This window comes from Azospirillum melinis (assembly GCF_013340935.1).
In the GTDB taxonomy this organism is placed as follows: Bacteria; Pseudomonadota; Alphaproteobacteria; order Azospirillales; family Azospirillaceae; genus Azospirillum; species Azospirillum melinis.
On the sequence record NZ_WHOS01000011.1, the window covers coordinates 1 to 171,252 of the forward strand.

Annotated in this window: 163 protein-coding genes, 1 tRNA gene, 1 other RNA gene and 1 pseudogene; 85 read left to right on the forward strand and 81 right to left on the reverse strand. The window is 66.6% G+C overall.

The genetic code is table 11. From position 1 onward, the window contains the following. Window positions 1–528 precede the first annotated feature (528 nt). Window positions 529–1,674 carry a hypothetical protein gene (locus GBZ48_RS10410; RefSeq protein WP_174470988.1) on the reverse strand — a complete coding sequence of 382 codons (1,146 nt, stop codon included), beginning with the start codon at window positions 1,672–1,674 and terminating at the stop codon, window positions 529–531. Window positions 1,675–2,590: 916 nt separating this feature from the next. Here GBZ48_RS10410 and GBZ48_RS36905 point away from each other — a divergent pair. Beyond that, window positions 2,591–2,896, forward strand: coding sequence for a helix-turn-helix domain-containing protein (locus tag GBZ48_RS36905; protein WP_174470989.1), 306 nt, complete (start codon window positions 2,591–2,593; stop codon window positions 2,894–2,896). Window positions 2,897–3,063: 167 nt separating this feature from the next. On the opposite strand, the gene GBZ48_RS10420 is transcribed toward GBZ48_RS36905, so the two are convergent. Beyond that, complete coding sequence (locus GBZ48_RS10420; protein WP_174470990.1) at window positions 3,064–3,984, reverse strand: nucleotidyl transferase AbiEii/AbiGii toxin family protein; 921 nt, start codon at window positions 3,982–3,984, stop codon at window positions 3,064–3,066. After that, window positions 3,971–4,867 carry a type IV toxin-antitoxin system AbiEi family antitoxin domain-containing protein gene (locus GBZ48_RS10425; RefSeq protein WP_174470991.1) on the reverse strand — a complete coding sequence of 299 codons (897 nt, stop codon included), beginning with the start codon at window positions 4,865–4,867 and terminating at the stop codon, window positions 3,971–3,973. The genes GBZ48_RS10420 and GBZ48_RS10425 overlap by 14 nt, the downstream gene beginning before the upstream one ends. Window positions 4,868–5,540: 673 nt before the next feature. On the opposite strand from GBZ48_RS10425, the gene GBZ48_RS10430 reads away from it, so the two are divergent. Next, complete coding sequence (locus GBZ48_RS10430; RefSeq protein WP_174470992.1) at window positions 5,541–5,714, forward strand: antitoxin Xre/MbcA/ParS toxin-binding domain-containing protein; 174 nt, start codon at window positions 5,541–5,543, stop codon at window positions 5,712–5,714. Further along, window positions 5,711–6,655 (forward strand): tyrosine-type recombinase/integrase, encoded by a 945-nt coding sequence (locus tag GBZ48_RS36910; RefSeq protein WP_174470993.1) that lies wholly within the window; start codon window positions 5,711–5,713, stop codon window positions 6,653–6,655. The genes GBZ48_RS10430 and GBZ48_RS36910 overlap by 4 nt, the downstream gene beginning before the upstream one ends. A 149-nt stretch (window positions 6,656–6,804) precedes the next feature. On the opposite strand, the gene GBZ48_RS10440 is transcribed toward GBZ48_RS36910, so the two are convergent. The 3 genes and pseudogenes from GBZ48_RS10440 to GBZ48_RS10450 all read right to left on the reverse strand — a co-directional run. Further along, the gene (locus GBZ48_RS10440) at window positions 6,805–7,521 is read right to left on the reverse strand and encodes an HNH endonuclease (RefSeq protein ID WP_174470994.1); all 717 of its coding nucleotides are present in this window, start codon (window positions 7,519–7,521) and stop codon (window positions 6,805–6,807) included. Then, window positions 7,518–8,759 carry an AAA family ATPase gene (locus GBZ48_RS10445; protein WP_174470995.1) on the reverse strand — a complete coding sequence of 414 codons (1,242 nt, stop codon included), beginning with the start codon at window positions 8,757–8,759 and terminating at the stop codon, window positions 7,518–7,520. Before GBZ48_RS10445 ends, GBZ48_RS10440 begins: the two co-directional genes overlap by 4 nt. Window positions 8,760–9,146: 387 nt before the next feature. Continuing rightward, a pseudogene (locus GBZ48_RS10450) lies at window positions 9,147–9,386 on the reverse strand (DUF4158 domain-containing protein); the annotation flags it as partial. A gap of 521 nt (window positions 9,387–9,907) precedes the next feature. Here GBZ48_RS10450 and GBZ48_RS10455 point away from each other — a divergent pair. Next, window positions 9,908–10,174: a hypothetical protein gene (locus GBZ48_RS10455; protein ID WP_174470996.1), complete on the forward strand. Its 267-nt coding sequence runs from the start codon at window positions 9,908–9,910 to the stop codon at window positions 10,172–10,174. A 386-nt stretch (window positions 10,175–10,560) separates the two neighbouring features. Here the strand turns inward: GBZ48_RS10455 and GBZ48_RS10460 are convergent, their stop codons facing one another. Next, the gene (locus tag GBZ48_RS10460; RefSeq protein WP_174470997.1) at window positions 10,561–11,292 is read right to left on the reverse strand and encodes a hypothetical protein; all 732 of its coding nucleotides are present in this window, start codon (window positions 11,290–11,292) and stop codon (window positions 10,561–10,563) included. A gap of 25 nt (window positions 11,293–11,317) precedes the next feature. Beyond that, entirely contained in the window at window positions 11,318–11,566 is a 249-nt protein-coding gene (locus GBZ48_RS10465) for a hypothetical protein (protein ID WP_174470998.1), read from the reverse strand. A 230-nt stretch (window positions 11,567–11,796) separates the two neighbouring features. Between GBZ48_RS10465 and GBZ48_RS10470 the strand changes: the two genes are divergently transcribed. Next, entirely contained in the window at window positions 11,797–12,477 is a 681-nt protein-coding gene (locus GBZ48_RS10470; protein ID WP_174470999.1) for a ParA family protein, read from the forward strand. Further along, window positions 12,474–12,794 (forward strand): hypothetical protein, encoded by a 321-nt coding sequence (locus GBZ48_RS10475; RefSeq protein WP_174471000.1) that lies wholly within the window; start codon window positions 12,474–12,476, stop codon window positions 12,792–12,794. The genes GBZ48_RS10470 and GBZ48_RS10475 overlap by 4 nt, the downstream gene beginning before the upstream one ends. A gap of 195 nt (window positions 12,795–12,989) precedes the next feature. On the opposite strand, the gene GBZ48_RS10480 is transcribed toward GBZ48_RS10475, so the two are convergent. The 3 genes from GBZ48_RS10480 to GBZ48_RS10490 all read right to left on the reverse strand — a co-directional run bounded on the left by GBZ48_RS10480 (window position 12,990) and on the right by GBZ48_RS10490 (window position 15,506). Further along, window positions 12,990–14,015, reverse strand: coding sequence for a replication initiation protein (locus GBZ48_RS10480; RefSeq protein ID WP_174471001.1), 1,026 nt, complete (start codon window positions 14,013–14,015; stop codon window positions 12,990–12,992). Between the two features lie 480 nt (window positions 14,016–14,495). Beyond that, window positions 14,496–15,029, reverse strand: coding sequence for a hypothetical protein (locus tag GBZ48_RS10485; RefSeq protein WP_174471002.1), 534 nt, complete (start codon window positions 15,027–15,029; stop codon window positions 14,496–14,498). A gap of 198 nt (window positions 15,030–15,227) precedes the next feature. Further along, window positions 15,228–15,506: a hypothetical protein gene (locus GBZ48_RS10490; RefSeq protein WP_209798160.1), complete on the reverse strand. Its 279-nt coding sequence runs from the start codon at window positions 15,504–15,506 to the stop codon at window positions 15,228–15,230. A gap of 62 nt (window positions 15,507–15,568) precedes the next feature. Here GBZ48_RS10490 and GBZ48_RS10495 point away from each other — a divergent pair, with 62 nt between their 5' ends. The 8 genes from GBZ48_RS10495 (at window position 15,569) to GBZ48_RS10530 (ending at window position 21,404) form a co-directional block, all read left to right on the forward strand. Continuing rightward, complete coding sequence (locus GBZ48_RS10495; RefSeq protein WP_174471003.1) at window positions 15,569–16,204, forward strand: transposase; 636 nt, start codon at window positions 15,569–15,571, stop codon at window positions 16,202–16,204. Continuing rightward, window positions 16,162–16,914, forward strand: coding sequence for a hypothetical protein (locus GBZ48_RS10500; RefSeq protein ID WP_174471004.1), 753 nt, complete (start codon window positions 16,162–16,164; stop codon window positions 16,912–16,914). Before GBZ48_RS10495 ends, GBZ48_RS10500 begins: the two co-directional genes overlap by 43 nt. Window positions 16,915–17,184: 270 nt before the next feature. After that, window positions 17,185–17,478 (forward strand): hypothetical protein, encoded by a 294-nt coding sequence (locus tag GBZ48_RS10505; protein WP_174471005.1) that lies wholly within the window; start codon window positions 17,185–17,187, stop codon window positions 17,476–17,478. An 84-nt stretch (window positions 17,479–17,562) separates the two neighbouring features. After that, entirely contained in the window at window positions 17,563–17,943 is a 381-nt protein-coding gene (locus tag GBZ48_RS10510) for a hypothetical protein (protein ID WP_174471006.1), read from the forward strand. A 777-nt stretch (window positions 17,944–18,720) separates the two neighbouring features. Beyond that, entirely contained in the window at window positions 18,721–19,203 is a 483-nt protein-coding gene (locus GBZ48_RS10515; RefSeq protein ID WP_174471007.1) for a hypothetical protein, read from the forward strand. Beyond that, entirely contained in the window at window positions 19,200–20,159 is a 960-nt protein-coding gene (locus tag GBZ48_RS10520; RefSeq protein ID WP_174471008.1) for a tyrosine-type recombinase/integrase, read from the forward strand. The genes GBZ48_RS10515 and GBZ48_RS10520 overlap by 4 nt, the downstream gene beginning before the upstream one ends. A 394-nt stretch (window positions 20,160–20,553) precedes the next feature. Next, complete coding sequence (locus GBZ48_RS36165) at window positions 20,554–21,129, forward strand: helix-turn-helix domain-containing protein (protein ID WP_246307119.1); 576 nt, start codon at window positions 20,554–20,556, stop codon at window positions 21,127–21,129. Between the two features lie 14 nt (window positions 21,130–21,143). After that, the gene (locus tag GBZ48_RS10530; RefSeq protein WP_209798161.1) at window positions 21,144–21,404 is read left to right on the forward strand and encodes a hypothetical protein; all 261 of its coding nucleotides are present in this window, start codon (window positions 21,144–21,146) and stop codon (window positions 21,402–21,404) included. A 76-nt stretch (window positions 21,405–21,480) separates the two neighbouring features. Here GBZ48_RS10530 and GBZ48_RS10535 read toward each other — a convergent pair whose 3' ends face one another. The 3 genes from GBZ48_RS10535 to GBZ48_RS10545 all read right to left on the reverse strand — a co-directional run bounded on the left by GBZ48_RS10535 (window position 21,481) and on the right by GBZ48_RS10545 (window position 24,132). Continuing rightward, a complete protein-coding gene (locus GBZ48_RS10535) occupies window positions 21,481–22,614 on the reverse strand; it encodes a helix-turn-helix domain-containing protein (protein ID WP_246307120.1) in 1,134 nt (377 codons plus the stop codon). 137 nt (window positions 22,615–22,751) lie between these two features. Then, window positions 22,752–23,486, reverse strand: coding sequence for a hypothetical protein (locus tag GBZ48_RS10540; protein ID WP_174471010.1), 735 nt, complete (start codon window positions 23,484–23,486; stop codon window positions 22,752–22,754). A gap of 127 nt (window positions 23,487–23,613) precedes the next feature. Further along, window positions 23,614–24,132 (reverse strand): hypothetical protein, encoded by a 519-nt coding sequence (locus GBZ48_RS10545; RefSeq protein WP_174471011.1) that lies wholly within the window; start codon window positions 24,130–24,132, stop codon window positions 23,614–23,616. A gap of 301 nt (window positions 24,133–24,433) precedes the next feature. Here GBZ48_RS10545 and GBZ48_RS10550 point away from each other — a divergent pair, with 301 nt between their 5' ends. Continuing rightward, a complete protein-coding gene (locus GBZ48_RS10550) occupies window positions 24,434–25,390 on the forward strand; it encodes an SRA domain-containing endonuclease (RefSeq protein WP_174471012.1) in 957 nt (318 codons plus the stop codon). Between the two features lie 212 nt (window positions 25,391–25,602). Here GBZ48_RS10550 and tnpC read toward each other — a convergent pair whose 3' ends face one another. From tnpC to glgC, 6 genes are all read right to left on the reverse strand, one after another. Then, the gene (gene tnpC, locus GBZ48_RS10555; protein WP_174471013.1) at window positions 25,603–27,231 is read right to left on the reverse strand and encodes an IS66 family transposase; all 1,629 of its coding nucleotides are present in this window, start codon (window positions 27,229–27,231) and stop codon (window positions 25,603–25,605) included. A 79-nt stretch (window positions 27,232–27,310) separates the two neighbouring features. Then, window positions 27,311–27,658 carry an IS66 family insertion sequence element accessory protein TnpB gene (gene tnpB / locus GBZ48_RS10560; RefSeq protein WP_174471014.1) on the reverse strand — a complete coding sequence of 116 codons (348 nt, stop codon included), beginning with the start codon at window positions 27,656–27,658 and terminating at the stop codon, window positions 27,311–27,313. After that, window positions 27,655–28,065: an IS66-like element accessory protein TnpA gene (tnpA, locus tag GBZ48_RS10565; RefSeq protein WP_174471015.1), complete on the reverse strand. Its 411-nt coding sequence runs from the start codon at window positions 28,063–28,065 to the stop codon at window positions 27,655–27,657. Before tnpA ends, tnpB begins: the two co-directional genes overlap by 4 nt. Window positions 28,066–28,113: 48 nt before the next feature. After that, complete coding sequence (locus tag GBZ48_RS10570; RefSeq protein WP_174471016.1) at window positions 28,114–28,539, reverse strand: toxin-antitoxin system TumE family protein; 426 nt, start codon at window positions 28,537–28,539, stop codon at window positions 28,114–28,116. 162 nt (window positions 28,540–28,701) lie between these two features. Next, entirely contained in the window at window positions 28,702–30,171 is a 1,470-nt protein-coding gene (gene glgA, locus GBZ48_RS10575) for a glycogen synthase GlgA (protein ID WP_174471017.1), read from the reverse strand. Between the two features lie 139 nt (window positions 30,172–30,310). Beyond that, window positions 30,311–31,582, reverse strand: a complete 1,272-nt coding sequence (glgC, locus tag GBZ48_RS10580) for a glucose-1-phosphate adenylyltransferase (protein ID WP_174471018.1) — start codon at window positions 31,580–31,582, stop codon at window positions 30,311–30,313. Window positions 31,583–32,254: 672 nt separating this feature from the next. On the opposite strand from glgC, the gene GBZ48_RS10585 reads away from it, so the two are divergent. From GBZ48_RS10585 to GBZ48_RS10595, 3 genes are all read left to right on the forward strand, one after another. Then, complete coding sequence (locus GBZ48_RS10585; RefSeq protein ID WP_174471019.1) at window positions 32,255–33,688, forward strand: ammonium transporter; 1,434 nt, start codon at window positions 32,255–32,257, stop codon at window positions 33,686–33,688. A 175-nt stretch (window positions 33,689–33,863) separates the two neighbouring features. After that, entirely contained in the window at window positions 33,864–34,721 is an 858-nt protein-coding gene (locus GBZ48_RS10590) for a pirin family protein (protein ID WP_174471020.1), read from the forward strand. A 127-nt stretch (window positions 34,722–34,848) separates the two neighbouring features. Next, entirely contained in the window at window positions 34,849–35,391 is a 543-nt protein-coding gene (locus GBZ48_RS10595) for an invasion associated locus B family protein (RefSeq protein ID WP_174471021.1), read from the forward strand. 48 nt (window positions 35,392–35,439) lie between these two features. Here the strand turns inward: GBZ48_RS10595 and GBZ48_RS10600 are convergent, their stop codons facing one another. Beyond that, complete coding sequence (locus GBZ48_RS10600; protein WP_343049520.1) at window positions 35,440–36,567, reverse strand: catalase family protein; 1,128 nt, start codon at window positions 36,565–36,567, stop codon at window positions 35,440–35,442. Window positions 36,568–37,003: 436 nt separating this feature from the next. Between GBZ48_RS10600 and GBZ48_RS10605 the strand changes: the two genes are divergently transcribed. Then, the gene (locus GBZ48_RS10605; RefSeq protein ID WP_174471022.1) at window positions 37,004–40,051 is read left to right on the forward strand and encodes an EAL domain-containing protein; all 3,048 of its coding nucleotides are present in this window, start codon (window positions 37,004–37,006) and stop codon (window positions 40,049–40,051) included. Between the two features lie 208 nt (window positions 40,052–40,259). On the opposite strand, the gene GBZ48_RS10610 is transcribed toward GBZ48_RS10605, so the two are convergent. Next, window positions 40,260–40,676: a hypothetical protein gene (locus GBZ48_RS10610; protein WP_109448598.1), complete on the reverse strand. Its 417-nt coding sequence runs from the start codon at window positions 40,674–40,676 to the stop codon at window positions 40,260–40,262. A gap of 115 nt (window positions 40,677–40,791) precedes the next feature. Further along, window positions 40,792–41,706 carry a pseudouridine-5'-phosphate glycosidase gene (locus tag GBZ48_RS10615; protein ID WP_174471023.1) on the reverse strand — a complete coding sequence of 305 codons (915 nt, stop codon included), beginning with the start codon at window positions 41,704–41,706 and terminating at the stop codon, window positions 40,792–40,794. 39 nt (window positions 41,707–41,745) lie between these two features. Between GBZ48_RS10615 and GBZ48_RS10620 the strand changes: the two genes are divergently transcribed. Both GBZ48_RS10620 and GBZ48_RS10625 read left to right on the forward strand, forming a co-directional pair. Then, window positions 41,746–42,822, forward strand: coding sequence for a ligase-associated DNA damage response exonuclease (locus tag GBZ48_RS10620; RefSeq protein ID WP_174471024.1), 1,077 nt, complete (start codon window positions 41,746–41,748; stop codon window positions 42,820–42,822). Next, window positions 42,819–44,408 carry a cisplatin damage response ATP-dependent DNA ligase gene (locus GBZ48_RS10625; protein WP_174471025.1) on the forward strand — a complete coding sequence of 530 codons (1,590 nt, stop codon included), beginning with the start codon at window positions 42,819–42,821 and terminating at the stop codon, window positions 44,406–44,408. The genes GBZ48_RS10620 and GBZ48_RS10625 overlap by 4 nt, the downstream gene beginning before the upstream one ends. Window positions 44,409–44,419: 11 nt before the next feature. Here the strand turns inward: GBZ48_RS10625 and GBZ48_RS10630 are convergent, their stop codons facing one another. Further along, on the reverse strand, window positions 44,420–44,626 hold the full coding sequence (locus GBZ48_RS10630) for a hypothetical protein (protein WP_174471026.1): 207 nt from the start codon (window positions 44,624–44,626) through the stop codon (window positions 44,420–44,422). A 363-nt stretch (window positions 44,627–44,989) separates the two neighbouring features. On the opposite strand from GBZ48_RS10630, the gene GBZ48_RS10635 reads away from it, so the two are divergent. Together GBZ48_RS10635 and GBZ48_RS10640 are read left to right on the forward strand one after the other, a co-directional pair. Continuing rightward, complete coding sequence (locus GBZ48_RS10635) at window positions 44,990–46,153, forward strand: DUF3734 domain-containing protein (protein WP_174471027.1); 1,164 nt, start codon at window positions 44,990–44,992, stop codon at window positions 46,151–46,153. 60 nt (window positions 46,154–46,213) lie between these two features. Further along, window positions 46,214–46,993 (forward strand): 3-hydroxybutyrate dehydrogenase, encoded by a 780-nt coding sequence (locus GBZ48_RS10640; RefSeq protein WP_174471028.1) that lies wholly within the window; start codon window positions 46,214–46,216, stop codon window positions 46,991–46,993. 105 nt (window positions 46,994–47,098) lie between these two features. Here the strand turns inward: GBZ48_RS10640 and GBZ48_RS10645 are convergent, their stop codons facing one another. Continuing rightward, window positions 47,099–49,621, reverse strand: a complete 2,523-nt coding sequence (locus GBZ48_RS10645) for a methyl-accepting chemotaxis protein (RefSeq protein ID WP_174471029.1) — start codon at window positions 49,619–49,621, stop codon at window positions 47,099–47,101. A 273-nt stretch (window positions 49,622–49,894) separates the two neighbouring features. On the opposite strand from GBZ48_RS10645, the gene GBZ48_RS10650 reads away from it, so the two are divergent. The 7 genes from GBZ48_RS10650 (at window position 49,895) to upp (ending at window position 56,920) form a co-directional block, all read left to right on the forward strand. Continuing rightward, window positions 49,895–51,802: an ABCB family ABC transporter ATP-binding protein/permease gene (locus GBZ48_RS10650; protein ID WP_209798163.1), complete on the forward strand. Its 1,908-nt coding sequence runs from the start codon at window positions 49,895–49,897 to the stop codon at window positions 51,800–51,802. Between the two features lie 23 nt (window positions 51,803–51,825). Further along, window positions 51,826–52,401: a biliverdin-producing heme oxygenase gene (locus GBZ48_RS10655; protein WP_174471030.1), complete on the forward strand. Its 576-nt coding sequence runs from the start codon at window positions 51,826–51,828 to the stop codon at window positions 52,399–52,401. 72 nt (window positions 52,402–52,473) lie between these two features. Continuing rightward, window positions 52,474–53,187 (forward strand): orotidine-5'-phosphate decarboxylase, encoded by a 714-nt coding sequence (gene pyrF / locus GBZ48_RS10660; protein WP_174471031.1) that lies wholly within the window; start codon window positions 52,474–52,476, stop codon window positions 53,185–53,187. Beyond that, window positions 53,184–53,828: a phosphoribosylanthranilate isomerase gene (locus tag GBZ48_RS10665; RefSeq protein WP_174471032.1), complete on the forward strand. Its 645-nt coding sequence runs from the start codon at window positions 53,184–53,186 to the stop codon at window positions 53,826–53,828. The genes pyrF and GBZ48_RS10665 overlap by 4 nt, the downstream gene beginning before the upstream one ends. 95 nt (window positions 53,829–53,923) lie before the next feature. Next, the gene (locus GBZ48_RS10670; protein WP_174471033.1) at window positions 53,924–54,832 is read left to right on the forward strand and encodes a diguanylate cyclase; all 909 of its coding nucleotides are present in this window, start codon (window positions 53,924–53,926) and stop codon (window positions 54,830–54,832) included. 147 nt (window positions 54,833–54,979) lie between these two features. Next, window positions 54,980–56,143: an AAA family ATPase gene (locus tag GBZ48_RS10675; protein ID WP_174471034.1), complete on the forward strand. Its 1,164-nt coding sequence runs from the start codon at window positions 54,980–54,982 to the stop codon at window positions 56,141–56,143. A gap of 126 nt (window positions 56,144–56,269) precedes the next feature. After that, window positions 56,270–56,920 (forward strand): uracil phosphoribosyltransferase, encoded by a 651-nt coding sequence (gene upp, locus GBZ48_RS10680; protein WP_109051928.1) that lies wholly within the window; start codon window positions 56,270–56,272, stop codon window positions 56,918–56,920. A 75-nt stretch (window positions 56,921–56,995) separates the two neighbouring features. Here upp and GBZ48_RS10685 read toward each other — a convergent pair whose 3' ends face one another. After that, window positions 56,996–58,102 carry a DUF2235 domain-containing protein gene (locus GBZ48_RS10685; RefSeq protein ID WP_174471035.1) on the reverse strand — a complete coding sequence of 369 codons (1,107 nt, stop codon included), beginning with the start codon at window positions 58,100–58,102 and terminating at the stop codon, window positions 56,996–56,998. A 469-nt stretch (window positions 58,103–58,571) separates the two neighbouring features. Here GBZ48_RS10685 and hemA point away from each other — a divergent pair, with 469 nt between their 5' ends. The 5 genes from hemA to GBZ48_RS10710 all read left to right on the forward strand — a co-directional run bounded on the left by hemA (window position 58,572) and on the right by GBZ48_RS10710 (window position 63,443). Continuing rightward, window positions 58,572–59,786: a 5-aminolevulinate synthase gene (gene hemA, locus GBZ48_RS10690; protein WP_174471036.1), complete on the forward strand. Its 1,215-nt coding sequence runs from the start codon at window positions 58,572–58,574 to the stop codon at window positions 59,784–59,786. 202 nt (window positions 59,787–59,988) lie between these two features. Further along, window positions 59,989–60,534, forward strand: a complete 546-nt coding sequence (locus tag GBZ48_RS10695; protein WP_174471037.1) for a hypothetical protein — start codon at window positions 59,989–59,991, stop codon at window positions 60,532–60,534. Between the two features lie 132 nt (window positions 60,535–60,666). After that, entirely contained in the window at window positions 60,667–61,443 is a 777-nt protein-coding gene (locus tag GBZ48_RS10700; RefSeq protein WP_174471038.1) for an Hpt domain-containing protein, read from the forward strand. A 275-nt stretch (window positions 61,444–61,718) separates the two neighbouring features. Beyond that, window positions 61,719–62,603, forward strand: coding sequence for an ABC transporter permease (locus GBZ48_RS10705; RefSeq protein WP_174471039.1), 885 nt, complete (start codon window positions 61,719–61,721; stop codon window positions 62,601–62,603). Between the two features lie 24 nt (window positions 62,604–62,627). Then, window positions 62,628–63,443 carry an ABC transporter permease gene (locus tag GBZ48_RS10710; protein ID WP_174471040.1) on the forward strand — a complete coding sequence of 272 codons (816 nt, stop codon included), beginning with the start codon at window positions 62,628–62,630 and terminating at the stop codon, window positions 63,441–63,443. A 3-nt stretch (window positions 63,444–63,446) separates the two neighbouring features. On the opposite strand, the gene GBZ48_RS10715 is transcribed toward GBZ48_RS10710, so the two are convergent. Continuing rightward, window positions 63,447–63,692 (reverse strand): hypothetical protein, encoded by a 246-nt coding sequence (locus tag GBZ48_RS10715; protein ID WP_014248877.1) that lies wholly within the window; start codon window positions 63,690–63,692, stop codon window positions 63,447–63,449. Window positions 63,693–63,884: 192 nt separating this feature from the next. Between GBZ48_RS10715 and GBZ48_RS10720 the strand changes: the two genes are divergently transcribed. Both GBZ48_RS10720 and GBZ48_RS10725 read left to right on the forward strand, forming a co-directional pair. Next, window positions 63,885–64,322 carry an acyl-CoA thioesterase gene (locus GBZ48_RS10720; RefSeq protein WP_174471041.1) on the forward strand — a complete coding sequence of 146 codons (438 nt, stop codon included), beginning with the start codon at window positions 63,885–63,887 and terminating at the stop codon, window positions 64,320–64,322. A 39-nt stretch (window positions 64,323–64,361) separates the two neighbouring features. Beyond that, window positions 64,362–65,693, forward strand: a complete 1,332-nt coding sequence (locus tag GBZ48_RS10725) for a class I SAM-dependent RNA methyltransferase (protein WP_174471042.1) — start codon at window positions 64,362–64,364, stop codon at window positions 65,691–65,693. Between the two features lie 19 nt (window positions 65,694–65,712). Here GBZ48_RS10725 and recR read toward each other — a convergent pair whose 3' ends face one another. The 4 genes from recR to ffs all read right to left on the reverse strand — a co-directional run bounded on the left by recR (window position 65,713) and on the right by ffs (window position 68,902). Next, entirely contained in the window at window positions 65,713–66,306 is a 594-nt protein-coding gene (recR, locus tag GBZ48_RS10730) for a recombination mediator RecR (RefSeq protein WP_174471043.1), read from the reverse strand. 192 nt (window positions 66,307–66,498) lie between these two features. Next, complete coding sequence (locus tag GBZ48_RS10735) at window positions 66,499–66,822, reverse strand: YbaB/EbfC family nucleoid-associated protein (protein ID WP_063635355.1); 324 nt, start codon at window positions 66,820–66,822, stop codon at window positions 66,499–66,501. A gap of 3 nt (window positions 66,823–66,825) precedes the next feature. Beyond that, window positions 66,826–68,700, reverse strand: coding sequence for a DNA polymerase III subunit gamma/tau (locus GBZ48_RS10740; protein ID WP_174471044.1), 1,875 nt, complete (start codon window positions 68,698–68,700; stop codon window positions 66,826–66,828). Between the two features lie 104 nt (window positions 68,701–68,804). Next, an RNA gene (gene ffs / locus GBZ48_RS10745) (signal recognition particle sRNA small type) lies at window positions 68,805–68,902 on the reverse strand. 150 nt (window positions 68,903–69,052) lie between these two features. Here ffs and GBZ48_RS10750 point away from each other — a divergent pair. After that, window positions 69,053–70,228, forward strand: coding sequence for an ATP-binding protein (locus GBZ48_RS10750; protein ID WP_174471045.1), 1,176 nt, complete (start codon window positions 69,053–69,055; stop codon window positions 70,226–70,228). A 63-nt stretch (window positions 70,229–70,291) separates the two neighbouring features. Here GBZ48_RS10750 and GBZ48_RS10755 read toward each other — a convergent pair whose 3' ends face one another. Then, window positions 70,292–71,485, reverse strand: coding sequence for a phosphoglycerate kinase (locus tag GBZ48_RS10755; RefSeq protein ID WP_174471046.1), 1,194 nt, complete (start codon window positions 71,483–71,485; stop codon window positions 70,292–70,294). 302 nt (window positions 71,486–71,787) lie between these two features. On the opposite strand from GBZ48_RS10755, the gene GBZ48_RS10760 reads away from it, so the two are divergent. Next, window positions 71,788–73,392 carry a CYTH and CHAD domain-containing protein gene (locus GBZ48_RS10760; protein ID WP_174471047.1) on the forward strand — a complete coding sequence of 535 codons (1,605 nt, stop codon included), beginning with the start codon at window positions 71,788–71,790 and terminating at the stop codon, window positions 73,390–73,392. Window positions 73,393–73,403: 11 nt separating this feature from the next. Further along, a complete protein-coding gene (locus tag GBZ48_RS10765; protein ID WP_109448646.1) occupies window positions 73,404–74,027 on the forward strand; it encodes a ParA family protein in 624 nt (207 codons plus the stop codon). An 18-nt stretch (window positions 74,028–74,045) separates the two neighbouring features. Here GBZ48_RS10765 and GBZ48_RS10770 read toward each other — a convergent pair whose 3' ends face one another. The 6 genes from GBZ48_RS10770 to GBZ48_RS10795 form a co-directional block, all read right to left on the reverse strand. Further along, a complete protein-coding gene (locus GBZ48_RS10770; RefSeq protein WP_174471048.1) occupies window positions 74,046–74,741 on the reverse strand; it encodes a helix-turn-helix transcriptional regulator in 696 nt (231 codons plus the stop codon). Between the two features lie 34 nt (window positions 74,742–74,775). Then, on the reverse strand, window positions 74,776–75,153 hold the full coding sequence (locus GBZ48_RS10775; protein ID WP_174471049.1) for a VOC family protein: 378 nt from the start codon (window positions 75,151–75,153) through the stop codon (window positions 74,776–74,778). Between the two features lie 109 nt (window positions 75,154–75,262). After that, window positions 75,263–78,502 (reverse strand): error-prone DNA polymerase, encoded by a 3,240-nt coding sequence (locus GBZ48_RS10780; protein ID WP_174471050.1) that lies wholly within the window; start codon window positions 78,500–78,502, stop codon window positions 75,263–75,265. A gap of 104 nt (window positions 78,503–78,606) precedes the next feature. After that, complete coding sequence (locus GBZ48_RS10785) at window positions 78,607–79,128, reverse strand: hypothetical protein (RefSeq protein ID WP_174471051.1); 522 nt, start codon at window positions 79,126–79,128, stop codon at window positions 78,607–78,609. Between the two features lie 25 nt (window positions 79,129–79,153). Continuing rightward, entirely contained in the window at window positions 79,154–79,747 is a 594-nt protein-coding gene (locus tag GBZ48_RS10790; protein WP_246307121.1) for a hypothetical protein, read from the reverse strand. Window positions 79,748–79,856: 109 nt separating this feature from the next. Then, window positions 79,857–80,912, reverse strand: coding sequence for a GGDEF domain-containing response regulator (locus GBZ48_RS10795; protein ID WP_174471052.1), 1,056 nt, complete (start codon window positions 80,910–80,912; stop codon window positions 79,857–79,859). A gap of 230 nt (window positions 80,913–81,142) precedes the next feature. Between GBZ48_RS10795 and GBZ48_RS10800 the strand changes: the two genes are divergently transcribed. Further along, entirely contained in the window at window positions 81,143–83,035 is a 1,893-nt protein-coding gene (locus GBZ48_RS10800) for a potassium transporter Kup (protein WP_109051948.1), read from the forward strand. 146 nt (window positions 83,036–83,181) lie between these two features. On the opposite strand, the gene GBZ48_RS10805 is transcribed toward GBZ48_RS10800, so the two are convergent. The 6 genes from GBZ48_RS10805 to GBZ48_RS10830 form a co-directional block, all read right to left on the reverse strand. Next, window positions 83,182–83,436 carry a hypothetical protein gene (locus GBZ48_RS10805; protein ID WP_042442375.1) on the reverse strand — a complete coding sequence of 85 codons (255 nt, stop codon included), beginning with the start codon at window positions 83,434–83,436 and terminating at the stop codon, window positions 83,182–83,184. Window positions 83,437–83,522: 86 nt separating this feature from the next. Then, window positions 83,523–84,119, reverse strand: a complete 597-nt coding sequence (locus GBZ48_RS10810) for a hypothetical protein (RefSeq protein ID WP_174471053.1) — start codon at window positions 84,117–84,119, stop codon at window positions 83,523–83,525. 126 nt (window positions 84,120–84,245) lie between these two features. Beyond that, entirely contained in the window at window positions 84,246–85,187 is a 942-nt protein-coding gene (locus GBZ48_RS10815; RefSeq protein ID WP_174471054.1) for an Hsp33 family molecular chaperone, read from the reverse strand. Between the two features lie 167 nt (window positions 85,188–85,354). Continuing rightward, window positions 85,355–86,308 carry an ornithine carbamoyltransferase gene (argF, locus tag GBZ48_RS10820; RefSeq protein ID WP_174471055.1) on the reverse strand — a complete coding sequence of 318 codons (954 nt, stop codon included), beginning with the start codon at window positions 86,306–86,308 and terminating at the stop codon, window positions 85,355–85,357. Beyond that, the gene (locus tag GBZ48_RS10825) at window positions 86,305–87,477 is read right to left on the reverse strand and encodes an aspartate aminotransferase family protein (RefSeq protein ID WP_343049521.1); all 1,173 of its coding nucleotides are present in this window, start codon (window positions 87,475–87,477) and stop codon (window positions 86,305–86,307) included. Before GBZ48_RS10825 ends, argF begins: the two co-directional genes overlap by 4 nt. Window positions 87,478–87,603: 126 nt before the next feature. After that, window positions 87,604–88,407 (reverse strand): ABC transporter permease, encoded by an 804-nt coding sequence (locus tag GBZ48_RS10830; RefSeq protein WP_109051954.1) that lies wholly within the window; start codon window positions 88,405–88,407, stop codon window positions 87,604–87,606. A 182-nt stretch (window positions 88,408–88,589) separates the two neighbouring features. Here GBZ48_RS10830 and GBZ48_RS10835 point away from each other — a divergent pair, with 182 nt between their 5' ends. Continuing rightward, entirely contained in the window at window positions 88,590–89,183 is a 594-nt protein-coding gene (locus GBZ48_RS10835; protein ID WP_174471056.1) for a regulatory protein RecX, read from the forward strand. 257 nt (window positions 89,184–89,440) lie between these two features. Here GBZ48_RS10835 and rpmB read toward each other — a convergent pair whose 3' ends face one another. The 10 genes from rpmB to hisN all read right to left on the reverse strand — a co-directional run bounded on the left by rpmB (window position 89,441) and on the right by hisN (window position 101,263). Then, on the reverse strand, window positions 89,441–89,740 hold the full coding sequence (gene rpmB, locus GBZ48_RS10840; protein WP_012973047.1) for a 50S ribosomal protein L28: 300 nt from the start codon (window positions 89,738–89,740) through the stop codon (window positions 89,441–89,443). Window positions 89,741–89,970: 230 nt separating this feature from the next. Then, window positions 89,971–90,672: a hypothetical protein gene (locus GBZ48_RS10845; RefSeq protein WP_174471057.1), complete on the reverse strand. Its 702-nt coding sequence runs from the start codon at window positions 90,670–90,672 to the stop codon at window positions 89,971–89,973. A 228-nt stretch (window positions 90,673–90,900) separates the two neighbouring features. Continuing rightward, a complete protein-coding gene (gene meaB / locus GBZ48_RS10850; protein ID WP_174471058.1) occupies window positions 90,901–91,899 on the reverse strand; it encodes a methylmalonyl Co-A mutase-associated GTPase MeaB in 999 nt (332 codons plus the stop codon). Window positions 91,900–92,173: 274 nt separating this feature from the next. After that, window positions 92,174–93,814 carry an ABC transporter ATP-binding protein gene (locus GBZ48_RS10855; RefSeq protein WP_174471059.1) on the reverse strand — a complete coding sequence of 547 codons (1,641 nt, stop codon included), beginning with the start codon at window positions 93,812–93,814 and terminating at the stop codon, window positions 92,174–92,176. Between the two features lie 25 nt (window positions 93,815–93,839). Then, entirely contained in the window at window positions 93,840–94,925 is a 1,086-nt protein-coding gene (locus tag GBZ48_RS10860; protein WP_174471060.1) for an ABC transporter permease, read from the reverse strand. Further along, window positions 94,925–96,034, reverse strand: coding sequence for a microcin C ABC transporter permease YejB (locus tag GBZ48_RS10865; RefSeq protein ID WP_174471061.1), 1,110 nt, complete (start codon window positions 96,032–96,034; stop codon window positions 94,925–94,927). Before GBZ48_RS10865 ends, GBZ48_RS10860 begins: the two co-directional genes overlap by 1 nt. Window positions 96,035–96,094: 60 nt before the next feature. After that, complete coding sequence (locus GBZ48_RS10870; protein WP_209798164.1) at window positions 96,095–97,954, reverse strand: extracellular solute-binding protein; 1,860 nt, start codon at window positions 97,952–97,954, stop codon at window positions 96,095–96,097. A 74-nt stretch (window positions 97,955–98,028) separates the two neighbouring features. After that, window positions 98,029–99,879, reverse strand: a complete 1,851-nt coding sequence (locus GBZ48_RS10875; protein WP_174471062.1) for an extracellular solute-binding protein — start codon at window positions 99,877–99,879, stop codon at window positions 98,029–98,031. A gap of 81 nt (window positions 99,880–99,960) precedes the next feature. Next, a complete protein-coding gene (locus tag GBZ48_RS10880; RefSeq protein ID WP_174471063.1) occupies window positions 99,961–100,473 on the reverse strand; it encodes a hypothetical protein in 513 nt (170 codons plus the stop codon). A gap of 7 nt (window positions 100,474–100,480) precedes the next feature. Beyond that, on the reverse strand, window positions 100,481–101,263 hold the full coding sequence (hisN, locus tag GBZ48_RS10885; protein ID WP_174471064.1) for a histidinol-phosphatase: 783 nt from the start codon (window positions 101,261–101,263) through the stop codon (window positions 100,481–100,483). A gap of 173 nt (window positions 101,264–101,436) precedes the next feature. On the opposite strand from hisN, the gene nudC reads away from it, so the two are divergent. Beyond that, on the forward strand, window positions 101,437–102,342 hold the full coding sequence (nudC, locus tag GBZ48_RS10890; RefSeq protein WP_174471065.1) for an NAD(+) diphosphatase: 906 nt from the start codon (window positions 101,437–101,439) through the stop codon (window positions 102,340–102,342). A 7-nt stretch (window positions 102,343–102,349) separates the two neighbouring features. Further along, window positions 102,350–102,478 (forward strand): hypothetical protein, encoded by a 129-nt coding sequence (locus tag GBZ48_RS36695; protein WP_281362397.1) that lies wholly within the window; start codon window positions 102,350–102,352, stop codon window positions 102,476–102,478. 5 nt (window positions 102,479–102,483) lie between these two features. Here GBZ48_RS36695 and GBZ48_RS10895 read toward each other — a convergent pair whose 3' ends face one another. Together GBZ48_RS10895 and GBZ48_RS10900 are read right to left on the reverse strand one after the other, a co-directional pair. Next, window positions 102,484–103,350: a prephenate dehydratase gene (locus tag GBZ48_RS10895; RefSeq protein WP_109051966.1), complete on the reverse strand. Its 867-nt coding sequence runs from the start codon at window positions 103,348–103,350 to the stop codon at window positions 102,484–102,486. Window positions 103,351–103,429: 79 nt separating this feature from the next. Beyond that, entirely contained in the window at window positions 103,430–104,215 is a 786-nt protein-coding gene (locus GBZ48_RS10900; RefSeq protein ID WP_174471066.1) for a 3-deoxy-manno-octulosonate cytidylyltransferase, read from the reverse strand. A 373-nt stretch (window positions 104,216–104,588) separates the two neighbouring features. Between GBZ48_RS10900 and GBZ48_RS10905 the strand changes: the two genes are divergently transcribed. Then, entirely contained in the window at window positions 104,589–105,128 is a 540-nt protein-coding gene (locus GBZ48_RS10905) for a c-type cytochrome (protein WP_174471067.1), read from the forward strand. Window positions 105,129–105,247: 119 nt separating this feature from the next. Here GBZ48_RS10905 and GBZ48_RS10910 read toward each other — a convergent pair whose 3' ends face one another. Continuing rightward, window positions 105,248–106,114, reverse strand: a complete 867-nt coding sequence (locus GBZ48_RS10910; protein WP_174471068.1) for a DUF4743 domain-containing protein — start codon at window positions 106,112–106,114, stop codon at window positions 105,248–105,250. 200 nt (window positions 106,115–106,314) lie between these two features. On the opposite strand from GBZ48_RS10910, the gene GBZ48_RS10915 reads away from it, so the two are divergent. The 5 genes from GBZ48_RS10915 (at window position 106,315) to GBZ48_RS10935 (ending at window position 113,747) form a co-directional block, all read left to right on the forward strand. After that, window positions 106,315–106,770 carry a response regulator gene (locus tag GBZ48_RS10915; RefSeq protein WP_343049522.1) on the forward strand — a complete coding sequence of 152 codons (456 nt, stop codon included), beginning with the start codon at window positions 106,315–106,317 and terminating at the stop codon, window positions 106,768–106,770. 941 nt (window positions 106,771–107,711) lie between these two features. Beyond that, window positions 107,712–109,658, forward strand: a complete 1,947-nt coding sequence (locus GBZ48_RS10920) for a PrkA family serine protein kinase (protein WP_098739016.1) — start codon at window positions 107,712–107,714, stop codon at window positions 109,656–109,658. A 148-nt stretch (window positions 109,659–109,806) separates the two neighbouring features. Further along, window positions 109,807–111,099 carry a YeaH/YhbH family protein gene (locus GBZ48_RS10925; protein WP_042696281.1) on the forward strand — a complete coding sequence of 431 codons (1,293 nt, stop codon included), beginning with the start codon at window positions 109,807–109,809 and terminating at the stop codon, window positions 111,097–111,099. Window positions 111,100–111,178: 79 nt separating this feature from the next. Then, window positions 111,179–112,732 carry a SpoVR family protein gene (locus tag GBZ48_RS10930; RefSeq protein WP_174471070.1) on the forward strand — a complete coding sequence of 518 codons (1,554 nt, stop codon included), beginning with the start codon at window positions 111,179–111,181 and terminating at the stop codon, window positions 112,730–112,732. A gap of 127 nt (window positions 112,733–112,859) precedes the next feature. Then, on the forward strand, window positions 112,860–113,747 hold the full coding sequence (locus GBZ48_RS10935; RefSeq protein ID WP_246307122.1) for an FkbM family methyltransferase: 888 nt from the start codon (window positions 112,860–112,862) through the stop codon (window positions 113,745–113,747). A gap of 30 nt (window positions 113,748–113,777) precedes the next feature. Here the strand turns inward: GBZ48_RS10935 and GBZ48_RS10940 are convergent, their stop codons facing one another. Next, a complete protein-coding gene (locus GBZ48_RS10940; RefSeq protein WP_174471071.1) occupies window positions 113,778–114,629 on the reverse strand; it encodes a PilZ domain-containing protein in 852 nt (283 codons plus the stop codon). Between the two features lie 187 nt (window positions 114,630–114,816). On the opposite strand from GBZ48_RS10940, the gene GBZ48_RS10945 reads away from it, so the two are divergent. The 5 genes from GBZ48_RS10945 (at window position 114,817) to GBZ48_RS10965 (ending at window position 119,599) form a co-directional block, all read left to right on the forward strand. Continuing rightward, window positions 114,817–115,914, forward strand: coding sequence for a serine hydrolase domain-containing protein (locus tag GBZ48_RS10945; RefSeq protein WP_174471072.1), 1,098 nt, complete (start codon window positions 114,817–114,819; stop codon window positions 115,912–115,914). A gap of 172 nt (window positions 115,915–116,086) precedes the next feature. After that, the gene (locus GBZ48_RS10950) at window positions 116,087–117,832 is read left to right on the forward strand and encodes a long-chain-fatty-acid--CoA ligase (protein WP_174471073.1); all 1,746 of its coding nucleotides are present in this window, start codon (window positions 116,087–116,089) and stop codon (window positions 117,830–117,832) included. Further along, window positions 117,829–118,119 carry an acylphosphatase gene (locus GBZ48_RS10955; protein ID WP_174471074.1) on the forward strand — a complete coding sequence of 97 codons (291 nt, stop codon included), beginning with the start codon at window positions 117,829–117,831 and terminating at the stop codon, window positions 118,117–118,119. The genes GBZ48_RS10950 and GBZ48_RS10955 overlap by 4 nt, the downstream gene beginning before the upstream one ends. 90 nt (window positions 118,120–118,209) lie before the next feature. Then, complete coding sequence (locus GBZ48_RS10960; RefSeq protein WP_174471075.1) at window positions 118,210–119,100, forward strand: hypothetical protein; 891 nt, start codon at window positions 118,210–118,212, stop codon at window positions 119,098–119,100. Then, window positions 119,087–119,599 (forward strand): hypothetical protein, encoded by a 513-nt coding sequence (locus GBZ48_RS10965; RefSeq protein WP_174471076.1) that lies wholly within the window; start codon window positions 119,087–119,089, stop codon window positions 119,597–119,599. Before GBZ48_RS10960 ends, GBZ48_RS10965 begins: the two co-directional genes overlap by 14 nt. On the opposite strand, the gene lipB is transcribed toward GBZ48_RS10965, so the two are convergent. Beyond that, window positions 119,596–120,330, reverse strand: a complete 735-nt coding sequence (gene lipB, locus GBZ48_RS10970; protein ID WP_211105715.1) for a lipoyl(octanoyl) transferase LipB — start codon at window positions 120,328–120,330, stop codon at window positions 119,596–119,598. The two genes, GBZ48_RS10965 and lipB, sit on opposite strands and share 4 nt — an antisense overlap. 186 nt (window positions 120,331–120,516) lie before the next feature. On the opposite strand from lipB, the gene GBZ48_RS10975 reads away from it, so the two are divergent. Then, window positions 120,517–120,601 (forward strand) — tRNA-Leu (locus GBZ48_RS10975). 105 nt (window positions 120,602–120,706) lie between these two features. Here GBZ48_RS10975 and GBZ48_RS10980 read toward each other — a convergent pair. Continuing rightward, on the reverse strand, window positions 120,707–121,420 hold the full coding sequence (locus GBZ48_RS10980; RefSeq protein WP_174471077.1) for a phosphatase PAP2 family protein: 714 nt from the start codon (window positions 121,418–121,420) through the stop codon (window positions 120,707–120,709). A gap of 388 nt (window positions 121,421–121,808) precedes the next feature. On the opposite strand from GBZ48_RS10980, the gene GBZ48_RS10985 reads away from it, so the two are divergent. After that, the gene (locus tag GBZ48_RS10985; RefSeq protein WP_174471078.1) at window positions 121,809–122,129 is read left to right on the forward strand and encodes a hypothetical protein; all 321 of its coding nucleotides are present in this window, start codon (window positions 121,809–121,811) and stop codon (window positions 122,127–122,129) included. 93 nt (window positions 122,130–122,222) lie between these two features. Here GBZ48_RS10985 and GBZ48_RS10990 read toward each other — a convergent pair whose 3' ends face one another. After that, window positions 122,223–122,525, reverse strand: coding sequence for an STAS domain-containing protein (locus tag GBZ48_RS10990; RefSeq protein ID WP_174471079.1), 303 nt, complete (start codon window positions 122,523–122,525; stop codon window positions 122,223–122,225). Between the two features lie 378 nt (window positions 122,526–122,903). On the opposite strand from GBZ48_RS10990, the gene mgtE reads away from it, so the two are divergent. Beyond that, the gene (gene mgtE / locus GBZ48_RS10995) at window positions 122,904–124,331 is read left to right on the forward strand and encodes a magnesium transporter (protein ID WP_174471080.1); all 1,428 of its coding nucleotides are present in this window, start codon (window positions 122,904–122,906) and stop codon (window positions 124,329–124,331) included. A gap of 51 nt (window positions 124,332–124,382) precedes the next feature. On the opposite strand, the gene GBZ48_RS11000 is transcribed toward mgtE, so the two are convergent. Beyond that, a complete protein-coding gene (locus tag GBZ48_RS11000) occupies window positions 124,383–125,339 on the reverse strand; it encodes an acetyl-CoA carboxylase carboxyltransferase subunit alpha (RefSeq protein WP_174471081.1) in 957 nt (318 codons plus the stop codon). A gap of 193 nt (window positions 125,340–125,532) precedes the next feature. On the opposite strand from GBZ48_RS11000, the gene GBZ48_RS11005 reads away from it, so the two are divergent. Further along, a complete protein-coding gene (locus GBZ48_RS11005) occupies window positions 125,533–126,285 on the forward strand; it encodes a class I SAM-dependent methyltransferase (protein ID WP_174471082.1) in 753 nt (250 codons plus the stop codon). Window positions 126,286–126,317: 32 nt separating this feature from the next. On the opposite strand, the gene aceB is transcribed toward GBZ48_RS11005, so the two are convergent. Beyond that, a complete protein-coding gene (gene aceB / locus GBZ48_RS11010; protein ID WP_246307123.1) occupies window positions 126,318–127,952 on the reverse strand; it encodes a malate synthase A in 1,635 nt (544 codons plus the stop codon). Between the two features lie 90 nt (window positions 127,953–128,042). Next, on the reverse strand, window positions 128,043–129,068 hold the full coding sequence (gene pspF, locus GBZ48_RS11015; protein ID WP_174471083.1) for a phage shock protein operon transcriptional activator: 1,026 nt from the start codon (window positions 129,066–129,068) through the stop codon (window positions 128,043–128,045). 178 nt (window positions 129,069–129,246) lie between these two features. On the opposite strand from pspF, the gene GBZ48_RS11020 reads away from it, so the two are divergent. The 4 genes from GBZ48_RS11020 to pspC all read left to right on the forward strand — a co-directional run bounded on the left by GBZ48_RS11020 (window position 129,247) and on the right by pspC (window position 130,873). Next, entirely contained in the window at window positions 129,247–129,411 is a 165-nt protein-coding gene (locus GBZ48_RS11020) for a hypothetical protein (RefSeq protein WP_169055040.1), read from the forward strand. Window positions 129,412–129,428: 17 nt separating this feature from the next. Then, window positions 129,429–130,100 carry a phage shock protein PspA gene (gene pspA, locus GBZ48_RS11025; RefSeq protein WP_174471084.1) on the forward strand — a complete coding sequence of 224 codons (672 nt, stop codon included), beginning with the start codon at window positions 129,429–129,431 and terminating at the stop codon, window positions 130,098–130,100. A gap of 81 nt (window positions 130,101–130,181) precedes the next feature. Then, window positions 130,182–130,409 carry an envelope stress response membrane protein PspB gene (gene pspB / locus GBZ48_RS11030; protein WP_109051986.1) on the forward strand — a complete coding sequence of 76 codons (228 nt, stop codon included), beginning with the start codon at window positions 130,182–130,184 and terminating at the stop codon, window positions 130,407–130,409. 62 nt (window positions 130,410–130,471) lie between these two features. Continuing rightward, a complete protein-coding gene (gene pspC, locus GBZ48_RS11035) occupies window positions 130,472–130,873 on the forward strand; it encodes an envelope stress response membrane protein PspC (RefSeq protein WP_098739034.1) in 402 nt (133 codons plus the stop codon). An 80-nt stretch (window positions 130,874–130,953) separates the two neighbouring features. Here the strand turns inward: pspC and GBZ48_RS36700 are convergent, their stop codons facing one another. After that, window positions 130,954–131,082, reverse strand: a complete 129-nt coding sequence (locus GBZ48_RS36700) for a hypothetical protein (protein ID WP_256379242.1) — start codon at window positions 131,080–131,082, stop codon at window positions 130,954–130,956. Window positions 131,083–131,350: 268 nt separating this feature from the next. On the opposite strand from GBZ48_RS36700, the gene GBZ48_RS11040 reads away from it, so the two are divergent. Further along, window positions 131,351–131,917 (forward strand): MAPEG family protein, encoded by a 567-nt coding sequence (locus GBZ48_RS11040; RefSeq protein WP_174471085.1) that lies wholly within the window; start codon window positions 131,351–131,353, stop codon window positions 131,915–131,917. Here the strand turns inward: GBZ48_RS11040 and GBZ48_RS11045 are convergent. Further along, the gene (locus GBZ48_RS11045) at window positions 131,856–132,806 is read right to left on the reverse strand and encodes a glycosyltransferase family 2 protein (protein ID WP_174471086.1); all 951 of its coding nucleotides are present in this window, start codon (window positions 132,804–132,806) and stop codon (window positions 131,856–131,858) included. The genes GBZ48_RS11040 and GBZ48_RS11045 overlap by 62 nt on opposite strands. Then, window positions 132,803–134,212 carry a hypothetical protein gene (locus tag GBZ48_RS11050; RefSeq protein ID WP_174471087.1) on the reverse strand — a complete coding sequence of 470 codons (1,410 nt, stop codon included), beginning with the start codon at window positions 134,210–134,212 and terminating at the stop codon, window positions 132,803–132,805. The genes GBZ48_RS11045 and GBZ48_RS11050 overlap by 4 nt, the downstream gene beginning before the upstream one ends. 352 nt (window positions 134,213–134,564) lie before the next feature. On the opposite strand from GBZ48_RS11050, the gene GBZ48_RS11055 reads away from it, so the two are divergent. Beyond that, a complete protein-coding gene (locus tag GBZ48_RS11055; RefSeq protein WP_246307124.1) occupies window positions 134,565–136,397 on the forward strand; it encodes a right-handed parallel beta-helix repeat-containing protein in 1,833 nt (610 codons plus the stop codon). Window positions 136,398–136,529: 132 nt separating this feature from the next. On the opposite strand, the gene GBZ48_RS11060 is transcribed toward GBZ48_RS11055, so the two are convergent. From GBZ48_RS11060 to hemC, 4 genes are all read right to left on the reverse strand, one after another. Next, complete coding sequence (locus GBZ48_RS11060) at window positions 136,530–137,879, reverse strand: heme biosynthesis protein HemY (RefSeq protein WP_174471089.1); 1,350 nt, start codon at window positions 137,877–137,879, stop codon at window positions 136,530–136,532. Beyond that, window positions 137,876–139,621, reverse strand: a complete 1,746-nt coding sequence (locus GBZ48_RS11065) for a mitofilin family membrane protein (protein WP_174471090.1) — start codon at window positions 139,619–139,621, stop codon at window positions 137,876–137,878. The genes GBZ48_RS11060 and GBZ48_RS11065 overlap by 4 nt, the downstream gene beginning before the upstream one ends. A 135-nt stretch (window positions 139,622–139,756) precedes the next feature. Beyond that, the gene (locus GBZ48_RS11070; RefSeq protein ID WP_174471091.1) at window positions 139,757–140,527 is read right to left on the reverse strand and encodes a uroporphyrinogen-III synthase; all 771 of its coding nucleotides are present in this window, start codon (window positions 140,525–140,527) and stop codon (window positions 139,757–139,759) included. A gap of 26 nt (window positions 140,528–140,553) precedes the next feature. After that, window positions 140,554–141,492 carry a hydroxymethylbilane synthase gene (hemC, locus tag GBZ48_RS11075; protein ID WP_174471092.1) on the reverse strand — a complete coding sequence of 313 codons (939 nt, stop codon included), beginning with the start codon at window positions 141,490–141,492 and terminating at the stop codon, window positions 140,554–140,556. 155 nt (window positions 141,493–141,647) lie between these two features. Between hemC and tsaD the strand changes: the two genes are divergently transcribed. The 3 genes from tsaD to GBZ48_RS11090 all read left to right on the forward strand — a co-directional run bounded on the left by tsaD (window position 141,648) and on the right by GBZ48_RS11090 (window position 144,342). Then, a complete protein-coding gene (gene tsaD / locus GBZ48_RS11080; RefSeq protein ID WP_174471093.1) occupies window positions 141,648–142,733 on the forward strand; it encodes a tRNA (adenosine(37)-N6)-threonylcarbamoyltransferase complex transferase subunit TsaD in 1,086 nt (361 codons plus the stop codon). 47 nt (window positions 142,734–142,780) lie between these two features. Continuing rightward, window positions 142,781–143,800: an NAD(P)H-dependent glycerol-3-phosphate dehydrogenase gene (locus tag GBZ48_RS11085; RefSeq protein WP_174471094.1), complete on the forward strand. Its 1,020-nt coding sequence runs from the start codon at window positions 142,781–142,783 to the stop codon at window positions 143,798–143,800. 86 nt (window positions 143,801–143,886) lie between these two features. Next, the gene (locus GBZ48_RS11090) at window positions 143,887–144,342 is read left to right on the forward strand and encodes a DUF2141 domain-containing protein (protein WP_174471095.1); all 456 of its coding nucleotides are present in this window, start codon (window positions 143,887–143,889) and stop codon (window positions 144,340–144,342) included. A gap of 295 nt (window positions 144,343–144,637) precedes the next feature. Here the strand turns inward: GBZ48_RS11090 and GBZ48_RS11095 are convergent, their stop codons facing one another. After that, window positions 144,638–144,826, reverse strand: coding sequence for a hypothetical protein (locus GBZ48_RS11095; RefSeq protein WP_174471096.1), 189 nt, complete (start codon window positions 144,824–144,826; stop codon window positions 144,638–144,640). A 119-nt stretch (window positions 144,827–144,945) separates the two neighbouring features. Continuing rightward, on the reverse strand, window positions 144,946–146,439 hold the full coding sequence (locus GBZ48_RS11100; protein ID WP_174471097.1) for a sensor histidine kinase: 1,494 nt from the start codon (window positions 146,437–146,439) through the stop codon (window positions 144,946–144,948). 130 nt (window positions 146,440–146,569) lie between these two features. On the opposite strand from GBZ48_RS11100, the gene GBZ48_RS11105 reads away from it, so the two are divergent. Both GBZ48_RS11105 and rfaE1 read left to right on the forward strand, forming a co-directional pair. After that, window positions 146,570–146,884: a hypothetical protein gene (locus tag GBZ48_RS11105; RefSeq protein ID WP_174471098.1), complete on the forward strand. Its 315-nt coding sequence runs from the start codon at window positions 146,570–146,572 to the stop codon at window positions 146,882–146,884. 69 nt (window positions 146,885–146,953) lie between these two features. Then, on the forward strand, window positions 146,954–148,399 hold the full coding sequence (gene rfaE1 / locus GBZ48_RS11110) for a D-glycero-beta-D-manno-heptose-7-phosphate kinase (RefSeq protein WP_174471099.1): 1,446 nt from the start codon (window positions 146,954–146,956) through the stop codon (window positions 148,397–148,399). 49 nt (window positions 148,400–148,448) lie between these two features. Here rfaE1 and GBZ48_RS11115 read toward each other — a convergent pair whose 3' ends face one another. Next, a complete protein-coding gene (locus tag GBZ48_RS11115; RefSeq protein WP_042692070.1) occupies window positions 148,449–148,607 on the reverse strand; it encodes an entericidin A/B family lipoprotein in 159 nt (52 codons plus the stop codon). 282 nt (window positions 148,608–148,889) lie between these two features. Here GBZ48_RS11115 and lpdA point away from each other — a divergent pair, with 282 nt between their 5' ends. Continuing rightward, window positions 148,890–150,287: a dihydrolipoyl dehydrogenase gene (gene lpdA, locus GBZ48_RS11120; RefSeq protein WP_174471100.1), complete on the forward strand. Its 1,398-nt coding sequence runs from the start codon at window positions 148,890–148,892 to the stop codon at window positions 150,285–150,287. Window positions 150,288–150,389: 102 nt separating this feature from the next. On the opposite strand, the gene GBZ48_RS11125 is transcribed toward lpdA, so the two are convergent. The 4 genes from GBZ48_RS11125 to fsa all read right to left on the reverse strand — a co-directional run bounded on the left by GBZ48_RS11125 (window position 150,390) and on the right by fsa (window position 155,237). After that, window positions 150,390–152,570 carry a methyl-accepting chemotaxis protein gene (locus tag GBZ48_RS11125; RefSeq protein ID WP_174471101.1) on the reverse strand — a complete coding sequence of 727 codons (2,181 nt, stop codon included), beginning with the start codon at window positions 152,568–152,570 and terminating at the stop codon, window positions 150,390–150,392. A gap of 308 nt (window positions 152,571–152,878) precedes the next feature. Next, the gene (locus GBZ48_RS11130; protein WP_174471102.1) at window positions 152,879–153,844 is read right to left on the reverse strand and encodes a tyrosine-type recombinase/integrase; all 966 of its coding nucleotides are present in this window, start codon (window positions 153,842–153,844) and stop codon (window positions 152,879–152,881) included. Then, complete coding sequence (locus tag GBZ48_RS11135; RefSeq protein WP_109048039.1) at window positions 153,841–154,563, reverse strand: DUF484 family protein; 723 nt, start codon at window positions 154,561–154,563, stop codon at window positions 153,841–153,843. Before GBZ48_RS11135 ends, GBZ48_RS11130 begins: the two co-directional genes overlap by 4 nt. 17 nt (window positions 154,564–154,580) lie before the next feature. Beyond that, window positions 154,581–155,237 (reverse strand): fructose-6-phosphate aldolase, encoded by a 657-nt coding sequence (fsa, locus tag GBZ48_RS11140; protein WP_174471103.1) that lies wholly within the window; start codon window positions 155,235–155,237, stop codon window positions 154,581–154,583. 105 nt (window positions 155,238–155,342) lie between these two features. Between fsa and GBZ48_RS11145 the strand changes: the two genes are divergently transcribed. Together GBZ48_RS11145 and GBZ48_RS11150 are read left to right on the forward strand one after the other, a co-directional pair. Further along, a complete protein-coding gene (locus tag GBZ48_RS11145; RefSeq protein WP_425485984.1) occupies window positions 155,343–157,661 on the forward strand; it encodes a primosomal protein N' in 2,319 nt (772 codons plus the stop codon). Window positions 157,662–157,871: 210 nt separating this feature from the next. Continuing rightward, window positions 157,872–158,378 (forward strand): cache domain-containing protein, encoded by a 507-nt coding sequence (locus GBZ48_RS11150; protein ID WP_246307125.1) that lies wholly within the window; start codon window positions 157,872–157,874, stop codon window positions 158,376–158,378. 92 nt (window positions 158,379–158,470) lie between these two features. Here GBZ48_RS11150 and GBZ48_RS11155 read toward each other — a convergent pair whose 3' ends face one another. Further along, the gene (locus GBZ48_RS11155) at window positions 158,471–158,866 is read right to left on the reverse strand and encodes a hypothetical protein (RefSeq protein WP_174471105.1); all 396 of its coding nucleotides are present in this window, start codon (window positions 158,864–158,866) and stop codon (window positions 158,471–158,473) included. Window positions 158,867–159,248: 382 nt separating this feature from the next. On the opposite strand from GBZ48_RS11155, the gene GBZ48_RS11160 reads away from it, so the two are divergent. The 7 genes from GBZ48_RS11160 (at window position 159,249) to gstA (ending at window position 166,185) form a co-directional block, all read left to right on the forward strand. Continuing rightward, window positions 159,249–159,818, forward strand: coding sequence for a F0F1 ATP synthase subunit delta (locus tag GBZ48_RS11160; RefSeq protein WP_174471106.1), 570 nt, complete (start codon window positions 159,249–159,251; stop codon window positions 159,816–159,818). Further along, the gene (gene atpA / locus GBZ48_RS11165) at window positions 159,818–161,347 is read left to right on the forward strand and encodes a F0F1 ATP synthase subunit alpha (RefSeq protein WP_098739059.1); all 1,530 of its coding nucleotides are present in this window, start codon (window positions 159,818–159,820) and stop codon (window positions 161,345–161,347) included. Before GBZ48_RS11160 ends, atpA begins: the two co-directional genes overlap by 1 nt. 87 nt (window positions 161,348–161,434) lie before the next feature. Further along, window positions 161,435–162,319: a F0F1 ATP synthase subunit gamma gene (locus GBZ48_RS11170; RefSeq protein WP_109048035.1), complete on the forward strand. Its 885-nt coding sequence runs from the start codon at window positions 161,435–161,437 to the stop codon at window positions 162,317–162,319. 86 nt (window positions 162,320–162,405) lie between these two features. After that, window positions 162,406–163,827: a F0F1 ATP synthase subunit beta gene (gene atpD / locus GBZ48_RS11175; protein ID WP_174471107.1), complete on the forward strand. Its 1,422-nt coding sequence runs from the start codon at window positions 162,406–162,408 to the stop codon at window positions 163,825–163,827. Between the two features lie 146 nt (window positions 163,828–163,973). Next, on the forward strand, window positions 163,974–164,390 hold the full coding sequence (locus GBZ48_RS11180) for a F0F1 ATP synthase subunit epsilon (protein WP_109048033.1): 417 nt from the start codon (window positions 163,974–163,976) through the stop codon (window positions 164,388–164,390). Between the two features lie 275 nt (window positions 164,391–164,665). Further along, the gene (locus GBZ48_RS11185) at window positions 164,666–165,490 is read left to right on the forward strand and encodes an acyl-ACP desaturase (RefSeq protein ID WP_174471108.1); all 825 of its coding nucleotides are present in this window, start codon (window positions 164,666–164,668) and stop codon (window positions 165,488–165,490) included. 80 nt (window positions 165,491–165,570) lie between these two features. Further along, the gene (gene gstA, locus GBZ48_RS11190; RefSeq protein ID WP_174471109.1) at window positions 165,571–166,185 is read left to right on the forward strand and encodes a glutathione transferase GstA; all 615 of its coding nucleotides are present in this window, start codon (window positions 165,571–165,573) and stop codon (window positions 166,183–166,185) included. Between the two features lie 87 nt (window positions 166,186–166,272). Here the strand turns inward: gstA and GBZ48_RS11195 are convergent, their stop codons facing one another. Both GBZ48_RS11195 and GBZ48_RS11200 read right to left on the reverse strand, forming a co-directional pair. Further along, window positions 166,273–167,760 (reverse strand): DEAD/DEAH box helicase, encoded by a 1,488-nt coding sequence (locus GBZ48_RS11195; protein ID WP_174471110.1) that lies wholly within the window; start codon window positions 167,758–167,760, stop codon window positions 166,273–166,275. A 318-nt stretch (window positions 167,761–168,078) separates the two neighbouring features. Beyond that, the gene (locus tag GBZ48_RS11200) at window positions 168,079–168,621 is read right to left on the reverse strand and encodes a superoxide dismutase family protein (protein WP_174471111.1); all 543 of its coding nucleotides are present in this window, start codon (window positions 168,619–168,621) and stop codon (window positions 168,079–168,081) included. Window positions 168,622–168,777: 156 nt separating this feature from the next. Between GBZ48_RS11200 and GBZ48_RS11205 the strand changes: the two genes are divergently transcribed. The 5 genes from GBZ48_RS11205 to GBZ48_RS11225 all read left to right on the forward strand — a co-directional run bounded on the left by GBZ48_RS11205 (window position 168,778) and on the right by GBZ48_RS11225 (window position 171,230). Next, entirely contained in the window at window positions 168,778–169,224 is a 447-nt protein-coding gene (locus GBZ48_RS11205) for a Fur family transcriptional regulator (protein WP_174471112.1), read from the forward strand. Next, on the forward strand, window positions 169,221–169,445 hold the full coding sequence (locus GBZ48_RS11210; protein ID WP_174471113.1) for a hypothetical protein: 225 nt from the start codon (window positions 169,221–169,223) through the stop codon (window positions 169,443–169,445). Before GBZ48_RS11205 ends, GBZ48_RS11210 begins: the two co-directional genes overlap by 4 nt. Window positions 169,446–169,769: 324 nt before the next feature. Further along, the gene (locus GBZ48_RS11215; protein WP_174471114.1) at window positions 169,770–170,588 is read left to right on the forward strand and encodes a phage capsid protein; all 819 of its coding nucleotides are present in this window, start codon (window positions 169,770–169,772) and stop codon (window positions 170,586–170,588) included. A 63-nt stretch (window positions 170,589–170,651) separates the two neighbouring features. Next, the gene (locus GBZ48_RS11220; protein ID WP_174471115.1) at window positions 170,652–170,924 is read left to right on the forward strand and encodes a hypothetical protein; all 273 of its coding nucleotides are present in this window, start codon (window positions 170,652–170,654) and stop codon (window positions 170,922–170,924) included. A gap of 81 nt (window positions 170,925–171,005) precedes the next feature. Then, window positions 171,006–171,230 carry a phage connector family protein gene (locus tag GBZ48_RS11225; RefSeq protein WP_425485985.1) on the forward strand — a complete coding sequence of 75 codons (225 nt, stop codon included), beginning with the start codon at window positions 171,006–171,008 and terminating at the stop codon, window positions 171,228–171,230. The last annotated feature ends 22 nt before the right edge of the window (window positions 171,231–171,252 follow it).

Consider the following 171,252-nt stretch of genomic DNA (forward strand, 5'->3'; position numbering starts at 1 on the left):
GTCAAAACCTCGATACGCTGGTAAGCCATGACGTTTGCAACTCGTTTGCGTCAGCGCGATGACGCGCAACGCAAAACTCAAACGTCAGACCCTGTTTTGCCAAGGTGGCCCTCACCGGAGGCGTACGTTTAAGCTGAAAAGGCGGTGCTTTTGCACCGCCTTTTCAGACTCACACTTTCTTGCGTCTTCGGGTCCCCGAAGACCATGTGCGCTGATATGCCAGCGACATTGATGACGTGCCGACGGCTTCAGCCCGGTGCCGGCTCCCCCTCCTCCAGACGCAGGTGCGCCGTGTCCGTAGGGCCGATCAGCGCCAGCTCGCAGGCGGTCGGCCGAGCAGGGCGCCGGTGGCGTCCTGCGGCAGGACCTGGATGATTTGGAGGGCGTCATCAATGGAGTGCGCCGACCAGGGGCTCGAACATCGAGGACGAGCGAAGCGTGCTGTCGATGTGGCCCGGCGTGACGATGTCGGTAACCCGCGCCGCCGGTCAGCGTCTCCAAGCCGCTGCCGGCGGTACCTGTCAGGGTCTAAGCATCGAGGAGGTTTAGGTGGCGTCGATGTGGCTCGGCGTGACGACGTCGGTAACCCGTGCCGCCGGTCAGCGTCTCCAAGCCGCTGCCGGCGCTACCCGTTAGGGTCTCAAGCATTGAGCGGGATGCCTTGGCGTCGATGTGGCTCGGCGTAACGACATCGGTGCCGTTGCCGCCGGTAATGGTCTCAACGACTGAGGCCAGCAGGGTGTTGCCACCACCGCTACCCAGCGTGACGATGTTGGTGCCCGCACCGCCGGTCAGAGTCTCCATTGCAGAGACCGTCAGGGTGCTGCCGACGCTACTCACCGTAACGGCGTCGGTGCCGCTCGACAGGGTCTCGAACATCGTGGATGAACGAAGCGTGTTGTCGACACCCATTGGTGCCACAAGCTGGTTTTCTCCAAATATGCCCTCTAACCGACGCTCATAATTCTGAACGATGTCTCTTCTAATGGCGCTACCAAAGGCAGAATCCTTCTTTTCTTGGCTAAGTGAGCCAAGTGGCATTTTCTGATTTTTAGCATCTATTGTGATCACATTTCTAAATGTGAATATTATTATCAATTTTGGCACACGAAATCTCGAAGAGCGCAGCAATGCTTCGTGCACTCTGATGCTATTAATTTTCTCTGGCACAAACCGTGACAATGTATTCCCTATATATGTTTTAGAAATTAGGTCGATCATAGACAATATTCTTTCTCTATATGAGAGAACTATTTGATCGAGTATTGGAGCGTAACCAGAGGACTGCCGCCCCCTCGATTCGGTTTCGACACGGGAAAGACGCGCGCAGGCGTGCCATGCAACGCGAAAATTCTTCCTTCCGCGATTTACTGGACTAGGGCTGGGCGACGCAGGGGGGGGAGGCGTCTGCTTCTTGCCTTTGAACAGGGCATAAACAGCTATCCCTGTAGCAGTAACGGTCGCAAGAGAGCTAACGAGATTTATCGCAAGAGAGCCGCCAGGAGAAATGCCAAACTGATAAATACTGTCAAGAGCATGCTGTGAAGTTTCGCTGACAGTGTCCCAATAAGCTCCAGTCAGCGCACCGGATATAAAGGCCACGCTTATTTTCAGCTTCGTCGCCAAGCTGTGATGTTGGGGCCAAAGGCCATTTTTCAGCGTAGGCTTGCGCATCCCAACGACCCCCTGCCCCGCGTTTCGCCACAGCGGAGTAAGGTATCAGAGGGCTAAGAGCCGCGATATTTATACAAAAGTCAAAGCGCGTGGTCGACCTGTTGGCTGCTGAGTTCTGCTGCGCCGAGGCGAGCTGAGTTTTCCCTCGCCGCTGACGCAACCCTGACCAGCGGATCGAGAACAACAGCGGCAGGATCGAGGGCGTGGCGATGGCTTTGGTCTGATGCACGGGGGGAGCCCCGGTGTTCCTTGTCGACTGCTGGATGTCCGTCATAAACGACCGTTTATGCGCCTGCTCTCGTAAAGCAGTTCTTAGGCATATGGAAAGCCGGCACTGCGATTCCGCGTCTCGCTACAGCCGATCCAGCAGGACCTAGGCATATGGCCAAAAATGGCGCTTTGTGGCCAGAAATGGCAGAAATTCGCACGGATTTGAAGGGCAGGATGGGTGATGTGGTCCCCTGTGGGCCCACATCACCGCCTTATTCGCCTGCAGCTCAACGGCGCCCTGCTCTGCGAGGCAGACAGGTTGCACCTGTAATGACGGCTCCAGCATGGGGCATATGGGTCGCCCACCAAGGGCAGGCCAACCATGGGCTGGCGTATCCTGTCCCGCTTTCGTTGCCGCTATCATTTCAAAAGAGCCCAAATATAGGCGGAGCCTGTCCGCCTCGCAGAGCAGGGCGCCGTTGAGCTGCAGGCGAATAGGGCGGTGATGTGGTACCAAAGGTGCCACATCACCCATCCTGCCCTCTGATCCTTAGCGAACTTTCGCCACTTTCTGCCACAAAACGCCATTTCCGACCACCAAATGACGTTCAAGACCCTACTTCACGTTGTCCGCCATTGTCATCTTGGAGTAAAATAAAATTTAGAATGTTCACGCTTATGAACGTCAACTTATAAGGTGATTATTGTGACGAAGTTCTCAACACTGTGCGAAGTTTGGCTCGATGATGAGGAGTTTCGAGCTGGGTATGAGGCGCAGGAGCGAGAGTTTGCGATTGCTGACAAAGTACGCCGTACGATGTGCGAGGCACGCGAGCGAGCTGGGCTGACACGCGGGGATGTGGCCAAGCGTCTGCACACCACGGAAGAGGCGGTGCAACGCCTCGAGCAGGGAGGGCAGAAGCTGACGCTCTCGGCGCTCTTGAGTTTTGCCGATGCTATCGGCAGCACCCTTCGGATCGAATTCCAGGGCCCTGATGGAGAGCACCCCTGATAACTGCGTTTGAGGCTACGGATGAGACGATGTGCTGCCACTGTTCCTGATGCGCCGGGGCTGCACGGCGGTTGATCATCGGCTCCGTGGCAGAGGGGGATCTGGCTCTCGGCAACACAGGCTAAGGCAACGGCGGGGTTGTCCGCGCATCACGTTTGAACCGTCCGCTAATTGAGATTGTCAGACGTTCTGTAGGCCTCCGCTGACCACGGCAAAGACTGGTAGAACTCCCGGACAACGGCGAAGCGCTCTTCGAATGCCGGCAAGGCGCCGCGGGGAAGTTCGTCCGCCAAAGTTGCCCACTCCCGACCGGCCCGTTCCGCCACTGCTGGATCGTCGATCAGGTCACGCGTGGGCTTGAAGCCACGAGCCCGGCACTTCTCGACTAGAAAGGCGTGCACCCTGGCGGGCAGTTCGGCATCCTTGATGCGCTCGAGCAGGTACGCGATGTCGTAGACGTCCTGGCGACGCCCGCGGTTGCGCCGCGGCTGTTGCAAAAGTGCCCGCAGCTTCTCGGCGATCACCTCGGCGTGCGAGTAGGCCTTGAGCGACACCGCAAGCTCGTTGAGGCGAAGCTCCTGCGCGTCGAGCAAGGGCTCTTTGAAGCTGATGTCGATGCCTAAAACCTGAGGGGCCGCGCCGCGCTCCAGGCGCGCCTCTTCGCCGGTTCCCCGCAGCGCCGATCCAATGGTCACCTGCAGCGCCGGCGCCTGGCACTCCTCAAAGCCATCGCGCCGAGGTTGGTACTTGACCGATTGAACCCGGCACAGCAGGTCCACGTAGCCGAGATCGGCAGAGGCCCGTCGCAGAGCAATGTCGAGCTCGTCGCGCAGGTGTTCAGGTAGGTCATCCGGATCGGCGTCTGCGGTGAAGTCGACATCCTGGGTTGTCCGCGGGCTGCCGAAGGCGAGGCTCATCAGGGTGCCTCCCTTCAAAACCAGGGACGCGTGCAAAACAGGAGAGAGCCCGACGGCGTGGAGGAGGATCTCCGTTACTTGACGAGCCCGGAACTTCACCGGGTCGGCTCGGGCTTCATCGACCCATGCGGCGAGCTTCACGTTCAGCGGGACACGGTCAGAAGTCGACATTCAGCGAGAGCATCCACGTTTCAGAAAAGATGGGAACATATCCTGCCTCAGGATTAAGCTTCTGTGATCCCCCGCGTTGCGCGAAGTCCTTCCATCCTTCAATGCGGCTGTCGTTGAGCCCCAAGCCAAAGCGCTCTTGCAGAAGGTAGCCAGCGCGCACCTTGGTCAGCTTTGTGGGAGCCGAGTCGACCGCAGTGATAATTTCCTCAAGAAAGATGCTAGCGTGCTGTTCCCAGATCTCCATGACATGAGCCATGCCGCCGCACCATTCCGGAGCTTCGAGAGTATCTAGAAAGGTTTGTCCGATGGTCGCGACGCGGGCCCACGAGCCTCGCACCTGTCGCCATTCGCCAGGATGACGAGTGGTGTGGCGGCGCACTGGGCGATCACGAACTGTGTCCGAAAAGCTAAGGCGCTGCAACGGCACTGCATCGTCGCCTGGAGCAAGCACAGGGTAATCCTGGCGCATTTTTTCATCGCGCATTGCCGTCCACAGCTTCGGAGACGGCGATGCCAAATGCAATTCATTCGGTTGCCGATCCGTCAATCCGTGACGCTGCATGGCGGACAGGTAAGCGATGTAGCAGAACGGATCGACCAGACAGCACACCTCATCAGCCGGCTTCGGAGGGCTGCCGGTAACGCTGTACACTCCCTGACTGAAATCGGGGTCTGGAGCAAGAACCCGGCGGTCTCTCAAACGCTTCACAGTTTGATTGAGGCTGTCGATCGTTGGACTGAGCCGTTTGACCAGAATGGCTTCGCCATCCAGTTCTTTGGCCCGGTACAGCTCGCGCATAATTAGAAATATCTGATATTCAGTAATGACTGGGAAAGCTTGGGCGCCCAGGCGCTTTGCGACTGCTTCGGAAATGCTGAGCATGGCGACACCGTACCAATGTCCTTAGGACATTGGTACGGTGTCGCCCTCTTGTCAAGGGGGATGGGTGCTACTCTAACGGCTTGATTTTCCATGAAAATATCGCCTTACAGTGTCGTGATAACCATTCGTCCTAAGGACGAATGGTTATCACGACAGCGACAGCTTCGCTGATTTTACCTATGTGAAGAGGCATGTCAAGCATAGAGGATCAGTTTACGCTCTACTCATTTTCGCTTTCATAGAAGCCTGTTGCCGGTGTGGTTGTCGAACAGCGCGGTGGCGGGCACAGAGCGAGGGTTGCGATGCCATTCAGAGTGCCAAACAGGGCCTTCGCACCGGCGGCAACGCCTTGAGCGGTTTCCGTTCGGCCCTGTGGCACCATGTTCGTCCAAGCGGGCAGCCGGGCGACCACGGTCTGCGCACCGTGGCGCCAGCCTGGGGCGTGGACGGTGTAGATCACCATCGAGGCGCGCCTCGGAAACGGGTGGGCGGACGCTGCAGGCACGATGCCTTCCGTCGCCGGACACGGCCAAGCCGGCTCCGTCCGCACGCGCGCCGGCGCGGCCCCCACCCTGCGAACCGTCCGCTAATGGGGTGAAGCGGACATTTGGCCGGCAGATCCCGGCCGTGTTAGCCTCGCCGGCGCAATGGTGGCGCGGCCGAGGAGGGGAGCATGCTGAACCGCGTGGTGCGGTGGTTGGAGACGCCGATCGCCGAGCCCCCCTTCGCCGGGCGCCGGGCAGCCGATCTGCTCGACACCGCCGACGCCGGAGCGGTGCTGTCCCGTCTGCGCGCCTGGCTCGACGCAGCGGATGGGCGTGTCAGCCGCCGGAGCGGCCGCGCGTGACCACCGGTCCCGACACGCTCCTTCCCGTCGCGCTCGACCCGGCCCTGCCGTCGGCGGATCTGGCGGCGCTGGTCGCCGAGGCCCAGGCCTTTGTCCAGCGCGCCAAAGCCGACAAGACCCGCACCACCTATCAGACGGCGTGGCGGCGCTACGGCGCCTGGTGCGGCGATCATGGTCTCGATCCGCTGAGCCCAGATCCGCGGCAGCTGGTGCTGTTCGTCACCGAGCTGGCGCGCGCCCTCAAGACCGTCTCGATCCGCACCTACCTGTCCGGAGTCGCCCACCATCTGCGCCAGGCGGGGGTGCCGGTCGATTTGCAGCACAAGGCCATCGTCGAGGTGCTCGCCGGCGTCGCCCGCACCAAAGGAACGCGACCCACCAAGGTGGCGCCGCTGCTGCCGGAGCTGATGCGCTCAGTTCTCGCCGCCCTGCCAGCCACCCCGCTCGGCGCCCGCGACGCCAGCTTGCTGCTCACCGGCCTGCACGGCGCCCTGCGTCGCTCCGAGATCGCCGCGCTGGATCTCGCCGACGTCGAGATCCAGGCGCGGGGGGTGCTGGTGACGCTGCGGCGGAGCAAGACCGACCAAGCCGGCCGTGGTGCTGTGGTGCCGCTGGTGGCGGCGCGGGAGGCGGTGGTGTGTCCGCGCGCCGCCCTGCTGCGCTGGCTCGAAGTGCGCGGTGACGAACCCGGGCCGCTCTTTGTGCAGGCGACGCGGACCGGCACCCTGCGCGACGGGCTGCACCGGCTCTCTGACCGCGCCGTTGCCCGCATTGTGCAGAGCGCCCTGACCCGCGCCGGGCGTGACGCCTCCGGTTACGCCGGCCACAGCCTGCGCCGCGCGCCTGGCCACCGCCGCCGCCCAGAAGCAACACCCGCTGTCCGCCATCATGAAGCAAACCCGGCACAAGTCGGCGGACATGGCGCTGTCCTACGTCGCTGACGTCGAGCTGTGGGTCAGCGTCTCCGACGGCCTGTTCGACTGAAACCCACAGGGCCGGATCAGAGTACAACAACCTGAACCAAGCGTGTTTCAGCCGGAATACATGTCCAGAAGAACGGAAATATAACAATATTCCACCATCGCTTCCTTTATCCTTCTTGTGTGCTTGGTGTCGTAGCTCCAAAGTGCTTTTCCATTTCTTTCTCGATCAATTTTTTAACACCACCCTGAGCGATCTCTGATATTGCTGCTAGCAGAAAGCCTTGCTCACGACCGTTGTTTGTTGCCATTAATTCGTCATTAAGTGCACGTATCCGTGGCGCTACATCACTAGGCCCCCACTCGTAGTTAGAAAATTTATATAGAAATCGAAGCAATCCACATATTTCCACCGTCTTACGACCTTTATCTGTTCTTGGCAGGTAGAATCCAGCTAGAGATATGATCTTTATATTTTCGTCGTAATCATCAAAATGAGGATGATTGAATATGTATTCTTCACTTTCATTTGGAAATTTTTTCTTCTTGTCATCCTTTAAGACATTCTTGTTTAGCTTTTCTTGATTGCAGTCTTTACAGGAAACGCAAAGATTTTGCGCCTCAAACATAAAGCGAGGGTGAGTGTCCTTTGGTATGATATGTTCTGCATCCCAAGTAGCTTTATGATCAACCTGAATTCGTTGTCGACAATAAGGGCACGTGTAATCCTGAGAAATAATGTAGTGGCTTTTAATTCTTTCCTTTATAAAAGACATTTTCCCTTCATGTGTGTGTTTCCAGTAACCAGCGACTTCATCATCAGACAATTCTTTGAATTTTCTAATAGCTTCTTTTTCTTCTTCTGTGTAAACGATAGCTATAATCATTTTTTGATTTCCTCAAGGGCTTTTTCGAGAATATCCATAAGTCCGCGTACAGGATCTTCTTTTGTTATCATATCCTTTAAAAAAAGTATGCTCTTTGCTTCATCAATTTTCTCACTCTGTACTTCTTGGCCGCTGCCTATAACCTGTAAGGCATTGAACAATATTCGGCTAAGATATTCATTCTTTGATCCCGGCGCTCTAAATATGCGCGCGAGTTGGAAATCAGCTGAGCGCCCATTGAGCTCAGATGCGATGGTGGTGCTTCCACTTTCGAGATCCAGAACAAAGCAATTCTGGCTCCTCAGCTTTGCTACGATTTGTGGCGAATGTGTAGCAATAATGAAGTGGCAATTTCTGTACTGGGAAAAAGCATTCATAAGAAAATCTATGTAACGTTCTTGCCATTCCGGATGAAGGCAAATCTCAGGTTCGTCAATACAAATAAGAGATCCATCCTGTATATGGCTGGCTATACCAAGTATAGCCATCAAAACACATTGCTCTCCGCTGCTAGCATCATTAATCCGAATCAGTGATTTGTGTCCTTCTTTCAGAAGACCAACGTCTTTTAATTGGAAGAAGCCAAGCTCGAAAAGCAATAAGAGAGATTCATCAAAACGTGCGTTAGCGGTGATGTCATAAACCCCTTCTGCATCAATACGGAGGTCAAGTCTTGGTTTCGTAACTCGGTTAAACCAGCGGTGCACTGTCTCTATAGCATAAATAATTTTTTCTTTTGGTAAGTAATCAAGTTGATAAGCAAGCCGTTCCCGCTGGGACATTCCTGCTGAATTCCGCATATTCAAAAGTGTTTCAATTGGATCTTCTGAATTAACTATGAAATCAATGCGACTCCGCGTAACAGAGCATACAAACCTTGCCTCAATGAACTCTGTATATCCCATATATTTTAACACGCTCTTCACAGTTTTAGCTTGATTTATATCCATAGTTATCGCACGCAGCAATGCCCATAACGTACGAGACATGAATGACAGGCTAAGATTGTTGCTATAAAGGCCCCTTAGCCCAAGATATCTATAGCTATTATCTTCATAAGACTCACGACTGATGGGGAATCTGTCAAAAGGACTTGTCGATAACGCAATGACGTTAGTTGGATACCACTTATAGGAAAAATCTGTTGCTTCATTTTTTTTCACATTTTCACCAAGAGACCTTTCTCGCCCCAAAGGCTCGTTTACCTTAACAAAACTTTCCACAATGCTTCTAAGCAATCGACTCTTCCCAGTGCCATTTTTACCAACGACAATCGTAAATTCATTGGAGTCTGTTTGGCTGATAGCGCCGGTAGAGAAACGGATTGTGCGTCCATTATGTATGCAACTTGTTAGCATTACTTATAGGCCTTTCTTAACGGGCATATTGGGGACAAAACGCCAAAGAGTTTTTTGAACGCTTTGAAGATGTATTATACTGTTTTGATGTCGCGTTCCATGCACAAAACGCGCGAAAGTGCCGCGGGTGATAACACCGTTTAGAGCGCGCTGCTTTGACAGAGGCCCCGCGTTTTGGATTCACCTCCGGTGAGCCTTTCAACTTCCCATAAACTGGGGAGCAATATCCACTCGTTGGCAAAGTGGTAGCTAGGGCAGGATGTGCGCCAGCGTGTCCAACTGATCGTAACGGGTCGGTGCGTGGGCCGCATAGTCAGCGAGGGCCCCCGGGTCGATGTCCAACTGCTTCGCCACGAACTTGACGATCTCCAGCGGGACCAGTTCGCCGGGCCGGATCAAACGGCCGGGGTAGCGCAGGGCGCAGAGCTGGAGAGCAAAGCCGAGACGGTTGTGCGGCCGGCGGCGCCAGGCGATGACCGCCAGGTCGTCGGGGCTGAAGATGTAATGGTGGACGGGGGCCGGGTAGCAATGGAGGAACAGAAAGTCCGATTGAGTTGGATGACGGTGCGAGAAGCCATGACGGGAAGGTTCCGCACCGTCATTGAATCCGCAGGAGGTAATCGGCAGGCTATCTTACATGGATCTGAGCATTTCTCTCGCGATCACCAGACTCATTCTACAGCATCCAGCAAATGACCTTTTGCTCGCCGACTATCTGCTCCGACACACGCCTAGCTGTGTGATGGCGGTGTTGGCGGCGGTGGCCTGGGTGCGCAGCCGGCGCAGCCGCTCGGCGGCATCGGCATCGAGGGCGATCGCTGGTGCCGGGGCGGTGATTTCAATAAGGCTTGCCATGCCTCAGCTACAAGGCAGCCGCGCGGGTCGCAGCACCGATTCCGAGTCGGAGGGCTTGCCCTCCTAGGCAACCAATGATAAAATTTACTCAATTCCAAGAAAAATTGGCATTCTAACGACGCAACATCCGGAGCACGAAGCGTATTCGTGCCTGAATGAGGAGGGCCGTGGTCATGTCTGCTTTTATTTGGCTTTTTAAAGCTCTTGGGAACCTCTTGAGCGGAAAGCCTCCCGAGCCAAAAAATGATAACAAAATAGAGCGGCTTATTTATACCGCCCTTCGTGGGGCGAGTGTCCTTACGATAGCAGGTGGTATTGCCTGCGCCGGCGTGCTCGCTGTAAAGCAGCCCCAGCCCGATCAGATGAGCTGTACAGGCTCCTTGCTGAAGCAGAAAACCGCAGACGCCAGCTCCATGACCTTGGTCGCGAAGGTGGAGTGAAAGAAGCGTCCAAGCCATGAGAGATATGCCCCACGAGCAAGGCGGACGCAAATTGTGACCGCCTTTTTTCGTTTTGCGATGTGACGGGGGCGGCGGCTGACTCACCAAGCGCCAGCAGCGTGGCAACTGTGAATCAGCACCCAATTGGGAAGCCCTAGCCGATCTACTCCAACGCATTGAGAATAATAGGAAATTTTTGTTAGGGCGGAGTCCTAGTCAGCGCCGATTGGGACTCCGCTTAATGGTAGAAAAATTACGTATTTACAAAGAGTTACATCGGTCTTGAAGAGGTTCCGCTTCCGAGCCGATTAACACCGAGGCTTTAGGGCGGTCAGGCCACTTGTCACCTGTCTCTGTCGGCAATGGGGATACAATATAAATGTGATTTAGTCTTTTAGAAATTCGACCCTAACAAACGGATTGTCTATCCTAGTAAGCAACGATATAACCTCAAAAACACCATAGAAAGAATGTGCAATCGTTATTGATGCTTCTGCACCTACAGGGGCCATTATGTCACAAGAATAAACCGCCTCATCTATCTTATCCGCTTCAATACGAACTACTAAATTCCGAAAATCATCGAAGAATGGCTTCATATAAGAATTCATAAAATTAACATCGCGCTTATATCCATCATCATCTGAATAAAAATTCATATATATGTGTCTCATCGAGTGCTTTTTTTTATCAAATTGGCTATTAAAATGTTCAAAATATACCGCCGCAGATAAATTATCGAAAAAGTTATCAAATCTTGCCACATCTACTTTGTATTTCACTTTTCCATCGGGCAAAACCTCTGATCCATCAGCTAGAGCCGCTCCAAATGCAGGTCGCCTTTTGAGTTGAGGCGCAATAGACTCTCTAAATCTTTTCTTTGCAATATTCTCTCCTTCAGCAACATTCATGCAAATTTGGGCTAAAAGATATTGATCATCATTTGATTTTTTATTGTTGTGAAGATCACAAGATGGAACAGTTCTTAGTTGAAGACCCCTACCTTTGTTAGGGAAAAATGATTTCGGCGGGAAATGCTCACTTGAAGTCGCCCTTGATGAGCAACGGTAGCATTGCGTTCTTCTTAACTGCTTATTTCTTCCTATATTATCTGACATGACGTTTCTCTTTAGTAAACGGTATTCATTGATTGGATGGCAATGCTAATATGCTTGGCGTTAATAATCGGTAACCCGCTTTCGGATCTGAAGGGTAGCAGAACAGGAAAGCAACATACGAGATAGAGGCGGCGAAAAACGTGTGTTTTCCGACAGGTGACGGAAACCGTTCGCCAGAAGGCGAAATCACCTGGAAATCATGAACGGCAAAACCTATGGGATTGATCGGCTGTACAGAAAAAGCTTCAGCAGGGTTATCCGTGCAGCCGATCATCTCTTATGTCGGTTCTCTGTTCCGTTGCTCCCTGGACCTCAAGATCAGTTCGGCCACATCCGTTCAGCGCATGCCCTGCATCCGATGGCGGCATCCAGGGTGGGCGTCCCCCTTCGCACGCTGTTCGTTCCCATTCGGTCATATGGGCAAATGGTCATTTGATCATAGAACCGCTTGACCGCCGACGAAGGACCGTGCTCCATGCGGCAAACATCACGTGGGGGACTCTCATGCCGGTCATCTCGCTCGCCAGCGTGAAGGGCGGTGTCGGCAAGACATCGGCTCTGCTCGCCCTGGCGTCTGATCTCGCTGTGTCTGGTAGCAATGTCGTCGTGCTTGATGCCGACCCGAACGGTCATGCAAGCAGGATCGGCGCACGCATGGCGAAGCGCCTGGATGGCGTGGCGTTCGCAGCCCTCGGCGGGATCACTGAGGCGAACATCCTCGCCAGCATCAAGAAGGCACGGACCGAGGCCGATTATGTGCTCGTCGATCTACCAGGCGTTTCGTCGAAGCTGACGCTGCTCGGATTGGCGCGATCTGATCTGGTCATCGTGCCGGTACAGGCCTCAGAGATGGACATCCACGACGCACTGCAGACGGTCGAGAACGTAAAGCAGGCTGGGGAGGCGGCGGACAAAACCATCCGTGCCTGCTTCCTGCTGTCTCGCTGGCCGATCACCATCGAGAGCCGAGCTGCAAAGGAAACGCGCAAGCGTCTGCAGTCTAAGGCGCCGGACGTCGCGGTCCTCAACACGCCGCTGATGGACCGGACCGCCTTCAAGGAGATGACCTTCAACGGCGCCCCGCCGCGCCTGGTGGAGCCGGGCGGCAATGCCGCGGCGAACGTCGAAGCAATCCGCCGGGAGGTCTTAGCCCTGCTCGGCGTCGAGGTTGAGGACGCAGCATGAGCAAGAAGGCAAACATCCCGCTGGATGACGACGACGATGACGACGTGCTCGCGCAACGCATCAGCGACACAGCGAAGCGGCAGGGCATCCCCTCTCTGACGCCGGCGCCAGTCAGCAACTCGCCGGCCGGCCCCCGTCGACCGATCAAAATCGAGGTGACTGACGAGTTATTCGACGCTCTCACGATCGCCGCAGCCGAGAGGCGCGTGACGAAGCGACACCTGATTCTGACTGCTCTTCGTGATGCAGGCTTTCCCATCAGCGATGCGGACCTCCGTGAAGACGGCCGCCGGCTTCGGGGATCCCGGAAAGAGTGACCATTCGACCGAATGCGCGAAAGACCAACTGAGCAAATGACCATTTGGCCGTACCTCATCAGCATCGTCCAAGTCGTGATCTGGCGCCCTCCCAGCCCTCATCCGCGTCGCAACCCGCCGCCCCCAAATGCCAAAAGCCATTGTGATTGCCCGCTTACGGGACTCCGGTCACGCTCAGGGGCTACCCCGCAGCGCTCACCGCAGGCCCTCTTCCTCGACTAGCAGGGTGGCAATCGAACCGACCCAGAGGCCCAGGCTGTCGGCGGCGGCGGCGGCGGCCGGCAGTTTTACGCCCAATACCTCGGCGCGACCCGCCCAGCGCTGACGCGTGGTGTAATCGGCCCCCTGGAGCCAAGTCAGCGCTCTCACCGCTGTGACATCGAGCGCCTTCGTCTTCTTCTCGCCACGACGTTGGATTTTGGGCTTGTCGAGTTCCTTGATGGTCTCGACGACCTCGGCCCTGTCTTTGCGGCGAATCCGGAAGGTCAACCCCACGACCTGACCGCCGCCGCGGCCCCGGCCCTGCCGGGTCTCGGTGAGATCGACCGAGAACTCCGCCAAGCGGTTGATCTCGTCGAGCGCCGGGTCCAGCGCCCTCTTCCTGAAGTCCTTGTAGTCGGCCAACCTGTCGCGGCAGCCCAGCAGGTCGCGCAATTCGGACGTTTGCACGGCCCACCAAGGGCTTTCGGCCGCGCGGTCGGCGTAGCGCTTCAAGATCTCGTATAGTACGAGGCCGTACTTCGAGTCGAATTGGTAGGTCACGCGCAGCGAGATCAGCGAGTAAAGGGCCGGTTCGGCCAGCCGTTCCCGCAGTCCTGCTGGAAAACTAAACTCCAGCAACCCCGTTCGTTCCTGCACACGACAGGTGCCCAGCAGTGGGCTGGATTCCCAAATGGGGCCTCTTTCCGAATCCAGGTAGTTGTATTCGACTGTCGTCGTCTGGAGTCGCTTCACCGACTCTTTGAGCCGGCGGTTGTCGTTCTCGCCAGTCTGGTTGCGCGCCTCGGCCGCGTAACGGCGCAGCGCCACCATCTCGACGCGGTGCCATTCCTGGTCGGTGATCGACGGCGCCGCGACAGCTAAAAGGTGGTTGAACAACTGCCGATCGCCGAGGGTGAGCCGGCCGGCCGGTTCGGCAATCTCGATCGACCCCGTGGCCTTCCTGAAGGTGGCAGGCTGCGGATGAGGAACGGCCGCCAGAGCTTTCGAGGACTTGGTCATGAGCGGACGCTACGTCGGACATCCGCCGAGATCAAGTCCGAATTATGCCGTGTAAATGTCCGAATTCACTGCCCCGTGTAAACGTCCGAATTCCGGGCCCAGGGCCGTAGAAATGTCCGTTAGAGACCGTGGAAATGTCCGTTAGAGACCGTGGAAATGTCCGTTAGAGGCCGTGGAAATGTCCGAAGGTGCCTTGCAGCTAATTGATATGTAAGAGAAATCTGGCCTCTAGGAATCAAGGATTCAGGATTCTTTAGGAGACACCGGCGGCACTGAATTCGGACATTTATACGGCCCAACCTCATCACTATAGCCGTGGCTTTCTAGGGCATGACCAGAGTCCCGACCTACCGACTTAGGTAGGTTGCTACCTGACTAAGTGGCCATTCGGCTCATCCGGAGTGCAACGGCAACAACCCCGACCGAGAGACCCGGCCGGGGTTGTGTTCCTTCAGATCGCGATCCGCGGCGGTCTGAGGATCAACGCTGGCGGACAAGGGCCCCCTGACCAGCGAAGTTGCCAATGCCGGCGGAGAGGTTCTGCACATTGGCGGCGTTGCCCGAGGCAAACAGGCCCTTGCTCCGCTGCATCACCAGCGCACTCTGCGACGCCGTGTTTCCAATGCCCGCCGCGGTGTTGCCGACCGTAGCGGACGAGCCACCGGAGAACAGCCCGCCGGACCGTTGGCGCACCAGGGCGCTCTGGTCGGCCATGTTGCCGATCCCGACTGCGGTATTTGACACGCTGGCGACGTTCGAGCCTGCGAAGGGGCCGCGGGACTTCTGCATTACGGTGGCAGCTTGGCTAGCGGTGTTGCCAACGCCAGCGGCCAAGTTGGATACGCTGGAGAAGTTCGGACCGCTGCCGCCGCGCTGGAAGGTGCTAGCATCCTGCACTGCGACGTTGCCCACACCAGCAGCGGTGTTGGAGATGTTCGACACGTTCTGTGCCATGGCCGGAGCCGACAGCAGGGCGAGGGTAGTGAAGCCGGCGAGGAGGGAGGTGCGGAACATGGGGCGGTCTCCTGGATTGGCGGGGCTCGCTGACCCCGGTGTGTCTCAATGACCAGACCCTACCCAAGCCCGCTTGCCCCGCCTGTGAGCCGGGCCACAACGATACTCACTTCCCGACGAGACCGTCCCTCTGAATCGGAGGAGAGCGCGATAGGCGTTAGGCTCGGCTTTGCGCGATCTGGGACGGCATTCCTTCCCTCACGCCCGGATCCAGAAGGCCGGTTCATCGGCGATGAAGGCGAGAGCTTCATCGAGGTCGAACACCGCTCCGAAGGGTCCAGCCGGTCTCCAGGCCTCGCGCCGCCACCACAGAACTTCGACGCGGTTGGTCTCGCCCAGTGGCCGCAAGCGGGCAACTGGCGCGCCGGTGCGGGCGCTGAACAGTGAGTAGCCGTGGTTGTTCTGGCGGACGGTGAGGCCGCCGCGCGGCCAGGGATAGGTGGCAATCCGCGCCAGGACGGGGTCGGTCGTGGGCATCGCGATCACGCGCGCACAAGTTTGTTGGGTCGCCAAACATCCGGCGCCCCCAGAGGGGTACCATGGTGCGTCCCGTTGTTCTCCCCAAGAGCTTCGTCGCGTGGCTGTGGCCGTACCTGGAGGCCTTCTCCGGACGCACCCGCGCCACGGTGGCGGCACTCACCGTCGGCGCCGTGCTGTCGGTCGGCCCGCGCACGGTCGCCAATGCGCTGCGCGTCCTCGGTTTGGCCGATGAGGCCGGGTTCGCAACGTTTCACCGCGTGCTCAACCGCAACGCCTGGTCAGGGCTGGTCTTGGTGCGCACGCTGCTGCACGCTCTGGTCGGCGCCTTCGTGCCGGACGGACCGGTCGTCATCGGCATCGACCACACTCTGGAGCGTCGGCGCGGCCCGTGCATCCGCCCGGCCAGCCAGTATTACGACGCGGTGCGGTCGTCCAAGAAGAGACGGGTCACCAGCCCCGGACTACGCTGGCTAACCGCCATGCTGCTGGTCAAGGTGCCGTTTGCCGGCCGCATCTGGGGCCTGCCGGTGCTCACCGCGCTGACCCCCAGCCGCTCCTGGTGCCAGGAGCACGGACGGCATTACCGGTCGGTCAACGACTGGGCGCGCGCCGGCTGCACCGCTGGCTGCCGGACCGGCTGCTGGTCGCCGTCATGGACGGCGGGTTCGCCGCGCTGGACCTGCTCGATGCGCTGAGCCCGTCGATGATCGTCGTCACGCGCTTGCGCTTGGACGCCAGCCTGTTCAATCCCCCGCCGGCCGAGCAACACTATGGCCGTCCGGCGGTCAAAGGATCCCGGCAACCGAGCTTGCGCGCTCGGCTGAGCGACCCGGCAACGGTGTGGCGGCGCGCCGTCCAGGCCAGCCGCACCCAATGGCGTAGCGGTGGCTGGATCGAGTACGCCAGCGGCACGGCGCTGTGGTATCACGCGGGCAAGCCGGTCGTGCCCATCCTGTGGGTGCTGGTCCGCTATCCCGACGGCCGGCGCGGGCCGGAGGCCTTCCTGTGCACCGAGCCAACGGTGCCCCCGCGCACGGTGCTGGAATGGTTCAATCGTCGCTGGTCCATGGAAACCACTTACGAAGAAAGTCGCGCCCACATCGGGATCGCGACGCAGCGCCAGTGGACCGATCCGGCGATTTTCCGCACGACGCCGCTGCTGTTCGGGCTGTATTCACTGATCACGTTGTACGTGCACCAACATGCCGACCGGCTGGCGCTGTCGCCGCGGCGCGCCCTGTGGTACCCCAAGCCGGCGCCGACCTTCGCCGATGCGTTGGCCCGTCTGCGCCAGCATCTGTGGTTCGAACAGGCCTTCGCCATGTCGCCCGAAAACACCGACATGATGAAAACCGCCCCTCCGCTCCTGCGCCGCCTCATCGAATCCGTCTGCTACGCCCCGTAGATCGCGACAATCCCGCACTCCGCTTGGCCTGATGACCACCGTCCCAGAGCGGACGGATGTCCTGCAATGCGCAAAGCCGAGCCTAACACCTATCGCGCTCTCCTCAGTTTGGCCATAGGAACTACCAGAAGCGTGGGGTGCGCTGACAAATCTACTTGGCAGCCTCCGCATTCGGTAGCGGGGATGTAGCGGGGCTGCCGTATCCAACGTCGAGATCGCCCACGTGCCGTACTGCGTATCGAAGCTGAAGCGCTGCACGCCAGTTAGACCGTGGCGCTGCTTAGCGATATGCAGTTCCACGATGTTGTAGGCATTCGCGAAGCGGCTTGCCCAAGCATTGTGGCGGGCTTCGAATGCCTTGTCAGTCTCGTCCGGGCGCAGCGTCGGCTCGGCGCGCTCAAGGCAAACCTGCTCACGGTGGGCAAACCATACGGCGTCGGCGATACCCTCCGTTCCAGCTTCGCCGAGGTTTACCGCCGCAATGACGTGCATTCCGTCCTGCAGACTGGTGCCATCGCGCAGATCTCTATTAACACATATAAACCTAAAAGCTTAGGCAAATAATCATAATTATTTCTTTATTATCCTATGTATTTAGGCGTATTTTTGCAGATATGATCATCGCGCCATGTACGTATGGAGATGACGATGGTCGAGTTTTCCACATACGAAGAATTAGATAATCTCATTGATGAAAATAACGGGGTTGTTTCGTGCAACATGCGAAGTCTGCGCGATTGCTATAATGTAGCTAAGCTTGGAGTGCACGTTGCGAGGCAGATATCTCGTGATCTCAACAATAGAGGATTGGGCCATTTCCCAGAAGATCTTCCAATAAATCAGTGGGATCGCGTTCGCGTATTCAAGAAGGCAAGTAAGCTTGGCGCTATTATTGAGTCATTAAGCTCTCTTGATGAAGAGTCAGATGATATCCTTCGTGAAGTGAACGGCGGAAATGGAGATGAGACCCTTAGAAAGGTCAAGGCCATGATTGATGACTACTTTGAGTGGACAACGGGGGAGTCCTAAGCATCACATCAGATTGATGCAGCCGGCGCATATTGTCCATTCAGGCGCCTGCTTCAGTGCTGTAATCGGACCTGGTGGTGGTCGCGGAGCCCCGTCGTGGCAGCGTATAAGGCTTGTGTTTTCCTCGAAGGATCAGCCGCCGGCGTTCGCGCCGCGCGGCTTTTTTGTTGCCTGGAGAAAGGTGTGATCATGGCGAAAAGACGACCGCCTCGGCGCTTCGAGCAATGGGTTATTCGGAAGACCTGCCTGCGTAGCGCGACACATCGCTTTGCCCGCATTTGGGAGCTGGAGTGTAGTGGTTGCCAGAGGCATTACGGTGCGAATAGCTGCGACCATCATTTGCGCCGGTGCCCGTTTTGCGATGGAGGCCCGCCGCCTGAACCTCTCGATGGAACGCAGGGCAATTGGCTGGCAGGCCCTAATGAGGCTCCTCACGGAGGCGGTGCGGGGCACGGTTTTGCTGGCTTTTCGAGGGGGCGGATTGCCCCCGGCAGGACGTCTCGGACCTCAATGAGACGGATGGGGGCGAAGGGAGACGACGCCCGCAGCCGCCAGTGCCATAACGAAATCATCATGCCCGTGGCCGACTTCGAAGGCGAAGCTGGACCGGAGGTGAAGGTTGGCACGGCCGGCTGGGGCGCTGAGGGCGAGTTGGACTTGGCAAAGCTCGCGTCGGCCATCCGTCCGTAACGACCACCGGGAAGAGGCGGCGGTGTGGGCCCCCCTCCCTTTATCTGTGATAATGTCCTTTATCACGCATACCAGAGGGCCACGTGCATGGCGCGCTCCACGGTGAACATCGACGGCTACGAGGACCGGTTCCGGAAGCTTCTTCCACGCTCGCAGGACACGACTCTGCTGGTCTTGAAGGGGCATCTGCTGATGGAGGAGCTGGTGAACGAACTGGTCACAGGCCTGCTGCCGAACCCAGCTGTGTTCTCCCCCACTCAGATCAGGCTGCACGACCGCATCTGCTTGGCCCAGGCTCTTCTGCCTAATGGAGAGGCACCTTTGCCGCTGGAGGCTGCCCTCACGCTGAACACCCTACGGAACAGACTGGCCCACCACCTGGAGCACCCCCAGGTGGATCAGCTCATAGCCGAGTTTCTGCGGGCGTTTGAGGACCCAGAAGCACTGGACGAATTCGGGACGGAGCGTACAGCCACCCGGCTTCGCCGCTGCATTGCGTTCCTCTGCGGCATGCTGGCGGGAATGGTCGCGGGGATCCGCGCGGTGAAGGACCGGAAGGCGCGGGCATGACCAACACCCTGGTATCGACGTCTGCGCCACCGCTCCCCGTGCTGGTCGCGGCTGCCGGTGAGCGGGCCAGCATCCGCTTCCTGGAGTTCTTCACGGCGACCATCCGCAACGCGCACACCCGCCGGGCCTACGCCCACGCGGTCGGCGACTTCCTGGCCTGGTGCGAGTCCGCCGGGGTGCCGGCGCTTACCGCGGTGCAGCCGTTGCACGTCGCGACCTGGATCGAGGGACTGACGCGCAGCCACACGGCCCCAACGGCCAAGCAGCGCTTGGCGGCAGTGCGGCATCTGTTCGACTGGCTGGTGGTGGGCCAGGTGGTGGCGGTGAGCCCGGCGGCTTCGGTGCGGGGACCCCGGCATGTCGTGCGGGTGGGCAAAACCCCGGTTCTGGATCCGGCCGAGGCGCGGGCGTTGCTCGACAGCATCGATGTCGGGACGGTGATCGGCCTGCGTGACCGCGCGCTGATCGGGCTGATGGTCTACAGCTTCGCCCGGGTCGGTGCCGCCCTGGCGATGCGGGTGGAGGACGTTTATCCCCAGAGCCGCCGGCTGTGGGTGCGGCTGCGCGAGAAGGGCGGCAAGGTCCACGCGCTGCCCTGCCATCACACGCTCGAAGACTATCTGGTGGCCTACCTGGACGGCAGCGGGTTGCGCGACGACCCCAAGGGGCCGCTGTTCCGCACGATCGGCCGCGGCACTGGCCGGCTGTCCGAGCGCCCGCTGCCGCAAGCGAGCGCCCACGCCATGGTGCGCCGGCGGGCCGCCGCCGCCGGCATCGAAACGCCGCTCGGCTGCCACAGCTTCCGCGCCACCGGGATCACCGCCTACCTGGCCAACGGCGGCACGCTGGAAACTGCCGCCGTTATGGCCAACCACGCCTCCACCCGCACCACCCAGCTCTACGACCGCCGCGGGGACCGGGTCAGCCTGGACGAGGTCGAGCGCATTCGGATCTGAGGGGGCGTCGCTCCCTGATGTCCAAATCAGCCTATCGCATGGGCAGCGAGCCCAATCTGCAAGACATATCAGTGAGTTGCATGAATTTTCACTTTGTTGCAGGAAGTTGCGGAAAGTTGCAGAAATTTTCACGGTTTTGGCGGGCAGGATGGGTGATGTGGGCCCCGTTGGCCCACATCACCGCCTTATTCGCCTGCGGCTCAACGGCGTCCTGCTCTGCGAGGCGGACAGGCTCCGCCTGTAGTGTTGGCTCCAGCATGGGGCACATGGGTCGTCTACCAGGGGAGCAGGCCAACCATGATCTGGCGTATCCTGTGCCGCTTCCGTTGCTGCTGCTATAGCAAAATGCTATAATTTTGCTATGCTTCGGATTGGATATACGCCGGCTTCCTTGATGGTTTTGCGCCAGATGCCGCGCCCCATTGCGGCCGTGATCCGTCAGACGATGCAGGAGGTGGCAACGAAGCCCGCCGCTGTTCAGAACGGACAGACACGGCAAGGATGCGACAGCCACCAGCTTGGCGTCGGAGACTGGCGGGTCGTCTCTGCCATCGAGGACGAGGCGGTGATCGTGATCGACGGTGGAGCGAGAGGGGAATCGATGGTCAATCCGGCGCAGATCCTCCGTGACAGCCAGGGCAGGCCGATGTTCGCTGTGCTGCCCATCGCCGAGTATGAGCGCCTGCTGGAGGCCGCCGACGAAGCCGCAGCGCTCCAGGCCTACGACGCCTACAAGGAGGCGGCTCCCGAGACCTTTCCCGATGAGGTGGCCGGGCGCCTGTTGGACGGGGAGCACCCGGTGAAGGTGTTCCGCGAGCACCGCGGTATGACGCAGAGCCAGCTCGCCCAGGCCGCTGGCCTCAAGCAGTCTTATGTTTCGCAGATCGAGAGCGGGGTGCGGACCGGATCGGTTGACGTTCTTAAGCGCATCGCCGCCGCTCTACGCGTAGACCTGAACGACCTTAGCTGACCAGGAGCCGGACCATGAGCAAGGCGCTGAGCCTCGAGAACCTTGAGTTTATGTCCGAGAAGGAGGAGGAGGCGTTCATGGAGGACTTCGACGCCGAGATCGCCTCTGACGACGGCGAGGAAGCCCGCTCCCATCTGGCTGCCGGCCGTCCCATCACCTATTGGGAGGAGGACATTCCGCCGGAGCTGTTGAAGCGGGAATACCCCTCGGGGCGGATCGAAGTGGTTGATTTCCGCACAAAGCCGGAGTGGGTGGTACGGGTTATCAAGGAATGACGTTGGCCTTTGTCCCAGCTTGTGATGGGAAGCTGGGACATGACCATCTGCACAGCAGAAATGTGACGTCAGTGGCTTATCGGGATCGGTTCGGGAAAGGAACTACAGCACCCGACTCTGTGCTTTGTACCGGCCTCTCCGCAAAGCGAGGAGTGAGTTGCACCACTTCAGCCCGATCTCGACTAAACCAGCCAGGCGGAAGATTGCAGAGGTTCTCAACGTCGCCGGCCGAAATTGTGAACTCGACAGCGAGTAGGTCGGCCTTGCTGCGTACACCAGCATCGACGATGAGGTTGAGGGCATCAGCCAACACGTGCGGCTGCTGCAACTCCCAGCGTCCGCGGTCTAGCGGCTCTTCCTTCGACCATCCTTTGGCGGAATAGAGTTTGTAGAGGTGGGGAGCTTGGTCCTCAGAAATCAAATTCAGATCCGCCAACCGTTTGATCTGCGCCTTAATGGAGACACGCCAGCGCTCCTTCAGCGTCACCAGCGCTGCTAGGCTGGGTACCCGCACCTCAAGAGGGAAGGTGGTAGAGGGCAGAAGGAAGGCACTTGCTAGCCGGAATGCTTGGGTTTCGATGTGCTTGAGATCAGTTCGCAACTGCTCTTCGGTTACATGCTTGTGCAGAAGCGCATGAGCCATTTCGTGGGCTGCGTCCATCTGTCGACGTGCAAAGGCCATCTTGTCTGTGGCCAGCAGAACATGCGGTCTGTCATCCGCTAAGGACCAGCCGCAGAGCCCATCGAGCTTCGCGGTGCCCATCTCAATTGAACCGATGACAAAGCCAACGCGCTCCATAAGAGCAACGACGTCAACGCACGGCCCTTCGCCAATCTTCCAGTACCGGCGCAGATCCAGGGCAATCCGTTCGATGTCCTCATCACGGAGCTGGCGGTAGCTGCTGCTGCCAAGAACGTCGGGGATGTCGACAGCAGGCAAATCCACGTAATGCTGCACCGTGGCGCTGACCTCCTGCAACCAGCGCATCTGGACCCGCTGGTACGCGAGATCGCGGACGTAGGCGCTCGACAGCGAGCGGAAGAACACCGGCCGTGCGCTTGTGATCTGCGGGCGCAGGAAGAATTCTGGGCGCACCCGCAACTCGGCTGCCAACTGCTGCAACGCGTCGGGATCTGGGGATGACGTGCCGTCCTCCCAGCGTGAGACGCTGCTGGCATTCACCCCAAGCCGCCGGGCGAGTGCGGACATGCTTGGAATCCGTAGCGCCTCCCGCGCCTCCGTCAGGCGGCCGGGAATGAACCCTGGTGTTCCCATTCTCATGACCAAACCCTCTTATGGGCAACCGCCGGGTGACGGCCGCCCTTCCCCGATAGCGTGGCGCGGTTTTAGCCCGCGCGGCCGTCTTCTTCATTAGCATTCGAATGGTCGGGGGCCTCAGGCACAATAAAAGGTTTCGGGCGCCGCTTGAGGCGGACCAGCGAACCGCTGGACGGGGCGGCCGGCGGTTCGTCGTCCGGGGAAACAGGGTTTCCAGGCAGATCGGCATAACCGGCCAGAAAATCCTCAATGGGAAGGTAGAGCACGTACTCCTGATAGGCGGAGTCGACAATGCCCACCGCGACCTCTTGAATCCCCCCCGCATCCGCCGGATCCCGGGCGATGAGGAAGAGGACGAACAGGTCACCAATCTTTGGACCTGTGCCGTCAAGGTCCAGCCGGGGAGTCAAAAACCAGTTCAGTGTCACGCCGGCCAGGCGAGACATGTTTTTGGTCGGGATCTTTCCTTTTTCCGGCATCGCCGCCAAGCCGAAGATGATGCCGTTCTCCGGCCCCTGAAAGCGCATAAAGGGTTGGAACACCTTCAGGCCGTTCTGCGGAATGACGTCACCCTCGAGCGGCACCCCCCCGTGCAGCAGGCAGGCGCTGCGAAAACCGTGCTCCTGCATTCGGAAGCGCGCTTGGCCAATCAGCTCCCGGGCCGATCGTCCGCTCAGCCCCGAGTGGTCCCGCACCATCTCGAAGGCCTTGCGAGCTTCGGCGACACCCATGTCGTAGAGGTCAATGATTAGATCGCGGGGCAGGGTCTGGAGCAGGCGGACTTTCAGCAGGGCGGCTTCCATAACATGCTCCAGCGTTGCGCTAACATGGAAATTATATCCAAAATTTTGCGCAATACAAGCTACAGATACCACTATTTTGCAATTTGCCCTGCTAGAGGCCGGCAGCCGAAACCGGAAGTTCTCCGGATCATTGCGCGTCGGAGGACGGTTCGAGCGGGGTGAAGGAGAAGATGTACTCGCCGGATACCTGGATCTTCACCGGGTTGCCGCCGACCTTCTGCGGCCGTCCGTCGACTGCGGTTTTGATGGAAGCTCCGAGAGTGCGGTTGAGGCGCGCCTTCAAGGGGTTGCCCCGCTCATCGCCAGGGCGGTTGCCGATGGCCTGCAGATAGATGCTCTGCAGGGCAGGGTCTGTGCGAATGCGCTGAAAGACGCGCAGGGTGACGTCAGCGAAGGCGGCGGCGGGGGCGCCGGCGGGACACAGCTCGCGCGCGAGGTCGATCGCCTTCATCTTGATGGCGGCTTCTGCCTCGACCTGCTTGGCGGCGTCGGGGTTGATGTTGTGGAGGGTGGGAGTGACCGCCTGGGCGATGAGGTGGGCGAGGTAATCCGCCTCCTCAAAGCCATACTCCTTGGCTTCACGAGCCACGGCCACGGCCACGGCGAGGGGGAGGCGAATGGTCTTTTGCAGGGTTACGTCGTCCATAGGGCCCTCCTTCGGCCTTCCAAAAGACGCTCTTAGCATGGAGAGTCTTTACAATGGAGAGTGTAACTAGGCCTACGACCACCGTCAATCGTAAAGATTGTTAATACATAAAGGGTCTCAAGGCTAGGCGCGCGCCTCTTTGGCTCCTGAGAACAGAACTATACCGGAACTCAGATGCAAATTCCCTCCAACTGGTCACCAAACAGAACGAGTATCACATAACGATGCTTGAATCGGATATCGATTTTCGGTATACGATTTCTATATCAGAAAAAATGCTATGTGAGAGATGGAGGGTGTGATGGCGAAGGATAGCAAGATCCCCGAGTGGTCCCTGCGTCCCGGCGAGCGGATCGAGCGCAAGGTGCTGCAGGACATCTATGGTGGACGGACGCAGGGCGGTATTGGTCCTTCCAAGTCGAGCCCGAACGTACTCATCTTCTCTGACCCTATCTCCGGCGAGCAGCATGGCTACGTTGATGGCTGGATGCCGGATGGGTGCTTCCACTACACGGGGGAAGGGCAGCGCGGCGATCAGCAGATGAAGTCGGGCAACGCCAGCATCCTGCGTCACAAGGAGGAAGGTCGCGCGCTACGGGTCTTTCAAGGCGCGCGCGGCACCGTGACGTACCTGGGTGAGTTTGAGGTCGACACCGAGCGCCCTTCCTACATCACCGACGCCCCGGAAACTGGAGGGGGGCCGATCCGCACCGTGATCGTATTTCGTCTGCGGCCGAAGGATATCGAGCCCGCTCCTGCGAGCAACAAGCTCGCCGGTATTGGCCCCGCCCCCGTGGAAGAAGTGCCGGTGGAGGAGCAATGGACCGAAAAGGCCTTCGTTGATCCCGCTCGTGAGCCGTATGAGATGGAGCGCCGCGAAGCCAAGTTGGTGCTGGCCTTGCGGGATCATCTGCGCAGTCAAAGCCACACTGTGGTGCGCCTGAAACTCCTGCCTGAGGGTGAGGCCAAGCCTATCCTCACTGACCTATACGACAAAACCACCAACCTATTGGTGGAGGCTAAGGGCTCCACCGAACGCGGTGCCATCCGCATGGCCATTGGCCAGCTCGCCGACTACCGCCGCTTCCTCGACGCCCCCGAGTGCGCCATTCTGCTACCGTCGGAACCGCGCTCCGATCTACGGCGGCTGGCAGCCGCGGAGGCCATCACGCTGATCTGGCCTGTTGAATCTGGATTCCGTTTTGAGCAGTCGTCGGCAGCCACTCAGGCTTCGGCCGCCGAGGCGGTGATCGCCTGATCAGAGGGAGGCGTCTATAGGTGAGATCTTTGCTCTTGTCGTGCCCTCTGGCCGGAAGTGGCACGCGGCGACCGCGCGCCGGATGATTCTGCGGTTAGAGCCCGACCGCAAAACCTGACGCTCATTTGTCGGTCTGCTGAGGGAAAGCCAGGGCTCGTCGTATCATTTAAATTGAGTGAAGTTTAAGCGTAAGCATCCGCTGAGTGCCGCGGTCAGGTAGCTTTCGTCTGCTCACGGATTGCTTTCCATTCCCAGGGGAGGAGTTCGTGCAGGCGGGTTTGAGGGATGTCGTTGATGCGCGCCAGCACATCGGCGAGCCATGCCTGGGGGTCTACGTCGTTGAGCTTCGCCGTGGTGATCAGGCCGTACATGATCGCCGCCCGCTGTCCGCCGCGATCGGATCCGCAGAACAGCCACGCTTTCCTCCCGAGGGCAATCCCGCGCAGGCCGCGTTCGGCGGCATTGTTGGTCAGGCACAGTTGGCCGTCGCCGAGGAAGCGGGTGAAGCCGTCCCAGCGGGTCAGCATGTAGTCCATCGCTTTGGCCACTGGGGCATGGCGGGAGAGTCGGGCGCGTTCCGTCCGCATCCAGTCCTCCAGCGCGGCTACCAGGGTGATGCCGTGCTCCCGGCGGGCTGCCAGCCGCTCGGCTGCCGGCTTGCCGTTCAAGGTGCGCTCGAGATCGAAGAGGGCGTCGATGCGCTTCACGGCTTCCAGCGCCAACGGTGAGATTGGCGGGGCGTCCTTGCCGCGTTTGGTATTCGCGGCGATGTCGGCCAGCTTGAAGAAGCCGCGCCGGGCATGCGCCCAGCACAGCACGTAGCGGATCGGCCCCGGCCGGCGATCGGGTTCGTACAGCCGGTTGTAGCCGGCGAACGCATCGGCCTGCAGCCAGCCCGTGAAGCCGGCCAGATGCCGTTCGGGATGCTCGCCCTTGCGGTCTCGCGAATAGTGGAACAGCGCTGCCGGTGGGGCTTGGCCGGCGAACGGCCGGTCATCGCGCACATACACCCACAGCCGCCCGGTGTCGGTCTTGCCCTTGGCCAGCACGGGCACCGGCGTGTCGTCGCCATGCAGGCGATCCGCCGCCATCACATGCGCGGCGATCAGGTCGTGCAGCGGCTTCAGCACCGCGGCGGCGGTGCCCACCTGGTCGGCCAGGGTGGACAGGCTGAGCGGCACACCCTCGCGCGCGAAGCGTTCGGCCTGCCGGTTCAGCGGCTGATGCTGGCCGAACTTCTCGAACAGGAGGGTGGCCAGCAGGTGGGGGCCGGCCCAGCCCCGCGGGGTGGTGTGGAAAGGCGCCGGCGGCTGGCTGATCGTCTCGCAGGCCCGGCAGGAGAACCGCTCGCGCACCGTCTGGATCACCTTCCATTGGCGCGGGATCACCTCCAGCGTCTCGGTGATCGTCTCGCCCAGCTTGCACAGCTTGTCCGAGCCGCAGCACGGGCAGCTCACCGGAGCCGCCACAACGACGCGCTCGCGCGGCAGGTGGTCGGGAAAGGGCTGGCGCGACGGCCGCTTGCGGGTGAAGGCCGCCACCGCGGTCGTTCGGGCAGCGGCCTGCTCGGCCGCCAACTCGTCCTCGCTGGCCGTCGCTTCCAGTTCTTCGAGCTGGAACTCCAACTGGTCCAGCAGGCGCGCCTTGCGCTCGGAACGCGTGCCGTAGAGCTCGCGCCGGAGCTTCTCGATTTCCAGCTTCAGGCTGGCGATCAGCGCCTCGGTATTTGACGCCATCGCCTTGGCCCGCGCCGCTTCGGCTTCCGCCGCGTCCGCCCGCGCCTCGGCCTGCGCCAAGGCGGCGCGCAGGCTGGCAATATCGTCGGGCGGGGCGGCGGTCATGGCGCCAGTTTACCTGGAAACGTGCCGTTGAGCCGCCGCAATCACCCCTGAACCGGTGCGTCGATTCACCGTGTCGCAGTCACCCTGCGGTCTCGGGGCGCCAAGTCTTCTGCGGGTTGCGCCAGTCGATGCCCTCGAGCAGATAGCCCATCTGCCCGACCGAGATCGACACCGCGCCATCCGCCGGCGTCGGCCAGATGAACCGGCCCCGCTCCAGCCTCTTCATGAACAGGCAACTGCCCTGGCCGTCATACCAGATGATCTTCACCAGATCACCCCGGCGTCCGCGGAAGATGAAGAGATGACCGCTGTGCGGGTCTTGGGCGAAGCGTTCCTGCACCAGCAGCGCCAAGCTCGCCCACCCCTTGCGCATGTCTGTGTGCCCGCTGGCCAGCCACACCCGCACGCCACTCGGCACCGGGATCATGCCAGGGCACCGATGACGGCCGCCGCCAAGGTCGGGTCAACTGGCCCTTCCAGACGCAGGCGTGCCCCGCTGGGCAGGATAACCTCGAGAACCGCCGGGCGCGTGGTCGGCGTGGCCGGAAGCGGCAATGGCTCAGAGGGGGCCACGACCGGCGGTTCCGTGACGCTCGGCTCCGGCGTGATGGTCACCGCGACGAAGCTGGGCGGTTCGGCCACGGAGGTCCCGCCGACCTTCATCAGGTCCCGCCAGCGATACAGCAGGCTTTCGTGCACGCCCAACCGACGGGCCGCCTCCGTCACCACCACGCCGGGCCGGAACGCCTCCTCCACCATCCGCACCTTCTCCGCCGGCGCGTAGCGCCGCCGCCGTTCCCGGCCCGTCAAAACCTCGATACGCTGGTAAGCCATGACGTTTGCAACTCGTTTGCGTCAGCGCGATGACGCGCAACGCAAAACTCAAACGTCAGACCCTGTTTTGCCAAGGTGGCCCTCACCGGAGGCGTACCCTTGGTCGTCATCCTCGGTGTCCTCCATCGCGATGGTCAGCGCGACGCCCGCCGTCCGGCAGGCGCGCTCCGTGGCTGCGAAGAAATCGCTCAGCAGTGCGTCCGCTCCGGTGAAGGCGTAGGGAACTGGATCGGCCATACGGCCATAACGGTGCTCATGGTCGAAGCGGGTTTCCCGGCCGACTCCATGCGCGTTGTCGAAGCCCATCAGGCGGGTGCCGTCCACATCGTGCAGGGTCAGCGAATAGCGCATGCCGTGGGGCTTCTCCGCGGTGACCGGCGTTCGCCAGAGGCGAAACCGCAGGCTCCACCCATTCTCCAGCCAGTAGCGCCGCCGGTGACATCCGAGAAGGCGCTCAACCGCTTCATCAACCATATATCTCTCACCGATATATGCTTCAATATGGCATCATTGTATATCGTAAAATGATATAAGCCAGGGTCGGATGCAGGCGCGGTGCTGGTCTCGGGCATCATCAAAAGGGACCGCCTCCCGTGGGCGATCCCCAGGCAAACGGGTAGCGGGCCGGCCCGCCTCTTACCGCCCTCCAAGCCCCCGATACAGCTCCATGTACTCCTCCGCCGGCCCGTGCCAGCCGAAGTCCCGCGTCATGGCGCGGCGCTGCATCGCCTGCCAGCGGTCGGGCTTGCGGTAGACGCTCATCGCCCGGCGCAGTGCCCACACCAGTTCCTGGCCGGTCGCGTTGACGAACTGGAAGCCCGTCGCGCTGCCGTCGGCGCTGGCGGCCGGGTTGGCGTCGATCACCGTGTCGGCGAGGCCGCCGGTGCGGCGGACCAGCGGCAGGGTGCCGTATTTCAGGGCGTAGAGCTGGGTCAGGCCGCAGGGCTCCGAGCGTGACGGCACCAGGAACAGGTCGGCACCGGCCTGGATGCGGTGGGACAGCGGCTCGTCATAGCCGATGCGGACGCCGATGGACTGCGGATGCCACTGGGCAAGCTGGCGGAAACCGGCCTCGCTGGAGGCGTCGCCGCTGCCCAGAACCACCAGCTGGCCGCCCCAGGACACCCATTGGCCGGCGGCCTCCAGCACCAGATCGAGGCCCTTGTGCCAGGTCAGGCGGCTGACCACGGCGGCCAAGGGCGCGTCGGGGCGGCGGTCCAGGCCGAAGGCGGATTGCAGATCGGCCTTGCAGGCGTCCTTACCGCCGAGATCGTCGGGGGTGTAGCGGGCGGGCAGATGCGGGTCGGTCGCCGGATCCCAGACCGCGTAATCGACGCCGTTCAGGATGCCGGTCAGCACGTCGGACCGGGTGGCGAGCAGGCCCTGCAGACCGGTGCCGTGCTCGGCCGTCTGGATCTCGTTGGCGTAGGTCGGGCTGACCGTGGTCAGGCGGTCGGCATAGTAGCAACCGGCCTTCAGGAAGCTGATGTTGCCGTAATACTCGACCCCATCGACGCGGAAGCTGGAGGAGGGCAGGCCGAGGTCGCCCATCATCCAGGGGCCGAACAGGCCCTGATAGGCGATGTTGTGGATGGTCAGCACCGTGCCCGGCCGGAAGGGGCCGGCGAAACGGTCGGGGCGCAGGGTCAGATACGCGGGGATCAGCGCCGCCTGCCAGTCATGGCCGTGCAGGATGTCGGGCCGCCACCAGGGATCGTAGGAGGTCTCCGCCGCGAAGCCGGCGGCGACCCAGGCGAGGGCTGCGAAGCGCAGGGCGTTGTCGGCCCAGTCCTTGCCGTCCGGCCCGAGATAGGGGTTGCCGGGACGGTCGTACAGCGACGGCGCCTTCAGCGCATAGGCGAGAACCCCGTCGGCGGTGCGGCCGATGCACAGCTGGGCGCGGTCGCAGCCGGGCAGGTCGGTGATCAGGTCGCCGACCTCATGCAGGTTCTGCAGGCTGTTCAGAACGGCGGGATAGCCCGGCAGCAGCAGGCGGACATCGGCGCCGGCGGCGATCAGGGCCGGCGGCAGGGCGGCGGACACGTCCGCCAGCCCCCCCGTCTTGACCATCGGGTAGCATTCGGACGTGACGTAGAGGACGCGCATCGGGAAGGCACTCGGCGATAGGCGGGAGGGGTGAAAGGCGGGAGGGTGTGGACATGGTATAGCGCCGATGCGGGGCCGGTGGGGAGCCGGACCGCATCAGCGCGGGCCATGGGGCAGGGGAGGGCGGCGAAATGCCGCCTTACTCCTTCGGCAGCTTCTCGATCATCTCGCGGGTGATCAGGACGACGCCGCCCTCGCTGCGGTGGAAGCGCCTGGCGTCCAGCTCCGCGTCCTCGCCGACGACGAGGCCGTTGGGGATGCTGACGCCGCGGTCGATCACCACCTTCTTCAGGCGGCAATGGCGGCCGATGTCGCATTCCGGCAGGACCACCGCCTCGTACAGCTCGCTGTAGGAGTTGACGCGGACCGAGCTGAACAGCAGCGAGCGGCGCACGGTGGAGCCGGAGATGATGCAGCCGCCCGACACGAGGCTGTCGATCGCCGTGCCGCGCCGGTTCTCGTCGTCGAAGACGAATTTGGCGGGGGGAAGCTGTTCCTGATAGGTGAAGATCGGCCAGTCGCGGTTGTACATGTTCAACTGCGGCGTGACGTGGCAGAGGTCGAGGTTGGCTTCCCAATAGGCGTCGATGGTGCCGACGTCGCGCCAGTAGGGGGCGTCGTCCGGCGCGTCGATGATGGCGCTGTCGGCATAGTCGTGGGCGATGATGCGGGCGCCGGTCTTCACCAGATGCGGGATGATGTCCTTGCCGAAATCGCGGCTGGAGCCGGGGGTGGCGACGTCGCGCTCCAACTGCTCATAGAGGAACTGGGCGTTGAAGACGTAGATGCCCATGCTGGCCAGCGCCATGTCGGGACGGCCCGGCATCGGCGGCGGGTCGGCCGGCTTCTCGACGAAGTCGATGATGCGGCGCTCCTCGTCGATGTGCATCACGCCGAAGCCGGTCGCCTGTTCGCGCGGGACGGCGATGCAGGGAACGGTCACGTCGGCCTTGCGGTCGATGTGGTCGAGCAGCAGCGCGCCGTAATCCATCTTGTAGATGTGGTCGCCGGCCAGGATCAGGACATATTCCGGCTCGTGGTCGCGCAGGATGTCGAGGTTCTGGTACACGGCGTCGGCGGTGCCCTGGTACCACTCGGTCTCGCTGACGCGCTGCTGGGCCGGCAGCAGGTCGCAGAACTCGTTCATCTCGCCACGGAAGACGTTCCAGCCGCGCTGGAGATGGCGCAGAAGGCTGTGAGACTTGTACTGCGTCAGCACGCCGATGCGGCGGAAGCCGGAGTTGACGCAGTTGGACAGCGCGAAGTCGATGATGCGGTACTTGCCGCCGAAATAGGTGGCCGGCTTGGCCCGTCGGTCGGTCAGCTGCTTCAGACGGCTTCCGCGTCCCCCGGCCAGCACCAGCGCCACCGCACGTCGCGGTGCGAGGCGCAGATCCCGTTTGTCGAGCATGGCCGTTACCCCCTTTGCCTTATTCTTGCGGCCGCTCGGCTGCGGCCATTCCATATGGAGGCGTTGACGGTGCCACATCTCGCCGCCATGTCCAATAGGCGCGGCGGACGGGTCGCATCGGCTTACCCGCCGCAATACCTCTTCGCGGTCCTAGGAGGAACGGGGGGCGTATGCCCTACTCCGCCGAACGGACTGGAGGGAAGAGGTAGGGTCTTGGTCTGGCACCGCCGCGATGCCGCCGCAATGGGCGGCTTTCGGGCCATGGCGTGCCCAAATTTTCATCATCTGCCGGAATGGCAGCCAAAATGCCGGGGTAAAGCGGAGCGAAATCGGGCTGCCGGCCCTGCCGTTCGGTCGAAAGCCCGGAATTTGCGGCGAAATGTCGGTTCCGAAATCTGCCTGTTTCCTGTGCAAACACCGGGTGCGACTCGTAGGAGGGTGCCCGTTCGGGGGTCCCGCGTCAGGACAACCCTGACGATTCCAAGCCGTTTTCAACTGGCACGCTTCTTGTAACGCTGGAGACGTCCTTGGTCCCGTCCGCCGCCCCGTCTTTGCCGGGGACGGGGCGACCGGGACGGGGTCGCCCCAGTGCGGTGCCCTGAGCGCGGAACACCTCCGGTGCCGCGCCGGCCGTAAGGGGGTGGGAGCGATTTTGGAGAAAGAGGAGCCTCGATGAACCGTCTGTTCCTTATGGCCGCACCGATGATGGCGGTTGCTCTGGGCGCGGTCGGCATGCCGGCCGCAGCCCTTGCCCAGGATCCGGCGGCTGCCGCCGCTGCCGCGGCTGCGGCTGCCGCCGCTGCTGCCGCACCGGCGGCTCCGGCGCTGAATGGCGGCGACACCGCCTGGATGCTCATCTCCACCGCGCTGGTGCTGATGATGACCATCCCCGGCCTGGCGCTGTTCTACGGCGGCATGGTCCGCAAGATGAACGTGCTGGCGACGGTGATGCAGAGCTTCGCCATCACCTGCCTGATCAGCGTCCTGTGGTACGTCATCGGCTACAGCCTGGCCTTCACCGGCACCGGTGCCTATGTCGGCGGTCTCGACCGGCTGTTCCTCAACGGGCTCGACTTCACGAAGGCCTTCGTGCTGGGCGAGGCGACGGGGTCGGGCGTCCCGACGACGATCCCCGAGCCGGTCTTCATGATGTTCCAGATGACCTTCGCGATCATCACCCCGGCCCTGATCACCGGCGCCTTCGCCGACCGCATGAAGTTCTCCTCCCTGCTGGTCTTCACCGCGCTGTGGTCGATCGTGGTCTATGCGCCGATCGCCCACTGGGTCTGGTACCCGTCGGGCTTCCTGTTCGGCCTGGGCGTGCTGGACTTTGCCGGCGGCACGGTCGTGCACATCAACGCTGGCGTCGCCGGCCTGGTCGCAGCACTGGTGATCGGCAAGCGCAAGGGCTATCCGAAGGAAGCCTTCATGCCGCACAACCTGGTGCTGTCGCTGATCGGCGCCTCGCTGCTGTGGGTTGGCTGGTTCGGCTTCAACGCCGGTTCGGCCCTGACCGCCGGTCCGCGCGCCGGCATGGCGCTGGCCGCCACGCACATCGCCACCGCCGGTGCCGCCATGGGCTGGCTGTTCGCGGAGTGGATCGTCAAGGGCAAGCCGTCGATCCTCGGCATCATCTCCGGCGCCGTCGCCGGCCTGGTCGCGGTGACCCCGGCCGCCGGCTTCGTCGACCCGACGGGCGCCATCGTCATCGGCATCGTCGCCGGCGTGGTCTGCTTCTGGTCGGCCACCAGCCTCAAGCACATGCTGGGCTATGACGACAGCCTGGACGCCTTCGGCGTGCACGGCGTCGGCGGCCTGATCGGCGCCATCCTGACCGGCGTGTTCGCCAAGATGTCGGTGTCCAACAGCGAAGGCGGCTTCGCCGCGGTCCTCCAGGCCGACCCGAAGGCCACGCTGGGCCTGCTGGAAGGCAACGCCGCCGCCGTCTGGATCCAGGTCCAGGGCGTCCTCTACACCATGGTCTGGTGCGCCGTCGCCACCTTCGTCCTGCTGAAGGTCGTCGATGTGGTCATGGGCCTGCGCGTCGAGGAAGATGTGGAGCGCGACGGTCTCGACCTCGCCCTGCACGGCGAGAGCATCCACTAAGAACATCCCTTTCCCACGGGTCTCTTGCGAAAGGCCGCCGGTTCTCCGGCGGCCTTTTTCGTTTCGATTGTTGCGCGGAGCGGAACGCTGTGACGCGGGCGGGCCGGCTTCACGGCGGGGCTGCGGCGGACTACCTCTGGTGCATCGTCATTGTGTCCGCTCAGGAGTTGCCGCCATGTCTGCCAAGCCAGCCGCCCCCGGTGTCCGTCCGGTGCTCGCCGCCGTGGAGGGCATGGCCACCTCCGACGGCGCCGGGGTCAGCATGACCCGCATGCTGGGCTCGCCGCGCCTGCGCACGCTCGACCCCTTCCTGATGCTCGACCTGTTCGGGTCCGACCAGCCGACCGACTATCTCGCCGGCTTCCCCGACCATCCCCACCGCGGGTTCGAGACGGTGACCTACATGCTGGCCGGCCGCATGCGCCATGCCGACAACCACGGGCATGAGGGCGTGATCGAGACCGGCGGCGTGCAGTGGATGACCGCCGGCCGCGGCCTGATCCATTCGGAGATGCCGGAGCAGACCGAAGGGCTGATGCGCGGCTTCCAGCTGTGGATCAACCTGCCGGCCCGGCTGAAGATGACCGAGCCGCGCTATCAGGAGTTCCCGGCCGCCTCCATCCCGGTGGAGCGGCGCGAGGACGGGGCGACCGTCACCGTCATCGCCGGCGACACCGCCCGCGGCACGGCGGGCCCGGTGCGGGCCGAGGCGACCGACGCCCGCTATTTCGACGTGGCGCTGCCGCCATCGGTGTCCTTCGCCGAGCCGCTGCCGGCCGGGCACACCGCCTTCCTGGTGCTGTTCGAGGGCACGCTGACGGTGGGTGGCGAAGCTTCGCTTTCCGGGCCGCGGGTGATCGTCCTGGGCGACGGCGAGCGGGTGGAGGCGGTCGCCGGGCCGGAGGGCGCGCGCTTCCTGCTGCTGGCCGGCGAGCCGATCGGCGAGCCCATCGCCTGGGGCGGCCCCTTCGTCATGAACACGCGGGAGGAGGTGATGCAGGCCTTCCGTGACTTCGAGGAAGGCCGCATCTGATCGCCCCCTGCCGCGCGGAAGGCCGTTGACCGGTCCCATGCGCGGCATCTCGTGCCTTGCACCCCCGCCGCTGCCGGTTATCATGGCGCATTCCGTGTTAATACGAACGATGGCGGGGGCTGGGGCTATGCGTGCAAAGGGTCTGTGGGGCGGGTTCAGGGCGGTTGCGGCTGCTGGAGCATTGGCCCTGGGGCTGGCCGGGACCCTGCTCGCCGCCAAGCCCGCCGCCGCGGTCGACGTCTCCAAGGCCGCGGCGGACTTCGGGCCGGAGGGCGCCTGGACCAACCAGTGCGACATCGACCGGATGACCGACAGCAAGACCTGCCGGCTGATGATCTACCGCCTGTTCGACGACGGGAAGGATGTCGGCTTCATCGCGCTCAGCATCATTCCGACCGGCAACGACTTCCACCTGTTCCTGACCACCAGCCAGGGTCTGATCGACCGCTGCGCCATCCGCGTCGACCGCCAGCCGCGCATCGAATCGCATGTGGCGACGCTGAACATGTGCATGTTCCCGAACTTCGTGTCCGGCCGCGTCGCCGACCAGTTCCGCAACGGCTCGACCATCCTGGTGCGCGTCAACTCCCGCCTGGGCAAGCGCGACATCGATTTCCCGCTGAACGGCTTCTCCCGCACCTTCGAGGAGATGCAGCGCAGCCTGCAATGAGGGTGAGGGGCCGGTTGAGGCCCCAACCCTGTCTCCGACCCTTTGGCCTTACCCCGGCAGCCGGTAGCCCGCCTCCGGCTCGTGCATCGGGCAGCCGTTCCGTTCCATGCGGAATTCGGCGGAGCGGCCGTAGGCGAGGCGCCGGGCGCGCATGATCGAGCCCAGCGGCCGGTGCGCCGCCAGCCCATGCCAGGGGCTGAAGGCCAGCCGGTCGTCGCCGGAGCGCGACCGTTCCTCGCTCCAGGCCGTCTGAGGCGGCACGGTGATGCGGGCGATGGTGCGGTAGGGGCTCAGATCCTCCGGCCACACCACGCTGGCATCCTCCACCGGCATGCGCTCCTCGTCGGTGCGCAGTTGGGCGCGCAGTTCCCAGACGGCCTCGTGGTCGCGGAAGAACTCCGTCACCGCCTCGCGAATGCCGTTCGGCTTGCCGTTGAGGTCCAGCGGCGCGTCGGCAAGCGCGGTCAGGTTCGGCGAGACCGGCACGATCGACAGCTTGGCGATGTGGTCGCCATGGCGCAATGCAGCCTGGCTGTAGAAGGTTTCACCCAGGATGTGGGTTTCCGGGTGGCCGCCCAGCGTCTTCAGCGTCGCGCTTTCGCCGCCGAAGGCCTCCACCACCCGTTCGGCGACGCGCAGGCCAGCCGAAAGCACCTTTTTCGCGGTTTCCGCCCGGTCGGTGGTGGCGGCCAGCAGCTTCAGCGTCAACAGGAACTGCCTGGCATCGGGAGCCGAGAAGGCAGGGGCGTTGGCCATGACGAAATCCTGCGTGGCCTCGCCCTCCGACCCCGGCAGCCGCTCGCCGGACACGCCCAGCACCTTCACCGCCAGACCGCGCGGTGTCGAGACGCTGTCGGGCAGGATGTCGCCCGGCGTCGTCGACAGCCGCAGGATCACCGGATAGCTCTCCGCCTTCGCGAACAGTCCCTGGGCCAGTTCGGCCGGCAGGTCGTCCAGCACATCCAGCCGGCCGATCAGCAGCCCATGGCTCTTGGCATGGACGCTGCGGTTGGCATGGCCGCTGTCCTCGAAGGTCTTGGCGCTGATCGACAGCATCGTCTCGGCCAGATCGTTGAAGACCTGCGCTTCATCGGGACCCGGGTTTTCGACCGACGGCGTATAGGCCAGTGGCCTGGCATTGCGCCGGGGGGTGGGCTGGGTGGAGGCAGCGGACACGGGCGGGGCTCCCGAAGAGGAGGAAAAGGCGGGGTGCAGCCGGGACAACAGCCGCGCACTGTCCTCTGTTCCGCAACGATGCGGCGGTGCTCTCCTGCGGCACTCAGGGCCGCCGGCAAGGATCCGCGCTGTCCCTGGCGCTTATTGTGCGGGTGCGAGAAGAGCCAACGCCCATCGCGGTTTGCACTGCAAAACGAGAGGCGGTATCAAGCAAATAATCGGACGCGCCTCATGCGCGAGGATTTTGTAACTTCTCCAATCTCCTATGGAAAATTAACCATGAATTCCGGGGAAGTCCTTAGCAAAAGACTCTGGCGCCGAAATGACTGCGCTGCTTATCCTTTTGTCAGGAAAGGCCAAACCTCTTTACGCCTCCCGAGCCTGCCCGACACGCGGCCATCGGGAGGCGGCCGGACAAGCGAGCGAAGGGTGTCCCATGACCGGACGGAGCGTCATCTGGTCCTCCATACGGATGCGCAGCGGTGTCCTGCTGTTGGGGCTGCTTCTGTTGGCGACCCTGTCGGTGCCGGCGGGCGGCCGGGCGACGCCGCCCAACCGGACGGTGCTGGTCCTGCACTCCTACCATCAGGGCTACGAGTGGACCGACGGACAGGCGGACGGCATCTCCGACATGCTGGCCTCGGCGGCACCCAATGCGCTGGCGATCCCCTATTACCTGGACTGGAAGCGCTTTCCAGACCCCGCCGGGGTCGAGCGGCTGCGGGCGCTGATCGCCTACCGCCACCCCAAGGGCACCGTCGACGCCATCGTCTCCACCGACGATGCCGCGCTGTCCTTCGCCCTGGACTTGCGGCAGGAGATCTATGGGCCGGTGCCGCTGGTCCATGGCGGCGTGCTGCCGATTTCGGCGCGGCGGCTGACCGAGCGGGAGGCCAATGTCGTCGGCGTCGACGAGGCCAAGGACATCGAGGGCACCGTGCGCATGGCGATGACCGCCAATCCGCGGTTGCAACGCCTGTTCATCCTGCATGACGACACCGAGACGGGCCTCGGGCTGGATGCCGAGATCGAGGCGCTGGTCGCCGCCGGCCGCTTCCCCGCCGGGGTGGAGCGGCAGACCCTGCCGGCGCTGCCCTTCGCCCGGCTGGAGGAGCGGCTGGCCGCCCTGCCGCCGGACAGCGCGGTGCTGCTGGGCACCTATGCCGCCGACCCGGAAGGCCTGGTCCTGCCGCCCGAGCAGTTCCTGGAGCTGATGAGCGAGAGGAGCAGCGTGCCGATCTACGGCTTGCAGGAATTCCTGCTGGGCCACGGCATCGCCGGCGGCAGCCTGCTGAGCGGGCAGGAGCATGGCCGCGCGGTCGGTCGGCTGGCCGCCGCCCTGGTGAACGGCGCGTCCATCGCCGGCCTGCCGGCGGAGCAACGCCAGTCGGTCATCCGGGCCGCCGATTACGGCCAGATGCAGCGCTACGGGATCGATCCCGCGCAGCTGATGCCGCTCGACCGGCTGGTCGACAAGCCCTTCTCCTTCATGGAGACCTACCGCTGGCTGGTGGTGACGGTCGGCAGCGTGCTGCTGCTGCTGTTCGGCATGGTTCTGGTGCTGTCCCTCACGCTGCGCAGCCGGCGGAAGACCGAGGCGGCGTTGCAGCGGAGCAACGAGGCGCTGACCGAGTCGCGTCGGCAGTTGCAGGCCAAGGTCGTCGAGCTGACCGCCAGCAAGAATGCGCTGCGCGAACGGGGGCGGTGGATGCGGCTGGTGGCGGAGGCATCGCGCGACATCATCTGGACCTGGGACATCGTCAACGATGTCCGCGTCCTGTCCGGCCGGGTCGAGGAACTGCTGGGCGTTGATGCCGCCAGCATCGATTCCCGCGCGGCCTGGTTCGACCGCATCCATCCCGAGGACCGGCCGCTGGCGGAGGAGGCGCTGCAGCGCCACCTGTCGGGCGAACTGCCGGAATACCGGGTGGAATACCGGGTCCGCCACCGCGACGGCAATTACCTGTGGCTCTACGCCACCGGCAAGATCCTGTTCGACGGGGACGGGCAGGGCGGGACGGCAGGGCGGGGAAAGCCGGTGATGATGGGCGGCTCCTACACCGACATCACCGCGCAGAAGCGGCAGCAGGCGTGGCTGGACCATCTGGCCCATTACGATTCCCTGACCGGCCTGCCCAACCGGCTGACGCTGGAACAGCATGTCGACAGGCTGATCGCCGAGACCAGGGCATCCGGCAAAGCCGGGCCGCTGGCGCTGCTGTTCCTCGACATGGACAATTTCAAGTTCATCAACGACGGTTTCGGCCACAAGGCCGGCGACGAGCTGCTGATGATGCTGGGGCTGCGCATCCGCAAGGGTGCGGGAGACGGGCTGTTCATCGCGCGGCTGGGCGGCGACGAGTTCGTGGTGGTTGTCCAGGGTGGCGAGGCCGGCGAGCCGGCGGAGGTGGCGCAACGGCTGGAACAGGCGTTCGCCGCCCCCTTCCTGGTCGAGGGACAGCATTTCTTCGTGACATGCAGCGTCGGCATCGCCCGCTATCCCTGGGATGGCCGCTGCTTCGACGATCTGTTGCAGAACGCCGACACCGCCATGTACCGGGCCAAGGACAGCGGGCGCGGGCGCATCTGCACCTTCACCGCCGACATGAACCTGAAGGTGGTGGAGCGCATGCGGCTGCTCAGCCGGGCCCGGCTGGCCTTCGACCGCCAGGCCTTCACCGTGCATTACCAGCCGCAGGTCGCGACGCGTGACGGCCGGCTCCGCGGCTTCGAGGCGCTGATCCGCTGGACCGACTCAGAACTGGGGCCGGTGTCGCCCGACCGCTTCATTCCGGTCTGCGAGGATTCCGGCCTGATCGTCCCGCTCGGCCTGTGGGTGCTGGAAACCGCCTGCATCGAGGCGGCGGGGCTGGCCTGCCGCGGGGCCGGCGACGTGACGATGAGCGTCAACATGTCGGCGGCCCAACTGGCCCAGCATGATTTCGTGCCGCGGGTTCTGGAGATCCTGGAGCGCACCGGCCTGTCGGCGAACCGGCTGGAACTGGAAATCACCGAGTCGCAGATGATCGGCTCGCTCGATGCCGCCATCGGCAAGCTGAACGCGCTGCGGAAGGCGGGCATCCACATCGCGCTGGACGATTTCGGCACCGGCTATTCGTCGCTGACCTATCTGCGGACGCTGCCGATCAACACGCTGAAGCTGGACAAGGCCTTCATCGACGACGTCCACCGCCGGCCCGATGCCCGCAGCATGGTGTCGTCCATCTCGCGCATCGCCCACGATTTGAGGCACAGCGTGGTGGCGGAAGGGGTGGAGGAGACGGCCCAGTGGGAGGTGCTGTCGCTGATGGGCTGCGACCTGATTCAGGGCTATTTCGTCAGCCGTCCGCTGCCGGCCGACCGCATCGACGCCTTCCTGGCCGCCTGGGAGGACCGGCGGGCCGGACTGCCGGTGATCCGCGACGATGTGGTGGTCGGCATGCCCGCCCCCGGGGCGAGCCGGCCGTCCCTGCCTATTTCGTAGGGTTGGGAAAAAAAGCGAATGGAGGCGTCGGACTCTTGTCGGCCGAGAGAAGAACACGATCCGAACCGGCGCGAAGCGGCCGCCCTGAAGCTCACCCGGCGAGCCCCATGACGGCTTGCAAATCCTGAATGGGGAAACGCGAAACGCCCCGCAGACTGGCTGCGGGGCGTTTTTGAACGCGGGGCTTTTGGGACCGGAGGCGCCGGGCTCAGTGCCGCGTGCGGGCCGGGGTGATGTAGACGCCGTCCCAATCGACGCCGAACAGGGCGTCGTCGCCGGCCTCTTCGACCAGATCGTCATATTCGTGGGCCTCGATCAGCCCGAAGATGGAGGCGGTGCCGGAGGCGTCCAGGTCGCAGGTCACCACATGGCCGCCCACCTCGACGGAGGTGAAGAACACTTCCGGCAGCTCCATGCTGTCCAGGTCGGCGGTGACGGCGGCTTCGATCTCGTGGATGGAGCGGGCGGACAGCGACACGCGCAGCTTGGCCGCCTGGGAGGCCCAGACGATGCGCTTGACGTGTGCGGGCTCCTTCATCTCCGCGACGCCCGGCGCCTCGTCGCCTTGGCCGGCCATCGCAATCATCCGGGAAACCAGGGTCGAGGTGCTGCTGGGTGCGCGCATTGAAGCCTCCGCTCGTTCGATGACGACAGATTTGCGCGCAGCCGGTTAACGGGGTCTTAAGCCGGTACCGGGGCTAAAGCCTTACCACCGGGGGAGTAGTCCTATCCAATCGGTTTTAAGTGCCGGCGAGTGCGGCGGCGACCCCGGCCGCAACCCGCGCGTTGTTGCGGATCAGCGCGATGTTGGCGGTCAGGCTGCGCCCGCCGGTGATGGCCTCCAGCGCCGCCAGCAGGTGCGGGGTGATGTCCTTCCCCTTGATTCGCCTGGAGTCCGCGTCGGCCAGCGCTTGGGCGACAGCCGCCTCCATCGCATCGGCGTCCAGTTCGTCGGCGGCCGGGATCGGGTTGGCGAGCAGAACGCCGCCTTCCAAGCCGAGCTGCCATTTCGTCCGCAGGATTTCCGCCACCTCCTGCACGGTGTCACAGCGATGATCGACGGAGAGGCCGCTGCGGCGGCTGTAGAAGGCGGGAAACTCCTCCGTGCCGAAGCCCAGGACCGGCACGCCGCGGGTTTCCAGCAGCTCCAGCGTCTTGGGCAGGTCGAGAATCGACTTGGCTCCGGCGCAGACCACGCAGACCGACGTGCGGGCCAGCTCGTCGAGGTCGGCGGAAATGTCGAAGCTGGTCTCCGCCCCGCGATGGACGCCGCCGATGCCGCCGGTGGCGAAGACGGAGATGCCGGCCAGCCGCGCCCCGATCATCGTCGCCGCCACCGTGGTGGCGCCAAGGGCCCCGGTCGCCAGGGCGATGGGCAGGTCGCGGCGGCTCAGCTTGCGCGCGGCATGGCCGGCGGTCGCCAGCCGTTCCAGCGCCTCGTCGTCCAGCCCGATGCGGATGCGGCCGTCCATCACCGCGATGGTGGCGGGAATGGCGCCGGCGGTCCGCACCTCCGCCTCCAGCGCGCGGGCGGTCTCCAGATTGCGCGGATAGGGCATGCCGTGGGAGATCACGGTCGATTCCAGCGCCACCACCGGGCGCCCCGTGGCGAGCGCGTCGGCGATTTCGGGGGTTGGCAGCAGGATCGGGTGCATGCGCTGGGTCTCCGCTTGGAACGCCCTATATTAGGACGCATGTCCGCTGCACTCCATTCGAATCAAGGCCGCCCGCACCCCGACACCTGGATCAAGGTCCTGCCCGAGGGGCTGTATGTCGAGCCGGGGGGCTTCTACATCGACCCTGTGCGCCCGGTGGCGCGCGCGGTCGTTACCCACGGCCATTCCGACCATGCAAGGCCCGGCAACCGCACCGTGCTGGCGACCTCCGGCACGCTCGCCATCATGCGCCAGCGGATGGGCGAGGGGGTGGGCGGCAGCCTGCAGGCGCTGGACTATGGCGAGACCCTGCGCATCGGCGACGTGACGGTGCGGATGGTGCCGGCCGGCCATGTGCTGGGCAGCGCCCAGGTGGTGATGGAGCATGCCGGGTCGCGCGTCGTCGTGTCGGGCGACTACAAGCGGCGTCTCGACCGCACCTGTGCGCCGTTCGAGCCGGTGCCCTGCGACGTCTTCGTAACCGAGGCGACCTTCGGCCTGCCGGTGTTCCGCCATCCGCCCGATCTGGGTGAGGTGCAGAAACTGCTGCATTCGATGGCGCTGTTCCCGGAGCGCAGCCATGTCGTCGGCGTCTATGCGCTCGGCAAATGCCAGCGGCTGATCACGCTGCTGCGGGCGGCGGGTTACGACCGGCCGATCTGGCTGCATGGCGCGCTGGAACCGCTCTGCCGGCTCTACAGCAGTCTGGGGGTAGAGCTGGGGGAGCTGCGGCCGGCAACGGTGGCGGCGAAGGAGGAGTTGAAGGGCGCGCTGGTGCTGGCTCCGCCGGCGGCGGTGGCCGACCGCTGGGCCCGGCGCCTGGCCGACCCGGTGGTGGCGGTGGCGTCGGGCTGGATGCGGGTGCGCCAGCGCGCCCGCCAGCGCGGGGTGGAACTGCCGCTGGTCATCTCAGACCATGCCGACTGGGACGAGCTGTGCCAGACGCTGGAGGATGTCGGCGCGCCGGAGGTCTGGGTGACCCATGGCCGGGAGGAGGCGCTGGTCCATTACGCCACCGGCCGCGGCATCCGCGCCCGCGCGCTGGCGCTGATCGGCTTCGAGGACGAGGACTCGGAGGGGATGCCGGAGAAGGCTGGGGAAGGGGAGGCGTCGTGAACCGCTTTGCCGCGCTGATCGACGCGCTGGTCTTCATGCCGTCGCGCAACGGAAAGATCCGCCTGCTGGTCGAGCATTTCGCCACCGCGCCGGACCCCGAGCGCGGCTGGGCGCTGGCGGCGCTGACCGGGGCGCTCAGCTTCCGTGAGGCCAAGCCGGCGGCGATCCGCGAGCTGGCGGCGACCAGGGTCGATCCGGACCTGCTGGCGCTGTCCTACGACTATGTCGGCGATCTGGCGGAGACGGTGGCGCTGATCTGGCCGGAACGACCGGAGCGGTCCAACAGCCTGCCGCCCAGCCTGGACGAGGTGGTGGAGGCGCTGCGGGCCGCCAAGCGCGGGCAGGTGATCGGGCTGGTGGAGGGCTGGCTCGACACGCTCGACTCGTCGGGCCGCTTCGCCCTCTTGAAGCTGATCACCGGGGCGTTGCGCATCGGCGTCTCGGCCAGGCTCGCCAAGACGGCGCTGGCGGAATGGGGCAAGGCGGCGCGGCCGGAGGTGAGCGTCGACGATGTCGAGGAGGTCTGGCACGGGCTGACCGCGCCCTATGTGGAGCTGTTCGCCTGGCTGGAGGGGCGGGCGGAGCGGCCGGCGACCGGAGCCGGCGCCGGTTTCCGCCCGATGATGCTGTCCCACCCGCTGGAGGAGGAGGACCGCGCCGCGCTCGATCCCGCCGCCTATGCCGCGGAATGGAAATGGGACGGCATCCGCGTGCAGATGGTGGCGCGCGGCGGAGAGCGGCGGCTCTACAGCCGCACCGGCGACGACGTGTCCGGCGCCTTCCCCGACATCGTCGATCACATGAGTTTCGACGCGGTGCTGGACGGCGAGCTGCTGGTGGCGCGCGACGGGGTGGTGGCGCCCTTCAACGATCTGCAGCAGCGCCTCAACCGCAAGACGGTGACGGCGCAGATGCTGCGCGACGGGCCGGCCTGGGTGCGGCTCTACGACATCCTGTTCGACGGCGATGAGGATCTGCGCGGGCTGTCCTTCGTCGAGCGGCGCGCCCGGCTGGAGCGCTGGTACGAGGCGGTGCGGCCGCGCCGGATGGATTTGTCGCCGCTGGTGCCGTTCGACCGGTGGGACGAGCTGGTCGCCTTGCGCGAAGGCGCGCGGGAGAACGGCATCGAGGGGCTGATGCTGAAGCGGCGCGACAGCGCCTACCTCGCCGGGCGGCCGAAGGGGCCGTGGTTCAAGTGGAAGCGCGGGGCGCTGACGCTCGACACCGTGATGATGTACGCCCAGCGCGGCCACGGGAAGCGGTCGAGCTATTATTCGGACTACACGTTCGGCGTCTGGCGCGGCGAGGAGCTGGTGCCGGTCGGCAAAGCCTATTCCGGCTTCACCGACGCCGAACTGGTCGAGTTGGACCGCTGGGTGCGCAACCACACCACCCGCCGCTACGGCCCGGTGCGCGAGGTGGAGGCCGGGCTGGTGCTGGAGGTCGCCTTCGACAGCGTGCACCCGTCGAACCGGCACAAGAGCGGGCTCGCCATGCGCTTCCCCCGCGTCCACCGCATCCGCTGGGACAAGCCAGCGCACGAGGCCGACCGGCTGGAGACGCTGGCGGCGATGGTGGCGGGGTAAGGCGGCAAGCCCTACCGCAGCGGAGAGGTCACCACGTCGACGGAGGTTTCCGCCACGGTGCCGACCACGTCGACGGCGGTGCCGGCGATGCTGGCGGCACCGCTGGCCACGCCGGTGACGGCGCCGCAGCCGGTCAGCGAACCGCCGAGCAACAGCAGGGCGGCGAGCGGAAGAAGGCGGCGCGAGACGGGGCGGCGGGACGTGGAGCGGCGGGACATGGCGTCCTCCAAAAAACCGGAAACGGATCCGGATACGGGTCCGGTTGGCGATTGCAGCACGCAATTCCGACCGAAAGGTTAATTCCGGCATTTGGCGCAAGAGCGGTGGATTTCGCCGCCGCACGGCGCGGCGTCTTTGCAGGCCCATGCCGAGTATTACAAGTAATTCATCGCGGTGTAATACCTTGATGTAGGTTCTCGCAAGGGCGCGGACGGGCTACAGGAGATGGGCATGGCTGTCATGAAGAATTCTCCGTTTTGCGGACATGTTTCTGCATAGCCGTATTCACTTCCAGCCCCATATCTGGCTTGCCGACCGAGGAAAGATGTCTGCAATCGATTGACTGGTTGGGAAAGACACAGATGCGTGACGGATCCTTTGCCGATCTCATCGCCCCCTATGATCGGGTGGCGCTCGTCCTTCAGGGTGGCGGCGCGCTCGGCGCCTATCAGGCGGGCGTCGTCGAGGGGCTGTTCAAGCACGACATCCATCCGACCTGGGTGGCCGGCGTGTCGATCGGCGCCATCAACGCGGCGCTGATCGCCGGCAACCCGCCGGAGCGGCGCTGCGCCGCGCTGTCGGAGTTCTGGAGCCGCATCGCCCCGCCCTCGCCCTGGGAAGGGGCGGAGGCGCTGTGGCGGCGGCTCGATCCCGACGGGCCATCGATCTCGGTCCTCAACCAGTGGAGCGCGTGGCGGACGGCGCTGTCCGGGCAGCCCGGCTTCTTCCGGCCACGGCCGGCGGTGGAATGGGCGGCGGCCGGTCCCTTCGCCGGGCCAACCAGCTTCTACGACACGGCACCGCTGAAGAAGACGCTGGAGGATCTGATCGACTTCGACCGGATCAACCGGGGCGACATCCGGCTGTCGCTGGGGGCGGTCGATGTGCTGACCGGCAACTCGATCTATTTCGACACCGAGACCCACCGGATCGGGCCGGAGCATGTGATGGCGAGTGGCGCCCTGCCGCCCGGCTTCGCACCCGTGGAGATCGACGGCGGCTTCTACTGGGATGGCGGGCTGGTCTCCAACACGCCGCTCGACCATGTGCTGGAGGACCGGCCGCGCCGCGACACGCTGGTCTTCCAGGTCGATCTGTGGAGCGCCAGCGGCCAGGTGCCGCGCGGCATGTCGGAGGTGCTGGAGCGGCAGAAGGACATCACCTATTCCAGCCGCACCCGCTTCAACACCGACAAGGTCACCTACGAACAGACCCTGCGCAACCAGCTGGTGACGCTGCTCGACCGGCTGCCGGAGGACCTCCGGGACACGCCGGAGGCGAAAGCGCTGCGGAGCGCCGCCTGCGGGGCGGCGGTCAACATCATCCACCTGATCTACCGCCGCAAAAGCTACGAACGCGACAGCAAGGACTACGAGTTCTCCAACGCCGGCATGCGGGAGCATTGGGAAAGCGGCCTTGCCGACACGCTTGCCACGCTTGCCCACCCGGACTGGCTGGCGATGCCGCCGCGGCTGGGTGGACCCGTCACGCACGACCTGCTGCGCGACGACGGAAAGCCGGACTGACCGGCCCTCTTTGCCAGGAATCAACCGTTACCGACCTTTCGACCGAACAGGAGCGGACCCATGCGTTTGCAGGACAAAGTTGCCGTCATCACCGGGGCGGCGAGCGGAATCGGGCTGGAGATCGCCCGGACCTTCGCCCGCGAGGGTGCCAAGGTCGTCATCGCCGACCTGAACCAGGCCGGTGCCGATGCCGCCGCGGCCAGCCTGGACCCCACGGGGAAACGGGCTCTCGGCGTCGCCATGGACGTGACCGACGAGGCCCAGGTCGATGCCGGCATGGCCCGTGCCGCCGACGCTTTTGGCCGCATCGACATCCTGGTCAGCAATGCCGGCATCCAGACCGTGGCACCGGTCGAGCAGTTCGAGTTCGCCAAGTGGAAGCAACTCCTGTCCATCCATCTGGACGGCGCCTTCCTGACCACGCGCGCCGCCCTGCGGGCGATGTACAAGCAGGGTGGCGGCAGCATCATCTACATGGGATCGGTCCACTCCAAGGAGGCCTCGGCGCTGAAGGCGCCCTATGTCACCGCCAAGCATGGGCTGATCGGCCTTGCCAAGGTGGTCGCCAAGGAGGGGGCGGCGCATGGCGTGCGCGCCAACGTGATCTGCCCCGGCTTCGTCCGCACCCCGCTGGTCGAGAAGCAGATCCCCGAACAGGCCAAGGAGCTTGGCATCTCCGAAGAGGACGTGGTGAAGAAGGTGATGCTGAAGGAGACCGTCGACGGTGAGTTCACCACGGTCGAGGACGTCGCCCAGGCCGCCCTGTTCTTCGCGTCCTTCGAGTCCAACGCGCTGACCGGCCAGTCGCTGGTCGTCAGCCACGGCTGGTTCATGCAATAGGCGCGGGCAAGCCTGCCGGAACGGAAAAAGGCGTCGGGTCATCGGCCCGACGCCTTTTTCTTTTCAAGATGCACCGATCTGTTCAGCGGCGGTTTGCGCCCCCTCTCAGAACTCCTTCCAGTCGTCGTCGTCGCTGGTGCTGTGCTTCAGGACCGGGACCGCGGCGGTGGTGCGGGTGGAGGAGTCGGCGCGGGTGGCCGGCTTGGCCGTCGCATGGGCCGTGCCGTTGCCGCGGGCGGCGGGCTTCACCGCCGGCTTGGCGGCGGCGCGGGCCTGAGTGGGGGCCGGAGCGCGGCGGGTGGTGGTGACCGCCGGTGCGGCATGGACCGCCGCCATCGCGCGCGGCGCCGGGGCATAACCGAAGCCGGTCGCGCCGAAGCCGGCCGCCTGATCGAACTTGAAGAAGCCGACCAGCGACTTCAGGTCGGTCGCCTGTCCGCTCATCGCCTGGGCGGCGGCGGTGGTCTCCTCCACCAGGGCGGCGTTCTTCTGGGTCATCTCGTCCATGTTGGCGACGGTCGAGTTGATCTCGTCCAGCGCCGTCGCCTGTTCGGCCGAAGCCGAAGCCATCTCGGCGATCAGGGTCGCCACCTGCTGCACGCCGGACACGATGCCTTGCAACGCGTCGCCGGCCTTGCTGACCAGATCGACACCGTCCTTCACCTGGGCATCGCTGTCCAGGATCAAGCCCTTGATCTCCTTCGAGGCCTGGGCGGAGCGCTGGGCGAGCTGCCGCACCTCCTGCGCCACCACGGCGAAGCCGCGCCCGGCGTCGCCGGCCCGCGCCGCCTCCACCGCCGCGTTCAGCGCCAGCAGGTTGGTCTGGAAGGCGATCTCGTCGATCACCCCGATGATGTCGGTGATCTTGCGGCTGGATTCCTCGATCCGGCGCATCGCCTCGATGGCGGAGCCGGCAACGCCGCCGCCCGATTCGGCGGACCCGCGGGCCTGTGTCGCCATCACGTTGGCGCGCTGGGCGTTCTCGGCGTTGGACCGCACGGTCGCCCCCAGCTCCTCCATGCTGGCCGCGGTCTCTTCCAGCGAGGAGGCCTGCTGTTCGGTGCGGTCGGCGAGGTCGGAGGAGCCGAGAGACACTTCCGCGGCGGCGGCGGCGATGGTTTCGGCGGCCTGGGTGATCTGGCCGACGATCTCCGCCAGCCGGGTGGAGGTGGTGTTGACGTCGGTCTTCACCCGCTCGAAGGCGCCCTGGTAATCGCGGGTGACGCGGCGGTTCAGGTCGCCCTGGGCCAGTGCCGCCAGCACCTCGCCCAGGTCGGCGATCACCGCCTCCACCGTGTCGGTCAGGCGGTTGATGCCCTCCGACATGGTCCTGTAGAAGCCGTCCTTGCCGGCCAGATCGATGCGGCGTTCCAGGTCACCCTTCGACACCGCGTCGATCAGTGTGGCGATCTCCTCGCCGATGGCCTGCTCGCGGGCGCGCTGGGCCTCGGCGGCGCGGCGCTCGGCCTCCAGCCTGTCGCGCTCCGCCTCGTCCATCCGCTTCTTCTCGATGGCGTTCTCCTTGAACACCAGCACGGCCTTGGCCATGCTGCCGATCTCGTCGCGGTTGGCGAGCGCCGGAACGTCCACCGTGAGGTTGCCGGCGGCCAGTTCCGTCATCGTGCCGGTCATCTGCACCACCGGGCGGACGATGGAGCGCGCGGTGATCAGCGCAATCGCGATGCCGAGCACAAAAGCGCCCACCGCCATGCCGATCATCAGCGTGCTGGTGTTGTCCATATCGTCCTGCGCGGCGGTCAGCACCGTCTTGCGGGCGTCGGTCTGCGCGAGAATGACCTTGTCCACCAGGGCGGCGAACTCCTCCGCCTCCTGGGCCATGGTGTTGAAAGCCAGGGTCTGGGCGTCGTTTACGGCGGTGACGACGCGGTTGAAGCTCTCCAGATAGCGGCTGCCGATCTGTACCGCCTCCTCGGCGGCGCGCTTCTGGACCGGGTCGGCCAGACGGGGGGGAAGTGCTGAGGCCGCCTTGATGAAGCCGTCCATCCGGCTGCGCACCTCGTCCGCCGCCTTTGCCGACGGGTCCGTCAGGAAGCGCTGCGCGCTGAGACGGGCGAGGATCAGAGATTCCTGAGCTTGGCCGGCATAGGCGGCGGACTCGAAGTCGCCGGAGGCGATGCCGGTGGTGACGACCCGGCTCAGCCCCTCCCGCGCCTTCTGGCCCAGCGGCATCAGATCTTCCGACACCACACGGTCGCGCTGCTCGCGCAGCTTGACCAGCTGACCGAAATTGGACCCGTAGCTGTCGAACTGCTGGATCATCCGCTCGATGAGGGCGCGGCGTCCGGGGTCCAGCGAAACATCGCGGGCGGTGTGCAGCAGCTCGCCCAGCTTCTTCTGCTGCGCCTGGATCGGCGCGATCAGCGTGTTGCTGCCGGAGAAGGAGTAATTGACCACATTGCGGCGCATGTCCGAGACCGAGCCGTCGATGTCAGAAATCCGGAGCGAGTTGTCGGAGATCGCCCCATAACGGGTGAAGCCGCTCTGCACCGTCGACAGCGACCGCACGCCCAGTGCTGCCACCAGGACGAGAAGGGCGAGGATCAGGAGGAAGCCCACCTGGATGCGGGTGCCCACCTTGAATCGGCTGGCGAAACTGGCGTTCTGCATGGTCAACTGCCTTGGTCTGCGGATCGGGTCGAACGCGATACGCCCGGCAGGGTAGAGGAAAGTGGTTTCCAGTCCGTTGCCATGGCGCAAGGAAATGCGCGGAAAGCGCCCCTGGGACGCGGCAAAATCGTGTCAAAGCCGTGACCCGGGGCTTTGACGATGCGGCGGCGGTCCCTAGGTTACGTCGCCTGCACAGCATTCGGGCGACGGTCCTTCGGGGGCCGGTCTCCCCTGGGCCGGCAGATATCACCGTAAAGGCTACTGAAAAATCCGATGCGCCGCAGCCTCCCGCCCACCTCCGACACCAGCGCCTTCACCCGCCCGTCCGGCGACCTGCGCGCCGCGATCCGCTCCCTGGGCCCCTACATCTGGCCCCGCGATTCCGTGGAAACGCGGGTGCGGGTGGTGCTGGCGATGCTGCTGCTGATCGGCGCCAAGGTCGCCAACGTCTATGTGCCGATCTTCTACAAGCATGCGGTGGACGCGCTGACGCCCGCCAGCGCCGGCGGCAGTGTGGGGCTGGGAGGGGGCCCGGGCGCGGCGGTGACCATTCCGTTGGGGCTGATCGTCGCATACGGCCTTGCCCGCGTGACCTCGCTGGTCTTCGCCGAACTGCGCGACGCCGTCTTCGCGACGGTGGCGCAGCGGACCATCCGCCGGGTGGCGCTGTCGGTGTTCCGGCATCTGCACGCGCTGTCGCTGCGCTTCCATCTGGAACGCCAGACCGGCGGCCTGACCCGCTCGCTGGAGCGCGGAACCCGCGCCATCGAGTCGCTGCTGCGCTACACGCTGTTCTCCATCGTGCCGACGCTGGTGGAGATCGCGCTGGTCTGCGCCATCCTGTGGAAGCTGTTCAGCGTCTGGTTCGCGCTGGCGACCTTCGTCACGGTGATGGGCTACATCCTCTACACCTTCTTCGTGTCGGAATGGCGCATCAAGTTCCGCCGCCTGATGAACGACACCGACAGCAAGGCCAACACCAAGGCGATCGACAGCCTGCTGAACTACGAGACGGTCAAGTATTTCGGCAACGAGGAGCATGAGGCCCGCCGTTACGACGGTGCGCTGCAAAGCTACGAGAAGGCGGCGGTGCGCAGCCAGCAGAGCCTGTCGCTGCTGAATGTCGGGCAGTCGGCGATCATCTCGCTGGGGCTGGCGGCGGTGATGGGCATGGCCGCCAAGGGCATCGTCGACGGCAGCATGTCGCTGGGCGACTTCGTTCTGGTGAACACCTATCTGTTGCAGCTCTACCAGCCGCTGAACTTCTTCGGCGTCGTCTATCGCGAGATCAAGCAGTCGCTGATCGACATCGAATCGATGGTGACGCTGCTGGCGGTCGACCGCGAGGTGGCCGACGGCCCCGATGCGAAGCCGCTGGCGGTCGAAGGGGCGGAGCTGCGCTTCGAAGGGGTGGAGTTCGGCTATGACCCGCGCCGGCCGATCCTGAAGGATGTCAGCTTCACCGTGCCGGCCGGCAGGACGGTCGCCATCGTCGGCCCGTCGGGTGCCGGCAAGTCCACCATCAGCCGGCTGCTGTTCCGCTTCTACGACGTCAATGGCGGGCGGGTGCTGATCGACGGGCAGGACATCCGCGGGGTGACCCAGGCGTCGCTGCGCGCCTCCATCGGCATCGTCCCGCAGGACACGGTGCTGTTCAACGACACCGTCTTCTACAACATCGCCTATGGCCGCCCCGGCGCCAGCCCGGCGGAGGTGGAGCGGGCGGCCCGGCTGGCCCACATCCATGACTTCATCATGGCGCTGCCCGACGGCTACCAGACCACGGTGGGCGAGCGCGGGCTGAAGCTGTCCGGCGGCGAGAAGCAGCGGGTCGCCATCGCCCGCACCATCCTGAAGGACCCGGCGATCCTGCTGTTCGACGAGGCGACCAGCGCGCTCGACACCCACACCGAGCGGGAAATCCAGGCCAACCTGCGCGAGGTCAGCCGCGGCCGCACCACGCTGGTGATCGCCCACCGGCTGTCCACCGTGATCGACGCCGACGAGATCCTGGTGCTGGAGGCCGGCCGGGTGATCGAGCGCGGCCACCACAGCGACCTGCTGGCCGCCCGTGGCGCCTATGCCGCCCTGTGGGCGCGGCAGCAGGAGGCGAGTCAGGCTTCGGTTGGGTCATCGGCCGGGGGCCCGGCGCCGCTGCCCGGCGTGCTGGCGCCGACCTGAGCCGGAAGCGGGGAGCAGAGATCATGGGACCGGCAAGGCAGGCGCTGCGCACCGCGACGCGGGAGAGCCACGACCGTCTGGACAAGGCCGAGGTGCTGCAACCTCTGGTCCGGCCGGACATCACTCAGGCGCAATATGTCCGCGCGCTGGCCGTTCTCCACGGCTTCAACGCACCGGTGGAGCGGAGGCTGGGGGAGGCCGGGGGAGACGGCGCGGCGCGGCTGGCGCTGCTGCGCGAGGATCTGCGGGTGCTGGGCGCCGATCCGGACGCGCTGCCGGAGATGGTTGGCCTGCCGCCGCTGGACAGCGCGCCGGCCCGGCTGGCGGCGCGCTACGTGCTGGACGGCTCGGCCCATGGCGGACGGGCGATGCTGCCGGGGATCACGCGCGCGCTGGGCCATGACGCCCGGCGCGGCGCCCGCTTCCTGGCATCGGACGGGCTGGACATGGCAGGGGCCTGGAAGGCGCTGATGGTCCGGCTGGAGCAGGAGCTTGCCGACCCCGCCGCACTCGCTGCCGCCTGCACCACCGCCGCCGGCCTGTTCACGGCGCTGGAGACGTGGACGGCCGAGCAGTGGATGACAGAACAGAGGGGTTGAAACTGGCATCCGGCCCCATCCCTTGCTAGGGTGCCGGACCATTCTCATCCGGGTTCTGGAGACCACCTTCCCATGACCGCGCCAGCCTCGCGCATCTATTGCTCCGTCGACACCACCGAGATCGACGCCGCCCGCCGCATCGCCGGGCAGGTGGCGGGGGCCGTCGGCGGCATCAAGCTGGGGCTGGAGTTCTTCATCGCTCAGGGGCCGGCCGGCGTCCGCGCCGTGGTGGGCGAGGACGGCCCGCCGCTGTTCCTCGACCTGAAGTTGCACGACATCCCCAACACGGTGGCCGGCGGCGTGCGCGCGGCGCTGCCGCTGAAGCCGGCCTTCATGACCTTCCACAGCGCCGGCGGCCCGGCGATGATGCGCGCGGCGGCGGAGACGGCGGCCACCGCCGGAGCCGACCGGCCGAAGATCCTGGCCGTCACCGTGCTGACCAGCCTGGACGAGGACGATCTGGGCGCGGTCGGGCAGTCGGTGCCGGTGGCCGATCAGGTTGTGCGGCTGGCCAGGCTGGCCAAGGCGTCGGGGGTGGACGGCGTCGTCTGCTCGCCGGCCGAGGTGGCGCTGGTGCGCGCCGCCTGCGGTCCCGACTTCATCCTGATGGTGCCCGGCATCCGCCCGGCCTGGGCCGCCACCAACGACCAGAAGCGCTTCATGACCCCGGCGGAGGCGCTGGCCGCCGGTGCCGACCATCTGGTGATCGGCCGGCCGATCACCGCCGAGCCCGACCCGGCCGCCGCCGCCCGCCGCATCGTCGCGGAGATTGAGGAGACCGCATGACCGTCGCCGCCAAGATCTGCGGGCTGAGCGAGCCCGAAAGCCTGCGCGCCGCCGTCGCCGGCGGGGCCCGCTATGTCGGGTTCGTCTTCTATCCGCGCAGCCCACGCGCCATCGCCCCGGCGATGGCGGCGGAACTGGCGCGGCTGCTGCCGACCGGCGTGCGCTCCGTCGGACTGTTCGTCGATCCCGACGACGAGTTCCTGGAGCATGTCACCGGGCAGGTCCCGCTCGACCTGATCCAGCTGCACGGTGCCGAGACGCCGCGCCGCATCGCCGAGATCAAGGCCCGCTACGCCCTGCCGGTGATGAAGGCGGTCAAGATCGGTGGGCCGGAAGACCTGACCCTGGCGCTGGAGGCGGCGGAGGTCGCCGACCGGCTGCTGTTCGACGCCAAGCCGCCGGCCAAGGTGTCGGCGCTGCCCGGCGGCAACGGCATCGCCTTCGACTGGACCATCCTGGCCGGGCGCAGCTGGCCGCGGCCCTGGATGCTGTCGGGCGGGCTGACGGTGGACAATGTCGCGGAGGCGGTGCGGGTCACCGGCGCCACCGAGGTCGATGTGTCGTCCGGCGTGGAGGACCGCCCCGGCCACAAGGATCCGGCGCTTGTCCGGTCCTTCCTTTCGGCGGTTGCCGCGCTTTGAGGATCCTTCTCCGGAATAGCGCCCTGTTTTAGACGAATGCTTCGGCTTATCTTGATCGCATGGCGGGACCCTGCGCCGTCGGCTAGGATGCGCCCATGAGCGATTCCACCACTCCGTCCACAACCGAGGCGCTTGGCGCTGTGCTCGATGAGCATCTGCGCTGGATCGGCCAGTGGCAGCGCGCCGTTTTCTACCGCGACGGCCGCGGCGGGGAACGGTCGTCGGCCCCGGCCTCCTTCCAGGCTTGGTGCCAGGCGGCCAGTCGCGACGACCTCTTGCAGCAGCCGGCGGTACAGAAGCTGGCGAACCTGCACGAGCAGATGCACCGGCAGGCCCGGCTGATCCTGCTGAAGGCGTCCAGCGGCGAACTGCCGACCGAGTCCGAGTATGAGGGGGTGATCGGCCGCTTCGAGGAGTTCATGCTGCATCTGCGGCGGATGGAGCGCGCCTTCGCCGCCGCCGCCTCCGGCCTGGACCCGCTGACCGGCCTGCGCACCCGCCGCGGCATGGGCGAGGCGCTGGAGCGCGAGCACAACCGCTACCGCCGCACCGGCCAGCCCTTCTGCGTCGCGCTGGCCGACATCGACAAGTTCAAGGGCATCAACGACAGCTACGGCCACGACATCGGCGACCGGGTTCTGGCCGCCACCGCCGCCGTCATCAGCCGCGGCGTCCGCAGCTTCGACGAGGCCTTCCGCATGGGCGGCGAGGAGTTCCTGGTCTGCCTGAAGGAAACCGGGCTGGACGAGGGCTATGCGGTGATCGAGCGGCTGCGCGTCGACCTGATGCGCTCGCCGGTGGTGCTGCCCGACGGCCGGGTGATCCCGGTCACCGCCTCCTTCGGGCTGGTGGAGGCGGTGGCCGACCTGACCGTCGACGATCTGGTGGTCTGCGCCGACCGCGCGCTCTACCAAGCCAAGAATTCCGGCCGCAACCGGGTGATCCGCTACGGCATCGACCGTCCGGAACCGAAGGCGGCGGTGGCGAAGGTGGGGCGGGGGTAGTTTGGCCCTTTCCCCTATGTCCAATTTGCCCGTCCGAGGCTTAAGCTTTGACGCTCTGGGCATATCTAGGGAAATCTAGCGAAGTCTAGCTCCCGGCGCTAGACTTCGCTATAAACCGCTAGCTATCGCATGCCTTGCGGAGGTCAAGTGGATCCCTATCGCAATCCATTCGCACCGGGTGCGGGTAGCCGCCCTCCGGAACTTGCCGGCCGATCTGTCATTCTTGATATGGCACGGATCTCCTGTGGCCGGGCTGTGAACGGACGAAATGCACGCCCGATCATGCTGCTGGGCCTACGCGGCGTTGGGAAGACCGTGCTGCTCAATGAGATCGGCTGGAATGCCGAACGGGAGGGGTTACTCGTCTCCCGGGCCGAGTCTCCGGAAGGGGAAAGTCTCGCCCGCCTGATTTTTCCGGAAATGCGGAAAGTCATGAGGTCGCTGTCGGGCGTGGAGGCGGCAAAGCACCTTGCAACACGCGGTCTGAAAGGACTGCGAAACTTCGCGTCGATCTTCAAGATCGAGATGGCGGGTGTCGAGGTGGGGGTGGAGCCCGAGCCCGGACTGGCCGAAACAGGTGACCTCCAGTATGATTTGCCGGATCTATTCACCTTGATCGGAAAGGCTGCCCAAGCCGCAGGGCGTGGCTGGTTGCTTCTGATCGATGAAGTACAATACCTGTCCGAATCCGATCTGTCGGCGCTTATCGTCGCATTACATCGCACATCGCAAGAGGGGCTTCCCGTCCTGATGGTCGGTGCCGGTCTTCCGCAAATCGCCCGTTTGGCGGGAGAGGCCAAGTCATACGCGGAACGGCTGTTTCAGTACCCGTCCGTGGGAGCGTTGGATCCGGTCTCCGCCGGTCAAGCCGTCGAAAAGCCGGTTCTCGATGAAGATGCCACGGTCGCACCGGAAGCGCTGCAGGCGATATACGAACGCACGAAGGGCTATCCCTTCTTCATCCAGGAATTGGCCTCGGTCGTATGGGACAATTCGGAGGGGCCGGAGATCACTGCCGCCGATGTCGAGCGTTCTTATGTGGAGACACTCGCGCGGTTGGACGAGGGGTTCTTCAAGGTTCGGGTCGACCGCCTGACGAAGGCCGAGGTTCAATTCGTTAAGGCGATGGCGCAGCTTGGTGACGGCCCTTACGCGATGGCGGACATTGCCAAATCCATGGGCCGCTCTCAGAGTTCGTTGGGGCCGGCTCGAGCAAGCATCATCTCGAAAGGCATGATCTTCAGTTCAGACCATGGCTATCTGGACTTTACCGTGCCACTTTTCGCCGAATTCATGCGGCGGCAAGGCTGAAAGGCAAAGCCGGCGATTCGATCAATCGTGGTCCGGCTCGGAGGCCCTCCGGTCAGCCCCCTTGGCCCGGGCCCCCCAGGCGCGCTAGGATCGGGCAACCTTACCGTCAGCCGCGATCCGGATTCCATGCGCACCCTGCCCGAATTTCCCAACCTGTTCGTCCTCGACCATCCGCTGATCCAGCACAAGCTGACCCATATGCGGAACAAGGAGCGGTCGACCGGCGGGTTCCGCACCCTGCTGCGCGAGATCTCACTGCTGATGGGCTACGAGCTGACGCGCGACATTCCGCTGACCACCGAGCGGATCGAGACTCCGCTCCAGCCGATGGACGCCCCGGTGATCCTGGGCAAGAAGCTGGCCGTGGTGCCGGTGCTGCGCGCCGGGCTCGGCATGTCGGCCGGCCTGCTGGAACTGGTGCCGTCGGCGCGCGAGGGACATATCGGTCTCTACCGCGACCATGACACCAAGCAGCCGCATGAATATCTGGTGAAGCTGCCGCCGGCCGACGGGCGGCTGTTCATCGTCGTCGATCCCATGCTGGCGACCGGCAATTCCGCCGCCCATGCCTGCGACGTGCTGAACCGCCACGGCGTGGACGACCAGAACATCCGCTTCATGGCGCTGGTCGCAGCACCCGAGGGCGTGCGCCGCTTCCACGAGGCGCACCCGGACGTAAAGGTCTTCACTGCGGCGCTGGACAGCCATCTGGACGAGAACGCCTACATCGTTCCCGGCCTGGGCGATGCCGGCGACCGCATGTTCGGCACCAAGTAAGGACCGGTTCAGGTCATCGTAAAACGGGGCGGGTGCCGGAGGATGGCCCCGCCCCGTTTTTCGTTGCGCCCTCGGTCAGCCGGCCGGGGCCGGTTCCTCTTCCCGCACCGTGCCGAACTGCGCCAGCGCCTTGCGGTAGCCGATGTTGGGCGGTGCGTAGCCCGTATCGCTGGCGGCGCGGTGCGGCACCGACTCGTGCAGGTTCTCCTGGCTGAAGGGGAGAACGCAGACCGGGCGGTAATGGCGCGGCTGCACCAGTTCGCCGACCCCGTCGAGGAAACGGGCATAGGAATCGACGATGACGCCCAGGGCGTTGTCGGGCGACACCTCCGGCACCCAGATGGGGTCGATGGCGAGGCCGCAGCCCTCGGCGTGCTCCATCATCCATTTCAGCGTGATGTCCGACAGCCTGTCGTCGTCATAGCCGCCACCGACGTTGGAATGGCAGCCGGCGAACCAGCGCTGCTCCATCCGCTGCGCCGGCTTCGCCTTCGGATCCCAGAGGTTGGCGGCGAAGGTCTTGCGATGCTCGTCGATCGCCAGCGCCTGGAAGGCATTGCGGACAAGGCTGCTGAGTTCGGTGTCGTGGAAGCCGTACAGATCCTGATCCAGCTGCTTGCAGATGCCGAGCGGCACACCAAGCGCGCCCACCGTGTCCCAGACGCCGAGGAAATGGATCGGGATCAGCGTCGAACCGTTGGTGTCGCGGAACCGCTTTGCCTCCCCCACGTCCGGACCGTCGTCCCGCTTGCGGTAGAGCGCGTAGGCGTCGTCCGTCTCGCCCAGCCTGTCGGCCGGCAGCAGCCCGGCATTGCGGATCAGCCCGACGAGGCTGCGGGCGGTGTAGGCGCCGCGCGAGAAGCCCAGGATGAAGACATGGTCGCCGTCGTTGTAGTGCGAGGCGAGGAACCGGTAGCCGTCCTTGATCTTCTTGTCGAGGCCGAGGCCGAAGGCCCCGCCGAAGATTTTGTCGAACCAGTCGTGGAGAAAACCGCCCTTTTCATCGGTGCCGACACCGGAATCGTAATAGGAAACCTGTTCGGTATTGTCCGGTGCGGCGCCGAGGACCGACTTGTAGAACTTCCAGACGTTGGTCGATGCCTCGTTGTCCTTGTCGGGCTGGCTGCCGCTGCCCGGCTTGTTCCAGGTTCCGTCGAAACACAGGACGATCCGCTTGCCCATCTTCCTCTCCCCGTCAAAAGAGTGCGCGCAAGAGATGATGGTGACGATATTTTTTCAACTTCAATAGATTTATTAAAATCGGCCGCAACCCTGGAACGGACGGCTGCGACTGCCGCAACCGTATCCGGTCTGTGGAACAGGCCGATGGATCGAGGCAGACATGTGCACGTATTCCCGGACCTCCGCCATGGTTATCCGGGGCATTCGGACCATATTGTCACCGATGACTTCAAGTCATCGCCAAGCCGATGCCCTGTCCGCGGGACGCCGACATGCGGCATCCGCAGGGCATGGGAGCCTGCCACTTGTGCGAAGGTCTCATGCGGCGGCGGCTTGATTTCGATCAATGCCGGGTGGCATGCCAGGAAGGATCATGCCATCCTCTTCGACGCGCCGGACGAATGGCCTAGCCCCTAAGTCTGAAACCGGTGCAGCCGACCGTGTGGATGAACGCGAACGGAAACGCGCGATGGATTACGAAACTTTCTTCCGCAACCAGATTGCGACCCTGAAGCAGGACGGCCGCTACCGCGTGTTCGCCAATCTGGAGCGCCACGCTGGCAATTTCCCGACGGCGACCTTCCGCGATTCCCACGGGCGCGAGCGTCCGGTCACGGTCTGGTGCTCCAACGACTACCTCGGCATGGGCCAGCACCCGGATGTGCTGAGGGCGATGCACGACGCGCTGGACCAGGTCGGCGCCGGTGCCGGCGGCACCCGCAACATCTCCGGCAACAACGTCTACCATGTGCTGCTGGAACGCGAACTGGCCGACCTGCACCGCAAGGAAGCGGCGCTGCTCTTCACCTCGGGTTATGTGTCGAACGACGCGACTCTGACCACGCTGGGCAAGATCCTGCCCAACTGCGTGATCCTGTCGGACGCGCTGAACCACAATTCGATGATCACCGGCATCCGCAATTCGGGTGCCGAGAAGCACATCTTCCGCCACAACGACCCCAAGCATCTGGACGAGCTGCTGTCGGGCATCGCCCCCGGCCGTCCCAAGGTGGTGGCGTTCGAAAGCGTCTATTCGATGGACGGCGACATCGCCCCCATCCATGACCTGTGCGACGTGGCCGACAAGCACGGCGCCATGACCTATCTGGACGAGGTGCACGCCGTCGGCATGTACGGTGCCCGCGGCGCCGGCGTGGCCGAGCGCGACGGCGCCATGGACCGGCTGACCATCGTCGAGGGCACGCTGGGCAAGGCCTTCGGCGTCCAGGGCGGCTACATCACCGGCTCCACCGCGCTGATCGACTGCGTCCGCAGCTTCGCCGCCGGCTTCATCTTCTCCACCTCGCTGTCGCCGGTGCTGGCGGCGGGGGCGCTGGCCTCCATCCGTCACCTGAAGCACAGCCAGACCGAACGGGCGCATCATCAGGAACGCGCCGCCACGCTGAAGCGGATGTTCGCCGACGCCGGCCTGCCGGTGATGCCGTCGATGAGCCACATCGTGCCGCTGATGGTCGGCGATGCCCACCGTTGCAAGCGCGCGTCGGACGAGCTGCTGGAGCGGCACAACATCTACGTCCAGCCGATCAATTACCCGACCGTTCCGCGCGGGACGGAGCGGCTGCGCTTCACCCCGACCCCGCTGCACACCGATGCGCAGATGGGCATGCTGGTCGACGCGTTGCTGGATGTGTGGAGCCGGCTGGACCTGCGCCTCGCCGCCTGACCGGGGCTCCTGGAACAGGTCCGGAAAGACCCTTTTGGCGATAAGGACGTTTTGCCCTCTGGACAGATTGCACGCGCGACCCTACTTTGAGGGGTAGCGTTGCGACCGGTTCGCAGCTTCAGTGCTGCGGACCGGCCGTCATCGTGCCATCCTTCCGTTTTTCCAGGGCTTCGCATCCAGCGGCTCGCCCAGGGGGTTCGCCATGTATCGTGACAACTCGCTGATGCCGAAGGAGGCCGTGCGCCTCGTCGTCCTGGGCACGCTGATCCAGGGCGGGCCGTTGCGTTACGCCGATCTGGCCGGCGCCGTCCGTCATTTCCTCGATCGTATGATGGGTCCGTCGCTGGACCTGATGGGCACCTCGCTGGAGATGCTGCGCTACGAGGGGCTGATCGAGGCGCTGGACGGCAGCGGCATGGAAGACAACGCCCTGCTGGGTCCGACCGAAACCGGCCGGGTGGAGTTCGACACGCTGATGCGCGCGAATGTCCGCGCGCCCTCGGCCGATGGGTTGAACAAGCTGGTCATCGCGCTGAAGCTGCGCTTCCTGCATCTGCTGGATGTCGAGTCGCAGCGTGACCAGATCGACAATCTGGTGGCGCTCTGCGAGACCGAACTGGCCCGGCTGGGCGACCTGAAGCGGGCGAATGTCGGCAGCGACGGCCATTTCGCCTCCTGGCTGGACCGCGACATCGCCCAGACGGAAGAGCGTCTGGCCTGGTTTCAGGAACTGCTCGCCCGGCTCTGATCGCCCCTTAAAACCAGTGGTTTTGTTGCGCGCGGCGCGTCCTTTCGGATAGGGACGCGCCGCGTCTGTTTCGGCGCAAGGATTTGGTGTACCTTCGGGTTACCCCTTTCCCTCCCAGCCGGAATCCGCTCCATGGCCTCGCACATGTCGACCGACGACCTCGAAGACCGCTTGCGCATGGAGTTCGTGGACGACGCGCGCGATCGGCTGGAGCTGATGAACGCGACGCTGTCGGACCGCGTGAAGGGCCAGCGCAGCGATGTGGAAACCATCGGTGTCCTGCGGCTGGAGGCCCACAACTTCAAGGGCATGGGCACCAGCTTCGGCTATCCCACCGTCAGCCTCGTCGCCCACCGGCTGGAGGATTACCTCAGCGGCCTGAAGCGGCTGGACGAGAAGCAGCTGGTCGATGCCCAGATCTTCATCGACCGCATTTCCGAACTGGTCGACCGCGCCGAACAGCCGCTGCTGGCCGAGACCAACCGGATCATCCGCGCCCTGCCGGTGCGCTATGAATTCCAGGTCACCGACGTCGATGTCCGCAACGTCGAGATCATGCTGGTCACCCCGTCCAAGGTCGTCGCCAAAAAGCTGGGGACGGAACTGGCCGCCTGCGGCTTCCGCACCATGACGGTGACCGACCCCATCGAATCGATCAGCCTTGCCGTGCGCGTTCCGCCGGACATGGTCATCGCCTCGATGGTGATGGACGGCCTGTCCGGCCTGGACCTGATCCGCGGCCTGCGGGCGATGAGCGTGACCCAGCATGTGCCGATGGCGCTGCTGACCTCGCTGAACCTCGACCACCCGTCACTGAAGGAAATCCCGTACGGCGTCTCCGTCATCCGGGTCGGCGAGCATTTCGGCGACGACTTCGCCGCCGTGGTGGCCAAGCACAATCTCGGCTGATCGGCGGAGCCGCTGGCGTCGTCCTTTTCCATACCGAGCCGCTTTCCCCGGCCGTCATCCCCGCGAAGGCGGGGATCCAGGCTTCCTGCTCACGCACGTGAAGCGGCTGGATTCCCGCCTTCGCGGGAATGACGGCTGAGAGACGTGGTTGTCGGACTGGCCGAGTGCCGAGCGTTCCATTCGGCTGAACGTCATCGTCATATAGCGGCGCTTGCGCCGGCGGGAATCCCCATGTTAGGCGTCAAACCGGTCCCACAGGCTGGAGCAGTGCCCGAATGACGGAGGTTCTTCGCCGGTACGGCCCGGTTCTGACCGGGGTGATCCTCCTGGCCGTGGCGGTCTGGCTGGCTCTGCTGGTGCTGCTACCCCAGCTGATGATGATCGGCTTCTCCTTCCGGCCGTCGCTGCCGCCGTCCAAGATCGGCGGGCCGGAGGATGTGTTCACGGTCAGGAACTACCTGACCCTGTGGACCAACCAGATCCATCTGTCGATCTTCCTGAAAACGATCTGGGCCAGCGCGCTGGTCACCGCGACCACGCTGGCCGTCTGCTATCCGGTCGCCTACTATCTGGCGCAGGTGGCGCCGAAGCGGCGGCTGCCGCTGCTGATCCTGATGCTGGTCGTGCCCTTCTGGATCAACGAGCTGCTGCGCACCTTCTCCTGGTACATCATCCTGGCCTTCAACGGGCCGCTGAACGCGGTGCTGCTGGGGCTGGGTATCATCGACGAGCCGCAGCGCTTCCTGGGTGGCGATGCCGGGGTGATCGTCGGCATGGTCTATGTCTACATCCTGTTCATGGTCTTCCCGCTGTACAATGCCATCGAATCGCTGGACCGCAACCAGATCGAGGCGGCGCGGGACCTCGGCGCCGGCTGGCTGCGCATCCACCGCCGCATCGTGCTGCCGCACGCCAAGCCGGGCATCGCCGTCGGCTGCATCATGACCTTCATGCTGGCCGCCGGCAGCTATGCCGTGCCGGCCCTGCTGGGCGGGCCGAACAGCCGCTGGTTCACCGAGATCATCTATAACTGGTTCTTCGAAGGCGGGAACTGGAACCAGGGGGCGGCCTACGCCTTCATCCTGCTGGTGCTGTGCATCGGCTTCATCCTCGGCGCGATGCGGCTGTTCCGCGTCGGGCTGGCGGATATCGCGAAGTGAGCCTCAAGCCATGAGACGGCCCCAATGACCGCTGCCCGCTTCCGCCGCCTGCTGACCGGCGCCTATCTGATGCTGTTCTTCGGCTATCTGTTCCTGCCGCTGGGCATCATGGCGGCGGCGACCTTCAACAGCAGCCGCTTTCCCACGGTGACGCCCTGGATGGGCTTCACGCTCGGCTGGTTCCAGGCGCTGTGGGAGGATCAGCGCATGTGGGCGGCGCTGGGCACCAGCCTGCTGGTGGGGGCGGGGGTGATCGCGCTGGCCGTGCCGCTGGGGCTGGCGGCGGCCCTGCTGCTCGACCGGCTGCACAGCCGGGCTAAGACCGTCCTCTACGCGCTGATGGTGTCGCCGCTGCTGACGCCGGGGGTGATCGTCGGCATCTCGACGCTGGTGTTCTGGCGGGAGTGGTTCGGGGTCAGCGGCGGGCTGTTCCTGACCGTGGTGGCGCAGTCCAGCTTCATCGCCGCCTATGCCATGCTGCTGTTCTCGGCAAGGCTGGAGCGATTCGACCCGGCGCTGGAGGAGGCCGCACTCGACCTCGGCGCCACGCATGGGCAGGTGTTCCGGCGCATCACGCTGCCGTACCTGATGCCGGCGATCCTGTCGGCGGCCCTGCTGGCCTTCCTGCAGAGCTTCGAGAACTACAACACCACGCTGTTCGTGCGCGGGTTGGACACCACCCTGACCGTCTACATCGCGACCAAGGTGCGGACCGGCCTGACGCCGGCGGTCAACGCGCTGTCGCTGGTGCTGATCGCGCTGACAGTCCTGGGCGCCGTCGTCTACGAGATCCTGCGCCGGCGCGAGGCGCGCCGGCAGGCAGGGTCCGTAACCGCTTGATCCTCAGTCCTCTTCCGCCTCGTCGGCGTCCGCCTCGATCTGGGCGGCGAGATCGCGCAGCATGTCGATGACGTCTTCGTGGCTGGTCTCGTCCACGGCGGCGTTCACCGCGGCCTCGATCATGGCGACGGCGATGTAGGGGCCGAGCGGGCCACCTTCCTTGATCGCCTCATCCAGGTGCTTTTCGGCGATCGACAGCGCCTTTTCGAACAGCGCCTCGGCCGTCTGGTTGGTGGTGTCCTTGCTCATCGTCCGGTCCGTTGCGGAGGGTTGGTCCGACTCCAATAACACGGCCAATCGGGGATTGGCGCGGGAATTCGCGGGCTCCCCTGGAAATATGACCACAGACAGGGGCGGCAGAGCGCGAAGCCGGGCTTGCGCCGCTCTGGACCATACGCCACAGTCCGGAGATGCATTGACCTATACGGCAAGGAAGACGGCATGACCGGCACGCCCGACCTGAGCAAACCCGACCTGACCAGCCCCGACCTCTACCGCTTCTGGTGGGAAGAGCGCGTGCGCTTCAACGATCTCGACGCGGTGGGGCACGTCAACAACAACGCCCTCGGCGTCTATTTCGAGCAGGCGCGCGTTGCTCTTATAAACACGGTCGGCGGCTTTACCCCCGAGGTTCCCTGGACCGTCGTGCTGGCGCGCAGCCTGATCGAATACAAGGCGGAACTGCTCTATCCCAACACGGTGCGGGTCGGCGCGCGGACGCTGCGGCTGGGTACCAGCTCGATCACGCTGGGCTGCGCCATTTTCCTGGGCGACCGCTGCATCGCCACCCAGGAGGCGGTGGCGGTGATCGTCGACAAGGCTGCCCATCGCCCGACGCCGATCCCGGAACCGTTGCGCGCCAAGCTGATGGAGGCGTAAAGGGAGGCGCTCCAGACCCGCATCCAACGGACCCCCGACATGACGCGTCCCGCCAAGCGCCCCTTCGCCAAGGGGCGCCAGCCGACCTGCAAGACCGCCGCGCCGCCCCGCGACGTACAGGAGATGGAGGTGTCCATCGCCGATGTCGGTGCGCGTGGCGATGGGATCGCCTTTGCCGAGGGGCTGCGCCTGTTCGTGCCCTATACGGTGACGGGCGACCGCGTGCGTGTACGTGCCGCCGACGGCGATGGGAAGGGGGAGGGCGTACGGGCCGAACTGCTTGAGGTTCTCGAGCCCGGTCCCGGCCGCCAGACTCCGCCCTGTCGCCATTTCGGCCGCTGCGGCGGCTGTACGCTCCAGCAGATGGACGATCCGACATATGCCGCCTGGACTGTCGGGGTGGTGCGCGGGGCGCTGGAGCGGGTCGGGCTTGGCGAAGTTCCGATGGAACCGCTGGCACGGACGCCGACCGGCGCCCGTCGCCGCGCCCGCTTCGCGGCGCTGAAGCGCGGCAAACGGGTCTGGTTCGGCTTCAACGAGCGGCAGAGCCACCGGCTGGTCGATCTGGAGGAATGCCCGATCCTGTCGCCCCGCCTGCTCGCGTTGGTGGAGCCTTTGCGGACCCTGCTGAACGGTCTGCTGCCGGATGGCGGCGACGCCGATGTGGTGCTGACCGACCTGGAGGGTGGGGTCGATCTGCTGCTGGTCGGGCCGCGCAGCCTGGACCGTGCGGCACGCGAGGCGCTGGTCGGGTTCGAGCCGGAGCGCATCGCCCGCATCGCCTGGCAGCCGACCGACCGCGCCGCGCCGGAGCCGGTGGCGAACCGCCGGCCGGCCTTCATCCGTTTCGCAGGCGTTCCGATCCAGCCGCCGCCCGGTGTTTTCCTCCAGGCCAGTGCGGAGGGCGAAGCGGCCCTGGTGGCGGCGGTGCGCGAAGGGGTGGGGCAGGCCACCCGCATCGCCGACCTGTTCGCCGGTATCGGCACCTTTTCCATTCCACTTGCGCAACAGGCGGCGGTCCATGCTGTGGAGGGCGACGAGGCGGCGGTTGTGGCGCTCGGCCGCTCGGTGCAGGGGTTGCGGCTGACGGCGGAGCGGCGCGACCTGTTCGAGAACCCGCTGAGCGCCAAGGATCTCAACCGTTACGATGCCGTTGTGTTCGACCCGCCGCGCGCCGGTGCCGCGGCGCAGGCAGCGGCGCTCGCCGGCAGCAAAGTGCCGCGGGTGGTGGGGGTGTCCTGCAATCCCACCAGCTTCGCCCGCGACGCGCGGGTTTTGGTGGATGGCGGCTATCGTCTGGTGAAGGTCTGGCCGGTCGACCAGTTCCTGTGGTCGGCCCATGTGGAGCTGGTCGGGCTGTTCGAGCGCTGAGGGGCTTGCACAGCCCGGATTACAGCGGACGCCGTGCTTTCAGCGCCGCGGTCAGCGTACCGTCGTCGAGATAGTCCAACTCGCCGCCGACCGGGACGCCGTGCGCCAGACGGGAGACCGACACGTCGGACTCGGCCAGGCGGTCGGTCACCACATGGGCGGTGGTCTGGCCGTCGACGGTGGCATTCAGCGCCAGGATGATCTCGCGCACCGCCGGATCCTTGGCGCGCTCGGCGAGGCCGGCGAGGTTCAGATCGTCGGGACCGACACCCTGTAGCGCCGACAGCAGGCCGCCCAGAACATGATAGGTGCCGCGGAAGGCGCGGGTGCGTTCCAGCGCCCACAGGTCGCCAGCATCCTCCACCACGCAGATGACCGAGCGGTCGCGGGTGGGGTCGGAGCAGACGGTGCAGGGGTCGCGGCTGTCGAGGTTGCCGCAGACGGAGCAGGCGCGGATCGATTCGCCGGCCGCCGCCATCGCCTCCGACAGCGGGATCAGCAGGCTGTCCCGCCGCTTCATCAGATGCAGCGCCGCCCGCCGCGCCGACCGGGGACCGAGTCCCGGCAGCTTGGACAGCAGCTGGATCAGGCGTTCGATTTCAGGTCCGATCATGGGAGATTGATGGCCACAACACGTCTCCCTCTCCCGCCCCGGGAGAGGGAAGGGGCCCAAGCGCAGCTTGGGAAGGGTGAGGGGTGCTCCAAGGATAAGGGGGATCCATGTCCGGATTGCCCCTCACCCTCCCCACGCCTTCGGCGCGGGTCCCCTCCCTCTCCCGGGGCGGGAGAGGGCAAATAAGCCCGATCAGAACGGTAGCTTGATGCCCGGCGGCAGCTTCAGGCCGCCCATCATCTTCGAGGTTTCCTCGGCGACGTGCTGCTCGACCTTCTTCTTGGCGTCATTGAAGGCGGCGACGATCAGGTCCTCCAGCACCTCGACGTCCTCGGGATCGACGACGGATTTGTCGAGCTTGACCTTCTTCATCTCGCTCTTGCCGTTGACGGTCACGACGACCATGCCGGCGGCGCTCTGGCCGGTCACTTCGACCTGCTCCAGGCTCGCCTGCATTTCCTGCATCTTGGCCTGCATCTGCTGGGCCTGCTTCATCATGTTGCCGATATTCTTCATCGGTCAGTACTCTCCTTCATCGTCGAGGGGGTAATAGACCCCGTCGTCCTGCTGCTGAACCATGAAATCGGGTGTCTCGCCGTCATCCGCAACCGCTGCGCTCTCTGCCGCGGCAACTTCCGCAAGGTCGCGGACGTCGATGATCTTCGCCCCGCTGAAGGTGTCGAGCACGGCGCGCACCACCGGGTTGGCTTCCGCCTCCGCCCAGGCGCGGTGCTTTTCAGCCTTGTCCTGCTCGGCCAGCGTCGGCTGGGCCGGGCCTTCCGACAGCGCGACGATCCAGCGCTGGCCGGTCCATTCGGTCAGGAACTGCCCGACCTTGGCCGGCAGGGTCGGTGGGGCGGCGGGGCGGAGCTTCAGTTCCAGCGTGCCCGGCTCCATGCGGACCAGTTGGACCGTCTCCATCATGTAACCGTAGAGCGCGCCTTCGCGCCGGTCGGAGAACAGCTGCACCAGCGCACGGAAGTCGTGCGGCATCGGCGACAGTTCCTCGCCGGCCGGGGTGGCGGCAGGGGCGGGAGCCGCCTGCGCCACAGGGGCGCTCTGCGGCTGTGCGGAGCCCATGGCACGGGCGACGGCATGGGTCGCCATGGAGGAAGGCTGGCTGGCCACCGCGACGGGGCCGCCGCCGGGGCCACGGCCCATCGGCGCGCCCCCGCCGCCATTCGCGCCGCCATTGGCCTGCTGGGCCTGGAACTGGCGGATCAGCTCGCCCGGAGTCGGCAGGTCGGCGGCGTAGGACAGGCGGACGATCACCATCTCCAGCGCCTGCTGCGGCACCGGGGCGGCCTGCACCTCGTTCAGCCCCTTCAGCAGAAGCTGCCAGGCACGGGTCAGCGCCGGCATGCCGAGCTTGGAGGACAGGCTGGCTCCCCGTGTGCGCTCGGCCTCCGGCAGGGAAGGATCGTTGGCGCTGTCGGGCACCACCTTCAGGCGGGTCAAATTGTGGACGAGGTCGAGCAGGTCCTGGAGGATCACCACCGGATCGGCGCCGACGCGGTGCAGGTCGGACAGGATGTCCATCGCCTCGGCCGGCTTGGCGGAGACGGCGGCCTCGAACAGGTCGATGACGCGGGTGCGGTCGGCCAGACCCAGCATGTCGCGCACCTGCTGCGCGGTGACGGTGCCGGCGGCCAGCGCGATGGCCTGATCGAGCAGCGACAGCCCGTCGCGCACCGACCCGTCGGCGGCGCGCGCGATCAGCGAGGCGGCATCGCCCTCGATGTCGGCGCCTTCCTGGGCGGTGACGCGGGTGAAATGCTCCTTCAGCACCTGGGCGTCGACGCGGCGCAGGTCGAAGCGCTGGCAGCGCGACAGCACCGTCACCGGCACCTTGCGGATTTCGGTGGTGGCGAAGACGAATTTCACATGGCTCGGCGGTTCCTCAAGCGTCTTCAGGAGCGCGTTGAACGCGCTCTTGGAGAGCATGTGGACCTCGTCGATGATGTAGAGCTTGTAGCGGGCCGAGACGGGGGCGTAGCGCACGCCGTCGATGATCTCACGGATGTCGTCGACGCCGGTGTGGCTGGCGGCGTCCATCTCCATCACGTCGACGTGGCGGTCCTCTGCGATGGCGCGGCAATTGTCGCAGACGCCGCAGGGGCTGACCGTCGGCCCGCCGGTGCCGTCCGGCCCGGTGCAGTTCAGCGCACGGGCGATGATGCGGGCGGTGGTGGTCTTGCCGACGCCGCGCACGCCGGTCAGCATGAAGGCCTGGGCGATGCGGCCGGACTGGATGGCGTTGGTCAGGGTGCGGACCAGCGCGTCCTGGCCGATCAGCTCGTCGAAGGTCTTCGGCCGGTATTTGCGCGCCAGCACCCGGTAAGCCTGCCCGGTGGCGGGAGCGGAGGCGGGAATGTCGACTGTGGTATCGGTCACGCGGCTGGCCTGTCGAAACGACGGGAGGGGAATTGCGGGCCGCAGGATAGCGTCCCGGCACCGCGCTGTCGCCGTCTGTTTCGTGCTGGCAATTTTTGAAGAGGGTGGGAGACTGGACGAACGACCCGAGCCGTAACTCGTTGCGGCTGCTTCCTTCCGGACCTGACCGGGTTGGCGAGGGACTCGTCCGACGCCAGTCTCCCGCCGCTGTTATGGGCATTCGTGCGGCGGGATGCAAGGGGAAACGGTTGGGATGCACGGGTCGTTGCGCAGTCCGCAGCGGACTATTGAAGATTATTTTTTGGACTATAAATTATAGTCCGCTCCGTAATTGATCCTAAAGAGGGCGTCCGTGCCGTCCCAACCCGCCGCGTCCGCGCAGAAGTTCCTGTTCCACCGCCCGAAGCTGGCGGCGGCGCTGGCCGACATCGTGACGGGCGACGCGCCGATCGGGACGGAGCCGACGCTGTGCCTGGCGGCACCGCGACGAACCGGAAAGAGCACCTTCCTACGCCACGATCTGGGGCCGGAGTTGGAGGGCCGCGGCATCCTGTCGGTCTATGTCGATCTCTGGGCAGACATGGCGGCCGATCCTGCGCATCTGATCGCGGAGGCGTTGAAGGCCGAGCTTCGCCGGGTCGACAGCCTGCCGGTGAAGGCGGCGCGGGCGGTCGGACTCAGCAAGCTGGGCATGGGCGGCGTGTCGGTCGATATCGACCGGATCGGGCAGGCGCAGGGGACCACGCTGGCCGACGCGCTGGAGGCACTGCTGGAGCGGACGCACAAGCGCATCGCCCTGCTGGTGGATGAAGCGCAGCACGCGCTGACGACCGAGGCCGGGCTGAACGCCATGTTCGCCCTGAAGGCGGCGCGCGACCGGTTGAACACCCGGGACGATGCCCGCGACGGCCCGAACCTGATGATCGTGCTGACGGGTTCCCATCGCGACAAGCTGAGCCGGCTGGTACTGAGCCGTGACCAGCCCTTCTTCGGAACCAGCGTGCGCAGCTTCCCGCTGCTCGACCGTGCCTATACCGATGCCTACACGGCCTGGATCAACGCCCGGCTGGCCGAGGGCAACCGCTTTGATGCGGACGATGTGTTCGCGGCCTTCGATGCGGTCGGGCGGCAACCGGAAACTCTGATGCGCATCCTGTCGGACGCGGCGTTGCTGGTCGGTGATGCCGGGGAGTTGAAGCGGGCGCTGGCGGATGGGGCGACCGGGCTGCGCCAGCGGGTTTGGGACGATTACGAGACGGCATGGTCGGGGCTGACGCCCTTGCAGCAGGCGGTGGTCGAACGGTTGGCGGTGGAGGGGCCGCAATCCGCCCCCTTCTCCGCCCCGGCGTTGCAGGCCTATGCCGATGCCGTCGGGGAGGCGGTGGAGCCACCGGCGGTCCAGGCGGCCATCGAGGCACTGCGGCAGAAGAACATCCTGTGGCGGTCGGCGCGCGGACAATATGCGCTGGACGACCAGGGGATGGCGGAGTGGCTGAAGGTGCGGACGGAGAGGACTGCGCCGGGATAACCAAACAAAAAGGCTCCGGGTCGAAACCCGGAGCCTTTCTCGTCTGCGATCCTGCGGAGCCGCTTACTTCTTCAGCGCCGCCACACCCGGCAGCTCCTTGCCTTCCAGCCATTCCAGGAAAGCGCCGCCGGCGGCGGAGACGTAGGTGAACTTGTCCTCGACCCCGGCATGGGCCATCGCTGCGACGGTGTCGCCGCCGCCGGCCACCGACAGCAGGCCGCCGGCTTCGGTGCGGGCGGCGACCAGACCGGCCACCGCGTTGGTGCCGGCGTCGAAGGGCTGGATCTCGAAAGCGCCGAGCGGGCCGTTCCAGACGACGGTCTTGGCACCCTGCAGCTTCACGCCGAGGAACTCGACGGTGGCCGGGCCGACGTCCAGCGCCATCTCGTCAGCACCGATGGCGTCGAAGGCGACGACGCGGTTGGCGGCACCGGCCTTGAACTCCTTGGCGACGACGAAGTCCTTCGGCAGCAGGATCTCGCAGTTGGATTCCTTGGCGGTCGCCATGATGGCGCGGGCCTGGTCGGCCATGTCCTTCTCGCACAGCGAGGCGCCGACATCGGTGCCCTGGGCGAACAGGAAGGTGTTGGCCATGCCGCCGCCGAGCACCAGCAGGTCGACCTTGCGGACCATGTTGCCGAGCAGTTCCAGCTTGGTGGAGATCTTGGCGCCGCCGACGACGGCGGCGACCGGGCGCTCCGGCTTCTCCAGCGCCAGCGTCAGGGCCTTCAGCTCGGCTTCCATCAGGCGGCCGGCGGCGTTCGGCAGCAGGCGGGCGACACCCTCGGTCGAGGCATGGGCACGGTGCGCGGCGGAGAAGGCGTCGTTGACGTAGATGTCGCCGAGCGCGGCCATTTCCTTGGCGAAAGCCGGGTCGTTCTTTTCCTCTTCGGCGTGGAAGCGGGTGTTCTCCAGCAGCACGATGGCGCCGTCATGCACCTTGGCGATGGCCTCCTTGGCCTTCTCGCCGACGCAATCCTCGGCGAAGGCCACCTTCTGGCCGACGGCGGCGCTGAGAGCGTCCAGCACGTTGCGCAGCGAGTTCTTGGCGTCCGGACCGTTCTTCGGGCGACCGAAATGCGACAGGACCACGACCTTGGCACCCTTGGAGGACAGCTCCTTCAGGGTGGGGGCGAGGCGGTCGATGCGGGTGGTGTCGGACACCTTGCCGTCCTGCATCGGAACGTTCAGGTCGGCGCGCACCAGCACCGTCTTGCCGCTCACCTCAAGGTCGTCGATCGTGTTGAAATCGGTCATCGTCACACTTCCCCAATTATGGCCGATCCCAGCGGGACAGGCCGTTTCAGTTTGCGGGAACCCAACCACAGGCCTGCACGCTTTGCAACGCCCCAGGGGTGGGGTGAAATGGGGCATAATGACCCTGCAACCTCCCGGGTAAAGCCCTGGCCGAATGCCAGGAACCGGCGGTGGACGTACAGCCGGCGGGTGCCGCAACCGCAGGCTTCTGCAACATTTCCGTAACTTGACCCTGTCCATTGGCTGTGCAAACACCCAACTGTAGGCCAATGGGCCGCAAAACGGGGGTTGAAGCGCAGGCGATGGCTGAGGCCGAGATCAACCGCGAGACGGAACTGAAGCTGGCAGCGAAGCCGGAAGACTTCGACAGGCTGCGCGCCGCTTCCGCCATCGCAGACCGGGCGTCCGGCCCGGCGGCGACACGCACCCTGGAAAGCACCTATTACGACACCGAGGAGCGCCGGCTCGCCGCGCGCAAGGTGACGCTGCGGGTGCGCAAGACCGGCGACGGCTTCGTCCAGACGGTCAAGTCGGCACCCGACGAGGATGGGCTGGGGCGCGGCGAGTGGGAATGCGCGGTGACCTCCGCCGCACCCGACCTGACGCTGATCGCCGATGCCGAAGCCATCGAGCTGCTGGGATCGCTCAGCGACTCGGAACTCCGGCCGGTCTTCACCTCCATCGTCGAACGGACGACGCAGGACGTGACGCTGGGCGAGGGCGACGGTGCCGCCGTGATCGAGGTCGCCTTCGACCGCGGCCGGATCGAACTGCCGGACGGGCGGTCCACCGACCTCTGCGAGGTGGAGCTGGAGCTGAAGAGCGGCACGCCCGCGGCACTCTACGATCTGGCGCAGGAACTGGCGCAGGCCGCTCCGCTGCGGCTGGAGATGCGGACCAAGGCGGAGCGCGGCCATGCGCTGGCCAACGGCTCGGCCGACAAGGCGCTGAAAGCCGAAAAGCTGGTGCTCGAGCCTGAGACGACGGTCGAGGGGGCGGTGGCGCGCATCGTGCGCGCCTGCATCGCCCATATGGTGGCGAACGAGGCGGTGACGCTGGCCGGCGAGGATCCGGAGGGCGTGCACCAGATGCGCGTCGCGCTGCGCCGGCTGCGCTCGGCCACTGCGCTGTTCCGGCCCTTCATTCCAGCCGCGCAATATCTGTGGCTGGTCGGCGAGATCAAGTGGCTGGCCGGCAGCCTGGGGCCGGCGCGCGACTGGGACGTGTTCGGCGAGGAGCTGCTGGCCCCGGTGCGAGACGCCTTCCACAAGGCCGACGGGCATGGCCGTTCGGCAGTCGAGGATCTCGACGCGCTGGCGGCGGCGGCCGAGGCCAAGCGGCTGCGCGCCTATGAGAGCGTGCGCGAGGCGATCCGCTCCGACCGCTACACCGCCTTCCTGCTGGGCGTCGGCAGCTGGGTGGAGAAGCGCGGCTGGCGCGACCAGCCGGTCAGCGAGGAATCGGTGCGGCTGTTCCAGCCGGTGATCGGGCTGGCCGACCATCTGCTGAACAAGCGCCACAAGAAGGCCAAGCGGGCCGGCCACGGCTTTGCCCATCTGCCGGTGGCCCAGCGCCACCAGCTGCGCATCGCCTTGAAGAAGCTGCGCTATGCTGTGGAGTTCTTCCGCAGCCTGTATGACGACAAGCCGGTGCGCCGTTACATCCAGCAGCTTGCCGCGCTGCAGGACGCGCTGGGCCATCTGAACGATGTGGCGACGGCGACGCGGCTTCTGCACGAGCTGCATGACGACGGCAGCCGGTCGGCCCCCGGCGAGCCGCGCGCCGCCGGCATCGTCATCGGCTGGCATGCCCGTGGCGTGGCCGACACCGAGGCGGCGCTGGTCGCCCTGTGGCATGATTTCACCGACACCAAGCATTTCTGGTCGAAGCCGGACGCCGGGGTGTAGAGTCCGCGGCCATGCTCACGATCCTCGTTGCCAACATCAAGGGCGGCTGCGGCAAGACGACCGTCGCCACCCACCTCGCCGCCGCGTCCGCCGCGGCGGGCCTGCCCACCGTGCTGGCCGACGTGGACCGCCAGCGTTCCTCGCTCGGCTGGCTGGAGCGCCGGCCAGAGAAGGCGCCGGCCCTGGTCGGGCTCGACTGGGCCAAGGATTTCACCGACACGCCGCGCGGCATCAAGCGGCTGGTCATCGACGCGCCCGCCGCGTTGAAGACGAAGCAGATCGAGGATCTGGTGAAGATGGCCGACATCGTCGTGCTGCCGGTGTTGCCAGGCGCCTTCGACGAGCAGGCGACCCAGCGCTTTCTGGTCAAGCTGGACGAGCTGAAGCGGATCGCCAAAAAGAAGACCACGGTGGCGGTGGTCGGCAACCGCATGCGCGCCCGCACCAAGGCCGCCGACCGGCTCGACCGCTTCCTGGGCGGCATCGGGCATCAGGTGGTGACGCGGCTGCGCGACAGCCAGATCTATGCCGACGCAGCCGAAAGCGGCCTCAGCCTGTTCGACATGCCGGGCAAGCGCGCCGCCGAGCATCGCGGCGACTGGCAGCCGCTGCTGAGCTACATCGACGGGGTCTGAGGTTTTTTGAGGGGGGCCTCACCCCTGGGGGCAACCCTCCCGACGCCAGAGGGCGAGATAATCGTCCAGGCCGCGGCCGGGGATCTCGTCGAACCGGCGCTCCAGGGGCAGCAAAGTTTCCATGCGGTCGATGCGGAAGCTGCGGAACTCCTCGCGCAGTTCGCACCAGGCGCCCAGCGTCCACACCCGGCCCCAGAAGAACAGGCCCAGCGGCTGGACGGCGCGGGCGGAATGGGTGCCGTCCTGACGGCGATAGTCGAACATCACCACGCGTCTGGCGTTGATGGCGCAGCGCAGCACATCCATCCGGTCGCGCAGGGGGGCGGGGAAGGAGAAGTCGGGGACGAAGACGCGGCTGTCGGCCAGTTCGCGCCGCCGCGCCTCCGGCACCACCGCCTCGACCTTGTCGAGCGCGCGGGCGGCGGCATCGGCCAGCGCGCCGCCGACCCAGGCGCGGGCGAGGCGGGCGCCGACGACCAGCGCCTCGACCTCGTCCTGGGTGAACATCAGCGGCGGCAGGTCGTAGCCGTCGCGCAGCAGATAGCCGACGCCGGCCTCCCCCTCCACCGGCACGCCGGAGGAGGCGAGGTCGCGCATGTCGCGGTAGACGGTGCGCTCCGACACCTCCAGGCACCGCGCCAGTTCGGCAGCCGTCACCAGCCGCCCCTTGCGGAGATGCTGGACGATCTGGAACAGGCGGTCGGCGCGGCGCATGGCGGCGGCTCCGGCGGTCGGGGGGTGTGTGCGGTCAGTGCATCGAATAGAGGCCGACGCGGTTGCCTTCGCTGTCGATGAACTGGGCGAAATAGCCGATTTCGGGGGTGATCAGCGTCTTCGGCACGACGATGCGGGCGCCGGCCTGCTCGGCACGGGCCAGCGGGGCGGACAGGTCGTCGCCGCCGTTCAGGTAGACGGTGGTGCCGTCGGCGCTCGGCTTGCAGGCCTCATGCTGGATCAGGCAGCCCTTGACGGCGGTGCCTTCGGCCGGGAAGACGGCCATGGTCATGCCGCTGGGGCAGGGCTCCTGGACCATCTTGGCGGCGAAGACGGTCTCGTAGAAGCGGACCGCGCGGGCGAGGTCGGCGACCGGAATCTCGAACCAGGTGACGACGTGCGGGATGTTCATCGGGGTGGCTCCTGACAGCGAGTGGGGTGGATGTTCGTGGTTCGTGCCGGCACGCCCTCTTGATAGCACGCCCCTCCTGACAGCGTGATGTCAGGAGCAATCGGCCCTCTCAATGAAAATTGCGCCCCTTTGGGAAGGGGCCTGCCGCAGGCCGCGCCTCGCCGGTCAGGTCGGACAGCCGGTGGGTCAGGTCGATCAGCGTTTCCACGCGCAGATGCACGACACCGTCGTGGTTCTGCACCCGGCCGGTGGCGGCCATCAGCCGGGCGGTCATGATCGGGCGGCGGAAGGTCTCGAAGGCGTCGGGCATGACGACGAGGTTGGCGATCCCGGTCTCGTCCTCCAGCGTGATGAAGACGACGCCCTCGGCACTGCCCGGCCGCTGGCGGACCAGGACGAGGCCGGCGGTGGTCAGGCGGCGGCCGTCGCGCGTCTGCGCCAGCCGCTCCGCCGGGGTGATGCCCGGCAGGCCGTCGCGCAGCAGCGACAGCGGGTGGGCCTTCAACGACAGGGACAGGCTGCCGTAATCCATCACCACATGCTCGCCGAGCGCCATGGCGGGCAGCGGGGCTTCCGGCTCCTCGGCCATCGGGCCGTCCAGCCTCGCGAACAGCGGCAACGGCTGGTCGCCCAGCGCCCGCACCGCCCACAGCGCCGCCCGGCGGTCGAGCCCGACCGAGCGGAAGGCGTCGGCCTTGGCGAGCTTTTCCAGTGCCGCGACCGGCAGGCGGGCGCGGCGCCACAGATCGTAAGGGTCGCTGTAGCCGCCGGCACGGGAGAGGACGACCGAGTCGGCGTGGGCCTGGGTGAAGCCTTTGATGAGGCGGAGACCCAGGCGGAGGACTATCTCCCTCTCCCCCCCGGGGAGAGGGGCGGGGTGAGGGGGATGCGTGGCGTGGATTTCTTCGGCGTTGCCAAACCCCCTCATCCTAACCTTCTCCCCAGGGGGGAGAAGGGACTGGTCCTGGGGTTCGATGGTGCAATCCCAGCCCGACAGGTTCACGTCCGGCGGCAGCACCTTCACGCCATGCTCCTTCGCGTCGCGGACGATCTGGGCCGGGGCGTAGAAGCCCATGGGCTGGCTGTTCAGCAGGGCGGCGGCGAAGATGGCGGGGTGGTGGTGCTTGATCCAGGCGGAGACATAGACCAGCAGCGCGAAGCTGGCGGCGTGGCTCTCGGGGAAGCCGTATTCGCCGAATCCCTCGATCTGCTTGAAGCAGCGTTCGGCGAAATCGGGGTCGCAGCCGTTGGCGATCATGCCGGCGATGAATTTGTCGTGGAACCGCTCGACCTGTCCGTTCTTGCGGAAGGCTGCCATGGCGCGGCGCAGCTGGTCGGCCTCCTCGGCGGTGAAGCCGGCGCCGACCATGGCGACCTTCATCGCCTGCTCCTGGAACAGCGGGACACCCAGCGTTCGGCGGAGGACCGGTTCCAGCTCCGGCATCGGATAGGTCACAGGCTCCACTTTGCTGCGGCGGCGCAGGTAAGGATGGACCATGCCGCCCTGGATCGGGCCGGGGCGGACGATGGCGACCTCGATCACCAGATCGTAGAACTCCTTCGGCTTCAGCCGGGGCAGCATGCTCATCTGCGCGCGGCTTTCGACCTGGAAGACGCCTAGGCTGTCGGCCTGTCCCAGCATCTCGTAAACTGCGGGATCGTCCTGGGGCAGGGTGGCGAGCGCCCAGCGTTGCCCATGTACCTGCTCGATCAGGTCGAAGGCGCGATGGATGCAGGTCAGCATGCCCAGCGCCAGCACGTCGACCTTCAGGATGTTCAGCGCGTCGATGTCGTCCTTGTCCCATTCGATGGTGCTGCGGTTCTCCATCGCCGCGTTGGCGACCGGGCAGAGATCCGACAGTGGACCGCGGGTGATGACGAAGCCGCCGACATGCTGCGACAGATGGCGCGGGAAGCCCATCAGTTCGTTGGCAAGCTCCAGCGTGCGCTTGAGCCTCGGGTCGTCGGGATCGACGCTGAGCTTGCGGGCGCGCTCCTCGTCGACGCCCTCGCGGCTCCAGCCCCAGATCGAGCCGGTCAGCCGCGCCACCAGATCGGCCGACAGCCCCATCGCCTTGCCGACCTCGCGGAGCGCGCTACGGGCGCGGTAGCGGATAACGGTGGCGGTCAGGCCGGCGCGGGCGCGGCCGTATTTCTCATAGATGTACTGGATCACCTCCTCGCGCTTTTCATGTTCGAAATCGACATCGATGTCCGGTGGCTCGCCGCGGGCGGAGGAGATGAAGCGCTCGAACAGCAGATCGACTTCGGTCGGATCGACCGAAGTGATGCCCAGGCAATAGCAAACGGCGGAGTTGGCGGCGCTGCCGCGCCCCTGGCAGAGGATGTCCTCTTCCCTGGCGAATCGGACGATGTCGTGGACGGTCAGGAAATAGGGGGCAAAGCGCTGCTCGGCGATCAAGGCCAGTTCGCGCTCCACCGTCTGGCGCACCGTGTCGGGAATGCCGCCGGGGAAGCGGTCGGGCGGATATCGCTTGGCCGCCCCGTTCCAGGTCAGGGCGACCAGCGTTTCCTGCGGGTCGCGGCCTTCCGCCACCTCGTCGGGATATTCGTAGCGCAGCTCATCCAGCGAGAAGCGGCAGGCCTCGGCGATCTCCAGCGTGCGGACGACGGCGTCCGGATGGTCGCGGAACAGGCGGGCCATCTCGACGGCCGGTTTCAGGTGGCGCTCGGCATTGGCGGACAGGCGCCAGCCGGCCTCGTCGATGGTGGTGTGATGGCGGATGCAGGTCATCACGTCGGCCAGCGCCCGCCGCCCGGCACCGTGATAGAGCACGTCGTTGGTGGCGACCAGCGGCGCCCCCTCCGCCTCCGCCAGACCGGCCAGCCAGCGCAGCCGGCGGGCGTCGTCGCCCTGGTAGCGGTGGCTCGCCGCCAGATAGAGCTGCCCGCGCGCCAGCCCGCTGCGCCAGGCGCGCAGTTCGCGCAGGAACGACTCGTCGCGCCGGTCGGGGCCGAGCAGCAGGAACAGCATGCCTTCGGCATGGGCCAGCACATCGGCGCGGGCGATGAAGCACTCGCCCTTCGGCGCCCGCATCTTGCCCAGCGTCAGCAGCCGCGACAGCCGCGCATAGGCGGCGCGGTCGGTCGGGTAGGCCAGCAGGCTGTCGGCATCGGTCAGGTCCAGCCGGCAGCCGATCAGCGGCCGGATGCCGACCTTCTTCGCCGCCACATGCATCTGCACCACGCCGGCCAGCGAATTGCGGTCCGTCACCCCCACCGCCGCCAGCCCCAGCGCCGCCGCCGTCATCGCCAGCTCGTCAGGGTGCGACGCCCCCTCCAGAAAGCTGAAGTTGGTGGCGAGCTGCAACTCGGCGTAACGGATCATGGCAAGGCTCCCCGGCGCGGACGGATGGGTGCGCGCAGGGATGATAATCTGAAAATGGGACTTTTGTCATTATTGCGGCAAGCTGCGGCTCTCCAGCCGCATTCTTACTCGATATAGGATTCGGCGCCCATGACGGTGAAGCCCTTGTTCTCGGGGAAGCGGGCGTTGACCTTTTCGCGGGCCTTCTTCTCGTCCAGCGCCCAAACGAGGAAGCGCCGGCCCCGCTTCCAGCTGTCGAGCGCGGTGGGAATGAGGGTGGGGTTGACGCGGGTGCCGTATTCGATGTTGACCACCCGCAGGAGCCAGCCCTGATCCTTCTGGGTGCGGCGGTCGTCCAGTACATAGATGCGGCGGTCGCTGGCGCCGGCGGCCTTCAGGCGCTGTTCCAAATCCTCGCAGCCCAGTTCGGCCATCGCCTTGCGGCGGCGGGCGTCGCGCAGGTCGCGGGCCTGCTGGAGCGTGACGCGGGCGATTTTCCTGATCCGCTCCACCTGCGCCTGCTTGCGCGACACCGCGGTGGCGATCCGCTCCTCCGACGTCTTCAGGCGGCGCAACGCCAGCAGCAGCGACACCGCCAGGGAGGCGAGGCCGACCAGACCGGAGAAGATGTAGGGCATGCTGTCCATGGCGGGTCCGGCTTTCGATGGGGGCTCAGCTGGCCTTGGCGACGGGGGTGTCGGCGGACAGGAATTCCTGCATCCGCGTCACGGCATAGCCGAAGGCGGGCGGGTAGCGCCGCTCGATCTCCGTCCGCGCCTCCGCCATCGAGCGCGCCCAAACCTCGATCATCTGCGGCTGAGCCCAGCTGGGATCGACCAGCGAATGCTGGCTCTGCTGGACGGCGCCGGTGCCAACATATTTGTTCACCACCATGGCGACGTAGCAGGGGCTGCCCTGGACCTCCTCGCCGACCAGACGGACCAGCCGCTCGCCGGACTGGCGCGCCTCCTCGATCTGGCGTTCCATCACCTTGCGGCGGCGCAGCACATCCTCGGCCGCACCGTCCAGATCCTTCAGTTCGCGAATGCGGTCACCGCGGCGGGCCTCCAGTTTGCTCTCCAGTTTGGCGCGGCGGGCGATGATATCGCGCACCCCCTCCGACCCATGGCGGCGTTCGATCGCACGTTCGCCCAGCACGATCACAAGCTTGCCGATGCCGAACCCCAGCCCGGCCAGTCCGAAGGCGGTCATCAGCGCGTTGGTGTAGTCCTGCCACATGTGCGAACCCCCGATCGGAAATGCCATCCGGCTGGATGTTTCCAACGATAGGAGTAACCCCTGGCTTGCCGCCGTTCAATCGCGCCGCTGAAACGATATTACACAGTCGACAGGACGGAGGGCCGTGTGCGGCACCCTATTGCCCCGGCGCGCGTTCGACCCGGTTGCGGCCAGCCTGCTTGGCGGCATCCAAAGCGTGTTCGGCGCGGTGCAGGGTCTGTTCGACGCCGGGCTCATCGGCAAGCCAGTCGGCGACGCCGATGCTGGCGGTGACGGGGATCGTCCGTTCCTCCACCAGGATCGGGCTGTCGGCCAGGGCGGCGCGCACCCGTTCCGCCACCACGGCGCTGCCGGCGACGTCGGTTTCCGGCAGAAGCACGACGAACTCCTCCCCGCCCGACCGCGCGATGTGATCGGAGATGCGCAGAGCCGCCCGGATCCGCTTCACCACCGCGCGCAGCACCGCGTCGCCGACGGCATCGCCATGAGCGTCGTTGACCGCCTTGAAACCGTCGAGGTCGAGCAGGAAGACGCCGAGAGGACGGCCATAGCGCCGCGCTCGCGCCAGCTCCGCCGCCGCCAGTTCCAGGAAGCGGCGTCGGTTCCACACGCCGGTCAGCGGGTCCAGCGTCGCCATGCGGTTGAGGCGGACGGTCGCCTCCTCCAGCGCGCGGCCGCGTTCGGCAAGCTTCTGTTCCAGGGCCGCCAGATCGGCATAGGCGCGCAATGCCGTCACCACGCTGGTGAACAGCCGGCGTGCCGTCAGTTCGGTCTTGGCGGTGTAGCCGTCGATTTCATAGGCGAGGACCAGCTCCTCCTCCGGCACGCGGGCCGGCTGCCCGGTGCGCAGGACGATGCGGATGGCGCGGTTGCCCAACTCCTCGCGGATGCGGCGGGCCAGCCGCAGGCCGGCATCCTCGGTCTCCATCACCACGTCGAGCAGGATGACGGCGATGTCCGGGGTGTCGCGCAGGATGCGTTCCGCCTCAACCGCGCTGGTGCAGTCGAGCAGGCGGACGGGACGGCCACGAAAGCGCAACCGGGCGAGCGCCAGCCGGGTGACGGCATGCACCTCCGGCTCGTCGTCGGCCACCAGAACCAGCCAGGGCGGAGCGGCGGTGTCGCCGGCCCCGCCGGACAGGTCCTGCGGGGAGGGGGACTCGTCCGAGGCGAACAGGAAATCGTTGGACATGGCTGCCGGCTCGGGACTGTCCACGGTACACGCTAGGATGGAAGCACGGCCCCGGCCCCGATGCAACGGTGCCGAGTGCCGCGCCGGCCCTATATTGTTTTGACCCCGTCGGGATGAAAATCACGGTGGATCGGTCGTGCCGGTGGGGCGTTTCGCCATTCGGGGCTTGCGCGGCGATGCCAAGCCACCTTAGGCATGGCCGTGCTTAGAAACATCGGAGCTGACCGGGTATGGAAGCAAGCATGGATGGGCGGGAGCATGCGGCCAAGCTGCGCGCGCTCGCGCTGGGGGCGCTGGGTGTCGTCTATGGCGACATCGGCACCAGCCCGCTCTACACGCTGCGCGAATGCCTGACCGAGGGCGGCGGCTTTCCGCTGACGCCCGAAGTCATCCTGGGCGTGCTGTCGCTGATCTTCTGGGCGCTGATCATCACGGTGACGGTGAAGTACGTCATCTTCATCATGCGCGCCGACAACCAGGGCGAGGGCGGCATCCTGGCGCTGACCGCGCTGGCGCTGCGCGGCATGCGGCCGGGGCACCGGCGGACCGGGGTCGTCATGGCGATCGGCGTGATGGGCGCCTCGCTGTTCTACGGCGACAGCCTGATCACCCCCGCCATCTCGGTGCTCAGCGCGGTGGAGGGCCTGCATGTCGTCGCCCCCGCCCTGGACAGCTATGTCATCCCGATCACGCTGACCATCCTGGTCGGGCTGTTCGTGCTGCAGCGATTCGGCACCGAGAAGGTCGGCAAGCTGTTCGGGCCGGTGATGCTGGTATGGTTCCTGACTCTGGCGGTGCTGGGTCTGGGGCAGATCATCCGCTATCCCGGCGTTCTGGGCGCGGTGTGGCCCGGCCATGCGGTGGAGATGCTGTTCAACCATGGCTGGCACGGATTCCTGCTTCTGGGGGCCGTGGTGCTGGCGGTGACGGGGGCGGAGGCGCTCTATGCCGACATGGGGCATTTCGGCCGCAAGCCGATCCGCGGCGCCTGGTACAGCATCGTGCTGCCGTCGCTGCTGCTCTGCTATTTCGGCCAGGGCGCCCTGCTGCTGCACGAGCCGGAAGCCATCGAGAACCCCTTCTTCCATCTGGCGCCGGACTGGGCGCAGGTGCCGCTGCTGCTGCTGGCCACCGCCGCCACCATCATCGCCGGGCAGGCGGTGATCTCCGGCGCCTATTCGGTGACCTTGCAGGCCATGCATCTGCGCTATCTGCCGCGGATGGAGGTGATGCACACGTCGGAGCACGAGAAGGGCCAGATCTACATGCCGCAGCTGACCTGGCTGCTGCTGGCCGGCGTCATCCTGCTGGTGCTGAGCTTCCAGACCTCCAGCAACCTCGCTGCCGCCTACGGCATCGCGGTGACCGGCACGATGGTGGCGACCACGCTGCTGGCCTACAAGGTGGCGCGCTCGCTCGGCCGCTGGAAGCTGTGGCAGGCGGTGCTGGCGCTGGCGGTGTTCCTGACCGTCGACATGGCGCTGTTCCTCGCCAATCTGGTGAAGGTGGAGGAGGGTGGCTGGTTCCCGCTGGTGGTCGGTGCTGCGGTCTTCCTGCTGATGGCGACGTGGCGGCGCGGCCGCGAGGTGGTGCGCAAGCGGCTGGCCGAGGATGCGCTGCCCTTCGACATGCTGCTGGAGCGGCTGAAGAGCGGGTCGGTGCAGCGGGTGCCGGGCACCGCGGTGTTCCTGACCGGCAACCCGCGCGGCCTGCCGCCGGGGCTGCTGCACAGCATGAAGCACTACAAGGTGCTGCATCAGCGCGTCGTCCTGCTGACCGTCGACATCGAGGATGTGCCGCATGTGCCGGACGAGCAGCGCTTCGAGTTGAAGGCGCTGTCGGCCGGGTTCTTCCGGCTGATCGTCCATTTCGGCTTCAAGGACGAACCGGATATCCCGGTGGCGCTGGAAAGCAAGCGCATCCCAGGACTGCCGTTCGAGCCGATGGAGACGACCTATTTCGTCAGCCGCGAAACGCTGATCCGCAGCCATGGCAAGTCCGGGTTGCCGCGCTGGCAGGAACCGCTGTTCATCTTCCTGTCGAAGCTGTCGTCCAGCGCGTCGGAGTATTTCTGCATCCCGCCCAACCGGGTGGTCGAGCTGGGCATGCAGCTGGAAATCTAGGGCCGGGTTTGCCGGACAGGGTCTTGGCGGCCGAATTTACCGGCCGAACGTGCCGATAGGGGCGGCGGGCGGGGGCAGTTTCTGCCGCCCCCGCCAGAAGGCCACTCATCCCGTGCCGCTAGCGGGCGGTCAATACCGGACAGCCACTACCAGACAATAGACACTGGCGGTTTGTAGGCGGAGGCGGCGAACATCTGCCGGACCGCCAGTTCCAGCTTGATCTGCGCCTCCGATTTCTTGACGAAGGACAGGTCTATGTCGCCCAGGGACTTCACCACGCAGCCGGAGCGGCTGAGATTGCGGAGCGCCGCCTGGGACGACTGCTGTTTTTCCTCAGGGATGGCTGTGATCGTGGCCGATCCCTCCGGCGGCCGGACGACATAGAGGTCGAATTTCGGCATGGGCACCCTCCGTTCTGACGAAACGTCGGGTGCCCCACCGCAAAGGCCGGGCCAACTCTTGCGCCCGGCCAACTCTTACAAAAAGGTCAGCGCCGGACCATCGGCGCCAGATCCTTGCGGATGCCGGCATCCAGGCGGGCGTTCAGATCGTCCATCATCCGGCGGGTCATTTCCAGGAAGGTGGCCTCGCGGTCGGCCAGCGAGATGTTCTCCGCCACGGTGGTGGAATGGGTGACGGTGGAGCGGGTCACGCCGCGGAAGCCGCCATTGCCGGTGTCCGGCACCTCGCCGGCGATCTCCACCTCGATCCGGCCGTCATAGCGCTGGGCCTGGTCGTTGGTGAAATAGCCGGTGATGCCCTTCTTGGTGGGCAGCGCCACCTCGACGATGCTGGCGTCGCGGATGGTGACGCGCACACGGCCCGTCCCGCCGGCCGCCTGCAACCGCTCCGCCGCCCAACGCCGCACCGCCTCGGCCGGCGGAACCGCGGAGCGGTCCTCCACATGCTTGCCGCCAACCGGACGGTAGGCGTCGACCACGTCGACGGTGCCGGCATTCAGGACGATCGGCCCGAAATTGGAGAAGTCGACCGGACGGGGCGCCGGCCGCGGCGGCGCGCTCTGGCAGGCGGCAAGCAGAAGGGTGGCCATTCCGGCGGCGAGGGTGAAGCGGCGCGACAGCATGGGGGCTCCGGTTCTTGGGCTGCTTTCGGCAACCTGGGTTGCTGGAAAAGGAAGGGGGCGCGGCGCGGACGCCGCGCCCCCATGAACGCGTTTTTGTCTGACCCTATTTCCAAGAGGGAGGCGGGGTCAGGAGGCAGGACCATACACGCGGTCGAGATCCGCGTCGGTGAAGTGGTAGTCGGTCGAGCAGAACTGGCAGGTCACTTCGACCCGGCCGTCGTCGATCTTCAGCTCCTGCACCTCTTCGCGGGGCAGGCTGCGCAGCATGTTCTCCACCCGCTCGCGCGAGCAGCGGCAGCCGAAGCGCAGGGCGTTGCCCTCATAGACCCGCACGCCGTCCTCGTGGAACAGGCGGTAGAGCAGGTCGGCGGCCGGCAAATCGGTCGACAGCAGCTCGTCGCCGCTGACGCTGGCCATCAGCGCCATGGCGCGGCGCCAATCGTCCTCGCTGTCCGACGCGGTCAGCCCCTGTTCCTGCGGCAGGCGCTGGACCATGATGCCGCCGGTGCGCCAGGGGCCGAAGGAACCGTCCGGCAGCGCCGCGCGGTCGACCGAGACGGTCAGGCCGGTGTCGATCTGCTCGGACTGGCGGAAGTAATGCTGGACGCAGTCGGTCAGCGTCTTGCCGTACAGCTCGACGATGCCCTGGTAACGGTCGGTGTCGGGGCCCTGGTCCACCGTGAAGGCGATATAGCCCTTGCCCAGCAGGGCGGCGGCCGGGGCGATGTCGACGTCCCGCTCGGCCTTGGCCAGCGCTTCCGGATCGAACTGGGCATAGGCGCGCACGTCGCCGACCGAGGTGACGTCGGCCACCATCAGGCGGATCGGCCCGTCGCCCTTGGTCTGGAGCGTGAAGATGCCCTCGTACTTCAGCATGCTGGCGAGCAGCACGGCGAGCGTCGCCGTCTCCGCCAGGAAGCGGGCAACGGTCGGCGGATAATCGTGGCGGGTCAGGATCTCGTCGATCGCCGGCCCCAGCTTGACGATGCGGCCGCGCAGGCGCGACGCCTCGATCTGGAACGGCAGGACGAAATCATCGGTGAGCGGGCGGACGGACGGATCGTCCATAGGGCAGATTCCTTAAGACAGAGACCGGTTATGCGGGCGTAGGGCCGAAGATCGGGGTGCGGATGGGCCGAATCAAGATCGGCAGGGCACCCATGCGAGTTTGGCCCTCTCCCGGGGTGGGAAGAGGGCCAATCGAAGCGTCGAATGCAGGGATCGGGCGTGGACGGTCAGTCCAGCACGCCCATGCACCAGCCGAGGATTGCCTTCTGGGCGTGCAGGCGGTTTTCCGCCTCGTCCCAGACCACCGAATGACGGCCGTCGATCACGCCGTCGGTCACTTCCTCGTTCCGGTGGGCCGGCAGGCAGTGCATGAACAGCGCCTCCGGGTGCGCGTGTGCCATCAGCGCCTCGTTCACCTGATAGGGGGCGAGGATCGCGGCGCGCTCGTCCACATCGGTGTTGTGCATCGAGGCCCAGGCGTCGGTGATGACGCATTCGGCCCCGGCCACCGCCTCTTCCGGGCTGTCGGTGACGACCAGACGGCCGCTGCCCTCGCGCTCGGCCCAGGCCAGCAGGTCCGGCGACGGGCCGTAGACGGTCGGGCAGGCCAGACGCAGTTCGAAGCCGAAGCGGACGGCGGCATGCGCCCAGCTGACCGCGACGTTGTTGCAGTCGCCGATCCAGGCGACGGTCCGGCCGTTGATCGGACCGCGATGCTCCTCGAAGGTCATCAGGTCGGCCATGATCTGGCAGGGGTGGGTCTGGTCGGTCAGGCCGTTGATGATCGGAATGCTGGCATGGGCCGCCAGCTCATGCACCCGCTCCTCGCCGGTGGTGCGGACCATCACCGCATCGACGAAACGCGACAGCACGCGGGCGGTGTCGCCGATGGTCTCGCCGCGGCCCAACTGCATGTCGTCGGGCTTCAGCACCACGACATTGCCGCCGAACTGCTGCATGCCGACCTCGAACGACACGCGGGTGCGGGTCGAGGGCTTCTCGAAGATCAGGGCCAGCGAACGGCCGGCCAGCAGGGTGGAATGGGCCAGCCGGTCCTTCTTCAGGTCGGCCTTGATGCGGACGGCATGGTCGAGCAGGCGGCGCAGGGTGGCGCCGTCCATCCGGTCGATGTCGAGGAAATGCCGAACCGTGCCGTTGGCGGTGTTGTTGTCGCCGTTCATCCCACGCACTCCTGCGCCGTCCGGTCGAGAATCCCGACGGCTTCGTTCACTTCGGCTTCGCCGATGTTCAGGGGCGGCAGCAGCCGCACCACATTGTCGCCGGCCGGAACCGCCAGCAGGCCGTTGGCGCGCAGCTTCGCCACCACCTCGCCGACCGGCTGGCCCAGCTTGAGGCCCAGCATCAGGCCCTGGCCGCGCAGCTCCAGGAACATCGACGGATGCCTGGCGATCAGCTCCTCCAGGCGGCCGCGCAGCAGGACCGAGGTCTTCTGAACGTCGTCCAGGAAGCCCGGCGCCAGCACGACGTCCAGCACGGCGTTGCCGACGGCGGTCGCCAGCGGGTTGCCGCCATAGGTCGAGCCGTGGGTGCCGGCGGTCATGCCGGACGCCGCACGCTCGGTGGCAAGGCAGGCGCCGAGCGGGAAGCCGCCGCCGATGCCCTTGGCGACGCACATGACGTCCGGCGTGATGCCCGCCCATTCATGGGCGAACAGCTTGCCGGTGCGGCCCATGCCGCACTGGATCTCGTCCAGGAACAGCAGCAGGCCATGCTCGTCGCACAGTGCACGCAGGCCGCGCAGGAACTCCACCGAGCCGGCACGGATGCCGCCCTCGCCCTGGATCGGCTCGACGCAGATGCCGCCGGTGGCCGGCGTGATCGCGGCGCGCACGGCGTCGAGGTCGCCGAAGGGCACCTGATCGAAGCCGTCCAGCAGCGGGTCGAAGCCGTGCACCAGCTTCTCCTGCTTGGCGGCCGAGATGGCGCCCAGCGTGCGGCCGTGGAAGGCCTGCTCGAAGGTGATGATGCGGTTCTTCTGCGGGTTGCCGCTGTCATAATGGTACTTGCGGACGGCCTTGGCGCCGCATTCCCACGCTTCCGCACCGGAGTTCGTGAAGAACACCGTGTCGGCGAAGGTCACCTCGGTCAGGCGCTTGCCCAGGCTCTCCTGCCCGGCGACCCGGAACAGGTTGGAGGTGTGCCACAGCTTCTGCGCCTGCTCGGTCAGCTTTTCGACCAGATAGGGATGCGCGTGACCCAGGGCGTTCACCGCGACGCCGGCGGCGAAGTCGAGGAATCGTCGCCCGTCGGTCGCGTAGAGATACGGACCTTCACCGCGCTCGAAAACAACATCGGCGCGGGCGTATGTGGGCATAACGACGGGGATCACGGCTTTGGTCTCCCAAAAAAGGAAAATCCGGCGGCCAATGCCTGACCGCCGGGAACGGCAAATATCCGGGGATTGATGGGTTCTGTCAACGGACAGGGGTGAAAAAGCGCTGTTTTCGCAGCGTCTTCACGCCTTAAGCTTGTAGCCGGTCTTGAACATGCGCCAAGCGAGCCACCACAGGCCGGCATTCACGCCCAGCATCACCGCCACGCCCAGCCAGCGCGCCCCGTCGGACACCCCGATGAAGCCGTAGCGGAAGCCGTCGATCATGTAGAAGAACGGGTCGAAATGGGCGACCCACCAGAAGACCGGCGGCAGGGTGTCGACCGAATAGAAGGTGCCGGACAGGAAGGACAGCGGCGTCACCACGAAGTTGGTCACCGCGGCGATGTTGTCGAACTTCTCCGACCAGACGCCGCCGACCAGACCCAGCAGCGAAAGCAGCATCGACGCCATCACGGCATGGAACAGGACGAAGCCCGGATGCGGCATGTGCATCGGGATCACCGCCCAGATGGCCAGACCGGTCACCAGACCGACCACGATGCCGCGGGTGACGCCGCCCAGCACGAAGCCGCTGACCAGCTCCATCGGCGACAAGGGCGGCATCAGGATGTCGACGATGTTGCCCTGGACCTTGGCGATCACGACGGAGGAGGAGGTGTTGGCGAAGGCGTTCTGCACCATCGCCATCATGATCAGGCCGGGGGCCAGGAACTCCAGGTAAGGTGTGGCGCCGACCATCCGCACCGCCGACCCCAGCGACAGGGCGAACACCGCGTAATAGAGCAGCGTCGTCACCACCGGCGCCCAGACGGTCTGCTGGTGCACCTTGATGAAGCGCCGCACCTCGCGTGCGTAGAGCGTCCACAGGCCGATCCAGTTGACGGAACCGACATTGCGCGGCATGGGAGGAAGGGGAAGGGTCATCGCGTCACGATCTGCCTTTTGGGAACCGGCACCCGCGGTTTCGGCGCCCCTGGGGGAGCCGATGGAGAGCCGGAACTGTTTCGCCAGGAAAGGGCGCCGGGTAGGTCACGGACCGCCAGTAAGGCCACGGACTGTACGTGCGGCCCGCCCATCCGGCAACCGCCGCCGCCGAAGGGACTGCCATGAACACCGACGATAAGCGCCCTTTGAACAAGAACGCCGGTCCGCCGGCGAGAAAGCCGCCCAAGCGGGTCACGCCGCAGTATCTGGAGAACGCGGCGCTGCATTATCTGGAGCGCTTCGCCAGTTCGACATCCAATCTGCGCCGGGTGCTGATGCGCAAGGTCGACCTGTCGGCCAAGGCCCATGGCACCGACCGCGAGGAGGGGGGCCGCTGGATCGATGAGCTGCTGGCGCGCTATGTCCGCAGCGGCCTGCTGAACGACGAGACCTATGCCCGGATGCGCACCGAAAGCCTGCACCGCCGCGGCGCCTCCACCCGGCTGATCGCCCAGAAGCTGGCCGGCAAGGGCATCGGCCGCGACGAGGCCGACAAGGCGCTGGACAGCCTGCGCGAGGATGTCGGACCCGATCTGGATTTGACGGCGGCGCTGGCGCTGGCGAAGCGGCGCCGACTGGGACCCTACCGGCGGCCGGAACAGCGCGCGGCGCAGCGGGAAAAGGACATGGCGGCGCTGGGCCGCGCCGGCTTCGGCTATGAGATCGCCCGGCGGGTGGTGGATGCCGAGGATCCGGACGGGCTGCTGGAGGAGTAGGGCGTCGGCCGATGGAGCTTGACGATGAAACGTCGTGGAACATCTTCCCGGAGATGTTCCACGGTTCACATCGCAAGAAATGGTCGGCCCGGAAATGGGGGGCCTGAAACGACGAAACGCGCGGCACCCTTTCGGATGTCGCGCGCCGCTCTCTTACCGGGAGTCGGAATCGTCCTGTACGCGTCCTAAATCTCATCGGCGGAGCGGCAAGCGCCCCGCCTCAGCACACCAAACGCGCCCCAGAATCGGGGAAGCGATCAGGCCGCAGCCTGCTGCTTCTCCTGCGCCTTGGAGATCCGGCGCTTGATGCGACGGGCATCCAGGCTCAGCACCGCGTCCTTCGCATCGAGCAGGAAGGCGTCGAGGCCACCCTTGTGCTCGATCGAGCGGATCGCGTTCACCGAGAGGCGCAGACGCACCAGCTGACCCAGGCTGTCGCTGAGCAGCGACGTTTCCTGGAGGTTCGGCTGGAAGCGGCGACGATTCTTGTTGTTGGCGTGGCTGACGTTGTTGCCAAACTGCGTGCCCTTGCCGGTCACGGAGCACCGACGTGCCATCGGACTGTTCCTTTATTTTAGCAAATGAAACCCGGTAACGGACGGCCTGCCGCCCGAAGGAGGCCGCTATATAGTCGAACAAAAGCGCCGTCGTCAAGCCTGTCTTCAAACCGGGAACCGCGATGAAACCGTTAAAGCCTGAGTCGTCGCGGGAGTGTGGAGAGTCGAAGCGCGGCGGCCTCTTCGATCCGACGAAGAGACGAGCCGCGCCAATCTTGTGCCGACGGGTGTCAGTTCACGGTCGGGGAGGTCTTCGACGCCGGCTTGGCGGCCAGCGGCTTGGCGGGGCGGCGCTGCGCCGGCTTGGCCACCGCCTTCGCCTCGGCGGCGATTGCCGCGGCGGGGGCGGCCGTCTCGGCCTTCACCGTTTCGACCAGTTCCTTCACCGGAACCTCGACCTGCTCGGCGGCCGGAGCGGCAACGGTGGCGGCGACCGGAGCGGTCTCCGCAGCAACAGCCGGAACAGGGGCCGGAACCGGGGCGGCGATTTCGACCTTCGGGGCCTCGACCTTCGGGGCGGCAATCACCGGGGCGGCCACCGGTGCCGGCTTCGGAGTCTCGGCCTTCGGAGCCTCGGCCTTCGGGGCCGGGGCAGCCTCCGCGGCCGGAGCCGGCAGGGCGGTGATCTCGGCGGCGATCTTGGTGGAGACGTCCAGGAAGCCCTGCACGCTCTCGGTCACGCGGGCCTGGGTGGTGGACAGCCAGTCGCGCTGAAGTGCGGCCAGATCGGCGGCGTTGCGGGCCTTGCCGAGCCCGGCGGCCAGGCGGCTGGCGTCGTTGACCGAGGCGGTGACGCCGTCGAACCAGCGGCGGTAGCCGTCCTGCACCAGCGTGGCGACGCGGGCGGACTTGGCAGCAGCAGTGGCGGCAGTGGTTTGGGCGTTGGTCTTGAACAGGTTCAGGACGTTGGCGGGGGTCGGCTGAGCGGTCATGGCGTTGTCTCCCGTAGAGCAAGGCATATTGGCGGAAACGGAAAGGCCGCTCCGGCGTAACCCCAGGAGACCGCGGGCACCCCGGCCCAAGCGACGGAGGCGAATCGACAAAGTCGAATCGGCGCACGTCGCCCCTTTCCCGCCCGGAACAGAATAGCCCTACGGTTGGTGCGGTGCAACGGATTTGTTGCGGTGCAACATAAGCTGAACGGGTTATGCCCCGTTGGATCAGATGGTTTCCGTCCGGTCGAGGAAGCGCCCGAGAAGGGTGTGGGCGGCCGCCGCCGGGATGGTGGTTCCGGCGGTTACCTCCGCCTCGAGTCGCGCCAGATCGGCCCGCACCGCCGGGTGGGCACGGAAGCGGTCGATCAGCGTCTCGCGGATCTCGCTCCACAGCCAGGCGCGGGCCTGCTCCGACCGGCGGGTGGCGCGGGCGCCGTTGGCCTCGGTCAGCGCCTTGTGCTCACCGATGGTGTCCCAGATCGCGTCGATGCCCACCTTCCGGAAGGCCGAGCAGCTGAGAACCGGTACCCGCCAGTCGCCATGGCGCAACAGCGTCAGCGCATGCCGGTAATCGGCGACGGTGTGGCGGGCGGTGGCCGCGAGATCGCCGTCGGCCTTGTTGACGACGACGAGGTCGGCCAGTTCGACGATGCCCTTCTTGATGCCCTGCAACTCGTCGCCGCCGGCCGGGAGGAGGAGGAGCATGAACAGGTCGACCATGTCGGCGACTGCGGTTTCCGACTGGCCGACGCCGACCGTCTCCACCACGATCACGTCGAAGCCGGCGGCCTCGCAGACCAGCATCGCCTCGCGCGTGCGGCGCGCCACGCCGCCCAAAGTCGCACCGGCGGGGGAGGGACGGATGAAGGCGGCGGGATCGCGCGACAGGTCGACCATCCGGGTCTTGTCGCCCAGGATCGAGCCGCCGGTGCGCTGCGACGACGGATCGACCGCCAGCACCGCGACCTTGTGCCCCAGCCCGATGACATGCAGCCCGAACGCCTCGATGAAGGTCGATTTGCCAACGCCGGGCACGCCGGAGATGCCGAGTCGCACCGAATTGCCGGTATAAGGCAGCAGCGCCGCCAGCAGCGCGTCAGCGGTGGCGCGATGGTCGGCACGCGTCGATTCGATCAGCGTGATCGCCCGAGCCAGCGCCCGCCGGTCCCCCGACCGGACGGCTTCAGCGAGGCGGGCGGCGTCTTGCGGGGCGGTGTCGGTCATGGCGGCGGCGTCGGTCTGTGCGAGGGAGCGGTACCCTACCCGCGGAGCGGTCCGGGATAAAGCCCTTGGCGCGGTGGCAGGTCGTCCCGGAAGCTGTGGTTTCGGTGGGTGGGCCTTCCACGGATTTCACGGATTTAGACACGGATTTCACGGATCTTTTTGAACTTGGCGGCGCTTCGGCCCTTCACGAAGGAGTGCTGCCTTGGGCCGCGACATCCGTGAAATCCGTGGAGATCTTGTCGACACCTCCCGTGCCCAAGGAATCGCACGCGCCTTACGTCCGCACCGCCGGCGACTCCACTGCCTCCAGGTTCAGCGCGGCGGCGAGCAGGGCGCGGGTGTACTCCTCGCGCGGTTCCTCGAAGATGCGCTGGGTCGGCCCCTGTTCGACCACCTTGCCGTCCTTCATCACCATGACGTGGCTGGACAGCGCCCGCACCACCCGCAAATCGTGGCTGATGAACAGGTAGGCGAGGTTGTGGCGGGCCTGGATGTCGCGCAGCAGATCGACGATCTGCGCCTGCACCGACATGTCAAGCGCCGAGGTCGGCTCGTCCAGCACGACGAACTTCGGCTTCAGCACCAGGGCGCGGGCGATGGCGATGCGCTGGCGCTGGCCGCCGGAGAACTCGTGCGGGTAGCGGTTGCGCGCCTCGGGCGGCAGGCCAACCTCCTCCAGGGCGCGGGCGACCATCACCTCGCGTTCCTCCCGGTCGCCGATGCCGTGGATGCCCAGCCCCTCGCCGATGATCTGGCCGACCGACAGGCGGGGCGACAGGCTGCCGTAGGGGTCCTGGAAGACGATCTGCATCTCGCGGCGCAAGGCCCGCAGGCGCTTCGGCTGCCAGCCCTGGATGTCGGTGCCATCGAAACGGATGGCGCCCTGGCTGGCGTGCAGCCGCAGCAGGGCCAGCCCCAGCGTGGTCTTGCCCGATCCCGATTCGCCGACGACGCCCACCGTGTGGCCGCGGCGCACCGCGACATCGACGCCGTCCACCGCCTTGATATGGCCGACGGTGCGGCGCAGCAGGCCCTTCTTGATCGGGAAATGGACCTTCAGCCGGTCGGCGGCCATCACCTCGGCGGCATCGTCGGGCGGCGACAGCGGGTTGCCGCGCGGCTCGGCCGACAGGAGCTTCTTCGTGTAGGCGTGGCGCGGGCGGATGAACAGGTCGTCGACCTTGGCCTGCTCGACGATCTCGCCCTGGTTCATCACGCAGACGCGGTCCGCCATCTTGCGCACCACGCCCAGATCGTGGGTGATCAGCAGCAGCGCCATGCCGAAGCGGCTTTGCAGATCCTTCAGCAGCGCCAGGATCTGCGCCTGGATGGTGACGTCGAGCGCCGTGGTCGGCTCGTCGGCGATCAGCAGGTCGGGCTCGTTGGCGAGCGCCATGGCGATCATCACGCGCTGGCGCTGGCCGCCCGACAGCTCGTGCGGATAGGCGGTCAGCCGCTTTTCCGGGTCGGGCAGGCCGACGAGGCGCAGCAGCTCCAGCGTGCGGGCACGGGCGGCGGCGTTCGACAGGCGCTTGTGCAGGAACAGGGTCTCGTTGATCTGCCGCTCGATGCTGTGCAGCGGGTTCAGCGAGGTCATCGGCTCCTGAAAGATCATGGCGATGCGGTTGCCGCGCACCTGCCGCAGGGTCTTCTCCTCGGCACCCAGCAGTTCGGTGTCGCGGAAGCGGATCGACCCGGCGGGGTGGTGCGCCATCGGATAGGGCAGCAGCTGCAGGATCGACAGCGCCGTCACCGACTTGCCGGAGCCCGATTCGCCGACCAGCGCCAGCGTCTCGCCCTTCTGGATGTCGAAGGACACGCCCTTGACGGCCTGGGTCGCGCCGGCGCCCGAGCGGAAATCGACGCGCAGGCCCCGCACGGACAGGAGGTCGGGGTTGGGGGGCATCAGGCTCATGTCGGGCTCTTGAGGGTCGTCATCGTCATTCCGCCGCTTCCTTGCGCGCCGCCGTCGCGGCGGCGGCCTCACCGGGCAGCGCGGTGGACATCTGGGCGATGGTCTTGCGCGGGTCGAAGGCGTCGCGCACCGCCTCGCCGATGAAGATCAGCAGGCTCAGCATGATCGCCAGCACGAAGAAGGCGGTCAGGCCGAGCCACGGCGCCTGGAGGTTGGCCTTGCCCTGGGCCAGCAGCTCGCCCAGTGATGGCGACCCCGGCGGCAGGCCGAAGCCTAAGAAGTCCAGCGCGGTCAGCGTGGTGATCGAGCCGTTGAGGATGAAGGGCATGAAGGTCAGCGTCGCCACCATGGCGTTGGGCAGCACATGGCGCACCATGATGGTGACATCCCCGGCACCCAGCGCCTTGGCCGCGCGCACATAGTCGAGGTTGCGCGCCCGCAGGAACTCCGCCCGCACCACATGGACCAGCGAGGTCCAGGAGAACAGCAGCAGCAGGCCGAGCAGCCACCAGAAAGTGGGCGTCACCACGCTGGCCAGGATGATCAGCAGGAACAGGGTGGGAAGCCCCTGCCAGATCTCGATGAAGCGCTGGAACAACAGGTCGGTCAGCCCGCCGAAATACCCCTGGACCGCGCCGGCGGCGACGCCGATGACCGACGAGAAGACGGTCAGCACCAGACCGAACAGCACCGAGATGCGGAAGCCATAGATCAGCCGCGCCACCACGTCGCGCCCCTGGTCGTCGGTGCCGAGCCAGTTGTCGGCCGACGGCGGGGCGGGGGCCGGGACCGGCAGGTTGTAGTTGATGGTGCGGTAGCTGTAGGGGATCGGCGGCCAGACCATCCAGCCCTTGGCGTTGATCAGGTCGCGGACATAAGCGTCGCGGTAATCGGTCTCCGTCTCGAACTCGCCGCCGAAGGTGGTCTCGGGGTAGGTGTGGAAGACCGGCCAGTAATAGCGGTTCTCGTATTCGATCAGCAGCGGCTTGTCGTTGGCGATGAACTCCGCCCCCAGCGAGACGACGAACAGCACCAGGAAGATCCAGAAGGACCAGAAGCCGCGGCGGTTCGCCTTGAAGTTGGCCAGCCGGCGCCGGGTCAGCGGAGTCATCACACCCTCCGCGATTCGAAGTCGATGCGGGGGTCGACCATCACATAGGTGATGTCGCCGACCAGATTCATGATCAGCCCCAGCAGCGTGAAGAAATAGAGCGTGCCGAACATCACCGGATAATCGCGGTTGATCGCCGCCTCGAAGCCGAGCAGCCCCAGCCCGTCGAGCGAGAAGATCACCTCGATCAGCATGGCGCCGGTGAACAGGATGCCGATGAAGGCGCCGGGGAAGCCGGCGATGACGATCAGCATGGCGTTGCGGAAGACATGGCCGTACAGCACGCGGTTCTCCGTCAGGCCCTTGGCCCGCGCGGTGGTGACGTACTGCTTGCCGATCTCCTCCATGAAGGAGTTCTTGGTCAGCATGGTCAGGCCGGCAAAACCGCCGATCACCATCGAGACCACCGGCAGCGCCATGTGCCAGAAGTAATCGAGCACCTGTTTGTACCAGGGCAGGCTGCCCCAATTGTCCGAGACCAGCCCGCGCAGGGGGAACCAGTCGAGATAGCGCCCGCCGGCGAACACCACGATCAGCAGCACCGCGAACAGGAAGCTGGGGATGGCGTAGCCGACGATGACGACGCCCGACGTCCAGACGTCGAAGGGCTGGCCGTCGCGCACCGCCTTGGCGATGCCGAGCGGGATGGAGACCAGATAGACGATCAGCGTCGTCCAGATGCCGAGCGAGATCGACACCGGCATCTTCTCCAGCACCAGATCGACCACGCGGCGGTCGCGGAAGTAGCTGGTCCCGAAATCGAACACGATGTAGTTCGACATCATGTGGATGAAACGTTCGTGCAGCGGCTTGTCGAAGCCGAACTCCTTCTCCAGCTGCTTGATGAAGGCGGGGTCCAGCCCCTGGGCGCCGCGATACTTGCCGCCGCTGTCGCCGCCGGTTTGGTTCTGGCGCTGGGCGGCGTTGGCGTCGCCGCTGGCGCTGCCGCCGATGCGCGAGGTCGCCTCCACCGCTGTCCCCTGGACGCGGGCGATCATCTGCTCGATCGGGCCGCCGGGGGCGATCTGCACGATCAGGAAATTGATCACCATGATCCCGAACAGGGTGGGGATGATCAGCAACAGGCGGCGGATGATGTAGGCCAGCATCGCGGGTGTCCCGACCCTCCCCAATCCTCAAGGAAACGGCAGCTTAGACCAAACTATCGTTCACGGTCCTGTGCGGCGTGCGCTGTTGGCGAGCTTCGCGTTCTTGTCCGCGTCGATCCACCAGCTGTCCGGGAAGCCCAGGCCGTACTTTGGGGCAACCGTGGGATGGGAGAAACGGTTCCAATAGGCCACGCGGTACACCGTGTCGTGCCAGTGCGGGATGACGTACCAGTTCCACAGCAGCACGCGGTCGAGCGCCCGGGTGGCGGCGATCAGCGACGGGCGGTCGGGGGCGGCGATCAGCGTCTCCACCAGCTTGTCGATGGCCGGGTTCTTGATGCCGATCGCGTTGCGGCTGCCGGGCTGGTCGGCGCGCGAGGATTCCCAGTAATCGCGTTGCTCGTTGCCGGGCGACAACGACTGCGGGAACCGCTCGATGATCATATCGTAATCGAAATTATCGGTGCGGTTTTGGTACTGCGCGCTGTCGACCACGCGGATCTGCGCCTCGATGCCGGCGCGCTCCAGATTGCGGACGAAGGGCTGGACGATGCGTTCCATGTCGGCCTGGACCAGCAGGAACTCGAAGCGGAAGGGCTGGCCCTGGGCATTCACCAGCTTGCCGTTCTTCAGCTCCCAGCCGGCGTCCTTCAGCAGGCCCAGCGCGGTGCGCAGGTTGCCGCGGATGTTGCCGCTGGCGTCGGTCTTCGGCGGCTCGTAGGGCTTGGTGAACACCTCGTCCGGGATCTGGCCGCGGAAGGGTTCCAGCAGCATCAGTTCCTCGGGCGAGGGCAGGCCGGTGGAGGCCAGTTCGGTGTTGGCGAAATAGCTCTTGGTGCGCTGGTACAGGCCATAGGACAGGTTGGCCCGCGTCCATTCATAGTCGAACAAATAGTTCAGCGCCTCGCGCACGCGGCGGTCCTGGAAGATCGGACGGCGAATGTTGAACACGAAGGCCTGCATGCCCTGCGGGTCCTCGTGCTTGATCTCCTCCTTGATGATCTGGCCGTTCTGCACCGCCGGAACATTGTAGCCGGTGGTCCAATTCTTCGACGAGTTCTCCAGCCGGAAATCATAGGCGCCGGCCTTGAACGCCTCGAAGGCGACGTCGAGGTCGCGGTAATAGTCGTAGCGGATGCGGTCGAAATTGTAGCGGCCGCGGTTGATCGGCAGATCCTTCGCCCACCAGTCCTTGACCCGCTCATAGGTGATGGCGCGGCCGGCCTGCACGTCCACCACCTTGTAGGGGCCGCTGCCGATCAGCGGATCGAGGGTGGTGGTGGCGAAATCGCGGTTGGCGAAGGCATGCTTGGGCAGCACCGGCAGCTGGCCCATGATGACCGGAAGCTCCGGGTTGTTGCCATCCCGGAACGAGAATTTGACCGTCCGCTCGCCGGTCTTCTCCGCCTTCGTTACGTCGGCGTAATAGGTGCGGTAGAGCGGGTGACCCTTTTCCTTGAGCGTGTCGAAGCTCCAGATCACGTCGTCCGCCGTGACCGGCTGGCCGTCGTGGAAGCGGGCCTCCGGCCGCAAGGTGAAGGCGACCCAGGTGCGGTCGGGAGCGACCTCGATGCTTTCGGCCAGCAGGCCGTATTCGGTGATCGCCTCGTCGCCGTTGCTGGTGGTCAGGGTCTGGAACACCAGCCCGGCCCCGGCGGCGGCCTGTCCGCGCAGGATGAAAGGGTTCAGGTTGTCGAAGCCGCCGAAGGCCATCAGCTTGACCTCGCCACCCTTCGGGGCGTCGGGGTTGGCGTAGTCGAGATGCTGGAAGTCCGGCCCGTATTTCGGCTTGCCGTGCAGGGCCAGGGCGTGGCTGCCCTTTTCCTGAGCCGAGGCAGGGGATGCCGGCAGAAGCGCTGCCGCCATCATCACCGCTGCCGCCGCCATACCGGTGCCCAGCCACCGCATCCGACCCGTCATGCCCGATCCCCTCCCTCGCTTGTTTTCTCGAAAAGCGTTCAGTCCGATGGAGTTAGCCCTGCAATGGGGCGTCATCAAGGCTGCGCCGCCTTACCGGCCGGATCGACCCACCAGGCAGCCGGGAAATTGGTGCTGCGATAGTCCTGATCGTATTTCGGCCAGACCGTTGGATGGGCCAGCCACGCCTTGTGGGCGACCCAGCTTTCCGGGTTGTGCCATTGCGGCACCATGTAGAACCCCCACAGCAGCACGCGGTCGAGCGCGCGGGTGGCGGCCTGCACCGAGTCGAGATCCTTGGCGGTCAGCGCCTTCTCGATCAGCGCGTCGGCCACCGGGTCGTGGATGCCGGAATAGTTGGCCGATCCCTTCAGGCCGGCGGCGGCGGAGCCGAAATAGCCGCGCAGTTCGGTGCCCGGCGGGGTGAAGAAGGCGAGGTTGACGATGATCGAGTCGAAATCGAACTCGTCCAGCCGCGCCTGATACTGCGCGGTGTCGACCAGACGCAGGGACGCGTCGATGCCGACGCGGCGCAGGCTCTCGACATAGGGCTGGATGACGCGGGTCAGCGCGCCGGTGCCGTCGAGGAATTCGATGGCCATCGCCTCGCCGGTCTTGCCGTTTGTCAGCTTGCCGTTGCGGACCTCCCAGCCGGCCTCCTTGAACAGGCGGGTCGCCTCGCGCACCTGGGCGCGGTTGTTGCCGCTGCCGTCGGTGGTCGGCAGGGTGAAGGGCTGGGTCAGCAGCCGCTCGGACAGCTGCGCCTTGAACGGCTCCAGCAGCGCCAGCTCCGCCGGGCCGGGTGGACCCTTGGCGCCGAAGTCGGAGTTGGGGAAGTTGCTGAGCGTCCGCTTGTACTGGCCGTACAGGATGTTCTTCTGGATCCAGTCGAAATCGAACAGCAGGGCCAGTGCCTCGCGCACGCGCGGGTCGGCGAACTTGTCGCGCCGGGTGTTCAGGCGGAAGCCCTGGGCGCCCAGCGGCAGCTCGCTCGGCACCTCCAGCTTCCGGACCCGGCCGTCTTTCATGGCGGGGAAGTCGTAGCCGGTGGTCCAGCGCTGCGCCCGGTATTCGCCGCGGAAGTCGTAGGCGCCGGCCTTGAACGCCTCGAACATCACGTCGTCGTCGCGGTAGAAGTCGTCCTTCACGATGTCGAAATTGTAGAAGCCGCGGGCGGTCGGCAGATCCTTCGCCCACCAGTCGGCGACCCGCTCATAGGTGATGGAGCGGCCGGGATCGACCGTCCTGATGCGGTAGGGGCCGCTGCCCAGCACCGGCTCCAGCGTCGTCTTGGAGATGTCGCGACCGTTCGACATCCACCAATGCTTGGGCTGGGGCGAGAAGGTGGTGGCGAAGTCGATGATCGGCTTGATCTCCCCGGTGCCGGTCAGGGTGATCTTGAAGCGGCGGTCGTCCAGCGCCTCCACCTTGGCGGTGCGGTCGAGGAAGGACTTGATGAAGGGCGCGCCATGGGCCTGGATCGCGTCCCAGGTGAAGACCACGTCGGCGCTGGTGATCGGCGTGCCGTCATGCCAATGGGCGCCCTGGCGCAGCGTGAAGACCGCCCAGCCATAATCGTCCGGCACCTCGACGCTTTCCGCCATGTGGGCATAGGCGGCGTCGAGTTCCCAGCCGGACCCGACCATCAGCGTGTCGGAGATCAGCCCCAGCGTGCGCGGCCGCACCCCGCGCAGGATCAGCGTGTTCAGGCTGTCGTAGGTGCCCGGCTGCGATTCGGCCAGCCCGACCGACCCGCCCTTGGGCGCATCGGGGTTGACGTGGGGGAAATGGGTGAAGCCGGGCTGGAACTGCGGCTCGCCGAACTGCTTCAGCGCGGTGACGGTCCGGGTGGCGGCCTGTGCTGGCGTCAGGATCGCCGGCGTCGACAGCGTCAGGATCGTGGCGGCAATGGCGAGAAGGCGGCGCATCGGCGGTCCTGTGTGGGAAGCGGACGTTCTGGTTAGATTGCCACGCCCGCTTCCCGGTCAAGCGCAATTCCGGTTCTCAAGTCAGTTGCTTCGCGCCGCGCGCCAATGGTCGGCCATGCGGTCCATCAACTGGCGATAGCGGCGGTCGGTCCGCATCAGCTTGCGCACCGACTTTCCGTTGCGCGGGTCGGCCAGCATCCAGGCCTCCGCCGCCGCCTGATGTTCGGGATGGATCGACAGCAGATAGATCGCGGCCTGTTCCGGGGACGCAATGACCGTCTCCCGCATTCCTTCCAGGATGGCGCCGACATAGAGCGGCAGGACCTTGCGGAAATCCTCCGGCCCGCCGTCGGTCCTGCCCTCGGCCTCGGCGATGTCGGGGGAGGCGCCGCCGTCGGCCATCAGGGCGCTGCGTTCGGCCGCCGGCAGGGCGAAGAAGGCGTCGAGCCCCAGCAGCAGGTCGCAGACCGTCTTCTTGCGCACCATCCAGTTCGACCCGCCCGACACCCGAACCGCCAGCCCCTCCAGAAAGGGTCGCAGCTTTTCAGGGGACGTTTCGAAAACGGAACGGGCGGGAGGGGGGATGGCGGTCATTTCGCCCTCAGCCTGCCAGCACCGTCATGGCGTCCCGGTGGGTCTGAGGATCGCCGGCGGCGATCACCCGGCCGGTGGAGTTGGCGTCGAGCGGCTTGCCGTCCCAATCCGTCATCAGCCCGCCGGCCCCGGTCACCACCGGCACCAAGGCCGCGAAATCGTACAGCTTCAGCCCCGACTCGACGACGAGGTCGTAATAGCCGGACGCCAGCAGGCCGTAGCTGTAGCAGTCGCCGCCGTAGGAGGCCGTCTTCACCCTGGCGGCGACGCGGCGGTAGGCCTCGTAGTCGCTGCCGGGGAACAGGTCGGGAGAGGTGGTGCCGAACATGGCGGCAGGCAGCCCGCCGGGGCAGGGGCGCACGCGCACCGGCTGGCCGTTGTGGGTGGTCGGGCGGCCTTCGACGCCGATCCAGCGGTCGCCGACGATGGGCTGGTCGATGATGCCGAGCACTGGGCGGCCATGGTGCAGCAGGGCGATCAGCGTGCCGAAGATCGGCCTGCCGGTGATGAAGGACTTGGTGCCGTCGATGGGGTCGATCACCCACACCCACTCGGCGTCCAGGTTCTTGGTGCCGTGCTCCTCGCCATAGATGCCGTCGTCGGGGCGCTGGCTTTCGATGATGGTGCGGATGACGTGCTCCGCCTCGCGGTCGGCGATGGTGACCGGCGAGGCGTCGGCCTTGTCGTCGATGGCGACGGGGGTGCGGAAATAGCGGCGGACCACGCTGCCGCTGGAGTCGGCCAACCGCTGGGCGAGCGCCACCATCGGGGCGGGGCAGGGTTCGGTCATGGTCGCTCCTTGACTTTGGTCGATAGGGTTGCCGCATCCTAACGGCGCCCGCCCGCCCCGGAAACCCGAAAGCGCCCCGGCTCTGCTTGAGGAGAGGCCCCGATTTCCGCCGGGCAGCCCATCCGCCGGGAGGGCTTTGCGCCCGGCGCGGCTTGTGGCAGCCTCGACGGGCCATGACGAACCGACCCAACATCTACGCCGCCGCGCCCATCGACCGCGCCTCCCTCCGCCGCAAGGACGAGGATTGGCTGACGGAGGCCTGGCTCGCCCCTGCGTCCCGCGTCCTGCCGATCTGGCAGACCAAAAGCTTCGTCGCCGGTCCGGAGGATGCGCCCCGCGCCGTCCTGCTGCCGGCGGAGGGGTTGGACGCGGTGCCGATCTTTCTCGGCCTTATGGACGGCACGCCGGTCTTCACCGTCGACCTGTCGATGGTCGAGGACCCGGACGCCCTGCCCGCCCTGCGCGGCCATGGCCGGTTCGAGGATCTGCGCGTCACCGGCCCGCTGATGCCGGAAGGCGAGGCGGCGCTGTGCGCCTACGCCCGCGGCATGGTGTGGTGGAACGCCCGCCATCGTTTCTGCGGCGTCTGCGGCTCTCCGGCGGCGACGGCGGAGGGCGGGCATGTGCGGCTCTGCACCAATCCCGACTGTGCCACCCATCATTTCCCGCGCACCGACCCGGCGGTGATCATGCTGGTCCATGACGGCGGCGACCGGGCGGTCCTGGGCCGGCAGAGCCGGTTCCCGCCCGGCATGCATTCGGTGCTGGCCGGCTTCCTCGAACCGGGCGAAAGCCTGGAGGACACCGTCGCCCGCGAGGTGTTCGAGGAGGTCGGGCTGACGGTGACGGACATCCGGTACCGCTCGTCGCAGCCCTGGCCCTTCCCGTCCTCGCTGATGCTGGGCTTCACCGCGCGGGCCACCAGCTTCGACATCGACACCGGCAACGACGAGCTGGAAAGCGCCCGCTGGTTCGACCGCGATTTCCTGCGGACCCATACCCCGGACGAGACCTTCCGCCTCGCCCGGCCCGACTCGATTGCCCACCGCCTGATCCGGGAATGGATGGCGGAGGGGTGAGGGATCAGTGGATGAACAGCGTCACCAAGATGCCGATCTGAAAGGCAAAAACGAAGCCGAGCATCCACTTCATCAGGGTCATGTCGGACTTCTGCGCTCCGACATCGTCATCCCGTTTGCCGAAGGCGTTGCGTGAGAACGTCAGTCTTCGCCGACGCGCTGGCTTTCCTGATAGCGGAAGGGGTTGGCCGGATAGACGCCCAGGATCTTCACCTCGCGGGCGAAGAAGTCCAACTCCTCGAGCGCGAGACGCAGCGGGCGCTCGTCGGGATGGCCTTCCACGTCGGCATAGAACTGGGTCTGGGTGAAGTGGCCGCCGACCATGTAGCTTTCCAGCTTGGTCATGTTGATGCCGTTGGTGGCGAAGCCGCCCAGCGCCTTGTAGAGCGCCGCCGGCACGCTGCGCACACGGAAGACGAAGGTGGTGATCGTCTTGCAGGAGCCCTGCGCCGGCAGCTTCGGCTCGCGCGCCAGGATCAGGAAGCGGGTGGTGTTGTGGGTGGCGTCCTCGATCCCGCTCTTCAGGATGTCGAGGCCATAGATCTCTGCGGCGAGAGAGGAGGCGATGGCGGCATGGCGCGGATCGTTCATCGCCGCAATCTCCTTCGCGGCCCCCGCCGTGTCGGCATGGTTGATCGCCTGCAGGCCCAGGCCGCGGATGGCGGTCTGGCACTGCGACAGCGCCTGGATGTGGCTGCGCACGGTCTGGATGCTGTCCAGCGTGGCCCCCTTCGGCGCCAGCAGCTGGTGGTTCACCCGCTGGAAATGCTCGCCGATGATGTGCAGGCCGCCTTCGGGCAGCAGGTAGTGGTTGTCGGCGACACGGCCGGCAATGGAGTTCTCCACCGGGATCATCGCCAGCGAGGCCCGGCCATCGCGCACAGCGGAGAAGGCGTCCTCGAAGGTGGCGCAGGGCATCGTCGTCATGGTCGGCCGCGCGTTGCGGCAGGCCAGGTCGGAATAGGCGCCGGGGAAGCCCTGGAAGGCGATGATGTTGGACGTGCCCATGAGCGGTATTCCCCCGGCGGATCTTATAAAAGATTGATATATAAGGTTTCAGCCGGCCTGACGGCCGGGTGTCTTACCTTCAGCCGGCCTTGCGGCCGGCGAGGAGGGCGCAGGCGCGCTCCAGGTCGGCGGGAGTATCGACACCCAGCGGAACCGCGTCAACGACCGCCGCGTCGATGCGCATGCCGTTGGACAGGGCACGCAGCTGCTCCAGCCGCTCGCGCTGCTCCAGCACCGAGGGCGGCAGCGACACGAAGCGCTCCAGCGCCGCCCGGCGGTAGGCGTAGAGGCCGATGTGGTGATAGAGAGGCCCGTCGCCGGTCGGCGCGGTGGCGCGGGTGAAATAGAGTGCGCGGCCCTGGCGGGAGCCCGCCGGCAGCTCCAGCACCGCCTTCACCACGTTGGGATTGGTCCGTTCCTCCTCCCGCGTGATCTCGGCGACCAGGGTGGCGATGTCGACCTCGGGGTCGGCCAGCGGCGCGAAGGCGGCGCGCACGCTCTCCGGCTCGATGGTCGGCAGGTCGCCCTGCACATTCACCACCGCATCGTGCCGCCCTTCCGGGTCGATCAGCTGCAGCGCCTCGAAGATACGGTCGGAGCCCGAGGGATGGTCGGGGCGGGTCAGCACCGCGGTGCCGCCGGCGGCCTCGACTGCGCGGGCGATCTCCGGCTCGGCGCAGGCGACCACCACCGGGCCGATCTCCGCCTCCATGGCGCGGCGCAGCACATGGACGATCATCGGCGCGCCGAGGATGTCGGCCAGCGGCTTGCCGGGCAGCCGGACGGAGGCCATGCGTGCCGGGATCACCACGACCGGGTTGGTCGGACGGCTGACGGAAGTGCTGGCGGGGGCGGCGGTCGGCATGGCGCGGAAACTCCGGTGGGAAGGTCCGGTGGAGCGGGGAATCGGAACGCTTGGATTCGCGACGCTTGTCTGGCGCGGGTGAACCACGGACGCCGGGGCGGCGTCAAGGGGCGGCGTCGAGGGACTGCATGGCAGCTGGCGTGGGGGCCGATATGGCGCTGCAGCGCCTGCCTTCATGCTGTTTTGCGATGCAGCGTAATGCGCAAGCAAATTAAGTGGTTGGTGACTGCGACAAATTTGTATGCGACCTTTTTTCGCGGTCCGCCGGGCTATGACAAGCTTCGGACCGCGGGCTATGGTAGCCGCGGCGCGTTCAGCCGCGGGCGGGAGAAACGCCGAGTGTACTGAAATTAGGGAACAAAGGGGCTCATCAATGAGCATGGAGTGGAACAAGGTTTTCGGCGCCGTGCTGCTGGCCGGGCTGATCGCGATGCTGGCCGGATTCGCGTCCAAGGTGCTGGTTCATTCGAAGCCGCTCGAAAAGAGCGTGTATGTCGTCGCGACGCCCGAGGGGGCCAGCGCGCCCGCCGACAAGGGTGCCGCTCCCACCGGTCCGGCGCCGATCGCGCCGCTGCTCGCCGCCGCCAGCCCGGAGGCGGGCCAGAAGGTCGCCAAGGCCTGCGCCGCCTGCCACAGCTTCGACAAGGGCGGTGCCGCCAAGGTCGGCCCGAACCTGTTTGGCGTCGTCGGCGGTCCGAAGGGCCATATGCAGGGCTTCGCCTACTCCGATGCGCTGGTCAAGACCGGCGGCACCTGGACGTATGACGAGCTGAACAAGTTCCTCTATGACCCGAAGGGCTACGCCCCGGGCACCAAGATGACCTTCGCCGGCCTCAAGAAGGATGATGACCGCGCAGCGGTCGTCGCTTACCTGCGCTCGCTGGCCGACAGCCCGCAGCCGCTGCCCCAGTAACTGCCTCCAGTGCCAAGGTACCGGGCGCCGCCGCGGCCGGAAGAAAACGGCCCCGCTCTCGCAAGAGGGCGGGGCCTTTTGTCTGTCCGGAGCCGCACCCGACCGGCGAAGCGCCGGGCCTACCGCCGCAGGCTGCGGGCGATCTCCAGATAATCGGGGTCGTTTTCCGGCGTCAGCCAGCCGTGGCGGATCAGGAAATCGGCCACCACGAGGTTCACGTTGAACTTCCACTCATTGGTGCCGCGCACCGACTCCGCCACCTTGTCGAGCGGCCAGAGTTCGAAACTCTCCACCTCGCCGTCGGTGTTGACGGGGGTGAGGCCGGGCGGAAGCTCCAGATCGTAGACGAACAGGCGGTCGCGCTTCAGCCCGGCCGGCGTTTCCATGGTGTAGCTGATGGCGCCGACCGGCACGGCGCGCCGCGCGGTCTCGGCGTCCAGCCCGGCCTCCTCCGCCGCCTCCTTCTCCAGATTCTCGGCCAGGCTCAGGCCGATGGGCTGGCCGCCGGCGATCAGGTTATCGAGCTGGCCCGGTGCCACCTCGCGGTCGCTGGCGCGCCGGCCGACCCACAGCAGAAGGCCGCCGGCCCCATTGCCGGCGGATTCGTCGCGGATAAAGCCGTTGATGTGCAGGCCATAGGCCTCGATCCCGAAGGCGCCGACGGCGGCACGGTCCAGCCGGGCCAGCGGCTCCGCCCCCCAGCGCGGCAGGACCGGGTAATATTCGCCGCGCAGCGCCTTGACCGTTCCCTGTTCCACCAGATAGGCGGCGGCATGGTCGAGCAGGGTGGAGCGCGCCTCGAAATCCCGGATCTCGGGCGCGATGGTCAGCCGGTCGGCGGTGACGACGAAGCCCGGATCGACCTCGGGCAGCGCCTCGGCCAGGGCATGGCGCACCCAGCCCACGGTGTGGCCGTCCAGCTCGAACGGGCGGAAGCCGGACAGGTCGTGCGCGTTGCACGCGCGGATGTGATCGAGGAAGCTCATGCCGTCCATCTAAGCGGGGCTGACGGGCCGGCGCAACCGCTCATCCAGGGCATGGGCCAGGGCACGGGCCAGGGCAGTGTGCACCCTCGTATTTTTGGACATCTTGCGTGTCTCTGGTTGCCATCGTACACAGATCGGGTCACGAAATGACCGTCGGCAGCATTCCGCCGGCCGGTCGCTCAAGCGAAAGGGCGGGCGTGGTGACTGACCGGTTGGCTGAGGGCGATGCGGCAGGCAAGACGTCAGGCGAGACGGGGACGCCGTTCGGCGCCCTGTCGGTCCTGGTGGTCGAAGACGAATCCTTCACCCGCATGGTGCTGGCGAAGATGCTGGGCACGCTGGGCGTCAAGGCGGTTCATCAGGCCGCCGACGGCGAGTCGGGACTGGCCGTGGTCGCCGCCCATGCGCCCGATCTGGTGCTGTGCGATGTGGAGATGCAGCCGATGGACGGATTCGGTTTCGTCCGGGCGCTGCGCACCAGCGGCGAGTCGCGCCACAGCAGCCTGCCGGTCGTGTTCATGAGCGGCCGCGTCGATGACGACCGCAAAGCCCAGGCGCGCGACAGCGGCGCCCACGCGGTGCTGGCCAAGCCCGTCACCCCCGCGAGCCTGCGCGAGGCGCTGAGCATCGGGGTGAAGGCCTGGCAGCCGGCCTGAGGGGCCGTCCGGCGGGACGGCTGCCGGCATTGTCCGAAAGTCCGGTTTACCGCCGGAGATTGCTGCCGCCACTGGCGGCAAGCGGGGGGCGCAGACCCGCCCTTAAAATTTCCCACCCCGTGGCAAGCGTGCCAAGCCATTGAAACAATTCGGTAATCCAGCGGTAGCCATCCACCGTGCCGCGTTGGTGCCCCATCCTCACCCAATTTCCGCCTTGTTGATGAGGACGATTGGGACGCAACATGACCTCAAAGAAGTGTTGGGGAGGTGTTGCGAGGCCGTGGCCGACACTGCGGCAGACCGCAAGGCCCCTTACCGGAAATTGTTAAGGTTTGGAGTTCAGCATCGACGGTAAATCCCTGCGCCGTGCTTGGTCGAGGCGGCGCGTCTGCTTGAGGAGGCCGATGGCGTGACAAGGAGCGCCCGATGGAACCCGCTTGGGTCGCATCGCACTGGGCAGTTCTTCCCGATCGGACGGGCAACGACGATTGCCGCCGGTTCCACGCCGTCTTCTCCCGACACCGTCACACGTCTTTCGCCGAACCTTCCGACGCATGCGCGGCCGATGCGCGCATGGGTTGAACAGGTGCGCTCGGCGCACCCACACCGGCCGCAGGACCTAGGTCCTATGGCTGAGGCCAGCTTCACCGCGGGCTTTCCGGCTATGGAGCCTGAGTGCCTGGAAAGCTCCAAGTGGAGCATTACATTCAAAAATGACTCGTTCGGGGGTCGCCGCGTCGCGAGACGGACCTCTCCCGGCCTTCACAGGACCGTTCCTTACACCAGACCGCTGGCTTCTATCGCTGAGTGGGGAGGCTGCGGACCCTGCGCGGTCCGCGTCTTCCCTGGAGTGCCCCTTGGATCGCGGCATGCGCCGCGCCCTGCCGCCGCAGCCACCGGCGGCCCCCCGGCGCATCGGACCAGATAAGACGGAGCGACGAATGTTCCCGGCCGACGAACTGTTCACGCGCTACACGCAGAATTACGAGACCCGCCGCGAGACCGAGATGTCCCTGATGGACTATCTCCAGCTGTGCCGCGACGACCCGATGTCCTACGCCTCGGCCTCCGAACGCATCCTGGCCGCCATCGGCGAACCGGAGGTGGTCGACACGGCCCGCGACCCGCGGTTGGGCCGCATCTTCATGAACCGGACCATCAAGGTCTATCCCGCCTTCTCCGAGTTCTACGGCATGGAAGAGACGATCGAACGGATCGTCGGCTTCTTCCGGCACGCAGCGCAAGGGCTGGAGGAGCGCAAGCAGATCCTCTACCTGCTGGGCCCGGTCGGCGGCGGCAAGTCGTCGCTGGCGGAGCGGCTGAAGTCGCTGGTGGAGAAATGCCCGATCTATGTGCTGAAGGCCGGCAAGGAGATCAGCCCGACCTTCGAAAGCCCGCTCGGCCTGTTCAACCCAGACGAGATCGGCGACGAGCTTGAGGAGCGCTTCGGCATCCCCAAGCGCCGCCTGACCGGGCTGATGAGCCCGTGGGCGGTCAAGCGCCTCGACGAGTTCGGCGGCGACATCAACCGATTCAAGGTGGTGAAGCTCCACCCCAGCAAGCTGCGCCAGATCGGCGTCACCAAGACCGAGCCGGGCGACGAGAACAACCAGGACATCTCCTCGCTGGTCGGCAAGGTCGACATCCGCAAGCTGGAGATCTACAGCCAGAACGATCCCGACGCCTACAGCTTCTCCGGCGGCCTGAACCGGGCGACCCAGGGCATGCTCGAATTCGTCGAGATGTTCAAGGCCCCGATCAAGATGCTGCACCCGCTGCTGACCGCGACGCAGGAGGGCAACTATGTCGGCTCGGAGAACATCGGCGCCATTCCCTTCCAGGGCGTGATCCTGGCCCACTCCAACGAGGCGGAGTGGCAGACCTTCAAGAACAACAAGAACAACGAAGCCTTCATCGACCGCATCTGCGTGATCAAGGTCCCCTACTGCCTGCGGGTGGCGGAGGAGCAGAAGATCTACGAGAAGCTGGTCAACGGCTCCGATCTGTCGACCGCGCCCTGCGCGCCGGCGACGCTGGAGATGCTGGCGCGCTTCTCGGTTCTGTCGCGCCTGCGCGAGCATCCGAACAGCAGCGTCTACAGCAAGATGCGGGTCTATGACGGCGAGAGCGTCAAGGAGACCGATCCCAAGGCCAAGTCGATGCAGGAGTATAAGGACCAGGGCGGCGTCGACGAGGGCATGGGCGGCATCTCCACCCGCTTCGCCTTCAAGGTGCTCGCCTCGACCTTCAACTACGACTCGACCGAGATTTCGGCCGATCCGGTGCATCTGATGTATGTGCTGGAGCAGGCGATCCGCCGCGAACAGTTCCCGGAGGAGACGGAAAAGAAATACGTCGAGTTCATCAAGGCCGAACTCGCCCCGCGCTACGCCGAGTTCATCGGCAACGAGATCCAGAAGGCCTATCTGGAATCCTACTCCGACTACGGCCAGAACCTGTTCGACCGTTATGTCGATTATGCCGATGCCTGGATCGAGGATCAGGACTTCAAGGATCCCGACACCGGCCAGCTGATGAACCGCGAGCTGCTGAACCAGGAGCTGACCAAGATCGAGAAGCCGGCGGGCATCGCCAACCCGAAGGACTTCCGCAACGAGGTCGTGAAGTTCGCCCTGCGCGCCCGGGCGGCCAATTCCGGCCGCAACCCGTCCTGGACCTCTTACGAGAAGATCCGCGAGGTGATCGAGAAGCGGATGTTCAGCCAGGTCGAGGATCTGCTGCCGGTGATCAGCTTCGGCTCGAAGAAGGACGGCGACACCGAGAAGAAGCACACCGAGTTCGTCTCGCGCATGATGACCCGCGGCTACACCGAGCGGCAGGTCCGCCGGCTGGTCGAGTGGTACATGCGGGTGAAGCAGGCGGGCTGAGGCCGGCGGGTCGGGACAGCTGGACCGAGGGGACGCTTAATTGCCGCGGGGCGGGGTGTTGCAACGCCCCGCGGCAACCCCACTGTCATAGAAAGCTGTCAGGATCCTAAGGCCGCGTGACGAAACGGGTGGGAGGGCCAGCCCCTTGATGAACATCATCGACCGTCGCCTGAACCCGCAGGGCAAGAGCCTGGCCAACCGCCAGCGTTTCCTGCGCCGTGCCAAGGAACAGGTGGTCAAGGCGGTCCGCGACGCCTCGGGAAAACGGGGCATCCAGGATATCGAGAACGGCGAGAAGGTGACGATCGCCGCCGGCGGCGTGCGCGAACCGTCCTTCCACCGCGCCAGCCAGGGCGGGGTGCGCGACTATGTCGTGCCCGGCAACAAGGAATATGTGGAAGGCGACACCATCCAGCGCCCGGACGGCGGCGGTGGCGGCCGCGGCAGCGAGGGCAGCGCCGACGGCGAGGGCGAGGACGAGTTCCGCTTCGTCCTGTCGCGCGACGAGTTCCTCGACATCTTCCTGGAGGATCTGGAGCTTCCCGATCTGGTGAAGCAGAAGGTCAAGCAGTCGGAATCGCACACGCTGACGCGGGCCGGCTATTCGGTGTCGGGGTCGCCCGCCAACCTGAACCTGGTCCGCACCATGCGGAACAGCCTGTCGCGCCGCATCGCTCTGAAACGCCCGAAGCGCGACGAGATCCGCGAACTGGAGGAGATGCTGCGCGAGGCCGAGGAGGCCGGCGAGGACGCGACGCAGATCCAGGCGCTGCGCGAACAGCTGGAACACATCGTCCTGCGTTCCCGCCGCATTCCCTTCATCGACCCGATCGATGTCCGCTACAACCGGTTCGAATCGGTGCCGAAGCCGATCGCCCAGGCGGTGATGTTCTGCCTGATGGACGTGTCCGGCTCGATGACCGAGCACATGAAGGATTTGGCCAAGCGCTTCTTCATGCTGCTGTACCTGTTCCTGCGGCGGCGCTACCGCTCGGTCGACATCGTCTTCATCCGTCACACCCACGAGGCCAAGGAGGTGGACGAGGAAACCTTCTTCTATTCCACCGAGACTGGCGGCACCGTGGTGTCGACGGCGCTTGAGGAGATGCAGAAGGTGGTGCAGGAGCGCTACCCGGACAGCGAATGGAACATCTACGCCGCCCAGGCGTCGGACGGCGACAACATGTCCTCGGACAATGCCAAGTCGGCGACCCTGCTGCGCGATGTCATCCTGCCGATGTGCCAGTATTTCGCCTACATCGAGGTGGCGGCGGAACACAATATGGGCCTGTCGGCGCTGGGCCGCGAAACCGAGCTGTGGCGCACCTACAAGCAGGTGCAAAGCCCGGAACGCCCGCTGGCCATGCGCCGCGTCCGCTCCCGCCGGGAGATCTTCCCGGTCTTCCGCGAGCTGTTCGCCCGCGAGAAGGCGGGAGCGTAAGGGAAGCCTGAGGGGATAAAGGGAAATCACCGCCCTCATCCCCTGCGGGGGGCAGAGGGGCGGCAGGGGGAGATCGAGAATGACCGCTGTGATCACCAGACCCGAGGCGCTGCTGTATGACGGCGTCGAGTGGGATTACGACAAGATCAAGCGCGTCTATGACGCCATCGAGCACATCGCGCTGAAGGAGATGGGCCTCGACGTCTATCCCAATCAGATCGAGGTCATCACCGCCGAGCAGATGCTCGATGCCTATTCGTCCATCGGCATGCCGCTGATGTACAAGCACTGGTCCTTCGGCAAGCATTTCGCCCGCGACGAGATGATGTACCGCAAGGGCTATCGCGGCCTGGCCTACGAGATCGTCATCAATTCCAGCCCCTGCATCAGCTACATCATGGAAGAAAACACCATGACGATGCAGACGCTGGTGATCGCCCACGCCGCCTTCGGCCATAATCATTTCTTCAAGAACAACCAGCTGTTCCAGCAATGGACCGATGCCCAGGGCATCCTCGACTATCTGGAATTCGCCAAGACCTACATCGCCCATTGCGAGGAACGCTACGGCCATGCGGCAGTGGAGCGGGTGCTGGACGCCGCCCATGCGCTGATGAGCCAGGGCGTGCACAAATATCCGAAGAAGCGGTCCGATCTGCGGACCGAGCAGCGGCGCGAGCGCGAGCGGCAGGAATATCAGGACCAGACCTTCAACGACCTGTGGCGCACGGTGCCCAAAACCGCCGCCGGCCCGCGCCCGGCCAAGTCGGTGTCGGAGCGCAAGAAGCTGCTGGGCCTGCCGGAAGAGAACATCCTCTATTTCCTGGAGAAGAAGGCGCCGCGGCTTGAGCACTGGCAGCGCGAGCTTCTGCGCATCGTCCGCCACATCTCGCAGTATTTCTATCCGCAGAAACAGACCAAGGTGATGAACGAGGGCTGCGCCACCTACGTCCATTACCAGATCATGAGCCGCCTGCATGAGACCGGCCAGATCAGCGAAGGCGCGTTCCTGGAGTTCCTGCATTCGCACACGTCCGTCGTGTTCCAGCCGGAATTCGACGACAAGCGTTTCTCCGGCCTGAACCCCTACGCGCTGGGCTTCGCGATGATGCAGGACATCGCCCGCATCGCCGAAAAGCCGACCGACGAGGACCGCCAGTGGTTCCCCGACCTCGCCGGCCGCGGCGACGGCATGGCGGCGGTGCGCGAGGCCTGGGCCAATTTCCGCGACGAGAGCTTCGTGCTGCAATATCTCAGCCCGCATTTGATGCGGAAGCTGAAGCTGTTCAGCGTGCGCGACGACGCCGAAGACCCTTATCTGCTGGTCGATCACATCCACAACGAGCGCGGATACCGCGACATCCGCAAGAAGCTGGCCCGCCAGTACGACCTGGGCTATCTGGAGCCGGACATCCAGATCGTCGACGTCGATCTCGCCGGCGACCGCAAGCTGATCCTGCAGCACCGTGTCACCAACGGCGTGTTGCTCGACGAGAGCGACGCCAAGGCGGTGCTGCGCCACATCGCCAATCTGTGGGGCTACGAGGTGCAGCTGATCGAGGTGTCGGCGATCTCCGAGGCGATCCTGAAGGAGCACGCCGTCACCGCGCCCAGCGGGATCGGCGTGGGGTGATGCCTTGCCCTCTCCCCCGGCCGCCGTACGGACGGGCCGGGGAGGGGGTGCCTCATGGCTCCGGCGGACGCGACCTTTGCATCCGGCTCCGCTACACTTCCGGCCGATGGAGCGGCAGGAGGGGGCGATGGCTGACGATCTGCTGGGTGGAGAAGGACCGGTCGGGCTGGTGAAGGCGCGGCACGGCCTGATGATGTACCGGCGGACCGACAGCGTCGTCGGGCGTTCGCTCGGCTATTACGGCGAATATTTCGAGCAGGAGGTCGCACTGTTCCGCCAGTGCGTCCGGGGCGGCGACCGGGTGGTCGACGTCGGCGCCAACATCGGCGCCCACACGGTGGCGCTGGCGCGGCTGGTCGGCCCCGCCGGCCGGGTGCTGGCTCTGGAGCCGGTCGATGCCAACCACCGGCTGCTCTGCGGAAATCTGGCGCTGAACGGGCTGGACTGGGCCGACGGCTTGCTGGCCGCTGCCGGGGCTGCCGATGGCATGCTGCATCTCGCCGCGGTGGCGATGGACACGGACGGCAATTTCGGCGCGCTGTCCCTTGACGAACTGGCCGGCGACCGGCCAGTGCCGGTGCATCGCCTGGACGGGCTGTGCCGTGAGGGGGCGGGCCGCATCCGCCTGATCAAGATCGATGTCGAAGGCATGGAAGCGGAGGTTCTGGAGGGCGCGCGCGGCCTGATCGCCCGCGACCGGCCAGTCCTGTATGTGGAGAACGACCGTCCCGACCGGTCGGCCGCCCTGATCCGCCTGCTCGGCGAGCTGGGCTATGCCTGCTACTGGTATCTGCCGGCCTTCCACAATCCCGCCAATTTCGCCGGCCGGTCGGAAGCGATCTTCGGCTATGGGCTGGTCGACAACGGGACGGAGATCCACGGGCTCGGCATGGGGATCAACCTGTTCTGCCTGCCGGCGGAAGCGGGTGCGCGGATCAACGGCCTGCTGCCGGTCGCCGGTCCGGACGAACATCCGCTGGTGCGTGGCCACAACGGGCGCTTCATCGGTGGCTGACGGCGCGGTGCGGGCCTGAGGACGGCCGCATCAGCGCTCCGGTTCGGGCTTGATGCCGGCTTCCTTCATGGCGTGCATCAGGTCCAGCATCACGGTGCTGATGTCGGGGAAGGACAGGGCCACCGCGTGGCGGTCGGGGTCGAGGCGCACCACATGGGCGATCTGCCGGCCGCCGACCCGATGGCCGGCCTTGTCCGGGCCGGCAGTTTCCGGGATGTCCGGGCAATGCAGGTCCAGCCGCAGCTTGCCGCCGACGGCATGGGCGAACTCCTCCGGCGGCAGATCGACCAGCAGGCCACGGGTCGACCAGTTGATCGTGGTGCCGCGCCGGCCCTCCGCCTCCACCGTCAGGACCGGATCGGCATAGCGGATGGCACGGCGGCGTTCGATCCCGTTCGGCGGCTTGGCGCCGACATCGTGCTGGTCGAGCTTGCGTTTGGCTGCCTGCTTGGTGCGCTCGTCCACCCCGTCCTTGCTGGTCATCAGCGTCGCCTGCACGCGCCGTTCGACGCCGTGGCGGAACTCGTCGTCGGCACCCAAGCGCAGGGCCTTGGCGAAATGGTCCTTGGCCTGGGTCAGCAGCGCGTTGCGCCCCTTTTCGTCGCCGCGATGACCGCAGCGTTCGGCCTGGACCAGCAGCGAATCGACGCTGCGCTGGTAGGCGCCGCGCTGGTAGACGCGGGACAGCTCGCGGAACTCGGCGGCGCGCAGGCTGGGGAATTCCCGGGTCTTCAGCAGCCCGGCCAGCCCCTCCGCCAGCGCGTCGACATGGGCGGGATCGCCGGTTTCCGCCTCCCGGCGCAGGATCCGGGCCGCCTCCTCTGCCTTGCGAAGCAGCTGATCTTCCAGTTTACGGCGTTGGTCGGCGTCCATCACGGGCATGGCGCGGCCCTCCACACGGGCGGTCGCATCAGGATAGCCCAACTCGTGGGGTGCGTCAGCGGCCGGCTATGGTTAATGGGACAGTTGAGGGGCGCCCCACTAGGATCGGACCGGATTTTCATTTGCCGGCCGACGGCCTTCTTATCTGTGATGACAAACGGAAACGGCGGCGGGGAGCGGACGGGTGATGGGTAAGGACAGGAACGGGGCGGCCGGGGCGGATCCCGAATTGGCGGTGCTGACCGCGGCGCTCGCCGGCCTGCTGGAGGAGGACAGCGCAAGCCCGGCCCCGGCCTCCACGGCGCTCGTCGCCATCGCCATCGCCCGCGGCCGGGGCGCCGATGCGGAACCGGTGCGGACGCTGATCCTGCGCCGGCGGGCGACGCGCAGCGGGGCGGCGGGCAAGGATTTGGCCGACCGGCGTGCCCTGGTCTACAGCCTGACCAAGACGATCCTTGCCGCCGCGGTTCTGCGGCTGGTCGCCCGTGGCGTGGTCGAACTGGATGGGCCGGCGGAGCGCTGGCTGCCGGAACTGGCCGGACGGCCGGGATCGGTCACCGTGGCGCAGATCCTGACCCACCGCGCCGGACTGCCGGATTATGGCGGACAGGCCGACTATCACGCCGCCGTCGCCGCTGGTGCGGCGCCCTGGAGCGGCGACGGGTTCCTGGCCCGCTGCGGACTGGAGGGGCCGCCGGTCGGCAGCTTCGCCTATTCCAACATCGGCTATCTGCTGATCGGCCGGCTGCTGGAGCGGACGGGCGGCGCTCCGCTGGCGGAGGTTCTGGCGCGCGAGGTCTTCGCGCCGCTCGGCCTCGCCAGCGCGTCGCTGCTGCGTGACCGCACCGACCTCGACGGGCTGTTCTTCGGGCCGAGCCCGGCCTTCGGCGGGGCTGCGGTGGCGGAGGCCTATCATCCCGGCTGGGTGTCGCATGGGGTGGCGGCGATGACGGCGGCGGACGCCTGCCGCCTCATTCATGGTTTGACCGAGGAGTATCTGCCGGGCCCGTTGCTGCGGCGCATGCGCGATGGGTTGCCGGTCGGCGGGCCGATGGGCGGGCGTCCGTGGGTCGAGCCATCCTATGGGCTGGGGATGATGGTGGAGCTGGACCCGGCGGCCGGTCCCTACTGGGGCCACACCGGCGGCGGTCCGGGGGTGACGCCGGCGGCCTACCACGCGCCGGGGCCGGTCCCGGTCTCCGTCGCCGTCTTCCTGGATGGCGAGGATGGGAACCTCGCCGAATGGATGGCGGTGGAGGTGCTGCACCGGCTGCGCAGTCGATAAGGGAGCGCGCTACATCCCCCGATTGTTCATGCCGTGCTTGTTCATGGGTGTCGCGATCCCATCTCCTCTCCAGGGGACAATTTCCCACTTCCCGGCGTAGGCTTGGGGGAGAAGACGGTGCCGGACGAAACCGGCAACCGGGAGCAAGAACCAATGGGGGAGGAACCGCGCGATGGGAGATGCCGCCCGCAAGCTGCCCGATTATCCATGGCTGGCCTCGTACCCGCCGACGGTGGACTGGGCGATGCCGATCCCGGTCCGGCCGCTGACAGAACTGCTGGAGGGGGCGGTCGCCCACCATGGCGACAAGCCCTGTCTGAATTTCCTCGGCAAGCGCACCAGCTACCGTGAGTTGGGCCGGCTGGTCGACCGCGCCGCCCGCGGCTTCCAGGCCATCGGGGTGGGCAAGGGGACGCGGGTCGGGCTGTTCCTGCCCAACACGCCCTATTACGTCGTCGCCTTCTTCGCCATCCTGAAGGCCGGCGGCACGGTGGTGAACTTCAACCCGCTCTATGCCGAACGCGAACTGGTCCACCAGATCGGCGACAGCGACATCGACCTGATGGTCACGCTGGACCTGAAGCTGCTGTATGACAAGATGGCGCGGATGCTGGCCGAGACCGGGCTGAAGCGGCTGGTGATCTGCCGCATGGCCGACATCCTGCCCTTCCCGAAGAACTGGCTGTTCCCCATCGCCAAAAAGGCGGAGATCGCCGCGATTCCGCGCGACGACCGCCACATCCCCTTTGCCAGGCTGATCGCCAACGACGGCCGGCCGAGCCCGGTCGCCATCGATGCGCGCGAGGACGTGGCGGTGCTGCAATACACCGGCGGCACCACAGGCGTGCCGAAGGGCGCGATGCTGACCCACGCCAACCTCTACGCCAACACCATCCAGTGCGCGACCTGGTACGCGGCCAAGGAGCGCAAGCCGGGGGAGGGCGGTGCGGAAGACGGGCAGGAGCGCATGCTGGGCGTGCTGCCGCTGTTCCATGTCTTCGCCATGACCGCGGTGATGAATTTCGGCCTGCATCTGGGGGCGGAGATCATCCTGCTGCCGCGCTTCGAGCTGGAGCAGGTGATGCGCACCCTGCAGAAGGAGCGGATCACCCTGTTCCCGGCCGTGCCGACCATCTACACGGCGATCAACCATCACAAGCACCTGAAGGACTACGATCTGTCCTCCATCCGCTTCTGCATGTCGGGCGGGGCGCCGCTGCCGCTGGAGGTGAAGGAGGCGTTCGAGCGCACCACCGGCTGCACGCTGGTGGAGGGCTACGGCCTGTCGGAATGCTCGCCCGTCGCGACGGTGAACCCGGCGGTGCTGCACAGCGATAAGAAGGGCTCCATCGGTCTGCCGCTGCCCGGCACGATCATCGAGATCGTCAGCCTGGAGGAGCCGCGCCGCGTCCTGCCTCCCGGCGAGAAGGGCGAGGTCTGCATCCGCGGGCCGCAGGTGATGAAGGGCTACTGGCGCCGCCCGGCCGAAACGGCGCAGACGCTGATCGACGGGCGGCTGCACACCGGCGATGTCGGGATTATGGACGAGGACGGCTACACCACCATCGTCGACCGCATCAAGGACATGATCCTGTGCAGCGGCTTCAACGTCTATCCCCGCAATGTGGAGGAGGCGATCTACCTGCACCCCGCCGTCGCCGAATGCGTGGTGGCCGGCGTGCCGGACGAGTATCGCGGCCAGACGGTCAAGGCCTATGTCCGGCTGGACGACGGCCAGAGCCTGACCGCCGAGGCGCTGATCGCCTTCCTGAAGGACAAGCTGTCGCCCATCGAGATGCCGAAAGTCGTGGAATTCCGCCAGGAGCTGCCCAAGACCATGATCGGAAAACTGTCCCGCAAGGCCCTGCTGGACGAGGAGCAGGGCAGGCGTACCGCGGCAAAGGATGGCGCCGCATGAGCGCGGTGGACCGGAAGGCGGTGCGTGTCCGCATCCAGGGCAAGGTGCAGGGGGTGTGGTATCGCGGCTGGACCGTCGACCGGGCCGGCACGCTCGGCCTGACCGGCTGGGTGCGCAACCGCAGCGACGGCACGGTGGAGGCCCTGTTCGCCGGTCCCGCCGACAGTGTCGACCGCATGGTGGAAGCCTGCCGCCGCGGCCCGCCGTCGGCAATCGTCCGCGACGTGGTGTCCGAACCGGAGCAGGACCCGGGCATGGCCGGATTCGAGCAGCGGCCGACGGTGTGAGCCCTGCATTAGCCTTCCGCTAACCATGATGGCGGCATGCTGGCGGCGGACGCAGGTTTTGGGCCTTGTGGTTGAGGGGCGACGGCCGGGATGACCGCCAGCAAATCGGATGTGGCCGGGATGAAGGCCATGCTCACCGGAGTCTTCGCCAAGGCGGCGAAGGCGAAGGACAAGGCTGGCCGCAAGCCGGGGGCCGTCCCGGCTCCGAAATCTTCCACTGTGCCGGGGCAAGACCCTGCCGTCCGTCTCAGCCTGGGGCCGGCGGTGGTGGAGGATGCGCCGGCACGCCCGTTCCACGCTCCGGCGGGTGATGATGATCTTGCCGACCGGCTGGAGCTCGCGATCCGGGCGCTGGCGCGCGACCTGGGGCGGCTGCTGACCGCTTTCGGGATGGACGGGAGCGAGGCCACAGCGGCGGAGACGGCGCTGGCCGTCCGCTTCGGCTATGCCGAGCGCCGGGTAGCCGCCGCGGCGCTGGATGGTCCGGCGGGCGCCTTTCGGCCCTTGGCTGACGGTGTCCGTCAGGATGTGGCGGTCGAGCTGAGCGGGATCGGCCTTGTCCTGTCCGATGGGACGGCGGGCTTGCGGCTGGATAGTGCGGCCCTTGGTCTGGCGCGGGTGCCGGTGGAGGAGAAGGGGGAGGGGCTGGCCGCCATGCTCGGCGCCCTCCGCTCCGCCATCCGGCCGGGCAAGGGGCTGACGGTCGAGACCGACCGTGTCGCCATCGACGATCTGGGCCGGATGATGGAGATTCTGACCGCGGCGATGACCACGCCGCCGCAAGGTCTGGAAGGCACGGTGACGCTGTCGCCCTCGGGTGCGCCTGCCGATGGCGGGGCGATGGAGCTGTCGCTGACGCTGTCCGGCCGGCTGGGAGAGGCGGTCGTCCCCGCATCGCCCGAACGCAAGCCGGCAAAGGAGACGCTGCCCGGCGAGGTGGTTGGCGAGGTGAAGGAGCGTGGGTTCGATGTCCGGATTTGATGTGCGTTCCCTGGCGGTCCTTTGGCTGTGCGGGCTGGTGCTGCCGGGGACCGCTCCGGCGCTGGCCGGTGCGCTGGAGCGGACGGAGCCCGGCCATCAGGCGCCGCCGCAGCCGGGGGCCAACCTGCCCATCGCGCCGCCCATCGTGCAGTATGCGCTGCCGTCGCAATGGATGACGATCCGCTCCAAGGAGGACTGGCGCAAGGCCGGTACCTTCGAGAAGGAGTTGAGCAAGGATTGCGCCGCCCTGCGCTTCAGCGAAATCGAGCCGATGCGCTTCCGCGCCTATTACAATGGCGAGGTGCTGGGCGTCGCCTTCGGCCATGGGCTGAACCTGCACGACCCCGGCAGGAAGGCCGACCGCAAGAAAATCTACCTGTTCCGCAACGGCGATTCGACCAACTGCACCGTGCAGTCGATGGACAACAAGGACCCGCGGGTGAACCCCGCCGGCAACCAGGCCGCCACCCCGGCCGCCGGTGGGTTCAAGAAGTACTAAATCCCGTCCTCGCCCCGCGCCGCGCCGCCGAACACCTCCGGCCAAGCCGCGATCAGGGCGGAGTCCACATCCTCCATCGTCACCAGCTGGCCCAGCGCCACGATGGAGGTGACGCCATGCTCGGCGATGCCGCAGGGGACGATGCCGCCGAAATGGGAGAGGTCGGGCTCGACGTTCAGGGCGATGCCGTGGAAGCTGACCCAGCGGCGCACCCGCACGCCGATGGCGGCGATCTTGTCCTCCTGTCCCTTCAGCCCGCCATAGGGCTGCTTGTCGACCCAGATGCCGACGCGCCCTTCGCGCCGCTCGCCCTTGATGTTGAAGGAGGCGAGCGTGCGGACGATCCACTCCTCCAGGTCGCGGACGAAGCCGCGGATGTCGGCACCGCGCGCCTTCAGGTCCAGCATGACGTAGGCAACCCGCTGTCCCGGCCCGTGATAGGTGTACTGGCCGCCGCGGCCGCTGCGGTAGACGGGGAAGCGGTCCGCCTCCAGCAGATCCTCGTCGCGCGCGCTGGTGCCGGCGGTGTAGAGCGGCGGATGTTCCAGCAGCCAGACCAGTTCCGGTGCCGTGCCGGCGCGGATCGCCTCGACGCGCGCCTCCATCTCGGCGATGGCGTCGGGGTAGGGCACGGGCTCGTCGGAGATGCGCCACTCGATCGGCTGCCGGATGGTGGAGGGATCGGGCTGACTGGCGGGAAGGCTGGCAGGCTGGCTGGTCAGGGAGGTCATTCGATGGGGTCTCTGGCGCTAGGGGCGGCGGTGCCGGCAAGGGTCTCGTGGGACCGGCCGGAGGGCCGTTCCGAAATTTTCTTCGCAGAAGATGATTGTAGCGCTTGATCGACCGTCGGGAAGCTGATATCTACCCGCTCCACCCGATGAGGCGCGCAAGCGAGCGTCGGGGACTACCAGCCTGATGCGGTCGTGGCGGAATTGGTAGACGCGCAGCGTTGAGGTCGCTGTGGGGCAACCCGTGGAAGTTCGAGTCTTCTCGACCGCACCACTCTCCCATGCAGATGGGACCATCCCGGGGATACGGGAAAGACGAAAGGCCCGCAGGTCGCAAGACCGAGCGGGCTTTTTCGTATCCGGGCTCCGGGCTGCGCTATCACCCCGCCAGCGCGTGCAGCAGCTTCGATGCTCCGCCCGCGGCGCGGCGGACATCCTCGAACAGCACCATCACCTCGTAGATCGCCAGGAAGGCGCCGCCGTAGAACCAGGGGCGCCAGCGTTCCTCAATCCAGGCGACCAGCCGGTGGACTCCGCCCATCGGCAGCAGCCGGGCGACCGCGACGGCGCCGAGGATGCCCAGCAGCGCACCGCCGGTGACGTCGCCGGGGTAATGCAGGCCGAGATAGACCCGCGGCAGCGAGATCACCAGCGCCGCCCACAGGCAGGCCAGCAGTCCCCACGGGCGGGAGGCGCGGACGAAGGTGGCGGCCAGTGCGAAGCCCAGGGCGGCATTGTCGCTGGGGAAGGAACTCCAGTTCTTCAGCGCCTCGCGGCTCTGGCCGATGGGTGGGACGAAGGGCAGGCCGGCGTCGTGCAGCGGTCGGGGCCGGGCCGGCATCACCGCCTGGATCAGGATGGATGCCGCCACCGCCAGTACCACGGCGGCGATGGCGTCCACCACCAGCCGGCGTCCGCCTTGCGTGTCCTCCCGGCGGAACCAGAGCCACCACAGCGCCGCGCTGAACAGGCCGAGCTTGACCAGATAGATGTTGGCGATCCCGCGCACCGCCATGTCCAAGGCCGCGCTGTGCCCGGCAAACTGGTTCAGCCAGAGCAGCAGCGTCTGGTCGAGGCGATGCAGCGACTCCACACGGCGTCTCCTCTGCTGGACGGCAGGCAAGCGCCAAGTGTTGCGGTTTTATGACGGCGACGGTCAACGGAGCATCGGAAGGCGCCATCCGGGTCAGGGGCGGCGGCTTCGGGGTGCCTCTCCCGCCGATGCCTCGCGCTGGCGCCGGGCCATACACTCCCGATTGCAGACAGCGGGTGGCTTCATGAGATGAAGAAGCATTTGATATCAATGTCGATAACATGAAGAAAATATAATCGGCTGAATGATGCTGTCAGAGAACAATTCCCCTGCTGTTTTCTGCCCTACTCTTGCCGCTTATCGAAAGTGGTAATATCCTGCGCTGCGAGAGACGGAGTGGGTGGCGATAAGCCAAGCCATTCAAGATACGGATTGCATGGGGGATTTGATGGCGACTGTCGTGATGATGAAACACCCGCAGACGGGGCTTACCAAGAAGGGGCTGGTCGGGTTCAGCTGGACCACGCTGTTCTTCGGCGGCTTTCCTGCCCTGTTCCGCGGCGACTGGGGAATGGGCCTTCTTCTGACGCTGCTGGCCTTCTTCACCGGTAACATTTCCAGCATCATCGCCGCGTTTCTCTACAACAAGAGCTACACGTCGAAGCTGATCGAGAAGGGCTATGTCTTCGCCGATACGGAAGCGCTGAACAGCCTGGCCCGCGCCAAGCTCGGCGTCGATACGGCCGCTGCGGTGCCGAACCCGACCTGATCGGCCCTGACCGATCAGCCTCTGGGGCCTGAAAAAGAGTACGGGCGGCGCACGGTACGGCGCCGCCCGTGCTCTTTTCAACCTTTGGTCTTTTCAGCGGAATTCGATGTAGCGGTCCAGCGTGGCGCGGCGCAGTGCGCGGACGATGTGAGGGGGTGCGCCGCTGGCGACGATGTGGCCGCCGGCCTCCCGGCAGCGGTTGGCCAGGATAAACATCATCCCGATGGCGGCGGAATCGATGAAGGTGACGAAACGCAGGTCGATCCGGACCACCGGGTTGGCTGCGAAATCCCAGTCGCGCAGCATGTCATGGAAGCGGTTGCCATCCTCATAGGTGCAGCGGCCGGACAACAGGATGCCGTCGCAACCGTCGACAGTGGTGAAGGCATACTCCATCGGCCCGTCCAGTCCCTCTCCCCATGATGCGGCGCCTGCGATGTGCCGCCGGCCCATGGGAGCATGAAGGGTTGCGGCGGTGCAAGGGTATGGTGGCAAAAGCGGCCAAGCCGGCCGGCCCCTGCCGAAGCGGGCTGGACAAACCGGGGCGACGCCTCTATGTCGGGGTCGCTTCCGTCGACACCGGTTCTGTTGCTGTGCAGCGGGTCTCCGGAGCCGGCCGGAAGGCTTCCACAACCCGCAAACCCTGAACGCCGCCGGCCCCGTCCGTTGTTGCGGAGCCGTCCGCCATTTCCTTGCCGCTGTTCCCTTACCGCGGGACACCCGGCATTCCGGCTTGGCATCTGGGGATTGCATCGTCGAAGGGAGGGTGCCGGCATGCACACCGATCCCCATGCACCGGTTCCGCGGACGGACAGCGCCGCCACCCCCCATGGCCATGCCCAGGAGGTGGAGGACGAACGTCGCTACGGCGTCGAGCCGGACTTCGTGGAGGAGATCGCCGGCCTTCTGCGCGCCCGCGAGCGCGATGCCGTGCTGGCGCGGCTGGACGGGCTGCATGCCGCCGACATCGCCGACCTGATCGAACAGGCCGAACCGGCCGAGCGCGCCGACCTGATCGACCTGCTGCCGGCGGAACTGGACGGCGAGGTGCTGTCCTACCTGAACCCGGACCTGCGCGAATCGCTGATCGGGCGGTTCGAGCCGCAGGAGCTGGCCGACGCTGTCGCCGACCTCGACACCGACGATGCGGTGGAGCTGATCGAGGATCTGGACGCGGAGACGCGGGCGCAGATCCTGGCGAAGCTGCCCGATGCCGAACGCGCCCTGGTTCAGGAGAACCTGACCTACGACGAGGACAGCGCCGGCCGCATGATGCAGCGCGAGCTGGTCGCGGTGCCGGAATTCTGGACGGTCGGCAAGACCATCGACTTCGTCCGGGCGGCGACCGATACGCTGCCGGAGGATTTCTACGACATCTTCATCGTCGATCCGATGCACCGGGTGGTCGGGGCCGTGCCGCTGTCGCGCCTGCTGCGCCAGCGCCGGGCCGTGCGCATCGCCGATCTGGTGACCGGCGAGGTCGACGCCATCCCCGCCACCATGGAGCGGGAGGAGGTGGCGAACCTGTTCCGGCAATACGCCCTGGTCTCCGCCCCCGTGGTCGATGCCGCCGGCCGGCTGATCGGCGTCATCACCGTCGACGACGTCGTGCGCATCATCGACGAGGAGGCGGACGACGATCTGCGCAAGCTGAGCGGGTCGGGCGACACCGGCGTGTTCAGCGGCATCGGCGACATCGCACGCAGTCGTGTCGGTTGGCTGACCATCAACCTCGGCACCGCTTTCCTGGCGTCGGGGGTGATCTCGCTGTTCGAGGGCACCATCGAGCAGATCGTGGCGCTTGCGGTGCTGATGCCCATCGTCGCCTCGATGGGCGGCAATGCCGGCACCCAGACGCTGGCCGTCGTCGTCCGCGCGCTCGCGACTCACGACCTGTCGTCGGCCAACGCGATGCGCGTGGTGGGGAAGGAGCTGCTGGTCGGGTTGATCAACGGCGGCATCTTCGCCGTGATGGTCGGGCTGATCGCGCTGGTCTGGTACGGCCCGCTGATCGGCGTCGTCATCGGACTCGCCATGATCATCAATCTGGTCGTGGCGGGCCTGAGCGGTGCCCTGATCCCGCTGGGGCTGGAAAAGCTGGGGGTGGACCCGGCGGTGTCGAGTGCGGTGTTCCTGACGACGGTAACGGACGTCGTCGGCTTCCTGGCGTTCCTCGGATTGGCTTCGGTGTTTTTGCTGTAGGGGAGAGTCTCCCCCGCGATTGCGGGGGAGGGCCGCACGGGGCTTAGGGCCTCAGCCCAGCCCCTTCTGCCCCATCTCCAGGAACTTCTCGCGGCGCTTGGCGCGCAAAGTGACGCCGTCCAGCCCGTCCAGTTCGCCCAGCGACTCTTCGATGCAGTCGCCCAGCTTCTTGATCGTCTCGGCCGGGTCGCGGTGGGCGCCGCCGATGGGCTCGCTCACCACATGGTCGATGACGCCCAGCTCCTTCAGGTCCTGGCTGATCAGGCGCAGCGCGATGGCCGCCTCACCCGCCATGTCGGAACTGCGCCACAGGATCGACGCGCAGCCTTCCGGCGAGATCACCGAATATATCGCGTGTTCCAGCATCAGCACGCGGTCGGCGGTGGCAATCGCGATGGCGCCGCCCGAGCCGCCTTCGCCGATGACCGAGGCGACCATCGGCACGTTCAGCCGCAGGCAGCGCTCGATGCTCTTGGCGATGGCCTCGGCCTGGCCGCGCTCCTCCGCCTGGACGCCGGGGAAGGCGCCGGCGGTGTCGACCAGCGAGACGACTGGCAGCTTGAAGCGGTCGGCCAGATCCATCAGGCGCTGGGCCTTGCGGTAGCCTTCCGGCTTCGCCATGCCGAAATTGTGGCGGACGCGCGTTTCGGTGTCGTTGCCCTTTTCCTGGCCGATCACCACCACGGACCGGCCGCGGAAGCGACCCAGACCGCCGATGACCGCGCGGTCCTCGGCGAAATGGCGGTCGCCGGCCAGCGGCGTGAAGTCCTCGATCAGGCCATGCACATAGTCCAGGCAGTGCGGCCGATTGGGGTGGCGGGCCACCTGAACCTTCTGCGCGGGCGTGAGTTTGGCGTAGGTCTGCCGCAGGAGCTTGTCGACCTTGGCCTGCAGCTTTGCGACCTCGTCGGCGATGTTGATGTCGCCGGCGTTGGTCAGGTGCCGCAACTCCTCGATCTTGCCTTCAAGCTCGGCGATCGGCTTTTCGAATTCCAGGAAGGTCTGCATGCCGGACACAGGTGGTTGGCGAGGCGCACGAAAAATCGCGCGCTTGGTAGCACGCCCGGCGCGCCTGCGCCACAGCGGAAAGATGCGGGTCACCCTGGGAAGGGTTCCGCGACGAACCCACAGGGTTTATCCTCATCCGCCGGGAAATTCCAAGCCTAATCGTTGTCCCGGTTGATCGAGGCGATCCCATCCCATGCGTTCCTTCAAGGACCATTTTTCCGGCCATGCGGGCGATTACCGCGCGTTCCGGCCGACCTATCCGTCCGGATTGGCCGCCGCCCTGGCCGATGCGGCACCGGGGCGCGGGCTGGCCTGGGACGTCGGCTGCGGCAACGGGCAGTTCTCCGTGGCGCTGGCCGGGCAGTTCGCGGCGGTCCGGGCCACCGATGCCAGCGCCGAGCAGATCGCCCAGGCTGAATCGCATGATCGCGTCCGCTATGCCGTCGCCCCGGCGGAGGAGAGCGGCCTGCCCGACGGCTGCTGCGACCTGATCGTCGCGGCGCAGGCGGCGCATTGGTTCGACCTCGGGCGCTTCTATGCCGAGGTGCGGCGGGTGGCTAAGCCGGGGGCGGCGGTGGCGCTGGTCTGCTACGGCCGGCAGTGGCTGGACGATCCCGTGCTGGACCCGGTGGTGGAGCAATTCCACAACGGCACGCTGGGACCTTACTGGCCGGCCGACCGCTGGAAGGTGATCGAGGGCTATCGCGGCATGGACTTCCCGTTTCCCGAGCTTCCGGTGCCGCCGCTGGCGATGGAGGCGGTGTGGCCGCTGCCGCGGCTGCTCGGCTACATGAACACCTGGTCGGGGGTGAAGGCCGCGACCAGGGCGCTGGGCAGCAACCCACTGGAGACGTTCGCGGAAGAGATCGCGCCGCTGTGGGGCGATCCGGAGACGGAACGGCGGATCCGCTGGCCGCTGACGGTCCGGCTGGGGCGGGTGGGGTAGGGGGCGCTGCGTCCCCCTGCCGCGTTTTCCCTTTACGCCCCCTCCGCCACCACGCGCTCATAGGCCGGCAGGGTCAGGAAGTCGGTGAAGTCCTCCCGCGCGACCAGATCGCGGAACAGGGACGCGGCGTCGGCGTAGCGGCCTTTGGCATAAGCGTCGGCGCCGACGTGGGTTTCCCAGGCCGACAACTCCTCGGCGACGATGCGGTCGACGAGGTCCGGCGTCACAACCCGTCCGTCGTCCAGCGCGGTGCCGGTGTGGACCCACTGCCAGACCTGGGTGCGGCTGATCTCCGCCGTGGCGGCGTCCTCCATCAGGTTGAACAGCGGGACGCAGCCCTGGCCGCGCAGCCATGCCTCGATATAGCCGATGCCGACCGCCACATTGTTGCGCAGGCCGGCCTCGGTCTTCGGCCCGGCGGGCACCGCCAGCAGGTCGGCGGCGGTGACGGTCACGTCGGTGCGCTTGCGGGCGATCTGGTTCGGCGTCGGCATGTAGGCGTCGAACACCTCGCGCGCCACCGGAACCAGTCCGGGATGGGCGACCCAGGTGCCGTCATGGCCGTTGGACGCCTCGCGCTCCTTGTCGGCGCGCACGCGGGAGAAGGCGACCTCGTTGGCCTCATGGTTGTCCTTGACCGGGATGAAGGCGGCCATGCCGCCGATGGCCGGCGCGCCGCGGCGGTGGCAGGTCCGGATCGCCAGCTGGCTGTAGGCCGACAGGAAGGGGGTGGCCATCGTCACCTCCGCCCGGTCGGGCATGACGGCGGCGGGGTCCTTGCGGAACTTCTTGATGAAGCTGAAGATATAGTCCCAGCGGCCGCAGTTCAGGCCGGCGGAATGCTCGCGCAGCTCATACAGGATCTCGTCCATCTCGAAGGCGGCGAGGATGGTCTCGATCAGCACCGTCGCCTTGATCGAGCCGTGCGGCAGGTGGAGATACTCCTCCGCCACCAGGAAGACCTCGCGCCACAGCCGCGCCTCGAAATGGCTTTCCAGCTTGGGCAGGTAGAAATAGGGACCGCTGCCGCGCGCCAGCAGCTCCTTGGCGTTGTGGAAGACATGCAGACCGAAGTCGAACAGCGCGCCCGACATCGGCTCGCCGTCCATCAGCACATGGCGTTCCTCCAGATGCCAGCCGCGTGGCCGGACCTTGAGCACCGCGGTCTTGTCGCTGAGGCGGTATTTCTTCCCGCTGGCGGGATCCTCGTGGGTGATGGTCCGGCGCACCGCGTCGCGGATGTTGATCTGCCCCTCGACCAGATTGGTCCAGGTCGGGCAGGTCGCATCCTCGTAATCGGCCATGAATACTCTGGCGCCGCTGTTCAGCGCGTTGATGACCATCTTGCGGTCGACCGGGCCGGTGATCTCCACCCGGCGGTCGAGCAGGTCGACGGGCAGCGGGCTGATCGTCCAGTCGGCCTCGCGGATCGCGCGGGTTTCCGGCGGGAAGTCGGGCTTGTGGCCCTGGTCGAGCAAAGCCTGCCGCTTGGTCCGCACATCGAGCAGCCGCAGCCGTTCGCCGCCGAAGCGCCCCTCCAGCTCCGCCAGGAAGGCCATCGCCTCCGGCGTCAGGATCTCCTCGAAACCGGGGTTGATCGGACCGCGGACCTCGAGACCTGAAATGACTTGGCCTGAAACGATTGGGCCGGACATGCTGGTGGCCATCGTGCTGCTCCCCATCCCGTAGCGTGGCGAACCGCTCTCCCGGCGGTTGGCACCCGGTATAACACGGGAAACGGATGGCCCGGGGACGGCCTAAGGTCGCAGATGGGCCGGCGGGATCAGCCCATGCTTCTTCAGCATGCCACGCAGCTGGTGATAGCCCAGCCCCAGCGACTCGGCGGTCTGGCGCTGGTTGAAGCGGTTGCGCTCCAGCGCTTCGTGCAGGATCGAAGCCTCGAAGGCGCGGACCTGATCGAGGATGCCGCCGTCGAAGGCGGGGGCGGGGGCGGGGGCGTTCGCCTGGGGAGACGCCGCCTCCGGACGGGCAGTCGGGGCCACGGCCGGACGCCAGGGCGACTCGAAGGGATCGAGGACGATGTGGTCGAGCGGCTCGTCGGGATCGGCGGCAGCGACGGAGCGCTCCACCGCGTTGCGCAACTCGCGCACGTTGCCGGGCCAGTCATGGCCGCGCAGCCGGTCGAGTGCGGCGTCGGTGAAGCCGGGGAACAGCGGGCGCTGCAACTCGCGCACCATGCCCAGCGCGAAATGCTCGGCCAGCGGCGGGATGTCGTCGGGGCGGGCGCGCAGCGGCGGCAGGGTCACCACGTCGAAGGCCAGCCGGTCCAGCAGGTCGGCGCGGAAGCGGCCGGCGGCGGCCAGCGCCGGCAGGTCGGCGTTGGTGGCGCCGACAACCCGCACATCGACGGTGGCGGTGCGGCCGCCGACCCGCTCGATCTCGCCATACTCGACGGCGCGCAGCAGCTTTTCCTGAACGGCGGGAGAGGCGGTGGCGATCTCGTCGAGGAACAGGGTGCCGCCGTCCGCCTGCTCGATCCGGCCGATCTGCCGGCGGGTGGCGCCGGTGAAGGCCCCGGCCTCATGCCCGAACAGCTCCGAATCCAGAAGCGACTCCGGCAGGGCCGCGCAGTTCACCTTGACGAAGGGACGGTCCCACCGCTGCGACAGGTAGTGCAGCCGGGCGGCGATCAGCTCCTTGCCGGTCCCGCGCTCCCCGATCACCAGCACCGGGCGCTCCAGCGGCGCCACCCGCGACACATGGGTGAGCGTGGCGAGGAAGGCCGGCGATTCGCCGAGGAGGGAGGGCGGAGTGACCGTCATCGCGGATTTTGCCGTTTGTTCGCCAGTTCGGCGATTGTATCGTCAAAATGGCGATGCAGCAATCCATGGGGTGAGTGGTTCGAATCGCCGGATGTCCAGGCGTTCCAACGGGTTGGGCGCTTTTCGGCCGGATTGGCACGCCCGTTGCGATAGCTCTGGCATGGCAAGGAGGTCATCCATGAGCGACTTCAGCGATTTCCGCCGCCGCTACGGCGGTGACCGCTTCAACACCACGCAAGGCCGCCCGCTGGCGCGCCGCGTGCGCAACTATCTCGCCACCCGGCCGGCCGAAAGCTGGCTGTTCTTCTTCGCCGGCATCGTCGCCGGCGCCATCCTCGGCTGATTGACGGGACACGTATCATGAGCATCTTTTCGCGCCTGACCGACATCGTGCAGTCGAACCTCAACTCCCTGCTCGACCGCGCCGAGGAGCCGGAGAAGCTGATCCGCCTGATCATTCAGGAGATGGAAGACACGCTGGTCGAGGTGCGCTCCTCCACCGTCAAGATCATCGCGGAGAAGAAGGAGATCGAACGCCGCGTCGCCGATCTCCGCCGCGAGCGCGACGAGTGGGACCGCAAGGCCGAGGTGGCGCTGACCGCCGGCCGCGAGGATCTCGCCAAGGGCGCCCTGATGGCCAAGTCGAAGGTCGCCGAGCAGGCCGACACGCTGACCGAACAGCTGGTGCAGGTCGAAGCGGCCCTGACCAAGGCCAACGAGGATATCGGCCGCCTGCAGGCCAAGCTGACCGACGCCAAGGCCCGCGAGAAGGCGCTTGTCGCCCGCACCCAGACCGCGGCCAACCGCGTCAAGGTGCGCGGCGCCCTGCATGACGAGCGCATCAATGAGGCGCTGTCGCGCTTCGAGCAGGTCGAACGCAACCTGGACGAGCTGGAGGGCCGCGTCGAGTCCTACGACATCGGCCGCACCAAGAGCCTGACCGAGGAGATCGCCGAGCTTGAGGCGAGCCAGAAGGTCGAGGAGGATCTGGCCGCGCTGAAGGCCCGTGTCGCCGCCCGCCGCAACGGCTGACGGCGGATCGGACCCGGCTGCCGGGGTGGGGCTTTGAGGCCCCACCCCCTCCCCTCACGACAATAAGAAGGCCCGACGACCATGGGGTTCCTGGGTTTCGTCCTCGCGGTGCTGTTCCTGGTGGTGGTGGCGCCGGTCTGGATCGTCTTCCACTACATCACCAAATGGCGCTCGCAGCGCGGGCTGTCCGCGCAGGACGAACGGCTTCTGGCCGAGCTGTGGGAAATCTCCAACCGGCTGGAAACCCGCGTCCATGCGCTGGAACGTGTGCTGGACGCCGAGGCGCCGAACTGGCGCAACAAGCTGTGACGGTGGTTTGCCGGCTGTAGCGCGCCTTTTCAGGCTGTGTCATTCAATTCTTGGGAGGAGTCATGGACCGCGCGTCCCCCTACGACTCGCCGAATCCGCACCGGCTCTACCGCGACCCGCAGCGCGGGGTGCTGGGTGGGGTGTGTACGGGCATCGCCGATTACTTCGGGATGCAGCCGGGCGTCGTCCGGCTGGCGATGCTGGTCGCCCTGTTCTTCTTTTCGGTGCCGCTGGTGATCGCCTATGTGATCGCGCTGATGGTGCTGCCGGTGCGTCCGCCGCAGCTGTACCGCGATGCCGAGGAAGAGGCGTTCTGGCGGACGGTGTCGACCAAGCCCGACCGCACGCTCGCCGGTCTGACCCAGCGCTTCCGCGACATGGAGAAGCGGATCGTCGGGATGGAAGCCTACGTCGCTTCGAAGGAATTCGAGTTGAACCGCGCGATCCGCGATCTGGATCGCTGATTGCCCTGGGATTTCCCTTGGATTTCCCCGCGACAGTCCGGTCCGCCGATCCCCGACCGGGGGTCGGGGGGCCGGTGACGTCAGCGCCGCTGGCGGCGCCGGTCGCGGACGCGGATCGGAATCGGTTTGGGTGTCGGCATCGTGGCGATCAGACCGGCCAACGCCGCAGCCGTCGCCACCGCACCACCCAGCAGAACGAGATCCATCATAGGCCCTCCACCATCGAGATCCCCGCGTTCACCCACATGGTGAAGCAGATGGTTACAACATGGTAGCGAAAAGAGAGGCTGGCAACATCTCCGACACTGCGGTCGCCCCTAGGTCACACCGGCAGGGGACACCCGCGGCGGCGTCCAGGCCTTGATCCAAATCACGGACTGGGCCGTTATTGGTCGAAAGGACAGAGCGCCGTCCTTTCCAGATGGGAAGGGGCAGGCGCTTTGTCGAATCCCCGCCCTGTGACGGAGCCCCGCGCGCATGTCCGACAGCAACCTTCAGCAACGCGCCTCCCGCCGGCGCAAATCCCTGCTCCGCGGCGCCCTGATGCTGAACGGGGTGTCGGTCGTCGTGACCGCGCTGCTGTTCGTCCTGTTGCTGTCGCTGGTGGCGCCGCCGATGGGCCTGAATGCGCCCGGTGCGCGGATGGCGCTGTGGGCCCGGCTGGCGCTGTGGCCGGCGCTGCTGCTGTTCGGCATGGTCGTCGGCGTGATGGCGATGCGCGGCCGCACCCAGGCCTTCAATCCGATCGAGGATCCCGAGTCGCGCGGCCAGCGCGTCTGCCAGCGGGTGCTGGCCAACAGCGTGGAGCAGTCCGCCATCTTCGTGCCGGCGCTGGCAGCCCTGGTCGCCACCCTGCCGCAGCCCTCGCTGGGGGCCGCGGTGGTGGCGACCGGACTGTTCGTGCTGGGGCGGCTGCTGTTCTGGGCGGGATATCTGGTGCATCCCTTCGCGCGGGCACCGGGCATGGCGATGACGCTGACCATCAATCTGATCGTGCTGGGCTGGGCCGTTCTGCTGCAACTGGGCGGGATGCAGCCCGGCTGACGGGCTTGTCCGCGGATGGGGCGCTGGCCGGAGCCGCGGTCTTCGCCAGATGCAGCCAGCGGTTATAGGCGTCCACGCTGACCGGCGCCCGGTGCTTCCGCCCGATGCGGACGATCTCCGGCAGGGCCAGAAGCACCTTCAGGTCGGTCAGGCGCGGGCCGTTGCGCAGATTCTTCCAGCTGTTGCCGGCCCAGGATCGGGCCAGCCGCCACGCCATCAGCGAGGAGGGGCAGCGCGCCACCTCGCGGATCAGGTCGTTGCGGTGGTTATAGAAGCGCTCCATCCCCGGCTTGCGACCCTTCTCGCTCTTGTCGTGATAGACCATGATGTCGGGCAATGCCACGACGCGGTAGCCGGCGCCGACCAGCCGCAGGCAGCGGTCCTTCTCCTCGCCCTGGCGGTAGAGTTCGGGCATGTAGAGGCCGACCTGCTCCACGGCGCTGCGCCGCAGCAGATGGCCGCAGCCGACATACCAGGGAACGTCGAACGGAGCGGCGCCCTTGGGGAAATAGACCAGCCCGTCGCGCGTCTCGATGTTGCAGGCGACGGCAGCGACCTCCGGATTCTCCTCCAGATAGGCGACGCAGCGGGCGAGCCCGTCGGCATCCTCGAACCAGCTGTCGTCGTCGACCGACAGGATGCAATCGCCGCTGGTATTTACGAAACCGAAATTGCGGGCCAGGATCAGCCCGCCGTTGTGCGGCTGGCGGACGTAGCGGACGGTGGGAAATTCCGCCCGCATCATGGCACCGGTGCCGTCGGTGGAGCCGTCGTCGATGACGATGATCTCCATCGGCGGGGTGGTCTGGTTCATCAGCCGGGTCAGCGCGATGCGCAGCTCCGGCCCGCGGTTGTAGGTGGCGATGACGGCGCTGACGCTCAGCGTCATGACGGCCTCCTTCCGACATAATTGGGCGGTGCCACCACCGGGCGAAGCGGGTCGTCGTCCAGGATGCCCCAGGCGCGGAGCGCCCGGGTCAGCCCGATCCACAGCAGGATCGGCAGCAGCGAGAAGAAGCCGAACTTCACGATGGTGATGTTGCCGTCGCGGAACCATTGCAGGCACAGCGGCAGAAAGGCGCAATAGAACAGCACGGCATAGCGGTTGCGGAATCCGCTGGTCCAGAACCAGCGGTGCAGGCGGCCGAGGATCAGGCCGACCACCACCATGGTGACGACCATGCCGATCCAGCCGGCGCTCATCCAGCCGTCGCCGGGCAGCGAGGTGGTCAGGTTGTAGAAGACGCCGTAGTCGTTCAGATCCACCCATTTCACCGGCGCGCCCACCGGCTTGCCCGGCCACAGCAGGCGGGGGATCGGTTCGGTGAACAGCTGCAGATACTGGGTGAACCAGGTGTAGGTCGCCGACTGTTTCGGCACCACCCACAGGATGTAGGCGAGGAAATCGAAGTTGGCGAGATCCTGGCCGGCCAGCGCGTCGAGCGCCCGGCCGCTGCCGCTGCCGCCGTTAAACTTCAGCAGGACGGAGGCGGGCGCGTCGCCGGCCAGCACGTCGCGGAAGGCGTCGCGGTTGTTGCCCAGCACGGTGAACAGCCCCATCACCGGGATGGCGGCCAGCACATGCCACAGCCGGAACCACTTGGTGCGGCTGCGGTACAGCATCAGCAGCACCAGCCCGAGGATGCCCATGATGATGGCCCAGCGGCCCCAGCCCAGATAGGCGCGGTAGGCCACGAAGCCGGCGAAGGGGATGAAGGACAGCGGGTGGAAGCGGCACACCCAGATCAGCCCCAGCGTCAGCGGCAGGCCCATCGAATGGGCTTCCGCAATGTAGCCGGTGGTGTTGGTGTAGATCGGCTGGCCGGTCAGCGGGTCGCGTTCCATCTGCACGTCGCCGGTGCCGTCGAAGCTGGCGCCGCCCTGGCGCTGGACCGCCGAATAGATGGCGAGCGGACCCAGCAGCGCCGCGGTGGTCAGGAAGGCGACGATGTCGACGCGGTCGAAGGTGAAGGTCGGCGCCGGCTCGCCGTTCGGGCTCCAGTCGGGCCGGACCAGACCGGCCCAGATGCAGGCGGCGGCAAAGGCGATCAACGCCACCGAACTGACCACCAGCGTCATCACGAACTGCTGCTCATCCGGCCAGAACCCCATGAACAGCCAGACATCGTCGAAATGCTGGGTGTGGACCAGGACCGGCCGCATGACGAAGACCAGGGTGTGGAAGATCAGGTACAGCGTCATCGGATGGAACATCGACGCGCTGCCGGAGCTGAGGTACACCGCGGTCACCAGCACCAGCACCAGGACCTGCGCGATCAGCGCCATTTCGATCATCGGCAAACCGTCCCCGGTTGTAGGCTCCGCCTGAACAGACGGGCGATCCGCAGGCAAACGGGTACGACCGGCCGGTCAGGCTAGGATGAAAAGCCAGCCTATACGTCCCGTCCCGGTCGGGCAGGTGTGCAGAGGGCGTGGCCCCTTCGCACCCGCACACCCCCTTCGCGCTTTTGCCGGTGCCGTTGGCCTGGGTCAGTCTCCCCCCTTCGGCGGCATCTGCCGCTGTCTTGGAGGAGGTTCTCCCATGTTCCGTTCCCAAACTCGTCTTCGGAGTGGAGCGGCCCAAATCCTGCCTCGGGTTTTGCTGACGTCTGCGTTTCTGCTGACTGCCGCCGGATGGGGGCCGGCCATGGCGGCGGAAACGACCTTCTACGTCTCGCCCACCGGCAACGACCGCTGGTCGGGACGACTCTCGCAGCCGTCGGCCGACGGGCGCGACGGTCCGTTCGCCACACCGGCCCGTGCGCTGGCCGCCGCCAAGGGAAGCGGCCCGGCGACCGTGCGGCTGCATGGCGGCACCTATCGGCTGACGGCACCGCTGGTGGTCGATGCATCGCTGCCGGGGCTGCGGCTGGCCGCGGTGGACGGCGAGCAGCCGGTGCTGTCGGGGGGCGAGACGGTCGGCGGCGCGCAGACGGCCAACGGCGTGCTGTCGGCGCCGCTGGCGCGCGATCCGGCGCTGGACGTGTCCATCGGCGGCCCCGGTGAAAGGTTGCGCCTGGATGCGGCGCGCAGCGGCGATTTCACTCCCGGCGATCCGCGCAGCGGCTGGTTCCCGGCCAAGGCGGTGCAGTCCGATCCCAAGAGCCAGGGGAGCAAGCGGCAGATGCGGCTGCCCTCCGGCGTGCTGAAGGCCGGCTGGGCCGGGCCGGGGGTGCGGGCGCAGGCGCTGGACCGCGAACGGCTGTCCGACGACCTGCTGGGGGTGGTGTCGGCCGATCCCGGCGGGCTGCTAAGCTTCGACGGCGACGGGCAGTATCCGTACCGCGACGGCTCGACCGTGCGGCTGCTCGGCCATCCCGACTTCCTGACGCGGCCGGGCGAGTTCGCCTGGGACGCCAGGACGAAGCGCCTGCTGGTCAGGCCGCCGACCGGGCTGAACGCCGCGGGGGCGGACCTCGTGGTGGCGCGGCAGCCGGTGCTGCTGCGGCTGGACAATGCCCGCAACGTGTCGGTCGAGGGGCTGACCTTCACCGACGTACCGTGGGACGGCAATGCGGTGGTGGTGAAGGGCGGCAGCGGGGCCAGGGTCGCCGGCAACCGCTTCGCCCTGGTCGGCACGGCGGTGATGCTGGACGGTGCCAGCCGGACCGAGGTGTCGGGCAACCGGATGGAGCATCTCGGCCGGTCCGGCGTGGTGCTGGCGCCGGGCAGCAGCGACAACCGCATCCTGGCCAACCGCATCAGCGACATCGGTGAGGTGCGCTTCTTCAGCGGCGGCGTGATGGGCGCCGGCATCCGCAACACGCTGATCGCCCACAACGACATCCGGCGGTCGGCCCGCTACGGCATCTCGATCAAGAACTGGAACCCGCAGACGGTGAACAGCGACAACACCATCGAGTTCAACCGCATCCGCGACACCTCGCGGCAGACCGCCGACGCCGGCGCCATCGAGATGTTGGGCCGCAGCGGCAACGACACCCGCAGCTTCGTCCGCTTCAACGACATCCGCGACACCGGTGGCCTCGCCACCGATGCGCAGGGGCGCTGGCTGGCCCGCTACAAGGGCTTCGGCATCTATCTGGACGACATGACCAGCGGCGTGACGGTGCAGGGCAACCTGCTGGAGAACACCGGGATGGCGGCGATCTTCCTGCACGGCGGCGACAACAACCGGGTGGCCGACAACATCACGGTGATGAATGACGGCAAGGACCGCTTCCTGCGGCTGGAATGGGTGCCCAGCGCCGGACAGGCCGGGCGGATGCACGGCAATGTCGCCGACGGTAATGTCGTGGCCGGCCCGTCGCCAAAGGATCAGCTCGTCAACAGCCTGTCGGGCGGCGAGTACCGCATCGACAACACCAGGCTGGAGAGTGCAGCGCCCGTTGCCGAGACCGCCGGCATCGCCGGTGCCGCCAGGGCAGCGTCTGCGCCGGCCGGGGGGCGCCTGCTGGACCGGCTGCTGGCGATGAAGGAACTGCCGCTGGACCGCGTCGGGCCGGAGGGGATGCGGTAGGGCTGCAACGCCCAATGGGGAGATCGCAGGCGCAGTGGACGGGAGACCGTTGATGCCTGCGACTGTCCCTTAAAGAAAAAGCGCCCTTCCCGGTGGGGAAGGGCGCTTTTTTCCGTGCTGTGCAACGATCCCTTACGCGGTTGCCGGACGGGCCAGCGCTGGGGGGATGTCGGTCGGTTCCATCACAGGGACGGCCACCGTCGGGGTCTTCCAGGTCAGGCTGTCGAAGGCGCCGCAATGGCCGCACAGGCCACCCCAGTTGTGGCTGACCGCCCCGCAGGAGCCGCAGGTCCACACAGGATCCTCGGGCGCGGCGGCGGCCTGGGCCAGCCAGTCCTTCGCAGCCTCCTCGTCATGACGCTCGCCGCGGTCCAGCTCGGCCATCAGGCGATAGGTGCGGCGGGTCGGGCCGATCTCCATGGCACGGTTCAGGTGCTGGCGCGCCTCGCCCCACAGCTGGGCCTCGATGGCGGCCTGGGCGACGGCGAGATGCGATTCGGCCGAATCGGGGGCCTGACGCACCAGCTTCTGGAACAGACGCACGCGGGTCAGCGCGTCATAGCTGGAAACGATGGTCCTGTAGATGTCGGCCAGTTCCGGGTGCGGCGCGTGGCGCCACGCCCGCTCGACCACCTTGGCGGCCGGCTTCAACCGGTCGGCGGCGACCTGGAGACGGGCCAGACGCACGGCGGCGGGGGCGAAGCCGGGCATCATGTCGTGCGCCGCCTGGGCGTGCGACAGGGCGGCGTCGGCCCGGCCGCGGCGCTCCGCCTCGAAGCTGCGCTCCAGCAGCAGGACGGCGCGGTGGCGGCGGCCCTCCTCGGTCGGGATGGCGCCGGACTGGATCGCCTGCTGCAGGGTGCCTTCGGCGGCAGCCCAGTCCCCGGCCTGCGCCTCCAGGTCATAGAGGGTGCTGAGCAGCCAGGGCGTGTTGGGCTGGAGCCCGCGCGCCTTGCGGGCGAGGTTCAGCGCCTCCACCCGGTCGCCCGACTTGATCGCCTGGGTCAGCAGCCCGCGCATGCCGAGGAAGGCGGTTTCCGGCCGCTCCAGCATCGCTTCGAAATACTGACGGGCGGCGCGCTCGTCGCCCTGCAGCTGGGCGGCCTGGGCCGACAGCAGCATGGTCAGCGGCGGCTCGTTCAGCAGCCCGTCGGCCTTGCGCGCCATCTTGCGCGCGGTCGGCGCGTCGCCGGCGGCGATGGCGACCATGCCCTGGGTCAGGGCGCGGTAGCCGCGTTCGCGGCGGCGGGCCCGGCTGTGGCGGCGGATGCGTTGCGGCGTACGGATCATGCCGCGGAGCAGACGGTAGCCCAGCGCCGCGATGCCCAGCGCCACCAGCGTGACCAGCAGGGCAACCCAGAAGGGCGCCTCGACGGCGTAGCCCAGCCAATGGACGCTGACGGTGCCGGGACGGTCGGCGAGCCAGATCGCGGCGGCGATGACCACCGCGACCTTGAGAAGGAACCAGAGGGCGCGGATCATTGGGCCGTCCCCTTTCCGCCGGCGGCGGTGGTCATCAGGGCGATGGCGCGGTCGTTCAACTGGCGGGCGGCCTGATCGGCTGCCACACGCGCCTTGGCGTCGGCCAGCCACGGCGCGGCGGTCTGGGCGGCCGGACCCTGGAGGGTCGACAGCTCTTCCACCGCCTTGGCCAGATTGCCGGCGGAGAGAGCGGCCTCGGCACGGGCTACGACGGCGTCGGCGGTGGTGCCGACCACCCCGCCGCCCTCACGGCGCACGGTGACCAGGGTGGACAGCTTGCCGACCGCCGAGTCGATCCAGCTGTTGCCCTCGCCGCGGATTTCGGCGCGGACGATCTCGCCGGCCAGCGGCTGGAAACGGTCGGTCAGCTGGGCGCGGGTCGGGATGCCCTTGGCGGCATAGGGCGCCACGGCGTCGAGCGGCTGGGTCACGCCGGCATCGGCGATGTTGAGCGCACGGACGGCCTGGAGGTCCTGCTGGAACGGCTGCCCGCCCGACAGCGAGGCGCGCAGCTGCCCGGCGGCCAGCACCAGCGCCTGGGCGGCGGTGGCGGCATCCTGCCGCTCGCTGACGGCCTGGTTGACGCTGGTGACCTGCTGCTTGAGCGCATCGATCTCGCCACGCAGCTCCTGCGCGGCCTGGGCGTTGCCGGAGGAGGCTGTGACCTTCTGCTCCAGGGCGGCGAGGCGGTCGGCCAGCGCCTTCTGGGCATCGGCGACGCCGGTATCGGGGGTGGCGGCCGGGCGCTTCTCCAGCGCGTCGATCCGCTGGGTCAGCGCGGAGACGTCGACGCTTGCATTGCCGTTGCCGGCGGCTGCGGCCGGGCGCTGCTCCAGCTTGCCGACGCGGTCGGCCAGCTGCTGGATCTGCGAACGCAGCGCCGGATCGGCCGGTGCGGGCGCGCTGCCGGAAGCGGCGGGCGGCGGGGACGTCGGCCAGCCGGGCAGGGCCGGACCCCACCAGGGCTCCGACAGGGCAGCGGCACCGACGAGCAGGGCCACGACCGACAGGGCGGTGGCGAAACCGCCGCCGGAGCGTGGCTCCTCGATATAGGACGGGGTCGGGGCGATGGTCGGACGCACCGGCTCGGCATCGGCGCTGCGGCTGTAGCCCGCGCTGCCGGTGGTGCCGGAGGGCGTCCAGCTGGTGGTCGAAGAGGTCGTCTTCGCCCCGTCCGACTTGATGGAATCCGTCTTCGCGTTCTCGGCCTTCTCCGCGTCGCTCTTCGGCAGGTCGCCCAGGCTGTCGGTGGCGCCGATGGGCGTGGCCGGCGGGATCAGGGCGTCGGCGGATTGCAGCTCGGTCACCGCACCGGCGGTCGCGCTGGGGGCCGGGGTGTCGGCGTCGGAAATGGTGCTGGGAATGGTGTCGGCCGGGGAGGCGGCCGGGATCGGCTCGACCACCGGAACCACGTCGATTGTGGTAACGGGCGGGATGGTGACGGCGGCTGCGGAGGCATCCGTCGGACGGTCCTCGCTGGGGGTTGCCGCGTCCAGGTCGGCGTCGTCCAGCTTGATGCGGTGCTTGGCGGCGGCGGCACGCAGGTCGGCATGGCGGGCCAGCGGGATGGCGCCGCGCTTCTTCCAGCCCTGGACCGTCGTCACCGGGGTGTCCAGCTTGTGGGCCATCGGGCGGATGCCGCCGAAACGTTCGACGATGCGGTCGACCGCCGCATTGCCGGTGTTGGCGCCGTCGCCGTCACGGTCGGTGCCGGGGCGTTCGGAGCCTGGACGAGAGGTCATGGGCTGTACCTTCGGTTCGCTGTTGTTCGTTGTAACGTCACAGCCCCCTGACCGGTCCCCCTCGTCCCCCGTACGGCTGACCCGACCATCCGGAAGCACCGGAGGCGTAAGCCGTACGGCCGGACCGCGCCGGGGTTATCCGGCGACCGGCAACAGATCGAGCAGCGAGTCCTGCTCCGGTCGAGCCGCCACCCGTACGCTTCGCCACGGCATCGCTCCCTGTTCGCCGTACGCACGGGCAGCCTCCGCGACCGCGGGGCTGAGGCAGAACGCATCGACCGTACGACAACAATCGACCAGCCCCGCCTCGGCCAGCAGCCTAACAAAGGATGCAGCGGTACGGGGAGAGAAAAACAACACGCCGTCGAGTGCGGACGTACGCAAAAATGTCGCGGTATCGTCCGAGAGGGTTAGTGCGGGTACGGCGTCGTACATCACGCTGCGGCGCAGCGTGAACCCGTCCGCCGCCAGCAGGCCGGCAAGGTCGCCCGCCACCTTGCTTCCCGCCACATGCAGCAGGGCCCCCGCGGCTGGATCGCGCATCGCCCGCACGCGCTCGGCCAGCGCGTACACGTCGCCCGACGCGCTGTCCACATCCGCGAAGCCGGCCGCCCTGGCCGCCCGCGCCGTGGCGTCTCCGACGGCCTGCACCGGACGGTCACGCCGGCTCGTACGTTTGGCGTATGCGCGTACGCCGTTTGCGCTGGTGAACAGCAACGCTTGTACGTCCGAAAGGTCGGGTTCCGGCCCGTCGAACCAGACCATCGACAGCATCGGCTCCACCGCCGCCGCATGGCCGAGTGCTTCCAGCCGGCGGACCAGAGGCTCGGCATCCTCCGCCGGGCGGGTCACCAGCAGGCGCGTACGAGGCTGCCGGCGAGGCGGTTCGGGCTGCTTTTCCGTCATGCGGAAAACCTGACCGGAGCGAGGGATCAGTGGGGGGAGGCGACGAAGAAATCGGGCGGCAGCTGCGCCCGGATCTCGGCGCCGGCATCGCCGCCGAGCGACTCGGCATCGGCCGACCGGCCGCGGCGTTCGGTCCGGAAGATGATGCTCCCGTCATGCGACAGCACTTTGGCGCGCAGATGCAGTTCGCCGCCGTCAAGCACCGCCAGCGCGGCGATGGGCGTGCGGCAGGAGCCGTCCAGCGCGGCCAGCAGGGCGCGCTCCGCCGTGACGCGGACCATGGTCTCATCACAGTTCAGCGGAGCCAGCAGCGCGCGGGTGGCGCCGTCGTCGCTGCGGATCTCGATGCCGATGGCGCCCTGGGCCACCGCCGGCAGCATGGTTTCCGGTTCCAGCACCGCGGTGATGCGGTCGGTCAGGCCGAGGCGGCGCAGGCCGGCCAGCGCCAGCAGGGTGGCGTCGACCTCGCCGGCGTCCAGCTTGGACAGGCGGGTCTGCACGTTGCCGCGCAGCGGGAAGATCTTCAGGTCGGGGCGCAGTTCCAGAACCTGGGCCTGACGGCGCAGGCCGGCGGTGCCGACCACGGCGCCGGCCGGCAGATCGGCAAGACCGCCGCCGGTGCGGGAGAAGAAGGCGTCGCGCGGATCCTCGCGCGGCAGCAGGGTGGCGATCTCCAGCCCGTCGGGAAGCTGGGTGGGCACGTCCTTCATCGAATGGACGGCAAGGTCGGCGCGGCCGTCGAACAGCGCCTCCTCCAGTTCCTTGGTGAACAGGCCCTTGCCGCCCGCCTCCGCCAGGGTGCGGTCGAGGATGCGGTCGCCGGTGGTCTTGAAGACGACGATCTCGATGGCGCCGGGCGCGGCGAGATGCGGATGGGCTGCGATCAGGCGGTCGCGGGTTTCATGGGCCTGCGCCAGCGCCAGCGGGCTGCCGCGCGTCCCGATACGGAGCGGGTGGGTCGTCATAGGGCGTGTTCTAGGGGATCCGCGCAGCTTTGCAAGGATTCGTCTGCCCTCCATACGTAAGATTGAGGCGGATCAAATTTGCGGATCAAATGTCAGGCGCGGCAGCCCGCAACTCCATCCTGTACCCGGACCGCCAAGGCGGCTAATTTGGCGCCATGATCGTTCTTGGAATCGAAACGAGCTGCGACGAGACGGCCGCTGCCGTCGTCACCGACGCGCGCGAAATCCGCGCCGACGTTGTGCTGTCGCAACTGGACGACCACACGCCCTATGGCGGCGTCGTCCCGGAAATCGCCGCCCGCGCCCATCTGGAACATCTGGACGGGCTGATCCGCCGCGCCATGAGCGAGGCCGGGATCGGCTTTGGCGATCTGGATGCGGTGGCGGCCACCGGCGGGCCGGGGCTGATCGGTGGCGTCATCGTCGGCGTGATGACCGCCAAAGCCATCGCCGCGGCGCGCGGGCTGCCCTTCGTCGCGGTGAACCATCTGGAAGGCCACGCGCTGACCGCGCGGCTGACCGACAATGTCGCCTTTCCCTACCTGCTGCTGCTGGTCTCGGGCGGACATTGCCAGCTTCTGGCGGTCGAGGGGGTGGGGCGCTACCGCCGGCTCGGCACCACCATCGACGATGCGGTCGGCGAGGCGTTCGACAAGACCGCCAAGCTGCTGGGGCTGGGCTATCCCGGCGGGCCGCTGGTGGAAAAGGCGGCGGCGCGGGCCACCAACCCGGCGCGCTTCGAGTTGCCGCGGCCGATGCTGGGGCGTCCGGGCTGCGACTTTTCCTTCTCCGGGCTGAAGACCGCGGTGCGGCGGCATGTGGAGGAGTTGGGCGTCCTGTCGGGCGGCATCCTGTCGGATGCGGATCGCGACGACCTCGCCGCCGCCTTCCAGGCGACGGTGGCGGAGGTGCTGGCCGACCGTTGCGCCCGCGCCATCCGCCGCTTCAAGGAGGACCATCCGCAGGGCGGCGCCCTGGTGGTCGCCGGCGGCGTGGCGGCCAACAGGGCGATCCGCAGCCGGCTGTCGACGCTGGCGGAGACGCATCGCATGCCGTTCGTCGCCCCGCCGCTGCGCCTGTGCACCGACAATGCGGCGATGATCGCCTGGGCCGGGATCGAGCGCTTCCGCATGGGCGAGAGCGACCCGCTGAACTTCGCCCCCCGTCCGCGCTGGCCGCTGGACCCGAACGCCGCGCCGGTGATCGGGCGTGCAGGCGTGGGGGCGGGGGTGAAGGCGTGACGAGTGTGCGCATACCCCTCTGTTTTTTCACGCGTGAGTGATCTGCCATGAGTGCCTTGCCCATCTCCCCCCTCAACCGCATCGGCGTCGTCGGTGGCGGCGCCTGGGGCACGGCGCTGGCGCTGGCGGCGCTGCGGGCCGGGCGCGAGACGCTGCTGTGGGCGCGCGAGCCGGCGGTGGTGGAGGCGATGAGCATCCGCCGCGAGAACCGCGATTATCTCCCCGGCGTGCCACTGCCCGATGCGCTGCGGGTCACCGGCGAGCTGGCCGATCTGGGCAGCTGCGATGCGGTGCTGCTGGTGTCGCCGGCTCAGCATGCGCGCAGCGTCACCGCGCGGATGGCGCCAATTCTGAAGCCGGGGGCGCCGGTCGTCGTCTGCGCCAAGGGGATCGAGCTGGACAGCCATGCGCTGATGAGCGAGGCGGTGGCGGCATCGCTGCCGGCCGGCAATCCGGTGGCGATCCTGTCCGGCCCGACCTTTGCGGCGGAGGTGGCGCGCGGGCTGCCGACCGCGGTGACGCTGGCCTGTGCCGACGAAGACCTGGGCACGGCGTTGGTCGCGGCGCTGGGCAGCCGCACCTTCCGGCCCTACCGCTCGGACGATGTCGTCGGCTCGCAGATCGGCGGGGCGGTGAAGAATGTGTTGGCCATCGCCTGTGGCGTGGTCGAGGGGCGGCGGCTGGGCGACAATGCGCGGGCGGCGCTGATCACGCGCGGGCTGGCGGAGATCACCCGGCTGGCGCTGGCGCTCGGCGGCCGGGCCGAGACGTTGATGGGGCTGTCGGGGCTGGGCGACCTGACGCTGACCTGCTCCAGCCTGCAGTCGCGCAACATGTCGCTGGGGGCGGCGCTGGGCGAGGGCAAGGCGCTGTCCGAGATCCTGGCGGTGCGCCGCTCGGTGGCGGAGGGCGTCTATACCGCCGCTGCGGTGGTCGGGCTGGCCGGGAAGCTGGGTGTCGACATGCCGATCTGTGCCGCCGTCGATGCCATCTTGAACCGTGGCGCCGGGCTGGACGAGACCATCGACGGGCTGCTGTCCCGGCCGTTCCGCGGAGAGGGCGTTTAAGGGACGGGCTGATCTGCGGTCGTCATGGTCGCGTACTGTACCGCGAAGCACCCGGCCGGTCGGGTGCCGCCAGGGGAGAACGGGGAATGACGGCACGGCGACGGTTCGCGCGTTGGTCCACAAGGGTGATCGTCCCGGTGACGCTGCTGGCGCTGGCTGCCGTGGGATCGGCCTCGGCCGGGGAACTCCGCGCGACCGTCCGCAACGTCAAGCCCAACCAGGGCAAGGTGATGGTCGCGCTGTTCGACAGCGCTGAGGCGCAGAAGGCGAAGGCGCCGCGCGCCGGCTATTTCGCCGCGGCGCTGGGGACCGAGGTGCAGGTGGTGTTCCCCGACCTGCCGGCGGGGCGCTATGGGCTGATCGCCTTCCAGGATCTCGACAACAATGGGGAGATGGCCACCGGCCTGTTCGGCATCCCGGCCGAACCGCACGGGTTCAGCCGCTCCGCCCGCGGCAGCTTCGGTCCGCCGGGCTTCGACGATTACGCGGTGGCGGTTGGGGCCTCCGGCGTCGCGACGACGGAGATCCGGCTGGTCGAGTGACGGGCCGACGACAGCGTCTTCACACCTGCGCCACCAGGAACAGCAGCCGGGACAACTGTCCGGCTCCGCAGCCGAGATCGACGATTGTGCGCGGCGTCGGGGAGTAAGGGAAGCGCCGCCGTCAGGTCCATGACGGGACGGCGGCGCAGGACATCGATGGTCGCGAAGGCGTTGGGGTTCGCCGTTGTTGCCCATGTCATAGAGCATGTCATGTGGCACCCGCATCGTTGGGCGCCTGCCCCCCGGGTGGTTTGGTTCACCCGGCCTTCGCGTTACCGGTCGCCTGGCGCGACCGTCAGTGGGCGGAGCCCAGACGGTCGAAATAGCGGCCGATCGACGCGAAGATGAAGAGCACGCAGCCGAGGAAAACGATCAGGCCGCCGGCCGCGAAGGCTTCGTCCGCCGCGCGCGAGGAGGCGAGCAGCCCGACGAAAGCCATGATGCCGGCGAGGATGGGGTTGATCCAGAAGGAGAAGGCTTTCACGTCGCGGAGTCCTTTCAGAACAAGGCGTTGGCGGTGGGGAAGCGCCCGCCTCCCGCCCCGCCGGGCTGCTCGCGAACGCTTCGGCTTTGAAGGAATTCTGCGGGACGAACCCGGCAGAATCAATGCGACACAAACGACTTGTGCGCTGCAACGGCTACAGCACCGGTGTCCGCATTGCATTGCGGTATGTCAAGGGCGAAGGCGGTTCCGGCGGCGTCGCTTTCCACCAGCCGCAACTCACCGCCATGGGCGCGCAGCACCTCCCGCGCGATGGCGAGGCCAAGGCCCACTCCGCCGGCCCGCGCCGATCCGGCGAAGGGCTGGAACAGGTTCTCCCGTGCCCGCGGCGCAAGTCCGGGACCGTTGTCCGCGACGGTCAGGGTCAGCCGGCTTGCCGGTTCGGCCTGGATGGAGATGCGCACCCGGTCGGCGCCGGCCTGCACCGCGTTGCGGCCGAGATTGACCAGAGCGCGGCCAAGCTGGGCGGCATCGACCTGCGCCAGCGTGCCGGTGGGAACCTCGTTGACCCAGTCCGCCTCCACCCGGCCGCCGTCGGGGCGGGCGGTGGCGAGAACCTCGGCCCCGACCTCCTCCACCAGCCGGCGCAGATCCGTCCGGGCGGGAGAAAGCGGCAGGACGCCGTCGCGGGTGAAGGACAGGGTCTGGCTGCACAGTTCCACCGCCCGGTCCAGCGAGGCGACCAGCCGCGGCGTCACCCGCCGCACCTCGGGATCGGCGCTCTCGGTCAGCCGCTCCGACAGGAGGGAGGCGGTGGACAGGATGCCGCGCAGGTCGTGGTTGATCTTCGCCACCGCGGTGCCCAGCGTGGCGAGCCGCTCGCGTTGGCGCAGGGCGGCGCGCACCGTGCCCTGCATGGCGGCCAACTCGCGCTCCGCCACGCCGATCTCGTCGGCGCGGGTGCCGGGCACCAGCGGCGGGGCGCCGTCGGGATCGCGGCGGAAGGCGACGACCTCGGCGGTCAGGCGCCGCATCGGCCGCACCAGCAGGGCATGCAGCGTGACATAGACCAGGATCGCCGCGATCAGCGAGATGGCGACCGACACCGCCAGGATACGGCGGGAGAAGTCGAGCATGGCATCGATCAGCGGCTGCTCGTCCATCGTCACCTCGACGCGCTGAGCCGGGTCGTTGGGAGACCGGTCGATCACCCGGATCACCCGGTTGCGCTGCAGCCCGACGGCTCCCCCCAGCGCTTCCCCCAGGGCGCCTTCCAGGGCGAGCCACAGGGCGTTGCCGGCATCGACGAACTGCATGCCCATGCCGGTGCCGCGCAGGTCGTACACCGCATCGGCCTGCGGCGGCATCGGACGCGACAGCATGTAGACGCGGGCACCCGGCTGGATCAGGTCGATGACGTGGGTGCCGGTGTAGGCCAGCAGCTTGGCCTGCAATTCCTTCGTCACCATCAGGTCGGGGGCGGCCTCCACCGACAGCGCCGCGATGTGGGCGGCGGCCAGCCGCTCTTCCAGGTAGCTCATCCGGAAGCGCGCGATGGAGGGGGCGTAGATCAGCACCTCCGCCAGCAGCACGAACAGGATGGTGAGCAGCAGAAGCTTGGCCGACAGGCTGGTCGCGACGGTGGGGCGGGGCATGGTGGCTCGCAATGTGCCGGATGCACCGGCGGAGAGGGCGCGTGACCTTACGCGCCGGACAGTCATCCACTACACTGAGCGACCGTCAACGGCTCGGATGTCGGAAGGCGGCGGAACCGGAGGGCATGCGATGCGGGGCTTTTTGAAATACGAAGCGGTGGTGGCCATGGAGCGCAATGCGGCTCTGACCGCGGTCGCCGACGCGCTGGGGGCTGCCGGCGGCTGGATCGTCGACCACACGCTGTTCTCCGACGTCATGGCGACCGTCCGTTTCGCGCTGCCGGGCGACCAGACCGGACTGTTCGAAACCGCGCTGGCCGATGCCGGCCTGATGGTCGAACCGGCTGCGGGGACTGCCGGTGCGGAGGAGGTGAACGGGGCCATCACCCTGACCTTCGCCCGCGGAACCGGCGATCTGCGCCGGGACGTTCCCGCTTTTTCCTGACGCCTTCATTCCTGCCGGCGCAAACTTGTCCTCTGGCGTTACCGCTTTGGCGTTGGTAAGACAGGCGCCATGAGCGACCTTGCCCGTCACATCGACACCCTGTCGCGCGCCAACGTGCTGTGCCTTGGCGACGTGATGCTTGACCGTTTCGTCTATGGTTCGGTGGACCGGGTGTCGCCGGAGGCGCCGATTCCCGTCCTGCGCGTGGACCGCGAAGTGCCCAAGCTGGGCGGCGCCGGCAACGTCGCAGCCAATCTGGTGGCGCTGGAGGCGGACTGCCGCTTCGTTTCAGTGGTCGGGCGCGATGGCGTCGGCACCGATCTGCTGGCCCTGCTGCGGCGCGAGGGCGTCAGCGACAGCACCATCGTGATGGAGGACGGGCGCCAGACCACGGTGAAGACCCGCTTCATTGCCGGCCAGCAGCAGCTTCTGCGCACCGACATCGAGACGGTGGTCCCGATCACCGTGACCGACCGCGTCCTGGAGCGGGTGCGTGACCTGCTGCCCGAGGTGGGCGGCGTCATCCTGTCCGACTATGGCAAGGGCGTGCTGACCGACGAGCTGGTGGTGGCGGTGATCGCCGCCGCGCGGCAGGCCGGGCGCACCGTGGTGGTCGATCCGAAGGGGCGCGACTACCGCCGCTATCGCGGGGCCGACATCGTCACGCCGAACCGCAAGGAGCTGATGGAGGCCACCGGTCTCCCGGCGCGCACCGACGAGGAGGTGATCGCCGCCGCCCGCCACCTGATCGCCACCTGCGGCATCGGCGCCGTCGTCGCCACCCGCAGCGAGCAGGGCATGTCGGTGGTGACCGCCGGGGATGCGGTGCATCTGCCGGCCGAGGCGCGCGAGGTGTTCGACGTTTCCGGCGCCGGTGACACCGTGGTGGCGACGCTGACCGCCGCGCTGTCGGTGGGGATCGATCTGGTCGATTCGGCGCGGCTTGCCAATCTGGCGGCCGGCATCGTCGTGGGCAAGGTCGGCACGGCGGTGGTCCGCTCGGCCGAACTGCTGTCCGGCCTGCACGAGCAGCAGTGGCGCCATGGCGAGGAAAAGGTTCTGACCCGCGACGCCGCGGCGGAACGGGCGGAGCGCTGGCGGTTGCGCGGCAAGCGGGTCGGCTTCACCAACGGCTGCTTCGACCTGCTGCACCCCGGCCATATCTCGTTGCTGAAGCAGGCCCGCGCCGCCTGCGACGTGCTGGTGGTCGGGTTGAACAGCGATGCGTCGGTGAAGCGGCTGAAGGGCGAAAGCCGGCCGGTCCAGAACGAGACGGCGCGCGCCACGGTTCTGGCGTCGCTGGGTTGCGTCGATCTGGTGGTGATCTTCGGCGAGGACACGCCGGAGACGCTGATCCACGCCCTGCGTCCGGACGTGCTGGTCAAGGGAGCCGACTACACCATCGCGACGGTGGTGGGGGCGGATTTCGTCCAGAGCTATGGCGGAAAAGTGGTGCTGGCCGAGCTGGTCCAGGGACAGAGCACGACCAACACCATCAAGCGCATGAAGGGCTGAGGGGGAAACCGCGGCTGGCGGTCGGTCCCCCATCGGCCCTGTCGGCCACTTACATCTTCTTCTGGACGTTGTCGGCGCCACGCTCAATGGCGCGGCCACCGGCCTGCACGTCCTGGCCGGCGCCCTCGACCGTGTTGCAGGCGGCCAGCGTGGTGCCCAGCAGGGTGCCCAGGACGGCGAGCAGGGCGAACTTCTTGATGGTGGTCATGGCGGTGGTCTCCGTTGCGGTGGCGATGTGATGCCGACAGGAACGCAAGCGGGGCCGTGAAGGTTTCCGGAATCGAAGGGGGAGGGGCCTTGCGCAAAAGGGGTGCCCTTCGGCTTCGCCGTTCCCGGTTCCGGCCGCAACCCTGCGTCCAGAGACGAAGTGTCCCGTTGCCACGGGGCGTGAGCGCGGGCATAAATCGCCCCGCGGATGATCCCGCGTGCCCTCCCCGCTGGATGGGACGGCTTTTGGCAACGAGCAAGAATGGCGAAAGGAAAGCCTCTCATGGCTGAAAGCACTTTTGACGTCGTTGTGATCGGCGGCGGCCCCGGCGGGTATGTCTGCGCGATCCGCGCGGCGCAGCTCGGCTTCAAGGTCGCCTGCGTCGAGAAGCGGGGGACGCTGGGCGGCACCTGCCTGAATGTCGGCTGCATCCCGTCCAAGGCTCTGCTGGCGGCGTCGGAGAAGTTCGAGGAAGCGGCCCACGGCCTCGCCAAGTTCGGCATCAAGGTCGGCGGCGTCGAACTCGACCTGCTGGGCATGCAGGCCCACAAGGACAAGGTCGTCAAGGACAACGTCACCGGCATCGAGTTCCTGTTCAAGAAGAACAAGATCGCCTGGCTGAAGGGTGCCGGCAGGATCACCGCCGCCAACACCGTCGAGGTCGAGGGCGTCGGCGCCATCACCGCGTCGAAGGCGATCGTCATCGCCACCGGGTCGGATGTGACCCCGCTGCCGGGCATCGCCATCGACGAGAAGCGCGTGGTGTCCTCCACCGGCGCCCTGTCGCTGCCGGAGGTGCCGAAGCATCTGGTCGTCATCGGCGGCGGCGTGATCGGGCTGGAGCTGGGCTCGGTCTGGGGCCGCCTCGGCGCCAAGGTGACGGTGGTCGAGTATCTCGACCGCGTGCTGCCGACCATGGACAACGAGCTGTCCAAGCAGGCCCAGCGCATCTTCGCCAAGCAGGGCATGGACTTCAAGCTGAGCACCAAGGTGACCGGCGCGTCCGTGACCGAGACCGGCGTGACCCTGACGGTCGAGCCCGCCGCCGGCGGTGCCGCGCAGACCATCGAGGCCGACACCGTCTTGGTCGCCATCGGCCGCCGCCCCTACACCGAAGGCCTCGGCCTGGAGGCGGTGGGCGTCGAGCTGGAGCGAGGCCGCGTCAAGATCGACGGCCATTTCCAGACCAACGTGCCGGGCATCTACGCCATCGGCGACGTGGTCGAAGGCCCGATGCTGGCCCACAAGGCCGAGGAAGAAGGCGTGGCGCTGGCCGAACAGCTGGCCGGCCAGAAAAGCCATGTCAACCACGACCTGGTTCCCGGCGTCGTCTACACCTGGCCGGAAGTCGCCGCCGTCGGCAAGACCGAGGAGCAGCTGAAGGCCGCGGGCGTCGCCTACAAGGCCGGCAAGTTCCCGTTCACCGCCAACGGCCGCGCCCGGGCCGGCGGCAACACCGACGGCTTCGTGAAGATCCTGTCGGATGCCGCCACCGATCAGGTGCTGGGCGTCCACATGATCGGCCCGAACGTGTCGGAGATGATCGGCGAGCTGGTGCTGGCCATGGAGTTCAGCGCGTCGGCCGAAGACGTCGCCCGCACCTGCCACGCCCACCCGACTTTGTCGGAAGCGGTCAAGGAAGCGGCGCTGGCGGTGGACGGGCGTCCGCTGCACATCTGATCCCTGAACAGCCGATCTGCGGGCCGCAAGGTTCATAACGACGAAAGGCTCCTCCACCGGCTGGTGGGGGAGCCTTTCGTATTTTCGCGGTCGATCAGCCCGTCACGCCGCGCGGATCGTCGACAGGAAGCCGTTCACCGCGGTGCGCAGGCGCCCGGCGTCGCCGGCGAGCTGGCCGGAAACCGACAGGACGTTCTCGGCGGAATGGCCGGCCTCGACGGCGGCGCTGCGGACGTCGGCGATGGTCTTCGTCACCTCCTGGGTGCCGCTGGCCGCCTGCTGGACGTTGCGGGCGATCTCGGCAGTGGCGGAGCCCTGCTCCTCCACTGCGGCGGCGATGGCGGTGGAGATCTCGTCGATCTGGGCGATGATGCCGCCGATGCCCCTGATGGCGCCGGCGGTCTCGCCGGTGACCCGCTGCATGCCGGTGACGTGGCCGGCGATCTCCTCCGTCGCCTTGGCGGTCTGGCTGGCGAGGCTCTTCACCTCCTGTGCGACCACGGCGAAGCCCTTGCCGGCCTCTCCGGCGCGGGCGGCCTCGATGGTGGCGTTCAGCGCCAGCAGGTTCGTCTGGCTGGCGATGTCCTGGATCAGCTGCACCACCGTGCCGATCTTCTCCGCCGCCTCGGTCAGGCTCAGGACTTGGCCGTTGGCCTGCTGGGCCGCCTCCACCGCCTCGCGGGCGATCTGGGCGGAACGGTTGACGCGTTCGCCGATCTCCTGGATCGAGGCCGACAGCTCCTCGGTCGCGCTGGCGACGGTCTGCACGTTGCTGCTGGCATCCTGGGAGGCGTTGGCGACCACGCCGGCCTGCTGGCTGGTCTGGGTCGCGGTGGCGGTCATCGTCTGGGCGGTTCCGGTCATCGACTGCGCGGCGCGGTCGACACCATCCACCACGTTCATCACCTGGGCTTCCAGACTGTCGGCCAGCTGGAGCATGGCCTTGCGGCGCTCGGCGTCGGCCTTGGCCTGATCTTCGGCCCGCTGGTTGATCATCCGCTTCAGGTCGGCCAGCATCTTGCGCAGGGCCTCGGCCAGCGCGCCGACCTCGTCGGTCTGCCGGATGTCCAGCGTCTGGTCGAAGCGGCCGGCGGCGATGCCTTCGGCGAAGGCGACGCTGGCACGGATCGGCCGGGCGACGCCGCCGGCGACCACCCACATCACCGCGACGGCACCGAGCGCGACCAGCGCGCCGACGGCGACCTGCCAGAGGATGTTGGAATTGGCCCGCTCCCCCAGCGCCGATGCCAGGGCCATGCCGTCGGCCAGCACGATGTCCTTCGGCACCTGGACCAGCACGGCCCACGGCTTCTCGGTGTTGCCGAGCGTGATGGGAGCGAAGCTGCGCAGCATGTTGGTTGAGGCTTCGATGTCGACATGCGGCTTGCCCGCCTGGACGCTCGCCAGATCGGCCTGCCAGGAGGCGTCGAAGGTGGAGATCGACTGGCCGATCAGGTCCGGCCGGGCGCTGTGGGCGACGATCAGGCCCATATTGCTGATGATGACCACCTGGCTGCGGCCGTTGAACACCGCGGTGCTGACCTTCGTCGACAGCTGCTGGACGAAATCGAGGTTAAAGTCGGCGCCGGCGACGCCGCGGAACTTGCCGCCGATGACCACCGGAACCGACAGGGTCGCCAGGAACACCTGCTTGCCCTGCACGATGTAGGGCAGGGGGTCGAGCACGCTTTCGCGCCCGGTCTCCTGCGGGCCGATGTACCAGCCGCCCTTCATCACGCCGTTGGGGTGACGGTCGCGGCTGTCGTACTCGACCAGCGGCTGCATGGCGATGCGGCCGTTCTGATCGCGGTTCCAGTAGGGGATGAAGCGGCCGGTGGTGTCGGTGCCGGTCTCGCGGCGGCCGCGGAACTCCTCGTCCCGACCATCGAGCGCGTCGGGCTCCCAGGCCGAATAGGTGCCGTTGAACAGCGGGTTGCGCTTCAGCACCGACAGCAGCACGCCGTTGAAGGCCTCACGCCGCCGTTCCGGCAGTACATGGCCGGGCGTCCCGTCGTCGGCGAGGCTGGAGAAGCTACTTGCCATCGTCCGCGCGGCGTTCAGCGCGGTGTCGAACTCCGACCGCAGCAGTCCCGCCTGGGTGGCCGCGAGATTCTGCAGGGACTCCGTCGTTTTGCTTTCGAGGATCCGTTCGACGTTCCCGGTGACGAACTCATTGCTTGAGCGGGTCGACAGTACGGCGAAGCCGACCAGCACGGCGACGGTGCCTGCCAAGCAGAAGCCCGACAGCATCGCAATCTTCGATTGGATGGATTTCGTCTGCATAAAGTCTTTCCCCCGTCTTCGCCGCATGGATAGGGGGAACTGTCGATCTTCAAAATTAACGACAGATTAACGAGAATTAGGGGGTCAAATCTCGTCTTTCGTCCTTAAGTATTATCTCCGAGTTGTTCTCTAGGATAATTTAGAGAACTTGGCGATGAGGTTTAAATGCCTTGAAGGGCAATTTCATTTCAATCAAGGGATTCTATCGTGAGCGTCGGGGTTCAGCTGGCTGCCCCACGGCAGGTGACGCCGCCATAAGCGTAGAAATGAATACCCCAATATGCGCAGACGCTTAGAGGCGGTGAGCGTCAGCCCTTGCGCGCCCGAGGATGGGCATTGCGGTACACGTTCATCAGCTGCTCGTTCTCGACATCCGTATAGCGCTGGGTGGTGGAAAGCGACGCGTGGCCGAGCAGATCCTGGATGGCGCGCAGGTCGCCGCCGTCCGCCAAAAGGTGGGTCGCGAAACTATGCCGCAGGGCGTGCGGGGTGGCGCTGTCCGGCATGCCCATCAGGGCGCGCAGCTTCTGCATCTGGTGCTGGGCGACGCTGGCGTTCAGCCGGCCGCCGCGGGTGCCGACGAACAGGGGGCCGTCGGGCGCCAGGGTGAAGGGGCAGGACTCGATATAGGCGCGCACGGCGTCCGTCACAGCCGGCAGGACCGGGATCATGCGGTCCTTGCGCCCCTTGCCGGTGACGCGCAGCGTGTCGCCCAGCGGGGCGTCCTTGCGCGCCAGACCCAGGGCTTCGGAAATGCGCAGGCCGCAGCCGTAGAGCAGGGTGAACAGGGCACGGTCGCGCTTGCCGATCCAGGGCTCCTCGCGGTCGCGCTCGGCCTCTTCCAGCAGGCGGTCGGCGTCGATCTCCGTCAGCGGACGCGGGGCAGGGCGCTTGACCTTCGGGGTCGCCAGCGTGGCGACGGCGGGATTGTGCAACCGGCCGCTGCGGTCCAGCCAGCGGAACAGGTTGCGCACCGCCGCCAGCTTGCGCGCCCGGCTGGCTCCGACCAGCCCGTCCATCGCCAGACGGGACATCCAGGCGCGGAAATCCGCCGCCTTCAGGTCGCCCAGATCGTTGAGCGAGGGCGGGGAGCCGCCGCGGAATTCGGTGAGGAAGCGCAGGAACTCTCCGACATCGGCGGTGTAGGCCGACAGGGTATGGCGGGAAACCGCCTTCTCGCTCTCCATCCAGCGCCGCCAGTGGGCCAGCACATCCTGGACGTCAGGCTTGGCGGAAAAACCCAAACTCGGAGCAATGGGAACCGGTTCGGTCACGCCGGCAGCTCCAGCCAGCCGCGGATCACCCGCTCGATCACGCGGGCGAGGAAGCCGACCAGCTCGGTGCCCTGGCCGCTGTGGAAGGTATCGGGTTCGCGGCTGCCGAAGGCGAGCAACCCGTCGGGCGTCTCGCTGGAGACCTGGATGCGGATCAGCGCCTCCGACCGGACGAGGCCGGCGCCGGGGCCGTAGATCTCGGGATCGCCCTGGATGTCGGTGTTCAGCACCACGTCGGCGCGGCCCAGCCGGCCGGCGATGGCACCCGGCTCCACCACCCGCACGCCGGAGCGGTGGACATGGGGGATGTCGGTGCCGTTGGATTCGATGACCAGACAGGCGACGTCGAGGTCGAGCAGGACCGCGAGGTCGGTGGTGATGGTCTGGATCAGCTGCTCGAAGCTCTGGGCATCGAGCAGGAACAGCACCGCGGCATGGATGCGGTTCTGGCTGTTCAGGTTGGCCCGGCTGGTGCCGATCAGCTCGCGCTGCTGGTCCTTGAGGGTGCGGACCTCGGCGCGCAGCCGGTCGACCATGAAGGCCTGGAGGTCCACCACCCCACGCCCGCGGTCGAGCGACGGCGGGGTCAGGTGGTGGACCAGATCGGCGTTCTGGGCCAGGAAGTCCGGGTGGGTCCGCAGATAGGCGCGCACATCCTCCGAAGAGAGAGTCGACGCCTGACGCGGGGGGTGGCCCGGTTCGCGGCCCCTGTCGGCCATGATCGCTCCGGCCCGCCTTACAGGATCGACTGGCCGGTCTTCTTCCAGTCCTCGACGAACTGGGAGAGACCCTTGTCGGTCAGCGGGTGGTTGAACAGCTGCTTCAGCACCGACGCCGGCGCGGTCACGACATGGGCGCCCAGGCGGGCGGCCTTGACGATGTGCATCGGGGTGCGGATCGAGGCGACCAGCACCTCGGTCTTGAAGGCGTCGTAATTGTTATAGATCTCACAGATGTCCTTGATGATGCCCATGCCGTCCTGGCCGATGTCGTCCAGGCGGCCGACGAAGGGCGACACGAAGCTGGCGCCAGCCTTGGCTGCCAGGATCGCCTGGGCGGGGGAGAAGCACAGCGTGACGTTGACCATCGTCCCTTCGGACGAGATGATCTTGCAGACCTTCAGGCCGGCCGGGGTCAGCGGCACCTTCACCGCGACGCGGTGGGAGATCTTGGCGATCTTGTGGGCCTCGGCGAGCATGGTCTCGAAGTCGGTGGACGCCACCTCGGCGCTGACCGGACCGTTGACGACGTCGCAAATCTCGGCCACGAGGTCGAGGAATTGACGGCCGGACTTGGCGATCAGGGAGGGGTTGGTGGTAACACCGTCCAGCAGACCGGTATCGGCCAGATCGCGGATCTCGGCGATGTCGGCGGTGTCGACGAAGAACTTCATGACGAAGGGTCCATGCTTGCTGATGTTGACCGGAACCGGCCGCGCCGGAAAGCTGACCGACGCGCCGTCCCGCCCGGTGCCCGGGACATGAGGCCACTCTAGCCGATGCGTTCGATTTCCGCCAGTTCCGCCCCGGGCTTTCAGGGGGATCTTCTTGGGGACGCGCCCGAAACGGGGCAGCCCGAAGGCGATTCCGCAGTCAATTCCAGGGCAAATTCCGCAGATTTCCCGGCGAAGCCGCAGCAGCGCGGGCCGGACCGCCGCGTCGCCGTGCTGCTGCCGCTGCCCTTGCGCGAGGCCTACGACTACCGTGTGCCCGATGGGATGGAGCTGGTTCCCGGCGATTTCGTCGAGGTGCCGCTGGGGCCGCGCCGGCTGATCGGCGTGGTCTGGGGCCCCGGCGCCGGGACGGTGGAGTCCGTCCGGCTGAAGGCGGTGGTGCGCCGGTTCGACGTGCCGCCGATGACCGAGGTCGGCCGCCGCTTCGTCGAATGGGTCGCCGCCTACACCATGACGCTGCCGGGCTTCGTCCTGCGCATGGCGGTCAGCGTGCCGTCGGCGCTGGAGCCGCCCAAGCCGATGCTGGCCTATCTGCGCAAGCCGGATGCGGAACCGCCGCCCGGCTTCAAGATGACCGATCCGCGCAAGCGCATCCTGGCGCTGCTGACGGATGGGCCTCCGCGGACACCGGCGGAGCTGGCGGAGGAGGCCGGCTGCGGCGTGACGGTGGTGCGCGGGCTGGCCGAGGCCGGACTGCTTGACCCGGTGATGCTGCAACCGACGCGGCTCGGCCGGCCGGACTGGCGCCGGCCCGGACCCGCCCTGTCGGCGAACCAGCAGGGGGCCGCCGACGACCTGCGCGAGCGGGTGACCTCGGGATGCTATTCCACCGTCCTGCTCGACGGCGTCACCGGATCGGGCAAGACGGAGGTCTATTACGAGGCGATCTCCGCGGCGCTGGAACAGGGCAAACAGGCACTGGTGCTGCTGCCGGAGATCGCGCTGTCGGCGCAGTGGCTCGACCGCTTCGCCCGCCGCTTCGGCGCACCGCCGGCGGAGTGGCATTCGGAGCTGACCGGGGCGCAGCGCCGCGACACTTGGCGCGCGGTGTCGAAGGGCGAGGTGCCGGTGGTGGTGGGCGCGCGCTCGGCGCTGTTCCTGCCCTATCCCGACCTGGGCGTCATCATCGTCGATGAGGAGCACGACTCCGCCTACAAGCAGGAGGAGGGGGCGATCTACCATGCCCGCGACATGGCGGTGGCGCGGGCGCATCTCGGCGGGTTGCCGATCGTGCTGGTGTCGGCCACGCCGTCGCTGGAGACCAAGGTCAATGCCGACAGCCACCGCTATGCCCGGATCGAGCTGCCGTCCCGCCATGGCGGCGCCGTGCTGCCCGACGTGGAGCTGGTCGATCTGCGGCGCGACCGCCCTCCCGCCCGGCACTGGCTGGCGCCCAGCCTGCGCAAGGCGCTGACCGACACGCTGGCCGGCGGCGAACAGGCGATGCTGTTCCTGAACCGCCGCGGCTATGCCCCGCTGACACTGTGCCGCGCCTGCGGCCACCGCATGCAGTGCCCGAACTGCACGGCGTGGCTGGTGGAGCACCGGCTCGCCCGCAAGCTGCAATGCCACCATTGCGGTCTGCAGCAGCCCTTGCCCCATGCCTGCCCGGAATGCGGCGAGGAAGGGACGATGGCTGCCTGCGGTCCCGGCGTCGAGCGTATCGCCGAAGAGGTGGCGGAGCTGTTCCCCGACGCCCGCGCCGCCATCATGGCGTCCGACACCCTGCACGGTCCGCGCGCCATCCAGGAGATGGTGGAGAGCATTGGCCGGCATGAGTTGGACATTATCATCGGCACCCAGGTGATGGCCAAAGGCCACCATTTCCCGATGCTGACGCTGGTCGGGGTGGTCGATGCCGATCTGGGGCTGAACGGCGGCGACCTGCGGGCGGCGGAGCGCACCTACCAGCTGCTGCATCAGGTGGCTGGGCGCGCCGGGCGCGGCGAACGGCCGGGACGGGTGATGCTTCAGACCTTCATGCCCGAACACCCGGTGATGCAGGCGCTGGCCGTCGGCGACCGCGACGGCTTCTATCAGCTGGAGGCGGAGATGCGGCTGGAGGCCGGCATGCCGCCCTTCGGCCGGCTGGCGGCGCTGATCGTGTCGGGCGAGGACCCGACGCTGGTGGAGCGGGTGGCGATGGCGCTGGGCCGCGCGGCACCGCGCAGCGATACCGTCCATATATTGGGACCGGCTCCCGCTCCGCTGGCTCTGCTGCGCGGGCGGCACCGCCGCCGCCTGCTGATGAAGGCGCCGCGCAGCACCCAGGTTCAGCCGTTGATCGCGGAGTGGCTGGACAGGGTGGAGATCCCGCCGGCCATCCGCGTGCAGATCGATGTCGATCCCTACAGCTTCCTTTAGGTGCGGTTAAGGCGATCGGACCAGGCTGCGGCGAATTGACACGATGCGATCCTGTGGGCGATCCGGCATGGCACCTGTGACGTTTGGTCCATTGCACAGCGTGGAGCATGGTATTACCACGGCAGGGATGGTTCCGAATCGAAACATCCCTGCTGGGATGAAACCCGCGGAGCCAAACGTCACAGGGACAGGTTCGGGCTGATGGTCGGCATGCTTTCCAAGCTTCGTCTGCGCGTTCAGAGGCAAACCCTGCTGACCGTGCTGCCGGTTCTTCTGCTGCTGGTGGTCATCGCGTTCGCCGCCGGCGCTCCGGCCCGCACCCGCGGCACCGATGCCGAGGCGCTGACGATGATCGACCGTGCCCAGCAGCTGCTGGAGCGGATCGGTCCGGACGCGGCGGCCGAAGCGTTTGCCGGTCATGATAGCGCTTTCACCGACCGCGACCTCTACCCAATGCTGCTGGACGACAAGGGGGTAATGGTCGCCCATGGCTGGACCGCAACGCTGAACGGGTCGAACCTGAACGAGCTGCACGACATCGAGGGCAAGCCCTTCATCCGCGAGGCGCTGGACGGGGTGGCGCGCGACGGACGGACCGACGTCACCTATCGATGGATCGATCCGCTGACGGGTCAGGTCGCGCGCAAGACGATGCACGCCCGCCGTCTGGTGTTGAACGGCAAGCCATACATGCTGGCTGTCGGCGTCTACCGCTGAGGTGTTTGTGAAACCGGTGCGGCGGGTTGCCGCACGTCACTTTTTTACATGGTGAAATTTCGGGACGGCCGCCGGTCCGGGCCTGACGCGGATCAGGAAACCCGCGGGCGACGCGGGCGCCAGATCGACAGGCAGTCCGCGGCGCTGTCGCCGGCACCGATGCCATACCAGCCCGACCGGTCGTGGAAGGACAGGCTGTAGCGGCCTTTGGCGTCGCGTTCGAAGCGGAAGACGGGGCGGTCCACCTCCGGCAGAAGCACCAGAAGCCGGTCGTGATCGCGTCCCGACTCGCGCAGCACGCCGACCCAATGACCGTCGCGAATCTTCGGTTCGGCCACGGCGGCGAAAGCATCCATATCGTCCGGGGTAAAGCGGGCGCGGCAGAACTGGATGATTTTCGCCCCGCGCTCTTCTCCTTGGGAGCCGGCGCCGGCGGCGTTGTCCGCTTCGGCAGTCGCAACAGTCTCGGTCGTCGGCAGGATGGTCATCGCGGAAGGGTCCCTGGTCGCCTGGAGCGGCTGCGGCGGGGCAAAATGACGGGAAACCAAGGTCGGATCGCCCACCCGCGCGGTTCCGGCCGACCGTGGATCAGATTGGTTAACCTTGAATTAAACAGGCAATAGGGCCACATCGAAGTCACAGCCGGTATGACCAGTCGAGCGGGACTCGAGTCCTCGGCGAACGCAGTTGCGACCAATGATTCCGCAGTTGCTCAAAACGCCGCAGCCAAATTGTCCAGACCCCGTTGCGTGGGCGCGATTCCTGTGATATTGGACCGCTCGCTTTCGCGGCCGGGGTGTTTGTGCCTCGGGTTGACACCCTATAAGGCCGCCGAATTCACCGTCTACCGAACTCAATTCGAGGGATCAGGTGGCATCCGAAGGAACAGGCGTATCCGAACTCGCCGCGCGTTACTCCATCGCGCTGTTCGAGCTTGCGGACGAAAACCAGGCGTTGGACACGGTCGCGAGCGATCTGACCACGCTGAAGCAGATCCTGGCCGAGAGCGCTGACCTCCGTCGCCTCGTCCGCAGCCCCGTCATCAGCCGGGCCGATCAGGGCAAGGCCATGGCCGCCGTCATGGACGGCGCCGGCCTGTCGGACCTGACCAAGCGCTTCATCGGGCTGGTGGCGGCCAACCGCCGCCTGTTCTCGATCGACGGGATGATCGAAGGCTTCCTGGCCGAACTGGCCCGGCGCCGCGGCGAGGTTACGGCGCAGGTCACCTCGGCCCAGCCGCTGAGCGATGCCCAGCGCAACGCCGTCATCGACGCGCTCAAGGCGTCCATCGGTTCCAAGGTGCTGGTGAACACCTCCGTCGATCCGGAGTTGATCGGCGGCATGATCGTTAAGTTCGGCTCGCGCATGGTCGATACCTCGGTGCGAACGAAGCTGAACAAATTGCAACTCGCCATGAAGGCCTCAGGGGGATCAGTCTGATGGATATCCGCGCCGCAGAAATCTCTGCGATCCTCAAGCAGCAGATCGCGAATTTCGGGACCGAGGCGGATGTCGCCGAGGTTGGTCAGGTCCTGTCGGTGGGTGACGGCGTCGCCCGCGTGCACGGCCTGGACAACGTCCGCGCCGGCGAAATGGTCGAGTTCCCGGGTGGCCTGCAGGGCATGGCGCTGAACCTCGAGACCGACAATGTCGGTATCGTGATCTTCGGCGACGACCGCGGCATCAAGGAAGGCGACACCGTCAAGCGCACCGGCACCATCGTCGACGTTCCGGTCGGCCGTGGCCTGCTGGGCCGCGTCGTGGACGGCCTGGGCAACCCGATCGACGGCAAGGGCCCGCTGGTCGACGTGACCCGCACCCGCGTGGAAGTGAAGGCCCCCGGCATCATCCCGCGCAAGTCGGTGCACGAGCCGATGCAGACCGGCCTGAAGGCCGTCGACAGCCTGGTTCCGATCGGGCGCGGCCAGCGCGAGCTGATCATCGGTGACCGTCAGACCGGCAAGACCGCCGTCGTCATCGACACCTTCCTGAACCAGAAGCCGATCAACCAGGGCGACGACGAGAGCAAGAAGCTCTACTGCATCTACGTCGCCGTCGGCCAGAAGCGCTCCACCGTCGCCCAGATCGTCAAGACCCTGGAAGACGCCGGCGCCATGGAATACTCCATCGTCGTCGCCGCTACCGCGTCGGAGCCGGCTCCGCTGCAGTTCCTGGCGCCGTACACCGGCTGCACGATGGGCGAGTATTTCCGCGACAACGGCATGCACGCCCTGATCGTGTACGACGATCTGTCCAAGCAGGCCGTCGCCTACCGCCAGATGTCGCTGCTGCTCCGCCGTCCGCCGGGCCGCGAAGCCTACCCGGGCGACGTGTTCTACCTCCACAGCCGCCTGCTGGAGCGCGCCGCCAAGATGGGCGACGCCCACGGCAACGGCTCGCTGACCGCCCTGCCGGTCATCGAAACCCAGGCCGGCGACGTGTCCGCCTACATCCCGACCAACGTGATCTCGATCACCGACGGTCAGATCTTCCTGGAAACCGGCCTGTTCTATAAGGGCATCCGCCCCGCCATCAACGTCGGCCTGTCGGTGAGCCGCGTCGGCTCCGCCGCCCAGATCAAGGCGATGAAGCAGGTTGCCGGCACCATCAAGATGGAACTCGCGCAGTACCGCGAGATGGCCGCCTTCGCCCAGTTCGCCTCGGACCTCGACGCCTCGACCCAGCGCCTGCTGGCCCGCGGCGCCCGTCTGACCGAGCTGCTGAAGCAGGGCCAGTTCCAGCCGCTGCCGGTTGAAGAGCAGGTCGTGTCGATCTTCGCCGGCGTGAAGGGCTACCTGGACGCCATCAAGGTCGAGGACGTCAACCGCTTCGAGGCCAAGTTCCTGTCGGAAATCCGCGCCAAGGGCGCCGATATCCTGGCGGCGATCCGCACCGACAAGCAGATCACCTCGGCGACCGAAGAGAAGCTGAAGGCTTTCCTCGACGGCTTCGCCAAGGTCTTCGCCTGACCGACCGCGCGCGGGGGCGGGAAACCGCCCCCCACCGTCTTGAAGAGACGGTCACGGAACGACCTCGAGCGGAATTGAAGGGCCGGCATGCCTAACCTCAAGGACCTAAAGAACCGGATCGCGAGCGTCCAGTCGACGCGCAAGATCACCTCGGCCATGAAGATGGTTGCGGCTTCCAAGCTGCGCCGCGCCCAGGAGCAGGCGGAAGCCAGCGGTCCCTACGCGGAGCGTATGGGCCGTATGCTGTCGTCCCTGGCCGCCAACGTGCAGGACAGCGGCAACGGGCCGAAGCTGATGACCGGGACGGGCGCCGACAAGGTGCATCTGCTGGTCGTCATCAGCTCCGACCGTGGCCTGTGCGGCGCCTTCAACGGCTCCATCGTCCGCGAGGCCAAGCGCCAGATCACCCGCCTGCAGGGCGAGGGCAAGACCGTCAAGGTGCTGACCGTCGGCCGCAAGGGCCGCGACCAGCTGCGCCGCGAGTTCGCCTCGCTGATCGTCGAGAGCTACGAGGATGTCGGCCGCCGCCGGCTCGGCTTCAGCGACGCCGACATGGTGGCGACGAAGGTGCTGGCGATGTTCGACGCCGGCGAGTTCGACGTCTGCTCCGTCGTCTTCAACAAGTTCAAGTCGGCGATCTCCCAGATCGTCACGGTTCAGCAGCTCATCCCGTTCGCCGTCCCCGGCGAGGCGGTCGCGGCCACCGACGAGGTGAAGCCGCTCTATGAGTTTGAGCCGGACGAGGAGCAGATCCTCGCCGAACTGCTGCCGCGCAACCTGTCCATCCAGATCTACCGCGCCCTCCTGGAGAGCGCCGCGTCCGAGCAGGGCGCCCGAATGACCGCGATGGACAACGCGACGCGCAACGCCGGCGACATGATCAACAAGCTGACGATCACCTACAACCGGACGCGCCAGGCCTACATCACCAAGGAGCTGATCGAGATCATCTCCGGTGCCGAAGCCCTGTAACGGCAGCATTCGACCCGTAGGGCCCAGCCCATTTGCGCCGGCGACGGCATACCGACACTTACCGAGTTCCTAGGGAGCTTTACTCCATGGCCACCACCAATTCTGTCGGCAAGATCACGCAGGTCACGGGCGCCGTCGTGGACGTGCAGTTCAACGGCGACCTGCCGGCGATCCTGAACGCCCTGCACACCCAGAACGACGGCAAGACCCTCGTTCTGGAAGTGGCGCAGCACCTGGGTGAGAGCACGGTCCGCACCATCGCCATGGACAGCACCGACGGTCTGGTGCGCGGCGCCGAGGTGTCCGACACCGGCGCGCCCATCGCCGTGCCGGTCGGCCCGGAGACGCTGGGCCGCATCATCAACGTCATCGGCGAGCCGATCGACGAGCGCGGCGCGGTCAACGCCGCCCGCTCGCTGCCGATCCACCGTCAGGCCCCGGACTTCGTCGACCAGTCGACGGACGCCGAAGTGCTGATCACCGGCATCAAGGTCATCGACCTGCTGGCTCCCTACGCCAAGGGCGGCAAGATCGGCCTGTTCGGCGGCGCCGGCGTCGGCAAGACCGTGACGATCATGGAGCTGATCAACAACGTCGCCAAGGCGCACGGCGGTGTATCGGTGTTCGCCGGCGTGGGTGAGCGTACCCGCGAGGGCAACGACCTCTACCACGAGATGATCGAGTCGGGCGTCATCAAGCTCGACGGCCCGGGCTCCAAGGTGGCCCTGGTGTACGGCCAGATGAACGAGCCGCCGGGTGCCCGCGCCCGCGTCGCGCTGAGCGGCCTGACGCTCGCGGAATATTTCCGCGACGAGGAAGGCCAGGACGTGCTGTTCTTCGTGGACAACATCTTCCGCTTCACGCAGGCCGGTTCGGAAGTGTCGGCTCTGTTGGGCCGCATCCCGTCGGCGGTGGGCTATCAGCCGACGCTGGGCACCGACATGGGCGCCCTGCAGGAGCGCATCACCTCGACGAAGAAGGGCTCGATCACCTCGGTGCAGGCCATTTACGTGCCCGCCGACGATCTGACCGACCCGGCCCCGGCCGCCTCCTTCGCCCACCTGGACGCCACCACGGTGCTGTCGCGCTCGATCGCCGAAATGGCCATCTTCCCGGCCGTGGACCCGCTCGACTCGACCAGCCGCATCCTCGACCCGCGCGTTGTCGGTGACGAGCACTACTCGGTCGCCCGTTCGGTGCAGAAGGTTCTGCAGACCTACAAGTCCCTGCAGGACATCATCGCCATCCTGGGCATGGACGAGCTGTCGGAAGAGGACAAGCTGGTCGTGGCCCGCGCCCGCAAGATCCAGCGCTTCCTGTCGCAGCCGTTCCACGTCGCCGAGGTGTTCACCGGCACCCCGGGCGTGCTGGTCCCGCTCGAAGAGACCATCAAGGGCTTCAAGGGCATCGTGAACGGCGACTACGATCACCTGCCGGAGGCCGCCTTCTACATGGTCGGCACCATCGACGAGGCGATCGCCAAGGCCAAGAAGCTGGCCGCCGCCTGATCCCACACCAGGGATTGCGGCATTCCGGCCCGGCCCCATCGGCCTTGCGAAGAGGCGTGAGAAGGCCGGGCGGAAATCGACATCAGCACACCCCCTCCCCCCGTCAGCGGGGGAGGGGGTTCCTATGAAGAGGCACCAGGAAACCCATGGCCGATAAAGTCGAATTCGAGCTGGTCTCGCCGGAAAAGCTGCTGAAGTCGCAGCCCGTGGACATGGTCGTGGTGCCGGGTTCGGAAGGCGATTTCGGCGTGCTCGCCGGTCATTCGCCGATGATCTCGACCGTGCGTCCGGGTGTCATCGACGTCTATGAAGGCGACCGCATCGTCGACCGCGTCTTCGTCGCCGGCGGCTTCGCCGAGGTGACCGAAGCCCGCTGCACCGTCCTGGCCGAGGAAGCGGTTGCGCTGACCGACCTGGACCGCGCCGCGGTCGAGAAGCAGATCAAGGACCTGTCCGAGGATCTGGACGACAGCAAGTCCGACGCCGAGCGGGCCGCCGCCGAGTCCAAGCTGGCCGTCGCGCGTGCCAAGCTGGACGCGCTGAGCCAGGGTTCCGCTCACTGAGCGGCAGCGGCCGTCGGCCTGCATTTTGGGGCGGACGGCATACATCTCTTCGACGGAACGGGCGGCTTGGGCTTCCAGGCCGCCCGTTTTCCGTTGCGACTTGGTTGCATCGCGGCGAAGACCGATTACATTCGAAGGCCTGAACCGTGAACCCCGCCGCATCCGATGGCAAAAGGCGGGGACATGGGGGACGGACCCTTTCCCGGAACGAACCTTTCCCGATATGAACCGGCCGCCACGGCAGGGCGGCCCAAAACGAGGCGGTAGAGCGGATCATGGCGCGTGCGCATTGGCGGATCGACGAGCTTCCCTGGGACCGTTTCGATGCCAGCAAGATCGATCCGGACCTGGTTCCGCTGATCAAGGCGGCGGCACTGGTGGAGTTCAACGCCGACGACTACACCGCCTATCTGTGCAACGTCTTCAGCGACGATCCTGAGTTCCAGGAGGCCGCCCACGGCTGGGCGGTGGAGGAGGTCCAGCATGGCGAGGCGCTTGGACGCTGGGCCGAACTGGTCGACCCGACCTTCGACTTCCGGGCGGCGGTCGAGCGGTTCCGCGCCGGCTATCGCGTGCCGATCGACCTCGACGCCTCGGTCCGCGGTTCGCGCACCGGCGAGATGATCGCCCGCTGCATGGTGGAGACCGGCACCAGTTCCTACTACGCCGCCATCGGCGATTCGACCGACGAACCGGTGTTGAAGGAGATCTGCCGCAACATCGCCGCAGACGAGCTGCGCCACTACAAGATCTTCTACACCTACGCTAAGAAGTATCTGGACCGCGAAGGGCTGAACAAGGTCCAGCGGCTGAAGGTGGCGCTGTCGCGCATCGGTGAGTCGGAGGACGACGAGCTGGCCTATGCCTATTACGCGGCCAACGCGCCGGCCGACGCCGTCTACGAGCACAAGCTCTACAACGCCGCCTACAAGCGCCGGGCGTTCGGCCGCTATCGCCGCAAACATGTCGACCGCGCCATCGCCATGGTGTTCAAGGCCTGCGGGTTGAAGCCGCACACCCGCCTGTGCCAGGTGGCATCGAGTGGCGCTTGGTGGTTCATCGATCGTCAGGCGCGGAAGCTGGCGGCGCAGGCGGTCTGATCCCTCGGGAAAGCTGGCGGTGCCGGTCTCTTTGGGGTAGCCATGGCGGCGCCAACCACCCAAAGAGGGGTCTCGGAGACATGAAGCTCTATTACAAGCCCGGCGCCTGCTCGCTGTCGCCGCACATTGTCCTGCGCGAGGCCGGACTGCCCTTCGAACTGGTCAAGGTCGATCTGGCGGCCAAGACGTTGGCCGACGGCAGCGATTTCCGCGCGGTGAACCCGAAGGGGCAGGTGCCCACCCTGGCGCTCGATGAGGGCAGCATCCTGACCGAGGGTGCGGTGATCGTGCAGTACGTCGCCGACAAGGTTCCTGCCAGCGGCCTGATCCCGGCGGCCGGCACGATGGAGCGCTACCGCGTGCAGGAGCTGCTGAACTTCATCGGGTCGGAACTGCACAAGGGCGTCGTCCCGCTGTTCCCGATGTTGAACGACGTGGTGTCCGACACCCACCGCCAATTCGCAACCAAGGTCCTGAGCGGCAAGCTGGCGGTGCTGAACCAGCAGTTGGAGGGCAAAGCCTACCTGACCGGCGACAGCTTCACCGTCGCCGATGCTTATGCCTACACGGTGCTGAGCTGGCTGCCGCGCATCAAGTTCGATCTGTCGCCCTTCCCGAACCTCACGGCCTTCGCCGAACGCGTCGCCGCCCGTCCGGCGGTGCAGGCGGCGCACGCTGCCGAAGCCCAGGGCTGAACGCCGGCCGGCCTGGATGAGGACCGGATGAAAAAGGCCCCGTCTCGCTGGAGACGGGGCCTTTTTCTTGTGGGCGCGCTGTCGGGGTCAGGCGGCGTTGGGCTTGCGCCGCATCGGGGTGTTGCCGCCGGGGGTGCCGGCCGCACGCGGCGCCTGCTTGCCGCTGCCGTTGCCATGGCTGTTGCCATGCGACACGGCGTGCGGGGCCGGGCGGCGGTCGTGGCGGTTCTGGTCGTTGCGGGCGGCGTCCGGACGCGGGGCGCCGGCCGGCTTGCCGGCCTTCTGCGGTGCCTTGGCGGGCTGCTGGGCGGCCTTGGGCGCCGCCTTCGGCGCGGCGGGGCGGGCCTGCTGCTGGTTGCGGTTGTTCTGGTTGCGGTTGCTGCCCGGCGCCTTGGGGCGGGGCGGCGGCTTGGACGACGCGTGGATCTGCGCCACCTCCACCGCGTGGTAGGGGTGGGTGGTGTCGGCCGGGATCGGCTGGCGGATCGTCTTCTCGATGTCCTTCAGATAGCCGACCTCTTCATGGTCGCAGAAGGACACCGCGCTGCCGTCGGTGCCGGCGCGCGCGGTCCGGCCGATGCGGTGGACGTAGCTTTCCGGCTCGTTCGGCAGGTCGAAGTTGATGACGTGGCTGATGCCGTCGATGTCGATGCCGCGCGCGGCGATGTCGGTCGCCACCAGTGCTCGCAGCTCGCCGTTGCGGAAGCTTTCCAGTGCACGGACGCGGGCCGACTGCGACTTGTCGCCATGGATGGCATCGGCGGTGATGCCGGCCTTCTTCAGATGGTCGGCGATGCGGTCGGCGCCGTGCTTGGTGCGGGCGAAGACGATGGTGCGGGCCATCGCCGAATCCTCGAGCAGATCGGCCAGCAGGCGGCGCTTGTCGGCGCGGTCGACGAACAGGACGCGCTGGTTGATGCGCTCCACCGTGGTCGACTGCGGCGTCACCTCGATGCGCTCGGCATCGGTCAGGATGCTGTTGGCGAGATCCACCACCGCGTCGGGCATGGTGGCGGAGAACAGCAGGGTCTGCCGCTCCTTCGGCAGCACCGCGACCACCTTCCGCACGTCGCGGATGAAGCCCATGTCGAGCATGCGGTCGGCCTCGTCGAGGACGAAGAACTCGATGGTGCCGAGGTTGACGTGGTTCTGCGCCATCAGGTCGAGCAGGCGGCCCGGAGTGGCGATCAGCACCTCGACGCCGCGGGCGATGGCGGCGACCTGCGGGCTCTGGCCGACGCCGCCATGGATGACGGTGCGGCGGATCGGCAAGTGGCGGCCATAGGTGGTGAAGCTGTCGCCGATCTGGAGCGCCAGTTCGCGCGTCGGGGTCAGGATCAGCACGCGGGGCGACTTGGCGGCCACGCGCTTCTTGTTCTGGAACAGCCGCTGCAGGATCGGCAGCGTGAAGGCGGCGGTCTTGCCGGTGCCGGTCTGGGCGAGGCCGAGCACGTCGCGGCCGGCCAGCAGCAGCGGGATGGCGCCGGCCTGGATCGGCGTGGCCGTGGAGTAGCCTTCCTCGGCGACGGCGCGCAGAAGAGGCTCGATCAGGCCGAGGCCGGAAAATTCGGTCATGGAAGCGATGGTCCTGGTCACCAGAATGGGGGCCGCGCCAGGAGGGAGCGGCCGGGCTTGCGCGCTCCGCGGCGGGTTGGCGCGGAGCCGTCGGGCGGCGGGCGATCAGGTGCCTGCGCGGGCTTGCGCGGCGCCGGGCGCCGTCCGACTCCGGACAGATAGGGCCGGTGGCTTGATTTGGCAAGCAAACTCGGCGCGCGGCAGGGGTGCGCCGTGCCGGTTCGGCTGAACAGGCGGAAGCTTGGCGGGAAAAAAGGGCGCGAACCGGCTCCCCTGTCATGCGGCATAGGGTCGCGCCCCGTGTCTTGGTGCCGAGGCTTACGGCTTCTTGATGACGCCGCAGGCGATGCGGTCGCCGGAATTGCCGGCTGGCTGGCTGAGGTAATCGTCGGGCTGGGCGTGGACGACGATCGAGGTGCCGCCCTGCTTGAACAGGCCGTCGGCGCCGTCCGTCAGTGTGACCATGTGGGTGATCGCCTCGAACCCGGCCTTGCCGGCCTCGTTGGCCCAGATGTTGGGCAACTCGCCGTAATGCATGTGCTCGGCCTCAAGCCCGTGCTTGGCGCCCTGGGCGGCGAAATGGCCGCCGGCCGCCTTGAAATCGGGGGTGCAGGCGCCGTTTTCGTGGATGTGGATGCCGTGCCAGCCCGGTGTCAGACCTTCCAACTGGCCATGCACCAGGATGCCATGCGGGAACTTGGTGAAGGTGACGGTGCCCAGCGGCTTGCCCTGCGCGTCGGCGACGGCGGCCTGGGCTGCGGGAGCAGGGGCGGGGGCGGATTGCTGGGCCAGGGCCGGAGCGGCGGCCAGCGACAGGCCGGCGAACAGCAGGGCGGGGGCGAGGGACAGGGTGCGGGGCATTCTGGTGGGTCCTCCGTCTTGAGTGTTGGCGCATTGGCCGGCGCGCCTGGACGGCCGGCGGGGTGACGACTTCATGCCGCTGCGAAACCGCTCTGGGATTGCGAACGGTTTTCAGTATGATGGGGGCATCGGCAAGCAAAGACCAGGGTTGGGGTTATGACGTCGCGTCTGGAAGCGTTGTGCATGGAAAAGGGCCTGAAGATGACCGGCCAGCGTCGTGTCATTTCACAGGTGTTGTCGGAGGCGGACGACCACCCCGATGTCGAGGAGGTGCATCGCCGCGCCGTGCAGATCGACCCGCGCATCTCCATCGCCACCGTCTACCGCACCATGCGGCTGCTGGAGGACGCGCAGGTGATCGAGCGCGTTGACCTTGGCGACGGCCGCGCCCGCTATGAAGAGGCGACGGCGGACCACCACCATCACCTGATCGACACCCGCACCGGCCGGATCATCGAATTCGCCAGCCCGGAGCTGGAGGCGATGAAGGAGCGGATCGCCCGCGAGCTTGGCTACAAGATCGTCGGGCACCGGCTTGAAATCTACGGGGTGCCGCTGGACGACGCGGCCGACGGCGTCCGGGATGAGGAGGAGCGTCCATGACCGATCCCCGTTTTCCTGAGGCCGACCAGCCCATCGCCGAGGCCATCGCCTGCCGGGATGCGGTGCAGCGCTGCTACTCCGGCCTGTGCCGCTGCGGCCAGCCGGAGCGCTATGCGCTGGAAGCGGCGGTGACCGTCTACCGCTACCACCATCCGGAGATTCCGCCGGCCCAGGCGGAGACCATCGTCAGCCATTGGGTGGCGGGGCCGGTTCGGCATTGAGGTTCCCGGCGGCAAGACAGTCGCCGGCGGATGGGTTTATGAAAATAGTCCTTGATCGTCTCCGCATAAAATCCTAAAACCAAACCCGTCAAGGCGACGGGTCCGCCCCTGGACCTTACGCCCGACAGCACCAGAGCTCCCCCTCGCTTCGGTCCGAAAAGGGCCGGCCGGACACTCCCAAGTCCGGCCGGCCCTTTTTGTTTTCGCGTTTCGCCCGCGGCCGGCGCTGCGTCCCGCACGCACCCCCGACAACCGGGTGGCGGAACGAATCCCCCCGCCATACTCCCCGCGGGATCCGCAGGAACGCGAAAGGAAATCATACCCATGTCGACGAGCATCGCCCAGGCATTCGTCAAGCAGTTCGAGCGCGAGGTCCATGAGGCTTACCAGCGCATGGGCTCCAAGCTGCGCAACACGGTGCGCGGCAAGAACAATGTGCAGGGCGCCTCCACCGTCTTCCAGAAGGTCGGCAAGGGCGCCGCCGCCACGAAGTCGCGCCACGGCGCGGTTCCGGTGATGAATCTGGACCATACGCCGGTGGAGTGCGCGCTGTACGACTTCTATGCCGGCGACTGGGTCGACCGGCTGGACGAGTTGAAGACCAACATTGACGAGCGGCAGATCATCGCCAATGCCGGCGCCTATGCGCTGGGCCGCAAGACAGACGAACTGCTGATCGCCGAGCTGAACAGGTCCGTCAACTATGCCGGCAGCGCCACCGACGGGCTGACCAAGGCCAAGATCCTGACGGCCTTCGAGATGATGGGCGAGGCCGACGTGCCGGACGACGGCCAGCGCTATGCCGTCGTCGGCTGGAAGCAGTGGAGCCAGCTGCTGGGCATCGAGGAGTTCGCCAGCGCCGACTATGTCGGCTCCGACGAGCTGCCCTGGCGCGGCACCCAGGCCAAGCGATGGCTCGGAACGCTGTGGCTGCCGCATTCCGGCCTGACGCTGAGCGGCAACGTCCGGCTCTGCCACTGGTACCACAAGACGGCGGTCGGCCACGCGGCGGGTGCCGACGTGAAGACCGACATCACCTGGCACGGCGACCGTGCAGCGCATTTCGTCAACAACATGATGAGCCAGGGCGCCGCGCTGATCGACACCAGCGGCGTGGTCACCCTGCGCTGCCTGGAGAGCTGAACGGAGGAAGGCGAGCGGCCCTCCCTTTCCCATCCCCCACACAAAATCCGGAGTCTTCGATCCATGGCCTATGCGTCCAAGGATTTGAGCGTGCTCGCCTATGCGAACGGCTTCACGCTCTGGCACTACACCACGCATGACGTGGCAACCGACGTCGATACCGCCGGCTATTTCAACGCGGCGGCCGACCTGCTGCGGGTGGGCGACATGCTGCTGGCGAACTGCGCGGTCGGCGGCGCCACCCCCGCCACCGGCGTGCTGGTGGTGGCGGCCAGCGCCAACGGGTCGGTCGACGTCGCCAACCTGACGCCGTTCGGTAGCGTCAACAGCGACTGATCCGCCGAAGGGAAGGGCGCCGCACCGACGGCGCCTTCCGCTCGCCTTCCGCTTCATGCCCGCTACCCGGAGACATGTCCCATGGCCCTGACCGCCATCGGCCTGTGCGGCCGTGCGCTGATCAAGCTCGGCGCCACCGCCATCGCTTCTTTCGAAGACGGCTCCGCCGAGGCTGAGGTGGCCGCCGCACTTTACGGGCCGACGCGCGATGCGCTGCTGTCGGCAAACGCCTGGAGCTTCGCCAGCGTGCAGGCCACGCTGCCGCGGCTGGCCGAGCCGCCGGGCGGCCGATGTAGGACAGGGTGACGGTGCCGGCATCGCACAGCAG

Bases quoted from the DNA above. Each gene is read 5' to 3' on its own strand.
- recR (WP_174471043.1), bottom strand. From the start codon at position 66,306: ATGATCGGACCTGAAATCGAACGCCTGATCCAGCTGCTGTCCAAGCTG.
- nudC (WP_174471065.1), top strand. From the start codon at position 101,437: ATGACGAACCGACCCAACATCTACGCCGCCGCGCCCATCGACCGCGCC.
- hemA (WP_174471036.1), top strand. From the start codon at position 58,572: ATGGATTACGAAACTTTCTTCCGCAACCAGATTGCGACCCTGAAGCAG.
- GBZ48_RS10410 (WP_174470988.1), bottom strand. From the start codon at position 1,674: ATGCGCAAGCCTACGCTGAAAAATGGCCTTTGGCCCCAACATCACAGC.
- GBZ48_RS10800 (WP_109051948.1), top strand. From the start codon at position 81,143: ATGGAAGCAAGCATGGATGGGCGGGAGCATGCGGCCAAGCTGCGCGCG.
- GBZ48_RS10685 (WP_174471035.1), bottom strand. From the start codon at position 58,102: ATGGGCAAGCGGATCGTCCTGTGTTTCGACGGAACCTGGAACAAGCCG.
- GBZ48_RS10830 (WP_109051954.1), bottom strand. From the start codon at position 88,407: ATGACCCTTCCCCTTCCTCCCATGCCGCGCAATGTCGGTTCCGTCAAC.
- GBZ48_RS10430 (WP_174470992.1), top strand. From the start codon at position 5,541: ATGCTGAACCGCGTGGTGCGGTGGTTGGAGACGCCGATCGCCGAGCCC.
- lipB (WP_211105715.1), bottom strand. From the start codon at position 120,330: ATGACCTCCCTGACCAGCCAGCCTGCCAGCCTTCCCGCCAGTCAGCCC.
- GBZ48_RS11185 (WP_174471108.1), top strand. From the start codon at position 164,666: ATGGCGCGTGCGCATTGGCGGATCGACGAGCTTCCCTGGGACCGTTTC.
- hemC (WP_174471092.1), bottom strand. From the start codon at position 141,492: ATGACGACCCACCCGCTCCGTATCGGGACGCGCGGCAGCCCGCTGGCG.
- GBZ48_RS10485 (WP_174471002.1), bottom strand. From the start codon at position 15,029: ATGTTCCGCACCTCCCTCCTCGCCGGCTTCACTACCCTCGCCCTGCTG.
- GBZ48_RS10650 (WP_209798163.1), top strand. From the start codon at position 49,895: ATGCGCCGCAGCCTCCCGCCCACCTCCGACACCAGCGCCTTCACCCGC.
- GBZ48_RS10795 (WP_174471052.1), bottom strand. From the start codon at position 80,912: ATGTCCAACGATTTCCTGTTCGCCTCGGACGAGTCCCCCTCCCCGCAG.
- GBZ48_RS11040 (WP_174471085.1), top strand. From the start codon at position 131,351: ATGTCCGACAGCAACCTTCAGCAACGCGCCTCCCGCCGGCGCAAATCC.
- GBZ48_RS11045 (WP_174471086.1), bottom strand. From the start codon at position 132,806: ATGACGCTGAGCGTCAGCGCCGTCATCGCCACCTACAACCGCGGGCCG.
- GBZ48_RS11145 (WP_425485984.1), top strand. From the start codon at position 155,343: ATGCGTTCGATTTCCGCCAGTTCCGCCCCGGGCTTTCAGGGGGATCTT.
- GBZ48_RS11170 (WP_109048035.1), top strand. From the start codon at position 161,435: ATGCCTAACCTCAAGGACCTAAAGAACCGGATCGCGAGCGTCCAGTCG.
- GBZ48_RS10925 (WP_042696281.1), top strand. From the start codon at position 109,807: ATGAACATCATCGACCGTCGCCTGAACCCGCAGGGCAAGAGCCTGGCC.
- GBZ48_RS10605 (WP_174471022.1), top strand. From the start codon at position 37,004: ATGACCGGACGGAGCGTCATCTGGTCCTCCATACGGATGCGCAGCGGT.
- GBZ48_RS11065 (WP_174471090.1), bottom strand. From the start codon at position 139,621: ATGACCTCTCGTCCAGGCTCCGAACGCCCCGGCACCGACCGTGACGGC.
- GBZ48_RS10640 (WP_174471028.1), top strand. From the start codon at position 46,214: ATGCGTTTGCAGGACAAAGTTGCCGTCATCACCGGGGCGGCGAGCGGA.
- GBZ48_RS10635 (WP_174471027.1), top strand. From the start codon at position 44,990: ATGCGTGACGGATCCTTTGCCGATCTCATCGCCCCCTATGATCGGGTG.
- GBZ48_RS11150 (WP_246307125.1), top strand. From the start codon at position 157,872: ATGCTTTCCAAGCTTCGTCTGCGCGTTCAGAGGCAAACCCTGCTGACC.
- GBZ48_RS10490 (WP_209798160.1), bottom strand. From the start codon at position 15,506: ATGCCCACGACCGACCCCGTCCTGGCGCGGATTGCCACCTATCCCTGG.
- GBZ48_RS10775 (WP_174471049.1), bottom strand. From the start codon at position 75,153: ATGAACATCCCGCACGTCGTCACCTGGTTCGAGATTCCGGTCGCCGAC.
- GBZ48_RS11215 (WP_174471114.1), top strand. From the start codon at position 169,770: ATGTCGACGAGCATCGCCCAGGCATTCGTCAAGCAGTTCGAGCGCGAG.
- lpdA (WP_174471100.1), top strand. From the start codon at position 148,890: ATGGCTGAAAGCACTTTTGACGTCGTTGTGATCGGCGGCGGCCCCGGC.
- GBZ48_RS10425 (WP_174470991.1), bottom strand. From the start codon at position 4,867: ATGCTCAGCATTTCCGAAGCAGTCGCAAAGCGCCTGGGCGCCCAAGCT.
- GBZ48_RS11180 (WP_109048033.1), top strand. From the start codon at position 163,974: ATGGCCGATAAAGTCGAATTCGAGCTGGTCTCGCCGGAAAAGCTGCTG.
- GBZ48_RS10735 (WP_063635355.1), bottom strand. From the start codon at position 66,822: ATGAAGAATATCGGCAACATGATGAAGCAGGCCCAGCAGATGCAGGCC.
- GBZ48_RS11155 (WP_174471105.1), bottom strand. From the start codon at position 158,866: ATGACCATCCTGCCGACGACCGAGACTGTTGCGACTGCCGAAGCGGAC.
- atpD (WP_174471107.1), top strand. From the start codon at position 162,406: ATGGCCACCACCAATTCTGTCGGCAAGATCACGCAGGTCACGGGCGCC.
- GBZ48_RS11200 (WP_174471111.1), bottom strand. From the start codon at position 168,621: ATGCCCCGCACCCTGTCCCTCGCCCCCGCCCTGCTGTTCGCCGGCCTG.
- pspB (WP_109051986.1), top strand. From the start codon at position 130,182: ATGGGGTTCCTGGGTTTCGTCCTCGCGGTGCTGTTCCTGGTGGTGGTG.
- GBZ48_RS10805 (WP_042442375.1), bottom strand. From the start codon at position 83,436: ATGCCGAAATTCGACCTCTATGTCGTCCGGCCGCCGGAGGGATCGGCC.
- GBZ48_RS10610 (WP_109448598.1), bottom strand. From the start codon at position 40,676: ATGCGCGCACCCAGCAGCACCTCGACCCTGGTTTCCCGGATGATTGCG.
- GBZ48_RS11090 (WP_174471095.1), top strand. From the start codon at position 143,887: ATGACGGCACGGCGACGGTTCGCGCGTTGGTCCACAAGGGTGATCGTC.
- GBZ48_RS11070 (WP_174471091.1), bottom strand. From the start codon at position 140,527: ATGACGGAAAAGCAGCCCGAACCGCCTCGCCGGCAGCCTCGTACGCGC.
- GBZ48_RS10990 (WP_174471079.1), bottom strand. From the start codon at position 122,525: ATGGAGTATGCCTTCACCACTGTCGACGGTTGCGACGGCATCCTGTTG.
- GBZ48_RS10715 (WP_014248877.1), bottom strand. From the start codon at position 63,692: ATGAGCAAGGACACCACCAACCAGACGGCCGAGGCGCTGTTCGAAAAG.
- GBZ48_RS36165 (WP_246307119.1), top strand. From the start codon at position 20,554: ATGGTTTTGCGCCAGATGCCGCGCCCCATTGCGGCCGTGATCCGTCAG.
- upp (WP_109051928.1), top strand. From the start codon at position 56,270: ATGCGCACCCTGCCCGAATTTCCCAACCTGTTCGTCCTCGACCATCCG.
- GBZ48_RS10510 (WP_174471006.1), top strand. From the start codon at position 17,563: ATGGTCGAGTTTTCCACATACGAAGAATTAGATAATCTCATTGATGAA.
- pspC (WP_098739034.1), top strand. From the start codon at position 130,472: ATGGACCGCGCGTCCCCCTACGACTCGCCGAATCCGCACCGGCTCTAC.
- pspF (WP_174471083.1), bottom strand. From the start codon at position 129,068: ATGACGGTCACTCCGCCCTCCCTCCTCGGCGAATCGCCGGCCTTCCTC.
- GBZ48_RS10470 (WP_174470999.1), top strand. From the start codon at position 11,797: ATGCCGGTCATCTCGCTCGCCAGCGTGAAGGGCGGTGTCGGCAAGACA.
- GBZ48_RS10905 (WP_174471067.1), top strand. From the start codon at position 104,589: ATGAGCATGGAGTGGAACAAGGTTTTCGGCGCCGTGCTGCTGGCCGGG.
- GBZ48_RS10615 (WP_174471023.1), bottom strand. From the start codon at position 41,706: ATGCACCCGATCCTGCTGCCAACCCCCGAAATCGCCGACGCGCTCGCC.
- GBZ48_RS10950 (WP_174471073.1), top strand. From the start codon at position 116,087: ATGGGAGATGCCGCCCGCAAGCTGCCCGATTATCCATGGCTGGCCTCG.
- GBZ48_RS10720 (WP_174471041.1), top strand. From the start codon at position 63,885: ATGACCGGCACGCCCGACCTGAGCAAACCCGACCTGACCAGCCCCGAC.
- GBZ48_RS11050 (WP_174471087.1), bottom strand. From the start codon at position 134,212: ATGATCGAAATGGCGCTGATCGCGCAGGTCCTGGTGCTGGTGCTGGTG.
- meaB (WP_174471058.1), bottom strand. From the start codon at position 91,899: ATGACCGACACCGCCCCGCAAGACGCCGCCCGCCTCGCTGAAGCCGTC.
- GBZ48_RS11205 (WP_174471112.1), top strand. From the start codon at position 168,778: ATGACGTCGCGTCTGGAAGCGTTGTGCATGGAAAAGGGCCTGAAGATG.
- GBZ48_RS10955 (WP_174471074.1), top strand. From the start codon at position 117,829: ATGAGCGCGGTGGACCGGAAGGCGGTGCGTGTCCGCATCCAGGGCAAG.
- GBZ48_RS11125 (WP_174471101.1), bottom strand. From the start codon at position 152,570: ATGCAGACGAAATCCATCCAATCGAAGATTGCGATGCTGTCGGGCTTC.
- GBZ48_RS11105 (WP_174471098.1), top strand. From the start codon at position 146,570: ATGCGGGGCTTTTTGAAATACGAAGCGGTGGTGGCCATGGAGCGCAAT.
- fsa (WP_174471103.1), bottom strand. From the start codon at position 155,237: ATGAAGTTCTTCGTCGACACCGCCGACATCGCCGAGATCCGCGATCTG.
- GBZ48_RS11100 (WP_174471097.1), bottom strand. From the start codon at position 146,439: ATGCCCCGCCCCACCGTCGCGACCAGCCTGTCGGCCAAGCTTCTGCTG.
- GBZ48_RS10590 (WP_174471020.1), top strand. From the start codon at position 33,864: ATGTCTGCCAAGCCAGCCGCCCCCGGTGTCCGTCCGGTGCTCGCCGCC.
- GBZ48_RS10500 (WP_174471004.1), top strand. From the start codon at position 16,162: ATGGACGGCGGGTTCGCCGCGCTGGACCTGCTCGATGCGCTGAGCCCG.
- mgtE (WP_174471080.1), top strand. From the start codon at position 122,904: ATGCACACCGATCCCCATGCACCGGTTCCGCGGACGGACAGCGCCGCC.
- GBZ48_RS10930 (WP_174471070.1), top strand. From the start codon at position 111,179: ATGACCGCTGTGATCACCAGACCCGAGGCGCTGCTGTATGACGGCGTC.
- argF (WP_174471055.1), bottom strand. From the start codon at position 86,308: ATGAACGGCGACAACAACACCGCCAACGGCACGGTTCGGCATTTCCTC.
- GBZ48_RS10755 (WP_174471046.1), bottom strand. From the start codon at position 71,485: ATGACCGATTTCAACACGATCGACGACCTTGAGGTGAGCGGCAAGACG.
- GBZ48_RS10460 (WP_174470997.1), bottom strand. From the start codon at position 11,292: ATGTCAGATAATATAGGAAGAAATAAGCAGTTAAGAAGAACGCAATGC.
- glgA (WP_174471017.1), bottom strand. From the start codon at position 30,171: ATGCGCGTCCTCTACGTCACGTCCGAATGCTACCCGATGGTCAAGACG.
- GBZ48_RS10645 (WP_174471029.1), bottom strand. From the start codon at position 49,621: ATGCAGAACGCCAGTTTCGCCAGCCGATTCAAGGTGGGCACCCGCATC.
- GBZ48_RS10420 (WP_174470990.1), bottom strand. From the start codon at position 3,984: ATGTCGACTTCTGACCGTGTCCCGCTGAACGTGAAGCTCGCCGCATGG.
- gstA (WP_174471109.1), top strand. From the start codon at position 165,571: ATGAAGCTCTATTACAAGCCCGGCGCCTGCTCGCTGTCGCCGCACATT.
- GBZ48_RS11055 (WP_246307124.1), top strand. From the start codon at position 134,565: ATGGCGGCGGAAACGACCTTCTACGTCTCGCCCACCGGCAACGACCGC.
- GBZ48_RS11135 (WP_109048039.1), bottom strand. From the start codon at position 154,563: ATGGCCGACAGGGGCCGCGAACCGGGCCACCCCCCGCGTCAGGCGTCG.
- hisN (WP_174471064.1), bottom strand. From the start codon at position 101,263: ATGACCGAACCCTGCCCCGCCCCGATGGTGGCGCTCGCCCAGCGGTTG.
- GBZ48_RS10665 (WP_174471032.1), top strand. From the start codon at position 53,184: ATGACCGTCGCCGCCAAGATCTGCGGGCTGAGCGAGCCCGAAAGCCTG.
- aceB (WP_246307123.1), bottom strand. From the start codon at position 127,952: ATGGCCACCAGCATGTCCGGCCCAATCGTTTCAGGCCAAGTCATTTCA.
- GBZ48_RS10700 (WP_174471038.1), top strand. From the start codon at position 60,667: ATGGCCTCGCACATGTCGACCGACGACCTCGAAGACCGCTTGCGCATG.
- GBZ48_RS11085 (WP_174471094.1), top strand. From the start codon at position 142,781: ATGAGTGCCTTGCCCATCTCCCCCCTCAACCGCATCGGCGTCGTCGGT.
- GBZ48_RS10845 (WP_174471057.1), bottom strand. From the start codon at position 90,672: ATGACCGCTCAGCCGACCCCCGCCAACGTCCTGAACCTGTTCAAGACC.
- GBZ48_RS10655 (WP_174471030.1), top strand. From the start codon at position 51,826: ATGGGACCGGCAAGGCAGGCGCTGCGCACCGCGACGCGGGAGAGCCAC.
- GBZ48_RS36700 (WP_256379242.1), bottom strand. From the start codon at position 131,082: ATGATGGATCTCGTTCTGCTGGGTGGTGCGGTGGCGACGGCTGCGGCG.
- GBZ48_RS10530 (WP_209798161.1), top strand. From the start codon at position 21,144: ATGAGCAAGGCGCTGAGCCTCGAGAACCTTGAGTTTATGTCCGAGAAG.
- GBZ48_RS10910 (WP_174471068.1), bottom strand. From the start codon at position 106,114: ATGAGCTTCCTCGATCACATCCGCGCGTGCAACGCGCACGACCTGTCC.
- GBZ48_RS10985 (WP_174471078.1), top strand. From the start codon at position 121,809: ATGGCGACTGTCGTGATGATGAAACACCCGCAGACGGGGCTTACCAAG.
- GBZ48_RS11210 (WP_174471113.1), top strand. From the start codon at position 169,221: ATGACCGATCCCCGTTTTCCTGAGGCCGACCAGCCCATCGCCGAGGCC.
- tnpC (WP_174471013.1), bottom strand. From the start codon at position 27,231: ATGACCGCCGCCCCGCCCGACGATATTGCCAGCCTGCGCGCCGCCTTG.
- GBZ48_RS10765 (WP_109448646.1), top strand. From the start codon at position 73,404: ATGCTCACGATCCTCGTTGCCAACATCAAGGGCGGCTGCGGCAAGACG.
- GBZ48_RS10810 (WP_174471053.1), bottom strand. From the start codon at position 84,119: ATGCTGTCGCGCCGCTTCACCCTCGCCGCCGGAATGGCCACCCTTCTG.
- GBZ48_RS10780 (WP_174471050.1), bottom strand. From the start codon at position 78,502: ATGATCCGTTACGCCGAGTTGCAGCTCGCCACCAACTTCAGCTTTCTG.
- GBZ48_RS10940 (WP_174471071.1), bottom strand. From the start codon at position 114,629: ATGCCCGTGATGGACGCCGACCAACGCCGTAAACTGGAAGATCAGCTG.
- GBZ48_RS10480 (WP_174471001.1), bottom strand. From the start codon at position 14,015: ATGACCAAGTCCTCGAAAGCTCTGGCGGCCGTTCCTCATCCGCAGCCT.
- GBZ48_RS11220 (WP_174471115.1), top strand. From the start codon at position 170,652: ATGGCCTATGCGTCCAAGGATTTGAGCGTGCTCGCCTATGCGAACGGC.
- GBZ48_RS10550 (WP_174471012.1), top strand. From the start codon at position 24,434: ATGGCGAAGGATAGCAAGATCCCCGAGTGGTCCCTGCGTCCCGGCGAG.
- GBZ48_RS10695 (WP_174471037.1), top strand. From the start codon at position 59,989: ATGTATCGTGACAACTCGCTGATGCCGAAGGAGGCCGTGCGCCTCGTC.
- GBZ48_RS10790 (WP_246307121.1), bottom strand. From the start codon at position 79,747: ATGGCATTTCCGATCGGGGGTTCGCACATGTGGCAGGACTACACCAAC.
- GBZ48_RS10535 (WP_246307120.1), bottom strand. From the start codon at position 22,614: ATGTCCGCACTCGCCCGGCGGCTTGGGGTGAATGCCAGCAGCGTCTCA.
- rfaE1 (WP_174471099.1), top strand. From the start codon at position 146,954: ATGAGCGACCTTGCCCGTCACATCGACACCCTGTCGCGCGCCAACGTG.
- GBZ48_RS11195 (WP_174471110.1), bottom strand. From the start codon at position 167,760: ATGACCGAATTTTCCGGCCTCGGCCTGATCGAGCCTCTTCTGCGCGCC.
- GBZ48_RS10475 (WP_174471000.1), top strand. From the start codon at position 12,474: ATGAGCAAGAAGGCAAACATCCCGCTGGATGACGACGACGATGACGAC.
- GBZ48_RS10835 (WP_174471056.1), top strand. From the start codon at position 88,590: ATGAACACCGACGATAAGCGCCCTTTGAACAAGAACGCCGGTCCGCCG.
- glgC (WP_174471018.1), bottom strand. From the start codon at position 31,582: ATGCTCGACAAACGGGATCTGCGCCTCGCACCGCGACGTGCGGTGGCG.
- GBZ48_RS10815 (WP_174471054.1), bottom strand. From the start codon at position 85,187: ATGGACGATCCGTCCGTCCGCCCGCTCACCGATGATTTCGTCCTGCCG.
- pspA (WP_174471084.1), top strand. From the start codon at position 129,429: ATGAGCATCTTTTCGCGCCTGACCGACATCGTGCAGTCGAACCTCAAC.
- GBZ48_RS10960 (WP_174471075.1), top strand. From the start codon at position 118,210: ATGACCGCCAGCAAATCGGATGTGGCCGGGATGAAGGCCATGCTCACC.
- GBZ48_RS10865 (WP_174471061.1), bottom strand. From the start codon at position 96,034: ATGCTGGCCTACATCATCCGCCGCCTGTTGCTGATCATCCCCACCCTG.
- GBZ48_RS10710 (WP_174471040.1), top strand. From the start codon at position 62,628: ATGACCGCTGCCCGCTTCCGCCGCCTGCTGACCGGCGCCTATCTGATG.
- GBZ48_RS10725 (WP_174471042.1), top strand. From the start codon at position 64,362: ATGACGCGTCCCGCCAAGCGCCCCTTCGCCAAGGGGCGCCAGCCGACC.
- GBZ48_RS10495 (WP_174471003.1), top strand. From the start codon at position 15,569: ATGGTGCGTCCCGTTGTTCTCCCCAAGAGCTTCGTCGCGTGGCTGTGG.
- GBZ48_RS11060 (WP_174471089.1), bottom strand. From the start codon at position 137,879: ATGATCCGCGCCCTCTGGTTCCTTCTCAAGGTCGCGGTGGTCATCGCC.
- GBZ48_RS10855 (WP_174471059.1), bottom strand. From the start codon at position 93,814: ATGAGCCTGATGCCCCCCAACCCCGACCTCCTGTCCGTGCGGGGCCTG.
- GBZ48_RS10870 (WP_209798164.1), bottom strand. From the start codon at position 97,954: ATGACGGGTCGGATGCGGTGGCTGGGCACCGGTATGGCGGCGGCAGCG.
- tnpB (WP_174471014.1), bottom strand. From the start codon at position 27,658: ATGATCCCGGTGCCGAGTGGCGTGCGGGTGTGGCTGGCCAGCGGGCAC.
- GBZ48_RS10860 (WP_174471060.1), bottom strand. From the start codon at position 94,925: ATGACTCCGCTGACCCGGCGCCGGCTGGCCAACTTCAAGGCGAACCGC.
- GBZ48_RS11115 (WP_042692070.1), bottom strand. From the start codon at position 148,607: ATGACCACCATCAAGAAGTTCGCCCTGCTCGCCGTCCTGGGCACCCTG.
- GBZ48_RS10545 (WP_174471011.1), bottom strand. From the start codon at position 24,132: ATGGACGACGTAACCCTGCAAAAGACCATTCGCCTCCCCCTCGCCGTG.
- GBZ48_RS11005 (WP_174471082.1), top strand. From the start codon at position 125,533: ATGCGTTCCTTCAAGGACCATTTTTCCGGCCATGCGGGCGATTACCGC.
- GBZ48_RS11225 (WP_425485985.1), top strand. From the start codon at position 171,006: ATGGCCCTGACCGCCATCGGCCTGTGCGGCCGTGCGCTGATCAAGCTC.
- GBZ48_RS10585 (WP_174471019.1), top strand. From the start codon at position 32,255: ATGAACCGTCTGTTCCTTATGGCCGCACCGATGATGGCGGTTGCTCTG.
- GBZ48_RS10895 (WP_109051966.1), bottom strand. From the start codon at position 103,350: ATGGGCACGTCCAACATCATCGCCTTCCAGGGCTTCCCCGGCGCCTAT.
- rpmB (WP_012973047.1), bottom strand. From the start codon at position 89,740: ATGGCACGTCGGTGCTCCGTGACCGGCAAGGGCACGCAGTTTGGCAAC.
- tnpA (WP_174471015.1), bottom strand. From the start codon at position 28,065: ATGGCTTACCAGCGTATCGAGGTTTTGACGGGCCGGGAACGGCGGCGG.
- GBZ48_RS10900 (WP_174471066.1), bottom strand. From the start codon at position 104,215: ATGCCGACCGCCGCCCCCGCCAGCACTTCCGTCAGCCGTCCGACCAAC.
- GBZ48_RS10440 (WP_174470994.1), bottom strand. From the start codon at position 7,521: ATGATTATAGCTATCGTTTACACAGAAGAAGAAAAAGAAGCTATTAGA.
- tsaD (WP_174471093.1), top strand. From the start codon at position 141,648: ATGATCGTTCTTGGAATCGAAACGAGCTGCGACGAGACGGCCGCTGCC.
- GBZ48_RS10945 (WP_174471072.1), top strand. From the start codon at position 114,817: ATGGGTAAGGACAGGAACGGGGCGGCCGGGGCGGATCCCGAATTGGCG.
- GBZ48_RS10465 (WP_174470998.1), bottom strand. From the start codon at position 11,566: ATGATCGGCTGCACGGATAACCCTGCTGAAGCTTTTTCTGTACAGCCG.
- GBZ48_RS10520 (WP_174471008.1), top strand. From the start codon at position 19,200: ATGACCAACACCCTGGTATCGACGTCTGCGCCACCGCTCCCCGTGCTG.
- GBZ48_RS10935 (WP_246307122.1), top strand. From the start codon at position 112,860: ATGGCTGACGATCTGCTGGGTGGAGAAGGACCGGTCGGGCTGGTGAAG.
- GBZ48_RS10620 (WP_174471024.1), top strand. From the start codon at position 41,746: ATGTCCGCTGCACTCCATTCGAATCAAGGCCGCCCGCACCCCGACACC.
- GBZ48_RS10920 (WP_098739016.1), top strand. From the start codon at position 107,712: ATGTTCCCGGCCGACGAACTGTTCACGCGCTACACGCAGAATTACGAG.
- GBZ48_RS10965 (WP_174471076.1), top strand. From the start codon at position 119,087: ATGTCCGGATTTGATGTGCGTTCCCTGGCGGTCCTTTGGCTGTGCGGG.
- GBZ48_RS10875 (WP_174471062.1), bottom strand. From the start codon at position 99,879: ATGCGCCGCCTTCTCGCCATTGCCGCCACGATCCTGACGCTGTCGACG.
- GBZ48_RS10705 (WP_174471039.1), top strand. From the start codon at position 61,719: ATGACGGAGGTTCTTCGCCGGTACGGCCCGGTTCTGACCGGGGTGATC.
- pyrF (WP_174471031.1), top strand. From the start codon at position 52,474: ATGACCGCGCCAGCCTCGCGCATCTATTGCTCCGTCGACACCACCGAG.
- GBZ48_RS10670 (WP_174471033.1), top strand. From the start codon at position 53,924: ATGAGCGATTCCACCACTCCGTCCACAACCGAGGCGCTTGGCGCTGTG.
- GBZ48_RS11020 (WP_169055040.1), top strand. From the start codon at position 129,247: ATGAGCGACTTCAGCGATTTCCGCCGCCGCTACGGCGGTGACCGCTTC.
- GBZ48_RS10455 (WP_174470996.1), top strand. From the start codon at position 9,908: ATGTCTGCTTTTATTTGGCTTTTTAAAGCTCTTGGGAACCTCTTGAGC.
- GBZ48_RS10770 (WP_174471048.1), bottom strand. From the start codon at position 74,741: ATGCGCCGCGCCGACCGCCTGTTCCAGATCGTCCAGCATCTCCGCAAG.
- GBZ48_RS10630 (WP_174471026.1), bottom strand. From the start codon at position 44,626: ATGTCCCGCCGCTCCACGTCCCGCCGCCCCGTCTCGCGCCGCCTTCTT.
- atpA (WP_098739059.1), top strand. From the start codon at position 159,818: ATGGATATCCGCGCCGCAGAAATCTCTGCGATCCTCAAGCAGCAGATC.
- GBZ48_RS10515 (WP_174471007.1), top strand. From the start codon at position 18,721: ATGGCGCGCTCCACGGTGAACATCGACGGCTACGAGGACCGGTTCCGG.
- GBZ48_RS11000 (WP_174471081.1), bottom strand. From the start codon at position 125,339: ATGCAGACCTTCCTGGAATTCGAAAAGCCGATCGCCGAGCTTGAAGGC.
- GBZ48_RS10570 (WP_174471016.1), bottom strand. From the start codon at position 28,539: ATGGTTGATGAAGCGGTTGAGCGCCTTCTCGGATGTCACCGGCGGCGC.
- GBZ48_RS10760 (WP_174471047.1), top strand. From the start codon at position 71,788: ATGGCTGAGGCCGAGATCAACCGCGAGACGGAACTGAAGCTGGCAGCG.
- GBZ48_RS10785 (WP_174471051.1), bottom strand. From the start codon at position 79,128: ATGGACAGCATGCCCTACATCTTCTCCGGTCTGGTCGGCCTCGCCTCC.
- GBZ48_RS10540 (WP_174471010.1), bottom strand. From the start codon at position 23,486: ATGGAAGCCGCCCTGCTGAAAGTCCGCCTGCTCCAGACCCTGCCCCGC.
- GBZ48_RS10595 (WP_174471021.1), top strand. From the start codon at position 34,849: ATGCGTGCAAAGGGTCTGTGGGGCGGGTTCAGGGCGGTTGCGGCTGCT.
- GBZ48_RS10880 (WP_174471063.1), bottom strand. From the start codon at position 100,473: ATGACCGCCATCCCCCCTCCCGCCCGTTCCGTTTTCGAAACGTCCCCT.